Here is a 230,686-nt window from a genome sequence, read left to right on the forward strand (position 1 = left end):
CAGACCTACAGCCCAGGGCTGATTGCGCTTGCGGGTAGCAGATCTTGTCGCGGAGTCCCTAGGCGAGCGCGAACTAAGTCGGATCATCGGTTGGGATCCGAATCAGCTTAACTCACGAGCAAGTCGGATCGCACCGAAAGGTTACATGGCGTCAGACGAGGTCGTTCGCGGTGGTCTCAACGCAGTAATCTGCACAAGATATTTCCCGAGTTGTCTTGGGGTCGGACCTGCAGGCGTGGGTAGATCCGCCAGCTTCATCAATAGTTTTTCGTAGGCCAAGAGACCGTCGTCAATCGCGGCCTGTTCGGCCTCTCCGAGAGGAATCTCTTGGAGATTCCTTAGCAGGTTCTTTTTCCCTTCGAGTATGAGGGCGGCGGTCGATTGCTTCGGCACATAGAAGTCGCACTTGGCACAGGCCATGCGGTGCGGACACTGCTCAAAGAAGTCATAGGTGCAATAGCCGTGTCCGAGGTCATAGCACTTCCATGGTTCAGTTGAGGCGATCCCAGTGCGAACGGCATCCTGGTTCGATCAGCACCTCGATGGCGCGCAGGTTGCGCGCAAAGTATCCAGCATCGGCATAGGACTTGGCCATCTTCAGATTCGTAATCTTCTCATAATGCTGGGTCGCTGACGGACTTGCGTGACCGAGCCACTTCTGCAGTTCAAATAAAGTCATCGGTTCCTTCGCGTTGAAGAGCTGCGAAGCAATGGTGGAACGTGCCCGATGCGTAGTAATGTTGCCGCGCACATCGGCCAGCGGCACGCCGGCTTTAGCGCAAAGCGCGGGGATGAGGATGTTGTTCAGGTAGGACTTGCCAACGCCTGTGAGCCGGAGCGCGAAGAGAAAGTCCACGAACTCTCCGCTCTTCCAGTCGGCCCGCTTGGCGCCGTGCGGACGCACCTTCTCCCAGGCAGCGATGGCATCTCCAACGATACGATCCACCGGCTTCGTGAAGGCCGTTGCGGTCTTGTTGACTGGAACATCGAGCAGACACCGCATCGGCGGGAAGTATGTCGCCCGTGCCAGGGACAGTGACTGCATCGCGCTGCCATCGGATGCAGCCGACCCGCAGCCTGAGAATCTCGTTATTACGAAGCCCAGCGAAGAGCCAGGTCGTCGCGAGCGCCCTGCACAACTCGATGGGATAACTGTTGGGTCGAAAGTTCCCTCGATGGGCCGGGCCACGACGGGGAAGATCGTCGGGAACGAGGTTGAGGTCAGCCCAGACGAGCTTGGCCCACACATCCTCGGCGATGACCCGCGGGTTGCGGCCGATCAAAGCGGCGAGACTCTTCGGTATGTTCAGATGCCGCATGGGATCGAACCGTCGCGGGATCAGGTCCCACTCCTGAAGATCCCGAAAGAAGATCCGCAGCGCGGAGGTGCGGCTCGCGCGAGTGCTTGGGGAGAGTAACTTGCCCCGGCTTCTAACATGAACGGGATCGATGCTTCCCCAGTCTCCACCATGCCACTGGCAGACGACGGAGATGAGTTCCGCTGCAAGATCGCGCGTCCAATCGCTTGGTGATAAAACCGTTGGATGTACATGACCGAGCCAACGGCCCACGTTGAGCAGGAAGCAATAGCTCTGGGTTCTGGAGCTTCTCGCATACGTGGATCGATCAAACCAGAGACGGCAGAGGCGCGCCCACTCAGGCGGCACGCCGAGAGTAAGGGCGGGCGAAGACTCCTTGTCGGGAACGGATCGATGAACCTCAAGAGCCTCTGGAACAGTTCCCATGCTGGCCAGCACACGGGAGACAGCCACGATGAATAGCTGCCGATGCGCGGTGGCTTGCGTGCGATCACCTTCTTCAAATGCTCCAACGTGAGCTGGTCGAGATGGGGCGAGCGGATGAAAAGGAGCGTCTCGAAGACAGTCCGCATGATGCGATCGCTCATGCCGTGCTTGAGGTATCCCCACTCCAGAAGCAATGCGAAGACCCGGTCGGAGACGATCTTCATGTAATCACGTCCAAACACCTTGCGCGCAAGGCACCCGTAAACGACGTGGTCGCACTTGAGACGGTGTAGGTCAGCAAAGTCACAGAGCAGATAAGCGATGGCGACGATGTGCTGACGCTCCATCCTGCTCCGCTCGATGGAATCGATCCACTCTTCAGTGGTCCATCCCGAGAAGGAACGCTTGCGCTCAGCCATCTCACGCAGGAAGAACAGCAGCACATACTTGCGATGGTTGGTCTTGATCCCCGTGTAGTCGAGCGTATCGTTCAGCGGCTGCACCAGCCGGTTGAGCGAAGGAGCAAAGTCCATCGTTCGCCCGTACCTGTAGAAGCGATACGCCTCCGCATAGCGTGTCAACAGACCCTCTTCGCACGCGGTGAGCGTGGAACTACGGTCGTATCGGTCGAGACCATTTGGCCAGGTCCAGGGTCCGTCGTCTGCCTTCTTAGGCATCTCCTTCTCTGGTCCCCACTGAGCACGGGCGCTGCTCTGAAAGAGCGATGAGCGCTGTTCGACGGTCAGGGTATCAACCCAACGCCCGATGTTGTTGTGCCATGGCTGTCCATCCTTCCTTACTCGCTTGGCTGTCACTGAACGACCTCCGCCAGCATCTGAACCCGGCGGGCATGGATCTGAGCCATGCCCGTCGCGAGCTTTAGCGAAAGGTCGCGGCCACTGAGATGGATATAGAGCAGCGTGGTCTGCACGCTGCGATGTCTGGCGAAACTTGCAATCTCGTGGATGTCCCAGCCTGCATGGGCTAGATCGGTCAGACAGAGATGGCGAAGTGTGTGCGTTGAGAAGCGTTGGACGCCAGCTCTGCGTGCAATCTGGAGTACGATCTTCGACCAACTCCATATCGAAACGGGATCGCTGTAGTTAAGGCGTGACTCGGAGAGAAAGAGCGGCCGAGATAGCGGACAAGCAACTCGCCGCTCGATGCGGAATAAGGAAGAGCGCGCTCGCGGCGTCCCTTCGTACTCTCGGCTCGAATCTTGAGCAGGCGTCTCGACGGATCCATGTCGCTACTCTGGAGACTGCAAAGCTCTTCGCGGCGAAGTCCAGCGTCATAGGCAAACGCAAGCATCGTCCTGTTGCGGGTGGACTCCTGTCGTGCCGCCGCAAGAATGCTATGCCAGTCTTCCTCGTTAGGAATCCAGGGCAGCTTGTGATGGCGTGCGACCATCGCCCGTCCGCTGCTGGTCTGTGCAGCTGGTTTGTGGGAACGTGTCCCTTCTTCCATCAAATATCCATGGAATAGGCGAACAACTGTCAATAGCTGCTGTATCGTCGCGTTCGCTAAAACAACCTCGCCAGCCTGCAACGCAGCGAGATACCGTCCCGCATCCGCGCGCGTCGCGGAGACGGACGCGACGCGACGCGGGTAGACTCCGAGAATGCAAGATATCTCTCCAATGCCCTCGAATAAGCATCGAGCGTATTGGCCGACAGGCCACGGTGCGACTGCAACAAAAGCTACGCATGAGCGGGAGCGTCGCATGCGACCAAGGGAAAACGATCGCAACGGATCGGGTGAACGGTGAACTCGAACGGCACATGAACCTCCTGGTGGAGATCCAAGGAGAACAGGCACGACGGCACCAACGCCTCACGAGGGGAGCGCGGCGGCGGCGAGCCAGCGGAAAACACTCGACTTAAGTTACAGACTACGTTGGAGTTGCTGATTCAGTTGCCGGTCCTTCGCTCCAATTCGATGCGATCGCTGACCCGCCGCCCGTTTCAAAGTTCGGCAATCGTTAAGCCTCAGAGCAGTGCGGTATGAATGGAAATACCTGCCAGGATTCCATCGGCTACGGCTGAAATCGTATCCGACGTACCCCGGCCATCATTGCGCGTGGCATACACTCCCGGAACAGTCGTCATCATACCTGGATCGGTCCAGATGAGCCCCCCAAAAGCACCATTCTCTATTACGCACCCCAGTTGTCGTGCCAATGTGCTGTTGTTCTCTGCGAAAGCTAAGAGCAACTTAGAGGCAACGCGGCTTTCGCCTGAATGGAGGGTCACTCTGAAACTTCCTGTCCCTTCCCTCCGCGCTTCGACAGCTATACCATCGATGGTTCTCAAGGAAGGGTATCGCTCTAGCTCGGACAACGTTGAATCGATCACACCAATTTCGTGGTGGTTAGGAAAATCGCTGACGACGCGTTTGACGGATCCGTTTCCTGGTTGACCGGAGTAGATGATGCAGACTTCACGTCTAGCACGCGCGAGTTGCACTCCCGCCGATAAACCAGTATAGCTATCCCCAACAATGATTGCGTCGTATAGCATGTTTGGCATCCGCATTAGGAGAGGCGACTGAGTTGTAGCCAGCTGTGGGGACTCGGCAGAACGGTGCCAAGCCCTCTTCCACATTTGTACAGAATGAGACGGTTCTCTTCGTGGGAACGGTCACCGCTTAAACTGCCAAAAAGAGCTGTGTATGCGCCAAAGCGAAAAACCCAACTTTCAGAACTGACATTGGTAACACAGCCCCTGGCTATTTTGAAGTCGGCGTCTGTGGGTCTCTTCGACCAGATGTGGGCTGCCCTGGTCCGCCCTCTGCGAACAAATCAGCTCTTCCGTCGCTGCCGACGTCAACAAATTCCACATTCGCGGAGGAACATGTTTCTCTGCGACGATTTACCGATGTCTGTTACTTCAGAGGTTGCTTTTGGAGAGTCACTGAAGCCTTAGTAGATCCAGACACAAGCACCTCCCCAACGGGTGAACAATGCGTTTTTAGGCCCTGGAGTTTCTTGTACCCGAACAACGCCAATCATCGCGACTAAGGTCTGAAGAGCAGAGGTGGCTGGAGGGTGATTGCACAGAAACGGTGGCGACCGCAGCAGCTCTGTGTAACGTACCTTGCAGCGTGTGACTGAGTTAAATCGTGGCGTCGAGCCCCAACGGAAGTCAGATTGCCGGCTGACTAGCACCCGCTAGATGGGACTTTGGCATAGCCCAAAGACGTTTCTCGTGCGCGGCTTCAAAAGAGGTCAGTGCTTCGGTGTGGCGCAAGGTCAGGCTAATGTCATCGTAGCCGTTGAGCAGGCAAAACTTTCGAAATGGTTCGATTTCGAAGCGGGCATGGAAGCCTTCGTCGTCGGTGACAGTCTGATGTTCGAGGTTGATGGTTATGATACTGTCCGGGTTTTTGGTGGAGCGGCCCATCAGCGTCTTCACATGGTCTTCTTGAAGGCGGACGAGGATGATGCCGTTCTTGCCTGCGTTGGAATAGAAAATGTCGGCGAAGGTGGGTGCTATGACGGCGAGGAAGCCGAACTGGTTGAGCGCCCATGCGGCGTGCTCGCGCGAGGAGCCACAGCCGAAGTTGCGCTCGGCGATGAGGATCTGCGCGCCGTGGTACTCGGGCTTGTTGATCACGAAGCTAGCATTGGGCGTAATGGAATCGGGCACGTCTAGGTTGTAACGCCAATCGTAAAAGAGAAAGTCGCCGTAGCCCGTGCGCTCAATGCGCTTGAGGAACTGTTTCGGGATTATCTGGTCCGTGTCGATGTTGGGCAGCGGCAGCGGCATGGCTTTGGATTTGAGTTCGTTGATGGGGGTCATTGGCGTAGTACTCCTTCTGCGGACTTCCACTTACGTATGTCGGTGAAATGGCCGGTGATGGCTGCGGCGGCGGCCATTTCAGGGCTTACGAGGTGGGTGCGGCCTCCGCGACCCTGGCGGCCTTCGAAGTTGCGGTTGCTTGTGGAGGCGCAGCGTTCGCCGGGCTGCAGGATGTCGGGGTTCATGCCCAGGCACATGGAGCAGCCCGGCTCGCGCCACTCGAAGCCTGCATTTTTGAATACAATGTCGAGACCCTCTTCTTCAGCCTGGCGCTTGACCTGTTGCGAGCCGGGAACGACCATCGCGCGAATCTTCGTGGCGATGTGGTGGCCCCTTACCACGGCGGCTGCGGCGCGCAAATCTTCGATCCGGCCGTTGGTGCAGGAGCCGATGAAGACCGTATCGATCGTTATTTCTTCCATGTGCATGCCGGGCTTCAGGTCCATGTACTCGTATGCGCTGGCGAAGCTCTTACGGTCGCCGTCGGACTTCGCATCTTCGAGCGAGGGCACCTTTCCGTCAATCGTCGCGTGCATGCCGGGAGACGTGCCCCAGGTTACGGCAGGTACGAGTGTTGAAGCGTCAACGTGGAGTTCGCGGTCGAAGATGGCACCTTCGTCGGTGGGCAGCGTCTTCCAGTGGGCGACGGCTTGTTCCCATGCTTCGCCTTGTGGCGAGAAGCGGCGACTTTTTAGATATTCGAAGGTCGTCTCGTCGGGAGCGATCATGCCGGCGCGCGCACCTGCCTCGATGCTCATATTACAGATGGTCATGCGACCTTCCATGCTGAGCGCGCGGATGGAGCAGCCCGCGTACTCGATCACGTGGCCCGTAGCGCCGTCGGTGCCGATCTTGCCGATGATATCGAGGATAATGTCCTTGGCTGTGACGCCGAAGGGCAGGTCCCCCTCGACGTTGATACGGAAGGTCTTGGGTTTGGTCAGCGGCAGCGTCTGCGTTGCCATTACATGCTCGACCTCAGACGTGCCAATGCCGAAGGCCAGTGCGCCAAAAGCGCCGTGTGTTGAGGTGTGCGAGTCGCCGCAGACGATTGTTATGCCGGGCTTGGTGGCACCGAGCTCGGGTCCTATCATGTGGACGATCCCCTGCGACGCATCCTGCACGTCAAAGAATTCAATGCCGAAGTCAGTGCAGTTCTTACGGAGCGTCTGCACCTGCTTCGACGCGATCTGGTCGATGATGTGGAGCCGGTCCTCGACACTGGTGGTGGGTACATTGTGATCCACCGTGGCGATGTGCCGCTCTGGGTGACGCAACTTACGGCCAGCCAGGCGTAGTCCTTCAAATGCCTGTGGCGACGTCACTTCATGCACTAGTTGCAGGTCGATATAGAGGAGTGGCGGCTCGCCTACCGGTTCGACGACTAGGTGTTGTTGCCAGATTTTTTCAAACAGTGTTCTTGGTTCGCTCATCTTCCCTCATTGTGAGTAGTGCAGTGGTAGCGCGGAGGCCGCCGAATTCAGATTTGACCGGACTTATCTTCGCTGAAGCAAGTACTACGTCGCGCTTCACGCTCCGACAGCAGTCGGAATAATATGGTCGGGGCTGTTGGCTGAAGCGCAAAAGGGTACGCTACAAGGCCGACAAGCTCGCTGCCAAGTTTGCCTTGACGAGGTCGACGAGGAGTCTTCCCATCAACTGCGTGTCGACGGCATGTTGACCGTCCACGTTGCGGCTTAAAATGTCAGGGGTGCGGTACCCAGCTTCGAGCACCTGAACGACAGCGTCTTCGATGCCCTTTGCTTCGGTCTCCAGACCGCCAGAAATGCGCAGCATCATCGCTGCGGTAAGGATGGTGCCGATGGGATTGGCCTTGCCCTGGCCGGCGATATCCGGCGCGGAGCCGTGTATGGGCTCATAAAGGTTGACCTTGCCCCCGACCGTGGCTGAGGGCAGCATGCCGAGTGAGCCGGTGATGACCCCGCTCTCGTCGGAAAGGATGTCACCGAAGAGGTTTTCGGTAAGGATCACATCGAAATCGCGTGGACGCGTCATGAGGTGGATGGCCATCGAGTCGACAAGCTGATGCTCGACCGTGACGTTCGGATACTCGTTCGCGACCTGATCGACGACGAAACGCCACATCTGCGAGCACTCGAGTACGTTGGCCTTATCTACGCTGGTGAGCTTTTTCTTCGGGCGCTTGGCTGCAATATCGAAGGCAATCCTTGCAACTCGCTCGACCTCATCCTGCGTGTAGACCATGGTGTTGTGAGCGCGGCGGAGTTGCTTGTCCCACAAGCGTGGTTCGCCGAAGTAGAGGCCACCGAGAAGTTCACGCACAAACATTATGTCGGCGCCTTCGGTTATCTCGTGGCGTAACGGGCTGTTGTTGGCGAGTGCCTTGTAGGCGATCGCAGGACGCAGATTGGCGAATCCGCCGAGTTCAGCGCGAATCTTGAGCAGGCCGGCTTCGGGGCGCTCGCTGGGGGCTAGCTTGTTGAACTTGTTATCACCTACCGCGCCAAGCAGTGCGGCATCGCAGGTGAGTGTTTTCTGCAGGGTCTCGTTGGGTAGGGGCGTGCCGTGCGCGTCGATGCCCGCGCCGCCGATGAGCAATGGCATGTACTCGAAGGTGTGTCCGCCGACCTCCCCAACGGCATCAAGGACGTTGACCGCCTCTTGGATGACCTCCGGGCCAATGCCGTCACCTGCTAGTAGTGCAATTCTAAGGTGCATTGATTATCCTTCAGGCGCTTAGGTGCGTGAGATTCCCTGGGTTTTTTGCGTTGCAAAATGGACGCGTCTGAAGCTTCATTGCATCTACTTCATACCTTGGTCATCCCAAACGATTCTCAAAGTTAGATGCGCGTAAAGAGTAGTGTCACCGCTCGATTCTGCCAAAATGCATGCTGCATCGGTCACAAGTGAATACATGGGTCAGTCCCACTCAGAACAAAACAAAATGCGCTCACTACTCGGCGAGTAGTCAACTTGAATGACTCGCGTCAGGAAAGAGCCGGCCGCTTTGAGCCGACACCGCGCGTGTCTACTACCACCCGGAGTGCCGATTGGGACAACATCAGCGCAATAAGTGACAAGTGCTTGCGATGAAGCCATCGATAGCTTTTCTCTCGTCGTCAAACAATTTCGTAGTCCAGAAGTATTTTGATATTTGCTTTTCCCGATTCATGCACCGGTGGCACTAAATACTCTAGCCATACCTAAACCGGAACCTGAGCGGGCCACTTCGATTCAAAGAAGTTCATCGCCTCATCCTAGGGAGAGAATCGCCGCAATGGTAATTGGAAGTAGTTGTAAGTTTTTTTCCTGTCCATTCTTGATCACGGGTTTTTTCTTATCGATCTCGATCCCGGCTACGAGATTTGTTGAAGCACAGCGCGTGGCTGATCCGGTCCGCGCCGGCGAGCCTACAGCGACCACACCGGAAAAGCTCGATCTCGGTATGTACTCGCGCATTCGCGACGAGGAGTTCAATCACTCGCATGTCATGGAGTATGCAGGCGGCCTCTCGGATGACATCGGCCCGCGTCTTTCAGGCTCGCCTGCGATGATGCGTGCGGATGATTGGGCACGCAGTCAGCTCACGACTATGGGCTGCAAGAATGTACGGCATGAAAGCTGGGGCGAGTTCGGCATGGCATGGACACAGATAAACACGTCCCTGGCGCTGGTCAAGCCCGCGAACAGCGTTTTCGTAGCGCAAGCGACTCCGTGGTCGCCCTCGACAAACGGCACGGTAAACGCGGAGGTGGTCCATCTGACCGAGCTGACGTCGGAAAATGACCTGGCACGTTGGAAGGGCATGCTCAAAGGCAGAATCGTGCTCTATGAACAAGCACCCTTCGATGCCAATCAGGGTCCGGAGATGGTGCACGATACAGCCGAAAAACTTGCGGAGATCGCTCAGTATCCGCTGAACGGCGACATGAACGATCAGTATGCAACCACACCGGCCATGCTGGCTCTTTACCGGAAGTTTTTCCAGAGCATTGCCTTCCGCGAACACGTTGGAAAGTTTTTTGCGGACGAAGGTGTTGTCGCGGTCTTGATTCCCGGTGGTTCCGACGGCGCTCTCCATGTCGATATCTTCGATAGCCTTGGAATGTCGGTATATCGCGCCGATCATAAGCAACCGATCCCGGAGGCCGTCGTCACGACGCAAGCTTGGGGGCGGATGCAGAGGCTTCTGGATAACAAAGTTCCTGTAACGGTCAGCCTCAACATTGCCACGCACTTTGGTGATGAGCACGTACCGGGCTACAACGTCCTTGCAGAAATCCCAGGCACCGATCCCAAACTCAAAGATGAGGTTGTGATGGTCGGCGGTCATTTGGATAGTTGGTATGCCGGCACAGGCGCGACGGACAATGGTGCGGGAGTAGCTGTGGCCATCGAGGCAATGCGTGTCCTCAACGCTCTGCACGTGCAGCCACGCCGAACCATTCGAATCGCACTTTGGAGTGGTGAGGAGCAAGGTGTCCTTGGATCTCAGGCCTATGTTGCCAAGCATTTTGCGGACATACATTTTTCGTCCAGCCCTGATGATGCGGCTACCGTGAACATCGTGAAGCCGATCGTCGCTCCTCCTACCGCAAAATCCGAAGGAGCTTTGCTCGATGCGTACTACAACATGGATGACGGTACCGGGAAGCTACTGGGCATCTATACCGAAGGAAACCAAGGTGTGAGCGATATCTTTTCCCAGTGGATGAAGCCCTTGGGCGATCTGGGCCTAACCACGATCAGCACGCGCAACTTTGGAGCCACCGATCATGCCGCCTTTCAACTGGCTGGCCTGCCGGGTTTTCAGTTCATTCAGGATCCACGGGACTACGTCAGCCGCACACACCATACGTCACTGGATACCTATGAGCACCTCAGTGAGCCGGATCTTAAGCAGGCAGCCGTGATCGAGGCTATTTTCTTGTACAACACCGCGATGCGAGACACCATGCTGCCCCGACCGGCGCATTCAGAGCCTCCCTCCCGATTGTTTAAGACACACGCAAGTAAAGATTTGCATGAGTCAAGACCTGATCGGCCTCGCTATTTCTGTACCAGGTGAAATGTTGGTCTTCGACCAAAACTGATCTGAATAAGGGGAGGCTTTGGATGAGGAAGATGCGTTTTTCTGTGGAACAGATCACAGAATGAGAGGTGGCCACGGCCACGTGGACCAGAACATAAGCTCAGTGGGAAATGATCTAGTCAATGCAGATATCAGAAACAGACACCGTTGCGACGTGCAAGAAGACTCGGGCCATCCGCGAGTTTATGCGCGGCAAGTCCCGGCTTATGTTTTCAAGCCGTGGCCTAGGCTGGGCCGGCCTTCTCTTGGAGCAGCATCAGTTTCCTGCCGGCGAGTGGCCAGCGTCGGAGTTGAGTGGCTTAGTTCTTTGTCTGTGGAACAATGCGGAGACGCTCCGCTGCGATCACCCAGATGTCAATGGAAACTTTGTACCTAAGCTTGTTCACCCCGGCACCCTGTCCCTTTACACAGCTGGTGCTCTCCCAGCAGTGCGTCCGAGCTGTCCTACCTACGGTCTTATTTGTGCCTTAGACCCGGACTTCAAGCATGAGATCTCGCAAGAGATCCTAAATGAGAGCAACACGCGTAGCGTGGCAGATGGCGTCATCTCTCAGGACAAGCGTTGTTTTATGGATAAGCCTTTACAGCACACTCTCGAAAAGTTGGGCGACGAAGCGAGGCGTGGCGGACACTCTGGTCGCCTTTATGCAAATCGTTTGATTCGTTCCCTCCGAACACGGCTGTTTGATATAACCCGCGGGGCGAGCGGAGGAGTATGGTTGAAAAACAAAATAGATGCCGACACGTTGCGTCGTCTAAGTAATCGCTTGGAGACAACACCGGAGACCAATCTGGATTTGCACACACTGGCAACTGAGATCGGCTACAGCAAACGGCATCTGCTACGCTCTTTCCGTTCAAATACAGGTCGTTCTCCACATCAATACGTACTGGATCTGCGGATGGAAAAAGCTCGCCGACTGATGGTGAAGCCCGCTCTGAACCTAATTGACATTGCCCTGGACTGTGGGTTTGCCAGCCAGGCTCACTTCACCTACGCATTTCGTCAAAAGTTGGGCCTAACGCCAAGCGAGTATCGCCGTAGGCTTTGATGGCGTTTTTACGAAAGTGATGGCTCCGCCGAACGGATAGTCTCACGGCAGATGCCCGATAAGAACTTTACTTCCATTTCAATCGAACCGCTGCCACCTGGGACGCCCGAAGTAGAGGCTGGACCGACTGAGGCTCCCGTACATCAGACCCAACGCCTACCAACACTAGACGTCCTTCGGGGCGTAGCTTTACTGGGCATCCTCATGCTTAATATAGAGGACTTTGCGGGACCTGAGTCTCTTTGGGACATTCCCACAGGCCTACTCCGTCCCGCTTTCAGCGGCTGGCATGCCCGGATCGACTACACCATTGTCGTGCTCAAGTGGATGTTTGCTGAAGGCAAGATGCGAAGCATGTTCTCCATCCTCTTCGGCGCGGGCGTGGTGCTACTGACAGAGCGACTTGAAAAGCGCTCCGCTCTAAGGCGCGCGAGGAGCATTTACTACCGCCGTAATCTATGGCTTCTCGTCTTTGGTGTTTGCCACGGCTTTATCCTGTGGTTCGGGGATATCCTGATCGACTATTCAGCGATGGCACTAATCTTCCTTTACCCGCTGCGCCGCCTCGGCGCCCGTATGCTGCTTATGTTGGGTCTCATCCTCTGGCTGGTAGGTGGAACGTTCGGCAGTACACGGGCATTTGACGTAACCGCGACGTTGCGCACAGAGAGTCAGCTTAACGCTGCCAAAGCCGCTGGCACCTCCGCGACGCTTGCACAGCGAGCGCTCTTAGAGGACGCTTCAAAACGTCAACAAGCGGGTGCAGTAGCCATTCAAGAGACTCTACGGACCCGCCGATTGGGTTTTCTGGCTGGATGGCCGACCAGAGTCACCACGGAAGTGGCGATACTCAAACTGAAGTTTCCAACCTTCTGGTTTCTTGAGTGGCTCGGTGCCATGGTCACTGGAATGGGTCTCTACAAATCTGGATACTTGACCAACAAGCTTCCGGTCCAGGCATATCTTTCATTAGTGATTGCCGGCTATGCTCTCGCTCTTCCGCTCGTTCTCTTCGGGATTTGGCAAGTCTTTAAGTCAGGCTTCGCGGTCGCTGCCTTTGACCGATGGCTGGCCATTCCTTACACCGCAGAGGTGGTAGCGGGAACGCTCGCCAACACTTCGATTCTGCTGCTTCTGGTCAGAAGCGGGCATTTGCGGAGCACTCTTGGGCGAGTCGCCTTTGTTGGTCGTACTGCCTTCAGCAACTACATCCTCACCACCATTCTCTGCCAATTCCTTTTTGCCTGGGGTCCATGGAAACTATACGGCAAACTTGAATACTACCAGTGGTACGTCGTAGTGGCGGCTATCTGGGCATTGAACCTGATCGCTAGTTCTCTGTGGCTGCGTGTCTTCGCGTTCGGCCCGCTGGAATGGCTATGGCGCTCCCTGACTTACTCGAAACGTCAGCCGATGCTACTCACTACGAGTAGACAAAGATAAGCGCGGAAGGCTAACTGCAAAGACCAGGTTCACATTGACTCTGAACATTTTGGGCGGACGCGATCATAAACCACACACAATACCCAAGTGTGCCGCCGCGCTTGGTTTACGCGGTAACCGATGTTGGGATGACACTCCGGGGGGCGCTGATTCCCCCTTCATTGCTGGGCGGTGGTAATTAGGCAGGCCATCCTCGAGAACCTCCCTAAAGTCAGGCAAGCTGCAATTGCTGATTTGGAAGCTATCTTACGTTCTGCACTTCCGTGGTGGAACATGGAAAGAGGGTTCCCGACACCGAAACTTACCGTCACTTTCTGACAACTACGCCGCTGCGAGCGACAAAGGCCGGTAGATGGGGAGCAGTTCTGAAGCTGTTAGCAGTCTGACGAAGCAGTCACACTCATTGCAGTTCTGACACTAAGGAGATTGGATGAAGCCTCAAGACGTCGTCGTGGACACGAATGCAGTAACAATGCAGGAAACCGGGCATTCCGGGATTCAGTTTCTTGCATCACCAGAACTCACGGGTTCGCGCTCCCTTGCGTTCTTGCGGGGTACTGTCGAAGGGGGCGGGAATATTCATCTCCATGCACATGCTGATACGGAATGCTTTTACATTCTTGAAGGTGAGATGGAGATGTATCAGGATCTTGGGGGAAAGGGGGCCTGGCAAAAAGTACGCCAAGGTGAGCTTGCCTTGATCGGCAGCAATGTGAAGCACGCCTGGCGAAATAGCTCTTCTCTTCCCTGCGTCTGTCTCATCATTACGGGAGGCGATGTGTTTCGATATCTCTTGGAGGTCATTGAGTACCGCAAAAATGCTCTGCAACAAGGAACACCGCGACAGGCCATGCTAAAAAAGATAAAAGATCTCGCCACGGAAACTCATGGTTGGTTCGCCACGCCTGAAGAGAATGCAGCGATTGGGCTCAAGTTCGGTTAAGGATGGCTGTCGGCTGGTCTCGCCACGCCGAACCGACATGCGGGTGATTTTGAAATCGTGTCAGTGACTTTGGGGCACATCACCCGCGCGCGGAAAAGTCGCTCTGACCGAATCTCGTAGGATCCAAGAGCGTGGGCAGGAAGAATCCAGCATCGACCGCGTTTCATGCGCAGCAAAGGTCTACGCAGATTAGTCTAACGACGATGGAGCGACTGCCGAAACGTGTGTCCGCGATCAGTCTGGCGGGCCCGCTCGGTCTCGCCGAACTCGCCGGCGTCCGCGCCATCTAGGAATCAATCACTGAGTTTTGTGGAGGCATTCGTATTTATAGTATGACGCTTAGGAATCGAGATTTGTTGGGAACGAACGCCCTGTGGCATCCGTCGCAATAGGCCAAATGAATTTGCAGCACAGCCCAATCTTCTTCGCAGATTGCTCCTGAATGGAAGATTCGGCCCAGTGCCGCCAATTCAGCGTGCATCTTGGATGTCATAGTCATACCTCCGTTCAGAACCGTAGGTCACCGGGACCACGCGTTTGTTCCGATCGCCGAGGCCATCGGCGCTAAATGCAACGAATTCTTCCCGGTGTGACCACACTTACTTCGAGAGCAGCCCTGAATACGGTCTCCTGTATCCACGGCCGTTCCGAAGCATAGTCATTTTGTGGGCCGCTTTTCTCTGTGTCATACGTCTGCCGAGGATAGGTGTCTCCGTCACTGTGGCAGAATCCAATTCGCGAGTTCGCTGTCGCTTACTTCACCTACGCGACGGTCAGATGGCACGTTCATTCGTAGCCGCAGTCCGAAGGGCCGTCGATGCGAACCTTGTACCTTGCCGTCAGCGCCTTCAGGCATATCGCCAGGGGCGAATCCATTGAGGTAGAGCCACCACTGTCCGTCGGGCGCCGCAAGCGCGGCAGCAACACCGGGACCCACCACCTGTTTGCCGACAAAGTTGGGCCATTGTGGCTTTTGCGATTGCAGCAGATAGCGGACTTCGAGTCTCCCACGCTGGCCCCATACGTTTCCGGCATCACGCAGCAATACTTTTCGGTATCTGCCATTCCCCACCGGCATGAGCGAGTCAGACCACGCCACGCCTGTTTTGTAACCTTCGGTGAGATAGGCACCGGTCGAGTATACGAGCAAGTGCTTACCGGCGACTCGGCTGAGATAAGGGGCTTCCACTAGCTTGGCCTGTGTATTCGCGTACCATTCGGAATTCAACTCGCCGTCGCGGTCGCCGGGAGTTAATAGAACAGACGCAGGGACCGATGCGATCTCTGTCTCCGTCTGCATTGGTTGCAGGACAATCTCATTGCGCAACGCGGGAGGAGGCGCGATGCCGCGTACATAGAGTAGATACAGACGTCCGTCTTCTTCGTAATATTTGCCGTCATAGTTGCCATTGCTTGCTTCAGTCAGCGAACCGGCTAACAGCGAGTCAGCGGCCCAGTCAGTTGGAGGCGTATCTGGCGAGACTGGACCGACCGGGTGTGCATGCGCCACCACAGTCCAGTGTTTCGGATGGGCCATCGTGTGTATGCCAATGGTCACTGCAGCATGCCACTCTCCCCGGTCGTTCTGAAAAAGATCGATGTTTTGGATATTCGTGATCTGCCCTCCTGCCGCCGCAATCATTGACTGGAGTGAGCCTCCGGTCACGCGTAGTGACCTAGACGAAAAACATTCCGCAAGAACTGGAAAAGAACACTGTAGGACGGCGTGGGTCGTTCCGGAAATAATCACCTCGCGCAGCGCGTTTGCCCTGTCCAGTCGAACTGGCTGCGGGTCTGCCATATAGCCATCACCACTCGAATTGATGGTTGTTAGTGGGATCAATCGCAGTGAGTCTGCAGTCGAATCGAATGCCTGTGCGGCACAGGTCGTGCCAACGATGGAGGTGGCGATGACTGAGAGGTATGCAATTGTGCGCAAGCCGTGTAGGCAGAAAGACGGGTTCATTTATACCTCAAACTGTTTTGTCGATGAGTCTCAAAAGGACATAGCGCTGGTCCAGATCATCTGGCTATACTGGCTGGCGATTTGGCGCGACCCATTTGATCACACTCGCCGGCGGGATATTCATAGAGACGGAGTGGAACTACCGGTTTCGAAATCTCAAGCCCGAAGCCAGTGATCAATCAATCTTTAACGCGACCGAAAGGTTGTTTAGAGAAGCAACTCTGCATGTTTAGCCACATCTCGGCCAGCTTCCGGGACAGTGCCGTCACCTGCTTAAGATTAGATTCACGTAGCGAGCGGTGTCACAGTTCGATTCTGCCAAAATGCACACTCGTTCGGCCAAGATTGGAATTCGGGGGGTCAGTCTCACCTACAACACAACAAGAACTGTGACTGTACCAGCCGGATAGCTGACTTCAATAAGCAGATTCTACAAACCACGTTTCTGCTGACATTTTACTTTCCGTGCAGTATGGTGAAGTCTTGTGCGCAGATAGCACGACATAACGTCAAGTCTTTTGCTTTAAACTGAGGGTGTTTGGGACTGCCATGAAATCTATCCTGATCGGCGTTTGTGCTTTACTGACCTGCGCCGGCGCGCTGGCTCAAGGCCCATCGGATTTTTCCGAGACCGATGCCAAGCTCAAGGCTTGCGTGGCCAGAGACAGCAGCAACATGCACGTTATGGCCTGCAATTCCGTCGCCCAGATCTTCGCGGACGCCCGGCTGAACAGTGTCTATCAGGCCTGGGCCGAAGCGCTGAAACATCCCAAGCCAGATGAAGCCAGAGACGACGCCGAAATCCTAAAGCGCCTCGTCACGGCAGAGCGGGCCTGGATCGCATTCAGGGACACGGACTGTAGCTTGCAAAGCACATCAATGCTCGGCGGTACCGGCGAGCCCAACGCCTATGGCGACTGCGTGTACGCCATGACCAAGACGCGCGTGAAAGCGCTGGAAGCGGTTCGTAACGCCCGCTGAGTTGCCTGTTTTTGGCCCAGTGCCGCAGCCCGAGACGTCCCCGGGGCTTCAGCTCACGAAGAGGACCGACATTGCGGTGCAGTTCGGTCATCCTGTCCTGAAGTTGCCACCCTGTACTCAGTGGCCATGCACTTTCGAATGAAGCAGTGTCCCGACCACACACGAAGGCAGAAAACAACCTGACCATGGCAGATTCTGATTGGCCGCCTCTCTTCGCTGCATCATCCAACGCTTGGAGTGGAGGAGCAAGATGATGATCACCGACATTACGTCGGCAGAATGGCAGGCGCGCTAAAACCACGTTGGTTCCAAAATAGGAGATTTTGTGAACAAGAAAATTATTCTGTGTGCGGATGGCACATGGGATTCACCGCATGGTTCTACCGGAATGCAAACTGATACGAACGTCCGTAAACTCTATATGCTCTTGGGGGATAAACCTTCGCAGTTGAAGTACTACGACAGTGGCGTGGGAACAGACGGCACACCATTCGAACATTTTTTGGGTGGTGCGATGGGCGATGGTCTCTTCCAGAAGGTGCAAGACGGTTATAGCTTCCTCTCTTATGTTTGGGATCCGGGCGACGAAATCTTCGTCTTCGGGTTTAGTCGCGGAGCTTATACCGCTCGCAGTTTGGCCGGCATGATAGCTCTCTTTGGTGTTCCGACCAAGAATTTAGATAATCAGACAGTCAAGCGCATTTTTGATGTGTACAGGATCACTGACCATGACAAGCGAGAGGCTGCGAAAGTGCCCCTCGTCGATGAATACGGTCTAACGGAAGTTGACGTGCGTATGGTTGGTGTCTGGGACACTGTTGGCGCACTCGGCATTCCAGGCCATCTCTTCACCGAATTCGACCAACAGAAGTACGGTTTTCTAGATACGAGCTTGAGCCATTGCATAAAGAATGCGTTTCAAGCGGTGTCAATCGACGAACGTCGTTCGCAATTCAAACCAACACTTTGGACCAATGCTGACGGGAGCCAAAGGGATAACGATTCACAGTTGGAACAGGTGTGGTTTCCGGGAGCTCATTGCGACGTAGGAGGAAGCTATTCAGAATGTCAGCTTTCCAACATCACCCTGCGCTGGATGGTAGACAACGCGAAGTCTTGTGGGCTGCAGTTTGATGAGGAAGGCCTTCAACAGTGTTTTTCGCCGATGCCCTTCAATCCCCTAGGACCGAGTCACGATGAGTGGAAGTTCATACCGTGGGGACCTTGGAAACATCGCACAGTGCCGGCGAACGCAGTGCTGGCAAATACAGTGAAAATTCGGTTTGCCAGCATGCAGCCAGAATATAAACCCGAAAACCTAAATACTCCGCCTGAAGCCTACAAGGAGACGGAGATCATTCCTGCCGGAGAGCTATAATCTTGGCCTTGCAATTCCTTAAGGGTGGCTACTTTTCGGAATGTGCTCAAAGCACCGCGGGCTTCAGCCCCAGGCCCACGGCCTTGCCGACGACACAAGCCAGAATCGATCCTGAGTATTCTTGAAAGTAAGCATCCTTCATCATCACAACTGAGCTGACGAGCCGTTCCAAGAAAAGATGGAGGCACGCACGTGCAGCAATATTCGATCTATCAGGTGGATGCGTTCACCAGGCAGGCATTCAGAGGTAATCCCGCTGGCGTTGTCCCCGACGCGCGGGGTCTCTCGGCTACCGCCATGCAGTTCATGGCGCGCGAGATGAACAAATCGGAGACTGCCTTCATCTTCCCAAGCAGCGATCCGAGCGGAGACGTTGAAGTGCGCTTTTTCACGCCCACTGCCGAAGTTCCTATATGCGGCCACGCGACGATCGCTGCTCATTACGTCCTGGCAGTAGAAGGAGCGCCACTTGGAACGCGTCGGCAGCAGACTGCAGCCGGAATGCTGGCTGTTGAATCTGAGAAGTTCGATGGAGTGATCAGGATCTGGATGCACCAGCAGCTTGCCAACTTCTCCCCTCCGCTGGAAGGCCAGCAGGTGGACGCTTTGCTGAAGGCCCTTGGTCTGGCAGCAAGCGATGTAGAGAGCAATAGCCCAGTCCAAATCGTTTCAACAGGCCATTCAAAGGTCGTCATTCCTGTTCGTCGCCGAAAGAAAATTGCGGGTCTGTCCCCAGACATGAATGCTTTATGTAGCCTTAGCACTCGAATTGGTTGCAACGGCTACTACACCTGGACGATGGAAGATCCCGATCCAGGCAATCTCTCCCACGGTCGCATGTTTGCGCCCATCATTGGGATTCCGGAAGATCCCGTCACTGGGAATGCGAGCGGTTGCCTTGGGGCCTATCTCGTTCACCACGATCTTCTGTCGGGCGACGAAACCGGGGTGGCTTCATTCTACGCGGGTCAAGGCTTGGAAGTCGGCCGGCCTGGACGCGTACTAGTTGAGGCTACGCGTTCGTCTTCAGATGTGCCAATCGCTATCAGAATTGCTGGGGAGGCTGTCATTACACTTAAAGGAATCATGGTGGCTCCGTAATCCTTAGCGATTACCTTCATCGGAAAAAGCCAACGGCTTCGAACTAATAGAGACATTGTCCAGGCACTGTCTTAAGAATCTCAGAAGCAGCGAATACGACCATTGTCCGAGGCGTGGACGGCAGGGGGCGAGTCGCTCTTCGAGCGCCCCAGAGATTCTGTGATGCCACCGTCTTTGTGATGGGCAGGATACACGTCAACAAGTGACTAGGCTTGTTGTCAGCACTTAATGACATGCAGTAAACCATGGCTAGTTGCAGTCCGCCCCTAGCCGCAAAAATTGCATACCCTGGGCCGAGGAAAAGGCCAGGCGAGACCACCCCCGCCGGGACACACCTTTGGTTGATGCTGCAATTTTCCAAAGTTCCATCAGCTGGTCACGTCGCGAATGAGACTCCATAACTAATAGCCAGGCAGGTGTGGCCGGATCAAGAGGGTGTTTGGCCGAAACTGCCATCGCCATTTAGAACTTGGCGGTCATCTCAACAGATATCTCCGAGTCGCGAGATAACGTTAGTCGCGATCAGCAGCGTGCGCCGCCGAATGACGCGACGCCAAGAAGGCATAAACAAAACGCTGTAGCTTATTCAGGAGGAGATCAAACGGCCATGTCGACTGGATCAAAGTTGCAAATTGAGATAGACAAAGGCGCGCAGCTCGCAACAGATCTTCGCGCTCACCTCGAGGGAGCAGATGTGTTTGGCGGGAGCGACGACCCAGGCGTGGACTTTGGACCGTGGAACATCGCCGAGGCACAGCGCCCGCTTGCACGCATAGAGTGCCGCACTGCGGGGCAGGTCTCAACCGCATTGAAGATCGCTGCAGATCACGACGTTCCGGTCAGCGTCTGCGGCGGCCGCGAAGATGCGTTCGCGCGCAACAGTCGGGCAGGTTTCCTTGTCGTCGACCTGCGCCACATGGACAATGTTAACTATGACGCAGTAACGCGGGTCGCGCGCATCGGTGGTGGCGTGACCACCAGCCGTCTGCTCAGCCGGCTCTCGTCGGATATCGTGACACCTACCACGTGCAACGCAAACGTAGGTTTGATTGGCGCGGCGACGGGGGGGGGCTACGGTTTACTAGCCGGTAGCTATGGTCTCGTGTGCGATGCGCTGCTCGGAGTTGAGATGGTCTTAGCCAACGGTCAGCAGGTGAGCGTAGATGCGACGCACGAACCGGACCTTTTTTGGGCGCTTCGTGGCGGAGGCAACGGCTTTGGTGTCGTGACTTCCGCAAGGCTTGCGACCTACTCTTGTCCGCACGTACTAAGCACGCAAATCAACTTTCCGCTGTCGTCGGGAAGGCGTCCGCTGATGATCATTCAGGATTTGCTCGATGAAGAGCCGGATCGCTTGGGCCTTACACCGGTCTTTGCAAAAGTCGACGATGGACCGGCCATCCTGTCGCTCCAGTTCGCTTGGAACGGTCTAGAAGAAGAAGGACGGGCTGTTCTCAAGGTGTTGAGCGACCTACCAGGCGCCCAGGTGGCGAATGTGGGGCTCGTGCCGTTTCGCGAAACACTGGATAGGGGTGAACTTTGGCCTTGGGGAAAGGTTTGGGGCGCCCGCACCCGATCCCTCAGCCGCCTTGATGGTGCAGTGGTGGACACATGTCTTGAGGGAGCCGAAACCATGCCCTCCCTTGGGGCCCGGTTATTTCTCCACGACTTTCATGGCTACGCTTCCCGAGTTCCGCTATCGGAGACGGCCTTTGCGCTCCGTGAAGATCACTATGTCGCCGCCGCTTGTGGCATGTCAGAGCCTAGTGACAGGGATGGCGAGGAGATCATGCGCAAGTGGTTGGACAACGTGGCCGGCAGTCTCGAAAAATCGGCCATGCCGGGTGGGTACGTCAATTTCCTTGCTCCTTCAGACACGGAACGGGTCGAACGCTTCTACGGCCAAGCTGCGGAGAGACTTCGGGCGATCAAGCTGCAAGTTGATCCCCACGATCGGTTCCGCAGCGCTACGGCTCGACTGCGGCCGTGAGTCATTAGAGCGGGTATCAATTGCCTTGAGGGATGCGGGATAACCAACTGCGCTGCAGCGATCTGGATAGCTTGTAGTTGGGCTCGCGCGCGGAGAGCTAGTTCCAGCGGCAGATCTTCCGCTTGTTTTGTCACGTCGGAGGGTCCGGGCTTGCCCCAACCGGACGCTGCATAGGCTCAGTATTCTGTCAGGGAGAATCTCTGAGACTATCCCCGGTGCGACCGCTAATTCGGTTTATCGTTCCGGGGCGATCGTTGCACTTGGAGTGAGCTGGCGCTCCCAATCTACTTCACTGCTCTCATCTCGGTCGGCAAAACCAGTGACTCGTCCGTCTTGAGAACGCCAAAAGATCTTGCGTGATCGTGCGTCGCCGGGCGCAAAGAACAAATCGCGAGATTCAGCTTTCCATTCCTGCGTAGGCTGTCCGGTACGGTAAACAAGAATGCGATTATCTTCACGACGGATCGTGCAAGTCTCTCCGGATGCTCTATACGTCCCTGTTATGTCATCCAGTTGTTCGCGACTGAGTGTGATGGCCGGAGGATCTACTCGAAGGCGCGTGATATCCACTCGGCGCAGCTTCCAAACTCGCCCCGTCAGCTGCCATGTTTCCGAAAACAGCAGGTGACTATTGCGTCTATCACGAAGTGGACGTGTCGGCACGTCATCTAAGTGCAATACCATCGCGGTTGTGCCAATGCGCTGCACCTCAAATGTGCGGATGATCAGAGGAGTATAACCATCTTCCTTGAGTTGTTCTAGAAAGAGTTTTCGGGTTAGAACTTGACCATCCTCGATATAGAGGAAGTCCTCAGTGGTGACCGCCGCCCAGGTCATCTGATCTCCTCGATGTACCGCGTTCAGCAAAACCTCATCTTTCGCGCGAAGCTCTGCTCTCAGTTTAGCGTCATCCGGTTGCGAAAGCAGTACCGCAGCTGTCGCGAGCAACGGTGCAAGGCACCAAGAAATTGACATGACTCTTCCTTATTTTGCCGAAGGCGGAGGGCAAAGCTTTCGGCAAGTTTCCCAATGTTGACGGATCTCGTCTTGAACCGGAGCAACAACCCTAATGATATGCGCGGCGAATCTTCGAGTGTGAGCAGCATCCAAAGAATCTCAAACCCCTTCAAGCTCATCTGCCAAGAACGCTCAGATGGTCTCGCTGAACACTGGTCTCTCGGACCGACTTGCACGGGGCTTTTCCTCCAACATACCTAATTACCCCGCTATTCGGGCATCAGCCGGCTGTCGAAGGGCACCTTCCGGTCAGGTAGTCCCGATGCAGGCGGCCTGAGGGCATCGCCGCAACTGTTGCCTCGTTCGAGGCCACGTCTTTCAGATAGCTGCCAAGCAGGTTTTTATTCTATCTATTCAAACCGAACGGCTGAGGTCGCGGCGTACCACCACTCGGGCCTCAAGTAAACGCAAGTTGTCGGTCAGAGCCGTTTTGGATGCAGACGGTATCTTGCGCTTGAGTGCACTCAAACGCACGGGATGTAATCGTATGGCGCAGAGAATTGGTCGTCGCTATCGGGTCAGTCAGGCATTCAGGCTATTTCGCAGGGCGGGTACTGTTCGCACCGAATGAACTTGTAGTGAGCGGCGAAACTCTAGAGACCTCCCTGCCCGTACTCAGCGTTTATGTCCATCCTCTTAGTCGGCCTACCGGTATAACGTCACTACTTTTCAACGCCCAATTGCAGGCAGAAGATGTTTGCAGCCCTAAAAGGAGAGTTGCACAACATGTCCATGAATCCAACTATGAAGGCGGTAGTCATCTACGAGTATGGCAGCAACGATGTCGTCCAGTACCTCGATGTTGAGCGTCCTGAGCCGGGCTCTGGAGAAGTGTTGGTCAAAATCCACGCGGCGGGTGTGAATCCTGTGGACTGGAAGATCCGCGATGGAGCAGGCGAGCGAATGGGCATGGCTCTGCCCATCTACCTCGGCGGTGAGATCGCCGGGACCGTGGAAAAGGTCGGTGAGGGCGTTAAGAATTTTCGGGCAGGCGATGCAGTCTTCGGCACGATCAAGTGCGGTGGCTTTGCCGAGTACGCGGTCACCAACTCAGCAAACCTTGCGCTCAAGCCTGTCAGCCTGGACTTCGTGAACGCGGCGGCCGTGCCGCTGGGCGCGCTAACGGCATGGCAGGCTATGTTCGAAGTAGCCCAACTCTGCAGCGGACAGAAGATTCTGATCACCAACGCTTCGGGGGGTGTCGGCTCGCTTGCTGTTCAACTCGCCAAGGACCGAGGTGCGCAGGTTACTGGCATGGCATCCGGGCGAAATGAGGAGTTCGTGCCGAGCTTGGGCGTGGACGAGTTCATCGACTACGAAAAGCAAGCCTTTGAAGAGGTTGTTAACAACATGGACGTGGTGTTCGACACCGTAGGTGGCGACACCTTCCAGAAGGCATTCCGCACGTTGAGGAAGGGGGGCTTCCTAGCGACGGTGGTTGCGTTTCCCAAGGACGAGGCGCAGAAGTACGGTGTGAGCGTCGCGCGGGTCCAATGCAAGCCCAACGCTGAACAACTGGGCCTCATCCGTGAACTGGTAGACACGGGCAAGCTCAAGGCGCATATTGCCACCGTGCTACCGCTCCGGGAAGTCAAGCAAGCCCTTGAGCTTTCTGCTGCTGGACGCACGCGCGGAAAAATCGTCCTGGAGATCGTAGCCGGCTCACTATAAAGGCATACCCTGAAGTGATGAACGCAGGCATGGAGACGGTGAGATTTCTCAAGAGTAATGGTGGCACTTAGTTATTTCTTAGGACGGCTCTGACTAAGTGCTTTTTGCTACAGCGCATTCCGCAAACAAATATCCGACCGCCTATTGGGCTGCCAGTTTGGGGGCAATTTAGACTACGCACTCATCAAGGGCAAGGCGCTGCGCACGCGAATGGTTGCTGGGAAGATGCCTCCAAGTTTCTGGGTCATGCTGGACGAATCTCTGGCCGAAGGCACGCATGAGTTTGCGGAATCAGTCAATGATGGGCCTTGGGGCGCGGCGTGGTCAGCGAATGCATTCCTGAGATGGAGCGAAAGTACAGGATGGACGCGAAGCCGAGCGGACGCCTTCTAACAGGACACTCCTCGGGGGGATGGCCGACCTTGCAGCTGGAAATCAATCACCTGACATCTTTGGAGGAACTTGGTCTACAGCGCCGGACCCAGTCGACCTCCACGATTCTGTCGGTGTAGATCTTTACTTGCCCGGCGCGAATCTGTACCGCCGTCCGGATCAAACAGCATATCCATGGATGAGGGAAAATGGCAAAGTAGTCGCGACCTCCTAAGCCGTGATCTGAAGAAGGTCGAGGGCCAAGAGTTCACGCTTCGCATCCAGAAGAACAGCCAGGACTCCGTGAAGGTCACCGACGAGGAGGCCATCCCGACAGCGTATCGAAGGATCGAGGCGAGGATCGACGGCGTCCTTGGGGAAACCGTCCTTTCGCTGCTGCCGGAAGACCTGAGGCAAAACCCTTGAGAGGTGTGTTCACGAAGCCAAACCTGACTCGGATGCAATCAAGGCTGCTGCTTCAAGACAGGAAGAAGTGCCGGGAGCCCACGTCCAACGCGGGTCCCATCTCAGGGCCGCCTAATAAATCCCCTGATTGCTACAAGCTAGGCGCTATACCTTCGTTGGAAGTTTCCGCTGCTCTCTTGCTTCTCTTGACAGGCTGAGCTCCATTAGCAATGGCAGACTTTTTTGCTACTGCCCAGCGCTTCACCTGTGCGTGCCTGACTCGTTCTCGCGCTTCGGCACTCATCCTTTCTTCGGTTTCGCGGGTGTCGGCGCCGCGACGGACACCGTCTTCGCCGGCCTGCCTGGCTTGCGGCGAACGGGTACGTCGAGCGTCAATAGTACAGTTCTTGCTTGCTGCAGACGTGCGATCTCAGCATCAATCTGAGTAAGAATCGATTCGAGCACGATTACTCCTTCGTATTTTGACAATCAAAGATCAGCGGACTTCTGCGCTGGCGTCGGCTACCGATGGATGGAGCCTTGGTGAAGGTCTATTGAAATGATCTCAATCAGACCCTTAACCAGCAGTGATGACTGGACCTCTTCCAAGAGTACCCGAGGTATAGGCTCCGCTCATAATGTCGGACTGAAGCTTTCACAGGCCGTCTGGGTCTGACAAGCTCAAACCAGCGCTACTACCCCAACATAAAGGGTGAGAGCCCAGAACAACACAATTCGCTCTTTTGTTCGATGCGGTTCGTTATGCGCACAATTTGCATCTTCGCTATTTTGCACCGTCGGGCTTCCGCCTATAATGGCGCTCATAGAGTCGCAACAGCGAGCAGAGTAGCTCATCCGCCTTGGATGCCTCCATCTTCATGCAGGTGCTATGAAAACGATACTTCTAGTGGATGCTGATCTTGTCTCTTCGACGGGATTGCAGCGCACTCTTCGTGGCTTCGGCTTCTCGGTTCAAATCGCTGAGAACGCGGAAGCTGCCCATACCGCCGTGAGCACGACAAGATTCGATCTGATCTTGGTCGACTTTGACCTAAGCATACCGAAACAGCCCCGGGCGCAAGTAACCTCCGGCACAGGATTGGTTCGCGAATTGCGAGCGGCGAAGGTGAACACTCCGATCTTGATGTATACGGCGCTTGAGGCCGAGTGGTACGAAACGGCGTCTCTCGATGCCGGTGCAGATGACTTCATCCTGAAGCGCGCCCCGAAATCGACGCTTCTCTCCCGCATTCATGCGCACCTTCGACGTTATGACCGTGACGTGAGAAAGGCCCCAAGCAGCACGCGCCGGCTTGGCATAGGCCGGTTTGTACTCGATCGGACCGCCCGGGTTCTGGCTGTTGATGAAAAGCCGATCCCATTGACGGCGAGAGAAACCGAGCTACTGGAGTTATTGGCGGCGAACCCGGAACGGGTGGTTCCTACCCAGGAGATACTGGATAAGCTGTGGCAGGAAGGGGACAAGAAGTCATCGGCTGCGCTGAACAGCGCACTGAAGCGTTTTCGCCAGAAACTTGATGAAAACCAGATACAGGATCTGGTTGAGAACGTGAAAGGTCGCGGCTTCAAATTGGCTCCCTCAAGCCTAAGTCAGAGCTCCTGATCAATGCACCGTCAAATGGCTATCGTTTTGGACGTTGAGTGCGCTTCCTTGTTTTCGTGTCGCTCTCCCATAAGCGCTCAGCTTCGACAACCAACACGCTGAGCCTCACATTCAACAGTGTGGCCAAATCGTGCATGGTTCGCATTGTCGCGCTCTTTGTCCCTCGCTCGATATCGCCGATATAGCGCAAGCTGTAGCCAGTTGCGACAGCCAAATCCATCTGCGACAAACGTTGCTTCTTCCTCAACACCTGCAGAATCTGGCCAAATGCCTGCTCTAATGACGCACTAGGACGTTCTTCTCTTTTGGCCACATAGCAATGCTTTCTAAGTGGCGCCGCCAGCGAAGGCACTATAGTGCCTTTTGTTTGTGGCACTATAGTGCTTATGGCCTGACTCCAGCGAGCACCTAACCAGTCTCGCGCGCCAGGCTCAGGGGCGCGAAGAGATCAATAAACCTCGTAACCAAAATATATTTGCTGGGCCGTTCGACGAAAAGGGCGCGAATGACAGAGCTGAGGATCTCTCGGGTGAGTACCGAAAGCAGATCGCCCCTCATGGGCTCATATCAATCGTTGCATTCAGGGAAGCCGGGCTGGTCAAATCTCGGCGAACTATCGTTTCTTTTGTGGTCGAGTCGGGAGCCCCTCGGCGTACGACCAGAATTGCCCAATCGACAACTTGAAGTAGCTGCTGACCGCTGCCATTACATCGACGGTCACATTCGCAGCACCGCGCTCAATTTGTCCGAGGTAATTGGTGCTATAGCCAAGGGCCGAAGCCAAGGAGACCTGCGACAGTTCTCTCGACACACGCAGCTCTGTGACGGCACGCCCAAACACCTGACGTGGAGTCTTCGATTTGCGGTTCTCGTCAGCTCCGACCGGTTTGCCCACCCTGTCATGGTTGCGCGGGACGGAGACTTCATAATAACCACTATAGTTGTGTATATCCCTTTGAGGCAACTATAGTTGCTGATTTGCCACGAGCTTTCACTTGCAAAACTTCACATAGAAACGAGGGCCCATGAAGTCGATGCTGCTGGTAGACAACGATGAGATTGTGGCGCCCGCTCTTCAACGAAGCCTCGGAAAGTTCGGCTTCCATGTGACGATCGCAGAATCTGCATGCGCTCTTCACGACCTTATCGAGCGCGAACAATTCGATGTAATTCTGGTGGAGTTCGACCTCATGCCCAAGGGGAACATGTCTCGGCCGAGCGTTTCATCATCCGAGCCAACGACCTGCAGCGGAACCGGTCTGGTTCGGGAACTGAGGGCAGCTGGTGTCATGACCCCAATCATCATTTACTCGTTCCTTGAAGGTGAACCGTACGAGACGGCCTCTCTCGACGCGGGAGCAGATGACTTCATTCTTAAGTCAAATCCCCTCTCGGTGGTCTTATCACGGCTACATGCTCATATCCGACGCCAAGAAAGGAATCTCGGACTCTCCTCTGGATCAGACCGTAGAGTGGCTATTGGCCGGTACACCTTGGATCGTGAGACGGCGATCTTATTAGCCGAAGAGAGGCCGATCGCTCTATCGCTTCGCGAGTGCAGGCTCCTGGAGAAACTTGCGACGAACCCCCTCCGGGTGTTCCCCCAGAAGGAACTTCTCGATGACGTATGGGGAAATGAGCTTCGACGCTCTCCAGACGCGCTTAACGCGTGTATTAAACGTCTCCGTATAAAAATGGAGAAGAATGGCCTTGCCGATCCCATCGAAAGCGTTAGGGGGAGAGGCTGCAAGCTCTCGGCTTCCGTAGTCCGCAGAATCACCAAGCCTGATGCATGATTCTGTGTTTCCAAGCAACGGTTTCGCCTGCCATGATCCGTTCCTCCGCACCGGGCATTCTCAAGCAACCGGAATGACGTGTGGTCAACGACGCAGTTCCTGGGTTCGTCGCAATCCCTACGCCGACTGAGGGAAGACCATTGGTCGAGACTGCCACTGCGCTCGGTGGTGACAAGGCTTGGTCATTCACCGCGATGCTCAAACGCGTCACGGGAAAGATATCAAGCCAATAACCGGCGAAAGATCAGGCCTGAGCCCCCCAAAACACGCTAATTTCGGACTTTCTTGGTTTGTGTGGCTTGATCATGTAATTCCAACAGCATGCGCTTCAGCCCTTTAGATCATGGGCTGAAGCGCATGCTGTTTGGTGGCGCAGTTACCGACTAACCCACGCTGCGACCAACCCCGCTTCGGATCTTTCCGGCTGCTCTAATACATATCCGGAGCCCTGAGGTCTAGGTGCCTTCCATATCTGCCCTCCGCTATCCCCCACCTCTCCACACTTTCCCTTCCCGCTCCGAGAACACGCCTTGATAGTGGCGTGATTCCGACGACCTGCCCTAAAACTCCCCAAATCTGAAAATGCCGCTTCTACCCGATGAAGCGCGCACATCCAGGAGCGCGTCTGTGAATTCCCCAAGACTCTTGTCATCGCAAAGCCCTCGGGATCTCGAGGCTATTGTCCTCGAGCACTACACGTGGCTGCTTGACTGGGCGCATCAGCTAACCCGCGGGACCTCAGAAGAAGCCGAAGATCTGGTGCAGGACCTGTTTGTCCGCTTTATGCGGATGAAGAATAAGCCGGATCTTCCGGATGATGACCAGGCCCGCGCGTATCTCTATAAAGCACTTAGAAACCTCTTCCTCTCAAAACGGTTACGGCATGGCCACGACGCCGTAGCTGGCCTCCTGGTGGTCGATTTCGATTCCGTAGCGTGGGCCATGTCCGCAGTTGATCGCAGCAAACTACTGTACGTACGCAGCGATCTAGCCCGCATCTGTGAATACGCCTGCATCCGGCGCAAGTCGAGTCGTGTAGCCGCGGCCTTAATCCTTCGGTTCTTTATTGGCTATCTGCCTACGGAGACGATGGCCATTCTCAAGTCGAAGCGCGCCGGAATTGACACTCTGACGCAGACGGCGAGGCTTGAGGCAAAAGCCTATCTGGAACGGCCGAGTGTGCTTCGGTTTCTCGACCGCAGCGACAAGCGGCCGCAAGCCTCGTCGAAAAATCTTCCCGAAGAATCCGATGCACTTTTTGCGGAATTGCTCCACAGGATCTTCGCAGAACCGGAAGGTCAATGCTTTCCCGCCGGCGTTCTCAAAGACCGCTACGGAACATCGATAGAGAGTCCCTTTAGCACCGATGAGATCGCCCACCTGGTCAGTTGCCACGCTTGTCTTCACTTGGCCACCGAGATACTGGCCTTACCCGACCTGACACTGCAGTTCCTTCCCGACATCCCCTCGTCGGGAGAGGCCGGACCGCCAGCAGCCTGGTCTGAAAAAACTGATCTGAAAAAACTCCGGCGTAAGCTTCGCGAAACCTACGAACACAGGCCGTCGAAGCTTCAGATCATCGTCGATGGAGTAGTGCGAGGAGTTCAGACGATCACAGGAGCTTCCAGTAAGGTTCAGATTGCACTTCAGCCTCTCTCGAAGCCCGGCTTTGTCGAGATTCTCAGTGAACAGGGATTAGGGCTGCTTTATCTCGATCTCCAACCGGATGAGACCGGGCTTCCAAACACGCAATACGCCGAGGTCGAGCTGAGCGACGGGCGGCAACTCTCTGTTTCGCTCACTTGTAGCGAGGGGGTGCCGGTGGTCCATGTCTCCTACTACGATCCATTGTTCGAACCGGAGGGCGAAGGCCCTCCCTCGGGGGCTGCGGAATCGAGTAAAGCTCTGGTGTCAGTATCGTCTCTTAGCCGCCAGCCCTATCTGGGAGAAAGAGGCCCCCACAGTTGGCTTGATCGGCTGCGGCATCGGTTGCGTCGCTCGTCGCGACTGATCGGGACTTTTGCTGTCATCGCATGCTGCACGATGGTTGCTCTGCTAGGGCTTCTAGACCAATCAAGAGGCAAGAAGCCCACCCTGGACGCCTTCACACTTCTTTCCCGGTCCGAGGAAGCGCTGAGAACCTCAACGCCCGCGCATGGAGCCGTCCGAAGCAGATTCGACCTCGAAGTCACCGACAGCTATGGTCACACAGCAAACGACCTTGAGGTCGAGGCATTGCGCAGTGCCGATCGGCCCCTGCGAGTGGTCCGGCTGCGTGCACAGAACGGAACGGTGGTGGCAGCGCAAGAGATCAACGCTGCGGGAAAGGAGAGCGAATTCTCAAATCACCACGCGCAGTCGTCTCTGAAAGCTGAGTTCGAAACCGTCTCCACAGATGGGGTCTGGCAGAACGCGCCAGATGTCAGAAGCTTCGAAGACCTAGCGGCCGGCGCAAACAACGTCTCCGTCATCGAGGTGAAGGATGGGTACGACATTGGGTTCAGGCGAGCCGCGACAGTGGACCGGCCAACCATCGTCGAGGCGACCCTACACATCGCGTCGGACTCCATGCGACCTGTTGCGGAAACCCTGGAACTACAGCAAGGAAACACCAGACGGAAGTACCGATTCAGAGAGGTAGCGTATGAAGTCGTTCCTGCTTCGGAAATTCACGACGCCGATTTCCGGCCGGCTTCCATGTCAGAGGCCACGCATCTGTCGACGCCGGAAGGCGGCAACGCCACAACAGATACCGCGCAACTCATACTCCAGATTCTGGAGGCTCTGAGCAAGCAGCAGCAACCGGTTCAGGACAGCATCGATGTGGAACGAGGACCGGACGACAAAGTGACGATCAGCGGGGTGCTTCCATCGTCGTCAGAAAAGCAAGCCTTCATGCGATCGCTGAAATCGGTGCAAGGGTTCAACACGCTCACGATGGACTTGCATTCCCTGGAGGACCAACAAACAGCCGAATCCTTTGCGGCAAAGACTTTGATGGTGAGCAACCCAATTTCGATCTCGGATGGGCGTATAGCGTTAGACGGCGTGCTGCGAGATCCGCTGCAAGCGCAAGGCATCGAGGGTTCTGAACTGGACACTCGCGTTCACGCATCGGCGGCTGCCCTGGTTGAGGCTGGCGCGGAGCTTCACCGGGAAGCCTGGTTGGCCGACCAGATAGCCACAAAGGACTTTCGAGCAGACGAGTTGCAGGCCATGCGGCCAGATAAGCGGGCGAGATGGCTTGCCTTGCTCAAACTGCATCTCGATGCGTGCGCAAACCATGCGAAAGTGATTGCCAAGTCTTTAGATCCCCCCTCTCAATCGCAGGATTCGATAACAGCGACAACGGCCGCCCAGCCGTTCCCTACCGTGACTGACTTCCAAAATGGATTCACGGCTCTCGTTCGAGTCACGTCGGAGCTGGACTCTTCTCTAGCCTCAGGATTTGCAATCTCGCCCGAATCACAATCGCCTTCCGTCACTTCCGCTGAGTTGGAAGAGCTCATCACTAACCTCCAAGCTGAGGAGCGCAGGCTCGAAGCCACCGTCGACCGCCTCCGCAATGCCATCCCGCAGCGAAGCAAGACATAACACCAGACCTTCAAATTCATGGCTCATCGAGCTCGAGGATACCTATGCGACTGAATGTGACGCTTTGTCGAACTTTCGCTTTCTGTATAGCACTTTTTCTGCTGCTTCAATCTTCTCAACTCGCAGCATTTGCGCAGGGCGCCTCAGCTGGCCTCTCGATTGCGGTATCCGATCCCTCAGGAGCGTTGGTGCCCGACGCCACCGTGGTGATCCGCAATACGGACACCAATCAGGAGCAGCGCGCGAGCAGTGGCAAGAGGGGGGCGAGTCAGTTTTCGTATCTGAAACCAGGTCCCTACAAGATCATCATTTCGAAGTCTGGATTTGTCGACCTAGCCGTAGACAAAATCCTGCTGAATCTTGGGGACGAAAAGGTCCTGCAGTTTGTCTTGAAAGTTGGCTCGGCTGATCAAACGGTTACGGTCGATGGCAGTGGCGCGACGATCAACACTATAGATGCCTCGGTCAGTACGGTTGTCGACATACAGTTCGTAGCCAATATGCCGCTCAATGGTCGCAGCTTTCAAGACCTGATTCTGTTGACGCCCGGCGTGACCACCAGCAGTCCGCAGCAAGGTGGATCGAGCGGAGGCACGGGCGAATTCAGTGTTAACGGGCAGCGTACCCAGTCACATGTGTATATCGTCGATGGCGTAAATGCCAACACAGGAGGAGGTACCACTGGCCAAGGAACGCCGGGAACTAGCGGCAACCTTCCAGCAGCTACTGCGCTGGGGACGACCCAAAGTTTGGTATCGGTCGACGACCTCCAAGAGTTTCGTGTAAGCAACTCAAGCTACTCAGCAGAATATGGTTTATCTCCAGGTGGCCAATTCTCATTCCAGACTCGCTCTGGAACTACCGATCTTCATGGCTCAGCTTTTGACTACTTGCGGAATAACGATTTCGACGCGGATAACTGGTTCAACGACAATACAGAGCCAATCACCAAAAAACCCGCTGAACGCCAGAACGATTTCGGAGGTACCCTTGGCGGTCCAGTTTGGCTTCCCGTCATTATATGACGGAAGAAATAGGTCCTTCTTCTTCTTCTCGTATGAAGGTCTTCGCCTCGCGCAACCTCAGGCTGCAATAACTACTTATGTCCCGTCCGCGTCGCTGCGCGCAAGTGCGCCGGCTGCGCTTCAGCCTGCACTCAATGCTTTTCCTGCGCCAACCGGTGCCGCGCTCGCTAATGGCCTCGCGCCTTTTGTCGGCGCATCTTCCTCTCCGAGCAGCCTAGATTCGACGAGCATCCGATTTGATCAACAACTAGGCCCTCGGCTCAAGCTTTTCGTCCGCTTCGCAGATACCCAAAGCATCACAGAATCACGAAGTACATTAGGTTTATCCCAGGTTGAGCGCACATCTCAGAGCAACTATACGAGTACGTTTGGGGCCACCGTCATCCTCTCTCCGTCGAGTACGAACGACTTCCGTTTCAATTACACATCGAGCACGGGCGCTGGTTCAAGCACGATAGACAACTTCGGAGGGGCTCAACCCGCGAACCTATTGCAACTTCAGGGCATAAACCCGTCTGGGGGACCTGCATACGCATCTTTCGCATTGTACTTCCCAGGGTACGAAACAGCACTGACACAGTATCACGATAGCCAGCCTCAAGACTCTCTGGATATCAACGATAGCACGACCGTTGCACTTAGTCGGCACACACTAAAGGTTGGCGTGGATTTCCGCAGGATCGCATCAGCACTCGCTCCGTGGTCCCCACTAGTCGAAATACTGTTCAACAGTTCCGCCGGGGTACTCAATGATCAATCGCTATATGGCGCATCTGAGATCAAGGCAGCTTCATACCCAGCGTACAAAACTTTTGCCGCCTATATTCAAGATGAATTAAAAGCTAGCCAAAGACTTAATCTATCGCTCGGACTGCGTTGGGAAGTAGATCCGCCTCCGGATTCGACGAACGGCCCTTTGCCATATATCGTTGTAGGCAACGCCAGTGTCCCTTCCAGTCTGAGCCTCGCGCCGGAAGGTAACTCCTTCTGGCAGACAACCTACTACAACTTTGCCCCGCGGATTGGTCTCGCGTACAGTGCCAACAATAAGCACGGCTCTGAAACAGTCATTCGAGCAGGCGGCGGAGTATTTTTTGACGCGGGACAGCAACAATCAACGCAGTCTTTTGTAAACGGTATAGGGAATGTCGCAGAGGCACTGTATTTCGGTGCAAGTTATCCGCTTACTCCTGCTCAAGTGAATGTCCCGTCCACCAATCCCCTCGCAGCGCCATATAAGGCTGAAGGGTATTACTATCCGCAGCACACGCAACTTCCGTATACATGGCAGTGGAACCTGAGTCTCGAGCAAGCGCTCGGAGCTGCCCAAACCTTTACTTTGTCCTATGTCGGCAGCAACGGCCGACGGCTCTTATCGCAACAAGAACTCGCGACGGCAAGCGCCTTCCCGCTTGGAGTTTTGATTCAATCATCTGACACAACCTCCAGCTATAACGCCTTACAACTCAAATTTCAGCGAACTGTCAGCCGCGGTTTGCAACTTTTGGCGTCGTACAACTGGGCTCACTCTATCGATTTTGGATCGCAAGACGTTGCGTTTGCGCAAATTCGTGGCAATTCAGATTTCGACATCCGGGATAACTTTAATCTTGCTGCAACCTACGAGGCTCCTAAAGCAAAGTCCGGCGAATTGATAGACGCAATCGTCAATCAGTGGTCGTTCGATACCCGTTTCGCTGTCAGAGGTGGATTCCCGGTCATTCTGGATGGAAATGCTATCACCCTCTCCAACGGTCAGGAAGCATTTCAGGGATTAGATTTAGTTCCCAACACGCCCATCTATCTCCGTCTCCCCGGCCTGCCCGGAGGTCGGGAGGTTAATCCGGCGGCGTTCTCCTTGCCCACTGGCACCGCTTACGGAGACGCGCCGCGCAATTTCGTACGTGGTTTTGGGATGAATGAACTCGATCTGGGTATCCGCCGGACGTTTCCACTTGTTGATCGATTGAACCTTCAGTTCAGAGCAGAGGTCTTCAATCTTTTGAACCATCCTAACTTTGGATATATCGAGCCTCTCTATGGCAACCCGCGATTCGGCCAAGCCACCAAAACACTGAACGAAAGCCTAACCAACCTAAACTCGCTTTATCAGCAAGGCGGCCCTCGCTCAATACAGCTATCGCTACGGCTTGAATTCTAGTCGTGGACAAATCAGTCCTAGTTTAATTCTAACTTTCCAATCATTCTCGGAGCTTTCGATGATAAATCACATGGCGAGGTGTCGTGATCTGTTCCTTGCTAGCATAGTTGTCTGCAGCGCCCAACAGCCATTGGCGACCAAAGCCCTTCCGTTCACGGTGAAGGACTCGATCGAAATGACTACTTTTAGCGATCCAGACACTCGGCTCTCGAATGCCGAGGGTCAACGAGCGCCGGACGGCAAACACTTTTTCATAATCACTACCCGCGGGATTCTTCGCACAAACCAATTGGGATCAATTCTCTGGTATATTTCTGCAGGAGATGTGAAGAGCTATTTGCACACACGCTCCGCTCTCGCGCCGAAACCACACCTTTTAGTTAAGATACTTGGAACTCCGAAAGCGCAACAGACCGACTCCTATGGTTCCCTAATTACTCAGGCGCGGTGGTCTACAGATTCGAAGACTATTTTTTTTCTTGCTGAGCAACCCGATGGCCATCGTCATCTTTTTCGCACAGGTCTATCTGATAAGAGGCCTACTGATTTGACTCCAGGGAAAATGGACGTCTCCGGATTTAGCGAGGCGGGAGGGACAATCGCGTATATCGTCGCTGAGCATCCGCTACCCCCAAAGGTAATCGGAGGACGGATAGACGACGCGTCCACAGACTTGACAGGGCTTTCTTTGTTTCAAATCCTGTTTCCGAAGACGTTTCCAGACGAATCCTCACTATGGCCTGCACTCGATCTCTGGGTCCATTTCAGAGGTGTGAACAGAAAGGTGAACGCAGGCGGCAAATGGTACTTTCCGGCGTCCGCCAAAGGTCTCCGAGTGGCTGTGTCGCCGAACGGCAGGGCTTTGATTGCGGCCCGGCCCGTTCCCGAAGTCCCCGTGGAATGGCATCGATACAAAACGGCTAATGATACGTATAACTTTTCCACGACTAGTACAGGCACGGACCCTTCCGGAAGACAATTCACCTGGCCGTGGCAATACATCTACGTCGATCTTAGCAGCATGAAGGTCGTCCCCCTCGTCAATGCTCCATCCGGATTTATTTTTGGCTACCGTGATTCACTCGAGGCTGTTTGGTCGCGGGATAGCGCGGCCGTATTGTTCACGAATACCTATCTACCACTTCAGAGCACCTCAGGGACGGCTAATGTACGAAATGAAGTCGCGTGCGCTGCTGCCGTATACACGGTTGCGAGCAGATCCCCTAGTTGCGCAGTTTATACCGAATATCCAAAAGGAATAGATGGTGTTGCATTTGGCCGGTCAACCGACGAAGTTCTTCTTCATTGGAAGGGCGAAAGCTCCGCTACTACGGAGGCCTATCGAAAGGTGCAGCAAGAGTGGAATCTGGGATCCGAAGTTGTCTCTCAAGAAGAGCCGCAATCAGAGCTAAAACTATTCATCCGGCAGGATATCAATGAGTCCCCCAAGTTGTGGGTATCTGACCCGCGGACTGTTGAGGAGAAAGAATTGTGGGATCCAAATCCGCAGCTCTCGTCGTTCGATCTTGGACGAGCCTCAATCTACAGTTGGAAAGACAATTCCGGCGGCGAGTGGCGCGGTGGCCTGGTGTTCCCGCCTAATTTTGTACGAGGACATCGATATCCTTTAGTAATCCAGACTCACGGCTTCCCTAATGAGCACGAGTTCCTAGTGGACGGATCATTCACTACGGGCTTTGCGGCGCGACCATTGGCGGCCGGCGGGGCGATGGTCTTGCAGATGGGAAGCCGTTCGGGTAGAAACTCCGGTTCAGCCAAAGACGAGGCACGCATACAGATTCTCGGATTCAAATCCGCCATCGATCAACTCGACCGAGATGGACTAATCGACTCCTCTCGAGTCGGCCTCATCGGTTTCAGCCGTACCGCCTGGTATGCAGAGGAAGCTCTCGTGCTTGAACCTCACCTTTTTCATGCCGCCAGCATCATTGATGGAGTCGACCAGAGCTACATGAACTACATGCTGTTTTCTCCCGAAAACCCTTGGGGTGCAGTCGATGAGGAAGCAGTTAATGGTGGAAAGCCCTTTGGATCTGGACTTCAGTCCTGGACAAAGAACGCAGCCGGATTCAACCTTGACAAAGTTCAAGCCCCCGTCCGTATTGAAGCTCTTGGCGACACTGCGATTCTAGAAGAATGGGAGATATATTCGGCTTTGCGTCAACAAGGCAAGCCCGTAGACCTCGTGAATCTGCCGAACGCCCAGCACATATTGCAGCAGCCGCAAGATCGTTATGCCTCGCAGCAAGGGAACGTCGATTGGTTCCGATTCTGGTTGCAGGGATATAAAGATCCCGATCCGAGCAAGAAGGAGCAATATGTGCGGTGGGATAAGCTCCGACCTAAGTAGCATTTTGGCTGACACAGACTTCCGGCGGTCTCTCCAGACTCACTTGGGGGCCGGGTCCGTGAACTCTGCCCCCTTGGTGAGGTAACAAGCTATTCGTCGGCGGGATATCCCCCGACGGTCGCAGGTTCGAGAGGATTTATGCTGTCTGGCATATTGCCGTTGAGCTTGCCGCCTTGGATTAGCAAGGTCGCGTTGATTGAGTTGAGTACTTTCGGTGCGATGTATTTCATGATTGACCTCTTTTGTTTCTGAATTTCCACGTGTTAGCCTTCCCGGTGAAAGCTCGGCCGCCACGCGGATCTTTGTCACTCCTGCATCAGGAGTTGAAATCCGCTTGCCCAAGTGTTTTTGCGGGTCGCCTCATCCACAACTCCAACTGAATGGCGAGCAGAAGATGCTGGCTGGTTGAACAGGAGAGAGCATCGAACTTCGCAATCGAGGACTGAATGTCGATCTCGTCGACATATCCGAGGTCACTCAACCGCGATGAACTCACCAGAGACAATAGCTTGGGTTTGTTCTCCGTAAGGGCTACCGGAGGACCCCGCATTATGTAGGCCTTTCTCTTACGTTCCAATACCTCGACGGGGACGATTTTCTGTAGCGCTCTACGCATCAATAAACGTCTGCGGCCCGGACGCATGAGTTGATTTGCGGGGACGCGAAGAAGAAAGTCCGCGAGCTCTCGGTCAAGGAACGGATACCGATACTCTCTTCTTGCAAGCAAGCGCCGAGACGGCAAGATTAAGGTTTCCATGATCGACCACCACACGAGTCCGTTCTCGATAGAACTCGGGAGATAGCCGATCCTTTTCCAAGAGGTTCCTTGAAACCGCAAACGTACAGCCCGCTTACGAAGTGATGCCGAGAGCCAACTGGGGAAAGCCACCGGAGTTCGCGACTGCCTGATATAAAGTCGGACGGCGAGAGCCCCCGCATCGCGAATGAGATGGACCAAGGGGACTCTGTTTGAAAGTCCCCACTCAAGACCTTGGCTCAATAAGGTACTGAGTTGTAGAGATACCAAGGAGTCAGCCAGCTCAGGAAGAGGATCAGGCGGTCCCCCTAAGAGCTCATCGCCGCCGATGCCGGAAAGCATCACGCGATACTGTCCGACGGCAAGTTGATCCTCCAATTTGGTTTCGGCGCTGAGGGTTCGTCCGTCGGGTCCCGGCCAGACATATTCCATATCCGGCGGTTCAAAGGTAGCGCCTCTTGACGAAACTTCGATATGCAGCCCCCTCTTGCCTCGAGCCCGTTCGACCGCGACGAAGTAGGGCTTTTCATTCCAATTCGGTTCAGAATCGTCGTAATACGAGATGGTGTTGATGAGGTCGGCAGGGGTTGCGCCTTGGGCCTTACGTACATGGTCCGACATGCAGACGATCGAACTTGAGTCGACACCGCCGCTCAACTCCGCTAGGATTGACGCTCCCGGGCCCGTTCTCCGCTCCACTGCCTGCTGAAACAGCTGAAAGAAGTGCTCATCATATGCCGCGTCCGTGCCATAACGAATTCTCTCTCCCACGGTCGGATCCCAATGAAGCTTCTGCGTCACAATTCGTTCTCGCACGACAAGATAATGTGCCGGTGACACCGCGCGGACATTTTTGTATGGGGTGAGATCACGAATGGGTTGAGATGAGAGATAGGCTGCGGCGAAGTTCTCATCAAGGCCGTGATCGTTGCGTTCCGCCAGCAGGGGCTCCAAATGAGTTGCCCAGACTATATCTGCCTTCGTCAGTTCGTAATAAAGGGTCCTGGTCCCCGCATGATCGCGCGCGAGATACAGCGCCCTCTCCGCGAGAATCCACAACGCGAGCGCCCAGTCTCCCACAAAGCGCGAAAAACAGGTCTCTCCCCAGCGTGAAAACGATTCGAGGACGATCATTGAATCCGGAGTGTGCTCCAGCTTGAGGTCCAGCAAACTGCAAAGCTCGGCGGAGTTATCAAGACGCCCATCAAACGTGACCATAGCTCCTTGCAAGTCTGTCCCAGGCTGAGACTCCAACCACGACCGCTGATGCGTGTGGTAGGGCTGGAAGCCCATACCAATTCTTCCCTTGACCTTCAGAAACGTTCCATCTGGGGCATACCGATCGGTTGTCGACGCCATGCGACGCAAGAACGGCTCTTCAACAGAGTGACCTTCAGCCTGGCGAATTCCGAACAAAATGCTCATCCCAGTTCCTCACACTTTCAGCAGCGCTCCAGCACCTGATAAATGTCGGCCATGTATGGCTTGTCGTTCACGACAGCGCCACCAATCTCAACCCATGCGTGCGATGCCAGTGGCACAATTTGCGCGCCAATCACCATCTCCGCGCTCCATCCATGCCGGCGCAGGAGCAATGTCGTGGTACAGGAATGCTGAAGACACAAGACACGCTTGAAATAAAGAACGCACGCGTAATCCACTGCTCGGGAAAGGAGCACATGGGGAACGAGATCATTGGGTTTCGCTTCGATGACGGGTTGCCGGCGCACGATCTCGTGCATCTTCTTCAGCCCCTGCCTGCGCATGACCCATTCGAGATGGAGCAGGATGATCCAGCTCTCAATGACATACCGCTTCATCTTGACCTCCTGCAGGCTGCGTAATGCCAAGCTCCCGCGACAGGAACGCAGTTCTGCGCGCAAGAGACTCTACACGGACCGAAAACGGCAGCGTGGGCATGTGACCCCTCTCGTCGCTGTAATCAACAATCACAGGCGATCTCTGAGCGGGGCAATTCTGAAGACGGGCCGCCATCTTGCGAACGTGCGCAGGATTGCAGCGATCGTCTCGGTCACCCGCGACAAACATGGTGGGAGGATAGTCGACTTTGACTTCGACGCGGTGATAGGGGGAATAAGAAAGGAGTGCTTGAAAGTCTTCCGGATCTTCGACTGTGCCGTATTCATCGCGCCATCGTGCGGCCCGATCGAAGTATTCGTAGCGAACCATGTCCAGGAGTGGGGCGATACAGAGGACCGCACCGAATAAGTCTGGCCGCTGCGTCATGGCGGCAGCCACCATCAAACCAGCGTTCGAGCCGCCAAAAATACCAAGCTGCTTGGGCATCGTGTTCCCGCAATTGCAGAGCCATTCTCCGGCGGCGAGCAGGTCATCAATGCCGGTTTGCCGATTTCGCTTGGATCCTGCTTCGTGCCATCCTTTGCCGAACTCACCTCCGCCCCTGATGTGCGCAAGCGCAAGGGTCGCGCCGCCTTCCATCAGGATTGTGGCGAGAACCGAGAATTGTGGAGTGATCGGAGCACCAAAGCCACCGTAAACGGTAAGAATGACAGGAGCCTGTCGTTCTGGGAGCCGTTCAACCATTCGGACGAGCGTGATCGGAATATCCGTGCCGTCCTTCGCAGGAAAGACATGGCGAGTCACCGTGGAGGCGAGGCTCCGTTCTCCGATCGAACGCTGATGAAATACTCGGGATCTACCTGCAACGCAGTCGTATTCGAAAATAGTCGGCGGCTGATGGAATGATTCGAATGCATAGAAAAGCGATTTCTCGTTGATGCTTCGATGTGGCAGCAACGTAATTGTCCCGCCTTCAGGGGTGTCGACTGAGTCGAGACGTTTTCCGTTCAAAGTCCAGCAGGAGAGAGTTGATGCATCATAGTCGAACTGATTCGCGTAGATCCGGTGGCCAGCAGCCCCCATCTGGCGAATAGGTGATGCTCCGCTGCTGATGACCGTCCGAATCTTCTTACCGTCAGCAGAAAACTCCGCTACTTCGCTGTCCTCATCCCCCGTCGCATAGCGCGCGAAGATGCGCCCTTCATAAAGGAATGGATGAAAGGATGGATTCTTGTCGGAGAACACCTTGACCCATTGTGGTGCCGGACCCAGAGCCGCAATAAAGAGATCGGTAACCAGTCCCGAACTGCCTTCGTGAAGCCAGATGGCGCCGAGATGTGTCGTGTCCGCGGTGAGAATCAGCCGACTCTCGCCGGTCCGGGGTGCGCGAAAGATCACCCGTCCGCTGCCAATTTCACCGAAACAATGGAACCTTACGGCATGCTCCTCTTTGCTGATCGGGTTTTCGTGGCAGTAGTAGAAGCCGCCTTCTTTCGGTCTCAACACAAGCCCCCGGACGTAACCGGTATCGAGTTTGTCTTCGAACGTGGTGCCTTGCTTCACATCGATGAAGGCAACTGAGCTCTTGTCCTCCCCGCCGCGTCTCCGTTCGTAAGCCATAAGGGAGCCATCCTCTGATATCCGATAGATCGAAACGGAGGAAAATGCTCCCTCAGCCGCCGGGTCAACGAGGAGGCGTTCCCGCCCTGTGGCGATGTCGCGGGTATAGATGCAGCCCTGCTCCTCACCACGACTCCGACGACGATAGAAATACTGATCTTCGAGCCTGGACGGCTGATCGAGCACCTCGACGTCGAGATGCGATCGGATGCGAGCACGGATGTTTTGAAAATTGGGACAGCCCGCGAAGTATTTCTCGCAGATCTGCTGCTGTTCGTGTACCCAGTCATTAGTCTTCGGGAGGCAGCGATCTTCGAGCCAGCGGTAGGGATCCACGACCCTCGCTCCGTGGATATTCTCGACCACCGGCCCGGAGATATTAGTCAACTCTAGTGGCATAGTGCTTCCTCAAGTTCCGGCGCTCTAGCTGCACGATCGATGTACCGTGCGAGGCTGCGAGCATGGGCCTGGAAATGCGGATTATCGCGATCGGAGGAACAGAGCCAGCTCCCCCTTCCGTAGAGGTACGACGCTATGGCGAGGATAGGCATTAGCGCATAAGCCTGTTCGATCTGCGATTCGCTGAGACAGGTGAGCCAGGGCTCGCGGTAGGAACGCTTCACGGCCGGAAGCCATGTATCAGCGTCTTGTACCTCACGCAAGATCTGCGCGCAAATATGCTGGAACGTCAGGAAGGGATTCCCAATCTGCCCTTCTGCCCAGTCGATAAAGAAACATCGCGAATCCGACAAGAGAATGTTCCCGGCATTAATGTCGTTGTGCAGGAGTGCGTCCGGGATACAGAGCTCCTGCATCCTGCTGCAGGCCTCGCGAAGGATCTGCTCTAACTCGCGAAGTCGGAAGGTTCCCAACGGAGCGACCTTTCTCGATGTCTGTCGAGCCATCGTCTCCTCGAGATATTCCCTGATCTCTCGCAAATGAGCTTTGAGAACAGGAATGCTGATGTCGATACAACCCGCAGCTCTGAGCGCGTCTCTGTGTTCTATGCTGTCGATTTGAAGGTTTGCCAGTGTGGCAACGACGCGTCGAACCGACGGCAACGTGAAAGTCTCTGAGAGAGGATGCCCCGCATCCTCCGTAATCCAGGCGTTCCACTCATCACGCATCGCAACTATCGAGGGCAGGTAGCTTGGCAGGCATTCAGCAAGAGCCTTCGTAATGCCAAACTCGTGCTCATTGGGCGGTCCTACCGCCTTCAGCCAGAAAGCTGAGCCATTGGTCGTGCCAACTCGAGCGAGCGCAAATCCACCTCCGGCATTGAGTTGAAGGACATCGTTTGAGAAATCAGAGCTGAGGGCATGCCCACTGTCCGTGATCCAGCGTTGAACTTCGCCCAACCATCCAACAGACATGAAGATATTGCGACGCGGACCAGTCTTTCCCAGGAACGAAATAAGACGATCGCGTTCCGCTTCTGACAAGGGGCTTCGGCCGGTCGAATCAATATGAACGGGACCAAGCGTGCTCCCTGGAACTTCAGACCACTGTCTCACCTCTAGAACCGCCCAAGGTGAGACAGCTTCCGCGCCTGCGAGAAGATCCAGCACAACTGCTCTAATGCCCCACGTTTGCCTAATCAACTCAGTCAGTTGCTTTACATGGCGTTCACCTGGGCGTATGGCGATCCGAGGCAGCGTTGAAGTCCCATTGTCCAGAGCCGCCAGAACCTCACCTGTTCCAGGCAGAATGAGCGCTAGCCGATATTCGATTGGATCCGCCATTTAAAAATCCTTCCCCCGGACAGCCGCTACGCCCACAACACCAGACGTTGCGACTTCAGGTTCTCCATAAAGCGGCCAACGTCTGCAGCAACGACCTCTCGATCAGTGTCTGTCTCACGAGCAAGCTCTGTGATGATGTCGTCGAGGGGCACTTCTCTCTCCAGGCGTTGCCAGATGTACGCCCCGGTGGAGTTAAGGGGAGTGATGGCATTATTTGAGACATCGAGGATGACAGCTCCATCGCGATTAGTGGCATATCGTAGATTGGCCGGAATCATAAACATGGTTGGCAACTCTGTGATGGCAAATCGATGTTATGCAACCACTTTAGCTCCGGTGGTCACCATAGCAAGGTCCGTAGCGATCTCGTGAAAATCATTACGGAACCGATCGCAGCGGGGTGGTGTGAAGTGTCTTTGGATCTCCGTCGGCCCAACTCGATGAGCGAGGAACATTCCATTCGACGGGTGCTACCACACCAACTGTAAGCAAGAGTCTGCTACGGGCCATGACAAGATGCAATTGAAACTAGGTCGCAGGATGCGACAAAGTGAAAGGCCTTCGTAAGGCTCGCTATGGATCAGCGCTACAGTGGCTAGAAGCTAGATCGGTTCTCGCACGCCGGAAGCCAGGCGCTCCCGTTTCTTGGTCTTCTCGCGTTCGCGGCGGCCCCACGCCGACGGTGTTTCATGCATGTGCTTATGAAAGAACCGCGCGAAGTCCCGGACCTCATCGTAGCCGAGCAGGTTGGCAATCACACTCAACTTGGTCGGTGGAATCATACTGAGAAGCGAGTGTGCAAGACCGAGGCGTGCATCGATTTGGCATTGGAGCATTGTCTTCCCAATTTCTTCATTGAACGCCCGCTCCAATGTTCGCATCTCCACACCCAGTTCATTCGCGATCGGCGCCATACGCAATTTCACGTGACCGTGAAAGGTAAGGATGATGTTGTGCATCGCGCGAGCGGGATTCTTCAGGATCGAAGACAGATCCTCTTCGTGCGAAAACCTGAGGGCGCGAATGCGCTCGATCGCTTGCTTCTCTATGGGGGAAAGTTCTTCTGGCACGCGATTCGACACAAAGCGGTCCTCAGGTCAGCAACGCAACACACGCTATTCAGCACCTGGAAAAAGTTCTACGGTCTACAGATTCATGCGGGGTTGGTTGCTATTTGCGATGGCTCTTCCACGGTACTAGCAAGGCCTATCGCGCCGTCACGGAGAACCTCGAGCAGAGTTCCTGCCGACATAACTGCAGTCGTTGGCTGGAATGCCCGACCCGTATCGAGAAGACGCTCGCAACTAATGCGGGAGCGTCTTCACGGAGCGTCTTGCTGGCCATCGATGCACTGGTGCGCCGCTGGCTGGGGACAGAAAAAGTGGGACTCTCATGGCACTCTTCCTCCTTGAATTGCGCGCTGCTCTGTCAGGACCACACCTTCGGTTCTAGCAACAAGGGTAAAGCAGTTCGCTCTCAAAGAAAACTACGCCAATGTTCCGATGTCAACCAACCAAAACGGTCACGCACCTCGCCGCAACAACTGTCGGGGATTCTCAATGGCTCCTTGGTCGGTTGCGCCCACACGCTAAGCTAGTGGGTTTTGGGCTAGTCACGGCGATCTTCGCCGGCGCAATTGCAACCCTCGATCCACTCCTGATGAAATATTTGATCGATACGACATTGCCACATAGAAGGCTTTCCGATTCGCTCCTGATAGTCATGTCCTTGGCTCTATGCTTTGTCGGACGATCTGCCCTGAATGGAGGAAGCGGACTCGTCAGCTTCCGGGTCGCGCAGCTGCTCGCGCAGGATCTTCGCGTGGAGATCATCGCACATATGACACGCTTGTCCGCCGAGTGGCATGAAGGGATCATGGTAGGAGAAAAGCTGAGTCGGATCGATCAGGATGTGCTCCAGATTTCGCAGATCGGAGCTGAGATGGCTAATGCTGTCGTTCGGAGCGTCGTCTTCTTTTTTGTAAATTTGGCCATCATGTTCGTACTTAACTGGAAAATGACGATCGTGACGCTTCCTCTCCTGCCTCTGTTCATCTGGGTTCGATCACGATTCCGCGGAGTGATTCAAGAGCGAGCGGACCAGGCCCAGTCCGACATAGGGCTCGCGTCTGGTGCTCTTGTAGAGCACCTCGGGGCCGTGCCGCAGATCCAACTGCTTGGCGCCGAGGAGGATCGGATTGGACGGACTGTCGACGCGTGGGCTCGCGTGGTGAGGGCGCAATGGGCTCAGCGACGAACGGAGATCCTGTTTAGTATCTCCGTAACGAGTGTGCTAGCCATCGCCATTCTTCTGGTCCTCGGTTTCGGAATACACGAATACTTTCTTGACCTCCTAACATTAGGCGGCCTCGTGGCGTTCTACACCTATGTCACCCGCATCTTCGAGCCGGTATCTACAGCTCTGGAACTATACTCGAGGGCGCAGCGCATGCTGGCCAGCGTTCGGCGCGTGCGAACCATCCTTTCTACTGAGCCAACAGTGCCTGACTTGGGCAAAATCGCAGAGATCAGGCTGCCACTATCGACAGGCCTGCGTTGCGACTTGGTGTCCTTTGCGTATCGATCGAATGAAAATGTGTTGCACCGTGTCTCACTGCAGATCGGAGATCGCGAAAACGTGGCCATTGTCGGCAGGAGCGGGTCCGGAAAATCAACCCTCTCAAAGCTACTCGCCCGCATCGCGGATCCAACGGCCGGAACGGTTCTGATTGATGGTCGTCCCGCGTTTGAGTATTCGTTGCGCGCTCTCCGTCAGACAATCTGCTATGTGCCACAACACCCAGTCCTGTTTTCCGGAACGATAGGAGAGAACTTGCGGATGGCCAATCGAAATGCAACGGACAGCATGCTCCAACAGGTGATCGACATTGCTCAGTTGAGCTCCGTCATGTTTCGTTTACCGAGGGGTCTGGACACGATCGTTGGCCCTGAAGCCGCCGGGCTTTCCGGAGGAGAACGTCAAAGGCTTGCGATTGCAAGAGCGCTGTTGCGAAACTCATCGATCCTCATACTGGACGAATCCACATCTGCGCTTGATCTTCCCACGGAACAAGCTCTCCTACAGGCGGTCGCTGATTATTGCAGAGATACAGCACTGGTATTGATCTCCCATCGCTTGCGTTCCTTGATCTGGGTAGATCGTGTCATCCTTCTCGAAGGCGGCCATGTAGTGGCCGAAGGGACTCACGGTTTGCTTTACAAGGGCTCTAAGCTCTATCAGGCCCTATACGACAACGAGACTGAAGACGGGTAGGTTCCTCGCTTGGGACCAAAGAAGCCTCATGATCTGAGAGTGGACGACGCTACTGGCCGTTGTGAAACACGTTCCACCATGCTGATACTGTAACTAGGATTACCCGCACGATCCCGCATCCTTCACTTGGTTTACCGCAATAGATGATGCATACTTTACGGTTAGATCATGCGAGTTGCAGTCCCGCCGATAAACCAGCATAGCTGCCTCCAAGGATGATTGCGTCGTATAGCATATTCGCATCCACGTTCTAGAAGGCAGCTGAATTGTATTCAGCTTTCCGGATCGGCAGTACGGCGGTGAGTCCTCTTCTGCCTCGTCTAGAATCAGACGGTTCTCTACGTGGGAACGGTCACAGCATAAACTGCCAAAAATATGTGTTTATCCGCCAACTCCTTCTTTGGTGATGACGTGTCAGGCCCTCTCTTGATGCGAAGCAAAGTTCCTTTGCACTTTGCAGTGCACGCCAACTACACGCCACCGCCGTGCCTGTAGGTTTGTGGGACGCGTGGTAGGCATTCCAAGCAAGATCTCCTCACAGAAGGAAAACTCACAGGATGCGGTCCTATGATAGCCATATGCGCAAAGTCACAAACAAAGAACTTCTTTTTCTACTCTTCATTTTTGCTCCGCTCAGCGTGTTCGGGCTCCTGGTCGGTTCGCAACTCCCCAACTATTTTCAAGCCACAGGCTTACTCGGTCATGATGTCTTCTTGGAACCACGCTGGTGGACCGTGTCAGCGCTCATGGCTATTTTCGGAATGATCGGGTTTATCGCCGCATTGATTGTGAAGCAATGCATCGAAACGTTGCTGAAGCGCTACGGAATACAGTAGATTGGCAACCCCTGATAACTATTTCTGAGCGCGAAATAATCGAGGTTGGTGTTGCACTTTCTGAGTCGACGTAGACCGCAATTCGATCGATGGAATCGAGAATGCAATCCGCTTCCTGAAGCTGGCTCGGACGATGCGAAGAAGCGAGAGCGAGCACCTGGCAACCTGCCGCTTTGCCAGCTCGAACTCATGCCGGTACATCTCTGAACACGAAACATTCCTGGGCTAGCGAGTGAGATTCCAGCACCTCAAAGATAGCCCTCCGGATGTAGCTTTCCAAGGCTCACGGTGTCGCGGCCAACTGTGTGCGCAGGTGTCGGGATCCCAGCCGCTGCCAGCCGATTACGCATCATCTCACCAGAACCTGACGTGACGACAGCCCATCAGTAGGACGGGAGCGACGCCAGCAACTCCACAAAACCGGGATCAGCAATGACACCGGATTGCTTTTCTCCCGCGAAGGAATCGTGTTGTGCGAAATGGTACCGATCAAGTCGACGGTGAGAATTCGAGATGTGTTCTCGAATGATGTGGACAGCTCCACGGCCGTGCGTTCAACGCAGGGTCAAAGAAGCCGCTTAGACCATGATGCGCTCACAGTGTCCAGCCAGTCTCCGTGGCTGGACCTTACGAGAACGCCATCCATGTCGAATAGCAGGCCGCCGACTGTGATCTCAATCGGAAAGCGATCTCGGTCACAATCTCAATGGCGGGCAGAGTACGAGAACAATGACGATCTGCAGTCAGAAGGTGATCCTGCGAACATTGTCGATGCGGACACTGGAATCATCGCCCAACATCAATCAAAGACCAGACAAAATGCGAGACGTGCGTGTCACAGAACTGATCGACGAGGCGAAGGAACCAAGCTGGCCTCGCCGCAGTTCTTACTTGGCAGTACTTGCTTTCCTTGCAGCCGCTCGTTTTTTTGCCGCATCGGACATCTTCTTGCGGGTAGCCGCGGAAACAATCCGCTTCCCGGGCGCACTTTTCACTGAAGCAGCCTTCTTGGCAGTTGTCTTCTTCCTTTTCGCCTTCAGGGGCGCAACAGCAGTGGCATCCGCCTTCCCACGTATTCCCGCAGGCGATGCATCCTGCAAAAGTGAGTCACGAATCTGTGTGAGGCGCGTGACCCTCTTCGTGAGATCGGCGATCTCCTTGCTCAATTCCGCTACTGCTCCAGGTACGCTCATCTATCCTCCGATTGGGCAAGCCTAATGATTCCTGCACCTCGCCAATCCTATCAAGTCCCGAAAGGTTTGTCGGGGAAGGATCATCGCATAGAGCCTTGTGCAACCCGTTCCACCATGCTGATGGCGTAGCTTGGTTTACCTTCGCGGTCTCGCATCAGGGCGACAGTCATTTTCGTGAAAAGGACCTCTCCGTTTCGAGAAACAAGTCGCTTGTTCACTTGGTAGCGGCCAATCTTACCTTCCATAAGTGATAAGAACAGCTTCCGGCCTGCAGGAGAGTCCTCAGGGTGAACCAACTGCCCAAAACGCATCTGCCGCAATTCCTCCACTTCGTAACCAAGCATCTCTTGGAACAGCGCGTTGCTCTCGAAAGGCCCACCCGCTGTATCCACGAGAACGATCGCTATAGGGGCGTTGTGAAAGAAAGCTCGAAAAACTTCCTCATCGCAACGGTCCTCCTGGCCCCACGCGTCGTCCGGCCCTGAACTCTTCGCAACACAGGCAAGGGACGAGGGCTCCTGGGTAAGCGGATCGCTGATCACATGAAAACTACAGGACACCGCAATACGGCCTCCCGTCTGAAACTGTTTCAAATGGATCGTCTGACTGCTCAAGCCAATTCTCTGCAGAGGCAGGAGGCGAAGAATCTCCTTTATGCGATCTTGATCCTCGTAATCAAAGAACCGTTCCAGTGGCATGTCATTGATCTCAGCTTCATCGGATAGCCCGATCATGTCTTTGCCGGCATCGTTGAGGAAGAAGGTCCTTCCGTCGAGTTGAGCGACACACATGAACTCCGAAGAGCTTTGAACCAGAGATTCCAAGTTCTTGAGCTCGAGTAGGTCTGAATGGCGGCCGTCATCGGTCCTTGCAATAAAACCCACGAGCCCAATCAAGACCGCGGAGTGGCTAAAGATCGGAGACCCTGAGATTCGTGCATAAAACCGCGAACCGTCTTTCCGTGCTCTCAACGTTTCGATGTTGACGAAGGACTTTCCGGACTGAAGGTGCTCAATCAATCCGGCCCAGCTCTCGCGCTGGCTCTCGGGCAGAGGCGGGGTCCGGCCAACGATGTCCTCTTCATTCCAGCCGTAGATCTCACGGAAGGTTGGATTGCAGCGCAGAACTCTTCGGTTTTTGTCGAGCAGCGCTATGCCTAATGGAGCGTGATCGACCATGATCCTCATTTCGTCTCTTTCGGTCTGCATCTCGTTCCACTGGTGCCGGTACGATGCGAGCACCCAGCTCAAGGCCGCACAGAGAAGCAGGAAGGAGAGAACCATTGAAATGTTAGCGAGGTCCGAACAGAGAAGGCGGAAAGAAACGGCGGCTAATACTGAAGCGATCAACCCGGTCGTTCTCCCCGTCCGCCAGCTGATGGCCAGGGCACCACTCAAGAGAACAGCAATCGACCACATGATCCTGCCGCCAAAAACGATTACGAAGCAGAAGGCTACGGCCAACATTGCGGAAGCTGTCACATCACAATCTCTGACGGCTTCAGAGAGGCGAGTCTTTACTTCTGAACCTGTCCATGATCCCATGCTCGACGTCTCCGGCCTGGTCGCGCTGATTTCTTCAAGCGCAGCCGAATACCCATTGAAATAGCTCTGATCTGGGAATACGAGGATCGCTGACTTCCACCCTCGCGAAACGTTATGTACAGCGAAGGCTCCCTTGGAAAGGGAAGTCTTACCAGCTAGCCCGGATTCTGAAGCGCGCGCAAAAGCCAGACATTTGTCCAGAGCTCTGACTGTTCAATGGATGCTTAACTCTGAAAGTTCGTTCCAGAACGATGACACTTTCTTACTAAACGTCGACAGTTTATAACTTAGCGCGTCCTTGGCAGGCACTCTTCATGCTGCATCGGGTCATACCCTACGAGTATCAGGACATCGACTGAGATTTCTGTGAACTCTGCGTCGATATGGGTGAGTGAAACGAGGTACGCTACTAACCGGAGGCAGTGACTAGGTCTCCGTTAGGCACGAGTGGAGCACTTACAGTGTGTGTCATTGACGAGCATTTACGAGCACGCAAACGAGGTGCTGCAGGATGCAGATATTCAGCAGAGCGAAATGGCCGATGGTAGTAACAGTCATCGCTATCGCAGCGATAACGGCCATCCTGACACATCGGTATAGCAAAGACCAGAACACCTCTGACATGATGCTTTCTCGTGCGGACAAACTTTCATGGGATAACAGCTGGTTAGAGGCAGACCCACTTTATGCGAAGGCCGAGGATGAGTTTTTACACAAAGGCCAACTATCAAAAGCCCTCTACGCACACGTCAGTCGGTTCGTCGTGCGTGCCGAATCCGATCCGATACCATCGCTCCTGATTGAACTCCAACGAGATCTCAGCTTGCCGCAGGCGCAGGATCCGGAGACACACCTGCGGATACTGGTCATCCAGGGGATGATTGAAACTAATTACGACGCAGCGATGGCGCGCAACACCTGGCAACAGGTGGAGGGAATTGCCGAGAGTCGTGGTCACTATCTGCTGATGTCGCGGGCGATGGGCGAGCAAGGAATCGCCGCCTTTCTTCTCGGGGACTTCACCTCGGCAAAAAAGCTCGTCATGCGCGCGTGGTTTGCCGCGAAGTACCTTCAGGACGATGCTGCGCACGTCCGGTATGCCAGTATGTACGGAGCCGGACTCGTTGAACTACAAAGGTATGACGAAGCGATCCACGTACTTGATGAAGCCATCGTCACCGCGGACCAGTCGCAGCACGTCGCGTATCCGAGCATCGCGATCAATTCCAAGATCGACGCGCTTCGTGGTCTCGCACGCTACGCCGAGGCTTTGCAGCTGGCCGACCAGGCTATTCGAAGGCTTCCTTCGACACAGCTCGACGCACATCTCTATCAGATCATGACATCGAAAGGGGAGGTCTACGGAGATGCAGGCAAATGGAACGAGGCCATTGCTCAATACACGGTGGCACTTGGGTATGCCCGCAGGCTCGAATATTGGAGGGGGTGCGTTCAAACCGGAGGCCTGCTTGCTCTGGCTTATGAGAAACAGAATCGAATCCAGGATGCTTTGGCGAGCATTGATGAGGCGATCCGAGCAAATCAAATGATCCCGGCGGAACTCTACTTCTCGCCTCGCAACCTGGCTATCAAGGCGGAGCTGCTGGATAAGCTTGGAAAACAAAGGGAATCTTATCTTTTCCATGAGAAGAGCCTAAGATTGTTCGACTCGTTGCTCGCTACAGCGCCGACTCGCAACGTTGAGAGAGAACTTCTCAACCAAATGCGCGAAGTGTATTCCAGATATTTTGAGTCTCTTAGTCGTGCAGGTGATCTTGACCATGCGTTTACAACAATCGAGCGAGCTCGGGGCAGAATCCAGGCCCAGTCCTTAACGGAACGCCCCGCTACATTACCTCACGAATCGACCGAAGACGACAACAAGGTCACGCAGATGGACCTCAGCTTGATCGCAAACAACGATCCCGGAGTGGCTGTGAGATTAGATCGCGCCCTTGTCGCATCGAAACTGATTGCCGCTGACACTGCGTTGTCTGGACGGACCTTCCGGAGACCCTTGCAAATGTCCCAGGTCCAGAATCATCTAGGCCCGAACGAGTTGCTGCTGGAGTATGTTCTCGACAATCCAGCCTCCAGTGTTCTGGCAATCACTGAAAGCGGAGTAAAGAAGTATGATCTACCGCCCGGTGATGAGATTGAACGTCTTGCATCTCGATACCGAAAAGAAATACACGCTCGAAAGACCGATACGGAGCTTGCGCGCAAACTATTTAACGAACTAATTGCCCCGATCACTGAATACCGTGAAAAACAAGAAATCATTATCGTTCCAGATGGTCAACTCCATCTACTACCCTTCGCATCTCTCATGGAAAACGATAAGTATACGATTCAGACACACAGCTTCAGTGTCAGCCCCTCGGCATCGGTTCTGGCATTGTTGCGGGATCGAGAGAAGCAGAATCAGGAAGACTCCTTGGGCTACCTCGGGGTGGCCGCGTCGACGGAACCTGAAGCGAAAACCGGTTGGATCCCACGCTTGACATCTTTTGGTAGAGCCCGGTCGCTGGATCCTTTGCCGCAAAGCAAACAAGAGGTGCAGACAATCGCCGGCTATTTTCCGGGAGCAGCTACTCTGCTACTTGGCCATGCGGCGACAACAGCCAACTTCACGGCTCGTCCCCTCGACCAATATCGCGTTATTCATCTCGCCTTGCACGGATACGCGAACGTCGAGCACCCGGAGCGCTCGGCTCTAGCTTTTGCCCCGGATGCGTCCACAAGGAACGATGGAGTTATGGACCTTCAGGCGATCCAGAGGCTTAGATTCCGTGCCAGCCTTATCACCTTGTCAGCTTGCGACTCTGGTGTGGGGCCGATCAGCGAGGCGGACGTCGACAATCTTGCGAATGCGTTTATCGAAGCTGGTGCGGAGAGTGTCGTCGCTGCGCTTTGGGATCTTGAGGACCAGACGACTGCACTCTTGATGACGGACTTCTATAAAAATCTCAGTACGCACAAAAGCAAGGGAGACGCTCTCCGCAATGCTCAGCTTGACGTACTTGCCGCAGGGCTGCCTCCGTACTATTGGGCAAGCGTGGAGGTTTTAGGAGACGCTTCCAGATCAGTCTAAGGAATCGGGCCAAGGAGGATAGAACCATGCAGCAGTCTTCATTGAATGAGTCACAACGTGGAGAGATATTAAAGGCGATCACAAAGACGGTTGCGAAGAAGTTCTATGACCCTCAGTCGGCACACGAAGATTGGGATGCAGCTGTGGACAAGCATCGTTCTGAAATTTTATCCGCATCCTCGGACGAGGAATTCGAGGCTACGATTGCTAAGCTCTTGGCTGAACTGAAGAGCTCCCACATGGGTTTCTATCACAGTGGGCTCGCCCGCTGTACATGCAAGATGGCGCTTTGCGCTGTGTATGCTGCAGGATCGACGGCGGACGGGCCCCGGTGGATCTTTCAGGACGTCCACGAAGGGGGACCTGCGGCTGGCGCAGGCATCAGATCAGGCGACGCTTTGATTGCCGTCGAAGGGCGCTCATTTCGGCCACCTGATCATCCACTGTTCGCGATGGGCTCTACGGTGACTATTGAGGTTTCGACCCTTGACGGTAGGCGTAGGACCCATCGAGTCTCGATTCCGTTTGTTAAGGTGAAGCGAAACCAGTTGCCTAAAGTCGAGCCGAATCCACTTGTCTCTGCGCGGCGTGTCGCTGAGAGCACTGGGTATGTCAGGATTGCGAGCTATCCGGGTGCAATCGGCATCGACGTCGCAAATCACATCTCTCACGCGCTCCAGAATCTCGGCCCTATCGATCGCCTCATCGTTGACTTGCGCGGAAACAGTGGGGGAGGGATTGGAGTGCTGAGAGTGATGAGCTTACTCACTCCCGACAAACTGGTGGTCGGAACCTTCTCGAACGGAGTGTTGAAGAGCACCCAAGAAATTCCGAATGGAAGCTTCGTCTTCAACGAAATTCCAGTGACGAAGCGAGGTTTAATTCCGTTGGCTTTTCGCTTCTTTACGCGGCTTCTCACCCACAAGCTGATCGGAAAGAAGATGCCGATCACGGTTGTCACCGAGGGACTGGGCGATCAGCTGTTTCATGAAAAAGTGGTGTTTTTGGTTGATCGTCATACCGCCAGTGCGAACGAAATGCTGATCGCCTTCGCCCGCGAGCATAAATTAGCAAAAATAGTTGGTGAGCCAACCCCGGGCCGCGTCCTAGGCGGAAACAAATTCAAGTTACCTTATGGCTATTGGCTCGCCCTCCCGGTTGGCTCGTACAAAACGAGAGGTGGGGATTTCATTGAGGGGCGGCCAATGCCACCCGATGTCGAGGTCCCGTTCGACGCTCGAGAGGCACAAAAGGGTCGGGATACTCAATTGGATATGGCGCTTCAAGTGGTACGCCAACTCTGAGCCTGCATTTTGTCGCATCCTGCGACCTACTTTTTGTTGTTTCTACGGAAGAGGGATGGGAAACTTTGTTCGGAATCGTTTGTGCTACGCGGGTTCGCCCGCGTGCCGAAGCAAATCTCGAGCCAAGCACCGTTGGTGAAGAGCATAAGGTCGTCCCCACCGGCATAAGCTCAATTTGTCAATCTGGCGTGTGCGCGGTGGATGTGCAGAGAACCATTACGGATCCCGATTGCAATCACTTTCGACTGTTCCTGATTGAGCCCTGCTCGCGGACTGTCTTAGCGAGACGAGATGGCGAGCGCTGGGTTCTACCTCGTGCGAACATACCGCGTTGGAGCCGGATTGCACCAAACATACTGTCGAAGATAAGAGGACAACTTGGCATTCAAGCTATCGTTCTCGATGAACTTGATGCTCTTGCTCACGACTCGTTGATTTTGGCTGAGGTGATCGACCGTCCTCAATCGGGTAACGATAGCTCCTTTTCCTGGAAAAACCTTCGCGACCTTGCGACAGATGAGTTTGTGGGCGAGGAACTCCGAACCGTTCGAGCTCTGGTGTTTGAAGGGACAACCGGACGCGGGCAATTCTCTCGTCTAGGTTGGTTTAGCGAGGTGTTGTCATGGACCGCCTCCCATACCGATGTAGCGACTAAGCAATTCGTGGAGATCAAACAGGTCAATGCCGCGTCGAGTTCCACACTCATCCGGTTTGCGACAGAGAATGGTTTTGCGGTCTGGTTCAAAGCGGTCGCGGACCCGTCCATGATCGAATACCGCGTGACGGTTAAACTGAGAGAATACTTCCCCGATTACCTTCCAACACTTCTGGCGACGCACGATGTGTGGCACGCCTGGCTTATGGAGGACGCGGGCCGGCCTCTGGACGAAATGGAAAATGCCCGTCCTCGCCTCTTTGAAGAAGTGGCCCGTCATCTCGCGGAACTGCAGAAGGCCAGTATTCCAAAAGCTGCATCTCTACTCGTGCAGGGTTGCGCCGATCTGAGGCTATCCGCACTCCGCGCCCGGATGCCCGCAATCATGGCGTCCCTTGAGGAAGCTGTCGAGATACCTGATTATGGGAGTCATACCTACTTGCGCAAGGCTAGAATTCGAGCACTCCATCAGATTTTCAAAGATGCTGCAGATCAACTGCAAGCCAGTAGCATCCCTGACACCCTGGTTCATTCCGACGTCAGTACAGAGAACATCCTCATCGGGGACGGCACTTGCGTCTTCGCCGATTGGGCAGAGGCCGCGGTCGGTAACCCGATGGCGAACTTTGAACAGCTGAGGATACAAGTGGCACAGCATCACAATGCAGCTGCCGTCCATGGCAGGTTGCTCGCTGCGTACATGCGTACGTGGTCAAGCCAGCTTAGTGATTCGCAAATACGGAAAGCGTTCATGGCCACTCCGCCTGTGGCAATCGCGATGTATCTGAACACTCGTCGCGACTGGCTTACTCCCGAGAAATTGCGAGAGCCAGAGTTTGTACGATACGCAAGGGCCATGGCACGTCAGATGGATCGTGCCGTTCGGGAATACGAAGCTCGCGAAGCATTGACTGCATGAGCGGATTTCAAGGACGGTCTAGTCGATGCTGACCGGATAATAATAAGGGGCTCCATCTCCTAGACGCTGGGTTCCAAGAAAGTATTTGCCTGTGCCCACTTGATCTATGTCCAACTCAATTTGCAATTCAGTGCGTGGGCCATCCGCGGTCGCAATTCCCTCGGTCGACACTATCAACGACGACGTGCTCTTATCGCGGGCAAGAAAGATGCGATAGGTGCCGGACGGGCTGTAGTACGGCAGGAGGAGATGCAGATTCAGAGCTCTGCGTGGCAACCGAATTGGACCAGATGCTGATGCTTCAGCACCTCGCGATGCGCCATCGGAGGTCAGATCAACCCGAACAGGAATGCGACTGATCGATGCGCTGGAGAGGCGAGCTACTTCCTCATTCCGTTCCCGTTGGTGCCATACCGACCAGGAGAGGGCGACCAGGCTGAGGCAAGCCATAATGCCCGCGAGCTTCCAGTTCCCAAGGATCGATCGGGCCGCAAGGACGGGCCTTGCCTGCAGCCCTCTGGTGCGTTCTCGCCGCAACTCGATGAGGTCGCGAGTGCATTCGGCACACCGCAGGATATGGAGATCGTTCAGTTCGGATAGCTCGACGTTCCTTGGCGACTCTACGAAGGCCCTGAGAGTCGCGGGCCCAGGGCAGCCAATCCGATCGGGGTTTGGATGGTTATTGAGCACAAACTCCTCTGCTTTGTTAAACAGATGCGTATCGTTCTCGTCGTCCTCCCGGAAAGTTCGGAAGCTTTTCACGTAACCCTTCCCTGATTTCACCGGCTCATACTAATCCTTGCTTGGTCGCACTTGAATGCCCAGTCTCCTGCGAATGCGATTAATCTCGCGTTGGCATCTGATGCGAATCGAATCCTTTGGCTTTTGCACCTCCTCAGCGACCTCCTCCCATGTGCTGCGAGCACCATAACGCATGAGCATGGCGCGTTGCAGATCCGGTGGCGTGTCGTACAGGATTGCAGCGAGATCGTGTTCTGCATGAATAGCGTCAGTCGCGGGGGCGACCGGCGACAAGAGGAGTTCGACATCGTCGCACGCTCCTTCCAGAGTTATCTTTGATCTTGCGCGGCGCTCCCGGCGGATCGCATTTCGATAGGCACGACCAAGTTCGGTCCGCGCCTCTTCCAAACTGACGGGGGCCAGGTCCGCTAGTTTTTCCTTCGTTTGCTGAATGGCAGATTCCATTAGTTCGTGAGCGAGGGACTCGTCGCCCAGCAGATTAGCTGCCATATGTTTGGCATCCGGCCATTCTGCCCTCACAGCTGCTCGCATGACCGGCGCGATCCAGCGGCCGTGGGGTGTGAACCCGATAACCCAGACGAGATCTGAAGGCGAAGGGGATGCCATAGGGGCCCGCAGAAGGGCCTAGAGGGAAGCGCCATTGCTTCACCCGCCCTGTCTAAATTCAAAATAACCCAACTCTAAAGAAAAAATCCACACAGCCATCAGATTTTCCAGATTGACGTGTTCGTTTTCCTCGTTTTCGGTGGCTTAAAGAGTATAGGGGTTATTCCCTACTTCTTTCTCAGAGGTGAATATGGCCGCCCTCCCCCAAATGCAAGAACAGCCGCAATCATGGAGTAAGGAAGCATTCGCCATGGCTCGCCAGGCGAAGGTGCTTTCAGGACATAAGCTGGAACCACTGGTCGTTCGATTGCAGCGTCACAGCGGTCGCTCCAAAGAGGCTTGCTGGAAGTTCATTATCCAGCAAGGGCTCCAGGAAAAGATGGATCACAGACGCTGGACTGACGACGAAATCGAGACATTGAGAGAAGAACTGGTCAAGCGGTCCATCGAAGAGGTCGCTAAGAAGCTCGATCGAACTCCCGAGGCGGTCCGCAGTATCCTAAAGCGGAACAAGCTCCGGGTTAGGGATATCCGGTGCGATCTTTTCTCCGTGGAGAACCTCGCTGCCGCCCTGCACATTAGGAAACCGGAGATCCAATACTGGATCGACCAGAATTGGCTTCCGGCAACCATGGTAAGCAAAGGACGCTTGCGCTTTTACACCATTACGCCGGAAGCTCTCCTTCACCTCCACAAACATCACCACATGGACGTCCTTGGCCGCGGTCTTCCGAACCAATCACTGTTCGAAGCCTACGTCCAGTACTGTTACTCGCCGAAGCATACGGTCGGCGAACAGCTTTTGGACGTGCGTCGAGACAAACGTGAACGGGCCGCCTTCTCTGCGGTCTCGAAATCCAGACAAGTGCAACAGCAAGAACCGGAGGATGAGTATGCGGGAGAAGAAGGAAGATATCGTGTGCGTATCTGAAGCAGAGCGCAGCCATTCCCTTACGCGAGAGGCCTGTCCCTGTTGTGGATGTCAGATAGGATTCGACCACGTCTCGCTAGGCGAGTTGGCGACAAATATCCTATGCTGCATTCTGCTCATGGCCATAGCCATCCCTCTATTTTGTATAACTGAACACTGGCTTGAGCATCAGGGGCAAAGGTCATTCGACCACTTGATCTGGCGGGAACGGATCGACGATTTGTAATCCACCAAGGGTTGCGGAAAGGTATCGCCAAGCACTCTATCAAAGCACAGCTTTGTCGCACTCAAAATGCTAGGTTTTAGGCCCGTTCGAAATCGTTGCACAAACGATTCTTTGCCGACGCCTAGCGTGTGGCGTGCTTTTCAATAATTCGCCTTGCGAGTAGAGCATCAAGATAGCGTACCCGCCGAGTCATACATTGCCATCCACCGAAAAGTAGCGGCTCGGGGCGACTCCCGTCACACGTTTGAACATCGCTGTGAAGCTCCAAGCCGTATCATAGCCGACTGTATCTGCAATCTCCGTGAGCCGCCGCCCTTCAGCCATCAGTGGTAAGGCCGAGAACGCGCGCATTTGATCCCGCCACGCCTGGAAGGTGAGGTTGGCTTCGCGCTGAAGAAGACGGTTCAGAGTGCGTCTGGAGACTCCTAGACGTTCAGCCCATTGATCGAGTGTGCTCCTGTCGTTCGGCGTTCGTAGGAGGATGTCTTCCATCCTTCGAAGACGACGATCCCTCAACGTCGGAAGGCCTACGGGCTCGACCGCGGTCCACTTGATCTCACCCAGTAGAGCAGCGATGATTAGCGCGTCCTGCCCTTGCTGGTCATACTCAACGGGAATATCGATGACGCGGAGCATCAATTCGCGAAGCAAGGCCGAGACGCCGATCATCCTCGGAACTTCAGGCGCTTCGGAAGGACAGACGTCTCTCCGGATGTAAAGAGCTCTCATTGCTACCGGACCGAGACTCCCGATCCGATGAAGACACCCAGGAGGGAGCCATACGGCCCTCTGGGGAGGAACGATCCAATAACCGAAGTCGAACGTGACCTTCATGCTGCCCGAAGTGGCGCAGAGAAGCTTTGCGTGCGGGTGAGCATGAACAAAGCCGTTGTATCCAGCAGGAACGTCCTTAGCCAGCGTCGAAACCGGTCGCGGGGCCGTCTGAGTCTGAAGATTCACATGATCATAGGACTTGTTTTCCATGGCCTGATCGACGTAGGGATTTGTCAGCTACGAGAATTGGGTCTTCTTCTTCACCCGCGAGGAAACAAACTGAACAGATCGAGAAGAAGTCGGCTGCGACGTTGACAGTCGTTTCAACATCGCCTCCCCGGAAAGTGTCGTGTCCACCTTTGCAATTGCATGAGATGAATCGACATCATCCCTATTAGAAAAAACGGGCGTCGCAGCTATGGAAGATGTTGAAACGCTCGTGCTCTTGTGAGGCGACGTCCTCAAGAGAACTATTAATGCGCGCACAAGAAGGGCAGCTGCCAAGAGCCACAGGACAGGTCCTATCCAATTGTGCTTTCGATCATTTCGAACACGACCGTCCATGCTTGCCCTCCACAGCTAAAGGCCTATTGAGCAAACGTTCATGGAAGGCCGCAATTGTCTGCTTCGCCGCCGTGTGTCGTTCATCCCAAAGCTCCGGCTGAGATCGTGCTATTTCCTCAGGTTCTATGATGTTTAGCGAAGGACCAATGAACAGATCGATGAGGACAATAAACATACTTTGAAGGACAAGAGCGCGAGCCCACAAAGGTCACTCCACCGAGCCGCGTGCAATCGCGTCGCTTGCCGCTACGAGCTCGAGGTCCACAGCAAACGCGCGATTGAAGATATGCTTAATTGACTTGCTAGCCGTGCCGGTTAGGTTTCCCCTTATCGGTCACGTCCGTTCTTAGTCGCGTCTCGCAAGCATGGCCTCCCGGTTTCAGGTGCGTCCTGCAGATTGTCCCGTGCGAGAGGCCATTGCGCGCATACGGAAACCAGCCCTAAGAAGGTAGCTATTGCAATCTCATTGTTACAGTGTCTCTAGGTCGTATCTGCCGCTGCCGCTTTCGGCTTGGTCATTCCAATTAATCGGGAGCGTCTCCATGGGATTCGGATCAAAGGTTTTCGACGCAACGATCATCTCAGCCATCTCTTCAGCGGTCTATGCCTTGATCTCTGCAGTGAGCCTCTTGCTCCTCGCGCTCTAGATAAGGGACGCACGTCGCTTCGGCGCAGCGCCGGCACTCTACGCGTTGCTCAAGGAACTTGAAGATCATATGGCAGCTGTCCGTGCACTCGACGGAAAGTCTGTTGATGAACCAGGGATTCGCGAGGTGATCGAGCGGTGCCTGGATTTTTTCGAACGAATCGAGCATTTGCGGAGTGCCGGCGTGATTCCGTCCACAATCTTAGGCCGGGCATTTGGCAATCCCTTAAAACGGATTTTAGCCGACCCCCGGTTCGCCGAAATGGTAAAGCGTAACGCGCCCGAATATGAGGAGGTGCTCATCCTTGCGGGTAAAATCAGCTGACGAGCCTAAGTTGGAATCAACTGCAACTATCATCCCTCACATCTCGGCCACGTACCAGAGAAAGCTTCAGGAGCGTCAAACACCTGATCGAAAGAATCAACCACTTCGTCCAGCACTACAACAGCTCCTGTTGACCCTTCGCATGGACCGCAACAGCAGACTCAATCCTTCAAAAGCTTGTACGTCTTTGTTCACGAATCTCTGGGACAGCACACTAGGAGACCGTGAGCATTATCGTGGAAGCTGCCTCTTCTCTTTTGGAGGAGGAGGGTTTTGAGGATTCAATACCAATGCTGTGGGTGCAAAGGCGGGCGTGAGCATAGGGTCGGTATACCAGTACTTCACTAGTAAGGAAGCTCTCCTGAGCGCTATTATCGGGCGCGAGAGCGCGCCGCTTTTACGTGTCACTGAGGAGCTATCGCAAACTTGCAGCTTCCACGCGGCGATTTAGTCCTGCATAAAGGCTTCAGTGCGAAACCATTGCGGCGCCCACAACTGGCTAGGCTGTCGACATCGCTGAGCGATTTGAGGTCTTCCACAGTTAGGTCTCTTCCCCCTTTTCTGAATTGCAGCCGTTATAGAACACATCCTTGAGTTTCCCGACGCTCCGAAGGTAACAAACAGAAGCATTGCCGCCGCAGATGTCTTAGCGATTACACGGGGTCTGGTCGACGCCGCAGGTGAAAGAAGAGAAGCGAGTGTCCATCGGCTTGACGCGGAGACTGCTCGGTGCCGTCTCGGGATACATAACCGGTGAAGCGCACCGCTGACACATGCGCATCTCGGGCGCGAGGAGTTACGACAAGCTGGAACATATCTCAGCCAATCACGCCGGCAGCATTCGCAAGATCCCGAGCATTGCTCTGATAGTCGCCATAGCCATTGGCAACGTAGTGGCATTTACGTGATCTTCGATGAGCGTCCAACTTGTAAGAACAGACACACCGCCAAACCGTCCAGCAGCACGCGTCTCGATCAAAAGAGCCGAATAATTTGCCGCAAAATTGTCTTCTCGACCAAACTAGTCCTTGCACTCAGGCGGCGGATCATAAATTGTCGATACTCATGCTAACGCACGTCGACGCGTGACCAAAGCTTTGACCCGTTCTGCGTCTGCGTGGGTTGCGGGCATATAGACGACCATGCTCAGGCCTACCTGCGCATCGATGGCGAAGGAGGAATATTCCAATGCGATGGACTCGCCCACCTCGGGCTGGACGCGTTTGATACCCTCGCCGTGTTTTCGTACCTCGTGGTTGCGCCACATAGCCGCAAACTCCGGGCTTTCGCGGCTTAGCGCTTCGATAAGAGCTTGCGTCTGCTGAGATGCGCCTGTGCGTGCGAGCTCAGCGCGGAACGTCGCGACCACGAAGCTGGCGATCTGTTCCCAGTCCGGCAACTGGGCCCGGAGGCGGGGGTGACAAAACACCAGACGCAGAACGTTGCGCTCGACAGGCGACAAGGTGCCGTAGTCGATCAACACCGCAGCCGCTGCCTCGTTCCAGGCCACGACGTTCCATGCGGCATCCTTGATCAACGCAGGGCTGCTCTCCAGGGCATCCAGCACTCGCTGCATACGTGGGGACACACCGTTCGTTCGTACGGGGGACTTTACTTCGGGCGGACGGCCATGCGCGAGCAGATAAAGGTGCTCACGTTCGGTCTCTTCGAGGACCAGGGCGCGGGCGAGCCGGTCCAGCATATCCGCGGAGGGCGCCCCACCGCGACCCTGTTCGAGCCATGTATACCAGGTGACGCTCACATGGGCACGTTGAGCCACTTCCTCGCGTCGTAAACCGGGCGTACGTCGTCTGGCGGTGGGCAGATCAAAAGTCGCCGGATCCAGCCTGGATCGACGCTCTTTCAGATAGGTGCCAAGCAGGTTCTCGCTCTCTCGGTTTATCGTCCCAGCGTTTGTGATCATTTCGCCCATCCTGTTAGTCGGCCTACCGGTATACCGTCACTACTTTTCAAAGCCGGACGGCAGGCAGAAGATAGCTAAAGCTGCAATCCCCATAGGGGAAGTTTAGAGCACATGCACATGAATCAACAAATAGAAGCGGTAGTGATCAACGAGTACCGAAACAACATGTCCTGATCGCGGCGCAATACCGCTCACGGTGTGTACTCGCTGGCGCAAGCGTCGCATCACCAGATTCAGTAAGGAGAATTAATTGATCGAAACAGACGTCCTGATCGTAGGCTGCGGGCCGGCAGGCCTGACCGCGGCTATCGGGCTCGCGCGTGAGGGTGTGCGCGTGATTGCTATCACAAAGTATGCGCAACTTGCTCCGACGGCGCGCGCACATTGCACTAATCAGCGCTCTTTCGAAATCTTCCGAGATTTCGGTATCGAGCCGCAGGCAATGGCCTCGGCTACCCCGTACACAGAAATGCCAAACTTCACGTATCTTCGTTCTCTTTCCTCTGATGTCGAGTTTGCTCGGTTGAGGGGTTTGCAGCTCGATGATGAGGACAACCTCAACGCCAGTCCGTGCACCATTGCCGATTTGCCGCAGAATCTCTTGGAACCGATCTTGCTCACAGCAGCGACGCAACAGGGAGCGCAAGTTCGTTTTCAAACGGAACTCACGACGTTTGACCAGAATGAAACCGGGGTTACGGCTGTCGTCAGGGATCTCTTGACGGGCCAGGACCTAACAATTCGTGCCCGCTACCTGATCGGTGCCGATGGTGGGAACAGTAGCGTTGCGAAAGCTCTTGAATTGCCTTTCGATGGGCCTGGAAGACTCGGAGGGAGCCTCAGTATTCACTTTGATTGTGACCTTTCGGAATACACGGCCTACAGGCCCAGCCATATCTTCTACATCCTCCGGAGTTCCACCGACAGGGGAGGTCCAGGTCTCGGTCTTCTCATCTGTTTCCGGCCGTGGAATACCTGGCAGTTCATTAAGGGCTACACCGCCGGGCAGGAGACACCACACTTGACGACGACGGAGGCCGTCGATGTGATCCGCGATTATCTTGGTATTCCAGAGATCGAACCCAAGGTGACCTCTATTGGGAAGTGGGATCTCAACTCCCTCTGCGCTTCGTTGTATCAGCGCGGTCGTGTTTTCTGCATGGGAGACGCAGTCCATCGGCACGTACCATCCAACGGTCTAGGCTCCAACTGCGCGATGCAGGATGCATACAATCTCGCTTGGAAGCTCGCGCTCGTCTTGCGCGACCATGCGGGCGCCGGCCTCCTTGAGAGTTATAGCCAGGAGCGCGTTCCCGTAGGGCAGCAGTACGTTGCGCGCGCAACCAAAAGCATGCAACTTCACCGGCCTTTGCTCGAAGCGATCGGGCTAGCGGATCCTAATAGACCGGAGGGAGATGGTGACTTGGCGCGGATTGCTGCAAATTCAACTGACGGCGCTGCTCGTCGACGCGGGATCCAGGAAACTATGCATGCGAAGATCCATGAAGTCCGTGCTCGGGGTCTCGAACTCAATCACCTGTATCAATCCGTTGCCGTGATCGACGAGGGACAGCAACCCAAGGATACCGGCCGCGATCTCGAGCTGTATGCCCGCGCGACAACCTGCCCGGGCGCGCATCTGCCGCATGCGTGGGTACAGCGGTCAGGGCACGAAGTCTCCACGCTGGACTTGGTAGGACAAGGGCGCTTCACACTTTTGACAGGCATTGGTGGCGATGAGTGGATCGGTGCGGCAAAAGCCGTCGCGGAGCGCTTCGTTCTAGACATCGCCGCAGTCAAAATCGGACCGGGGTGCGAAGTTACCGATCTACACCATGAGTGGGCAGAGCGGAGAGAGATCGCAGAAAATGGATGTCTTCTGGTCCGACCGGACGCGCACATCGCCTGGCGACGCATGTCCACGGACACAGATCCTGAAGGAGCCTTGACGGATGCGGTAGCACGGATACTTGATCGACAGGCTTAACTTCAAGAACTTGTGGATTCGCACTTCCCCTTCAAAGCTCGTCCCTCCCCGCGAACCATGGCATCACCGACGGTCGCTCCTGCATAACTTGTAGTTCCTGCAAGAGCGACCGCAATCCTCGGCGCGGGCAGGTGGCCCAATGTCCAATCGTATCCGCACTTTCGCTTGTTCATCTCAGTTGTGCCGCCTTCCGGCGGTTTCGGCCAATCCCTAAGGATCGCGCGCAGATCTTCTTCCGCAAGCTGCTGTCCTCTAAGCCACGGCGCGTGGGGAGATTACCGCACAGGCCTTACCAAGCATTCCATGGATATGGACAAGCCGGCTCTACGTTCAGCCAGCGTGCTTTCTCATGACCTAGAAGCAATGGATAACTCTAAGCTGAAGCAATGAACCGTTTTCCGTTTTGCATCTCTTTGCTAATGTCGGGTGCATACTCACTACAACCGCATGAACGCAAAATTCTCCCGTTCCCGCTTGTTCACCTCTACTGTGCCGTCCACCCGGTATCGACCAATACCCAGCGATCGCGAGCAGATTTTCTTCTATTTCAACTATCACCACCACACAGCCGCAGACACCTTGGACAAACACCATCTGGCCGAGAATGCGGCTGTGATCGCTGAGACCGCCTGCGCGCTTGCTGATGCGTCAACACCAGCACCGCGCGCAAAATGACAAAGGGGTTTGGGAACGATCCCCCATCGCACTGAGTCAATCGGCGAGTTGATCAAAGAGCTTAGTACGCTCGCTCTGTCTGACCGTTGCGGTGCTGAACATCACCGAAGCGCAATTGAGAGCTTCCGTTCCGGGGCGTGTGCCCGGCACGGATTTGGCGACACTCCCGAAAAATCATTGATCGCCCGTTTAGCAAAGAAACGAGAGGACTGCAGAAAGGTAAAGCTGGCGATAGGAAGAGACTGCAAGCATGGAGAAGGAAGCGCCTTTGAGTTCCGACCGCACAAACTGCATCAATCGATGCGTCCGATCAACGGAGTGATGGCAGAATTGTTGTAAGCATCGGCGCTATTTAGATCATCAAGGCACCCGATGTGAACATCTAACATTCAAATGCGCATTCCTCTCGGTACTCTCCTAGGTGGCCTTGCCGTCATGCTCAGCTCCATGAATTCCTATGGAGAAGAACAAGCAGTTGGCGCTACAGTGCTCGTTCTCCAAAGATCAGAAAATCACTGGATCGACGGCTACTTCAGTTCGGTCAGCATTTCACCGACCGCGAGGCAAGCGCCCTTCGGAAACGACCCAAATGATCTCCATCTTTACGATATAACTAGAGACCGCGAGGAACCTGCTCTCTTGAAGGGGAATCTGACCGAACTGAAGGGTGCAGCTTTCTGTGGCTCCGATTCGCTGGCGCGCCTTGGACGAGCGGGAAGTGGGTCAGGATGGTTCCTTCCGACACCCGGTGGAGAGATGCTCGCTACGATTCCTGACCGTTCTATGCCAACATGCTCCCCCGATGCAAAGGAGATCGCATATTTCGGCGCTGGCGCTCCCGAGAATCCTTTGCTGGTCGGTCTCCGCGGGAAGCTACACGGTTACAAGCCTGATGGCAGGGTGACCGCGATGCTGTTCTCGCCTGATGGATCCTCCTTCTTTTACCTGGCGCTGAACGGCGACGGAGAAGGCTCTTTGTCTCAGATTAATGTCACTACAGGTGAATCCCACCTGATTGCCGGTCATCTCGATATAAGCCTGTTCGGCGGTCAGATCGCCTTAGCGCCTGACCAAAAGAGCATCTACCTTTCGCTTGCTTCGGATGGAGCTCCGAGCAACGAGATGCGCTCACATCCGCATGCGGACCGGTGGCTGAAAATTTACCAGATTGATATCGCAACAGGAGACCGGCATCCAGTGGTGGCAACGGCTGGTCGAGACAACTTTGGTCCTGCCGTTGCCGGGAACGCTCTGTACTGGGTGCGTTCCGAGGTGGACGATTCCATCGTGACGCTCCCGTCAACGGGCGGGGTTTCGAAGGAGGTCATTGCGGGCGGACAAGTTCCCATGTGGAATCTTGACGGATCAACGATAGCTTATTTTTTTGGGGATACACGTTTGGCAGACGAGCCGCTCGACGTCGATGACGCAATCGTTGGCGTCAACTCGAAGGGAACACGGAAGACGCAGCCATCCATCATTGTCTCCGGGTATCACGAGGACTTTCCGCCGGCCTGGTCTCCCAATGGAGAGTGGATCGCATTCCATTCGCACCGCTCTCCAGCACCCGTCGCGTCCTATCACGGCAACGGTAGCACAGACGATATCTACCTTCGCAAGGCGGACGATGTTCATGCTCCCGAGATGCGTCTGACCGACTTCGGTCTGGAGACTGGCCCGGCGTATTGGTCGCCCGACGGGAAGAAGTTGCTGTTCGCCTCATGGGATCGCAGCGGGACCTTAGGCATATCCAAGCTCTGGGTGCTCACTATGGATCCAGAGACGGGAGCCGTCCTCCATAAAGAGATGCTTCCGCTTCCGGGCGATATCCACAGCGTTCGGTGGGCTTCATGGTCGCTTGACGGTAAAGAGATTGGTGTTGAGGATGATCGGGGTGATGACAAACGGGTACTGTGGGTTGTCAGTGCAGATGGATCTCATCCTGATAAGCTCTACGATTATGCTTGCACCACATACTGTGGACTCGACTGGTCGCACGATGGTCAAAGCATCATTTTTAGTGGGCTAGCCGGTAATCTCCTCCAACTCTTCTCCATACCGCGTGCTGGTGGTGTTCCTAAGCAGCTCACTCATGATTCCGGGAATCTGATGCATCCGCGGGTTTCACCAGATGGGCGCTTGATCGCCTGTACACGTGAGACACAGTCAAAGCAGATTTGGAAGCAGCCACTGACCAGCAGGTAAGCTTACTGCATCAACCATCAACCATCAGACGCTAATGCGCCGGGGCCGGAATAAAGCTTGGAACGAAGTGTTATTGAAATGTTTCTATTAATGAGAGCTTGTTTCGTGGGTCCCCGCGGCGGCTAACTAGATTCACCCAATCACAACCACTCGAGGTCGCATAGAAATGACGTGCGCAGTTCTTTTCTCAATAAGCCTAGCTCTTGCCGCTTCCCCGGCACTATCTCAAGCAGCAGTTCCCCAGTCGGAAGTTATGGCTCCTGTCTACAGCTTCTTTGATGCGATCGCGCATCGTGATAAAGCCGCGATGCTTGCTCAAACAGTACCGGACACGGCCGTCACAATCAGCCGCGAAGGCGGGTTGCGCCATTTGACAATCGATAATCTTGCGGATCTCGTCGTGAACATCAAGAGTGGCTCCCTTGCCGAGCCTATACATGATCCGATCGTGCAGGTAGACAACAATATTGCTTCGGTCTGGGCGCCTTTCGTTTTTACAATCGATGGAACGCCAACCAACTGCGGAACGGATATCTTCACCTTGGCAAAGCTCAACGGCAAATGGCTGATCGTAAATCTTACCTACAACAGCCAGAAGAACTGTGAATCAGCACGTTGAGATATCCTGGTTCAACGACAAATAGAAACACTAATCCGCAGTGGATGCGCTGGTGGCACAGTGAGTGCTCCAGAGTACTCCGCAGCAGCCTGCCTCTTCTGCTCGCGACAAGTGCTACTTTCTCGCCCGTGCTGGCGCAAAGACCTATGTCCTCACAGCCACAACCACAGCCTGATCCAATGACGCCCCCGATCGTTGATCCGGTGGACCAACCGTACATCGGCCCGATTAAGCTTGTGGTTGACTTGACCAATAACGTCGATCGCATCGTGACTGTACACGAGGAGATTCCTGTTGCGCCCGAAGGCAAAGCTGGCGCCAAGGAAATGGTGCTCCTTTACCCGCAGTGGATCCCCGGCTATCACTCGCCAACGGGACCGATTTCAAAGCTGGGCGGCATAGTGACGACTGTCGATGCGAGACGCGTGCAATGGGTGCGTGATCGCGCCAACGTTTATGCGTTCCATATTCCGCTGACGCCGGGCGCAAAGACAGTGAGCGTGGATTTCCAATACCTCTCGCCGATCAAGCGGACCGAAGGTAGGATCGAGATTTCCGATAAAATCGCCGACCTCGCATGGTATGAAGTGTTGATGTATCCTGCGGGTTACTTCTCGCGCGATATCCCGTTCGACACAACCATTAAACTACCGAACGGTTGGAAGTACGCGACCGCGCTTGAAACTGCCACTGACGCAGTAGAAATCGTCACTTTTAAGACGACGACGCTTGACACGCTGGTCGACTCTCCCGTCTATGCGGGTTCGAACTACAAGCGTGTTGATCTCTCGCCTACCCCGACCGACACTGTGCATCTTAATCTCTTTGCGGATTCACCCCAAGACCTCGAGATCAAGCCTGAACAGCTCGTGTGGCACAAGCGTCTTACGGCTGAAGCCGACAAACTTTACGGCTCACATCACTATGACCATTACGACTTCCTGCTAACGCTGAGCGATAAGCTTGGAGTGAGTCTCGAGCATCACCAGTCGAGCGAAAACGGGCACCCGGCCAACTACTTCACCGACTGGGCCGCGGGTGTTGGCGGTGTCGATCTGCTCGGCCACGAGTACGCCCACTCCTGGAACGGCAAGTTCCGCCGACCAGCGGATTTGTGGACTGCGAATTTCAATGTGCCTATGCGCGACGACCTGCTGTGGGTATATGAGGGCTTGACACGTAAGCGTCCGGAGTTCCCCTCTTTCCTAGTCGCGCTCCAGAGCAGAACATCACCACATGGTGCACATAGAGGAGTCGAGTAGCGGGCGTCGCGTGCGCAGATGGCGATCGGTATCGGAGAAGCGTCAGGTCGTGCAGTTGACCATGGAGCCGGGTGCGAGCGTTGCCGAAGTGGCTCGGGCGCATGGTTTGAACGCCAACCAGGTTTTCAAGTGGCGTCGAGCTTTTGAACGTGGTGAACTGACCGAGCCATATACCGCGCTGCTGCCCGTGGCGGTGTCGAGTTTGAGTGAGCCCGAGATCGAGCCTGCAGAGCAACTGCCACAGACGCAGACGACGAGTTCAGGCTCGATCCATATCGAGCTTCCCGGGCGAGCGGTGATAAGCATCGAGAGTGGTGCTGACCATGTTCTGATTCGAACGGTTCTTGAGAGCCTGCGCAAGTGATCCAACTCCCCACCGCAACGAAGATCTGGATTGTGGCCGGAGTTACCGATATGCGCCGCGGGTTTGATGGACTCAGTGGCCAGGTGCAGACTGTGTTGCAGCAACAGCCATTCTCCGGACACGTGTTCGTGTTTCGCGGGCGCAGAGGCGATATCGTAAAACTCTTGTGGTGGGACGGCGATGGTCTGTGCCTGTTCGCCAAGCGACTGGAGCGTGGCCGCTTCATCTGGCCGAAGGCGGAGAACGGAACGGTTCACCTGAGTCGTGCACAGCTTTCGATGCTTTTAGAAGGCATCGATTGGCGGAGAGTTGAGAGAACATGGCAGCCCGAAGTGGCAGTCTGATGACGAAGCTGATTCTCCTTTATTCATGCGGGTTTTGCAGATGATTTCTCTCTTTTTCGATGGCATACTTTGTCCATGGATCGCGCTCCTCTCCCCGATCTGAACAGCCTTGATCGCGAAGACCTGCTTGACCTCTTCATGGAACAACAAGAGCAGCTCGATTCCCTCATCGCAGATCGAGATGCGGAGATTCGCCGGCTGGAAGCCGAACTCGATTCCCACCGACAGACACTCTCCGACCAGGCTGATGAGTTGCGCTCCCGCAGCGAGCGGATCGAACATCTCAAGCTTATGGTCGACAAGCTGCGGCATGTGATTTTCGGGACCAAGAGCGAGAAGATCGTCATCAAGCTCGAGCAGATGGAACTGGAGCTTGAAGACGACGAGACGACACATGCCGAGCTCGAGGCCGTAGCCGAACGAGTCTCCCCGGCTAAAGAACCCAAGGCGCGGCCCGAGCGCAAGCCTCTTCCGGAGCATCTGTCACGCGAAGTGGTCACGCACACTCCGACCGGCGATTGCTGTGCTGATTGCGGCGGCCAGTTGCGGCAGTTTGGTGAAGATGTCTCTGAACAGCTCGAGTACATCCCCGACAGTTTCAAGGTCATCCGTCACGTGCGGCCGAAGTTCACTTGCACTGGCTGTGATCGCGTCATTGAAGCACCTGCTCCCTCACGTCCGATCGAGCGCGGTCTTCCCGCACCTGGTCTGCTTGCTCACGTGATTGTGTCGAAGTTCGCTGATTATGTTGTCTTCGCAGTTATGTGACGTTCAGCCGTTGAGTCCCTATGGACACTGGGGATCTGCACTACCGAACGTCACATAAGTATGGATTAGAGTTGGGCGAGGAAGGTGAGCAGGTCGGGATTGTCCCGCCAGCGTTTCCTTCCGGGTGGCTGGTTCTGTTCGCACATGCCGAGCGCCTTTGCTTTCATATCGAGGTCCGTCTCGGCGTAGATATTGGTGGTGTCGAGCGAGACATGCCCCAGCCACGCACGGATGGTGTTGATGTCCACTCCGGCGCGCAGCAGGTGCGTTGCGGTCGTGTGACGGATGGTGTGCGGGACGATTTTCTTCTTTTGCATCTCGGGCACGGAGGTTGCCGCAGCTCGCGCATGGCGCGTGACGATGTCATGCACCCCGAAGCGTGTCAGCGGTTCGGCTGCGCGACTCAGGAACACGCGCTCGTGATCCTCCCGCCCGCGTGTAAGCTCACGCAGTGCGAGTACGGTAGAAGCCCACAGCGGGCAGAGGCGGACTTTATTTCCTTTGCCCTTTAGCCGCACCGAAGATAGAGTGCTCGTTCCATCGCTGCGCAGAGTCAGATCGCCTATCTCCAGTTGCGCCGCTTCATCCGCACGCGCTCCGGAGTTGTAAAGGAACAACAGCAAGACATGGTCCCTGTACCCGATCCGTGTGGATTGGTCGGGAACAGCCAGCAACGCATCGATCTCACGTTTGTCCAGGTACCCGACAGGAAGGTGGGTCGATCGCTTGAACTCCACCGCGCGAAGTTGGGCCGACCAGCCAAGGTCTTCAGGGCTGCGCTGTCCGATGAAGGTAGCCATGGCATGGATGGCCGCCAAGCGCTGATTGCGCGTGGAGATCGTACAGCCGCGCTTCTCTTCCAGATAGCGCAGGAAGGCCCGGACCAGATCGGCGTCGATGTCGGCAACACGAAGCTCGTCAGCCTTCTTGTGCAACAGGCTAGCGGCGAACACGATCAGCAGACGTAGCGCATCCCGATAGCTCTGCTGCGTATTGCGCGAGAGGTTGCGGTCGTCGGGGAGATGCTCCATCAGGAAGCGTCGGACCCAGGAGCCGAGGGTATGTTTATCGCTCTGTTTCTTGTTCATCGCCACCTCCGCATACATAGCGCTCGAAGCGGCGATTGGCCTCTCCCAGAAGCTCCGGCGTCATCGTCAGATAGCGCTGGGTGGAGTGCAACTCGACATGCCCAAGATAGATCGAGAGAACAGGCAGAAGAAGCTGCACATCGGCACCATTTTGATACCACTCCGTGAGCCGATGCACGGCGAAGGTATGCCGCAGATCGTGGATGCGCGGCTGGTAGAGACTTGCATCTTCCCGACGAACGCCCGCAAGATTGCATAGCCGCCGGAAGCCGATCTCAACTACCTGACATCGAACAGCCTTGTGCAGTCGGGATTGGAAGAGCGGTTGATGGTTGCGATCGATCCTCCCCGGCAGGGCAAGATAGCTTCGCAGATGTGCCTGAACATGCGGCCCAAGTGGCACCAGCCGCGATTTGTAGAACTTCGTTCCCCGCACCGTGATGACACCAGCACCAAGGTCCACATCGTCACCGCGCAGTCGTAGAACTTCACCGATTCGCATCCCCGTGCCGTAGAGCAGAAGGAGCAAGGTACGGAACATCGGGGCCGACATGAGACACGCATCTCTCTGCTGACAGCGAGGAACGGCAGCCAACAACAGCCGCAACTCGGAAACAGAGTAGATGTAGGGAACGAAGCTGCTCGTGTACTTCGGGGCCGGAGGCGGTAGAGGAACCGTGTGCAACTCCTCTCGCAGCAGCCAGTGCTCGAAAAAGACTCGCAACGTGCCATATTTGTTCCGCCACGTTGCAGGTCCAGTGCGTGGGCCGGCCAGGAAGCACGATACCTGATCCGATGTCAGTGAGGCGAGTTCGATTTCACCATGACTGCGCGATAAGGCACGAAGCACTCTGGCCGGACTGTAGTATTTTTCCCCTGCAGCCTGACGCTTTGTGATGTAGAGGGTGATTGATTCAGCTAGATTCATAGCAGCCCTCCGAGGTCGAAGTCCGCAACACGGCGCAACATCGAGATATCGACCTTGGCGTAGATCCCCGTCGAAATTGCGCTTCGATGTCCAAGGAGATCGCCGATTTCTTTCAACGACACGCCCTCCTGCAACAGGTGCGTCGCGCAGGCATGGCGCAGACAGTGCGGCCCGCTTCGCCGGCATTGGATGCCGGCCGCCTTGATCCTCCGGCTTGTCAACGCCCATAAGCTGGCAGGACTGACGCTCCGGTAAGGAGCATGGAGAGTCAAGAACACATGGCGGCTCCCGGTGCGCGGGCGACACTTGACGACATACTCCAGGACCGCTTCACCTACCTCGTGTTGTAGCGGATACGGCTGCCTTCCGCCGCGCTTGGAGTGCGTCACCAAGAACGTCTCCGCCGACCAGTCGAAGTCGCTCAGCAGTAGACGCGACACCTCGCCGCTGCGCAGCCCATAGATTGCGAACAGCAACAGGACCGCCCTGGCACGGAGCGCCGATGGACTGCTTCCCTTGATCCCGAGCAGCAACCGCTGTACCTCTTCCCACGTCGGCCCATCCGGCAGTCCCTCGTGAACATATCTGCGGGGCCCTTGGATCGCTCCTGCGATACCCGCCTTGCACCATCCACGCCGCTCCGCATGACGGAAAAAGGCACGCAGCGCCTGCGCTGCCACCGATACGGATGTCCGACTCCAACTGCCCGTCCCTTTCAGAGTCAGGAACTCATCTACATCCTGAAGTCGGCTCCCCGCGCGGTGGGAACGATTCCAGCGGCGGGATTAGTGCGGTCTATTGGAACAGCGTGGCGTACAAAGCCGGGATTACACCTGACATGAGCATCATCTCAGTCAACGGATCTGCTTACACGTCTGAGGTTCTACGCAAGGCCATCTTGGCTGCGGAAAAGGATATCAAGCCGATCGAGCTTGTCGTTCTACGCGGCGACAGATATCAGATGATCACGCTCGACTACCATGGAGGCCTGCGTTACCCTTCACTCCATCGTGTTGACGGTACCCCGCCCCGGTTTGACGACATTCTGGCGCCAAGCAAGAGTCCACTACCTGCGATGTGAGGGGCACGGCACACAGAGCCTTTGTCTCGTGAGGGCTCCTCACTTCGCCAGTAGCCTCGCGGTGACTAGCAAACTCCATTTTGCTTTTGCCATTCAACACCAGCGAGGCTGACTTGCTTTTCCGGATTTGAAAAGAGTCCCGGCAGCGCGGCGAGGGACCATCAGGCTGCCGGACGCTATCGTCTTCTTCGATCAAGATCCCGCGACGTGTGTTGGATACTCAAGCGGCGCCCGACTCGAAGGAACGCGGTAGCCAAATTAATGACGAAGCCGAGGATGAAGCATGAACCAGCGACTCGCGCCGGGAGAACTTAGCCTATCCAGCGCCTGTGCGGTAGAGTCGAGATGTGGCGCGGTGGTTTAGGTGATCCCTATCTGTTTCCGGCTCTTTCGTCTGCCGGTGCCTCACTAGGTTCACCTTGCTCCGTTTCCACATCCCGCTCATCGAACCGGACAGGCGGATCTCCCGCATCCGGCTCTCGGAGAAGACTCACGCTTTCGCCCACGGAAAGTTGCGTGTCCGTTTGTCCAGACGAACGAGACCCAAGGCTCCATGAAGATATGTATCCGGAAACATCCCGTTTGCACGTCCAGAGGCCTTATGTTTCGTTCGCAACCACAGACGCAGCCTCATCGTCGCGTAACCATCTACAGCACGATAGGCTGTACTGACCGGCCCAAGACAAAAGTAGTTCGCCCATCCGCACATTGTGCGATTGAGCTTCGTCACTATTGTCGCTGGATCCAACGAGGTTGTACTCCGTCCGGTCATTTCGCGTATCTCCCGGCAGATGCGTTGCACCCGCTTTCGCGCTGGAACGGTGCCAAGATAGGCCCGTCCAGTTTTGGGGCTGTAGCATTGACCAAACGTGTATCCAAGAAAATCAAACTTCTCTTCCGGCACAGAGCAGACCCGCGTCTTCGAGTCGTTCACCGTCAACTTCAGCTTCGACATCATCTTCCGCATTGTGGCTAGAGCTTGTTCCGCCCCCATCCGACAGCAGATGACAAGATCATCGGCGTAGTTCACGATATACGCTTCCCAACGCGCCTCATGCCCAAGTTCCTTCCACCCGAGCACAAACCGGCGCATATACAGATTGCTGAGCAACGGGCTGATCGGAGCTCCTTGTGGAGTGCCCCGACCTTCGTCCCGATTGCGCAGGCTCCGACGTTTATTCCCGCGTTCATCGGTTTCCTCAACCGGAGCTTCCAGCCACATCTTGATCAGATGCAACATCGCTCCGTCGACGATCCTTCGAGCGACCGACCTCATAAGATCGGCATGTGGAATGCTATCGAAGTAGCTGCTGAGATCCGCATCTACAATCCTTCTATGGCCAGTGTTGATCAGCTTGTGGACATGCCGCACTGCGTCCAATGCGCTGCGGTCTGCCCGATAGGCATACTGCTCAGGTTGCAAGTCGGCCTCGAAGATTGGATCGAGCACCAACATTGCCGCCGTCTGCACAACCCGATCCCAGATTGTTGGTATCCCTAACGGCCTCTGCTTCCCATCCGGCTTGGGTAGGTATACCCGCCGCACAGGCTGCGGTTGATACGTTCGACTTTTCAGTTCTTGCGCCAGTTCGTCTAACCTCCGCTCCACACCGTACTGCTCGATGTCCTCAAATGTCTGATTGTCCACTCCCGCTGCCCCGCCATTGGCTTTGCAGCGTTTGTAGGCATACACCAGAACATCCGCGCGGTACACCTTGTCGTACAACGCGTGGAAACGAAAGTAGGGCGATTCCTTCGCTTTTGCGTGTAACGCCATCTGCAACTTCTGAACGCTTATCAGGGTTGTTAGGTTCATCACCAATCCCGTTGTCCCTCGTCGTTTATTACGTTCGCCTTCAACTGAGGCCTCTTCCCTCCACCGGCATTACCCGGCTTCATCGGTACTACAGGCCTCTCCGCCACCCCAAACGGCCCGGCCTGTCTCTCGCGAGCTGCCAGTTGATCCAACCACAATCACCGCTGGGGCTTCCCGTGTTGCCTTCAGTCCCCTTTGCTTACATGCCGTCGCCACTACCCCGGCAGGTTGAAGGAAGCTGTTCGCTCATACTCTTCCCCCTCATCGGCCTTCCCCAAGTCCGCGGCGGGTCGGCTCCTGCATCATGGATTTCGAGGCTTGCTCAGCGTTCACTCACGTTACGGCCTGCACGCTTGCAGAGTCGCCTTTACGACCCTCTTCCACCGGAGGCTTCAGCAGCTTCGTTACCTCTGCCGCTGCTCCGATTGCTACCGGGCGGAACGAACCAGCTCCCGGGTGGGACTTGCACCCACTGTGGACTAAACGCCTTTCACGGCGCACGCGGACCATTCCAATAGTGGGAAGCGCAAAGGGATTTCCAAAGAGTGTGGGAAGATTCTCTCTTGTAGTGCAAGCATTTTCGGTGGGGATGGAATGGATTTTCAAGGCATGGTGGGTCTTTCCCTCCGATGCCTGTCTGGGCCGAGCGAGGATATCCCCGCTCGGCTGTTGGTTCATCGTCGGGATGAGCCCACCAAGTTATCCCTCGGCATGGTTGCTTCCCAGCAGAGCCCGCTTCCGTTTCACTTGATGAGGCGATTGTAGCGTTTATATGGTCAGCAGATGCGGGAAGAGCTTGCTTCCGTCGTAGGGAGTTTGGCTGCCGAAGATGCCGTAGATGGCGTGAAGCAGTTTGCGAGCGACCGCGATCAGTGCCTGCAGTTTGCGTTTGTGCCGCGCAAGCAAGGCTTCATAGAACGCCTTTAGATGTGGGTCCCAACGCACTGCGGCCAGAGCCGGCATATAAAGCGCCCGGCGCAGGTGGCGACTGCCAGCGCGACTGATGCGCGATGGTTTATGCACCGAAGTGCCAGAGTCTTGGTGTACCGGATCGAGCCCGCTGCGCGCGACCCATTGACGCACCTTCATGTCTGGGGCCAGCAGGACCAGTTCGCCCAGGATCTGCAACGCGCTGACGGCCGCGATGCCCGGAACGCTTGTTAACAGCCTGAAACGCTGGCTCAAGTGGGCATCAGCGGCGATCAACGTCAGGGCCTCACGGCGCAGCTTCACGATGCGCCGGTCAACTCCGGCCAGCGAACGCTTCAGGTCCGCGATCACACAGCGCGGCGTGGCTAACGATCTTTCGGCGGCGTGCAGGCGATTACCTTCCCGCCTTTGCTGGACCACCAACGCCTCCAGATGCCGGCTGATGGCGCGCAGAGCGAGGGCGCTTTGACTGGGCTTTTGCCAGGCTGCAAAGGGCATGCGCAGACTGAACTCTGCCAGCACCTGAGCATCTGCTGAGTCCGTTTTGGACCGGCGAAGTGTCCGCGCAAAGTCGTGAACCCTTTTTGGGTTCAGCACCGCTACCTCCACAAACTCGGTCGCATCCAGGGCCAAGGCCAGGTCCATCGAATAAATGCCGGTGGCCTCCAGCGATACCCGCACCGGCGCCTTCATCTTTCCCAGCCAGTTGAGCAGCGCCTTGTGTCCCGCAACGGTGTTGGCAAACTCGCGTTGCACCCACGGATGGTCCACCTCCATCACTGCAATCGCCAGAGTTTCCGCGCCTATATCAATACCGCAAAACAACTTCTTCACTTGGCGATCTGGGTATTTCTCGGTTGAAACTGCGGGCTTACCAAGAGCAACGATCTGCTTGCTCATAGACCTCCTTCGGCACTAGGATGGGCTTCAGCAGCCGTCCCTGTCCGCGTCCACGGGCTTCCTCTTTCTGCTGACCTTGAACATGCAGGCTCCAAAGGCCTCCGATTCTCCACAGCATAAAAAGAGAGGGACGGCGGCCGATCTTCGCATCAGGCTCAGCAAGGCTGGCCTCGGGTGGGAACGGCCTCTCCGCCGAAACGTAACCTATCGTCACGCCTCTGAACGCAACATACAAGGGTGGAAAGCCGGCATCATGGCTTTCCATGCTTTCCATACTCTGTCATTTCCATGGTCTGTTTTTGCCCGGCGACCTGGATGCACGATGGCCACTGGTTCTACTTTTCGTAATTTCGGGGCCAAGGTTCGTATACCCGTCGTATGTTCGACTGTGAGCTGACTTCGAGGGCGTCCATGGAAAGCGAAACGCAACGAATCGCGCTTGGGTTGCGCCAGGGAGATGTCGTCGTCCTTGAGGCTCTCGTCCAGCAATACCAATACCGGCTTGTGCGTTATCTCGTCTCCCTGTTGGGCAGACGCGATGGAATTGACGATTTCGTGCAGGAGACGTGGCTCCGAGTCTTGGAGCGGGGTGGGTCGTACGACGGGCAATCCCGCTTTGAGCCCTGGCTCTTCAGGGTGGCACGCAATATTGCACTCGATGCCATGCGTAAGCGACCGATGTTCAGTCTCGACTCAAATGAGGGGGATGGTGTTCGCTCATCGCCTGCTTCCGGTGAGCCTTCGCCATACACGCTTGCGGCGCGGACACAAGATGCCGAGCGGCTTGCCAACTCGCTGCAAACTCTGGACCCCGTCTATCGCGAAGCCCTCGTACTCCGCTTTCAAGAAGATTTATCTCTACAGGAGATATCCGTGATCGTGGGAGCGCCGGTCTCTACCGTAGCTTCCAGAATTTATCGAGGACTGGCAACGCTGCGGCCGCAGTTCGAGGGAGAAACAGCATGAACATTGACCACCACGACACTTTCCAACGCATGATCGACGAGAGTCTGGCGGGCGTCCTCTCAGCGGAGAAGGAACAATCTCTTCGCGAGCATCTCTCCACTTGCGTTACCTGCAGGGAGTATCTCAGCGACAGCAACCGGGTTATCGCGGGCCTCAGCGGTTTTTTCTTCGAGGTAAATCCAACCCTCAATGCCAGGGTTCTCGCAGCCCTCAGGCTGCAGGCGGAAGAGCACCGTGGGATTCTGGCACGTCACACCGGGACAATGCGACAGCACAGCGTGCCATTCAAGAACTGGGCTGCATTTGCTGTAGCACTCTCGATGTCATTTGTCGGATCGGGACTCGTGTACCAGATGGCCGAGCGCCTGGCGGTGACAATGCATTTTGTCTCTGCTCAAGTCCAGGCAGGCGTGCTCGTCTTTTGGCTACTGCCATCTCTTTGCGCGGCCTTATGTCTGCTCGCGGCGCCTAGTGAGAATCGAGGTATTGCATGACACAGCAATCGGCGGTGCTTTTGATAGCGTTTTTTGCCGGAATTTTAGTTGCGGCTGTCTTATTGGGAACGGCAACGCGGAAGATTCTACCCCGATCTGCAATGGGCATCGCGGCACTGGCGATCCCGATTTGGGTGCTCTATTTTGCTTCTGGCAAGGGCCGTTCACTACTTGCCACCAAGGGATTTCTTAGTGCGATGCCGGAAGCGCTTTGGTTTGGCTTGACGTTTGGCGTCTTCACCGCGGCTTTTTTCCTTGCCCTCGGATATATCTACGGGGACGCAAAAAGGCGTCGAAAGCCTGCCTGGGCCTGGGTTATTGCCGCTTTCCTCATACCCAATTTCATTGGCTTCATCCTTTATTTTCTGTTCCGAGGGCCTCTCCTTGTGCCTTGCAGATCCTGTGACAAACCTATTCGCGAGGGAGAAGCATTCTGCAGCCACTGCGGATACTCGCAGAGTTCTTAGTATCGAACGCATCACAGCTGACAATCGCACAAAACGGAGGACGATATGAAACGTGAACGCGCCTTACAGGTAGTGTTGGTGTTGGTGGGCTTGCTTTATTGCTTTTGGGGCTATCTCCTGTTCGACAACCTGTGGCACGCTAAGTGGCTTAGCGGGCATAGTGACGTCATGCCAATGTTCCTGAGCCTTAACACGACGCTTGGGGTCTGTCTGTTGTTGGCCGTCAAGCAGCCGGCCAAGCATCGCTTGATGATCGCCTATGGGGCGTGGTCAAGCCTTGCCCATGCGTTCACGATGACAATCATGTCGGCGCAAGCCGTGGCGCACGGGATGCACAGGCAGGATAGTCCCCAGGACATTGTGATGTTTGTCGTGATTGGAGGCACACTGCTTACGCTCCTCCCGGCAAAACAAGCATCGCCGGCCGGCGCGCCTATCAGTGAGCCGCGCTTTGCCGAACGCTAGGCATCTCGAAGTTCAACTGTCGATATCAGGCCGATGCACTCATCAAGGCTCAAACGACTCTTCGTGCAGCTCTGAAACGAAGCTCTTCCGCATTTAGCTCTCCGACCTCGAGATCTCGAAAGTAAACCCTGTAGAACCCGGGCGTGGTTAGCTCAAGAGCGAGCTCTTCGAAGCGGAATACTTCGCTGATGAAGATTCTGGTCTTGTGCCAGCTGATGTCGCCACTGTTATTCACTTTGCGCAGAAGAAGCCCTTTGGGGTAGGTGAACTCCGGCAATTTGCGCGGCAGTCGGACAGAACTGGGGTGATAGAGACTGGCCGGAACTGCGTTCTTCAAGCCCTCATGTGGGCGCTCGTTATTGAAGACGTAGCGAAAATTATCGAAGCGGCTCTGCTGTGCGCGAAGAGATGACGCAGGCGGTTTTGTCGTGTCCTCCTTCAGCGTGCGATGCATGCGCTCGTGGCGACCGTTCTGTTGCGGTCGGCCTGCTTGAATCCGTTCGTGAACAATCCCAAGCTTCATCCAGCCGAGCGCGAGCTTCGAAAGTCCCATGAGCCCCGTGCCCGCAAACGGCGCGCCGTTGTCCGTCCTGATTCGAGCGGGCATTCCGTACTCCCGCATAGCCGCTTCACAGATTGCTCGAACCTGGCTAAGGTCAATGCGCGAGACGATCTGGCAACGAATCAAATAACGGCTATACGCATCGGTTATCGTAAACGGATCGCATCGCTTGCCGTCGCCCGTCACGAAGTAGCCTTTGAAATCCATACACCACAACTGATTTGGTCCCGTCACCATTGAGAACGGCTCTGAGCAAGGCGTGATGCGTTTTCTTTTCTTCTGTGGACTTGTTAAGCCGGCGCGGCTCAGGATGTTCCCGAATGTGCTGGCTGCAGGCCATACCAGTTCTGGCTGTAACATTTCCAGCCTTGCCTTGAGCTTGCGTGCGCCCCAAGACGGATGCTTGGCACGAAGGACGAGAATAGCGTTCTCCATCGGCTCAAGGGTTGCGTGCGAGCAGGTATGCGGCCGGCGACTGCGATCCACGAGTCCTTCTGGTCCCGTCTCGTTGTACCGGTTGATCCAGCGGTAGGCCGTTGGACGTGAGATCCCATACGCGCGACACAGGTCCGCCACTGACATCTCTTCCTTCTGATAACTCGATAAAAACTGCAAACGTTGATCCAAGATACAACTCTCTTTCCAGGGCATACACCATCGTCTGTGTCACCCAAACGGCTCGTGTCCGTTACCGTCGCGTTTCGCTGTAAACCATGACTCCGGTCTGTTTTGTAACGCAAGTGCTAAGTACGCTCAGGAGCTTCGCTCCCCGCGCGTGCAAGGGGTTTCCCGCAGTCTTCCGCGCTGCGCTTGTGCAGACCTTCGCTGCGCTTGCCCTTGCGTCTCCGCCTTCAGCTCCGCCGACAAGGATGGGTGATTCCCCTCCCCTTGCGCTTGCTACCCACACCCGGATGGCCGGGGGCCAAGGCGTGTCTGTGAGAACAGCCACAGCCAAACCATTCAAAAGCCAAGGAGCACTGAACATGAGCAACGACAAAGCACAGGAACTCACCGCAAGGATCAACGAATCCATCACCGCACTATGCGCCGAGACCGACGCCGCGAAGCAGTCAGAAACTTATCTCGCATGGCTTTCCACCGTGAGCCGCTTTTATAAATATTCGTTTGGCAATTGCCTTCTGATCTGGACGCAAGCGCCAGAAGCAACCCGCGTTGCCGGGTTCAACACTTGGAAATCATTAGGCCGATTTGTGAAGAAGGGCGAGACCGGCATCCGCATTCTCGCTCCTATCGTTCGTAAGGTGGACGAGGAGAAAGACGGCGCCACGGAGAAGGTATCCCGGCCCTTTGGTTTTCGTTCCGTGTCGGTCTTCGCTCAGGAACAGACGGACGGCCAACCACTCCCCGAACTGAACACCAACGCCACAGAAGGAGGCGAAACCCTTCTCCCGCTGTTGGAGAAGGCAGCGGCCCACCTCAACATCACGCTCGTTTACAAGGCTATCGCCGGTAACGCAGAAGGCTATAGCAAAGGCGGCTTAATCGAGATTGAGGAGACGTTAGACACCCCCGCACGTTGCGGAGTAATCGCCCATGAAATCGGCCACGAATTGATGCACCGAACCAACCGCGAAGGCACCACACGCCAGCAGAGAGAGCTTGAGGCCGAGTCCGTATCCTATGCGGTCCTCGCTCACTTCGGCATCCACTCCGAAAGCCGCTTCTATCTTGCAACCTATGACGTAACCGCCGAGATGCTGACCGCTTCCCTTCAGACCATCGGCAATGCCGCGAAGAAGATTATCAGCATGATTGAGGACTCAGGCGAACAGATCGAGGAGGGCGAGGGTGAACAGTCCCCCGCCCCGCTCGCCATCTCCGCCTAGAAGCGCTCCTTGCCCGCCAGCAAACGCGGCGACCCTTCCTACCAGGGGAAAGGGTCGCCCACACCCCTTTTGCCGGGGCCGTTCCCTCCCCGGCACCCCTCCCACAGTGAAATACATTTGAAGGGTGACGTCGATGGACAAGACCCAATCCACAGTTCGCAACATCCTCACAGCAGTAGAAGCGCCGCTCTACGATATCGGCGTCCTGAGCGATCGGGGTATGCTTCCCGGTCTCGACAGCATCCCCGCCGCGGCGGTGCTCGACCGGCTTTCGCTATTCAAGTATCGCAACGCTCGCGGCTCCCATATCTATGTCCGTCCTTCAGGGGAACATCGTTTCACCGTGCTAGACGATCTCAACGAGACCACGCTCGCGCGGCTCGCGGCGGATGGCTTCAATCCTTGCGCCGTCGTTGAGACAAGTGCCGGCAACTTCCAAGCCTGGCTGAAGCACCCCGCTGTGTTTCCAAAGCCCCTCGGAACTTTCGCCGCACAGACTCTTGCCGGACGCTACGATGCCGATCCAAGCGCGGCGGACTGGAGGCGGTTCGGGCGGCTCCCCGGCTTCACAAATTGCAAACCTAAGTACCGCAAGCCCGATGGTCTATTCCCTTTCGTTCGGCTCAAGAGTTATAGCGGCGAGCAGTATCCGATGGCCGAGACCTTCGCGCAGGAAATAACGAAGCTCTATGAAGAGCGAGAACAGGAACGAGAGGAACGACGCATACAAGCGTCTCTTTCTCCCCAACGGGGACCGAGGTTATCGAATCTGTCTCTTGAACGATTCCGTACCTCCACCAAGTACCAGGACAGACCCGCCGCCGCAGACATAGCCTTCTGTGTCGCCGCTTATGCCAACGGGATAACAGAGGACCGTATCGAACGTTCCCTTGAAGACGACTATCTATCCCGCGATCCCAGCACTTCAAAGCGAGCTGCCTACATCCGGAGAACTATGGAAAAGGCGAGGAGATGGGCTGAGCGATAAGCATCGGTGCTTCAAGTCCATTTGTCGTTCTTCCCTGTTGCATTCTGATTGACTCTTCGAGTTTCTGAGCTGGCTTTCGCTACTTGCACCATGAGGGAAAACCATTGAACAGGGCGGCTCCCTTCCGGTTTGCCTTTCTCTCTGCGTTCAGCGTGCCGCGCTCAAAGCACCCCCGCCCTTCGGACGCACGCTCTCCTTCCCAAAATCCGCTGTGCGCCTCTGCGAGGTGCGGACTCCTGCCCCAAAACAAGTTTGGGTCCCCTTCCGCAGATTCCGTCCAGTCGCCGAGGGAGTGGGTCGCGACGGCACACCCGTTGGGCAAGCATGTACCGCAGACAGCGGATACACCAAAAGAAACGGAGCCAAACACCATGTTCAACAAAATCATCCTCATCGGCCGCCTCGGACAGAACGCAGAAGCCGAAACCGCTCAGAACAACAAAGAGTACGTCGTCCTCAACATCGCTACGCAGGAGAGCTGGAAGAACGACAAAGGCGACTACGAAACCCGCACCGAATGGCACCGCGTCTTTGCCTGGAGGAATCTCTCGAAGTTCGCCAAGACTCTCCAGAAGGGGCAGCTCATCACCTTGGAAGGCACCTTGCGGTATCGCGAGGTCGAGGATGAGATCGAGGGCACCACGTTCAAGCACCGGATAGCGGAGATCCACGCCATCAGCATGAAGCGGCTCTCTAAGATCGAGGCCGCTGATGACCCAACAGACGGAGCCGGCGACGAGTAATCGCCGGCTTTCAGGTGGATGAGACAGAGAAGGTCTCATCCACCATTTGTTGTGAAGATAGAGGCTGGCTGTGAGATCAAGTAGGCTCAGATCATCTCGGGTGTCAGCGTTGCTGGGTTTGCTCCATTGCATCAACCGAGAATCGTTCTCGGCGACATCGGCGTTTATGAGGACTGACACTTCGACGAGGTATGTCTGAGAACGGAAAAGGTGGGAACTGGCTAGAGTTGCGTATCATAAAGGACGCCATCGTACCTATGCGGAGACGGACTTGAAGTTCAAAGATCGAACGATTAACGCATTGGCCGACATGATCTGCGGGAATACCGACGCCGGCAAAGAGGTCCTTTTCCCCTACCGGAGCAGCAGCTACATCACACGCTTCTTTCAAGAATGCGATACCGACTATGTGCACGATGGGACAACGCGCAACGCTTGGGTGGGCAGCACGTTGGTCACAATTCTGGAGGAGCCACAGACAAGCGGCAACGCGCCGCCCGACACCTTCGCCCGTGTAATACGCACGCTCATGGATCAGGGCGACAAACAGGACGCGGACCCCGCCCGCGAAAAGGCCATGGCGCTCTTGAACGTGGCTTTGGTCCGTGAAGGCTACGAAGCGTTTTATGCAGAAGATCGGCAATGCTACCTGAAGCACATTGCGACGAACACGATTGCGCAGCCGGTTCCAAATCCGCACCGACCCTTCTCGGCAACCGAGCTGAAACGACGCGGTGACTTAATCGCCTATTTAGACCGCTGTTCAGAAGATGAGCTAATCGGGGAAGTCCTCCTGCCATTGTTGCGTCAGCTTGGCTTTCATCGCATCACGGCGGCCGGTCATAAAGACAAGGCGCTCGAATACGGTAAAGACATTTGGATGAAGTACACGTTGCCGACAATGCACACGTTGTATTTCGGTATTCAGGCGAAGAAAGATAAGCTCGACGCGGCGGGCGACAGCAAAGGATCAAACAAAAACATCGCAGAAATTCATCAGCAGGCCTTGATGATGCTTGGCCATGAAATTTTCGATCCCGAGACAAACAGTCGTGTCCTAGTGGTCAAATCACCAAAGCTGCAAGGAACTGGCTCGGCGGGAAGCTCGATGCGACGAAGCGCAGCCAGATCATGTTCATGGACAGAGACGACATTTTGAACCTCTACGTCGTAACCAATCTGCCCCTGCCTGACGGTGCGCTCCGAGAGCCGATGAAGATCACCGACGATGACATCCCTTTTTAGAAATACAACCCCGCGACGGTGCTGAACTTGCGTTTATATCGTACCGAGAAGTCGGCATCGCGACCGGAATCTCATAATCGGGTGCCGGATCGACGATCGCCGTCGCAATCGACGTTTCGCGGTACCAATTGTATTCGTAATCAAACCGTCCAACTCGACGAACCAATAGCTAGCTATTGGGCAGCGGTCCGAAACCTTCTGTAGTGCTTCTGAAGCCACAGGATGGGGGAGACATCCTGCATTCTCAGCTTGATTAGTTCCTCAAGATCCCGGTCTGAAAGTATCAGCAGAACTTTCCGAGGATTCGAATCATTGAAAATTGAGATTTGCTTCCGAAGCAAGTTATCACCGGGGGGCTTCCGGGTAACGATGTATCCCAGCCGGCCGATCCTATCGCCTAGATACGTCGCCGCCTGATTAAGAGCTGCCATCGTGAGCTCGTCCGTGTTCTTGACCTCGAACATGACGAACAATGAGTCGTGGGACGTGCGCACGTAGTCGAGAAACGTCGCGTCAGAGTCGTTCGTGACAATGATATCCCTGCGTTCGGTACCGTCAATCGTGCGTTCCTCAAGACGTCCATCGATCAGATCTGGGCAGAACACGAATGTAAGGATGTCGAGGACAAGCTCTTGATACGCTGTTGCGTCAGACTGCCCTGGAGGAATCGTCGCCAAACGCGTTAGCAGAGACTCTCCCGTGTCAGCCGAGCTATCCGTAAGTGGTGGCAGGATCGGTTGAGCAGCCGCTGCTTGCTGCTCCCTTTGCTTGACATAGGCGTCGATGATGGAGGTCTCCACGCGACTGGTAGATGTCACCTCTGCCTTTGAGGGCGCGCGTCCGGTCACTCTCCCGACCCTCTTCCTAGCCTCCAGATATGCCCGAAACTCGGTCTTGACGAAGTTGTCATAGTTGATCCAAGGAAGCTGTCGAACTATCCTGCGAGGCACAAAGAGAATTGCTCTCCCATCCTCAGAGTTGACCGGCAAATCATAGTATCCATCGCGCCAGCAGCGCTCTTTTGGATCGTAGACATGGTTGACAGGGACTAACGACCGGATCGGCAGGTTATGAACCTCGCATTGGCGTTGAGTGTATTGAATTAAGTATTCCTTCAGGATATTTGAAGCGATGTCGCCTACTCGATCAGGCCCTATTCCCGGAGAGATCAGTTGCATCTCTTCGACGTGCCTGATGCCACGCTCCATAATCGCCGGGGACAATTTCAGCGAGCCGATAAGCAGATTTGTCAGAGTCTTGCCCAAGCCGGACCCTCTTTTGTTACTCGCGCCATATCCGAAGCCGATTTCTGCCACCTCGGGGAAATCCAATATGTACTTGGCGTCTAGCTCGTCGTCTTTGGCGATTGCACTAACCCCATCCGCAAAGTGTTCGACAATGCTTGCATGGAGCAACCGTAGTTCTGGGTCCCGACTCTTGAATAGGAGGAAAGGATCGATGCATAGAGGCAAATCGCCCACGAGGTGTGGAATGACGAAATCAACCTCGAGCTGTCGCAATTGGGGGAATACGCTGGAATCTTTGGTCATTTCTGATCTGGCTCGTATGTGATTCCATCTTTTGGAGGCTCGTAAGACGGAATACCAACTCGATCCAACTTCTCAAAATTGAAGAATACCTCGTCGCCATGCTTCCGAAACCACGCGTCTGAGATGGGGCCGTCAATCTTCGCTTTCACCTCGGATTTACGGACGTACTCGTCATATTCTTCCGTCTGATCCTCACCTTCTTCCCCATCCTCTTCGGTAAGCCCAGAATCGTCTTCTTCTTCCTCAACATCGTCCGAATCGCTACCGTCATCATCATCGTCGTCGCTCGCTACATCCTCTTGCTCGTCTTCATCGTTGTCAGAGGTGTCGGATTCCTCTTCATCGCTGACCTCGTTATGAAAATCAACCTCCTCCTGCTCGGCGACTCTCAAGGCAGAAGCGATCGTCTGTAGCTCACTTCCTATAGAGAAATGACCTTTTGTTTCCACCTCTAACATCGAAGTAAAACGTTCGCTAGTCTGTTGAAGGATTCGGAGTGATAGCAGGAGATCGGGATAACTCGGGTTGTCGCCAGCAGGCACGAAGGATTTCAAACGACCTAGGTAAGCGTCTCGAAATATGAGCGCCTTAGCATCCGCTATCTGCGCATTGACAACCTCTACGAGCAGATCGGAGGGAGGCACCACCGACTTGCTTTTGGTGAGTTTATCGACTTCTTCGTACAGACCTCGGAGCTGGCTCGTCTGTGCCAAGTGATTCTGGTGAGCCTTCCGGATGGCGTCTCCGAACTTCCCGTGTTTATCCAGTGCGGCTATAGCTGAATCCAACTGCTCTCTTCTCGAAAATTCCATCTGCCGCCTCTTTGGCTCGGGATTCCACCTCGCCTATATCGGGTCTCCCATACAGCCTCGACGGGACCGGTTACTATTTTCGCACGCAGACGAACGCACGACAGCGCGAACTGTCTATTACTGAATATTGGTGTCCTGCTGCTGAGTCGCGTGGTTCTTGGTCGCTTGGAAAGAGAAGCATCGATTGGTCCCGTGAAGTCGGCCAGCGTCCACGAATGTCTCCGCTCCACCTGCCTCTGCGCGCCCTATTCCTACCCGCAACGTACGCCCGAAGAACAACTGCCAAAGCAATCTCCGCGCGGTTCGCGCTAATGCAAGGAAACCAAGCCTACTGAGGGACTCCGTCCCTGGCGCGCGACAAGAGGCACCCCAATCTTCCGCGCTTCGCTTGTGCAGACCTCCGCAACGCTACGCCCCCTCCACTCCGCTGATCGCTCCGTTCCAAGGGTGGGGAACCCCACCTCTTGCACTTGCCGCCCCTGCTGGCGTGGGCCAGGGCCAAGGCGTGTTTGTTAGCAAACACAGCACAGCCATTCAAAAACGGAGGAACTACCCAATGAGCAGCACGACAGCAAATCCCTACCGCATCAGCTTGACCGAAATGCTGAAACAAGAAGGACGCACCTTTGAGGCTATGGCCGAAGAGGTGATGTTTGGCGACGCGAACGCACTCGCGCTTTGTACCGAGCATTGCGAGGTGGAACCAGACGGCACATGCCCCCACGGTTGCCCCTCCTTCATGCGAGCTGCAGGCCTCATCTAGCACCGACCCTACCACCGCACCATACGACCCGAAGGAGAGAAAACCCGATGAGCTACACCGCTACCTATTCCCCCGAAGACAACAAACTCCGCCTCTACTCCAACAACCCGCCTCGACAGCGAGACGTATGCTCGCGTGAAAGCTGCCGGTTTCATTTGGGCACCAAAGCAAGACCTATTCGTCGCGCCGATGTGGACACACAGCCGCGAGGATTTGCTTATTGAGCTGGCCGGGGAGATCGAAGACGAAGACAGGAGCCTAGTAGACCGCGCCGAGGAACGCGCCGACCGCTTCAGCGACTACAAAGAGAGCCGCATCGAAGACGCGCAACGCGCACATGATGCCGTCCACCGCATCGCCGACAATATCCCGTTTGGTCAGCCTATTCTCGTCGGCCACCACAGCGAACGCCATGCCCGGAAGGACGCCGAGCGCATCGAGAACGGCATGAGGAAGACGGTCCAGATGTGGCAGACCGCCCGTTACTGGGAACAACGCGCAGCAGGAGCACTCCACCACGCGAAGTATAAGGCGCTTCCCGGCGTCCGCCATCGCCGCATTAAGGGATTGGAAGCCGACAAACGCAAGCAGGAGCGCAACAAACAAGAAGCCGAGATGTGGCTAAAACTCTGGACTAAATGCGCCAACGAACCGGACAAGGAACTCCAGGCTAAGGTTGCTCTTCGCATCGCTGCGATGTGCCATCTACACATGCCACGCAAGGAAGGCGACCGCGAAGACTTCCAGCACACCCCGAGCGCATACGACGCGCTACAGGGCAGTTTCCCGACACTCTACCTACCCCGCACCTTGGACGAGGTTCTAGCGGTTGCTCTCGAAACTTACCCTCGTGTCATTCCCACTTATGACCGCTGGATCGACCACTATACGAACCGTATCGCTTACGAGAAGGCAATGCTGGGGGAGACTGGAGGCCTCGCCGCCGACCGATTCAATTTTGAAGTTGGGGGCAAGGTCTTTATTGGAGATGAGTGGCTTGTAATTCTGAAGATCAACAAGACCGGCGACGCCATCAGCAGCCTAACCACTACACCGCGCCGTTACTTCTACGGGAGCAAATACAAAGCCGGTATCGAGAGCGTCAAGGATTATCAGGCACCGAAGCCCGAGGAGACCGCAGCAGTCAAGGCAGCTAGCAAGCTCCCCCCCGATGTGCAACTATCCCGGCGACGGCTTCAAACACATGACGACAGACGAATGGAAGCGAAAGAAGATGTCCGACGTTCCACAGTCTACGACTCACGCCGCGACCGATACCCACGGAGCGTACCGCACCCGCTCGACATGGGCCGGAAACTGGAAGACCGTTTCTGTCTATCTCACCGACGCCAAGCGTATCGACCCACCCCCGAAGCAAGCTCCGTTGACCCCAGCGGAGCCCACCGCCCCCGAGACGCTTGCAACGATGGCGCAAGACCTGAAGGCACAAAACCCAGTCCCGACGCCGCACACACCGCGCCAGCATGACGAGCGCATCCCCTCGCACGATGAACTGCACGAAATGAAGAAGACCGCCGCTCAGGGCGTCGTGATCGTAGCCGTTCCGCAACTCTTCCCCACTCCGCCCGAGTTGGCAGACCGTATGGTCGCGCTTGCGGACATTCGCCCCGGGCAACAGGTTTTAGAACCCTCCGCAGGAACAGGCCGAATCATTGATGCGATTCGCCGCAATGCTCACGGCTACGCGATCACAGCTGTTGAGCTGAATTGCAATATGGCCCACCGGCTCCGCACGATTGATTGTGTCGATGACACACGGCAGGCCGATTTCTTGGAGTGCAACGGCGATCTAGGAACATTCGACCGCATTGTTATGAATCCTCCGTTTTCGAACGCAGATGATATCAAGCACATTATGCACGCCTTGAAGATGTTGAAGCCCGGAGACCGACTGGTCGCCATCTGTGCCAACGGCCCGAGGCAGAACGACAAGCTAAGGCCCATCGTTGAAGCGCGCGGCGGTATCTGGGAAGAATTGCCTTCCGATACTTTCATCAGCACAGGTACAAGCGTTCGCACCGTGCTCCTCATGCTGGACGCATAACCAGGTGCCGCCCGCTTCAGAGTAAACCGCCGCGATGCGAACTCCGAAGCGGGCGCAAGGGGACAAACCCCGTCGGTTTTTCCCCTTGACCGTTTTTCCCGCCATACGGAGACAACGCTGAGACAGGCGCTATCCTGTTCCTATGTGCGGACGATACGGACGACGAAGCGACAAGCAATACATCGCAGAGCACTACGCCATGCGCCGCAAGATTGCCGATCTTCCGCCCATGCCACCTGGGTACAACATCACCCCCGGCACATTCCAACCAGTTGTGCGCCTAAGTGAAGAAACAGGCGAGCGGGAGATGAGCCTAATGGAGTGGGGCCTGGTTCCGTATTGGTCGAAAATGCACAAGATGGTCTCGAATTGTGCCCGCGATGACAAGCTCACCATTAGCGGGGCATGGATCAAGCCTTTTCAGCAACGCCGATGCCTGATTCCCGGTGAGTTCTTCTATGAGTGGGAGGTACCCACTCCAGAGGATAAGAACGAAAGATCACTAAACCGTGGGCGGTTGCGCTCACGGATGACAGGCTCTTTTCATTCGGCGGCATCTGGGATAGGTGGAAGGATAGAGCAAGCGGCAACGTGCTGGAGAGCTTCGCAATCGTCACCGTGGACCCGAACGAGGTTCTTGAGCCATTTCACAATCGCTGTCCACTCATCCTTGAGCCGAAGGACTACGACCACTGGCTTGCGCCCGCCGAATCTTCGCACCTGCCGATTGATCTTGTGAGGACATACCCTTCTGAAAGTATGAAGGCGTGGAGAGTAGCGCCGTTGAAGGGCGATGGCCCGCAATTGCTGGAGCCTTTGACAACCCAACCTGAGGCAATGCAAGTCACTCCATCACTGTTCCCCGAGTAATGGCGCTCTAGTCTACCTTGATTCCATTTTCGCGCCAGGGGTTCGAATCGCCTTGCAGGGCATTCGCAGCACTCCACTGAGCCGCTTCTATAAAGTCAGTAAGTTTCCGTCGCTCACCTGAGGGCATGGCCTATTCGCAAGCAATCCTTTTCTGTTCTTCGGAGCGCCCGGGATTCGTCACAAAATGCACTGCCCATAGACAGAGGCCACGTGCATTGCAGAAGTACATCTCTCCCTGCTCTTCTGCCAGTACATATTCCTCTGGAGGCACCTCCGCGATATCGTAGGAACATATCCGGCGTTTGTGTGCGGGCTGCGTCATTAGAGGGGGCACCTCAAGAAAGGGAAATTTATGTAGTGCGCCGGGAGACCGCGCATGAACCATGCGATGGCCCAAACTGCTACTGGACGTCAAGACGAAACGGCTTGTCATAGGGGGCTACGGGGTACCCTTTCTGTTTCCATGCTTCAAGCCCGCCTGCCAGCATCTTCACTCTCAAGAACCCCATCTTTAGGGCGGTTTCTAACACGATTCCGCTGCTGTCGTCACCTGGACAGGTGCAATAGAGCACGTAGTCTTGATCTTTAGAGAGCATGTCGGGATTTGCGACGATCTCTCTCGGAGAGATTCTCTGTGCGCCTGGAATTATCTCTGTGTGCACAAGGAAGTCGAGAGGCAAGCGCAGATCCACAACCGCGGGCTTCTGGTCTGAGTCGAGCAAGTCATGCAAGGTCTCAGGGGTGATCGTGTGACTGAGCATCTCTCGTCGTCTAGCTCTACGTCGCATCCAAATGATCCCAGAGACCCACGCTAACGAGCCGACTGCAATAAGAGACAGAGGTTCAAACATCGCGATTCCTCCCATGACAAACTTTGCGCAAATGATATTGGATGAACCAGCTCCCAACTCAGATTCATGCTTCTCAGCGCCTTCCGAATTACCGGGTTCCCGACGGTGCCGTATAGAGCTTTGATTGGCGGCTTTCGGTTCGCGCTTCAGCGTGAACATAAGGATGCACCTCAAGAGACTTGCCGGTCTTACGGCTGCCATCCTCCGCCGAGAGCGCGGAAAGACCCTACTGCTGCGCGGGCGGCGCCCTCACGACTGACTGCCAACTCGTCTTTTGCGGCAAGTAGTTGTCGATCTGCGTCTAGTACATCGGTCAGGCCAATGACGCCGGCGTTGTATGATTCCTGCGAGCGGTCACGTACCCTCTGCAGTTGTGCTATCTCCAGGAGCAGCTCCGAACGGCGGTTCTCAGACTGCGCTAGGAGAGTGAATGCGTCTTCAACATCCTCAGCGGCATGAAGTACAGAGCTCCGGTAGCGCAATAGGGCCTCAGCATTGGCTCCGCGGGCTTGCTTGACCTCTGCATCTACCCTGCCGAAATCGAATAATCTCCAACGAAGACCTGCGACGCCGATCGATTGAAACCCTTGCTGCTCAAACAAATGAGCAGGTGCAAGTGCCTCAGAGCCGACGATGCCCGACAGCGAAAGCTTTGGGTAATATTCCGCGAGCGACTGGCCGATTCGGGCATTTGAAGCAGCTACCTCGCGTTCGGCTGCAATGATGTCAGGCCGTCGGCGCAAGAGATCCATAGGGGCGGCAGTATTCGGAATGCTCGGCACCACGGGAATGTCTGCCACCACTTTGAGGTCGGCAGCATAGGTTCCAGGTTGCGCTCCCATCAGGACATCGAGACGATTGAGCTCCGACTCAAGGACTGTATCGAGCAATGGAATCGTTGCCTTTGCACCAGAGAGCAGGGCCTCTGCTTGCGCAAGTTCCCGATCGGACGCAACGCCTGCATCTTTTCGTTGGCGCACGAGATCCACGAGGTGTTGATCGGTCTCGATCTGCTCATGCGCGAAACTCAACCTCGCTTGCGCACCCCTGATCTGCAAGTACGCATCTGCGGCTTCAGCCGCAATTGAAATGCGTGTACCAGTACGCATAGCCTCCGCCGCCTGCGCCTCTGCAGTGGCTGCTTCCGCACCTCTTCTCAAGCTCCCGAAGAGATCGGTCTCCCAACTGGCCGAAATGCCGAGATCATAGTAGTTTTGATCGCGTTGATATCCGGGGATGACAGGGGATATGCGACCGAATGGGCTCTCCAATGATTGTCGAAGGGAAGTAGTCGAAGCGGATAAGCTACCGGCGGGCAGCCTTGCCGCACCCGCCCCTTTTGCGACGGCTCGTGCCTGCTGAACACGGGTCAGCGCTGCCGCCAAATCAAGGTTTTCGGCCAAACTCCGTTGCACTACCTCTGTGAGCTTCGGATCTTGGAATCCGACCCACCATTGATCGAGTGACGGTGCGGGTGGGGCGTCGGTCCTCGCCTCAATCGACGGGGCATTATGGAACGGCTGCAACTGCACAGACGGCGCATGGTAGTTGGGGCCGACCCGGCAGCCACTGATTGCCGCAGTCAGAGTGAGGGCTAACCCCAGCCGGCCCGCAAAACTGACAGCCGCCACGTGCTGGCGGCTGAACTCACTGCTGCGGGGAAACTTGCTTTCGAGTTGACGAGAACGATCGCGGCTATTCATTGTTAGTGAAGAGTATTGGAAATCATCATCCATTGTCAATAAACTGTATGCTGAAGCTGGCCAGATGATTTGGTCAAAACTATGGAAAGCTCTGAATCTGAATCCACTATGAGTCAAAATACTAGCCACCGCTCTTCATTCGAACTTGGTCGACGCGAGGCCATTTTGCAGGCTGCCAGTGAGCATGTTCGCCATTACGGTTACCAAAAAACGACCGTCGCAGACATCGCAAAAGCCATCCAGCTCTCCCCTGCTTACCTGTACCACTTCTTTGATTCAAAACAGGCAATCGGAGAAGCCGTGTGTACTTTGATGCTTGAGGATCTAATCAAGAATTTAGCAAACCTGTTGGCCCAGATAGACTCACCAGGGGAGTGCATCATTATTATTATCAGCAATATAGCTGTAGCCTCTACAAATATGTTTCTCGAGGATCGAAAGATGCATGATCTCATGGCTCTGTCATTTCGAGAGAAGTGGGCCTCAACGGAAAAATACCGTTCCGACCTCCTAAAAATCGTTCGCGAGGTGGTGATTCGCGGACGCGAAATAGGCGAATTTGAAAGGAAGACGCCCCTCGATGAGACCTGCGAGGCAATTCACTACACCATGGAACCTTTCTACGATCCGATTCTTGTTCAACAGAACCCGCTAGAGCTGCCGGAGGAGGCCGTCGCTGTGGCAAAGCTGGTGCGAAGATCACTCACTTTATGATGAATGACGAATTGACAAACTCATCACTTGCATATAGATTCGGCTTCAGGAGCATCAGGAGAGTCACCAGTGAGGAATTTTCAATTCAGCATTACAGCCCTGGCCCTTGCCGCATATGTAATCGGCCTCGCCGGTTGCAACCACAAGGTCGAAGCCGATCCACGAACCGAGCCCGAATTAGTCCGGGTCGCCGAGGTGGTGGTCTCATCCGGCTCCACCCGTTCATTTACCGGCGTCGTTACCGCGCGTGTCCAAAGCAACTTGGGTTTCCGAATTCCCGGAAAGATCACAAAGCGTCTCGTAGATACCGGTCAGTTTGTCCGCGCCGGTCAGCTTTTGATGACTATCGACCAGACCGATTACTCGCATGCGATTACCGCAAGGAACGAGACGGTCGCCGCAGCGAAGGCCAAAGCTGAAGAAGCTGCCGCAGATGAGGCTCGCTACCGCGGGTTGGTGAAGACGGGAGCGATCTCAGCCTCCACCTATGACCAAGTGAAGGCAGCTTCTGATGCTGCTCAGGCCGAACTGCAGGCCGCTCAGGCGCAAGCCCATGTCGCACAGGACGAAGGCGACTACTCAAAACTCACCGCAGATGCCGACGGAACTGTCGTCGAAACAATGGGGGAACCAGGACAGGTGGTAGCCGCCGGTCAGACAGTCGTGCGTCTCGCACATGCCGGCCCACGCGAAGCTGCAATAAACCTCCCCGAAACTGTACGCCCAAAGCTGGGAACCGCTGCGAATGCATCGGTGTATGGCCAAACAAGTGGGGTAACCGCCAGGCTGAGACAACTCTCTGACGCCGCTGATCCTCTCACGCGGACATTCGAGGCTCGCTATGTACTGGGGGGCCCTGGCGCGAATGCACCTCTCGGCGCAACGGTCACGGTGCGACTCGACGGCGGAAGCGAGGACCTGTATTCAGTTCCCATCGCTTCCATCATAGATTTGGGTCAAGGCACCGGCGTTTGGGAGTTGAACACTCAAACTAACACCGTCGCCTTCCATCCTGTTCACATACATAATCTGACCGAAGAGGAGGCGATTCTGACAGATGGCGTGCATTCGGGCGAGAAGATCATCGCGCTTGGGGTCCATCTTCTTCACGACGGAGAACGTGTTCGCGTAGAGGAAGTTCGCGCGGAGGTTAAACGATGAACCTTCACGACAAAGAGCACAGCGAGTTCCATGTTCACGACACGACTGGACCCGAGTTCCGGGAGAAAGTCACCGAGTCGTTCCTCAACCTTTCAGCGATAGCGGTACGCGAAAAAGCCGTCACGTTCTTCTTGCTTCTTGCCGTAATCGGAGCCGGAGTCTTTGCGTTCTTTCAGCTTGGCCGGGCTGAAGACCCCACGTTTACCGTGAAAGTTTTCACAGTCGCCGCCGTTTGGCCGGGTGCGACCGCACAAGAGATGCAGGATCTAGTCGCAGAACCGCTCGAGAAGCGAATGCAGGAACTCCGGACCTACGATAGGGTAGAGACGTTTACACGTCCCGGCCTAGCCCTCATGAAGGTATCCCTGAAGGACAGCATGAACCCCAAGGAGGTTCCTGAGGAGTTTTACCAGGCTCGCAAGAAACTAGGGGACGAAGCACATAAGTTGCCACAGGGCACGTATGGCCCGTTCATCAATGACGAATATTCGGACGTCACCTTTGCACTCTATTCCGTGGAAGCACATGGTCTACCTTTGCGCACGCTGACGCGTGAAGCAGAAACGCTGCGCCAACGACTGCTGCAGGTGCCTGGTGTAAAGAAGATCGATATTGTTGGTGAGCGTCCCGAACGCATCTTCGTTGAGTTCTCCTATGCGCGGCTGGCAACGCTCGGCGTCAGTCCACAGCAGATCTTCGACGCACTCGTGAAGCAGAATGCCGTGACACCGTCCGGCTCGGTCGATACAAAGGACCAGCAGGTCTTCATCCGGTTGGACGGTGCGCTCAACGACTTACAAAAGATTCGGGACACACCGATCGTAGCCGGCGGACGCACATTGACGTTATCTGACATCGCCGAGGTGAAGCGCGGCTACGAAGATCCTACGACCTTCATGATCCGGCACAACGGCGAAGATTCCCTCGTCCTCAGCATCGTGATGAAGGAAGCCTGGAATGGCCTTGATCTCGGCAAGGCACTCGAAGCGGAGCAGAAGAAGATTTCGACGGAACTCCCTGCCGGCATGGTTTTCAGCAAGGTCACGGATCAGGCTGTAAACATCCGGGAGGCCTATGACGAATTCATGCTCAAGTTCTGTGTCGCGCTTGCGGTCGTCATGATTGTGAGCTTGATCAGTCTTGGCTGGCGCGTGGGTATTGTGGTCGCTGCAGCCGTCCCCCTTGTACTTGCTGCTGTATTCGTGGTCATGTTCGCTACCGGCCGCGTTTTTGACCGCGTGACGCTCGGTGCGCTCATCCTTGCTCTAGGACTACTTGTCGACGACGCCATCATTGTTATCGAAAGCATGGTTGTCAAGATGGAAGAGGGCTGGGACCGCGTTCAGGCGGCCGGGTATTCATGGGGTCACACGGCCGCACCCCGTCTTGCAGGAGCTCTTGTGACCGCCATCGGACTTATGCCGGTAGGTTTCGGTAAGTCTACGGCGGGCGAGTATGCGGGAAATATCTTCTGGGTTGTAGCGTTCGCCCTGCTGGTGTCGTGGTTAGTGGCAGCGACGTTTACACCGTACCTCGGCGTAACTCTTCTTCCGAACGTAACGCCCATCGCGGGAGGGCACGAGGCGATCTATTCGACCCCCGGTTACCAAAAGCTCCGCAGGCTCGTGGCTGGTGCAGTCAAGTTCAAGTTCCTCGTAGCGGGCATTGTGGTGGCTATCCTGGTGGCATCTTTCGTTGGCATGAGCTTCGTGCGGCAGCAATTCTTCCCTGCCTCCGACCGTCCCGAGATGCTGGTTGAAGTCACCTTGCCTCAGGGCAGCAGCATTGAAACCACGAGCGGGGCAAGTGCCAAGGTGGAAAACTGGCTTCGTAAGCAGCCGGAAGCAAAGATCGTGACTGCGTACATCGGTGGAGGCGCACCAAGGTTCTTTCTCTCTTACAACCCTGAGCTCCCCAACCCAAACTTTTCAAAGATCATCGTTCTGACACCGGATGAAAAGCAGCGTGACGCCCTGAAACTTCGTCTGCAACAACAAGTCGCAGCAGGCATCGCGCCTGAAGCCAGAATCCGCGCTTCGCAACTGGTCTTTGGTCCGTACACGCCCTGGCCGGTCGAGTTTCGCGTAATGGGACCTGATGTCGAAAAGGTTCGCGACATAGCAGCACAGGTCAAACAGGTTATGGTGGCCAGTCCGAACACGCGGCAAGCCAATGAAGATTGGGGAGAAAAGGCTCCCACTGTTCATTTTGTCCTCGATCAAGACCGTCTACATCTCCTCGGCTTGACCTCAAGCGACGCCGGTCTTCAGATCCAGTTCCTGCTCACTGGAATTCCAGTGTCGCAGGTTAGGGAAGACATCAGAACCGTCGATATCGTTGCTAGGAGTGCTGGAGCGGATCGTCTCGATCCAAGCCGACTTCAAGATATGACCATCATCAGCCACGATGGGAAGCTAATCCCAATCAGCCAGATCGGATACGTAGAAGTTCGGCAGGAGGAACCCATCCTGAAGCGTCGCGACCGGCTCACGACGATTACCGTGGAGTGCGACATCGCCGAGGGGCTCCAGCCTCCACAGGTATCGGGTGAACTCCTGAAGTCCATTCAGCCGATCATTGCCAAACTGCCATCGGGCTACAAAATTGAAGTTGGCGGCAACGTCGAGGAGTCCAACAAGGCAAATGTCGCCCTCGCCAGCGTCTTCCCAATCATGATCATCCTGATGCTAACCGTAATCATGCTGCAGGTCAGATCGTTCTCCGCAATGTTCATGGTGGTGTTGACAGCCCCACTCGGGCTCGCTGGTACGGTGCCGACGTTGCTTCTATTCCATCAGCCCTTTGGCTTCAATGCCATCCTCGGACTGATCGCTTTGGCGGGAATCATCATGCGCAATACCCTCATCCTGATCGGCCAAATCAAATCCAATCAGGAAGAAGAGGGCATGAACAGCTACGATGCCGTGGTCGAGGCAACGGTGCAACGCGCAAGGCCGGTACTGCTCACAGCTCTCGCGGCTGTTCTCGCTTTCATTCCTCTCACATTCTCCGTCTTCTGGGGTTCAATGGCATACACCCTGATTGGCGGTACTTTCGTCGGCACGCTTTTGACGCTCTCGTTCCTTCCAGCTCTCTACTCGATCTGGTATGGCGTCAAGCCGAATTCTGTACCGGCGAACAAGGGAGAAGTTCTCTTGGCGGAGGCATAACGCTCAGGCCAGCGGCGGGATCTCCCCATCCTGTTGCCGGCCTCATGCTCGGGACGGATAACAAAAGCTGCACTGGATCGAGCACACCCACCACGCAAGTAGCAGCGAAGCAACGAGGAGTAATCATGGCAGAAAAAAATATTACCGATGTCACCGACGTCACGTTTCAACTGGATGTTCTGGAATCGGAACAGCCGGTATTGGTTGACTTTTGGGCAACATGGTGTGGCCCGTGCAAAACACTCGCTCCGGCAGTGGAAGAGATCGCTGCTGAATTCGATGGAAGGCTCAAGGTCATGAAGTTGGATGTCGATCAAAACAACGCAACAGCTAGCCGGTTTGCCATCCGCGGCATCCCGGCACTATTGCTCTTCAAGGGCGGGAAAGAAGTTGAACGCATCGTTGGCCTGGTACCCAAGGTCACGATTAGCGAAACGGTGTTGAAGCAGATGAACTAGCACATTTTGGGGTGATCGATCAATTTGGGCCCGGCCTAACTGCCGGGCCTCTCTCTATGCGATCTGTAAAGAACACCACGAACATGTTAGGGATGTTCAGCGAAATGGCACTACTGGGAGCCCTAACGGCGAACGCGAGCATTTTGACCACTGGCTTTCTTGAAGCTAGTCAAACCTCGCAGCAGATGCCGTCCCCGATAGGGAAAGTCGCGTTAGTAATTGGGGGAACCCGCGGCGTCGGCGCAGCCGTATCGATTGCCCTTGCTCACGCCGGTGCGGACGTGGCTGTTACCTACTCTGCTTCGCAGGCAAGAGCAAGGGAGCACGTTGAAATCCTAGAAAGGCTCGGGGCAATCGTGCAACGGCAATCAAACACGATCCTGGGATACTAAGCAAGCTGCATCACTCCTCCGGGACGTGACAAGGGCGTTCAAACACCTCGACATCCTGATTCATACTTCATCCTTCGCGAATTACGGGAAACTGTGGTCTTGGCTGGCACCTTGAAGTTCGAGACCCGAAAACGCGTAAAGGCCACCTGAGCGGCTTCTACGCCCAAGAAGACATCTATGAAGAGGCCGTAACAACGGATGACGTGGTCAGGGCTGTTATGTTCTTGGTCTCGCCCTCTGCCGGTTCAATTACCGGGACGGCTCTGGACGCTGGGGGAGAGCTTGCCTGAACGCGCCTGAATAGCCATTCTTCGTTCTGCTAATGTCCGCCCGTGCGTGGTAATCCCGGAAGTAGTCGATCAATTGTGATGGGGAGTTCCCGGACACGGTGGCCGGTAGCATGGAAAACGGCGTTAGCGATGGCGGGAGCCACGGCCACGGAGCCGATCTCCCCGAGCCCCTTTGCTCCAATCGGACTGACCTCTTCGTCCTTTTCGTCCACAAAGATCACGTCCAGATCGAAGATGTCGGCATTTGACGGAATGTGATAATCGGCAAAGCTGTGTGCCATGCACCGACCGAGATTGTGATCATAGGCCGCATCTTCATGAAGCGCCTTGCCGATGGCCATGACAGACGCACCTCGAATCTGACTTTGCGCTGTCAGAGGGTTGAGAATTCGGCCCGCAGCGATCGCTGAGACAATACGGGTCACTCGAATTACACCAAGTTCCTCGTCAATGCGCACTTCTGCGAAAACTGCGGAATGAGTAGCGCTCGTAAACCCCCTGCCTGCGGAAAGCTGTGTGATCGTGGCAGTCGCCTTCATACTCGACTTCCCGGCTCCTTTGAGAAGATCTACGAATTGGCGTCTTGGAACCATGTCTGGATTGAAGGGCTCTCTGCCTGTTGAGTGCTTGAGAAGCTTCTTCTTCAACTTGTCGCATGCAGCCTGCACAGCGGATCCAGCGGTCGCAGCAGTCCAGGATCCACCTTGAGTTGGGTTGTAAGGAAGGGACGAATCTCCGAGACGGGTTGTAACGCGATCGACTGGAAGTTGCATCGCGTCGGCGGCGAGTTGCGTGAGAATCGTGTACGTTCCGGTACCAATGTCAGTCACTGAGGTTGCGACTTCGAGGCAGTTGTCGGCCGTCAGGGTGACGGTAGCTCGCGCCGGGAGCGGAGAGAGCGCTGCATCCCAAATGCCGGTCGCCATGCCCCAGCCGATCAGTTCCCGTCCATCGCGCATGGAGCGTGGCGCGGGGGTACGCAGAGACCACCCGAACTTTTCAGCGCCCTGCTCGTAGCAATCCATTAGGGCTTTGCTACTCATTCTCCGGTGCTCCATTTGATCATCGCTGGTGTAGTTCGCATAGCGCAGAGCAAGCGGGTCCTGACCAGTAGCGTAGGAGAGTTCGTCCATGGCCGATTCGAGTGCGAACATTCCGGTAGTCGCTCCAGGTCCGCGCATATCGCAAGGCGAGACCGTGTCGAGTTTCGCAAGCTTGTACGAGAGGCTGACGTTGTCACACCGATACAGCAGACCCGAGAAGTAAAGCATTGGATCCTGTGCATCTTCATTGCGGGATGTGGCTGCAATTGCGTCCTGCTTTAATGCCTGAAGGCGCCCGAACTCATCTGCACCAAGAGCTACCGTCTGGATTGCGTGAGCTCGATAGCCAAGCGTGTACATCTGATCTCTCGGGATCACGATCCTGACGGATCGCTTGAGAGCTTTAGCGGCCAGCACCGCTAAAAAGACGGATTGTTGAGGACGAAGACCGAGGCCGAAAGCACCGCCAACGTAGGGACTCAGCACACGGACATGGCGCCTGAAGAACAGGAATGCAGTTTTGAGATATATCTGCACACTCTTGGGACTCTGGGTCTTGTCGTATACGGTAATTGTGTTATCCGCGCCCCAGTGGACGGTGGTAGCAAGGAGTTCCATCGGATGATGGTTCTCTGGGGAGGTGCGGTACGTGGCCTCAACTTTCACCGGTGCGGCCGCCATGGCGGTACCCGCATCGCCGGTCGGCTTCGGGGTGGGCGGAACGCCGATACGATGCCTTGGCGGTTCATAGGCGCTTACCGCTTCTTTCTCAAGATCAGTAGCGTGGGCCTCTTCACGATAAGAGACTCTGACCAGCGCGGCGGCATCTCGCGCCGCCTCGAACGTGTCGGCGACCACGAGGGCCACCGGTTGTCCGCTGAAATGGATTCGTTCGTTATGGAGCGGTCGGAACGGTCGGCCGGGAGGCCCCATCGGATCTTTGAAAAACAGGCTAAAGTGTGGTCCCCACGGCCGATTCTGATGTGTGAATATCTTCAGTACGCCAGGAAAGGCGATCGCCTCTTCGGTGTCGAAGCCAGTAATCTTGCCTTTTGCGATGGAGGAGGGAACGATCACCCCGTGAAGCAAATCCGGGACGTCGTATTCCGCGGCATACTTTGCTCCTCCGGTTACCTTAAGCGGACCATCGACACGCGCAAGAGGCTTACCTGTACTGACGGGTTCATCGGCCATGAATTCTCCTAACGGATCCGCTTATCGGACTGCGACTGGGGTGTCTGTGCTGCCGCCTGCTCCAGGCATCGGACGACAGTTCTATGCGCTAATTCAATCTTGAAGCCGTTATGCTCCTCTGCCACCGCTGTATGGAGCAACCGATCCGCGAATTGGCCAAACACGCTTCTCTCGGCATTCGCGCCGACTAGAAGAGTCTCGGCCTCCCTGTCCCGCCATGGCTTGTGGGCAACACCACCGACAGAGAGCGCGGCGCGCGTTATGACGCCATCGTCTACCTTCACCAGTGCTGCAACGGACACTAAGGCGAAAGCGTAGGATAGCCGATCGCGAATTTTTAGATAGCTATGCCCTATCTGCGCAGAAATGGGAGGAAGATCTATAGCAACGATGATCTCGTCGTGCAGCAGATTCGTGTCCAACTGTGGGATCTCGCCGGGTAGGCGATGGAAGTCCGAGAACGCGACCGCTCTCGTTCCACGAAGCCCCTCCACAATGACGACAGCGTCAATTGCGGCGAGGGCCACACACATATCTGATGGATGGGTTGCGATGCAAAGCTCACTGGCACCCAATATGGCGTGCCCGCGATTCAGACCTGTCTTAGCGGGACACCCACTGCCGGGCTTGCGCTTATTACATGGAATTTGAATGTCATAAAAGTAGGAACACCGCGTGCGCTGAAGCAGGTTGCCGCCGATGGTGGCCATATTTCGTAGCTGCCCAGACGCACCCGCAAGTATTGCGCTAGAAAGCAACGGGTATCGTGCGGAAATCCGTTCGTCATACGCGACGTCCGCGTTGGTCGCAAGAGCCCCGATCCTAAGACCACCTTCAGGGGTCTCCCTGATTTCCCGGAGCGGAAGTCCGTTGATGTCGATCACGAGCGTGGGCGTCGAGACGTCATATTTCATCAGGTCGAGCAGATTGGTGCCGCCCGCCAGCAATGCAGCCTCAGGTTCCGACAGCATCATTGCAATCGCTTCCTTTATGTCGGTTGCTTTCACATAGCGGAAATGTCTCATTGGTCCTCTAAAAGAGTTGATCCTGACGCCATAACGTCCGCGATCGCATCGACGATACCGATATAAGCTCCACAACGGCAGAGATTTCCGCTCATGCCCTCACGAATCTCATCTCGCGACTTTGCTTGACCCTCGCGCAATAAGCCCACAGCGGAACAAATCTGACCCGGAGTGCAGTAGCCGCATTGAAGAGCGTCATGTCGGATGAAGGCGGATTGCAGCGGATGCATCTTCGACGTAGATCCAAGCCCTTCGATTGTGGTTACCGTCGAGCCTTCACGACTCACCGCCAGAATGAGGCAGCTATTCACACGCTTGCCATCAAGCAGAACTGTGCATGCTCCGCATTGGCCGTGATCGCAACCTTTCTTCGATCCCGTCAAATGCAGATATTCTCGCAATAGGTCCAGTAGAGTAACGCAGGGGTTCACGTTTACCGCACGGGGAAGCCCGTTGACCACGAGGTTCAATTCGAGGGTTGGAAAAGCCTCAATCGGAATCACAATGACATCCTGTCTACCGGCCGCCTGGCCTGTTTGTTTATAGAGCCGCAACCGCACGGCCCTCGGGCTCAATCAAGCCCCAAATTCCCTGATTGGTAGTCGATATGGATCTGCAATAGCTTGCCCCACTCCCGGAGCACATCTTCCCAAACATGCAGTGTGGACCCCACTCGCTCGCCGATCGCTTATTCCAAGCCGCTTGGATGATCGTCAAGAACTTGGCCTGAGTGCTCGGCGTGCGAGAGCTTGAAACCGGTGGGTAGCCCCAACCCTACGGGCTGTTCCGGGAACCCGTCCACAAGTATCCAACGGAAGAGAGTGCGAGCCGTGAGGTAGCTCTCGTCCTCAAGCCTGTAGAAACCGTGCGCATGCCCGCATGCCACGTTGAGGTGATGCAGCCCCTGATCTACCGTCATTGTCCCCCAACAGTGAGTAGACGTGGATTTGAGAGCGGCGACCTGGGTATGATACTCGGCCAGCTTAGCTTCACTGAAGAACGCCATGCCATCCACTTGAGGCATTCGAATTGCGCGAGGCGAGTATCGAGTCATGGCGATTCCAGTCACCCAGAAATTGGTTGTGAACGACTCTGAGATGAGGTTAGACAATCTGTAATTCCATAATCGACGAATCCTTTGAGCCGAGGCCGTCCGATTGAGTGATGGTCACGATCAACTCTCATACTTCACGGAGCAAGAGAGCGAAGCACAAGATTTGCGACCGCCGTGGCGTCTTCTTCGAGGTGATCCAAGTTCTGTTCGAGCAGAATGGGATGGAAGAATGACTGCATCGTGTTATATATAGCGCGGCACGCCTCTTCAAGTGAAGTCTTGCGCTCAAACTCCCCGAGTTCGCGCCCTCGGACAAGCACACGCCGGATGATTTCGATCAAAGCCTGGTTATAGGCCTCAAGGTTGCCCCAATGTTCCTCAAATGAGGCCGTAATGATATCGTGCATCTTTCTATCTTTGAAGAAGAGTTGGGCCCCGTTAAGAGCTAAACTCTTGTAAATCTTACGCATACACTCCACGGGCGAGGCCGTTTCTTGGACAATTTTCTCCAATGCGTTTGTTCGCTCTCCGAGGCAAAGGGCACAAACAGCTTCACCAATTGCTTGCTTCGATACGAAAAACTTATATATGTATGCGGGCGAAAGACTGATTGCTTTCGCCAAGTCGGCAACTGTCGTTTTTCGGTATCCGTAATGCCGGAAATGCTCTCCCGCCGCTTGGAGAATCTGCTCCCTCCGCTGATGTTCCGCTGGGCCTCGCTGGCCCACCGACGTTGCGTTCTGATCGAGTTCTTTAACGGTCGCTACCATTCCATCTATGATAGACCTTTTCTACCCTTTTGGGTACATATGATGCTTATCCACACTCGTCACCTTCGCTGCAGACCGGGGGCGCTGTCGGAAATTATCTGTACTGATGCACCGAGCCTACGCCGCCAAAATACTGGCGAACTCACCTGCTCTTGAAAAAGGCGAGCGCAGTCACGTTGCTGGGATCTCGTGAAAGGATCTTTCTATAAGTTCCAGTTTCAGCTTCAAGATGGCCGCTGGCGCCCTCGGCTTCCGCGATCAATTCCAGCGGCCTGATGCTAGTCGGAAAGAGCTCGCTATCGAATTCCGCTATTGCTAGAGCGCGCTGCGCCTTCTTGCTGAACAAGAGCCTCCCTATCCAACTCTCAAGCTCCTCCTGGTCAAAACTGCTGCTTGCGCCCTGCGCCTTGGCGGCATTGAGCATTGTCGCCAGGTTTACGTATCGAGTTTTCTCCGCTTCGGCACGAAACTTCGTGACGCCGGACAGCTTAATTCCGGGAACGAACGAAGCTGCCACTTCATCCGCAAGTTCCTCCGGATTCGCGCCCATGAGATTCGTGAGAATTACGACGCCTACGTTATAACCGGGGTAAAGCGAAAAGGCTGATCTAGTTCCTCCCACCCCTCCGACAGACGTATAGTTGGCGTGCTCTTCACGATCCCAGCCAAGGGCGAAGGAACTCCGCGAACCGTCGTTCAGGGAAACGAGTGTCCACATGACTTCCCGGGACTCTCGACTCATCTGCCTGCCATCCAGAACCGAAATCATCCAGCGCGCCATATCGTCTGCTGTGGTGTTGAGGCCCGAATTGGCTCGCATCATCGGTCCAAACCGCTCGAAGTGATTGCGTATTGCACCATTGTCACCAAGTCGATACGGCTGCGACTTGTTCTTGATGACATCTCGAGAATCACCGTAAGCAGTGGCTACCATGTGGGCCTTCGAGAGTTCCTCGTCGATCAGAGACGCGTCGGGATCTCGTCCCTCAAGCTTGTTGATAATTAGCTGCACTAGTCGAAGGTTGGTTTGGCAATAATCTCTCTTTTCGCCCGGAGGCGACGCTGGCTGGGAAAGCGCCCAAGCCCAAGCTGCCTTCTCGTCCCTGATGCCACTGAAGTCGATGTCGTCGTATGCGTCGATGTCCGGCAATCCGGAGATCTGGCCAAGTAGCTGCAGTGTGTTCACTCTTCCCCAGGTAGCCGGGATGTCCGTCAGATATGTGGAGATTGGAACCGACAGGTTTAGCCGCCCTTTCTCCACCTCCTCCATGACGGCGATTCCGGTGAACGCCTTAGTGATGGAATTTATTGAGAAGAGAGTTTTCGAGGTCACTCGGACAGGCGTCTGTAAATTCGCAACGCCGTATGACGGCGAAAAGACGATCCTCCCATCGATGACCACGGCTACCTGCATGCCTGGGATCTTTCGGTCTTGCATTGCCCGGTGCAGGATCGCGTCGGCACGCTGGCTTCGTGTTTCTGCGGTCGCGAGGACCGGCGAGAAGTATCCTAAGAAAATGAGAGACAAACTCGCGAGTGAAACAAATGATTTCGGCTTCCCGGTGTGTCCAAGCCATCGTCTATCACCTAACTTCATCACGGTCCTCCAAACAGGCTTCGCCACGCAACGCATTCGTTACAACTCGTAATAATGGATCGGCTTCCGCGCAGTTCCCGGTGTGGCGTTCCTGAACTTTGATTTGCGCGCCAACAACGCAAATATCCTGCAACAACGCGGGTCCGCGAGCTCCGGCGGTATTTTTATTGTCCACTGCCGGCGCCCCGAAGGCCGTCTTAAGCTTATTCATTTGGTGCTCCGGGTCGGCGTCTATATTCTCCCTGGAGGAATTCCGTCACCCGTGTGAAACTCTCCATGGACGCATAGAGCTAACAACTAAGCTTGAAGGGCGATGGCCCGCAATTGCTGGAGCCTTCGACAACCCCGTCTGAGGCGATGCAAGTCACTCCATCACTGTTCCCCGAGTAATGGGGGAGACCACTCCAAACGTCAAAAACCGGATGCGTGGGTTTCTATGAGCGGGTTCTGTTTTGGAAGCAAGTTGGCAATCTTTTCTGCTAAGAGATTGGCCCACGTTCTGTATTGATTTTCGCCGGGGTGGTATCCGTCTGCCGCCATATCCTTCGGGTTTGAAGCCCACTGGAGCGAGACATAGGCGAACTTCCTCTGCGGAGCAATCCACCGCTGTAGACCTTCGTCAAGCAGTTGCGCGTATCTACCCAAGTACCAACGAAGCGGTTGCGGCGTAGCTGGTGTGAGGTGTAGCGGAGGCAGACCGCTGATAACTGCGAGCCGCGCTCCAACTCGCTCAAAGACCATATCGACCAACGCCTCATAATCTGAAATGAACTGATGAGGCTTTCTCTGAGACGTAACATCATTGGTCCCGAGAGCGGTAACAAGCACATCCGCAGGCAAGAGCTCTCTACCCGTCACAAACTCGAACGCTTGCTCGGTATTCACACCTGACTTGGCCAGCAGTTGCCATCTAACGGATCGAACAAGCCGATTCGCAAGGATAGAGGCCACCTGAGAGGCAAGGGCAGCGGATTGATGTTTAACACCAACCCCCGCCATGGTAGAGTCCCCTACAAATAGCAGCTTCAACTCTGGTTGGGAACTGTCAATCACGACGAGTCCACTTCGCTCGCCTGCCGCTTCGGCGAGTCTAAGAGCGGTACGACGAACTCTTCGACCCTGCGCTAAGAGCACCGGACCGAGCACAACTTTGGAGATCAACATAAATCTCATTCGCCGATCCTCTCTATTCAAATGCAGTGGCTGTCGCCCAACGCGCTACATCCACAATTCCGACGAACTGATGTTCTTCGCCCGATGGAGTGGTCAGCGTATACTCCTCGGTTTTGTCTTCCGCAGAAAGGTTCGGCCTTGTAGCGAGTTGGACCGACCACACACAGAAACATCGCAAATTGCAGAAGTACATCTCACCAACACTGTCCTTCAATACGAAGGAAGGGTCAGGAACGGCAAACATATAATAGGAGCAGACTCGACGTTTCATTATCCGACGTTCCTTCCGCCAGGCAGGACATGATATCAACGGCCCGCGCGCATTACTTTAGCGAATGACGCGCTTTGACAAGCTCCCTCATCAACTCATCCTGTACCTCGACAATTGATTTACGGGCTGTGTCAATTATGATGTGTAGTCTTTTCCAGGGTTCGAATTTGAGCCCGATTACATCTTCCCAAGTTGGAGAAGGTCTTCCTTCAATGTCGGAGCTTCTCCTCTCCACCCTCCCTTTGTGCTCCTGCACATCGGAACAGATAACCTCGACCTCAACTAGGCACACATTGGCGAGGTGTGCGACCTCGGCCCATGAATCGCGAGTCACCGTAAGCGGATTAACCGAGTCTCCAACAACCGAGCGGCCAACGCGTAGGTTGTCAGCAGCCACCCTATAGGCAGTTACATATCCAGCGGCGCCGATGTTAGCTCGTAGCACGTCACTATCCTGAATCGCCTGTTCAATGGTGTCTATTCGGAGATACACCGCGGCGTACCGGCTCGCCACAGTCCGGGCAAGCGTCGTCTTTCCTGTACCAGGCAATCCCCCGAATGCTATTAGCACTTGTCGTTGATCCTTTCATGTGGTGACCCCGCTACACAGCGCTCTAGTCTATGTTGAGCTGGTTTGGTCATTCGTCGTTGGTTATAGTCCCAGATTGTCGTTCACAGCGATGACAATTTCCTGCTCAGAGCCCAGATAACGTTCCGTCGTCTGGATCGACGAGTGGCCGAGAAGAAATTTGATTTGCTCCAGGTCGCCGCCATTCTTTCGGCAAAGCTTCGCGCAGGTCCTTCGTAGATCATGCGCCCCGAAGTGCTCGATACCGATCTCTTTCGCGGAGGCCTCGACCACACTCCAGATTGCCCAATCGCCCAACTCTTCCCCCAGGATGCGTCCGCTTTTCGAAAGCGGACGCAGGAGACGACCATCTTCGATTTTGGCTGCTGTTTGCCAGGCGTTGATCGCGTTTTTCACCCACACCGGAATTGCCACCGTCCGCACTCGGCCGCCTTTACCAACTAAGTCCACGATGACCCACCGACCCTCGCGGAGCTGAATGTCATCGAGCGTTAGTGTGGACAACTCTTTTCTGCGCAGAGCACAGCCAACCAAAAGAGCAAGGATGCAGTAGTCGCGCTTGCCCTTGATGGTCGATCGATCCGGTACGGCAAGCAGTTCTTTAGCCTGGTCACGCGTCAGCCAATTTCCCAACCGCATCCCCTGCTGACGCATGTTTGGTACGTCCGTCATCTTCGCGGCTTGCTCCGCATCAAGAATGCCGTTCCGTTGTGCTTCACCGATTAACTTCCGAATTGCAGAAAGGCGGACGTTCACCGTCGACGCACTCAGTTTCTTTTCCACCAACGCAGCACGATATTCCATCAGAAGAGCGCGAGAGAGTGGCTGTTGTCGCATCTCGCAAAGCGCAAAGATCTCATCGAGTGCTTTTGCGTAGTTTCGCTTCGAATGTTGGGAAGCAACGCTCAGCAGCACCATTCGCCGCAGCTCAGCAACGCCGGCAACGTATACGGCCCAGTTCCCTGCCGGTTGCTCGCGCAGTACCAGTGCGGTACTCATGAACCTGTAGGCGATTCGCTTACAGGTAGCGATTCGCCTTTGGACAAAGACCAGTGTCTTATCATGGCTCCTCCACATCCATTTCTTGCGCCTGGCGGGTCTCGTTCAGTTCTTTGCGTAACTTTTCGACCACCTCTTGCAGGTCTTCGATGGATGGAACCTCAGATTGAAGTGGTTCGGGAAGTTCGCGGGTGGCTCGGTAGGTCGAAACGCCGATCGGGCGATTGATGTTCTGCAATGTGTATTCCACGGTAGGACCACTGCGGCTTTCGCAAATCAGGACTCCGATGCTTGGACCATCGACCGGCGTCCGCATCGTCGCATCCACCGCTGAGAGGTAAAAACTCAGTTTGCCCGCGTATTCCGGCTTAAAGGCCCCGTTTTTTAGCTCGATCACAAAATAGCAATGCAGCCGGAGATGGTAAAAGAGCAGATCGATGAAATAGGCCTGCCCATCGACTTCTAGCTGCACCTGACTTCCCACGAAGGCGAAGCCGCGGCCCAACTCCAATAGAAGGTCGCGGAGATGCTTGAGGGCTCTGTTGCATTAACTTCACTGGTCGCAGTTCACTTGGTGGGCCGCTCGATCAGGCAGCGACAGCGAAGATGTCGAACAGCTTGTTTACGAATCGGATCTCCTCTTTGACGCGCGGCTTACAGGTGAGGCAATGCCCTCGACGGATCATACGCATCACTTCAAAGCCCTTGATCGTAGCGGCAGCGGTCCTCATCGTCTGAAAGCCTCGGGTGGGTCGGATGACGCGCTTAAGAGCGCCATGGTCGGCTTCGATGATGTTGTTCAGGTATTTGCAGGTCCGATGTTTTGTGTCTGCAGACAGCTTGACCTCGCGCTGTAGTCGGCGGATTGCTTTCGGGTAGGAACCGAGTTGGTCGGTGGTGATCGAGGACGGTGGCCAGTGGCGCATGGTCGTCAGCGCTTTTCCCAAGAAACGATGGGCTGCCCGAGTATTGCGGCGATCTGCCAACATGAAATCAATCAAGCGGCCATGCTTGTCGACGGCCCGAAACAGGTACTTCCACCGACCGCCGACCTTCACATACGTCTCGTCTACGCGCCAGGAACTGGTTCGGTAGCCTTGGTACCAGCGCACCCGCTTCTCCAATTCAGGCGCATAACGATGCACCCAGCGCATAATCGTAGACGGGTCTAGTTCCACGCCACGCTCCTGCATCATCTCCACGAGATCCCGATAGCTGATGCCGTACTTGCAATACCAGCGCACACAAAGCAGGATGATCTCAACGGGGAAGCGCCGGCGTTTGAACATGACTCATCCTACCGCCTCCGTCCCGACTTGGCCTTCACAGCCATAGTTAATGCAACAGAGCCGGAAAACAAAACCCGGAGCGCACAGGTTGGTGATCCAACGGGTTGCGAAAAGTGTAGGCCAAGATTGAAGTGGGTCGCCAGGATCGATCGTTAAGCGAGTGAAGAAGTCGCGTGTGTGGTCGAGCGCCATCAGAATCATGATCAGGCCGCGCAGGAGATCTAGTGATTCGATGCGGGGCTTGAGCGACCTAGGCGCGAAGACTGAGTTGAGTTCTGATAGAGGTGCGGTGTCGCTAGTGCTCAATGAGGAAGACCCCTTGGTGTGTTAAGTTAAGCGGCTTTGCAAACACTTTCCTCCATGCGAAACATTTGTCGCATGAGAATACTTTGGAATGAGCAAGACACCGCGGACGCAGAAGAACCAGGACGATGCTCCGTTGTTGTACACCGGAACCTTCTCTTCTTCAAAGGGGGCTGCGGCGCCCGCTTCGATCTTCCGCGTCAGCGGTCCGTCTCGAAGGAGACGATGCCTTACGATTATGTCGGCGTGCCGCTCTGGAATCTTATGAGAGAGCCATCATTTCGTAACCTGGTGCTACGGTTATTGGTCCCTCCTGAACGCAGTATGGTGCAGCACTCCAAAGTCCTGCATCGGCTCACTGGATCGTTTTGGTTGTGGTGAACAGGATGTTGTAGGCATCGTTGGACTGAAAGCCCGCGGTTATACCGGTTTTTAATATGGGGGACGGGCTTGTTATGATGAAGAGGTACTGAGATGCTCCCGGCCCTGATGGTCCCACCTGAACACCGGGATAAACCTCAGGTCCTTGCCAGTTCGTTCCGTCCGTGGAGGCCATGACCAGCATTTCGCTGTCCTGGTCATTCGCACTGTAAATATAGTAGAGAGTGCCGTTTGCGGCCACCAGAGCTGGCGAACTGTTTCCTCCCATTTGGCCGGGCAGCCGTTGCGAAGTGAAGTGGGCGCCATCCGAAGAGGACGCAATCCACACACCGTCGCTATCGTCATCCGCACGGAAGGCAACATAGATCGTCCCGTTTAAGATCGCGATCGCTGGATCGCTGCCAATCCTGACATTGGGCACTGCCGTTGCAGGCGGCCAGTTTTGTCCATCAGACGAGGTCGTGATGAAGAGTTGATGCGACGGATCGTCGGCCTGGAAAGCAAGATATAGTGTGCCGTTCGAACCCACCATCGCGGGTGCGCCGCCGATCTTGACGTTGGGGACGGCCGTCGCGGTCGGCCAACTATGCCCTCCATCCGGTGATGTCGTGACGAACAGATTGTCGCTCCCGTCATCGGCCTGAAATGCCATGAACACTACATTCTTGTCGCCTCCGATTGGTGTTGGATTTGCCGCCACGATGGTCGGTGCGCTTCCTAGTTGAATATTCGGGTATGCGGTCGCTGTCGGGTAGGGGTTTCCAATTTGCGTCGTCGAGACAAAGAGGTCATCGGTGCCATCATTGGCCTGAAAGGCCACGAGAATATTGTTATTGACTGACGTAAATGATGGCTTAGACCCCATGACATCAGGCCCTTGGTCGACTGCCGGCGAGGCAAACCCATCCTGTGGGCCGCCCGAGCTGTTCGGGCCGCTGTATGACAGCGCTTCCGTATGTTTATATGAGGTAAACAGTACGTTCCTGGAATCGTTTGACTGGAAGCCAACCGTAAATCCGTCGTTGGTCACGGATGCTCCCGGCCCCGAAGCTCCCATCTGAACGTCGAGATAGGCTTTGGGTCCTTGCCAAGTCACTCCGTCGGTCGAAGCCATCACCAGCATCTCGTTGGCGAGGTCCTGGGCGCCGTAAATGCAGTAGAGGACATTGTTCGAAACTACAAGAGCAGGTGAACTGTCCGGCCCCATCGTTTGCGGCTTTGTCGGCCCGGCGATCCTCTTTGAGCTGAAGTGGAACCCGTCAGTCGAGGAGGCCACCCAGACGTCGTTGCTGGAATCGTTCGCCCTGAAGGCGACAAACATCTGGCTGCGGAAGACGGCCAAAGCAGGCGCACTGCCTATCTGGACGTTGGGCACACCCACTGCCGTCGGCCAGTCCCGTCCATCGTTCGATGCAGTGACGTAGAGGCCGTGACTCGAGTCGTTCGATTGGAAGGCGACAAACAGCTGATGTCGAAATGCCGCCATCGCTGGCGCGCTGCCCATAAGGACATTTGAGTACCCGGTAGCCGCAGGAAAATCCGATCCGGTAGAAGACGAGGTGACGAAGAGTTTGTGGCTCGCGTCATCCGCTTGGAACGCCACATACAGTGCATGCTTGAACTCCGCCACAACGGGTGCACTGCCGATATGAATATCAGGGTAGCCGGTTGCCGTGGGATAGGGCCCGCCATTGGCCGTCGAGGTCACGTAGAGTTCGTGCCTCGAATCGTTCGACTGGAATGCTGCGTAGATCTTGCCGCGGTAGAAGGCCATCCCCGGCTTGCTTCCCATGAGGTCGTTCGGCTGTTCATCGGCCGGCCCCTCCAATCCATCTTGCGGTCCGGGGCCATTTGGGTCGCTTGGGCCAGTATACGAGGGCGGTTCCCCGTTCGTGGGATTGCTGTTGCCCGAATACCCAGCAGTAACAATATTTGCTTGGACTGCACTTTCCGCTAAATCCAATGGGTAGCCCTCCGTCATGGCGCCTTCAAAGAAAGAGCCAACGCCGGTTGCGCTGTTGTCGCCACCAGTTCCAAGGACGACGGCCCCTTCCTGCTGCATTCTGTACCCGGTGGGAAGCGGCCCATCATACCCGGTAGTCAGAGTACCCGATTGTGCATTGCCACCCTTCAAGGCAAAGTTGCTTATGCCATTATTCTTGAGCATTGCAGTAACGAAATTGCTACTGATCGAGGGATTATTAGGGTTGTTACGATTTCCCATGAACTGTCCATTCTCCAAGTCGGCCTCGACCCATGGACCGGGTCCGCTGCACGGTGGAAAGCCACAGAAAGTCCCAAAGTTGAGCGCATCCATGCGGCCGGCTCCGTTGTCGTCGCTGTTCGTTTCGGCGTTCCCAAAGTCAAAGCAGCACCCGCCATTTACGTTCTTGCCACTGGTCACCATATACATGCCTTCAGCGGCCTGGCCTCCGGGCTGGATTCCGACATTCCTCACCACGCCGACTGTGTTGTTGTTCCGATAGCCCACGCCTTGTGTCACACTCACGCCATACACCTTGTGGCCGTGCACTTCGATGGGTAGCGCGTTCGCTACCGCGCCGTTGTCGGGGCTGTTCTTGTTGCCCCCAGGCCCCTCGATGGTTAGGTCGTTTCTATTCCCTGATTGATCGTAGATCTTTGAGATGATGCACGTGGCGTTCGCGCAAAAACTGTCCTGGGCGGCCGCGTCGGCATAATCATTCTCGGTATAGGAGTCGTCGACACCATCGAGTATGTCGAACGATGTTCCATCCGAGGAGCGCGTGATCTGGTAGAGTCTTACGTTTGCAGTGGGGTGAGCATACAGCGCCCGTACCGTGCTATACGCGGCGACGCACGGCGTGCCGTTGTCAGCATAGATGTCGCAGGGACGTGGATTTGGCGGAGGGTCACAGGCCTGAGTGCCGTTCGCATGAGGGGGCGCTGGAGCGACCCCAGTCACCTGTTGGATGTAAGTCGCGACAGCGTCTGTTTCGGTTGCCTCCCCCCCGTTCACCAGCACGGCACACACCGTGCCGAAATAGATGAAGCCGGCTCCAGAATCACCCTTCTGAGTAACTCCGCGAAGCGAGGTGTACGATAGCACCCCGGGGGAGTATTCCCCCTGTATCTCTTGGACTGAAGCTTGCAGGTAGGAGGCTAGGGTGATGGGGGGAGGGGGCGTCGTCGAGCCCCATCCCTGGACAAGGGCTGTAGCGGCTTGATGCGCAGCGGTTGGACCTGTCAGGACGCCCCTGCCGTATGGCATCACCAGGCCGGGCTGCGTCACTGACGAGCGCAGTTGCAACAGTGCTACGTCATAGACGTTATTGCTGTAGATGTTCTGAAGAAAAAAGGCTTGTCCCTGCTGCAGATGGTAGGTTCCGACGTATACCGCACCATTCAGTGCGGTAATACCGGTGTCCGTTATGCAATGCTTTGCGGTCAGCACCCAGTCGGGAGCGATGAGACTTCCAGTGCATTGATAGGTGGCGACTCCATTGTCGAATTCAAATAATTGGACCTGCCCTTGAAGACTTGAGGCGTTGGAACCCCCGCTGATCGCATGTGCCGCCGGTACCCCGATGAAAGCAATTCCGAGAAGAAGAAAGAGCATACTGCGAATGCGTTGCTTGCTGCATGGTGCGGACATGGTGGATCCTTTCAAGTAAGGCGGAAGAAGACTGGTGAATGACATAGTTCGAATTTCGGAAGATCTTGCCTCTGAGTATGTTTTCGGGAATGTTAAGCAACATGCTGCAAAGGGTGCGGAAATCTCCGGTGTTGTGGGCTTCCTAGGCGCTGTAGGTGGATTGCCGTCTGCACTCCTGAAGCAAGGTCTATGAATGGCGCCTTCTTGGTCGGGAGCTATCCTCCTACGACTGATCAGCGCGGCTGATCACCGAGATTTTGAATATCGGGGCTTACATAGTCGCGGAGCTGTGAATGTACCGATTCACAGGTGCCATGGCTGAGTCTGCGGGAATGTCGTAAAGTCCAACTAAGTACGACGCGCTAGCCAGAATCAGTCTGTTTCAGGATAGAGTGCTTGAAGGGCGTTCAGGTCCGAGGGATCCGATCTTGGCTGCCCTCGGCCGCTCTTTGTCCTCTAACGCATCTTGCACATTGTTGCGGGATTTTCGCTACTCATCGAGCAGAACCAGATGGTCGCGTCTCCGGACAAGTGGATCTCCTCTACGCCGATTACCGCCAGGTTCGCGTGTGCTTCTGAATTTCTCAATCCCTTTGCTGCTGGATCACGCGAGTCTGCGTCGCCCAAGTCCGTGTTACGCAACGTCGATCGGATCGCGGAACGTCGGAGATGCGTGCGCCCGCAAGCACGTTTCTAGCCGCTGGAACTTTCACGTTGCGAAAGGGTGTATGAATTGGAGGCGATCGCTTGATTGCAAAGCACACTGATCAGCCTTCTCTTTTTTTGATGTCGAGATGCGGCGCGCCCTGGGTTCCCAGGCTGGTAGAGCAACGACGTAGAATACGCCCACGACGGAACCGACGAGATCGTTGTCTCTGAGTCGAGATCACCGCTGGCGGTGCGCTCGATAGACGACAAAGGCAGTATGGATGAGCGGGCAATAACCGTCGAGAAGACGCATAGAGCCCTCGGCAACTGTTTCGTGGCTAGAGGAGAAACTTCTTATCGGACACCATGTTCAATTGGGAGCACTCTTCAAGTACCGGCGGCATAACTTGCGACTTCTCACGCGGCGGCTACTGAACCAGGTCAAACGCGCCTTGCGCGTGACCGCGCCGTATTCGGTAGACAAGCCGCTAATGGTGAGAGCACCGGGAGATGGTTTACGTTTCGTACCGGGAAGAGAGTTTACAAGGCCCTTGCGGGGAAATTGGCTCTGGTTCTGGGTAAAGGCTGGCCGAGCCCGGTCTGTAATAAGAATATCTCCCGCCGTCGAAGCGTTGGGAATTGTATGGTCCGCCGTCGGATTGCAAGCTAAATCTTTGTGGCGAGTGATTAGGGTCTGCGCAAATGTATCCGGCCTGTTTGTGGAGCTTCCGCTCCTGGCCATAATGGAGTCCGCGCGTCGCTGTCCTACAAAGTGGGTCGAACTCCAAAGGGTTCTCATTCCCACACAGGCTTGAGCAACGCCGGTTGTGACCGTTCACTCACACATCGATTTGTCTCGCAAACTTGAGGAGAAAGCCTTATTCATCGTCGTCGGAGGGGTGGAAAAGTGTGGAATCGCGAAGCGATTTCCAAAGCCCGTATTTTGGGCGTCTTTTCCATGCCTCGGTTCAGGCCGCCACGAAGGCAGGTGCGCTGTAGTGTGTGCCTTTGCTCAGGATGGCCCACGCGATTCGAGCCATCTTGTTGGCCAAAGCGACGACCGTTATGTTGCGATGGCGTCTTGCCGAAAGGCTGGTCAGCCACTCGCCGAGAGCCGAAGGCTTTCGTTCCATCTGCATCACCACGGATCGGGCGCCGTGAAGCATCATGCGTCGGAGGTACTCGTTGCCCAACTTGCTGATGCCGAGCAGTCTGGTCTTGCCGCCTGTCGAGTGTTGTCGGGGAACAAGCCCTAACCAGGCTGCCAGGTCTCGCCCTTTTCTGAAGCTGATGCCGTTGCCGATAGCCGCAACCAGTGCTGTCGAAACGATCGGTCCGAAGCCCGGAACCTCCATCAAGCGATAGCATCCGTCGTCCTGCTTGGCAATGCGGGCAAGCTCGGCACTAGCTTCTTCGATCTTGCGTTCGAGCTCGTCCCACTCATGCTTCAACTCGCGAATCAGGTGCAGCAGTCGTCCGGAAAACAAAGAATCGCCATCGCTGAAGATGACCTGCAGCTGGCTCACCAGGTAAGAAGGTCCTTTCCGGATAGCGATTCCACGTTCCAGCAGAAACCCGCGGATCTGATTCATCACGGCCGTTCGTCTTGCCACCCAGCGGTCGCGTACGCGGTGCAGCGCCTGCAGATCCAACTGTTCGTCGGTCTTGATCGGCACGAAGCGCATCGTCGGTCGCTGCACAGCTTCTGCAATCGCTTCCGCGTCCAGGTAGTCGTTCTTGTTCGTCTTGACGTACGGCTTCACGTACTGCGCTGGCATCAATCGTGCATCGTGCCCCTGATCCCTCAAGGCACGTGCGAGGTAATGGGCTCCAGCGCACGCTTCCATGCCGATCAACAAAGGCGTACGACTTGCGGTGAAGATCAGCAGCTGCTTCCGCGAAAGCTTCTTACGAAGCACAATCTCATCACGTGGGCTCAATCCAATCAGGTGAAAGGTGGTCTTGCTCAGATCAATGCCGATCGTTGAAATCTCCATGGTGAAGCCTCCTGCCAGCTAAGATAATCCGTCCGGGTTGGTTCAGGCGGTAGAGTCGAGATGTGGCGCGGTGGTTTAGGTGATCCCTATCTGTTTCCGGCTCTTTCGTCTGCCGGTGCCTCACTAGGTTCACCTTGCTCCGTTTCCACATCCCGCTCATCGAACCGGACAGGCGGATCTCCCGCATCCGGCTCTCGGAGAAGACTCACGCTTTCGCCCACGGAAAGTTGCGTGTCCGTTTGTCCAGACGAACGAGACCCAAGGCTCCATGAAGATATGTATCCGGAAACATCCCGTTTGCACGTCCAGAGGCCTTATGTTTCGTTCGCAACCACAGACGCAGCCTCATCGTCGCGTAACCATCTACAGCACGATAGGCTGTACTGACCGGCCCAAGACAAAAGTAGTTCGCCCATCCGCACATTGTGCGATTGAGCTTCGTCACTATTGTCGCTGGATCCAACGAGGTTGTACTCCGTCCGGTCATTTCGCGTATCTCCCGGCAGATGCGTTGCACCCGCTTTCGCGCTGGAACGGTGCCAAGATAGGCCCGTCCAGTTTTGGGGCTGTAGCATTGACCAAACGTGTATCCAAGAAAATCAAACTTCTCTTCCGGCACAGAGCAGACCCGCGTCTTCGAGTCGTTCACCGTCAACTTCAGCTTCGACATCATCTTCCGCATTGTGGCTAGAGCTTGTTCCGCCCCCATCCGACAGCAGATGACAAGATCATCGGCGTAGTTCACGATATACGCTTCCCAACGCGCCTCATGCCCAAGTTCCTTCCACCCGAGCACAAACCGGCGCATATACAGATTGCTGAGCAACGGGCTGATCGGAGCTCCTTGTGGAGTGCCCCGACCTTCGTCCCGATTGCGCAGGCTCCGACGTTTATTCCCGCGTTCATCGGTTTCCTCAACCGGAGCTTCCAGCCACATCTTGATCAGATGCAACATCGCTCCGTCGACGATCCTTCGAGCGACCGACCTCATAAGATCGGCATGTGGAATGCTATCGAAGTAGCTGCTGAGATCCGCATCTACAATCCTTCTATGGCCAGTGTTGATCAGCTTGTGGACATGCCGCACTGCGTCCAATGCGCTGCGGTCTGCCCGATAGGCATACTGCTCAGGTTGCAAGTCGGCCTCGAAGATTGGATCGAGCACCAACATTGCCGCCGTCTGCACAACCCGATCCCAGATTGTTGGTATCCCTAACGGCCTCTGCTTCCCATCCGGCTTGGGTAGGTATACCCGCCGCACAGGCTGCGGTTGATACGTTCGACTTTTCAGTTCTTGCGCCAGTTCGTCTAACCTCCGCTCCACACCGTACTGCTCGATGTCCTCAAATGTCTGATTGTCCACTCCCGCTGCCCCGCCATTGGCTTTGCAGCGTTTGTAGGCATACACCAGAACATCCGCGCGGTACACCTTGTCGTACAACGCGTGGAAACGAAAGTAGGGCGATTCCTTCGCTTTTGCGTGTAACGCCATCTGCAACTTCTGAACGCTTATCAGGGTTGTTAGGTTCATCACCAATCCCGTTGTCCCTCGTCGTTTATTACGTTCGCCTTCAACTGAGGCCTCTTCCCTCCACCGGCATTACCCGGCTTCATCGGTACTACAGGCCTCTCCGCCACCCCAAACGGCCCGGCCTGTCTCTCGCGAGCTGCCAGTTGATCCAACCACAATCACCGCTGGGGCTTCCCGTGTTGCCTTCAGTCCCCTTTGCTTACATGCCGTCGCCACTACCCCGGCAGGTTGAAGGAAGCTGTTCGCTCATACTCTTCCCCCTCATCGGCCTTCCCCAAGTCCGCGGCGGGTCGGCTCCTGCATCATGGATTTCGAGGCTTGCTCAGCGTTCACTCACGTTACGGCCTGCACGCTTGCAGAGTCGCCTTTACGACCCTCTTCCACCGGAGGCTTCAGCAGCTTCGTTACCTCTGCCGCTGCTCCGATTGCTACCGGGCGGAACGAACCAGCTCCCGGGCGGGACTTGCACCCACTGTGGACTAAACGCCTTTCACGGCGCACGCGGACCATTCCATTTTTGAAAGGATGATCACACGCTTACTACGAACCTGCCGAACCAACGCTCCAGAATCATCCATCCGATCATCCTCAACACAGAGCAGAGGCCCCGCCAGATGGGAACATCACACGCTTACTGCAGAAACTCGGACCTCATCTGTGCAGAGTGAGCTAGGGTATGGCCAAATTGTGAACGCTTCGCCATCACACTTTGTCACAGAACCTGAAGCTACGGACTACACGCGTACCGACAAATTGTCTCGTCATAGAGTTCGGTAATCTTTGCAGTCACGCCATCTCCTACCCGAATGGTGTGAAACGAATCAACGCTGCTACTTCTGCCCGATGCAGAAGTAGCAGCGTCGATTGAAGATACAGCCCGCTGAATGAAAAAAGCCAGTAGTCTATTTGTTACGGACCGTGATCCACGAAGCGAGCTCCTCGTCGGTTGCCGCCTCCACACAACCATTGAAGGGAACCCTAACGCTTAGGGGAACGTAGAAGGGCCTCCGGTAGGTCGCCTCGAAAGAGGTCTTGGGTGCACTCGTCGCCGGGGGCGCATTGCTGGGCAAGAATCCATCGAAGTATAGGAAATACTCTCCGTTTGGCTCCTCGACAACGGAAGGAACTCCGGGAGCGAACACCTGCGTTCCGACATAGTTAGGCCACGCTTCCTTGTCGGACTGGAGAAGGTAGCGCACCTCGGGGTGTCCTGGCTTGCCCCATACGCCATCGGTATCCGGCTGCAGGATACGGCGGTACATCTCGCCCTCTTTCGGCAGCAGCGTGTCGGAATAAGCGATTCCAGTCTTGTAATCAAGCTGCTGATAGTCGCCAGTTGAGTAAGCCATCACATACTTACCAGCAATCTTCGTGATGTTACCTGTCTCAATCAGCTTGAAGTCAGCATTGGGGCCGCCCTCTGCCCAATTGATGTGGAAGTACTCGGAGTTGAACCCTCCATCGGTAGTGCTGGGCGCAAGCAGCCAAACGGGACTGGTGGAATCTAGATCGGTAGGCGATGTCAGCGCTTGCGCGACGATTCCGTCGTGAACGGTGCCGACCTCGCGCTTGCTGTAGATGAGGTAAAGCTTCCTGTCGTCCTCGAAATACTTGCCGTCATAATTGGCTTTGGCGGGTTCCTCCACTGAGCCTATGAGGATCTTATCGACGATCCATGACGTCGGCGTGGTGATAGTATCTTCAGTTTCCGGATGCGCATGCGCTATTACTGTCCATGAGCCTACCAAGCTGGTCTTGGGGGCAGACGTCTTGCGCAAATAAAGCGTCACTGCCATGTTCCAGTGGCCGTCATCTGTCTGATAGATGTTTCGATTGATTTTGTCGAAGAATTCATTGTTCGCGTCCTTGGCCTTGGCCTCAAGACCGTCCGCGATCTTCACAGTGACTGGCGAGGTCTCGAAGCAGCCCGGCTTAATCGGACGTTCGCAAGTCATCAACTCCTCTGTAGTCCCAGAGAAGTACTGAGGAAGAAAGGGTGCTGTCCAAGGGGCCACATGAACCGGATAAGGATCGCCGAAATACCCGAGATGCTCTTTTTCGTCGACCTGTGTCATGGGGTGAAGAGGAATTGGGTCAGCAGTCAAATTCTGCGTTCCTGAAGACTGAGCATATACCGTTGAAAGGAATGAACAGGGCGCTGCGAGAACTAAAAGCGAGGCACGACAAGCAGTCTTCAACGCGGTGCGAAGGAGTTTCAAACGATGGGGGGTAATCATGGGTCCTCCGAATTTCTGATTTTGGAGTGGAGCTAACTAATGTTCAACCTTTGATCACAAGCTAAATCACTCTTTTTGTTTCAGATGCCGCACTTAGAGAGCGAAACGACGGAAGCGATTGACTTGGCCTTTTTAACAGTGAAATTGGCAGATTCTGTTTGTGGCCCGTGACACTTACAGGGGGAGCCCCGAATTTGTTCTCATCGGCTTTCGGACATCAGCATTTAAGGGAGCAACGCTCATGTGATTACAGCGACGGTCGGAGCACCTCTCAAGATCCATTGGGTGAAATCTCTTGCGCGCTGAACGGTCGTTCTCAAGAGTGGGAGTCACGGCCTTTGAAGTCTAGATGGCAAGTGCCGATTGTCCACCTAATTTTGTTGGAACGAGAGAACGCCGTTGCCTGCCGTGACTACAACTTTACCGGACGATGAGACATCGAGAGCGTGTCCTTGACGCTGATCTAGAACTCGCGCGTGCCCGAGAATCTCGCCAGTATGCGGGTCTAATTTTAATAGCCAGCCCGGAGCCCCAGGCGCCTCACCCATCGGACTGACGCTTGTCCAGAGCACACCTTGAACCAGCTTGAGTGCGTAGCAACGTCCGAGCCCATCGATCTCTCCCATGAACTTCCCATTCAAATCGAACTTTTCGATTCGCCCGTTCTCGCGGTCCGCAACATACACAATGCCATCCGGGCCGATCTGAATCCCATGTGGGAGCTCGAACTCACCGGTCCCTTTACCGGGGTGTCCCCATTCCTTTAGCTCTTTACCCCCCGCGGTGTATTCAAGGATTCGGGCGTTTGCGTAACCATCCGTGATGTAAAGATTTCCGTTTGGAGCGAACGCAACGTCTGTGATTCCGCGGAAAGAACTGCCATCAATCGGTACCGGACTGACCTCGATTGTTAGGAGTTTTCGACCCGTCGAGTCGTACTTGATCACCTTCGACGCTTGGGCATCGACCGCCCACACATTTCCACGAGAATCGAGGCGGAGACTGTGAGGTAGAGCGAAGTCACCTCGTCCCCACGACCGTATGAGCTTACCCTGTTTGTCGAACACAAGGATGGGATCGGCTTTGTCTCCTCGCTGTATGACATAGATATCTTCACTTCTGCCGATCGCGACCCCGGCCACAGCCCCAAGTTCCCAATCGGAGAATGACGAATAAAGTGACAGCCTCGTCTCTATAAACGGAAGAGGCGGTGATGCCTCGATCCGACGAGCGAGCTCAGAGTCTGAATTCTCCGGGAGTTGGGCCATGATCGAGGGGGCAAAGCAGAAGCTTGCTAAGAACAGTAAAGACATAAGACGTTTGCTGTTTGATTGCATTCCGTTATTTACCCTGCGTCTCTCGCAGAGACGGCCTCACCTTTCTTCGCGTGGACCTGCAGCGCTACGACGCGAAGAGACGCGGTTACGCTGGATTGGCACTCTTCGCCATCCGTACGATCGTGATCGTCTTCTCCGCTCCGATCGGCACCGTGATTGTCCCACGCTTGCGATAGCCTTTGAGGGTGTAAAGGGGGACGCCGGCAAGCGTGCTCCCCATCTCAAAGCCAGTAAAGTTGGCATCCTGAGCGGCTTTTTCTGATCGCGCGAGGATCGCCGAGCCAAGTCCCTGACGCGAATAGGCGGGGTGGACGAAAATGGCGCGGATCTTCGCGGCATCGTGAGATGGATCAAGAAGTTCGGGCGCGATGGCCTGTATCTGACGGTCGCCGCCGTACAACGTCCTACGCTTGCTCCAGCCGCCGCAGCCAGCCAATATGCCTTCCTCACTTAGAGCGACAGAGTAGGTACCGTCAAGGATCAATTGCGTGTCGATGGTGAAGATCGTGGCGAGAGCAAGCTCTCGCTCTTCGGGCGTGTGCTCGATTTGAAGCTCGCGAACCGAGGCCGCGATGAGTTCGCTGAGGACGGGAATGTCTTCAGAGGTCGCTGCGCGGAAGTGGAAGTACACGGCTATATCCCTGAATAAGAGATCAGAATGATTTTCTTCAATGTGGACCTGTCTGCTGGCAGATGGAAGACGGGCGGAGTCATTTCATTAATGGTGAAGCGACGGTGTCGTCTTTGCAAGTGTTCAAGCAACTCGTTGAACAGCTTGGCTGGATCTGTGAGTTATTTGGCACTTTATATTCGCGCGCCCAGCGGTTGAAGGCAAACCGATATAGTGATGATCCTCCGGAACGCCGGATCTCATGTTGGATCCGCCTCTGCGTCGGCCGTTCAGTTATCAGATGGCTGCTTTGATCGAACCTCTCCGCCAGCTTCGTTCACGATCCCAACCGTAACTGGCACCGGGTACAGATTGCGAGGTGCTTCATTCGATTGGTGGCCAACAAACTTTGGATATCAACTGCAAACTTCCTTATATCGGCTTCCGAATAGCAAGTGAAGTCTGCTTGCTCGAAGGGAGGTTGGATTGATTGAAAGCTAAGTAGGTCATACTTGCGTTTGCGGACCATGTCATCGAAGTGGATGCGTCTAGCCGGCGCGTCTTTCCATAAACTGTCATCGGTGGCCCATATATCTTCAAGTAAGCTACTGGCATTAAGCGCCAAATATCGAATAGCTTCTTCGCGTCCATAGAATGCCCTTCCTTGATCTGCAAATGATGAAGCCGCCAACTGCGCTAATCCAAGAATCTCCTCTCTGTTATGGAGGTCTGCATAATGACGGAATGCCTCGATCTCGATTTCAGCCACCGATGCAAATTCCGATTCTCGATCTGCAAAGTTTGCCACCTCCGAGGTTAGCGGTGGCATCTCGATTTGGGTGCCTGGAACGGCGCCCCAGGCTGTGTGTTCAAACGTGAATATGCTTGGATCGAATATGTCGAGGAGTGAGTTTTTCCTATCGTCAGCACCGCGAAACTCATTCAGTGTTTCGAGAAACCAGGACAGTTGGGACTTGTTGAATCTAAGAGCTGACGCAGTGACAGATTCTTCACGGTACGCGTCGAAACTCTCCATCAGTGTGCTAGGAACGATGTAGTCACTCAGCTGTCGAATCAAGTGTTCCAAGTCTCTGTCCTGCGGCCTCATAACGTCCTCCCCTCAGACCATGGCTCTCCCACGAGTGCAAAGCCGGATCGATCGCATCGGCCTAAACAGCGTGTCCGTGCCCAATCAGCGCAGCCATCTTTTCAACCTGGTCATTTTCAAACGACCCGTCTTTGCGTCTATTGTTCCCCCCGCTAGAAACTCCGCTCATTGGCTGCATGAAAGAAGTCATGCTCGGAGTCGACTGAGAAACTAGGCAACTCTCACCCGTGGCGACCTGTTGCTTTCGCTCATCGATTGTAGGTAAACTTGAACGGCCGAGGGAGACGTTAAATTAGCGTTGGCCGGATATGTTTCGACATAGTCCGCCACTGTCGCAGAGAAGTGGCGAAGCGATAGTCGAGTAAGCATGACCGGAAAGGCTTGACCAGCTACTGAAGAAGCGCAAATCCTAGAGGTGGACTTGAATAATAGATGTTGCTGATCGAATCTGAGCTGCGAGATCCGGATGAGACTCAGTGTGCGGCCGAACGGCAGTCGTGGGTCGACGAAGATACAAAGTCCTATTCGACAACATGCCTATCCGATAAGACCATCTATGAGTGACGTCGGGATTTGTCCCCGCGTCGGAACGAAGTGCTCCATTTGAGAAGTCCCATTGTTTATAGGCGATCTTGCCGTCCTTATTAGGCTTCGCGTGCTGTCCACAATGGGCGCGGACGTCCCTACTGGCTCCGATGCAGCATCCCGATATCAATCAGGACTGTGGCGCCGATTTTAGGGACTGCCGAGCAATGGATTGTGCCACACATTCCTTTATCATGCGGAAAGAACATCCGCGGGCGGGCGTGCCATATGTGAAGGAGATCATTATGCCAGAACCAGTTCCTCTAATTCGGGAGAGACCCGCATCAGCTGTCAGTCAGGAAATAACTCTACCCATTTCTTTCAGGGCTCTGGCGATTGAGCAAGCCGGTGAAGCCGTCAGTATGCAGCGAAAGAGCATTATGGCATTGCATGAGGACGACGTACTTATCCGCATCGATTATGCGTCGATCAACAAGATGGATCCGGGCCTCGCCCGCGTCAACGTCTTCAACTTTCCTCTTCCTTACGTATTAGGTTTTGACTTCAGTGGCGAGGTCGTGGGACTCGGAGCGCAGTGCCAGGAAGCATTCAAGGTGGGTGACGAAGTTCTTGGCCGGTCCCTTACTGGCTCGTGCTTTGCGGAATATGTTGTTGCTAAGAGAGAGAACATCGTTCACAGAGGTGCCGTACCTGCGCCGGAAGCGAGCACGTATGGCGTCGCCTACCTGACCGCGTACGAGTCCCTTGTGATGACCGGAGGCATTGAGCAACATCGTGGCAAGTGGATCTACGTTGCCGGAGCTGCGGGCGGGGTCGGCCACTTTGCGGCGCAGATCGCCAAGCTTTATGGACTAAAGGTCGTCGGTAGCGCCGGGAAGGCTGCCTCCCTGAATTTGCTCAAGGAGCTAGAACTGGATCACGTGATTGATTACTCAAAGCAGGATGTTGTCCAAGAGGTGATGAATCTTACTGGAGGCAAGGGGGCGGATCTTGTTTACGACTCTACCTACACGCAATCGTCCTATGCTCAATCTGCTGTTGTTGTCGCCCGTGGTGGCGAGTACATCCGGCTTGGTACCGAGGCCCAGGTGGCCCGCGCCGGTGCTAACGACGTGCAGTCGGTAGTGGAGGGTCGCGGTGCTAGGATGGTCATTTCCGACCTCGGGAGGTACGCTCGAGACCCTCTGTACCAAGCACAAACGGCAAAGCTTACCGATGGACTGAAGCAGGCAGTGTCGTGGTACGAAAGCGGACATCTGAAGCCTGCAATTACCGCAACGGTACCGTTTGACGCGGCCGCACTGCAACAAGCGTTTGGCGACTTTCTCAAAGGGACGAACAACGTGGGCAAGGTGGTCGTGAGATGCGCGTGAAGCAGCTCTGCCGTTCAGCATCACCACCGATAGCGGCCGGATTTTCAGCGAGCACCTTTGTCGAACAGATAAGTCGGAGCTAGGCGGCATAGAGCATTTCAGCCACTCCCTCCCGCCAGCATGCTTCTGGCCGGAAACGTTCTTGGACGCCGAGCTTTACCACTGCGTGCAGATAGCGTAGATCTGACGCAAATTGCTACGACTCCGGCCAGAAGATCTGGGATTGACGGCGGATGTCCTCAGAATAGGTCAGGCTCGACAGCCCAAACGTATACGTCGTCTAGCGACGTGAGGGGGGCTATCGAGAATTTCGAGATAATGAAGTTAACGTTGAGGCGGTGCGAGGCATGTTTAGTGAGGTTGAACAGTTCTATGATTCCATGGCTGACTTCTACCACCTGATCTTCGAAGACTGGAATCAGGCAATCAGTCGACAAGCTCACATCGTCGATGCTCTGATCAAGTATAAGCTTGGTACTTCATCCTTGAGGATCCTCGACTGTGCTTGCGGCATTGGGACGCAAGTTTTGGGACTTGCGGCGATCGGCCACCGGCTTTCTGGAAGTGATCTCAGCAATGAAGCCGTACAGCGCGCCAGACATGAGGCAGCGAAGCGTGAACTTGATGTAGAGTTCCGCGTATCGGACATGACAAGCCTGGAGGAATTCTCCTCTGATCATTTCGATGATGTTGTTGGTGCATTTGACAACGCTTTACCTCATCTCTCTGTCGATCAATTGGCTGGTGCCGCCCATTCGTTCAAACGTGTTCTCCGTGACGGTGGGCTCTTTATTGCCAGCATTAGAGACTATGACGAACTAATTCGCACACGCCCAAAGTTCCAAGGGCCGTCGTTCTTCGGTGATTCTGGAGAACGCCGGATCGTCCATCAGATCTGGGACTGGACAGGAGACGATCGCTACGATGTGCACCAATACATCTCTCTCCAGCGAAATCACAAATGGGGGATTCATCACTTTTCATCTCAATATCGGTGTCTCCTTCGAGCGGAACTCGGAGAGGCACTCCGGCTCGCGGAATTCACAGATATCGAGTGGCATATGCCCAAGGCGAGTGGCTATCACCAACCGATCGTAACCGCCAGGGCATTGTGACTGCTTCTGAGAAAACGATCGCAGGGTAAGCGTCGTCTTCAGGACTGGGTCGGATCAGCAAGCCATCTTCTCGATCCACTGGTCGAGCAGATTTATAAGCACGTTCCGGCAGCGACCAAGATTCATGCTGACCACACGCCGGTTCCGGTCCTGGCTCCGGGATTAGGCAAGACCAAGACTGCTCGACTTTGGACTTATATGCGCGATGATCGTCCAGCAGGCATGGACACACCGCCAGCCTATTCGCCCGATCGCAAGGGCGAGCATCCGAAGCTACATCTCAGTCAGTTTAGCGGCATCTTGAAGGAAGACTGGCTTCCATCACATCTACGAAGGCGGCAGGATCATCGAAGCCGCATGTTGGGCTCACGTGCGGCGCACGCTCTACGATATCCATGTGGCCACCAACTCGGCGATTGCCAACGAAGCAATCGAACGCATCGGCGCTCTCTGCCAGATCGAGCGCGACATCCGCGGCAAGCCTGCTGAGCTGCGATGTGAGGTTCGACAGGCACGAGCCAGGCCTTAAATCGACGAACTGCATCAGTGGCTCCACAAGACACTTGCACGTCTTTCGCGCAAGTCTGATACGGCGGCGATTCACTACGCGCTCTCACGTTGGCGTGCGCTGACTCGTTATCTTCACGACGAGCAGATCGAGATCGACAACTCTGGAGCCGAAAGGGCCTTGCGTGCCGTGGCTCTGGGACCAAAAACCTTTTTATTCTGCGGTTCGGACGCCGACGGCCAAAGGTCGGCTGCGATCTATTCGCTGCTCGGTACAGCCAAGCTCAATGGCCTCGATCCGGAACTCTACCTCCGGCACATCCTGGAAAAGACCGCTGATTTCCCGATCAACCGCATACAGCAACTGTTGTTATGGAACTTCTACAAGACTCAGATGGATCTCGCTTGATCTCAAGTGAGAATAAAGGCGCTTCTCGGCAAGGGAGCGAGGCGCCGATTACAATTCCTCTCCCGGCTCCCAAGGCCGCACGAAGAGGATCAGCTCTCCCGGCTTCGCAGAACTGGAAGTCTTAGTGCAACGATTGGGCGGCACAATAGGTTCAACGATGCCATTAGCTACGACCTCGCTGATCCTGTAGGAATTCGGAATCAGGCCTCCACGTTCGTCTGCGCAATTGACATATTCATGCGTGTTGTGGGTAAGGATGATAGTGTCTCGACTAATCTTTAGCTCAGCAAACGCCGAGGAATCTTGCCTGACTGAGATGTCACGGTAGCCTGCGCGATCCTCCAGGCCAACTTCCTTGACTCTTATTGGAAGCCCCGTACGTCCATCGATAAGCCTAATGTGAATCAAAACCGTGTTGTCCTGAGCTTGGACCATTAAACTGAAGCTCAAGAGCGCTAAGCATATCAGCCGGCAGTTCATCTGTGGCTCCCTTCGCATCCAAATTTTATCGATCCAAGATCCGAAATGCTATACCGGAGTTCCGAACCGCATACCGCTGCTCATACTCGCTCACGACGACCGCATCCACTCTCATCTCTTCATAAGACGGTAAGGAACGGGCGCTTACGGCGGAGAGGCGGAGCCGGAGCTAGCTGAAAAGGATCTGCCCCGAACCGGCCCTTTGAGGTGCGAACCGGTCCGAAACATCTCCACACCAGCAGAACTCGACTCTTGCGCTGGCGTGGAAGAGTCAGTCGATAGAGCGTCCTGCGTGCGTCTCGACGAAATCTGTGATCGCCTTCGCGACTCGCACTGGTTGATCAATCGGTAAGAGATGCCCACTCTCCGCAATGATCTCAAGTGTTGACCCCGGAATTCTTGCGATAATCTCGTGGCGATGCTGTTCTACAGAATCAAGTCGATCCAGCTCTCCCGCAAGCACCAGCGTAGGTACGGCGATCTTGGGAACTTCTGCTGAAATGTCCTCCGACATGCCGATGGTTGGCCATGCCAGCTTTGCTTTGGGAACTCCACTCAAGCTGTCTTCGATAAGTTGCTCGATGGTTTTGGAATCGGGCATCCGTGCAGTCAGAAACTCGATGGTCTGAAGGGCTGTATCACGGTTGTCGTATGCGTGAATCTGTTGCTCTTTAGCTTCGTCGGGCATCTGTGAGGGAGACGGCGTTGCAGGCGCGACGAGAATCACGCCTTCGAGCCCTTCCAGATGGCGGGAAGCCAACAGCTGTGCGACTTTTCCGCCCATTGAGTGGCCAACAAGGATGAAGCTGGAAAGCCCGAGATGCTTGATCAACTCCGTTGTGCCATCGGCCAAGGAAGTGATCGAATAGTCACTCGACGCGCCATCTGATTTTCCCCACCCCGGAAAGTCAAACGCAACCGTGTGGAAAGAGTCTCCTAGCTCACCAATCACCTTGTTCCATGTCCGATGTGTTCCGCCCCAGTAGTGCAGGAAAAGGAGACACGGCTTTCCCTTGTCTCCCTTCTGTTCAACGTACAGCGCCATTTCAGTGTTTGACTTCATAGAACCACCTTTCAAGAGATCTTCGGCCCTTTAACCGACTTAACTCGACTACCCGACTACCCGACTTAACTCGACCAAATAGCCACTGAAGCCGCCACACCCAATCCGCTTTCCGAAACGTCTTGACGGCCCGGTTTGAGCGGCAACAAATAGCAGCATCTGTGAGACTAGATGAGCGAATCCGACAACGGTGTGTCGAGGTACAGACGATATGGCCGTATTCGGCCGCATCTTGTCCGATTCTCACCTGCCGAAACTGCTCGATTTATTGAAAGGTTTCCTCATTCAGGTGTTATTGGCGATATTGTCTTGGAATTCCTCGCCCCGAAGATTCTCCAACGCGCCTTGGCAGAATAGGCATCGGATGACATAGGACTACCTGTCGATCAATGACTGTATCGCCAGTGGGCCCGATACGCGAGCTTAAGCTTTTTGTTTTGGACAGCCGTCGCGGTAGCCGCATGTGGGCAATTCCTAGGCGAACATCAATCATGGTGGGCGCTCCTACGGCTGGAAGAGTGGATTTGATGGTCTTGGGCCATCTTGGCTGTTCCGATCGTTCACTGACCTTAAGCTCTCAGCTTCTCTCTTACCTTTATGGAAGCGGATTACTGCTCACCCAGTTGCCGATCGTTGTGATCGTTCTGGAACAGAGCTTCTTCGGGCTTTGCATACGAAATGCTTTATGGTTGTAGGAACGCGCGAACTTTGTGCCTTCATCCCAGTAGGTATTGAGTCCAGGCTGAAGCAGCCCCCGGTGATACACCAGCGTGAACATCGCAAAAGTGCGCTTCTCCGGGTATCTGTTCGGCTGGTCCGTCATGCACTCTCTACTAAAAATCGTACAAGCTTTTGCTCATATGTGGCGCTCGCATTCTAATCGGCGGGGTCGGAGTCATTGTGGCAGCGATAATGCCGTTCATGAGAACAGTTTCGGTATCCCCAGCAAATAGATCCCCTCTGATCTTTGAACCTATTGCTCGCTTCTTCCGGGCGAGTGGCAATGGCGTCAGCCAACAATAATCAAGGCCCAACATAACTGAGCCGATTCCTCATCACGACGTAAACTAGGATCGCTGATGGCCTTGTGCACTTGCGTTGTATGCAACAGTTCGACGCCAATCTCCTCATTGCTTTGGATGCGCTCCTAGACACGGGGGTGTCGTCATCGGAAGACGTAGCAGCTGCCATGGTGAATATCCGGCCACAAAGACGCCTGTTGCTGCCAAATGTCCGAGGTCCGTAGGGAGGAGCCTCAAACATCGCGTTTGAGCAGCATCATATTTTTGAGGCCTGCTCCAGGCGCGGAAAGTTGGCAAGCAATGAAGGAAACGTCGAGTCTTGTGTTGGCAGCGGTGACTCTCTCTGCCACTCTGGTTGCGCTGTTGGGTTGCAGTCCCGTTGGAGGCGCCACGACGGCTGCATCCAGCATACAGGCATCCGGCTTCATTTCGGTTTCTGGCAAGGTGATCTCCCGCGATGGAAAGCCGTGGATCCCGCATGCCTTTCAGCAGGTGGCGTTTGTGTCGCCGCCGGGGTATACCAGTGCGGACGGAGCGAAGCAGATCTTTCTGACTGCTGCGCAAAGCTACACCTCGGCGGAGTACGCGCAGATGGTGCAGCAGGGTGCGGACTCTGTACGGATACAGTTTGCACAAATGGGGATTGATCCCAAGGGTATTTATCCATCACAGACGTTCACGAACAATGTCATAGCCGCAGCGAAAGCTGCGCGTGCCGCGGGCTTGACCGTTATCCTTTCCGATCAGGACGAGGCGCAAACCGGCGAAACGAATGAGTCGGGACTTCCGGCTGGGGGGGCACAGGGTGCATGGACGAACTTGCTGACGACGGCTCCTTGGATCGGGCAGGACACCGGGATTTTGCTTGAGATTTACAACGAACCTTTTGTGGGTGTTACTCGCGAAGGCCCACCGCCTGCCGCCGATTGGACGCAGTGGCAAACCGCGATGAACGCACTCATTGCCACGATCCGGGGCACGGGAGCAAAGAACGTGCTCATCGCCGATGGTCTGGAGCATGCCGAAGAGCTTACCGGTGCGCTTCCGCTCACTGACACAGTAAGCCCGGTGATCTACGCCTCTCACCCATACGCGCACAACTACCAGGATCAGAACGCCGCCGGAACAGACGCGAACGGGAACGTCGTTGCTGGAACCGGGTGGAACGTGATGTTCGGAAACTTTGCAGCAACCAACCCCGTGATGGTCACGGAGTGGGGAAATGGCTACTACTGCGACAACATCACAGGGACCGCCGATGTGGCCTTCCTGCAATACCTGCAGGGGCGAGGTGTGGGACTCGTCGCGACGACATGGGACTGGGCTGGACCGAACTTCGGCAGCATCCGCGTGAACTTTCCAAACAGCACGGTAACGTCTTTTCCGGCTGCGGGCACTCCCATTTGCCATATCGATGCGCAGACTGGAGAAGCCGTTATCGACGATGGTGTTGGACCGGGTCAACTCGTTCAAACCTGGTTCACGACGGGGACACCTTCTGCCGTGCTCGAATAGTTGTTCCGTAGACGAGCAGGCGCGGGTGGAGCATCGATATACACGCGCCTCTGCTCATCAAGCCACGTGGAGTGGTTCTTTCGCGGTGATTCGTAACTTCCAGTGATCTCCCTCCCGCTAGCGAGATAAATGAGTCGATGCTGAATCGCCGAGGCAATCCAACACTAGCAGGAACGATGACGGTGTGGCTCGGTGCTTCTTGTGAGGGTGGTTTCGTTAAAGCTTCAAAAGCAGCAGGCTCTGTCACCATCGATGTCTCACTGTCTGCACGCAGATTACGGCGGTGCTCAGGAGTTCTCCGCCTTGGGCGGGGGGAAGTAAAGTAGCCATAATGATCGCTGATTTCGGTCATGCGATTAAGGTCTTCTGGAAGCTTTAGGCCGGAGATCGCGCGAGAATAGTCGTCGATTCCGCCGCCATTCGTTGTAAGCATCATTCGGCCAGCCGTTTCGCCTACATTTCGGAAGGCACGGTAGGTGTTCCGCGTGGAAAGGATAGATCGACCGACCGTCATCGGAATCCAAGCGCCATCTTTGTAGAACTCGTATTCCCCTTCAAGAACCGTACAGATCTCTTCCTCTTTGAGGTGCTTATGTGGCGGCGGTCCACCTTTTGGTGGCGTCGTCTCTACGAAGACGCAACAGGTGTAGTTTGAAGACCGGCTTGAAACGACGATTCAAGCGTGAGACCGTCTAGAATTGTGATGATTTCTTTTTCCGCCAAGATTTCTCCTCCTCGTAGTGTCGAAGCGCGAATGCTTACAGACAGGGTTATGCGCGACCGACACTTTTAAATGTTGAACATTCCTGCGGGTGCAGTGCGAAGAACAGTGCAGCCGTATCTCCTTGCTCCTCGCCGCTCGTATGCGGTCCCACAATTTGTCTGAAGAGAGCACAAGGAAAGCTCAGGATCATCCGGGCCACGGTGGCCCACGGGCACGTGAAAAGCTGGCACGCTATACAGGATGCGATTGCTCAAGGACGGACTCATGGTTGAAGCCGCCCTTGAAAGAATCGCTCGACTGCCCTGCCGGGTCCAAAGCCCGGTTCTCCACATGTCAAACCTTCAAAGGCGCTGATCTGGGGCGGAAAACCATGGAAAGTACTGCCAAACTTCGGCCCTGTAAAATCCCAGCCGTATGCCATCAAGCCGATGCCACGCCCATTGAGGTAGCGGAGAAACTCCTCCGCGTATTTTGGGGTACCCAGGTCGCAATAATACTTGGGCACTGTCGTCCACTCGGTCACAACGACGGCGTGCGTTCGTGCAAAGTCCCCGAACTTCTTCTCCCATGAAGGCGCCGTCTGATCTTGAGCACGATGGGCATATGGGTGTGATGCGTAGACTACCTGTCCGTCAGGATCATGCAGCGCTGGTGCACCTCCTAACCTCTCAGCGAAGAGCAGACCGTCGGCTACCGCGACATTGGAAGCTCCGGCATCGCGAACGACCTTGAGCGTAGCGTTCATCTCGTGAGCCCACTTGCGCCAGTTTTCGGGGTTTGGGGGCAGATTCGGTTCATTGAGGAGTTCATAGATGACACCGTGATCTCTCGCGAACACAGGGGCAATAGAAGCCCATACACGACGGGTGGCGTCGTTCGGCAGCGACGCGACTCTGTCTTTTTTCTCGCCACTCTGCTCTTCATCCTGGACGCTGAGCATCACGATGAGCCCAGCCGCTCGAGCCGCGTGTACGGCGTCGATGACCTGCGAACGAAAGGCAGGGGTGAACAAGGGATTCTGAGGGTCGAGTCCCGGTTGTGAAATCTGAATACGCACTGAGTCGATCCCGTATGAGCGCATGGCGGTGTAATCCGAAGGCGAGTAGTGTTGGTACGCTTCGGTGAATACGCCCTGTTGTGCAGCGGGAGGTGCGACAAAGGCAATCTGTACAACCCCGTGAGGAGTCCACGGACGACCGTCTCTTTGAAGCCTGCCGCCTGACACAGAAATGGAGGCCTGTCCGCAGGCCGAGGTCCACGCGACAAGAGAGATGGTGGAGAAAAGTAAAGCGTGTTTGAACCGAGACAACACTTTATACCGTGCTTGCAAGCGCTTCATTTGTTCATCCTCAAACCAGAGTAGCGTCACACAGGCAGGGGAACGTATGAACGTGAGCGTCCCTGCAATGAGCTCCGCGTTGCTACGCATCCGCAAGTAAGTGGGCGACCCCATCATGGTTCAGGCAGGTAGAGGACTTGTCCCCACGCCGAAGGCGTTGGAGGTTCGTGCTCGTGTACGTGCGCACGCTCAGGAAGCACAGTCCTTGATCCAAGCCCGAGCAGTACCACTGACCGGGCGGAGCGTAGCTTCACAATTCGTGCCGAGGAATCTCTCGTTGGGACTTTCGCATCCGCAATCCTTAGAGAGGTTCGCAAGAAAGCCTGCAAAATCAACCTGCAGTTTCTTGCTCAAGGAACTGAAGAGATCGGGCCATTGCGCGAGGGCATTATCGATCTCGACGTTGGGGATATAAAACTTCGAGGGCCGGAAGTTAAAGTTTAAGGCCTGTTCATTGATAAATTCGTGGGTGTAGTTCGTCTTGGGCATCCGTTGTCGCGAGCGCCAGTGACGTTGAAGCGCTACATCGAATATGAGCACATCAGCGCATCGCGCCGCGGACTGCAGTATGGCCCCATCGATGAAGCACTCACTGAGCGCTGGGTTTGAGTAGATAGTGCTGCAATGAGTAGGATGGATCTGGGGATAGTATCCAGTTTAGTTCCTCCCTGCTAGCGACTAACGAGGTACGTATACCGCTCTTTTAACGCTAGCCTGATGAACCGAGTTCATCTTGGTCCGACTGACGCTGCGACAGATCTTCTACCTGCAATTATGCAACTATGAAGGAGGGAAGTTTACATGAGCGATGAAAAGAAGATGACCTCCGCGAGGACGAGTCACGCCTCTATCGTCAGTATGACACCGAGCACTCGAGACGAGTCTACTCAAAAGGCAAGCAGCCCCATAAGCCTCTATGAGAAGATGGGCGAGCGAACCACGCAACCCTTTGCCATCCACATCCTCGATGCGTTGCAACCGATCTTAAACCTCGACCTTATAGATATTGCCGCTGGCACCGGTGGATTGGCCCTTGTTGCCGCCGAGCGTGGAGCAAGGGTGCTTGCTACAGACGTGAGCGCGCCCATGATCGACCGAATACGTGAACGTTTGGGCCCAGGCCAACGTGGCCGGGCGGAGATCATGGACTTCAGTACGCTGAACCTGAGGGACGCTAGCTACGACATAGCAGTATCCAATTTTGGGGTGCTCGCGTTCTCGAAGTGGCGGCTTGGCTTAGCCGAGATGATCCGTGTCACGAGGCACGGAGGACGGATCAACCTTTCGATGTGGACCCAAAGGGACGATTGCTCTCCGGCTCACCTTATGAAACGGGTGTTCAGCACTCTGTTTCCCGTCCGGGTTCTTTGGCCTGCCGACATGTTCCCTGTTTTCACGGAAGAAGCACTGCGCGCTGACGTGCGAGCTGCGGGCTGCAGCGACGTCCAGGTCGAGGTTGTGACAGCGGACTGGAGTCCGTTCTCCTCGGTAGACGTCGTAAGTGAATGCCACCCTATGTTCAAGGGCTTTCCAGGCTATGCCACGTTGACCCCTATTGAGGCAGAAAAACTGCACGCTGCGCTACAGGATGCGTTCCAAAGCTATGCCGGAGAGGATGGCGTCATCCGTCTCCCGACAAGAGCTTTCGTTGTCACTGGACGGCGGCTCTGAGCGAACCATGCCTAGATCAGTCCCGGACAACGCCTTTGTCGGAAGTTGGCCATGCATAGTCTGAGGCCTGAGCGCACGATATCTACGTTTGGTGTTGGGGTCCAATAACAACTCGAGCCAGTTGTTTAAGAGGGGGTCGCACGAGTTCCTAATTCCTATTGAGGAAAAGCTTAATCAAGCTATTGCGAGTTCTTTTGTCTTCGCGCTATTACGATGCGGCGAGCGTTTCCGCCGATTGGACAGCCCGTTTTTGAGCGAAGACTCTGAGATGAACGTGATGATTCGCGACTGGAGGACTGGAGGCTTCGCACTAGCGGACTTAAAGTCGCTTAGTACCTGCGACAATCGCCCACCGCTTGAACTAGTCAGGCCCCGACGCTCTCGAGCAGAAACTTCGTAGTAGATTTGGCGAGAGAGTGCGCGCCTGACCGGCCGCCGTCGACATCCTCAATGTTGCCGATGATCGGCCAGTGCTGCCGACGCTGCGAGATAGCCGCACATTCCGTGCACGCCACCACCTGGAGGGGTGGATGCGCTGGCAAGGTAGATACGGGCGTTAGAGGTTCGGTGTCCACGAATGGTCGGCCGTGCAAGCATCCCTTTCAGCGTCATGGCACCACCCGATATGTCGCCCTTCGCTAAGTTCAGGTTCCAACGTCCTAACGCTCTCGTATTCCAGGCGCAGCGGTCGAGAACGACATCGCGGAAACCGGGCGCAAAACGCTCAATTTGGGTTTCGATAGATGCGCTCATATCTCGCTCTGACCCATACGGAACCTGGCAGTATGCCCACGCCGTGTGTCTGCCAAGTGGTGCTCGGGTTGAATCTATGAGACTAGGTTGCGTGACGAGAACAAAAGGTCGCTCATTGTGGCGGCCATAGAACGCGTCATGTTCGGAGCGGGCAATCTCAGCCAACGTCCCGCCAAGATGTACTGTAGCGGCCTGCAGACACGCAAGATCTCGCCATGGAATGGGTTCCCGCAAGGCGTAATCGATCTTGAAGATGCCGGGACCGGGACGAAAATGTGTTATTCGCTGACGAAATGCCAAGGAGAGAGCGTCCCCCGATATGCTGGCCATAGACTCGGCTGACGTGTCGAAGAGTGTGATGTCGGAGTACGGAAGTCCTGTAAGCGAAGTCACCTCGACTCCGGTGTACAGCTTACCGCCGAGTTCAGTAAGGCGATTGACGAGTGCGCGACTGATGCTCACGGCTCCACCACGTGCGATGGGCCAGCCTGTAGTGTGGCCCGCGGCAAGCATAACGAGAGCAACGGCGGAGCTCGAGGCCTTCGTGAAGGGAATTACCGAATGTGCAGCGCATCCAGCGAACAGCGCTCGGGCCCGCTCGTCTCGAAAGAGGAGCCGAGCTAAAACTTGTGCAGGAAGTAGTGCCGGGATACCGAAGACGCCCATCGCAACTGGATGCTTTGGAACGCGCAACAAGCCACGCGTAAAATCGTCGACTAAATCCTCCCACGCACGGATTGTCGGGCCAAGTAGCAATCGATAGTTTCGAGCGTCGTGTGCTGAGAACTGCGAGAGGGTTGACTCGACTTCGGATTCGAGAGTAATGCTTGAGCCGTCATCGAGAGGGTGAGCCATGGGAGTACCCGGTTGAAGCCATTCGAGACCACACTCTTCGAGTTGCAGCGCGCGAAAGGCCGGTGACGCGATTCCGAGTGGAAAAACGCTTGAACCGATGTCATGGAGGAAGCCAGGAAGGGTGAGCTCCCCGGTCGCCGCAGCCCCACCAGGCTGGACATTGCGTTCGAAAACCGACACCTGCACTCCCGCTAGCGCCAGTGTCACGGCTGCTGTCAGTCCGTTAGGGCCGGAGCCTATAATGTTGGCCGAACGCAACGATTCGCACCTCCTCCATCACACTTTTCAACGCCAAATGACATTAGCAGCAGGCAGGCTATCAGGACAGTTCCCATATGAAAGTGAGAGGTTTCGACCAGACGGAATGGGCGAGTCTGAAGATCACTGAAGTCTGACGGGTCGAAAACTGAGTAGACGTAGATCCGCTTCTACCCGGTCAGGGACACCCGTCGCACCTACTATAACAACTGCCTTGCTACCTTGATCAGTCGCGGACGCTCTCAGCGCTCCAGTGCCCACTCGTTTATCCAATGAAATCCGCGGTCGAGCAAAGGATAATGATCCGGCAGAGGAACCCGGCTGAGTGTGAGGGTGCCGAGCATCCCAGCGCCGTCACCGAACGGCTTGAGGACAAGATGATTGGGGTCTGGTTGGGCGAAGAGGTAGCTCCCTTGAAAACGAGTTCCCTCAAACCACCCCGAGTATAGAGATAGGGTTCGCTTTTGAGGATCAACCTGTATGCCGGCACGCCATAACCTACCGTCGCTTGATCGAGCCATGACACGGCCATCCGGTTCGAGGTAAAGCGCTGTCAGGGGTGACCCTTCTGCTGTCAGGACGGGTGTGTCGACATTGTGACCGTCCAGGCGGAGCACATCGGAGTCGACGTGCCATTCGCCGGTGAGCGCACCAGGATGCCGCACGTTTTGGCTTTCCTGTTTGGCCATCGTGTATGCACCGGGGACAAGATTATAGATTGCAAGGAGCACGAAACCTACTTCAATGACACGCGTCCCGATTCTGAACTCTCGTCGTTCCAGCGGTGGGACCCAGAGGCCGGTGGGAGCCGTCATCCGATGGAGCCAAAAATACTCATACAGCGATCCTAGATCCGGTGCGATCACGGCAATTGTCGTTAGGAGGATCAGACCAGCCCCTAACTTGACCGGAACATCGAAGAATAGGTTAAAGAGCAAGACATTAGACATGATGAAAGCGTTCAACAGTGCGCCGAGCAAAGCAGTCCGACGAAAGAAGAGCAGAACGCCCGCGAGCATCTCAAACGCCCCACAGAGAATCTGATACAACGGGTGCAGACCGATCATGGTCCATAGCAGAGTCATGGGTGAACTCTGTCCCAGCGGTTCATTCAGCACCGCCAGTGATGGTCGGCTCATCTGCAACGGGAACACCTTGCCTGACCCATATCTAAGCATGAGAAACACGAGCAACATGCGCAACAAGAAACGTAGCCAAGCAGCCGCGGTCTGGTAGTGCGGTCGACGCCTATCCAACACACGCCAAACAAGTGCGCCGAACACGGAAGCGCAAAGGATCAGGCCAAGCGTAATCCAGTTGAGCGCCGTATCGCGCGAGTCAGTCGGGTGCGCTTCCATTGCAATTCCGCTGAGATGAAACGCATGCACACCGGTCCATTGCGCGGCGTGAAATGCCACAAAAGAGATTCCGTTACTGATCGCATCGCCTACGAACGGAATGATTGAGAGAGGTGAGAATATGACTACATCGGACAGAAGAAGAAACAAGAATAGAAGACAAAAAGCAAAGCGAAACGGCACCGACCAGCACACTCGATCGATCTCGTCTGCCTCTGCATTTTTCTTCGAGAAAACGAAACTTCGCTCGGTAGCTTGATTCACGGCTCCGGGCAGCCTATGTGTAGACATCATCACCTCTTTACTTTTCAGCGTTCCCTCTCGTTCTGGCACGCTTTGTGTGTGGTCGCGCACATTCGTGGCCATATCAGAGTTTCGCCGAAATCTAGGTTTGGACATCGCACAAAACTGGGAGGAAGCACCACATATGGACAAAAAGCAGATGATTCCCGCCTAAGTAGAGTTCGTGGCTGCCGATAGGCTCCAAGCGACTCGATTCGTGGTGCCTAGCTTATGGTCTGACACCCACGACTCACCGAGCAACCATTGCATGGCTGGTTTCGGGAGAGCGTCCGTAAGTACGCCCATTGGACAACCAATCACAAAAGGTGAGATGGAACGCGGTGAAGTTGGGAATGAGCAACTAGAGCGTCAGCCAATATGTCCTCCGCAACGTTATGAGTAGACACAGAGAGAACCGGGTCATGCGTTTCTCCGCTTTACGTGGTAGACGTGGAATGGCAGATTGATTCCGTCATGTCCGATTTTCAGTTACATTCGCTGCACATTACCTTCGTTCGCAGCAGGTGATTCTCAGAAATCGTTTCTAGGAAACATCAAGCGAGGTCCTATCGCGGCGGAACTCCACGCCGCCAAGCTGACCAATGTCTCGCAATTTCCTGCACCAACGTGTTGCCTGCGAGGTAAAGATTCATGACTGCGGGTTCGAAGCCTCCAGCCGATTGGTAATTGAGGAGAGTACTCGCATCACTTCCGCCGGGAGGAGCTCGATCGAAATCTGAACCTGTGCGGAGCACAGCCACACGGTTTGTGTCCACCAAGTGTTCTCCAGCAGCGCGCATCAGAACCGCAAAGGTTGCGTTATCCTCTTGCTGACTGGTGCAGGCGACGGCATGGTGGTCCGTTAACTCCGATGCCCATACATCAGCGCGTTCAGTCAGATGGGTTCCAGAAAACCAGGTATCACTTGAAAGCGTATCGCACTGGACAACGGCAGGTGCCGCATTAGCAGGAGCATAACCGTAAACAGCTCGTGCTTTCTGAGCGCTAGGGCTGTCGGTAAGCTTCACACTTTCAGAGAGGGAAAAAGCGCGATTCACCAGCTCGTCATTGAGTTTAAACACCTCTGTCCCATAAATTAGCTGAGGCTTCTCAGCTGGGCTCATTGTGTTGATGCCAAGATATCCACTTGGCCAGGCAGCTGGAGCATCTCGTTTGTCCAGTTCCCATTGAAGACCGAAGTCTACCAAGTAGTGTGCCCAGGCGGCAGTGCCGAGGGTACCACGAGCTGGGTTTATTCCAGCGACGCCAGCAATAAGCCAATAAGTCTTCTGAAGATCAAATTGCCGTGAGTAAATAAGGGCACTAATCGACGCGGCGGCATTGGCGTAACCCATCCCAGTGGTGACCTGACACACCCCATCACGGCCGCAGTGTACAGCTGAGTCGGCGGGCAGGAGACCAGGCACCACCGTAAGCCTATCTAGCACCCGGTGCGAGCGCCACACCTCTCCTTCCGGACCAAACATCGAGACGATCATAACTTTGACGGTGATTTTGGATTTCGGCTCAGCGAAGCTGTTTGAGCTTAGCAAGACAATTATGCTGGTGACAATCCATTGGTACATTCTCAAGAACGACCCCCTCCTGTTTATGTCTGTGGCAAGTCATTGCTGTCAAAACACTCAGCTTGCGCCCTTGTGTTGCTTCACTCCTGCTACTATGATCGCCGGTCACCCGGTCTGTGAAGGCGGAGTAGTACATGTCTGCTCCTGCCCATCTTTGACGGGAGGGCGGTCACTAACCGCGACCTGCGGCGTAAGCCTCTCCGAGAGAGAAGGCTCATCAACCGCTCGCGCCACACTCCCTTCAAGGTGCGCTCAAAATGTGTGCAGGTTTCGAGAAATACTGCAAGCAGTTCCTGGCCTATGTAAGGAAGCACTGTTCTCCTTCACGACGTTATGACAATGGTTTGTTTCAGAAGTACAGTGAACCAACCCGGATACAGAGTTGAGTGCGCCTAGATAATTGACTCGACGATTCCGCCCTCAACCCGAAGAGCGGAGCCGGTGGTTGCCGATGCCTGCATCGAGCATGCATAAAAAACCAAGTTGGCAATCTCATCGACGCTAAGAATGCGTTGTTCGATTGAGCTTGGATAGCGTGCCTTTCAGGGACTGTCGCAAGGGCCGCCTCTTCAAAGCCTTGGCCTTGTTGCGTTGTTATCCCGCTTACCATGGCCTCGACCCACTCCACCATGGTTACGCCTGGCGACACGGCATTGACCGATCCCAGACGTGCCCGCGTCAGGATGCCATTTAGACCGCATCGGGCAGGTCCCTTGGAAAATTATGCGGAAAGATCGGACGCCGACTTCCATATGCGATTTTCGAAACGCAGTACGTAACTCGAGACGCTACGACAACGTTCATCCAACGCTGCTTGAGTGTTGCCAACCTGAATGACGTCATCCAGATTGGCAGCGCTGTGAGCCTAGCGGGGGCGAGAGGGGGAAACGGGCTGTGGTGTCACGCGCGGGGTCAGTGGCAGCGTTGTGATTGCGGTCGTAAATTCCACGTGAGGTACGATTTTGTTCATTGGCGAGCCTGTGCCGATCGGTGGCCGTCAGATTGCCTCCATCTCTGTTTCGCATCCGTGTCTCTTGATTTGCAATTTTAGCCTGATTGCGGTCAGCCCTAGCGGCTCCTCCAGGAGTAATCTGACCGTCGGCTACACCGTGGTTAATGCGGGCTTGCTGGCGGGCTTGTCGCTCCTGAATCGAGTGGCGTTCCGTCTGCGTGCTTTGTGCCATGGCGAAGGCAGTCGGCAGTACCAAAACAAAAGCTGCGTGCATGATAAATCTTGAGTTCATAACAAATTCCTTTCTTGTTCCTTTTACGGTGACTGAAAGCTCGCACATTAGCCCGTCGCTAGATTGGAACCCAAAGGGGTTGAGCTGGTTGCGCTATGCGCGGAGTCTGTCCGATATCGTTAGATTCTTGGCCGTATGAGCTTGATGAAGTTTCTGCCCTCGGTCTGAACCTGGCTACTGATCTCTACGGTTCTGTTGCAAAGACGTTTTCATGCCCCAAGATGTTAAGGTGGGGCGCGGGCAAGGAGCCCACGGCTAGTATGCAGATGAGCGTTTCTAGAGTTTTTGCAATAGAGCCGCTTGGCGAACGGCCTTAACCTCATTGCGAAGTGTGCCAAGGCGAGCAAGTTCGAGGTCGTCACTATAGAACATGTTGTATGTGTCATCTGGAACTAGGCGTTCACCGTGCGGGTGAGCGATGTGGATACAGGTCTTCTTAATCGAACGGAGATCAAAGGTCTGCGTGTCGAAACTGGACGATGAGAATAGGGAAGAGATTGCAACTCATCATGGTCAGGAGGATTCTTCTCCATCAAAGACTGATTAGATAAGGGCGACGATTCAGCACTTTCCTCTAGACTCTGGTTGGTTTAGGAACCAGGGTCGGCGGGAAGAAAGGAGCCCCGATGATCTTCATAGGTTGTGAGTTCCATCTAAGCTTTCAGCAGATTGCCATGCTCGATACTGAGTGTGGTACGACGACGGAGCATAAGCTGATGCACGCGTCAGGTGAAGCGGAGCGATTCTATCGAGCACTGGCATCGCCTGCGCTTGTGGCCATTGAAACGGTCGGCGACGATCAGTGGTTTGTTCAGTTATTGCAGAGACTTGGCCATGAGGTGTGGGTCGGAGATGCGGCCCAGATTCGTGCCAGCTATGTACGGAAGCAGAAGACGGATCGGCGAGATGCCGGACACATTCTGAAGCTCCTGATCGAGGGGCGGTTCCCTCGTATCTGGGTTCGCGGGTCGGAGATGCGGGATCACCGTCAGTCGCTGGTTCACCGCCATAAGCTGGTTCAGATACGGACACGATTGAAGAACGAGCTGCAACATCTCATGCTCAACCAAGGCATGCAGAAGAAGCAGAAGCTCTGGAGCACAGAAGGCCGAGCTGCGCTGCAAGCCTTATCGCTCGATCCCTGGGCAGATCGTCGAAGGCGCGATCTGCTTCATCTGCTCGGCATCCTCGATGCTCAACTCGAACAGCTCGATGAGGCCGTCAAGCAGGTCGCTCTGCCGTATCCTGACGTGCAGCTTCTGTTGAGCCAGCCAGGCGTTGTTCCGATCACTGCCCTGGCATTCGTCTTGACCATCGGTGACGTCCGCCGGTTCCCGCGAGGCAAGCAGGTTGCCAGCTATCTGGGCCTGATCCCTCGAGAGCACTCGTCTGGTGGCAAGCAGAAGATGGGCGGCATCACGAAACAGGGCAGCCGGCTCATGCGGTTTCTTCTGGTCGAGGCAGCCAACATCGCCGTTCGCTTCGATCCCGACTTCCGCAAGGAGTACTCCCACCGCTGTCATCAAAAGCACTTCATCGTCGCCAAGGTAGCTGCCGCACGCAAGCTGGCGATTCGGATGTACTGGATCCTGCGGACTCAAAAGCCGTATCCGCAGGTTCTCTCATCGAGAGCAGCCTGAAATGTATTCTGGTCAGCGCAAGCCAGACCGACAGGCTGAGTAGGCGCTCTCGCACCCAGCACAGGCCGGGTGTCCGCATAGAAGGATCATGGTCGCAGTTGTGACCGTATTGATGGTTGGTGGAGAATACTCCTCCGTAGTTGATTCGATGAGAACCCGCTCGTGCCCTGGTTCCTAAACTCCTTGGTCTCGAGCGTTGCTCATCGCAACGGTAAGGAGAACTCTGCCCTTGACTACACCTTCGCCCTTATTGACGAATACATTTGCGCAGACTTGTCTTCTCGACCGAACTTCCCCTTGCAGTCCTGCGGCGGACCATACATTTGAGGGCGCTCCGTTGGATGGGAAAAGCGGCCGTGTAGGAGGAGGGTTTACTACGATTGGGATTGACCCCAACCTCAGTATGCCCCACAACTTGAATACACCTTAACGCTCGAGCATTCGCTGACGAATAACTTTGTCGCCAGCGTGGGTTACCAAGGATTTCATTCCGGAAATTTGATCACGAATGGAGGTAATCTCGCCGCCCATACGTACGGAAACGATGTTAGTGCTTTCGCGGGTGACTTGCTGCAACATGAATTCCCGCGTTGTTGACTAGTACGTTTAGCCCTGAAAATCGGTCTTTTATCTCAGTTGGAAGATGCCCACCATCTCCTGATCCAAGCATGCAATTACTCTCCATCGTCAGGTACAGACTTCGATCTCGGGGTCTGACTTTCACTGTTCATCGTCCGCTCGTTGCTTCCAGACGTATTGAGCTGAGCTGTATAGGCCGGCAGACTCAAGACATCGGTCCGCTCAGAGTTCAGCGGTTCGTCGTCCCCCTGGGTGATGGGGAGAGAAGTGCCGACCTGCAGGTGAAGACGATATCTTCCGGGCGAGGCCCCAAAGCTCTTTGTAAAGAGTCGCCGGAAGACTTCCACACTACCAAAGCCACTAACCCTAGCGACATCTCCCAAGCTGAGATTTTCATCGGCTAGGTTCCGGCGCGCAGCCTCTAAACGTAACTCGCTTACATGGCGCGCCGGGGTCCTACCTACCTCGCGGACGAAGTACCGAGCGAAATTTCTTGGACTCATCGCCATTCGTCGAGCGAGACTGGACACCGATAAGTCTTTGTCAAGATTGTCCGCCATCCAGACGAGGAGGTTGCCGATCGAACCGACGGAGGATTTCTGTGCCAGCAATGTCGTACTCAATTGTGGTTGGGTACTTGATCGGCGGAGAAACAATAGCAAATGTTTCGCAGCTTCCGCGGCAGCGTTGGTTCCTAGGTCCTCTTCCACCAGCGCAAGAGCAAGATCGATCGCAGAAGTGCCACCGGCTGCCGTATAGCAGAAGCCATCCTTTACATAGATGCGATCAGAAAGGACTTGAACCTCAGGATACCTTGTCGCCATGTGCTCCAGGTACGTCCAATGAGTTGTCGCTTTCTTCTGTCGAAGTAGTCCTGCTTCCGCTAGGAGCAGGCTACCCGAACCTACACCGGCGACTCGTCGGGCTGCGGCGCAATGCAGCCGTGCCCACTCCACTAACTCCTTCATCCTATGTTCAGGAAAAGCCATGGGCCCTGAATGTCCCCCGGCAAAAAGAATAGTGTCGGCATTCGGAACAAGCTCAGGCAACTCGAATTCATCCACGAACTGTTCGTAAGTTTTGGGTGCAATTCCTCGAGGCTCCAGAGAAATGATCCGCACATCGTAAAGTAGCTCGGACAGATCCGCATTTACAACTTCGAAGACCTCAGCAGGACCGAACACATTGATTGGGCTGCTTGATGGTAGCGCCAGAAAAATCACGCGTATAGGTTTTCGTTTGAGCCCAGCGGGATCCGAACTTTGCGGCGGCTTTGCTCGTGTCCTTGGCCCGTCATAGGAACCCCTTCTGCCTGTGATCATCAAGTCCATCCGAGTCGATATCCATTGCTGGTAGCAGGAGGACCTTCAGTACAGCCCCTTTCCTTCGATTGAATTCTGTACTTCCCTGGAGGAATGCCAAAGGTCTTTGTGAATGGGCGTCGGAAAGCTTCGACGCTGCCAAAGCCGCTAGCTTTTGCAACTTCAAACAGGCTCAGGCTCGGGCTCGCAAGATGTTGACACGCAGCCTCGAGTCGCAGCTCAGTCACGTGGCGTCCAGGAGTCTTGCCGACGGTGCGGGTAAAGTGTCGCACGAAATTCCTCGGGCTCATGGCCACCCGTTTTGCGAGTTCGCTAACGGAGAGGTCGTGGTCGAGATTGTCCGCAATCCAAAACAGAAGATTACTAATCGACCGAGCAGCTGATGTTTGCGCTAAAAGCGTGGTACTCAATTGCGGTTGAGCACCCGACCGGCGGAGGAAGAGCACCATGTGCTTCGCCACCTCCGCGGGCCCAAAAATGTTCATAAGACTGGCTGACGGTAGCGCAAGCAAAGTCACGTTGAGCGGCATCATACCTCCTGGGTTGCGTCTAGCGGTTCAGCAAGGTTTCGACTGTAAGACTATCGACGCAGCCCTCTCCAATGCGCCCCCTTACTGGCGAGGGGATTTAACTGCATGCGTGACGAGTCGAATCACGGACGTTTGAATGTTGAAGTTGTCCCTTGCATAACAGAATGGCAGTGGCTGCGTAAAACGAAACGACTCACGAACCGATCATGACAGTTTGAACCGCCCAAAGATATTGCCTGATGAGGGGCGGGGGGGGCGCCCCCCCAATCCGGGGGAGGGGGGGTACGTGCAACCCGCGGCACTCTAAAGGTCGAGGAAGCCTCGTTGCAGCGCGATCGTCACGGCGTGAGTACGGTCGTTCGCCTTCAGCTTGGCCAAGATACTCGTCATGTGTGCTTTGACGGTGTCCGCGCCGATGTTGAGATGGTCCGCGACCAGCTTGTTGGAGTAGCCGAGGGCAACTAGGTGCAAGACCTCCAGTTCACGCGGAGTAAGCTGTACGCCGCCGGTGTGCTGAGCGAGTTCCAGCGCCACCTCTGCCTGCACGCACACTCCGCCGGCAAACACCGTGCGAATCGCCTCACGCAATTCTCGCCGTGCCGAGGCCTTCAACAAGTAACCCACCGCTCCTGCCTTCAACGCCCGCCGGGCTTGCACATCGCCGGAGTACGTCGTTAGCACAATCACCCGCGCGATGCCGTCTTGCCGACGCAGTTCCTCAATCACCCGGATGCCATCCATGTCCGGCAGCCGCAGGTCGAGCAGGACCACATCCGGGCGAAGCTTTTCGTAGGAGGCAAGCGTCTCATGGCCACTCTCCGCCTCCCCAACAACGTCCATATCCGGCTGGCCGACGATCATGGAACGCACACCCTCTCGTACTACGGGATGATCATCCACAAGCAGAACGCGAATCTTCGCCGGGCCAGAAGACACTGTGCAACTCCTTTGCAGAGACAGTTTACGCGTGCCCGGACAGGTACAGGCGCGCACACAATCACGGCGATCGCCCGGGTCCAGAAAACAAAAGCCGGGCTAGTTGGTGGCCGCCGTGATCCATGTCGCCAGAGACGTGTTCGCCGTGGCCGAGACGGTCGTGTTGAGGGGTATGGCGAAGGTCAGCCGCATCGCATACGGCTGGCGTACGGCCGGATTGAACATGCCACCACTCGCTGTCACGGAGGGATCATACCCCGCGAAGTACAGGTACCAGGTGCCCGCCGGATACTGCACCAGCGAAGGCACTCCCGGTGCCTGGACCATAGCGTTCACATAGTTGGGCCACCCAGGTCGGGAGGACTGAAGCAGATACACCACCTCAGCCTGTGCCGCTGGATTGCACGGGACATTGCCGGTGTCCTGCTGCAGGATCTTCTTGTACGGCCCAAGCAGCGTGTCAGCCCAGGCAATTCCCACCTTGTAGCAGGGCGTCTCAAAAGGTCCGGTGGAGTACGCCATTGTGTATCTTCCGGAAAACGCCGACATGTTTCCTGTCTCAATCAGCTTGAACTGGCTGCTTGAGCTCGCACAGGCAAACAACTCGGAGTTGAAGCTCTTATCGCCTGAGGAATCTGTGTTCTCCGGCACCAGCAAGTGGACCGGTGCGCTGTTGTTCAGTTGCGTCGCCGAGTTCATCAACTCCGCCACAATTCCATCCTGCGCAGTGCTCACCCCTGCCAGCCGTATGCTAGTCGGCACGGGCAAGATTGCCGGGTGCCACCTAAGATGCGATCTGGTATAACGCATGCGGAACCCATGGCTAGTCGTCACGCAGCAGCACGTTGCTCCGTTACGTCACAACGCCCGTTCGCTGCCTGGGGCGGCGGCGCACCGGATAGCACATAGTATTCCGCCATGGACAGTACACTTGCTACCCACTTTAAAATAGGAGCGCTACCTTCCATCCTCTCAGACCACTATCAATCAATTTGATGGCAAACTACGCCTCCAAGGTGGAGCAAATGCAGACAATTGTGCGCTACATCCTGCCACCCCGCAGTTTGGGCCGCCAATGGTCGTATCCGCCTTACAATAACCTCAGCAGGTTGCCCTTGGGGTGACGGCTCTCGCTGCCAGCTCTCTCACGGAACGCGATGAACACCTTTTACCGACGCATTGTCCTTCTGCTTTCCGTGTTTCTCTGCTTCAGGTCCGTTGCCGTTGCGCAGATGCAACCGCTCGGCCAGATGCAGCACGACACCTGGGCTGGCCACGATGGGGCTCCCCTTGGCGTCCGCGCTCTCGCTCTAGGGCACGACGGGCTGCTCTATCTCGCGACCTTCCAGGGCCTGTTCCACTTCGACGGATCATCCTTCGAGCACGTCACCGTTCCAGGTGTCGTCCTCGGCTCTTCACTCCTAGATCTACTGTCCACCCAGCAGGGTGATATGCTTCTCATCTTCGCGCACGGCGCTCCGATTCTTCTTCATCGGCGGCAGGGCGAATACTTGGGTCGAGTCGAAGGCGCGGATCTGGAATCAATTAAGTATCCGCAACAGTCGCCTGACGGCACTATCTGGGCTGTTCTCAACGAGCGATTGCTGGTCTTTCTCGGACCGGACCTCGTCTGGCACGTGGTAGCCGACCCCGGCAACGGCCGCGCACACGTCACGCAACTCTTCGCGGATACGAGTGGCGTTCTTTGGACGGTCGAAGATGATCGCGTTTACCGCCGCTCGCCGGAGGCTGCCTACCAGGCGCTGGACGTCTTCGTTTACGGTCCGTGCAAATTCACCGGCGGTGCCGACGGAAGTCTCTGGATCGCAAGCTCCGGACCCGCGCCCAAAGATACCGCCGCCCAGCACCTTCTGCACCTGGATGCGTCCGGTCATGTTCTCCCGACCCCTTCCGTCCGAGAGCCGCTTTCGGCACCCTTGGTAACCCGGGATGGTTCGCTTTGGCTTCTCACATCAGGCTTTGAGCTCATGCATCTGCCCACCCCAGCCTTCCAGTCATTTCCGGAGCGTCCTGAGGAGATGGTCCCTTTGCGTACGGCTGTCGGTCTCTACACTGCGAACGCGTTGCTGCAATCGAGCGACGGGTCCATCTGGGTTGGCGGCATGGGGGGCCTGGAGCGCTTTAAAACCTCCACGCTCATCCCGCTGTTTCCCCACGCAACTCCGGGCAGTTGGGAGTTTTGCCCCGGAAAAAACGGCGGTCAGTGGATCATCGACGCGCACAGCAACCTCTTGCTGCGGCATAGCGATGGCCTGATCGAAAAGAAGGAAACACAGGTTGAGGATCTGGACTGTTCACCCTTCGGAAATCAGCTTCGCAAGTCCACCGGACTAGCCATGCTGGAGGACGATCACGTCACCATGCTCCCCCCTCCCTTCCCCGACAAGCCGGGCCTGGGCAATCACTACATCTTTACCGGCTCCGGCCGCACCGCGGATGGGTCCGTGCTGGCCGTCGTCGCCGGCGCGGCCCTCGGGCGCTACCTGCTCCGATACCAGCATTACCGATGGCAGCAGCTCAATCCCGGCTGGCAGGGTGCAGAGCTTAGCGGCATATACACCGCGCGCAGCGGCGAGACCTATTTCGGCGATCGCGCCGGCGCTGTTGGCGTCCTTGACCCGGGCGCGGCTCGGGTCCGCTCCCTGGGCTCCGTAGGCTCGAACGCTATCCTGGGCTTCACGGAAACAAGACTTGGGCTACTCGCGTATGGGGTCAGCAACATCGCTGTCCGGACAAACGGGTCCTTCCATCAGCTGCGCTTTGCCGACCCAAACGACGCAACCATGGTCACTGGCCTGGTGGAAGCAGACGATGGCGATCTTTGGCTGAACTGCATCAAGGGCGTGGTGCGCATTCGTGCAGAAGAGTTCCAACAGGCGCTCAGCGATCCCACCCATCGGCTGCTTACGAACAATATCGCAGAAGGCGACTACACCGGCCCTACCCAGATGAACCTCTTCAGCGAGACCGTTCACAAGGACGCGAATGGACGCATCTGGTTCGACACACCCAATGGCATTGTGTCGCTTGTCTCACAAGACATTCGGCCCTTTGAACTGCCTACCGTCACGATCAAAGACGCTCTTGTTGACGGCTCTCCCTTTCCGCAGAACCGCTCCCTGGCACCCGGCGTCAACGTCTTCAGCGTCCACTACGTCGGCGTAGACTTTTCCGATCCTTCCGGCCTCTCCTACGCCTACCGCTTGGACGGCTACGACAACGACTGGCAATTGGTAGGTCAAAGAACTGAGGCCGTCTACACGCACCTCCGCGCTGGCCGCTACACCTTCTCCCTCAAGGCCCGCAATGCTTTCGGAAACTGGACACGGCCAGTCTCTTTCGATACGTTCACGGTTCAGCCCCACTATTATGAACGGGGCTGGTTCATCGCCCTGGTCACGCTGCTTCTTATTGCTCTCTTTACCCTCGCAATCCGCCAACGTCTGCGCATGGCGGCTGACAGGATCCGCAGAAACGCGGAAGAGCGCGCCGACGAGCGCATCACCATCGCACGCGACCTCCACGACACTCTCCTGCAGGGCATACAGGGCTTGCTCTTTTCCTTTCACGTTGCCATTGAAGGTGTTCCTGACCGCCATCCATCCCGTCGGGCCCTGGAACGCGCCCTGACCAGCGCGGAAAAGCTGATCGTGGAGGGCCGCGACCGCGTAAAGGGTCTCCGTGGCCAGGCCATCACCGGCGATGAGCTCAGCCGTCTCTTAACAAACGTTGCAGAAGACCTGGGCAGCGGCCGGCTGCTGCATCTGGATGTCATCGGCGACCCGATGAGCAATAACAATCTCCGAGACTCCGTAGCTGCCGAGCTCTTTCTTATTGCGCGTGAGGCAATCGTCAACGCCGTCCGGCACGCGCAAGCCTCACGCATCACCGTTCGGCTCCGTTTTGCATTCTCCGACTTCACCCTGGACTGTGAAGATGATGGCGTCGGCTTCACGCCCCCCGCGGCATTTTCTAATAACCAGACCCGCTGGGGGCTGCCCGGCATGCAGGAGCGTGTCGCCAAACTACCCGGCACCCTAGAGGTGCGCACCGCACCAGGCGAGGGTACGCTGGTGCGGGTCACCCTCAAAGCACGCGACGCCTACCGGTAAACGGCTCTGTTGCAAATGTATGGTCCGCCGTCTGACTGCAAGGGAAAAGCTGAGGGATGAGAAAGTCTGCGTCAATGTATCCGGCCTTCTGGTGGAGAATATCTCCCGGCCATGATGAGATACGCCGCGTCCCTGTCCTGATAAGTTTCTCGGCCTTGGAAGGCCATTTGCAACATCAGGTTTCAGGTCCGCCGTTTGACTGTTTTTTCATCCTGACTCTTCCTGCGCAGCCTTCGGGGGTGAGCTTTAGGTACGTCGCTACTGAATAGCGGAGAAGCGAGCAAGCTTGCAAGCGCCTTTTGATGCCTGATTAGGTGATTAGGTAGCCATCGGTACTGGGAATGCTCGATAATCATTGCCACTCGACAACTCTGGAGCAAATGATGGGTGAGCGTGGCGTGCCCGTTGATCACTCCACGATCTATCGTTGGGTTCAGAGGTACGCGCCGGAGATCGAAAAGCGGCTGCGCTGGCAGTGGCGCCGCCCGCAAACGACGAGTTGGCGGGTTGACGAAACCTATATCAAGGTTCGCGGTCAGTGGACGTATCTGTACCGAGTTGTCGACAAGCATGGAAACACAATCGATTTCCATCTCTCACCGACACGCAACACCAAAGCGGCGAATCGCTTCCTTGGCAAGGCGCTGAACGGTTTGAAGAATGGGGGGAGGCCGGGGATCATCAATACGGACAAAGCGCCGACCTACAGTATCGCGATCTCATAACTTAAAGCCGAGAGCAAATGTCCTGAGAAAACGGTGCATCGACAAGCAACGTTTCTGAACAATGTCGTCGAAGCCGATCATGGCAAGCTGAAGCAACTGATCCGTTCAGTGAGGGGCTTCAGAACGCTGAAGACAGCTTACGCGACGATCCGACGGTTTGAGGTGATGCGTGCATTACGCAAGGGTCAAGCGGCGATCTTCAACCTCACACAAGACGTCCGCAGCGAGGCGCGCACGTAGAACGGGCCTTCGGGATCGGTGCCAGTGCGCTCGCCGAGGCAGTCGCTCTCATCGGTGAAGGCCTCAAACTACAGACTGCTTGAAATTCAGGGCAGGCAACGTCTCGGACGCCCTTCATCCAACCCTAAAGGTTCAACAGAGCCCGACGGCGGCTAATTGATCGAAAAGAAGCTGCGCTACACTAACACTCCACGGTACAAAGATCGGGCAGACCAAGAGTGCATTTTCGTGGAATACCTAAAGATATACATGTCCATGCGGATCGACATGCATCTTGGCGTTACTTCTTGAACGAGCCGTTATTTTGCACCAAACGGTGATCTCCACCACCTATTGCGGGCCCAATGTGACAATTTAAGAGCTTGACCGCGTCCCTACCGTCAATCCGACGAGGAAAACATGAACCCCCGTGTGCGCAAAATGCTCCTCCGGTCGCATTGTCTCGCTCAATCGTCACCGAAAGAGTCTTCCCACTTTGCCAATGGTTTCCCAGATCGTCTTTTAGCGGCTGCAGAATGTGAACCTGACATTCTGGCTGCACGTTGACGACCGTCAAATTGGATACCAAGAATGCTCCGAGTATGAGGAGCTGAAACATATGATCATTCTCCACAATTCTGTTTCAGCGGTCTGGTTAGGCGGGTTAGTATGCGTCACATGGCGCGACATATGCCGCTCTTGGCGACAGCGATACCCCTTCTCGCATGCCTCATTCATATAGCTACTGACCGATGTTGACGAACGGCCACACTCCTCGCCGCGCGTGTTCGATCTCGGGAAACAGTGGCCAATCGTCAAAACAATGTTTATAGCGGACAGATTAGAACCGTAATCCTGCGGTGTCCCTGAAGCTAGCGCCGACGCCCCAGCCGTACCTGGTGCGATCCCCTCCAGTGTTCCTGATGGAATCGTATACGGCGAAGGTGACTATATTCCTACCAGGTTTAAGAACGAGCTGTACGGTGCCGTTTTCTAAGCTGTAGCGCCCGTCTGGTGGTTGCCGCTCTGCCTCCGGGTAATAGAAGTTCTTTTTTGTCGTCAAGAACGAGCCATTGACGAAGATCCATGCCTGCCCGATCCATCCAAGCGACATAGTCTTGGTCTGACTCTTGTCGGACCAAACAGAGAAGCGGAGCCATGTCAGCTCTGGGGAAACCTCTTGCGCAGAATAGAGACGATTGAGATTTACAAACCCGAACCTCTCCGAACTGACCGGTTTCCACGCCTGCGAGGGAACATCCGAGAAAGCTGGAGGTTTGCCCAGATGGAAAGGGGTAGAAGAGCCAAGTTCCCAGTGATGAACAATGCTTCGGTCGTTATCGGAACGATCTCGCGCGACCGATGAAAGGAGCCCGTCAACCTGGCCAGCGCGAATTGTTAGGTTTGCGAACTGTGCCGGTCCCACAAGACCGATAGTTCCGTGAGAAGAACTACTCTCCAGCTTTCCTACCTTCAATACAGGTTCCGGAAAGTGATTGACATAAAGATTCATTCGTCGGCCCGAAATTACGAGCTTGAAATGGTTCCAGCCGTCATAGACCGGGGCTTGAGTCTGATACTCCGGGAAGACATTCCAGAGCATGAAGCCATTAATGATGGGAGCGTACTGCACGCAGTCGTCTGAAGCTCTGCAGTCAACCGACGGGCGTAGGTAAAACTCTTCGGAGTTCTCCGCTCCCCGTTCGCCTTGCATACGGAAACGAATACCGGGAAGGCCATCTCCGGTCACCTTCATATCAAAATCGATTGTGCCGCTCGCAAAATCGAAGTTTTGGAGTTGGATAGATCCCTCCGATAATTGCACCAGACCTTGCGGAAAGCCTTCTCGAACCTCGAACGAGGGACTAGACGGCTTAGTACTGGCAAACTCGGCGTGAGATATCCAACTCCCCGGGTTTAGCGGAACATCGACGCGCTGCGCCAAAGCGAAACAGGCCGAGGTCAAAGTGACCACACTGGCGGCGTGTCTAATGAACTTCAACGGTGCAAACATAGTGTCTACGGGTGACTCCTGCTCCAAGGGTATAAGAGACGCCAGGTCAGTGAATGCAAATGGCCCGCGGAATGAAGACATTTCCGTGATAGATTCGGACAATTTTCCCTAGTCACCTGTCGGAGCTGGGACATCCTTGATGAACTGTATTCTTGAATGCATCTGCGCGACGACCACGTCTAGGAAAGCATCGTAAACTTAAGCAATTTGGTCCCACGAATTACTCAACCGCATGATTCGGACCGCACTCGACATCGCATGGCTCATTCCACCATCCTGAGCATCGACATCCATCATCTTTCCCTCAAATTGAACACCACAAGTGACGTCGATGAAAATATTCCGAGCTTCACACGGATAATGTCGAAGACGTTAGGCGCGTCCTCCCTCATTTTGCTTCTGGCCGTCGTGCCATCCGTGATTTCCGAACCCCATAGGAGATGTAGATCAGCAAGCCGATAGCGGACCACACCGGCAAGACTAACTTTGCCTCCGTCGACAAAAAGAGGAACAGCAGGACGCACCCCGCAGCCGATAGTGGTGCGATGATCCACACCACAGCGACCCGGAATGGGCGCACACGTTGTGGATCGGTCCTTCTGAGCCGCAACACTGCCAGGGAAACCATGAAGAAGGCAAAGAGAGTGCCTGAGTTCGCGATTGCCGCCAATCGTCCGACAGGCAGGAAGGCGGCCGCAACTGTGACCGCCGTACCTGTGCCAAGTGTCATGATGTGCGGCGTCTGCCAACGCGGATGCACGCGCGACAATGCGCGAGGCAGTAGGCCATCGCGCGACATCACAAAGAACACCCGCGTCTGTCCGTAGATCATCATTAGGATGACGGAGGGAAGGGCCAGAAATGCAACGAGCCCCAACAGGTTGGCAAACAAGGGATAACCGATTTGCCGAAGCACAAAAGCCAAAGCTTCTTGCGAGCAGACAAGCGGACCGCTCGTGCCGGAAGCTGTAATCGACTCACACGCTTTTCCGAGTCCAAGCGAGCCCGGAGACAAATATTCGCCATGTGGTCCGAAGAGAGGTTGAGATCCGTAAGCCCCAGTCACACCGATCGCAACGAGCACATAGATTATTGTGACCACCGAAAGTGCACCAAATAGACCCAACGGGATATTTCTTTGCGGCTCCCTGGTCTCTTCAGCGGCAGTGGCGACGGCATCAAACCCGACAAATGTGAAGAAGATAGATGCGGAAGCGCTCGCAATGCCCGATACACCCAATGGAGCAAACGGGTGGAAGTTTGAAGCGTGGAGCAACGGGAGTGATAAGGCGATAAAGATTGCCAAGACCACAACCTTAACGGCCACAAAGAGTGCATTGACTCGCGCGCTTTCCTTCGTGCCGCGCACAAGCAGCAAAGTCACAAGAATCGAGATGATTACGGCAGGCAGATTAATTACGCCGCCCGCATAGGGCCCATTTGCGAGTGAGGGCGGAACGACTATGTGAAACACTGAGCCCTTAAGTAAACCAACAAAATATCCCGACCAACCCACGGCAACCGCACTGCCCGTGATCGCATATTCGAGCACAAGCGCCCACCCTACGGCCCATGCCCAGAACTCTCCAAAACTAACGTAGGCGTAAGCATAAGCTGCTCCAGAGACCGGAGCCATTGCAGACATCTCGGCATAGCAAAGAGTCGCGATACCACAAACAAACGCAGCAAGGATGAACGACACTAACATGCCCGGGCCAGCTTGCTGGGCAGCTTCGGCAGTAAGCACGAAAATGCCAGTGCCGATCGTAGAGCCGATTCCAAGAAGGGTGAGTTGTAGCGGTCCTAGAGATCGACGCAGGCTTTTGCGTTCGTCGACTTCACTGACCGCATCTAAAGATTTGACTCTCCACACAATTATTTCTCTTCTTCCTGACTTCCGTGGACCGCTGTTGCTTAGCCGACCTTCGTAGTCGATTTCACCCAATGTATCTGGAGGGCAGACTGGAGTCGTCGGGGAAAGTGTCCCTCTCCTTCCCCCCATAGAGGTAGTCCGGTGCACCCTATCAGGGAGGCGATATCTTCCGAGATCTAGTGAATCGTTGGAATTGTGCGGCGCGTGAGTTCGATCTTCTGGCAGAAAACCTTCGAAAAAGCACGAAACGAAAAGCCCCTAGCCGTAGCAGATTGGCACTCTATTTGTTGCATATTGAAACCGACGCTGTTCCCCAACACTGTGTTACTCCATCTGAAAATGATGTCTTCCGATGCTTCGATACTTGGTTAGCAGTAACTTAACGTTTGATGTGCGAGGTTTGCGATACCAAGCGCTCTGATCGGTCAAATGCCCTACGAATCCCGCCAGAGGTGCCTAAATAGTCTTCAATCGTGCAACTCGCGATGTAAAACACTCCACGCGCGATCCTCCGCCAAGCATGGTTTCTTACGAAACGAATCCAAGAGCTGCCTGCCGCCAACAGCGATACTGCTGAGTACTCTCTTCTGAAGTCTAAGGAGCGTCAGTCTGAACTTTCGGTGTTCATGGCGTCCCTTATGGACGCTAGGAAAGCGTATTAGCGATAAGCTCAGTCGCGACAGCAACAGAATCGGAGCTCGCAATCTCTTCGGCGAACCTCCTTGCGTTCTTGCGATACGAATCATCGCCTAGAACGCTCTGCATGGCGCCGCGGAGGCGTTCGGACGTAAGTTGATCAAGAGGCACCATCGTGCCGGTCTTCGTCCAGACGACGCGGGCGGCGTTGCCAGGTTGTTCGCTGGCAATCGGAATCGTGACCATCGGAATGCCACGACTGAGGCAGTCAATCACCGTGTTGATTCCTGCATGCGTGACGCAGAGAGCAGCACGGTCTAGGAGTTCTTCCTGCGGAGCGTAGTCGACAACGAGCACATTGGCCGGAACGTGAGTGTGCGAGGAGTTCCGCTGGGCGCCGCCGAGCGTCAGAACAATCTGTGCGTCAAGCCCCTCTGCGGCCTCTAGGATTGCCTGGAAGATCTGTGAGATTCCGTTCTGTAAAGTACCAAGTGACGCATAGATCAAAGGCTGTGGGGTGAGCCGGTCCCAAGGAAACGATATGCGTTGACGGGCGCGCTCGTGGCGCAGCGGCCCGACATAATGCAGATTCAAGGGAGACTGCTTACGAGGGAAATCGAAGGCCGCCGGGATCTGCGCGAGTTGAAGCAAAGGGGACTGAGCATCTTGCAAGAAGTCGTTGTGCGGCGCTAGATTCCACGTAACACGTTGCTTGTTCGTCAGATCCAATAGTGGCTGAAAGATCTTCCGCGTCCCATCCCAGCCGAGCCGATTGCGTTCGCGTGCTGCATCAGAGGAGTCGTATACCCATGGGAGACTTGGAGGCGGCACGCCGTCTTCTTCGTTGATGAGCAACGCATTTGCTACCGTGATAAAGCGTAAACCCAAATGCTCAGCGACTGTTGATCCGCCCGGAAATAGCTGATCGATGATCAATGCATCCACGGCCTCGTTCTTAATAAGGCTTGGAAGCTCGTTGAAGGCCGTTAGCTCGAGTAACGCCATTCTTTGTCCAAAGTACTTTAGGCTCGCCTCGCCAGAAAGCGTTGCTGTCATGCGCGCGACGTCAGCGAGATAGCCAAGGCCCATTACGCCTTCTCCGAATGGGACGAACCGAGCACCTGCTCTTTCGATTGCCGGGGCATTATCTAAGATGTTGAAATCGACAACTTCTACGCCCCTCTCCACCAGCCCCGCGGCGAGAGCAAGTGAAGGGTTGAGGTGTCCGGCAGCGTAGAGGTGTAATAGACCAAGTTTCATGCGGTTTTCTCGATTCTTTTTGAAGATTTAGATGGGCTGCGGAAACGGGCGGTGATCGGAAGCTTTTTTGCCTTGGGCTCCGTTCTTCGCCAAAAGAGCGAAGCTACCCACCGCCCGGCCTTCGTACGCCGTAATACGGCAGGACTTGAGTAGCTTCATTTGGTTGAGAAACTTCAGGTTGGTTTTGGGTTTGCCGGCAATTTTGGACGGCAATTTTTGGACATGAGTGAGTTGCGCGGCGGGATCCTGGCGATCCTCTGGCCAAGTGAGGCCGATCCAAGCGGTTCCATGTCCACCAGCAACAATTGTTCGCCGCCTTCCAGGGTTCCGTTCTTAAACACTGAGTAGAGAAGGACTGTGGGGCCCTCTCTGCGGACGGCCAAGGTGAGACCTGGCGTGGGCTTTGCTCGAACGATTGGCATGGGACTGTCTTTGGTTCGCCCTTGTACGATTTCACCGAGTTCGGGGATCTCCCAGGTGATCGGGACATCAGGGCCATCGCCAGGGCCTAGATGAAAGCGATAGAGTTGGGGAACGCCGGCCTCGGCAGCGATCGGGCTACTGCGCTTCACCTCGAGCACCCATGAGCCGTTCCAGGGATATGGATTGCTCGGTGCGCGAGGTGGCACTGTGCTGTCGCCTGGAAAAGACAGAGCCCGGCTAAGGCTAGAGTGGATACCATTGAGAGTTTTCGTTTCCGATTCATTATGGTCGACCTCTTAGGCTTGTACTGCTTTGAGTGCCTGGTGCCGGCCGGCGGAGTCGTTCCATTGGCCTTTTCCTTCAGTCGCCGGTATGTACTGCGTGAGCGAAACAGCGTGCCAGTGACTGGGGAACATTAGGGCCCAAGGTTTGTGTCCATCTGGCCGCATCGTCCTCGCTGTCCGGGCCCAGTGCTCCTCCCCAGACATCACGCAATACTTCCTTGCTACCCGTGGCGCGAAAGAAGAAGACACCCCGTTCGCCGTCATGGGGAACGGCAAAGATGGCAGTCCAGTTACCGGCGTGCATATAACGCTGAACTCGAACTTCAGAGGGGGAGTGCTGTCCTGGAATGTTTGACGCGACGAGTGAAGCATACCGTCCCTGTCGCTCGGGCGTAAGCTGCTGATCGATCCCGCTGCAGACACCAGCAGAACTCGGAGATGGAAGCGTCAAGAGCAAGGTGAGAACTACGCGAAAAGAATCCATGGACTACTGCTTCCTTTGCAAGACTGCCGGTATTCGCTCTGAGGCATGCCGTGCCCGAAAATAAGTTAGGTTCAGTTTCTTGGTAGATCTGAGGAATTCTCCGATCCGCTAGCACCATTTCGACTCCAGGGATGTTGTCAGACGCTGATCCACATTTCGTGGTGAATTGATTGTGACCTCCACCAAAAGCTAGGCCTTCATGCCAATACCCGTGTTATTGCGGTTACCGGAGGCAGACTATGCACGTTTGCCGCCTCCGAAACTTTGATCGCTTGATCGCCTCCGCCAAGTATGCTTTCATGTCCGGATACCGCGCCTGCGACATGGTTCATGCGTGAAAGCCAAGACAAGCTGCCTCGTGTGGCGAGACCAGACCAGTCAAGTCCGCCGCTTCTGACGGACACTGTGACGCCAATAGGAACTGCAACCACTGCGGTTTGCGCATCGCTCGCTTCTCCACTCAGCAGGACGGAACAGGGACAGACTCGTCAGACCCGGCATCAACCGCGACTGTTTCTGCTCTCCGAGTACACGCACGAGAACTTTGAGCACATCGGTGATTGATCGTTGCGGCTGCGCTTCATTGATGTTTCCTCCGTTTTATTCGAGACACCGCTTGGAAATAGCCGGCGTGGCTTCAGCCATGGTTATAAAGACGCTTTCCGGGCCAGCGCGAGACGCTCGAATGAGGACAAAGGTGACTCGGATCACGCCATAGTAGCGACAGAGCTTTGAAGATCGGGGCAGATTCAATAAGTCTTCGGCCAGCGAAGATCCTTAGCAGGGTGTCAATTGTCAAAGCGCGTAGGCGGAGCGACCGAACCGAGGTGTCGGCTTCTTTTGGAAGCTCTTCACTCCATCATGCAGTGTTAGCTTGGCGAAGCGAAGGTCCTACACTAGCACACTGTGCCGCATCCCTTTTCCGAAAGTTCATCTTGGGCAGGAAGCGTTAAATCAGCATGAGGCAGTGATAGGAGCGCAAGGCGATCCCTCCTGGTGCCGCTCCAGAGAGATCGCTGTCGCCTTTAGTGTTGGGTTGGAATGTAGTCCTGGGTTATCTGCTTGTATTCGAGGAAGTCCTCCAAAGGGGCAACACCGCCGAGTCTGCCGAGACCGCTCGCCTTGAATCTGCCTTCTTCGAATTCCATAGCCAAATTTGCCCAGCTGTTAATCGAGATAAGGCCAGCATCAAGCTGACGAGACACCCGAATCTGTCTTGCTGCATCCTTTGTCCAGATGCATGCACTCAAGCCATACATCGTGTCGTTTGCCAGTAGGATCGCCTCTTCCTCCGTTTCGAAAGTTTGCAATGTCTGAACCGGGCCAAACACCTCGTTTTGAACGATCGACAGCGAAGGATTATGCACCTCCAAAAGAGTCGGGTAGTAAAAGGCCCCATCTTTTAGGGCGGGTTCGGACGCAGGCCCTCCTCTTAACAGGACCTTAGCGCCACTTGCAATCGCTTCTTCAACTTCTTTGTTAACTCGCAGAACACTCTGTTTATCGATCAGAGGTCCCATCTCGCTGGTGACATCGGCGGCCGGTCCAGGGCGCACGGCTTTGATCCGGCTCGTTAGCTCAGTTTTCGCCCGGTCTGCAATACTCTGATGAACCAGAACACGGCTGCCAGTCATGTAGAATTGGCCAAGCGAAAACCGTAGGTGACTTCACGATTACGGGTAGGACCGCCTCAAGGTCAACGTCATCAAAAATCAGGTGAGGAGTCTTGTCTCCTAACTCTAATCCGACCCGCTTTAGCTCTGCGCCCGCAGCTTTGGCGATAATTCTTCTGGTGTTTGCACTTCCCGTGAAGCTGATGGTCCTCACTTGAGGAGAAGAAACAAGCAATTGTGCTCCATCTGAGCCGGACTCGATGAAGAAATTGACGATGCCCTCGGGGATTTCGTCGACGGTGCTGAGAATATCGCATAGTACAGCCGACGTTTGGGCCGCTTGGGGAGGCATCTTGATCACGCTTGAGCATCCTGCAGCCATTGCAGGTGCGAGCGCGCGGATGCAGAGATAGCTTGGAGAATTCCACGGAATGATCAGGCCCGCAACACCGACGGCTTGGCGAATTGACATGCATTGCTTTCCCGGCACAGGATCGGAGACTCGGCCGAAGATCTGCGTCGATAAGCCCGCGGCAAACCTTCGAGCTCTCGGGATGGCCATTGCTTCAAACGTAGCTTCCGGACGAAGCTTTCCATTCCCCAAACACAACGAATCAATCACGTCTTTGGTGCGCCTCGTGAAAGCGTCAGCGAGTGCATTGAGCGCAGCGGCCCTCTTCACGGGGTGCAACCGCCAATCCGACTCTTTGAACGCCCTTGCCGCCGCGTCTATGGCCGCTTGTGCAGTCTCGGAAGAAGCGTCGAAATAGGATCGATGGCTTTTCCTGTTGCTGGGTTAAAACTATCTTTCTCGTGTCCTGAGTTGGACCACTAACCCGCGATCCAATGCCGAGTTGCATGATTTAGTACCAATGTAAAACCTCCATCTGACTGTTTTATAAGTTCTTGTCTGGACTGCTAATGACTAGCAGCACTTGCGAGCGCAGAAGGAGCGATCCAAAGAACTTTCGACCGCCGGTATTACTTCTTCGGCCCTACGGTCCAGTTGCGCAGAGAATTCACATTCCACTCGCGAAGTTGCGCAAGCTGTTAGTTCTCTTTGCAGCTATATCAATTGAGACCGTTAGAAATTCACCGTGATCTCTCGCGCTGCGCATCTCTCATCCTGGACAATACGATGCCCCCACAAGGCTCTCCGGATCATGTAAAGCGTGCCACCCGCCTATGACTCGTAGTAATTGCCGGTCATGCACGATGGCTCGAGTGTTCTCTGAATTGGCCGCCGCGACAATAACGAAAGGCGGTGCTGGGACGCTCTGTGCGCTGTGTGGCGTGACAATGGAGTATCGGAACCACTTTGGTATTGGTAGCCGTTTGATGGCGGCATTCTCGGCGCTACCGTTGATGCTGAAAGCATAGAGGGACCTTGCTAACGCGCCGTTCAATAAGCTCGACTAATAATGCATTGCAGATCGAAATGAAATTCGCCACTGAGGCCAAGTTCCTTTTCTAATGTTCGTGCTCGAAAGAATGTCTGTTGTGTCAAGTGGGGAGGGTTGGACCCGACATGTGTTCTAACTTTAGTATGACTTAAGGGCTATAGAGGCACTCGTCTGCACACTACGAGGCTGCAACAATTTTTTGCACCTACTTGGCACTTTCTAGGGCTACCATGCTCGATCTGCGGACGGTTGAGAGGAGCTCAGTTGTCATCTCTCTCATGGTTTGGCGAAGCCAGATGCTTCGAGCGTCCCCATTCTGTCGTTTGTGCCAAACCATGATGTAACGGAATGAACCTACTTCTCTTGGCGGCTTGATTAAGCGGACGGCCCTTCGGTCTACAAGTAATTCGCTCATGCTCTTAGGCAGGGTCGCAATGAGTGGAGAGCCCGCAACCATGCGTAGGGCCATACCGAAATAAGGTACGCTAAAGGTACAGTTGCGAGTGACGCCCAGCTTGGCTAATGCAATGTCAAGTAGCGGTTGACGTTCATCGAGAATATCTACCGAGACGTGTTCGCCAGCCAGATATTGCACCAATGAAATCCTTTGCCTGTAGGGACTTTCCTTTGCCACGGCGCAAACAAGTGAGTCGTCAAAAAGAGTCTCTTTGACTAAATGCGATGGGAGCGCTCTAAAGTCCGCATCCAAAACAAGATCACTGCTGTTCGCTCCCAAGTTTTCATATCGGTCTTCCTTATAAGAGGAAAATTCAAAGACAAGCCTCGGAGTCTTGACGTGCCGGCGGGCTAACATTGGACCATACAAGTAGGAAAGGCTATCCGCTGCCGTGATCCTAAATGTGACGCTTTCCTCAGCAGGAATGAAAGCTCGGCCAGAGATAAGCTTTTCAATATGAGGTAAGACAATTGCCAATTCTTCGAGCACGTCTTGCCCGCGTGGAGTGGGCTGGTACATTCCGTTCACGCGGACTAACAGATCATCTTGAAAGAGTCCCCTAAGCCGTTGGAGGACTCTGCTGAGCGCGGATTGCGTAAGGCGAAGTCTCTTTGCGGCACGGGAGACACTCCTTTCTTCGACGAGAACCACGAAATAAACCAACAGGTTTAGGTCGGCATTCCGGAGTTGGTCCAGACGAATAGCCATATGAAATTATGGGCCACTTGTCCTAGTTTGTCCATGACGCGACGTCATCTATAGTCTTATGATATGACTAGCCATCATATCCAAAGACAGGGAGGAGTTTTCGTTTTATAGGCGGCGTTTTGCCATCAGGGTCGGTTACGGCAGTACTTTCGTCATACAAAGCGGGTAGGTGGATCTCGCGGAGTGCCGGATCGGCGAGCGATCTTCGTAGCCGACTATGTAGTTTGCACACGGGAGTGAGGATAAGGTTCGCCGAAACTGCCTCGTCGGATGACTTTGGCAGAACGCCGGGACTTAAGGACACAGCGGACGGGAAATCGAGACTCGATCCGCGAAACGGAAGTTACATCTGCAGCGCGCGACGGGTTCTATGGGCGGAGACGACCGCTCCGCTAGAGACTGTCTATTCAGCGCAGGGTAACAAGTGCTCACCGAATCGCTCTGCGAAGCGGCATCGGAGATCCCGCGGCGCTTGCCACGACATACCCACCCTGAATGCTGGCGATCTGCATCGCAGCCAGTTCCGCTGCGTTTTTATCAATATCGAGTTCATTTCAGCTACTGCATCTTCTAGGGAATGCCTCAGGCGGTTCTGAAGCCAGAGAATTGTGCAGTCGATTGTGTGCCGCCTGTCCTGCCAACACCCCAGATGATTCTGGTACGCGGAGTCTAACTATGCGCGCGTTAGCCGCCCCGCAACTTTGAATGTTTGAATGCCCCGCCCTAGATCTCTCCTTGACCCGATATCCCGCCATACTTGCTGGGAGCGATATTCAAGACTAAGCTGCCTCGTGTGGCGCGGTCAGATCAGTCATCCTCAGAGTCGGACCAGCCGAGACGGCTTCTTCCTCTCCGAGTTGACGCACGAGAACCTTCAGCACGTTGGTAATGCAATCGTTGCGGTTAAGTTTCACTTACATTTCTCCGTGCTAACGGAGACGCGGCTTGCAAACTGCAGAGGGCGGCCTCACACATAGATATAAGATGCCTTCGCGCAAGCCGCGGGAGCTCCGAATTAGGACAAAAGTGACACGGATCACGCCATGGTAGCAATGATGCGAAAAGCTTTGCCTATACTTTGGGTTCAGGAGAATTTTAAACGGTTCGAATCGCGATCCAAAATCAAATGGCCTTAGGGATTTAGTTTCTTGCCGACCGAGTAAACATCACGTCCCCCAAAAAGCATTTTCATGGATTGATGGAGAGTAGTGTTATCTTGCCGGCGACAGCTGCTAGCTCTTTGGATTTTCTCAGGGGAGATTGGGGCGGCCATCGACATTGCTAAGGTGCGTACAGGAGAGGGAATTTGCAAATCGGTCAGCGTCCTCACACTCGAAATCTCTGGGGATGGACGAAAGTCGTCATCCTGAATCTTTTGGCGACCGCCGTCTTGACTGAGGTGCTTCCTGCACAGGTGCAGTCGTCGCTGCCGCAGCCGATTCCGTTGCCGAAACCCACCGAAACCCCGAAGGACATGCCTTATCCTGGTGTTGTCGAACTCCATATCGACGCAACGGACGTCCTGCGGCGTGTCTACAGAATTCGGGAACTCATGCCGGTGGTGGGCCACGGTATGCATACCTTCCTCTTCCCAGAGTGGACACCAGGTGATCACGCGCCGAACGAGCCGCTTGAAAAGATGGCCGGATTAATCATCACGGCTAAGGGCAGTCGAGTACACTGGATCCGTGACACCGTTGATGTTCATGCCTTCCACGTCGATGTGCCAGCCGGTGTCACTCAACTCGAAATGCAGTATGAATATCTCGGCTCGACGGGACCTGACACCGGTCCCGTGCTCATCACGCCGACGATGCTCGACCTTCAGTGGCAATCGGTCATCCTATATCCCGCTGGCCATTTTATTCGCGACGTTCGCTACCATCCGTCCGTCACTTTGCCTTCCGGGTGGGCTTATCTGACGTCTCTCGATGGGGGCGTGACCGCTCCGCAGCCGGGCGAGAACACTGTCACATTCCCGACCATTGCTCTTGACGCGCTCATCGATCAACCGGTCATGGCCGGACGATACCTCAAGCAGATCGTTCTTACAGAAACCCCGGCTCCTGTTCGGTTAGACGTTGCAGCGGAAAGTCCGGAGAACCTCTCGGCGCTTTCCGAGGTGGCAAAGCACTTCGTCGCGCTTATGCCGCAGGCCAATAGGCTCTTCGGCTCACACCACTACGACCATTATGACCATATGCTCTTCCTCTCCGATGAGTTAAGCACTTACTTCGAACATCATCGATCCGGAGAGAACTCAGCTCCGGCAAACTTTCTCAAACCGTCGCCGAATTCGACAGCGACTGCGGCGGACCTGTCGTTCATCGTGCACGGCTATGTGCACTCCTGGAATGGTATGTATCGCCGTCCCGCGGAGATGTGGACGCCGAACCTGAACACGCCAGAACGCGACTCGATGCTTTGGGTGTTCGAGGGGCTCACCGATTATTGGGCAGACGTGCTCAGCTTTCGCGCAGGGTTCTACAGTCACGACAATATCGACGAGCAGTTCTCTGGGCTGGCTGCCACAATGACCCTCGACGCGGGTGCGGATTGGCGATCTTTGGAAGATACGAACAACGATGCAGTCATCCTCGCCCGGAGGCCTGCATCATGGCCCAGTTGGCAGCGCAACATGTTCGATCCATACGACTCAGGAGAGATGATCTGGCTCGAAGCCGATGCGATCATTCGCCAGGAGAGCGCCGGCAATAGATCGCTCGATGATTTTGCTCGCAGCTTCTTCGGAGGAGGCAGCGACTCCGGCAACGTGACAAAGACCTACACATTCGATGCAATGTTAGCCTCATTGACTGCCGTACAACCTTATGACTGGCATAGCTTCTTTCGCTCGCATCTTGACGATTACGGGCAGGGTAGGCTGATCCACAGCATCGAGCGCACTGGCTATCAACTTGTTTTCACCGACAAGTCGCCCGGTAGCAGCCCACCTTCCGGACCTCTCGATCTCGCATACTCGCTTGGAATGCGAGTGAGTCCAAGCGGAGCCATTTACGCAGTTCATTGGGGCGGACCGGCCTTCAATGCGAACCTTACAATCGGCGAAACGATTGTCTCAGTTAACGGGAAACCCTATGCTCCTGGAGTGTTGGTCGACGCGATCCGCGCAGCAGAGAGTAGCGGCCCGCTTGACCTAGTAGTGAAACGCGGTAGATGGCAGCACCCCGCCTCCATCATATGGAAGGGTGGCATGCGCTATCCCCATTTGAAGCGCCTGCCCGACAACGCTCCTCTGCTTGACGAGATCCTTGATCCTATCTCATCCACCGTCGTGCAGTGAGTTTAGAACTATGAAGCATAGACGAGGCTGGCTCCGGGCACATCTCGTCCATCCAGCAAGCTGTGAAGTATGCTAGTAGCGCGGAACTTCAAGCGACGCACTTCTAAACCTCGGAGAATTGTCAATAGTGCAGTTTGTAGATTGTCTGTCTCGCCGAAGCCAATTGAGACGTTGTGACTGCTGATCATGTGAGCGCATGCGAGACGAAGGGGTCGCCGTTTCGAATCACCCCGTGGACGAGACTTGTCTCAAGACGGTCTCAAGGTAAATGGGCTAGCTAAGCAGCGTCGGACCTATAAACCGCGCTCGCTTCGGCCATGCCCATGATGAAGGCCAGAGAGGAACTCGCTAAACTTCTTCGGCATAGAAGAAGCTGGCGACAGATTCGCATGAAAAGCGTTTCATGGGTCCATAAATCACTTCACTTCGAATCTACTTTTTCGTGGGAATCCTGAGATGCGGGCATGAACTTCGCGAACCATTCCGCTGAACGCCGCAGTGAATCGTTAGAATCTTTCTTGTTGAAGTTATGTCCTTCGCCTGGATAGACCATCAGCTGCGTCGGAGTTCCCACCGTTCGCAAGCCGCGCCAGAACTCGAGACTCTGCTCTGGCGTTGAACCTTGATCCCGTTCTCCCACCACTACCAGTGTCGGTGTCTTCGCCTGCTTGATGAAGCTTGTGGCGGAAAGCTTACTATAAATTGCAGGGTCGTCGTAAGGCGTTCCGCCAAACAAAGACAGGGTGAAGGTTGTGAAGAAGGTCTCCCCGTAAAAACTGGTATAGTTTGCAATGCCCGCCCCCGCTACCGCGGCATGGAAGCGTTGGGTTTGGGTTACACCGAACATGGTCATGCAACCACCATAGCTCCAGCCCAACAGACCCTCCCGGCTCTTGTCGATTGGGTATTTTGCTTCGATCGTGTCGACACCCTTGAGAACATCACGTAGATCACCATATCCAAGGTCCCTGCGATTGGCCAAGGTGAATGCCTCTCCCTGCCCGTAGCTGCCGCGCGGATTCGGAAGAAATAGAAAATATCCCAACCCGGGCCATAAGGAACTAATTCCGCGCCATGCATCGCCATCCCAGCGCGAGCCAATGCTCCACTCAGGGCCGCCGTGAGCCTCGACCAAAAGCGGATAGGTCTTCTTTGGGTCGTAGTCAACGGGAAAACTGAGCCAACCCTGAACGTGAAAGCCTTCGTTCTCCCATTCAACGGAGATCGTGCGCGTTGGAGGTTGTAGACCATCGTTCAGGTGGGTGAACTGTTTCAGCGCCCCCTTACTGACGATGTAAATCTCAGGAGCCACACTGTGACCCTGCATCAGAAAGGCCATGGCCTCATGCGCAGGAGCATAAGAGACGTCAGCAATCGCCGGGCCAGCGGGTCCTTTCGGGCCTCCTCCAGATACGGTGACTTCGCCCAGATCTAGGGTGCCATTTTTGGAAGGCTGGTGTTTACTTAAATCCCACTCAACGAGCAGCGTGTGGCCGTTTCGGTTTTCGACTAGGCTGATCTTATCGTTCGTAAGCCACTGCTCATATTGAACGGACCCCTGAAGACCCACCGTAGCGTCCCCAGCCGCAATACCATTCGCACGTTCCTGTGTGTTCGCGACACAAAGGTCGCCTCCGTACGCGACGGGATCGCTCATCAGTCCGCAAACGAAGGCTACCCGTTTGCCATCCGGCGACAACCGCGGAATCGCCATCTGCATTCCATGCAGAGGACCTGAAGTTGCCTGCATTTCCACAAGAACCCGCGTTCGCAGAGTTGGGACGGCAGTACTATCGTCTGCCTTATCGGCCGCATAGAGCTTGGCCCGAGGCCAGCTTGCCTCACCCGGAGGCGGCGCAGCCAGAAAAACGATCTCCCGCGAGTTGGACGCCAGGCCAAACTCATAGACATGCATCGTATCCGGAGTCAGAAAATCACCTCTGCCAGTAGTTGCGTCCGCCTCATACAAACGGGAAATCTCGAGGCCCTCTTCGTCAATCACGCCTGCAAGCGGTTTCGCCGGATCACCATAACCGGGATCGCGAGTGGCATTTTCTATGAACAGGAAGAGCAGGCTCTTGCCGTCTGAGGACCAGGCGAGATTACTCAGGCCGCCGGTCAGATGCGTCAACTGTCGTACGGTGCCTGTTTCCTTGTCCCAAAGAAAGATCTCCTGCTGCGGTCGCGCGGCTAGCCCGCCGAATGCGGCGGACGAAGTACAACTCGCCATGAACGCGAGGGTCGCACTATCGGGCGACCAGATCGGTACATCACTTGAACATCTGACGCCAGCAGTCGAGACTGGAGCTACAACAACTTGATGCCTCGGATCCGACATTTCGTTCACTTGAAGCGTAGTACCGGTAGCCTTCGTCAAAGACCACGCAAGCAACGCACCGTCAGGCGAAAGCGCGACTCTGGTCGGCGTAGGCGCTGAGTCTTCCATACGGGCAAGCTGACGGTTCACAGCCTGATCTACACTGCTACCGCCAAAGGAACGACTCGGGTTAGTCATATGCCGCAGAATAGGGTCTGTTTGAGCGGAAGCAAAGATAGAAAACAACAGCCCAAAGACAGCAATCCATGACCGGAGACTCCGAGCCGAATTGTAAAACACGTACATGAACCCCTTTAGCTTCGTCGAGGTAGGCGCTAACATACCGGGGGCGTATTTGCGGCGTTCCAATGCTTCCAGCATTCGCTGAGGTAGATGGGTCGAAGAATCCAACTACTCAGCAATACAACCTAGACCAACGTCATCTGCGATGGACCAGCCATACGCGAATCCGTCCGCCGAAGATAGGCTTCGTTCAAGCCGCATTGTCGCCTATATCCATCTGCGGACGACAAGAAGACATCATTGAATGTTTAACCAGTTATGTTTGGCTCTCAGAAAACTGCAGCATTGAGCTGCGCTTAGCAAATTCTGGAACAGTAGTCTGCCGGGCCGACTGCCTAGAACATCAAGCGGGATACCGCCCTGGTCCAGCCTGTTATGCGATCTGCACGTGCGCTTGCACAGCCTGTATATGAGGGGCTAAGAACGCGCCGCGGTCCAGTCCAGAATTCAGACCCATGGTCCCGCCTGCTGTGATGAACGTCGCGTCGGTTAGTCCGAGGAAGCCAAAAACAGAACGCAGATACGGCTCCACGAAGTTGAAGGAGGCCATCTGTGTCTGCGCATCGTACATGCCACCCGTCGCGATGATGAAGGTCGCCTTCTTCCCTACGATCAAGCCCTTAGGTTTTCCATCCACGTAAGCAAAGGTCTTGCCCCTGCGCGCGATCTGATCGATCCACAGCTTCATCACTGAAGGCACGCCAAAGTTATGCATTGGTACACCGACCACATATTCTTTGGCCTCTTGTAGTTCTGCTAGTAGGGTGTCCGAGAGCGAGAGCACTTCGTTCTGCCGCGGGGTCCGCGCTTCATCTGGCGTGTACATGGCACCAACAAACTCCGCATTGATCGGGGGGATCGCTGAGGCATTGAGATCGCGCTCGATCACCGCTCCGTTCGGGTGAGTAAGCTTCCACTGTGCGACAAACGCGCCCGTGAGTTCGCGGGAGACTGACCGGCCGTAGAGGGGGCTGGAATCGATGTGGAGCAAAGTTGACATAAATCTCTCCTGGTGTACAGAGGGTGTCTGAACCGATAGATCATCGGTTGAGGATCTCTATTATCTTCACGTCAACCTTGGCCGCCCGGAGGGAACATGTATTTGAATGGCTGAAAAGGTATTGTCATTGGCCTTTTTTATCAGGCCCGCAGGCGCTATTCTACGTCCTTGCCTTTCGAGCGTAACCACGGAGCAATGTGATCGACAACCAGCATATCGAAAAACGTCCTATTAGGAACGTTGCGCATTTGCTGCTTGGCGGCCTGTTGGGGGTCTTCGACCTCGCAGCTTGGGGCGGGACGCATCCCACAGCCTCTAGGTGGCCTCTCTCCTAACTCCCTTACTGAGAAAGGTATATTGTAGGGGGATCGAACATCATAGCTTGATAATCGATTGATGAGCACCAACCGCCACCCTTTGAAAGCCTCAAGTCAGATTGTCTTGAAATAAAGATCGGATCGAACCGCTATCGGCTTTGACTCATTCTTTCAATCAGATCTGAAATCGCCAAACTAGACGCTTGGCTGTTTATGGGAGTGAATTGTCAGAAAGCGCTGGGCAGAAGATGAAGCTTCCGTTCGTCTAAACAGAATATTTTGTTCGCCAGAACTCCAGTCGCTCATCACCGGGACGTTGAGATCTTGTAAAGGAGCTGAGCTTTGTTGCCATTAATCGGAGATGAATATGCATAGCCTCACAAGAAGAACGTTCACCAAAAGTGCCGTCGTCGCATCCGCTTCGTTTGCTCTGAAAGGTTTCTCACAAACCGTCTCCTCCCAACGACGAGTGGGCATCGCCCCAATTGGCTTGGGAAGCATCGCTGAGGTTTTCATGCGTGCGGTAGGCAAGTCTGAAAATGCGAAGCTGACAGGTTTGGTAACCGGTCATCCGGTTGAAAAGGGTAAGAAGTTCGCAGCAATGTACGGTGTGGCTGACAGTTCCATCTACACCTACGAGACCTTCGACAATATTCGCAACAACCACAATATCGATGCCGTGTATGTGGCGTTACCGAACAGCATGCATTGCGAATACACCATCAGGGCAGCTGAAGCGGGCAAGCACGTCTTCTGTGAAAAGCCAATGGCTATTTCCTCCGATGAATGCAAACGTATGATTGATGCGTGTCGCCACGGTGGTGTTAAGTTAATGATCGGCTACCGTTTACATCACGAGCCCGTGTTTCTGAAGTTGCATGAAATGGTGCGATCTGGAGCCTTTGGGGAGATTCTGCAGTTCCAAGCCGGCTTTTATGGGATGAAGAATAAACAGGAATGGCGGCTGAATCGTGCACTCGCCGGTGGCGGATCAATGTTTGATCTTGGGGTTTACGCACTGAATACAATCCGTTGGTTCGCCGGGGAGGAGCCAGTGGACTTCAGGACTCTGGTGGCGACGCGAGATAAGACTGGGAAGTTTGACTCGGTGGAAGAAACCGTCAATTGTCTTTTGAGGTTTCCATCCGGCATCCTTGCGGAATGCGGAAGTTCTTACGGACAGAGTGGTACAAACTATTTCCAGATCAACGGAACTACAGGACACGTTCGGGTAGAGCCGGCATTCACTTACGGAGACTCAATCCTCAAATACGAGGGGAAGACCGAGTCGGGCGATCTCGCTGGCAGCGGTGCTGTATACGATCCCGACCAGTTCGTCACTGAGGTTACACACTTTGCAAATTCCATTCTACGAAACACCGAGCCAGCAACCCCGGGCGAGGAAGGCATGAAGGATTTACTGTCGATTGAAGAGATATATAAGGCGGCCGGAAGTTTGCAAGCTTGAAAGATGCCGGGTCTGCCTGTGGTGCCATCGCGGAGGTACATCGCGGCGGACCCATTTCAGGCACTTGCCGGAGCGACATTGAGGATCCAAGGGATGCGATCTTCGTGGTACGTGAAAGCTTTGCAGGTGGTAGCGATCCAGCTGTGAATATCAGTTCGAGTCTATTCGTTTCGGTAGGTGAATATCGCACAGGCAAAAGAATCGTTGGCCAGGCACCATAGCGCCCAGTGTGTCCTGAGCCTGTTGGGCGCGTTGCTCCTCGTCTGGCCACTGTACAGCAGCGTCTATCCGTTTCCCCCATGGCCAAAACTGCTTTGGCCACTGACCGTCGGAGCTTGGATTGTCTTGGGTGGGACTTTGGCGCTTCTAATTCATCTTGGACGAGCGCTAATCGAGTAGGACTGCCTTCCTGAGCTGACATACACGATGGCAGAACCCCATTCCGATTGCTAAGGAGCCAGTGCTGATGATTGACCCCGAAATTCATTATGCCGTTGAGCCACGTCTCCCTGTCTCAGACTTCAAAAAACTCTTGATTTCTTCCGGCTTAGGAGCGTCCAGGCCAGTGGCGGATGAAAAGCGCTTGTCGACGATGCTACTAAATTCATCCCTGCTTCTGACCGCCCGGACGAAGGAACCGGGCAACCGGTGCACGGGGAATCAGTGATGCGAGCCGGTGTTGCTACCTTTCAGAACTAGCCGTTTGTAGTTCCATGCAAATCAGGGGCCTAGGCAAAGGCCTGCTAATGGAAGCAAAGAGAATTCTTGGGCCAGAGATTTCTTGAATCTTGGTCTCAGTGCCGGAAGCTACAAAGTTTTACGAGAACACTGGAATGGCGAAGATCGCTGACGCTTTCTGGTTCAAGCGCGAACGGTAAGAAGCGGGCCGCCGGCACCAAGTTGCAACATAGGAGGCAAATGGATTATCCCCCAGAGCGTATCGTCCGCGAACATCTTCTGCCAATTGTCGATTAGACGCGGACATCATTTAACAAGAGGCCGCGTCCTTTAGGTTCGGCCCGTGTCCAATGCCCAGGAGCAAGACAAGCATAATGAAGATATCAACGAAACGTATCAGAATGTCGTCTGTGGCACTGCTAAGCTTTTTCCCTTGGATGCCTGCTTTGCCACAGGGTGTCGGCTCACCGTCCGCCTCCCCTGAATTGCGGCGTTTTATCAAGTTCGACGCCTCCGGTTCAAACGATGAGATTCGCCTCTTGCACATTCGCGTAGTGGATGGCACTGGCGGAGTTGCAAAGCAAAATCAGACGGTCACCATTCGTGGCGGAAAGATTGCGGACATCTATGACACAACGTCGTCGGAACAAGCAGATGGAAAGACTGCTCTCGACATGACGGGACGGACAGTGCTACCCGGTCTCATAGGCATGCACGATCACCTCTTCTATGTCGCGCGTGCGTTAGACAACGCCGAGCATACATCGACTTTTCCGACAGTGTTACCACAGATGACCTACTCCGCACCGAGACTGTATCTCGCGAACGGTGTGACAACAGCCCGGACAACCGGTTCGATGGAGCCATATACCGATCTCAATCTTCGTGACGCGATCGAAGCCCTCCAGATTCCCGGGCCCCACCTCGATGTCACCGGTCCGTATATCCAAGGCGAAGGAAACCGATTTCTTCAGATGCATACGCTACATGGTCCTGAAGAGACGCGCAAGATGATCGACTATTGGGCTGATCAAGGGGTGACGAGCTTTAAGGCCTACACCAATCTTACCCGCGCCGAGTTGAAAGCTGCCATCGATGAAGCCCATGCTCGAGGTCGCAAAATCACAGGACATCTCTGCTCCGTCACCTACCCCGAAGCGGCGGAAATGGGAATTGACAATCTAGAACACGGTTTCGTGGTCAACACACAGTTGGACCCGGGGAAGCAGCCCGATGTGTGCCCCGCAACAGCTGGTACCGCCACTCAGAAGCTAATGGCGCCCGACAGCGCGGAAGCGACCGCATTGATTGCGCTCCTCGTTCAACACCATGTGGCCCTTACCAGTACATTGCCGGTCGAAGAAGTCGATGGCATTGGTAATCCACCCTTGCGTCAGCGGGCGCTAGATATGTTGTCGCCACAAGCACGAGAGACCTACCTCTATGAGCGCAATGCACAGATGACATCCCGTCGTGATATCTATCAGCGCTATCAAGCTTTGTTCAAGAGAGAGGAGGAGTTTGAACGCCGCTTCGTCGATGCCGGTGGCCTTCTGCTCGCAGGCCCTGACCCTACATCGGACGGTCACATCATTCCCGGATTCGGCGATCAGCGGGAAGTCGAACTTTTGGTAGATGCTGGCTTCTCTCCGTTGGAGGCGGTCAAAATTGCCACACTAAATGGGGCGATCTATCTCGGTAAGGCTGATCGCCTCGGGTCTGTCGTGGTCGGTAAGAATGCTGATCTCATGATCGTTCGTGGAGACCCGAGTGCAAAAATAGAAGACATCGAAAACACCGAATGGGTCGTTCAGGACGGTCGTGTTCTTGACTCCGCTGGTTTACTTGATTCAGTAAAAGGCTCGTACGGATTGTATTGAATCACATGGTGCACATCTGGGCCAGGGCGATGTGCCCGTCGGCACTCCGGTTCCGATGCGTGCTCCGTCCATCGCGACGAGCCAGTTGAGAGGGGGCGTTGACACGATCGAGTAGCGTATGAGCTTCCGGGTCATGACTACAGTGACGACTTCGATTTCCCAACCATGTTGTTAGTGGGATGATCACGGCCACAATACAACGCGATTTTACTAATGGGATCAGGACGGTTTACGACACGATGAGATCGAACCCTCTCGCGATGAAAGACTCCACTGCATCCCAGGATAAAAACCTAGGTGGGGATCGTAAGTGACGGATTTCGGAACGGTATCGTGCAATACATGCAGAGTGATCGCACCTCCGAAGCTCCTGTACGAGGGGTTTAGATCGAAGCTCTGTGTGAGGGTATCGCCGTCGCGCAGTCCCGCTCTTGCGGCAGCGGATCCGGGCTGGACCTGCTCTACTTCAGAACCGGTGTTCAAGCGCTCCGGTTTCATAAAGCCGAGTTCGAAAAACCCGGTGCTTATAAGGGCACTCTTCACAGAATCACCAAAGGCACCCGCTGGAAGCATCAGCCCTCCTTGAAGCATGAAAGTCCAATCCGAAACAGCCCATTCTCCTACGCGGCTCGCCAGAACTTCTCTCCAGACCTGATTGTTAGCTGGAGTTCCCAGGCGAATGCGCCTGCTTGTCTCATTCACTAGGTCTAGTACATCGATCTGTGCGTGATGCTCCTTCAGCTTCGCATCAAGATCGGCAAAGTAAAGCGCCCCGCGAGCATAAGGAACCGTCCATGCGTTTCTTCCAGACCACATGATCTTCGTAAGGTTTTGGTTGGGCACGTTCCGCAACGAGTTGGTGTAGTACATGGCTGCTTCTTGGTTGATGACGGTGACATAGTCGCACGAGTCGAAGAGTCCCGCCTTGCGGGGAAGCACAATCGCAAAATAATCCGCTGTGCCCTCCGTATACCAGTCGCCCTCGTCCCCCGGAGCGTCATCGAGATCCTTGATCAAGGAATGAACCATCTCATGGGCGATCAGGCTGTGCAGTGCCAATGGATCCGGGTTCGTTCCGACAGGCATGTAGAGCATGAAGGTTCTCACGTCGGCACGACCGCTAGTGATCGGTCCACCTGCATAAGACCGGATGAGGAAACGAAACGGCTCGCCGGCAGCTCCATGGAATGCCGTGCGTTCGGCGTCGTAAGCCTTCGAGGCCCAACGGGCAATTTGCGCAAGCGCCTCCAAAGGCAATCCCAGAGCATAGAAGCTGATGCCGCCTTGAGAAAGAGGAGATGGGTAGGTCTCAAGTGGACCGGCGAGGAACAACATTGTTCGTAAGGCTTTCAGCGTAATGCGCCGGCTGAAGTCTCCCAAGGCATAGCTGGACACTGCCGTTTGGCCCGCAGGGAGATCCCAATGGACGTGCAGCTCAAAATTTCCTTGCAAGAGCGGAGCAAGGAGAAAGCTGACAAATGCCCCGGAAACACCTTTCCCAGCCGCCTGTAGGTCTATGTGAGGCCCGCGCTTGCTTGTAAGTGGCGCCGCAACGGGGACGAAGTATGACACATGGAACGATCCCCGCACTGGACGCGTGGTCTGCCATACCTGATTCTGAGCATCGCCATCCCTCCGCTCAGTGGGAAGACGGAAGGTTATGGGGCCGGTCGCGTCTTCCGCAACGAGATCGGTCACCTGATCCTGGGTACGTTGGAGGGCAGGCTGCAACGTGTCGAAATGAAGAGAAAGCGGCGCACTGCGCCGCTTTGAGCGGCCCGCAAGCTCATAACTCACACGCATGCCTTCGACCTGTCCTGATGCGTCCCACTGCGGTTTCAGGGTTAGTCGGAGAATGGTGTTGGGAGCTTTTTGCTTTGCATCCTGGGCGGAACACGAAGTCAACAGGAGTACGGCGACCGCACCCATCCTCAGAAAGAATGCTAGGCCGGAAAAGCTGCTGGGGAAAAACTTCACTCTCGCAGTATAAGGCTGGTCTCGCTTCACATTAGCGTCTAGGTAGAACGCAGGATCAGTCCTCGTAAGCGCCTCTCACGCCAGCTGATCATTGTCGCCGTTGAGGCTGTTTGTGGAGCAAGCGCTCTTCGGTCTTCCAAGCGCGTTGCGCGGCAAATCCATAGCCTGGCTTAGGGAAGCCCTTGCTCTCGGTGCTTACATCGCTTTCCCTATGCACCGGCACATGCGGATCGGGCGCTGGGTCGGCACCCCTCGCAGGCCACCCAACTGTGCAGCGAGAAGGCGACACTCGTGATCGACAAACCCAACTGCTTGACCCGCAATGTCCGTTTCACCTCATGGCTTATTGTCAAGCGACACTAATATCCGGCATCGGGCATACCGGCGGCCAGGGGGTTCCAGTATTCTCGACAGAGGGTGATGCGGCCGCCTTGCGTCTCGATGATCGCGAAGGATTGCTGTCCGTAAGGAGTGCCGCTTTGCAGCCAGGGGCCCGCCAGATTGAATTCGACGATGACGGCCCTGCGTTCGTCGCAACGCTAAACGTGCTGAGCCTGCGTATGTTCTATAGTGAGCTTTAGCTTTTGTGTCGCAGAGATGCCCGATGAGCGTGTCCCTTCCGAGCATCCGTACGAATTCCTCCGGAGCATGGGGGTGCTCGATCTCGACATTCTCCCACAGCATCGCAGGGAAGTTCGGACTGTCTTTGACCCAGTCGCCGAGTACAGACCTGTGCATGGCCGTGAAGGCAGGCATTAAATCAGTATCCGATGATGACATCATATCTCCCTCATTGCTAGTGCTGAGCGCCGGCTAAATAAGAACCTGCGAACAATATCTTCGGATCTATGTCGGGCACTCTCACCCTGTCATTGTTGATCCGTGCCTTTCACAACCCGTGTTTGGCCCTTAGTAGTTCTCCGGCCCGCTCGCCAATCACCACACAAGGTGCCATGGTGTTGCCTGTGGTAACTCGCGGCAACACCGATGCGTCAGCGATACGTAGCCGATCGATTCCATATACCTTCAACTCAGCGTCCACGACGGAAAGAGGATCACGTCCCATCTTTGCGGTGCAGCTTTGGTGCCAGTAGGTTCCCGCGTTCTCACGAACAAAACGCCGTATCTCGTTGTCGGTTGAGCCAATTGGCAGAAGTTCGCGCCCAATAAACGGCCGGAGCGCATCGGCCCCGGCCAGCTCCCGGCACAGTTTCACAGCACGGACGGCGCATGCTACATCGTCGGGATGAGACAGGGAACCTGCTACGATTTCAAGTGGATCGTCGACGTTGGGTCCGGTCAGCTTGAGGTGCCCGCGGCTCTGCGGACGGAGGATCCCAGGGGCTAAGGACCACCAAGACTCTGGTGGGAGATTGACTTTCTTCATGGCAGCCTTCACATTCCCGTTGCTTGATTGCAGAATCTGGATATCGGGACATTCGAGCTCTGGACGGCTCTTCCATTGCAACACCGCTCTGCTGGCATTCGGCTCCGAACCCTCTTGCCGATACTCCCAGACACAGCCAAAGAGAAGGAGATGATCCTGAAAGTTCTTGCCCACGCCAGGCAGATGTTGCACCACCTCAATGTTGAAAAGTTTCAGCTCGGCTTCGTCTCCGATGCCGGACTGCATTAGTAGCTTTGGAGTATTAATGGCGCCAAGGGATAGTACAACCTCATTGCGAGCCTGAACTCGGTGGAGCTTTCCTCTGAGCAGGAACTCAACTCCAACTGCATTCTTGCCCTCAAGTATCAGCCGAGTCACCAGTGCTTCCGTAACGACGGTGAGATTGCGTCTATCCATCCATGGGAAGACGTACGAACGGAACATAGATTGACGCGTACCATCTCGAACGATCACGTCCATTATTGCGGCACCACCCTCGCCCTCCGTCATGCGGCTGTTCGGGTTGTCGAACGTCGGGATGCCAATCGACTTTGCCGCTTGCACAAGTACAGGAGTGGAATGGGCGGGATCCGAGGCCGGTTCAACATGAACTGGGCCCCCCTTGCCTCGATAGTTCGGGTCCTGCGCGCCCTTCCAATCTTCAATCTTGCGGTAGAGTGCTGAGATGGCGGAGTAGCTCCAGCGTTCATCGCCTGTCTCGGATGCGAAGAGGTCCCAATCAGCTCGGTGACCATGCGACCAAAGCATTGCATTGATACTGGAGCCGCCGCCTAAAACCTTACCCATAGACAAGGGCAAGGAGCGTCCATTGACCGCAGGGTTGGGCTCAGCATGAAAATTCCAATCGCGCTCGCTATGTAGATTTTCGCCCCAGAGCATGGGATCATTCACACTTGGCACATCGTCCGTCCCACCGGCCTCGAGTAGAAGGACGCGAACATCGGAGTTTTCAGCCAACCGTCGAGCGATCACGGAACCGGAACTGCCAGCTCCACAAACAATGAAATCGTAGTTTGCAGAAAGATTAGGTTTCGGCTTCTTCTGAATATCGCTATCGAATAACATTGAGTAGTCCTATTTTGCGATGTGAATAACGTGCAGTTGCGTACATTCTTCTAAGCCCCGTGAACTAAGTTCAACGCCAAAGCCGGACTGCTTCGCTCCCCCAAACGGTGCATCCACATTGGGCGCAGGGACTTGATTGATCCATACGGAACCGCTTTCGATGCGGCCCGCGACATGAGTCGCGCGGTCTAAATCCGCGGACCACACTGTCGCGCCCAATCCAAAGGGCGTTGCATTTGCACGAGCTACGGCATCCTCGAGGTTCGTGTATTTGAGAATGGGAAGTACGGGACCGAACTGCTCCTCTTGAACGAGCGGCGAGTCGTCAGCAATATCGCGCACGATCGTCGGAGCCACAAAATAACCGGGACCGGGTGGCAGCTTACCTTCTCCCACAATCGTGCCGTTCTTCCTGGCATCCTCGATTAAGCCCCGGACCCGGTCGAACTGCGACTTGTTTTGCAACGGGCCGAACTCCGTCCTTTCATCGAGACCGTTCCCGACAACGGCCTTCCGGGCAAGCGCCCCCAGTTCCTCGCACATTCTGTCGTAAATACACTCGTGCACGTAGACACGCTTAATGGCAAAACAGATTTGTCCAGAGTTCCCCATGGCACCAGCGAAGATCTTCGGCGCTATTTCGGCGGGATCGACATCGTCCAGAACGATTGCCGGATCATTGCCTCCAAGTTCAAGCTCAAGCCGCTTCAGCGTACCGGCAGCGCTTTCCATCACTTTTTTGCCCGTCGCAGTGGAACCCGTGAACGCGATCTTTGCTACATTCGAGTGACTAGTCAGAGATGCTCCGAGTTCGTTTCGACCTGTGATGACATTGTCAACCCCGGCCGGGAAAATGTCCGCGCATACTTCTCCCAAGAGGAGAGTGGTCAGGGGAGTCGTGGGAGCTGGCTTGATAACGAGCGTGTTTCCAGTAACTAGGGAAGGCGCTACTTTGTTGATCAAAAGGAGAATAGGGACGTTCCATGGCGTGATCGCGGCTACAACACCGAGCGGTGTTCGCTGCTCGATGATCCTCCGAGAATCATCATCCTTCAAGACTCTTGGCGCCAGATCGAATAGTGCGAAGTATCGAATTCTTTTGATGGCCTCCTTGATTTCGGCGCAAGATCTGGTAAGCGGCATGCCTTGTTCCTGTGTGAGCAATTTGGCAAACTCCATTAGACGGCTCTCCAGACGAGAGGCAAGTTCTCTTAGGAGCTCCGACCGTTCGGCCATACAGCGGGCTGACCATGTGGAATAAGCCCGATGCGCTGCGGACACGGCTGAGTTCAGTTGAGCTTCATCGGCGCACGGCGCGTTTGCGATCACCTCTTCGCTTGCCGGGTTTAAGACGGCCATATGCGAAGCTCCTTGAACCAACTGTCCGTCGATGAGAAGGCTGTAATGGCGCATGCTTTACCCGAGATAGCGAAAGTGTTGCTAGTTGAGGACCTTCTATCGGCCCTTTGTGACCTGTCATGGGTTATCTGCAGTGGACTGCTTCTTGCAGCAAGGCTTGGGTGCGTTCATTGAGGAGATCGTCGAGTGTACATGAGAACTGGACCATCTCCAGGCTGAAATATTGCCAAATTAACTTAGCCATCACTTCAATCCCCCGTTTGGCTGTCCGATACGCTGCAGACAAGTCTTCTTTTAGTTGAGCTTGATAGGCACATGGTGCGTTTGCGATCACTTCTTCGTTTGACGGTTCTGATATGGCCATATACGAAACGCCTTGAACCGATTGCTCTTCGATAAAGAGCTTGTAGTTAGAAGCAGTCCGAAGGGAGCCGCGAACTGAAGATTGGCCTGGACACATAGATTTGGATTCCCTACATCCAATGCGTCTTACTACATATCTCCGTCTCTAGAGGTCCCAATCGATCACGCTTCGACGAGAATTGACTCAAGACGGTGTCGAGGTGATCTTGGCTCGTTGAGAAGGGTGGGAAATTTCTCTTTCCTATCGAACGATTTCAAAATCCCATCGATCAGCTCAACGGTGCCGCGTAGCATGTTGTCCGTGAACCCAGCACGGTGGGGAGTAACAACCGTTTGCGACAGGCTAACTAACGGATCTTTTGGCGAGATGGGCTCGTCCCGAAGAACATCCAGCGCTGCTGCCCTGACCTGGCCTGCTAGAATGGCTTTTCGCAACGCTTGTTCGTCGATCAGCGACCCGCGAGCAACATTCACAAAGAAAACGCCGCGCTTCATAGACGCAAACATTTTTTCGTTGAATATACCCTGATTACTGCGATCTGCGCGCACACAGACGACCACGATGTCTGCATCTCCTAGAATCAACGGAAGCCCCTCCAAGCCGTGTACGGGAATATTAAGTTCTGCCTTCTCCGGCGATCGTGTTACTCCAACTATTTCGCAGCCGAAGGGCAGCAGCCTTTCGATGAGAGCCCGCCCGATTGCCCCTAAGCCGAAGATGCATACTCTTTTACCCCGAAGCCCGTAAGCGATTGGCAACGCCTCGCCGCCCGCTTGTGCAACAGAATCTATTGCCCCCAAAAGGTTGCGTGAAAGCGTGAGAATCTCCATCAAGGCAAACTCGGCCACTGACTCTGCATTTCCTGTGCGATCTGAAGGCGCGTAGGACACCCAGATTCCCTGACTAGTAGCGAAGTCGACATCAATCTGCTCATATCCCGAGGAGAGAGTCTGGATCAGTTTCAAATTTGGGTACAGGCCTATATCTGACGCCTTCAGGGGAGCGAATGTCAGAAGCACTTCATAATTTTCTGCTGCAGATCCACCAGCGTGAACATCAAGCAGATGGATATGGTCCTGTCGCCGCACGGTGCTGAGTGCGCGGCAGAGTTCCTGTTCAAAAACACGATATTGTCTTAGAGAGGCAAGAGCAATGTTCACGTATCACCTTTCACCCAAGAAAATCTCCTCACGTTACCTCGCCGGTATCGGGGCTCTTTTCAGTAGATGCAATAGAAATTGGATGTTAAAGTGCAGTTCTTGCCAAATGTGCCTCTGATTCCGTCAACGGTTGCGTTTTATGAGTGGTGAGCCACATCGAAGTTGAGCGGGACATACTTGCAAGGAAGACCGAGACAGTGTCTGGATCCTTGGTTACGTAGAAGCCAGGGCACAGGAAAGGCCCTTTGCCATCTCAGCTGTTGGGGAGTATGAACCTCGCCCGCAGAATCCTCAACGATCGCTCTCATAGATTGGAAAGACTACGTGGCAAACAGGAGTTCTGGCACGGTCTTTCCGCGAAGCCATGGTCGCTCATTTTGAGCGAGGCACTGAAACGATTCTGCGGGCCGGATCTGCTGGTAGACGCCGAATTGCCAGAGCATAAAAGTTCGACCAGGAAGACCCCAGACGTCTGTAGCCGAGCCGCGTACACTTCATGGACTTATCAATTCGAATCCGCACGACCTGCCCATGTCTGAAGAGCGGCCGATAGCTTTTCTGGGTCAACTTGGTCATCAGTGCGGCTGACCCACACGATAACGCCGTCCGGTCGGACGAGCATAGCTGATGCTCCCTTCACTTGCATATCGGAGCGGTCATCGATGAAGATGGTTCGATCTTTCCATGGTGCGGCTGCGGCAATAAAGACAGCGCCAATAGTCCGGTCAAGGAGCACAAACTTTCCGGAAGTGAAGGCGGAACGCAAAGACACTCCGTTTGCGAGTGCCACGTCTGGAATCAAGCGACCCAGCAAAGGGTCGCTGGCTGGCTTATGACTTTCCGGCAGGTCGACACGCTGCAGCACGCCAGAGATTTTGTTTACGATCGCCGTCATGCCATCGCGGGTACCCATCAGATCAGCGACCACACGGCGTAATGGCCCGACTTTAGGGTCCGGCCGCATGAGGGCCACCTGTCCACGGGTCCACTCCAGCACCTCTGCGCCGATGGGGTGTCGTTCTGCCTGGTAGGTGTCCAGCAAGCCCTCCGGGGCCCAACCCGCAATAGTGGCCGCGAGCTTCCAGCCAAGGTTTGTGGCGTCCCCCATGCCAAGGTTCAGGCCCTGTCCGCTAAATGGCGAGTGAACGTGTGCGGCATCACCTGCGAGCAACACGCGGCCTTTGCGATATACGCTGACCTGCCGGGCATTGTCAGTCCAGCGCGTCGCCTGACCATGCAATTTGGTCACCTTAACGTCGGTCCCGGAGGTGCGTTGCAGCGAGGCTTGTATCTCATCTGCGGTTACCTCGCTGCTGCGATCGGCAGGAGGGCCGTCGAACTCCACCGTCAGAACAATGCCGGGAAGTGGACCATATCTGTAGACACCCTTCAGCGACCAGTTCCAACCGAATTTGAGCTTAGACACATCGTCGAGATCCACCACGGCCTGTCGGCCCGTGATCTCTGGATCGCTGCCCGGGAAATCAAAACCCAGCGAGCGTCGCACAACACTGCGGCCGCCATCACAGCCTACAACGTAGCGCGTAGAAACATCCCCGGCATCGGTGTGCACTGTGACACTGTCCTCGGTCTGCTCGACGCCGGTGACCTCGACCCCTCGATGGATAGGGACGTTAAGGTTTGCAGCATGCTCACACAAAAGCGCCTCTATCTCACGCTGAACTATGAGCGTGGCGTCCGACGCTTCACTGTGACCGGCTATGTCCGGGTTGTCGGCGTCCAGCTTCTCATTATCGAGAGCGATGGCGGAAAAGTGCCCTGCGCGTACTGCCTTACGGGTCGCGAATTGAAGCGCCTGCTCCGGTGCTACACCGATAGAAGTCGCCATCACCTTGGCCAGTTCCGCGATTCCGCGACGATGAGCTTCCCGCGCTCTGTCGAGTAGGCCACGCCGCGCAAGAATCTCTGCGCTCGCGATGTTGATTGATCCGGCCTTGATGGTGTCGCTGGCCTTTATGGTACGTTCCAGCACCTGCACGGATACTCCGCCGAGCGCAAGCTCGGAAGCAAGCAACATGCCGACGGGACCTGCCCCAACGATTACTACATCGGACGTGCTCAAATGGGCCGCTGTCTCGTGTTGCATAGACCCCTCCAGAATGAATTAAAGTTCAATGATGCATGTGGAAGATTGACCGACGCGGCACGCTCTACGCGCTGGCTCCGTCGTTCTCCGGCTCCCTGCGAAACATCAGGCAGAGGCCAAAAACATTCATCATGGCTGGGAACAATCCCCAAAACGCAAGAGTAGAGCTCGCCAGCAAGGCCGTACTGACTAGGGGCGATACGATCTGTGTGAACGATTGAAGCGCCTGCGTGACACCAATGACGCCACCACGTTCTTGTGGCGGTACGTCGCCCGCAATCGCACTCAGCAGGACCGGCCGCAGAACGCCGCTACCAAAGCTACTGAGGGCGCCTGCAAGCAATATCCACCAGGGGTTATGGACCAAGCAAAGCACACCATAACCGAGGAAGCTGGTGGTGAACCCTGCCATCGCAGTTCGGCGCCCGCCCAACGTCTCCGTCATCTTTCCGATGCAAAATAGTTGCGTGATGATCCCGACGAGGCCGAAGTAAGCGAAGGCGTATCCGACTTGGCGGGCATTCATTGGATTGCCGGCCACACGGAACCGGCGTTCGGCAAATAATGCGAAGCCGGCGATATAGGCCGCAAACGAGATGTAGTACAGAAAGATGCGCAGAAAGTTTGCCTGCAGAGAGGATTTACGAAAGTACGTGATCGCAGCACTCAGCAAAGAGGGTAGCTGCTGTTCAGGCTGCTTCTTCCAAGAGCCATCCTGCGGAAGCAGGAATGCCGTCGCTATGATGCTGAGGAGAGACAACAGGGCGGCGAGCAAAATGGGGGGGCGATAGCCAAAGTGGTAAAGGACGGCGGTCAGAGCCGGTCCGATGAAGAATCCGACGCCAAACGCAACGCTGATCTTCCCAAGTGCCTTCGGCCGTTCCTGCGGTTTAGCGATGTCGGCGATGTAAGCCTGAGCGATGGAGATGTTGCCAGCCGTAACGCCATCGATGATTCTCGCCAGAAAGACCCATTTTAACGACGGAGCAAACGCCAGTACGAGGAAGCCAGCACAGGTGCCCATCTGGCTTAACAGCAGGATGGGCTTTCTGCCGTAGCGGTCGCTCCACCGCCCGAAGATGGGCCCCGAGACAAGCTGGCAGGCTCCATAGACCGCGACAAGTAAGCCGACCGTCTTGGCGCCCGCACCGAAGTGTTCTGAATAGAAAGGCAAAAGCGGAAGGATGATAGTAAGCCCGAGCACATCAATCAGCACGATCAGGAAGATCGCGGCGAGCCTCGAATCCATGCTGCCAATCTTGAAGCGATTATTATTCAACGTTGACGTGCCGTCCACTCTTATTGGGTTTTACGAAATCCCGCCTATTCTCTATCGGTGATAGATGCGTCTAGCAGTGCTAAAGTTTCTCCCATGGCGAAAATTCGACGGGAAGAAGTAATTGCTGCCGCCCTCGATCTACTGAACGAAGTGGGGTTGGATGCGCTGAGTACCAGACGGCTGGCTCAGCGGCTCCGGGTCGAGTCCCCCACTCTTTACTGGCATTTCCACGATAAGGCTTCTTTACTCAGCGAGATGTCGGATTTCGTGATGGCATCGCGGCACAATACACCTGTTCCTAAGGAGAAGCATCGGTGGCCTGAGTGGTTTTCACAGAATGCAAGAGATTTCAGGAACGCCCTTCTTGCCTATCGTGACGGAGCAAGGCTTCATGCCGGTTCCAGACCGAGTGAGATCGAACTGCACCGCGTAGAAATCAAGATTCAATACCTCATGAGCGGGGGGATGCCAAGAGACGAAGCTCTAATGGCGCTGCTTGCAGCAGGTCAATTCACGCTGGGTTGCGTCATGGAGGAGCAGGCTCGCCAGCACGTGGAGACTCATGAGACTGGCAGCCAACTTCCTGTTGCCACGCGACCCACCAACGACCTTGCTCATGTTGTCGACCTGGTTGCGACAGATGGAAGTATAGCTTTTGAATTCGGCTTGAAACTGTTGGTTGACGGTTTACGCAAACGAACTCATGAGCGGGCCGCTAGCCAAAGGTAGATTCGCGAGCTGACATTAGCGAAATTATCCTTGACGCTTTTTTCGTACCTTTTAGAACCACTTCTCTTGTTCGGGATTATGCTTGTTATCGACCTTGTCTACTTCATGCGGAGCGACGATTATCACCTTGCAAATATATCCACGATCAAGCGAAGACAGGCTTTAGGTGCTGGCTCACCGCTACCGGAGGAAAATCGCTAGCGATCAAGTCGAACTCCGATGCAGTCGACACAAATGCCCTCGTCCTCCCTGCTCTTCCTCCAGCAGGACGAGGCCGCAAGAGACAAAGGAGCCAGCCGGACATTCAGTTCCGGACAGAACTCATGTACTTGCGTGGGTACTCGCCCGTGCTTCGTTTGAAGGCTGTGCTAAAAGCACTGGAGGATTTGTAGCCTACGGTGTCAGCAATATGAGTGAGAGGATGTTCCCCACTTCTCAACAGCTCTTTGGCCAACGCTATTCTCCAGCGAATCAGGTAATCAACGGGGGGAGTACCGACAACCTTCCGGAAGCGGGCCGCAAACACGGAGCGTGACATTCCTGCGATTGAAGCAAGACTGTCGATCTTCCAAGGCATAGATACTTCCTTGTGCATAGCCCGTAGTGCGACTGCAAGTTGAGGATCCGATAAGCCGGCGAGCAGACCGCTTATGTCATGTTCGGGGCTCGAGATTAAGCAACGGAGAACCCGCATAAGAAGGATGTCCAGGAATCGTGAGAGAACGAGAGTTCGGCCAGGAAGCTGTTGACTCGCTTCTTCCGACACGAGTTGCAGGAGTAAGCGGAACTGTGACGCATCAGCGTCCGCAGTCGCGACATGGACCACAGGAGGTAGCAGGTCGGTCAGCAGGTCCGGGTTGTCGGGATTGAGCAGAAAATAACCTGGCATGATCCTCACTGAACAACGCTGCCCATCACCAACCACCAGACAGTCGCTTGTTGCGGCTGCTAACGCCGGCTCCGCTTTCAGAGGTGAGACGTTCACATCGCTTGCAAGCGAGTAGTCCGAGGGTCGAGATAGAAAGAGGAAATCACCAGCTTCGAGCAAGACGTTGGCCGCACCCTCTTTGATCAGTAAACAACTGCCGGCGAGGATCAGTCCAAAGTTTATCGATGGGTTAGCTGCAAATGTAAGCGCCCAGTTGCCCCTCCCCTCAATGAGCTTGCAAAAATGAACAGCTTGGGGCCGGACGAGAGTGACTAGCTGAGCGAGCGGGTCGCTACCGTCTGGGACGATCGGTAATGAAATAGAGCTAATCAATGGGCAATTCTCCTGAGTTCAAATCATACAATCTCCTTGGAGGACAAATATGTTGCAGAAACAGCGATCAGTACTTATCACCGGATGTTCGTCCGGGTTTGGCAGAGCCTCGGCTCTAAAGTTTCTGGCCGCTGGCTGGAAGGTTGCAGCTTCAATGAGAAATGTTGCTGACTGGAAGGGGGATGTTGGCAATAAGAACCTGCTACTCATCTCCCTCGACCTTGACGACCCGCATTCCGTCCAGACAGCGATGGCTGCTGTTCTTACCCGCTTTGGAACGCTAGATTGTCTTGTCAACAACGCAGGCCGCGCACTCCTCTCTGTATTTGAGAGCACTCCCTTGTCATCGATTCAGGAAGTATTTGAGACCAACCTCTTCGGGCCGATGCGCTTGATCCAGACCATTATTCCGCACTTCCGCGCTCATGGTGGTGGCACGATCGTGAATGTAAGTTCGCAGTCGGCGATCATGCCGGAACCGCTTATGGCAGCTTACAACGCCACGAAGTGTGCGCTAGAGGGATTCTCCGAGAGTTTGCAATACGAGCTCGCGCCACACAATATCTGGCTGAAGCTTGTCGAACCGGGAATGGTGTTTGGGACGAACCTCATCGACTCCACTCTGAAGCATTCTCAGGACGTGCCAGTACCATCCACATACCAGTCGTTCGTAGATCAGACTATGCAGATGTACATGAGTCGCAATCCTGAGCATTTAGCGACGGTAGAAGACGTCGCGCTGTGCATCCTGGACGCGGCCGAAGGTCGAACAGCCGGCCTACACATTCCCGTAGGCCCAGACGCTGTGTTGTCTGCTCAGATGAGGCGAGGGCATTCTAGCGCCGAGTACGAACGGTATGCGTCGGCCGCCTTCGAAAACCCAGGGAAATTGTCGAGCAATCAGCAAAGTACGGTCTAGAAGACACAAGCTCATCAACGATTCGTATCTTGCCTAGTACAGGATTTTTATCCAGTTGAACTATCCGCCCTCTGCCTGTGATCATCAAGTCCATCCGAGTCGATATCCATTGCTGGTAGCAGGAGGAGCCCCAGTACAGCCCCTTTCCTTCGATTGAATTCTGTACTTCCCTGGAGGGATGCCAAAGGTCTTTGTGAATGGGCGTCGGAAAGCTTCGACGCTGCCAAAGCCGCTAGCCTTTGCAACTTCAAACAGGCTCAGGCTCGGGCTCGCAAGATGTTGACACGCAGCCTCGAGTCGCAGCTCAGTCACGTGGCGTCCAGGAGTCTTGCCGACAGTGCGGGTAAAGTGTCGCACGAAATTCCTCGGGCTCATGGCCACCCGTTTTGCGAGTTCGCTAACGGAGAGGTCGTGGTCGAGATTGTCCGCAATCCAAAACAGAAGATTACTAATCGACCGAGCAGCTGATGTTTGCGCTAAAAGCGTGGTACTCAATTGCGGTTGAGCACCCGACCGGCGGAGGAAGAGCACCATGTGCTTCGCCACATTGATTGCCGCTTCCTCGCCTATGTCTTCTTCGACAAGCGACAGCGCGAGGTCTATTGCTGACGTCCCCCCAGCTGCGGTATAGCAAACTCCGTCTCTTACAAATATGCGGTCAGAGAGCACTCTGATCTGCGAAAAGCTCTTGGCCATCCGCTCTGCGTAAGACCAGTGTGTTGTAGCCCGCTTCCCATTAAGAATGCCAGCCTCGGCCAAAACCAGACCTCCAGAGGAGAGCCCGCCGATGCGACGAATCCGGGTGGAGCAGAGTCGAATCCAGCCCGCCAATCCACTCATCTGCTTTCGCGGCAATGGGACCGGCCATTCGAGTCCTCCGGCCAACAACAAAGTGTCGGTCGAATGCGTGCACTGGCTTAAATCTGCGACATCCAGCTCAGTTTCCATGCCTTCGCAAGCTCGTCTTTGAAGCCCGGCGGGAAGGATTTGTACTTGGTACACAGTCTTACCCAGATGGTCATTGACTTGGTCAAACACTTCCGCTGGGCCAAAAATGTTCATAAGACTGGCTGACGGTAGCGCAAGCAAAGTCACGTTGATCGGCATCATACCTCCTGGGTTGCGTCTAGCGGTTCAGCAAGGTTTCGACTGGAAGACTATCGACGTAGCCCTCTTCAATGCGCCCCCTTACTGGCGAGGAGATTCAACTGCATGCGTGACGAGTCGAATCACGGACGTTTGAATGTTGAAGTTGTCCATTGCATAACAGAATGGGCCGTATCCCGTCGCCGCTGACCGTTTACCATCCTTGTAGCGGCAGTTGAAACAACAGCGCGCTTTAGTTATAGGTCGACTATATCGAATATAGAGCTCTTTGTCGAGGGAATGAATGAACTTGCGGAAGCAATACGCAGAAGAAACGCGTAGGTCCATTATCAAAGCTGCCAGGAAACTTTTTGCCGAGCGCGGATACCTTAAGACTCGGGTTGAAGACATCGCGTCACTCGCAGGCGTTGCTGCGGTAACCGTATATACCTCCGTTGGAGGCAAGAGTGGGATCTTACAGGCCCTAATTGAGATTTGGACGCTTTCGCCGATTCGCAATGCTGCGGCGTTGAGCATCGAAGCTTCAGAAAACCCAAAGCAAATTCTGGAGATTGTCGGGCGAACGATGCGGAGTATGCGTGAGGAGTTTGCTGACATCATTTACGCTCTGCACGACGCGGCCCCGTTCGATGCCGCCGTTGCCAAATACCTCGAGGTTGCGACTCAACGCTACCGAGGATCATGCTTTATGGTTGCGGAAAAGCTGAAAAGCCTGGACGCCCTCCGTCCCGGCCTGTCCGTAAATCAGGCTCGCGATGTGCTTTGGTTTTACTTCGGTTACTGGAGCTGGTTTACCCATCGCGAGGAAAACGGATGGTCCTATGATGATGCTGAGCGGTGGCTTGTTGATGCGGTGACACAGGCCTTGCTGAAGGAAAGAGGGCTTCGAAGAAGCCGCGCTAGGCGCGCCGAAAAGACTTCGTCCCTTATGTCGTAGGTAGAGGGCCCAGAATGCGCAACATCGACCTACTGCACCCCTGCGTCATGCCGAGGTCGTAGATCGCTGCATGCTTCCCCATACGATTCATATGCGATGTGTTCTAAACATTCTCCCACTGGGAATTGCAGCAGCATTCATCTTACGTTTGCCGTCCGAACTTGAGAAGTAGTGACGTTATACCGGTAGACCAACTAACAGGATGGTCAAGATGCCCACGAACGTTGAGACGATGCATACAAAGAACGAGAAACCTGCTTGTCAAATATTGATACATGGTCGACCTAAATAAGACGCTTGAGCCAGACTATTCGATTGATGAATAGCGCTCTCGGTCGGTATGCATCGGGGTCACAGCGATTGCGGCGGATTTTCTGACAGGTTCGCCATTGATCTTAAGGCGTGCAAGATTGCCTCGCTTATTCTTCCGCCGACGCTCTCAAAATCCGTCAGACCGGCCGGAACGCTTGGACAAGGTGTCCGTTTGAACGTGGGTTATGTCAGCAAATCACGCAATCGTGCGTAGGGATTAACGAGTCTAACTATCGAACGCACTAGGTCTGCTGCAGTCGTATTACAAGAGGCCGAGTATGCCTTTGATGTCGACTGGGGCAATCACTCCCTATGTTATGTCCTGAGTTGGATTACAGACTTTTCGCTTCTCACTGAACTCAGCGCTAACGAGGATGGCGATCATCGCATTTTTGCTGAAGGTTATGCACGGACAATGAATGGTGCCAGAGGAGCAGTCGCCTGAGAAGCACGATAGTGCGCGTGAATCTGCGCTACGCCGGCAGCGACATGGAACACTACAAATCGGCGCCAAGAGTGGCTGAGACACAGAGAGGTTTTTCTTGTATTGACGGACGACTCGACACGTAACACCGCCACCGTCACAAATGCGATTCAGTGAAGCCTGTTCATGGCAGACATGTCGTAAGTTTCGCAGTTTTGAATTCTACGAAATCTCTCAAACAAGCTTCTCATCCGAGTACCGCAGGATTTTGGAGCGGCATAGCAGATTTGCAAGTATGAGGTAGAGCGCAAATCTGCTTTGTTTTCCCCAAACCAAAAGTTTTTATTTTTAGAGTGTTTTGACGAGGTGGCGCGATATGTGGAGAGTAAAGTCGCTTGATACCAGCCTTGAACAGTCCGAGCGTAACCCGCTCTTACGTTCTTTAGGACCAGTGCAGCTTACACTTTTTGGAGTTGGATCGACGATTGGCACCGGAATCTTCGTTTTGACATCTCAGGCTGCCCAGGAAGCAGGCCCGGGAATGATTGTGTCTTTCATTCTTGCCGCCATTGTCTGTGGGATAGCTACACTATGCTACGCAGAACTAGCAGCTATGGCTCCTATCTCGGGAGCGGCATACGTATACGTATATGCCAGCTTTGGGGAATTCTGGGCATGGATCGTCGGCTGGGCATTAGTTCTTGAGTATGCTATTTCGGCAAGCGCAGTGGCTGTGGGGTGGTCGGGATATCTGGTGGGTCTACTTGAGCACTCAGCGTTGCATGTCGTCCTTCCGGTCAAGTTTACAAACGGCCCATACGGCGGCGGTATAATCAACCTTCCCGCAGTCTTATTGTGTCTTGTTGTGACTTTACTCCTCGTGGTTGGTACTCAGGAGAGCGCACGTGTGAACGCGTTCTTTGTCACGGTAAAAGTCTTAGCACTAGGATCGTTCGTGGTGATGTCATTACCTGCGATCAAGGATACCAATTTCCATCCGTTCGCCCCGCTTGGGGTTGCGGGCATCACGAACGCTGCCGCTTCTATTTTCTTCACATTCATCGGTTTTGATGCAGTGGCCACAGCTGCGGAGGAAACGAGAAACCCTCAAAGAAACCTGCCCATCGGTCTCTTTGGAGCGCTCTTGGTGGTGACACTCACCTATTTGCTTGTTGCAATCGGTGCTGCGGGTACGTTCGGCGCTCAACCCATGAAGAATCTCGACGGGGTGCCATTACTTGCGGGCTCAAAGACATTGGCTGAACGTTGCGAACAGCTTGCATCGGGCTCGCACCAGTCGCTCGCCTGCTCTCACGAAGGACTCGCCTCTATTCTCCGCCAGCTCGGTCACCCTGCTGCTGCCGGTTGGCTTGGCCTGGCTGCTTTCATTGCGTTGCCGTCGGTCGTGATGATGCTTATTTACGGTCAGACACGTATCTTTTTTGTGATGGCTCGCGATGGCCTTATTCCCGACCGCCTAGCTCGTACACATCCGCGATGGAAGACACCCTACGTCGTGACCCTATGCACAGGAATAGCCGTGGCGTTCGCTTCCGCCTTGTTACCGGTAGGCCGTCTAGCGGCTATCGCAAATTCTGGAACGCTCTTCGCGTTCTTCCTTGTATCGCTTGCAGTTCTGCGACTGAGATACACAGAACCCAGTCGCAACCGTCCCTTCCGCACTCCAGCAGTGTGGTTCGTGGCCTCGGTCTCGTGTCTAGGGTGCTTCGTCCTGTTTCTCTTTTTGTCGCGAGAGGCCAAGCTGGTTCTACCCTTGTGGTCAGCTATCGGCCTTACGATCTACGGCCTGTACGGCGTGCGCCGATCTCGACTTGTGCGAGGCGGAGCATAGGGACTTTCAGACTTATTGATCTACTGCCGGTCAGGATTGTATTTCACCCTGAGCGGAAATCGGACAACTGCACTTCAAGTGAGGGAGGCCTTGTCTTTTGCGAGCACAAGCCAGTTATTGAACCTCGGACTGTTCTTCCAAATTGCCTTAGATTCAAAGGGGAGCTACTCCCACCCTAACCCATTGCAGCAGCCGCTGCATAAACGATCGTCAACATTCAATCGGAGACCTAATTGTCCTTCCCCAATCCCTACAATGACAACGTTCTTGCTGCCTCGTACGCTAAGCTGGGCACCGAGAATACATATAATATCGCCTATCGAGACGTCGCTCACTTGTTCGAGACATATGACATGTCCGGGAACGCTCTGGACTACGGGTGTGGCGCAGGCCGATCAACCAGATTTTTGCGCAGTCATGGTTTCTCTGCCATAGGCGTTGACATATCGGAGGCCATGATAGCGGAGGCCCGCGAGCAGGACGCAGAGGCGGACTACCGACTAATCGAGCCGGGGAACCTTCAAGCTTTCAGGGATGGGCAGTTCGATTTGGTTCTCTCCATGTGGCCGTTCGACACAATTGCGACTGCAGGAGAGAAGATCGAAACACTAAACGAGATCAGCCGAGTATTGAAGCCGGATGGTCGGAGCATCCTCGTCGCATCATCTCCCGAACTTTACATGCGTGAATGGGTTTCCTTCAGTACGTCCGAGTTCCCGGAAAACAAGATAGCGAGGGATGGAGATAAGGTTAGGGTGTTGATTAAGGACGCAGGTAGTCGACGTCTCGTAGAAGACATCCTCTGTACGGAAGCAAACTATGAGGCGATCTTCCGGAAGACAACGCTTATGCTTTTGGAAAAGCGAAGTCCGCTTGCCTCGGTCGACGACAGGTACCAGTGTGGCTGGATCAGTGAGCTCTCTAACGCTCCTTGGATGGTGTTTCTTCTGCAAAAGCGGGCGGATGCGCAATGAAACCACCAACGCTAGCTCCAAAAGATGCCAGCGAGCGCATTGCTGTTCTCGACATCCAACGCGGCATTGCCATTCTACTCATTTTCCTCGTCAACATTACCAATATGGGCAATAGTGTCTATGAGCACTTCGGTGACGCACGCCTGCTTGGTTGGCAGCCGAAGGATCGCATTTGCTGGTGGGTGATTCGTCTCTTTGTAGATGGCACCCAGCGCGGACTACTGCAGTTCCTCTTCGGCGCGGGTGCACTCATCCTACTCAGTAGAACGCAACGTCCGGAAGGACCCGTCGCGGTGGCCGATCTTTACTTCCGCCGCAACTTCTTACTAATTTTCTTCGGTCTCTTCGACATCTTCGGCCTCCTTTGGTTCGGAGATATCTTGTATCAGTACGGGGCTGCGGCGCTGTTCCTCTTCCCTTTGCGCCGCCTCAAGAGTAAGACTCTACTCGCCATTAGCTTGGCTGCTGTTGTAGTCGTTACAGCCCAGTCCGCCAACAGATATCGGCATCAAGTCGCGAGCTATACCGCATCCCAAGACGCTCAGAAGAAGCAGTCGCTACATCAACCATTAACCACTCAGGACGCGCAGGCTATCGCCCAGCGGGCTGCGAAATTAGCCTCCCTTCGCACCCCCACATCGGCTCTTGCTGAGGAACGCTCGGTCCGCATGGGTCCTTTTTGGAATTATGCCAACTGGTGCACGCATATTTGGCTCGCTTTCGTCTATCCGACGCTGGTAGGTAACGTCGCCGAGGTCTTGTTTCCCGCAATACTAGGGATGGCACTGTACAAGTTTGGCGTGACCCAGGGTGAGCGCTCCACTCTGTTCTACGCCTGTTCGGCTGTATTCTGTTACATTCCTGGTTTGGCCCTGCGCGCAAGCGACGCCTTGGTTTTCATAAAATTCGAGGGGCTGCCGAGTAAGGCCTCTATCTTTTCCGAATTGGCGCGACTCCTTATCACGCTCGGCCACGTCGCACTCATGAACCTCCTCGTTAGGACCCGTCCTGGTCTGCGCCTACTCACCCCTTTCAAGGCGGCTGGCCGCACGGCATTCTCCCTCTACCTTATTCAGAACTTTCTTGGGATGTGGATCTTATTTCCCGGTTTTGCATTCGGGCTTTTCGGGCGCTTCGGTTGGTTCGGACTCACCTCGATTGCTCTCGCCATAATGATCGCTCAGTTGTTGCTTGCGACACTCTGGCTTCACTTCTTCACGATGGGACCTCTGGAATGGGTCTGGCGATCCCTCGCTTACAATCGTCAGCAACCATTCCGTAAGCATGTCGCTCAATTCGAGGCGGTTTGACTTCAATAGCCGGCTTCTTGTCCCTAAGAGACCTTTTTGAGCTCTTCGGGATCGCATCGAAAACCTAAAACGATGTTCGGTTGACAGCGGCCCGCAACAGTTTGCCGCCAGCGGACTATCAATCTCCGAGGTAAAAGAAACATGCACTTTTCTCGCCAGAATCAACTCGTGGTCACGGGGCTCCTTGTGCAGGCGCTGACTCTCATGACAACCGGGTGCGGGGCCAACTCCACAGCACCCAATCCTCCTGCGAACGGCTCTAATCTACCGGGACAGGTTTCAATTGTGAACAAGCAACTCTCGCGCGATGGAAAGCCGTGGGTACCACATGGATTTTTCCAAGTTGCATTTCAAGCGTCCCCAAACGAACAGAATGTGCCCAACTTCGAGACACAAGCGCAAGCTTACTACTCGCCGCAGGAATATACAGACATGGCAGACGCCGGCGCCGACTCGGTCCGCGTTATGCTTGGCCAAACAGTCGGCGATCCTCAAAACACCAAGCTCTATTCGGAATCTTTTGTGAATGGATTCATTGGCGCGGTTCAAGAAGCCAGGAAAGCGGGTCTCACAGTCATTGTGGGTGTTCAGGATGAGTCGATTACGCAAGATCCGAATCCAACAGGCTTGCCGAACTCAGCAACGCAGCGCGTTTGGGCACAACTCGTGCCTGCATTCAAGAACGATAAAGGTATTCTGCTCGAGCTGTTCAACGAGCCGGGCACTGGCCCGGACCAGGCTGTGCAACCATCTGATTGGCAAGAGTGGGTCACAGCGATGAACTCGACGATCGCCAGCGTACGTGCTGAAGGTGCGAAGAACGTCGTTATCGCCGACGGCCTCGCGCATGCCGGAATTCTGACGGGAGCCCCAACTCTGACCGATAGTCTGAATCAGACTGCCTATGCGGCCCATCCGTATACTTTCCAAGAATCCAGCGAAGAAGAGCGGAACGAACAAGCATTCTTGGACAACAGTTTTGGGAACTTTGCCGCAAGCAATCCTGTGATCATCACGGAATGGGGTCAGGGCTATTATTGCGGTCCAACCAACCCAGCCTTCCTTCTCTTCTTCCTTACCTACATTCAGAGTAAAGGAATTGGTTTGGAGATGAGTTTCTGGGATTGGGGCGGTCCGACGGCATTCGGAGGAACTCGCTATAACTATCCCAACCCTGTTGTTTCGATGTATTACGACAACGGATCGCTGTTGACGTGCGGAACGGCAGAACGCGGTCCCGGACTAACCATAAATTCCTGGTATGCCACTAACGTTCTTCCATCCAAGGTACTGTGACACAACACAACGGGTTGATACACATGACGCCATCCGGAAACTCAGCTGTCTGCGTTGTTCCTCAACGGGCTCCGATCCGCACTCAGGTTGGGCCAAGGGCAGCTTTCAACAATTCGCGCAAAGGGGACGGAACTTTGCTCCTCTTTTCAAATGAACCATGAAATGGAGGGACTCTTGACACGTCGCCATGCTACCGCATCGATCTCGGCTCTTCTGGTTATGTTCGTCCTCGCGAGTACACTTCGCCTGAAGGCACAAAAACCGACAGCGAACGAAGAGCGGTCCATTACGGATGTCGTCAGAACGTTACTCGTCGCCTTGAGGAACGAAGACCAGACGGAACTCAACTCTGTAGTCACACCAGACTTTTATATTTTTGACAACGGGTCACGGTTTGACAAAGACTCGGTTATGGCCTTCATGAAGCATTTACACGCCTCAGGAAAACAGATTGAGTGGAATATCACGGAGCCAGACGTACATGTTGTCGGGGATGTTGCGTGGATCGCGTACCTGAACAAGGGCACAATTACTACGGGACAGATCAAGTCAGATCAAAGCTGGCTAGAGTCTGGTTTCCTGGAAAGGAAGTCAGGCAAATGGCAACTTGAGTTTATGCAAAGCACTCGGATTCCCGGAAGCGTAGGAGTACCTAAATGAGGTTCATGGGAATTCGATTACGTTTCGAATCCCGTTTGCTCGCTCGATAATGGGAACCAAGAGCATGGATTCCTCGCGTTGATGTTACAAGGCCACGGGGCGTCCTACGAACACAACCTCAAGCTAGACAATTATGCAGGGTTCGCATGCGGTCAAGAATTTTTGGATCAGGCAGGTAATCGAGACCTGGTACAAAACAGGCGTGCCCGCTAGAAATCCGCACTAGCAGAGACATGCTGTTGACGCTCCAAGCTGCGAGGTCTATGAGCGAACGGCCTCCGTTCCGAGAAGCGGGCGGGTGTCCCTGCAAGATAATTTCCGCCTAACGCTCTGTGCGGAGCGTTAGAACCGGTGATTCGTCCCTACCCTACTACTTGCCATTGAGAGAAATGGACTACCTATGAGACACCTCCTACCTTCATTTGCTTGGCTGCTGGTTGCCGCCGCATCTGTTTGCCATGGTCAATCCGGTGGCTCGAGCGGCTGGACGGGAACTTGGTCAGCTGCACCGCGTATTGAATTCACCACCGATGGAATTGGGACAGCTCCGGAAACGATCCGGGAGATCGTGCATGTGTCGACCGGAGGCCGTGCTGTACGAATTCGGCTTAGTAACGTATTCGGTACAGACACTCTCAGAGTTGATGGTGTCAGCATAGCCGTGGCCGAGCAGGCCGGCACGCTGAAGTCTACACCTAAGCTGCTGACCTTTAATGGTATGCCGCAGGCAAATATAGCTGCCGGCAAAAGCCTCACCAGTGATTCTGTTTCGCTTGCCTTAGCCCCTTTATCTGATCTCGCGGTCAGCATTCTCGTACCACTCGAAACGATTCACGTGATGACTGTACACCCAAAGGCAAACACGACCAACTATACCGCGCCCGGAAATCAGTTGCTTTCCTTACGGATGCGAGAACAGAGTTCTTCTGACGCGTATCCGTTTCTTGTCGCTGTCGATGTGCAATCGGAGGCTGAGTCGAACTCCAATGCCGGAGCGATCGTCTGCCTCGGCGATAGCATTACTCAGGGTGTCCACAGCACGCCGAACAGGAACGAGGCGTGGCCGGATGTCCTCGCAAGAACGCTGCAATCCAGAACTGACATGAAACAAATCGGGGTCTTGAATGAGGGGATTGGGGGAAATCGTATCTTTCAGAATGGTGGTGGGCCGGCGGCGTTGTCGCGCTTCGATCGCGACGTGCTGCACCAGTCGAACGTTAAGTTCCTGGTTCTGGCAGTGGGTATCAATGACATAGGACTCGGCTATGGTCCAGCCGCGCAGCCGTCAGCAACCAGACCAACTGCACGGCAAATAGAAGCGGCGTACAGAGACCTGTCCCAGCGCGCTCATCTTCAAGGCATCAAGGTGATTGGCGCAACCCTTACGCCATTCGGGAGAGCAGCTTATTTTTCGGAAGCGGGCGAAGCCGTAAGGCAGGAGGTTAATCAATGGATCCGGACTAGCGCTCTAAACGAGCACATCTACGATAGCGTCGTAGACTTTGACCAGCTACTGGACGCTCGACAAAATGACTCAAGACCAATGTTGAAATCGCGCTATGACAGCGGAGATGGCCTGCACCCAAACGATTCTGGCTACGAGTTAATGGGACGCGAGGTATACAACGCATTCATGCGCGTCGACAATCGGCCCTGATGTCCAGGCTGTAGGATGTGACTTCTCCCTGCCTAGTAATTCAACAGGGCGCGAAGTATTGATGCAACATCCAACCATCAGGCATGAACGGAAGATCCCGCTGAATGAAGACGAACTGTGGCCGTGGAACGTGGATCGCAGGTCATGAAAAGTTAAACGCCAAAATCACATACTGCCCAACCCCGGTCGCCCGCCTTAAACAAACTTGGTCATGAACGCTGCAGCAGCCTGGTACCAATAGACGGTATGGTTCGCGCCGGCTCGATTGCCAGAAGAACATGCCCCTGAAAAGGCAGGTTCTGGCACCCTACAATGGATGGAATGAGCACAGGTGATCACAACGATCTAGTTAGCGCTTGGGAGTCTGAGCAGAGTCGGGTCATTCGGAACTTCGTGCGCGGCGAGTCTCGCTGCCTCTTCTCGAGCGCGGGCCTGGGCTGGCCGGGCATCATGCTTGAGCAACATGAAATCTCCCCGAAGTCACGCCCTGCTGCAGGGCTAAGCCGCTTGGTTCTTTGCTTCTGGAACAACAATGAAACAATGCGCTGCGATCATCCCGACGCTAACGGCTACTTCGTCCCGAAGCTGGTGCATCCGGGAACTCTCTCCCTCTACACCAGGGGAGCACTCGCCGAGGTACGGACATTCGAACCTTGGTCTGGACTTTTCCGAGCTTTAAGGAAGGTTTCCTCTGTGAAGTTGAGGAGAGATTCCGGCATGACAGCAACATACATAGCGTGGCGGATGGGATGATCTCGCAGGATAAGCGTTGCTTTCTAGATGCACCCCTGCAAAGCATCCTGAATGGCCTAGGCGAAGAAGCACGCACCAGGGGCCAAAATGGGCGGCTGTACGCGGAGAAACTCGTTCAATCGCTCGCAGACCGTCTCCTGATCCTGACTCGCACGCGCGAAACAGCGTGGCTTACCAATAATCTGGATATGTGCACGAGGCGCCGCATCACCGACCGGCTCGAAGCCACGCCGGACGCGGATTTCGACGTTGAAACCCTCGCAGCCGAGAGGGGATGTAGCAAGCGGCACCTTTTTCGCACTTTCCGCGTCAGCACTGGACGTTCTCCGCATCAGTACGTTTTGGATCTACGCATTGAGAAAGCAAGACGACTTATGCTGAAACCCAACTTAAGCCTGATGCATATCGCTATGGAGTGCGGCTTTAAGAGCGACGCACACTTTACGCGGGCTTTTCGTCAACGCCTCGGAGTGCCGCCCAGCATCTTCCGACGTCGTCTGTAATGTCATTTTTCGTCAAGTAAGGCCATCTCAGCTCCGCTAAGCTTCAGAAGACAGGAGTTATCCGGCCCGCCTCATATGATGAATTCCCTTTCGATGCAATGTGACAACACTACCTTAGTCCAAGAAGAATCGCCAGCCACCGAACCGGCGCTCGCCCCCACTCAACGTCAACAGCGATTCGCAAGTATGGACGTACTGCGCGGCATCGCTCTGCTGGGCGTCCTCATCGCCAATGTCTCCGACTTTGGTCTACCGGGCTGGGACTATCTCGTGCCGCTTAGTGCGTCCAAGCCTGTCTTCACTGGTCCGCACGCCGCCGCGAACACGGCTATGTGGTTCGCGCGCTGGCTGATCATGGAAGGCAAAATGCGCGCGCTGTTCTCCTTGCTATTCGGCGCAGGAGTCATCCTGCTTACCGGTCGCATAGAGCAACGCCAAGGACAAGGGAGGGCAGCCGATATTTATCTTCGACGCAACATGTGGCTAGTCCTGTTCGGCGTCCTGCACGGCTATCTTCTTTACCATGGCGACATCCTATATTTTTACGGACTCATAGCGCTTCTCTTCCTTTATCCTTGCCGAAATCTCCAGCCGCGGACGTTGGCCGTCTGTGGCGCATGCCTGTTGGCGTTGTGCATGTGCGTCAACCCTTTTGCTAGTGGGACGGCGATCCGAGATATCGGGCTGCATCACCGAGTGGTGATTGCGGAGCATGCGCGACAGTCAGGAGAGACCCTTTCCGCCTCTCAACAAGACGACCTAAAATCATGGCAGGCCCGCGAGCAGGATTGGCGACCCGGTGCGAATGCAGTGACAGCGGATCTCGTAGCAGCCCGCGGTGGCATCATTTCCAATTTCCGACGGCAGGTACCGGCAGTGATCGCCTACGAACGCGATTACTTCTACAGCCTTGTTTTTCTTGACATGCTGCCTATTATGCTGCTCGGCATGGCCCTGTGCAAGAATGGGTTTCTGACGGCAGGTATGCCAGCACGTATTTACGGATTGACCGCTCTGGCCGGTGCAGCGATTTCCATTCCATTAATCGGTACAGCAACATGGAAGAGCTATCAAAGCGGTTTCGACATGCTGACTTCGGAGAAATGGCTCTTCCTTACCTATGACCTTGGCAGAGTATCTGGAATGCTAGCCATAGCCGGTCTCGGACTTTTCTGCGTCAAGAAGCGCTTGCTTCCTCGCTTTCTTGGCTTGTTGGCTGCAGTCGGTCAAATGGCTCTGAGCAACTATCTACTTACCAGCCTATTGTGCAACATCCTCTTTTTCTGGGGGCCATAGAAGCTCTATGGTCTGCTGGAGTATTACCAGCTGTATTACATCGTCGCCGGTGTGTGGGTAGTGAACGTGGTCTGGAGTGTGCTTTGGCTGCGTCGATTTCAATTTGGTCCTGCGGAGTGGTTGTGGCGGTCACTTACTTATTGGACAATTCAACCCTTGCTTGCTCCTGCTCCAGCGAAAGAGGTCAGTAGTTGAAGTACCCTTCTACACCGGCCGCTTGGCAGTAGTCGCAAAAAAGAAAGCGCTCAAGCACTATGTCTTCCTGGCGATGTAAAAAACTTTAGGAACACCTTGCGCTTAGAAAATATCAGCATTTAAGGCTCGTCTCAGCATAGGGACTTTTCTCGTACGTTCTTTCATGCTCGCTTGCAGAGTTGCAAGCGCTTTTAAGCCTGCGGTCGCTTCCTTCGCATCTGGCATTTCGCTTGCATCGTTCCACCCTGTATCGTCACCTTCCCGACTATGTTGCACAACGATGCCGTCCTGCCGACAGACAATTCTGAGGTCACCATACAACAATCCGTATCTTAAATTGGTTTGTGCCGGTAACCACGCGATCTGACCACGAATTGGAGTCAGACTCTTGTCGCCAAAAAGATGTCTGGCCCCCCATCCAGTGCAGTTCGCTATTAGGCGTGCCCGGATCTTAGAAAGATCAGCCGGGGTGCGAAAGGTACATGCTTCCAGACGGCCACCGGCACGCTGAAACTCCTCAAGCAGCAAGGGTATAATTACGCCTACATTGAACGTGAGGGATCGCGAGCGCCATGCATACGGAGTAGGGAATGGTGACTGATCGCGCGGAATAAAGCTCATCAAGGGTGAAGAATTGGCGAGGTGTAAAGAGCATTTGAAAAATCCATGCGAATCTCGTCGATCGAACTCCGCGCGTTGTGGATCGGGCTGATTGTCGGACAGGACGAATCGGTCAACCCACTCGACTGGCCGTGAGGTCATCGAGGTATACGCCTGAAATGCTGCGAAGGTTTCGCTGGCCAGCCGCCGCCATGCATCTTCAAAGCGTACATTTACTGCTTCGCCGAGTGCGATTCTGCTGTCTGGAGTCCAGGAACCGGTTGCACGCGCTGACCGTGTTTGTAGCGGTGGATCTTGGGCGTAGATGCTCACTTTAAATCCTGCGCGCTGCAAGGTCAGAGCTGTTGTGATACCGATAGCGCCAGCTCCTATCACGGCAACATCAAGAGTCCTAGGGTGCGCATCTCGCAACAAGTTTAAGACACGGGTAGCAGATCCCCAGGACAAGGACCATCCGCTACCGCCGTGACCGTAGTTGTGAATCAGCAACTGGTCTCCCAACCGTTCGGCTTCTATGCGTGGCCCGTTCGCGCGAAACGGACGAGTGCACACCGTGATCCTTTGTGGAGGACCGTTCGTATCGATAGGTTTCAAACGCATTGGCAACAAACGTTTTGATTCTTGAGATTCGTTCAACTCGCCCTATTCCTTTTGTGGGAGGCACCAGTAGCTTAGACCTCTATGGTGTTGCCGCTAACGCCTCACACTGCGGGAAGGACAGCTGCTACTTGGGCAGACGCATATAAGCGAAGGAAAGCTTCGTCCAGAGGGTTCTTTGGCAGTATGTGTCCCAGGTCTGACAGCTGCTGCCAGCTTTGCTGAACAATCCGAGAGATGCTAGTATTTGCCAGCGCGAGGCGATCCAAGAATGAAGCAAACCTCGTTCGTGGCCGTCATTTTAAGGAGGCCTACGGATTGTCAGCGCGGCAGATGCTTAATGCGCCGCCATTTCCTGCAACGTCCGCCAGTGGGTGAACGAGAAAGCTCGAGAAGAGGATAGCAGCTGTCGTCATTCCCATCCTTCGTCGAAGAGATTTAGTGAGATGCTGTCAGCCATCACTTTGTACCCTTCGTCGTCGATGGAGATGGTCAATGGAGCTGTACTCGGGGTTGAAAGATAGTGGGCTTTGGGAGGGCGCGCATCACCGCATCGAAGTCGATCACTCCGTCGAACGCGCAGACGACCGAATCCAGCGTTCACATCTTGCCGAACCTTTTCGCCGGCTTCGGAATAGAACGCGGGGCCCTTACACGGCAGGAGCGTGGCGCCATACAGAATGATTTTGTGTTGATGAGCGCGCGTAACGATCTGCTACTAACTAGCGATTTGCTCCTTAGCTGTGGGAGGATAGGACAACGAATCTGTGGTCCAGTAGCTGCCCCATCGTGGAAGGGAACCCGTCTGTAATGCTATCTCCAAGACAAACGATCGATGCTGCATCGTTCTCCTTCTGACTCCCCACCCTGAGAGACGTGGACAATTTCACGAATGGTTTTGTCGCTTGTAAAGAGTTCACCAGAGTTTTGCAAAAAGGAGGGAGCGGAAGCCCACGTTCCAACCCCCTTGCCCGCATTGTGGGGACACTGAGAAAACACGTTATTTGCGCCGGCAACAGAACGCCTGGTCAGCAGCGGCATAGATGCCATCCGACGGTATGGCGATGGAAACCGTGGGCAAAGACGTTGTACATCACAGGCAACTCCAGTCGTTAGACAACTTCGTCTTAGGCAGAGCGCTTGCGAAAATCCATAGACAACTCCTCCATGATGCTGTCGAACCACAAACCTTCAGGAGCTCTCGTCGTCGGCCTGGCAGGGTGCCCGAAGATCTTGTCGAACACTCCGACGGATTATCTTCGACGTTTCAGCATCGTCCATTTCACAAAGATGGCGGCCGGTCAGCAACATGCATCCTACATGCGCATATCCTTTTGCAATGCCCCTCACCAGCCATTTACAACAGCTCTTTGCGGCTTCAGCAAAGTCTCTTTGATAGTTCACTAAACCACCTCGTGACGGTCTACTGACAGAGCAGTGCGGGCTGATGAATTCTGTACCGGCCTCTTCACCGCGCTTGACATGAATGCAACAGTTCCCGTCGGAGCGTCGAAGACGGGATCGATTTGGAGTCGGACACTTTTGAATGAGAACAATAGGACGGTGAGGTTTACGGTTGGTCGCAGCTATGCAGAAGCGCCTGGGCGTAGTCTCGCCACACCACCTCGACTCGAACGTGATAGCTACCTCTTGTGCCTTCGAGGCTGTGTCCAGGATAGAAACACACAACATCACAGCCGGGATCGCCCATTCAAATTTCATAGCCAGCTCACCGCATCCGCTATGCCAGCGGCTTCTTTCAAACGACCCCATAAAAACTGCCCCGAACGACAGCCCCGCAGCTCCCGGTCTCACGCGCGGGGCAGCCCTGGGTACGAACGTTTATCAGGAATCCCCACTCATGGCGGGACGTTCTTCGCAGGACTGCATACCTTAGAGGTAACGCAGCCACCAGTCCTGACGATTTTGCTTGACGCCCTCGAACCATCGTGAAAGCGGGTAAACGAGGGCCACGACGAGTAACCAGACGATATAGGTTCCCCACAAGGGAAAGCCCCATCCGAGGCGCTCCACTTCAGGAACGGTGCCCGAGAACATCGCCGCGCTTGCGTTCGCAATGTAGCTTTGGAAGATTCGTAGGGGATACCCGAGCGCGAGACCGACCGCGATCTGCAGACAATGCATGACAAAGAAATGAGTGATGTAGGTGAAGAGCGGTGTGCGGCCGAACGTGGTGAGAATCCGGATAAATGGGCCGCGCAGTCGCTCCAGGCCGAGGAAAAGAAGCAATGAAATTCCGAGAGTGGCCAGGACGTAATCAGGAGATGCAGGATATTTAGTCACGTCCATGAACGACTCGGAGTTCAAGAGTGGCGTATGCCCAGCCTTCCACGGTGAGAGATCGCCATAACCGTTGATCCCACGCAGCAGAGCGAAGAGCGCCAATAGACTTGCGGCGGTCCAGGCAAGGATCCGGTCGCGGATTGGCGGCGGTAGCCGAAAGATATGTCCATAGCCGAAGCCAAGACACATAACGCCGAGCCACGGAACAAAGGGGTACAAGACGATGCCACTTCCAGCTGGTAAGGGTCCAGGCAAGACAGTAAAGGTTCGAAAGAGGAGGGGCGCGCCGGTCGCATGCAAGAGGGGACGGATTGCCAAGGGTGCAAGCAGGACGATTGCGCCGCCCAGGACGAGAACGAAACGCGGCCGTAACCACACCAGCGCGGACAGCACAAGCATGCTCATGCCTGTCGCATAGAGAACCTGAATGAAGAAAAACACGCGGCCGAAGCTCAAAAGGGTGCTGATCACAACTAAATCGAGAAAGACCAGCCATAGACCGCGCATGGCCAGAAACCGGGACAGGTTCCAGGTAGGCCCATGCTTTTCATATTGAAGCCGGATACCGACACCGGCTAGAAATAAGAAGGTCGGGGCGCAGAGGTGAGTAACCCAGCGCGTGAGGTACAGCAAGAGAGTGGTGTGGCCGGCCTCGGTGGGTGTAGAGGTGAGCGCCCCGCGATTAAAGAAGTCCCGAACGTGATCGAGAACCATAAGAAAGATGACGAGACCGCGCCAGGTATCTAGAGAGGTCAACCGCATGCGGCGCGGTTCCATCAACACATCATCAGGTGTAGCCATCTGTAGGTGAATCTCACTTTCTTGTTTGCTCCCCTAACGGAGACAGTTCGCAATTGTCATACGCATACATCAGAATCGAACCGTCTCGACCGCAAAGATCTTTCACTCTTCGGAAGCGCTGTTGTCCGACCGCTGCGCCCACCAAGCTTGATACGTCCACTCGATCTCCGCTAAGAGTGCGAACGGCACGTCTCAAGTCGCCGCGCCCATGATTTATTGGCGTTCTACAAGCCATGATCTTTCAATTGTGAAGAACCACGTTTGCGTCGCGATACGTATCAACTACCTGAATGAGAAGGTCACCGACCTTGTGATGTTCCGTGGAGTTATTGAAAAGTATCTGTGTTCCGACAGGGAGATTTACTTGCACGGACTGACCTACATTCAGCGTTATTATCTGCCCCCCCATCTTTAGTTCAAAGAGTTCTCCAGATCGGTTGATCAGGCCGAATTTAACCTTTCGCGGCGTCTTACTAAAGAACGCATGGACCGGAACTACAATGCTTTGGGCCTGGGAGAGTGGAACATATGACAGATCAAGTGAGAATGCGATCAGAGACGCAGCAAAAGCTATCTTTAATTTCATAAAATTTCTTAGTCCTTTGGTTGTTCGCTCCGCCACATAAGCGTTTCATTATGGTCGGTGCTATTTGAATGGTTATCGGAGCCGTCAGTTCATTTGCACCTTGGGTCGACCGAGAGAACCGCTAACTCAACATGTGGGACATAACCCCATCATTTTGGTAATACAGAGTGTCTGAGCGATATTGCAGGTTTCTCCCACGTGGTTACGCGACCTGGCCATGCGGGCGAGCAGAGGCCTGTTTTGCCCCACGATATATTTCAGAAAGACGATCGCTCATACCAGATGATTTGACGCAAAGATTAAGTTGGAGAGAAGGGCGAAACGAGCCAAGAGACAAATACTTTCTGCCAGTGCCTTACTGCACTCACCCGCATGCCGAAAACACTCTTTTGCATCAAGCCAGAAACATCTGCGTTGCTGTGTTTTGGAAGAAGGAGAGTTTGACCGTGAAGTCGCTGGGCAAAGATAGTCCAACGAGAGTCCGATAACCGGCAATTAAAATGAAGGTCTTATTCACATAGCGCAAGCTACTATCCTGCGGTCAACCGCTTGCCTAGTCACGTGACTTATGAAGAGCAAGGTGGTGTGACGGTACTGCGACGAAAGGGCTAGGGGCGAGATTAGGCGGACAGCTGGCGCTGACATTGGGGTGAACCATGAGACGATGATCGGCCGCATGATCGCCTCAACATGCAGCGGACTCGGTCAACGTGAGGAAAGCTGGCCTCTGAGGATTTGAACGCTAAGACAAGATCAGGCCCCGCGTGAACAGATCGCGAACTGGATCAGCGAAGTACCGACAATAAAGCTGTCATGAAATACCTGGCAGAGGAAGCAAGGACATAGAGCGGCTAGCCCATCGCGCAGAGAGGGAGGTCGCGCCCGAAGTGTAATCGTCCAAGACTCAACTAACCTTGTCAAGACGACCAAGCGTAAGAAGCTCACACCCGGAGATCACGATCGGCACTTCGATGTGAAAAAGGGAACTAGTTGCTACGTTGCGCAAAGGAAGAAATACACCTGTCTGCAAATTGCGCTCCCACGCGAGCTTGCGTACAAGCAGCGGCTGGAGCTCACCCGGAACGCCAACAGGAAGCCTCAACCTTGATATGAGACTGTCGATATATATTTCGTGATGATCCCATTCTCAAGAAAAAATTCTTGACTCCATTGGTGTTGATCCGCCTCGCTTATGAATTCGCCACGGCTGGGATCTTGTACTCGTAAAACACTATCCATCCGGATCATCACGTGCTCCGGCGTCTCCTCTACGTAGTTGTAGATGGCTTGCCCTTCGCAGGAGAATTTCCCAGCCCAGGATGCGAGGGCTTCAAAAAAGCCATCGATGCCTACGAAAGTATGAGTTCTCTTGGTATCAGTGACGATCGTGACTACTTCTTTAGAGAGGACCTTACACTGCTCCTCCCGATACTTATCGACATCTGTTTCTGGAATGGTGTAACAGTTATGGAAAAACTGTCGAACTGTCTTGTTCTCCGTCATGGATACCTCTTCTTCATTCATTCCCTATATGACGCGCTAATCAGGGAGTTATAAGGGTGTTCTTATGCCATTTTCACGACTATTTCCGTCAACTTTTATAAGTCTCGGGTGCTTCGCCTCGCGGACAAATTCACTCCAGATGTTGTCATTATCGACATCGGCATTCCAAGACAACGAAGGCAAGCCGGTGAGATTAGCGGGTTTCAGTCGCATCCATGATGTGAGTCGCAGGGCCGCAAAACCCGTTGATCTGATATGTGCCGAGATCAGCCGGAGAGCTTCTCATGGCTGCGCTGAAGCTCGAGACGCGCGTCGTGTTCATGCGGGCGAACGAGACTTCCACTGGCGTTCGGCATTGCGTTCCTGCGGCAGCCAAGCTTCTCAAGGATCAGCATCTCTCGTTGCTGGGATACCGTCTCTTCAGCCACCCGGAAATCTGCTCCGGCGCCCAAACCTTGCAGACTTACATGCTTGCGGAAAAGGTTTGCTCATTTCCAACTTCACCGCATTCCATCTCACCTCTTGTGACTGGTTGTCCAATGGGCGTACTTACGGACGCTTTCCCGAAACCAGCCATGCAATGGTTGCTCGGTGAGTCGTGGGTGTCAGACCATAAGGTAGACACCACGAACCGAGTCGCCTGGGGCATATCTGCCAGCCATGAACTCCACTGCCGACTCCATAAGGTTCGAGATGAAGGCGACGTTGCGGGCGAGGCCGTCTAGCGTGGCGATCACCAGGGTCGCTTTGTGTTTGCGGCAGAGCTTGAGGCGGCGGCGAGGGCAGACCGGTCGATGCGGTTTCACTCTCGACTTCGAGGACCTCTTCCACCAAAGGCCAGATCGCCATCGCTAAGGCATCCGGCGACGGCGGCTCGCTGCGCTTCGAGGCCCAGACCGCTTTCTCCCTGGCGTGCCGTTGAGACCCTCAAGTAGCTCACAAATTTGCGCTTCGCCATAGTTTTAGTCCTTCTGTTTGAGATGCGTCACTTCTAGATTTATATTACGATAAAGGACGTTATTGCAGGCTCATCACCGGTTTCTGGCTGATTACCGTCGCCTGTTACATTCTTTTTCTCCGCTTCACATGGTAGACGTGGAATGGCAGATTGCTTCCGTCATGTCCGATTTTGAGTTACATTCGCTGCACATTACCTTCGTTCGCAGCAGGTGATTCTCAGAAATCGTTTCTAGGAAACATCAAGCGGGGTCCTATCGCGGCGGGACTCCACGCCGCCAAGCTGACCGATGTCCCGCAATTTCCTGCACCAACGTGTTGCCTGCGAGGTAAAGATTCATGACTGCGGGTTCGAAGCCTCCAGCCGATTGGTAATTGAGGAGAGTACTCGCATCACTTCCGCCGGGAGGAGCTCGATCGAAATCTGAACCTGTGCGGAGCACAGCCACACGGTTTGTGTCCACCAAGTGTTCTCCAGCAGCGCGCATCAGAACCGCAAAGGTTGCGTTATCCTCTTGCTGACTGGTGCAGGCGACGGCATGGTGGTCCGTTAACTCCGATGCCCATACATCAGCGCGTTCAGTCAGATGGGTTCCAGAAAACCAGGTATCACTTGAAAGCGTATCGCACTGGACAACGGCAGGTGCCGCATTAGCAGGAGCATAACCGTAAACAGCTCGTGCTTTCTGAGCGCTAGGGCTGTCGGTAAGCTTCACACTTTCAGAGAGGGAAAAAGCGCGATTCACCAGCTCGTCGTTGAGTTTAAAACGTGCCCGGGTCAGGATGCCATTTAGACAGCATCGGGCAGGCCTCTTGGAAAATTATGCGGAAAGGCGTAACGGGCTTATCAATTAAGCTCACTCCTCGGCGTGGAGCGGCTTCTCTATAAGCCGCCTGTCGGCCTGTCATAGCCGGCATTCCAAGAAACGAGACTCTTGCTGGGAACGTTTTGGTCAATGACAATCGAGTAAAGATGTTTGCGCAACACTTTTGGCTGGATTTGCCTCACGTTTGACCGTATAAAGCGCCTCTTCATGGGCAAAAATGAAATCAGACATAACTATAGTGAAAGACACATCGACTTCGCACCAAAGTCTGAGCGTGCTCAGCCAGATGTTTTGACTACAGCTAGATACGGCATCTATCAATTACCTTTCGGGAAAGTCCGGGTAACCAAGGTGCAAGCAAATCAAACACAATTCACTCATCTTTAGGAAATCGTCTAAGACGCAGCCACAAATATGATTTGCAAACGCGTTTTAGCCAACAGTCACAACGGAGAATTGAGTTCATGCTATACCGGCAGACGCCGTTGAAGAAGTTAATTGCTGGACTTAGTCTCTCGTTCGGAGTTCTTTTAACACAATCGGCGTATGCAACATCCCAAGTGCCCTCTCAGAGCGTCGAAGCAGAGGTACAAGAGTTGATGGAACGTGTCGGGCCACCCTCCAAAGTAGCGATCAGAGACGCAAAAAAGGTCGGGATGAAAGATGTCAAACTACACACACTGACGGACTCTGAGAGAGTGAAGGTGGCGGCCGCATTCGCATCTCTGCCCACTCTGAATAGGCACATCCTCGAGAAAAGGCTGCATTACCTCGCGTTTCTCGACGGCATTCCGGGCGAGGGCACCGCTCTTACGTCGCCAGCTACCAGAAAGGGCTTTTACGACATCACGTTTCGTGCCAGTGTTTTAAACGAGTCGCTTTCTACGTTCCTAACCACCAAAGAGCAAAGGGTATTCGCCGCCGACGGCTCCGACATAGCGGTCTCTGTTGAAGGGACAGGAACGGATGCTCTGACGTACTTGCTCTTGCACGAATCTACTCACGTGCTGGATTTCAGCTGCAACACCACAACGGATCCGCATAGCCGATTCACGGAGGGCATCTGGATCGATCCAGACACCATGGTGTCTCACCTCGCTACGTCCGCTGCAGCGAGGACCCACTTCCATCAGGGACACCCGATCGGTTTCGGGGAGGCGGTAGCAGTATACGATTCACTGGCTCAAAGCCCGTTCGTTAGTCTTTATGCGACAGCGTCTCAGCATGAAGACCTCGCGGAACTCGTCGCTTGGCGCGAGCTTATGAGCCAACATGGCGGAAACCTCAGCATCGAAGTCACTGACTCTCAGGGAAAAACTATAAGGCATTGGGAGCCACTAACTTTCCCTGGCGTCGAAAAGCGTTTTGCGGAGGTGGACAAACTTCTTGCGACGAAACAATACTGTGGCACTTCTTCTTGAAACGAGAGCTGCTGCGAACAGACGACATCGTCCAACCGTAAATAAAGCATCGCCAAGTCCGCGCACCTGCTCTCCACGGAGGCCGTGTAAGTACAGCTATTATGGATCCGTCGATTTTGCGATCCCGCAACTCATATAGCTGCAGACCAGACAAGCGCTTGTCGAACAGTTCTACTCCTTGAGAGACGACAGGGTGATGACGGCTGCTTCGTGAACCCCTAAGCATCTTCATCCCTTGGCAATATGAATCTCGTTATCTCGATCCAACCGACGCGCTTCCTTACCTTGGCTCAGCTCCGGCCTCAGCTCTTTTCTGCTGAGCCCTGGCTGCGGTCTCCATACGTACATACAAGGTTTCCAAGCGTTGCAATATGGGAAAATACAGTTCCGATCCGAAGCGAAGGACGGCCAAGAGAAAGGTTTACAGTTGATCAAAACAGATGTGCTTGTGGTTGGGTGCGGGCCTGCTGGACTAACGGCTGCAATTGCATTAGCTAAACAAGGGATTCGGGTTCTTGCAATTACCAAGCATCCACAACTCGCACCGACTCCTCGGGCGCATGTAACGAATCAAAGGACTTTTGAGATTTTTCGTGATCTCGGCATAGAAGATGAGGCGCGAAAATTGCAACCGGATACGACCGTATGCCGCAGGCAATATTTATGCGGACTCTCGTCGGGGTTGAAATAGGACGTATCTGGGGTCTTGGCCAAGAGGCTGCTGCCAAGCCGGGCAGCCCGTGCTCGCTTGCTGACCTACCTCAGAACCTGCTTGAGCCTGTCTTACTTCAAGCAGCATTGCGCTTTGGAGCAAATGTACGTTTCAGCACTGAGCTGACATCCTTTGAACAGGACGATCAGCAGGTTATAGCGAAGATCGTGGACCGGCTTTCCGGAGACACGTACACCATCGCTGCGAGCTACATGGTCGGTGCAGATGGTGGGAATAGCCGAGTGGCTAAGCTGTTGAATCTCCCCCTTGAGGGCGCGGGTGAACTGGCGGGAGTCTCAACATTCTCTTCGATTGCGATCTGACAGAATATGTGGCTGAACGGCCGGGGCCGTTGTTTTACCTTGTGAGAACGGCTGAAGATGATGATGGCATCGGCGTTGGCGTGTTGCGATGCATCAAGCCATGGACGAGATGGTTGCTCATCAAGGGTTTCGCGGCCGGTAAGGAAGTGCCCGACCTGCCTATAGAAAGGGCGATCGCCACGATCCGCGACTATCTCGGTCTTCCAGACCTTCAACCTGAGGTGACGGGGGTCGACCCTTGGACGATGAACTCGCTCTATGCGACAAAGTATCAAAATAGGCGGGTGTTTTGCATCGGAGATGCGGTGCACAGACACGTTCCGCTGAACGGTCTCGGCTCGAACACCGCCGTTCAAGATGCCTACAATCTTTCGTGGAAGTTGGCGTTTGTGCTGAAAGGATTGGCGGAACCTCACCTGCTCGACACCTACACCGAGGAACGGATGCCCGTCGGCAAAGAAGTTGTCGAACACGCAACGGGTGCCTTAGCGCTTTATCCTGCTCTTTTAGAGGCAATCGGCATTCCAGCGGCGTCATCAAGCAATGAATTGGCATCAATGTGGGCGGAGATTAACGCGCCATCGGAAGCCGGGAAAACGCGCCGCGCACAGATTCGTTCAGCAGTTGAAAACATGGTGTACGAATTCCAAACCCGGGGTCTGGAACTGAACCAATTTTACCGGTCGTCCGCGACTATTGCAGATGAAGAGCCGAAGGACAAACCATCACAACTCGACCTGATACCGTTCGTTACAACTCTTCCTGGAGCACACCTTCCTCACGCCTGGGTTCAGCGAAATGGTGTGCAGGTCTCGACCCTAGATTTAGTCGGTTGACGGGTGTGGGAGGGGATGCATGGGTCACGGCAGCGGAAGAAGTCGGTGCAGAATCTGGCGTCGAGATCACGGCGGTTGCGATCGGACCAGGCTGTGTGGTGACCGACCTGCTGTTTGAGTGGCAGTCTCGACGCGAGATTGACGATGATGGATGCTTGCTCGTACGCCCAGACGGCTATATCGCTTGGCGACAGAAAGCGAACAGCTCGTATCACTCGAGCAACCTTGCAGATGCGCTGAGACAGGTTCTAGGAAAGCAACCCGCATTCAACCTGCCGCAGTAATCTCAAGTGTGGAGTCCTACAGCTAAGTCTGGGGTCCCGTCAGGAAACGGACGATCGAGCACGCCAAGGGTGTGAGGAGTCCGTGATCCACCGGTAGAGTGTAGGGACAGAGACGCCGAGTTTGCCGACGCCGTTAGGGTGGTGGATGGCAATACGGATGTGCACGCTCTTGCGAGTGCCGGGACTGCCCCTGCGTGGTCTTAGACCCTAGCATGCAGAGACGCCCCTTGTTCGGGAACCGGGAGATCTCCCACGCATCGTCGGCGCACGCCTCAGTTTGCTACCGGCAAGTCTTAGTGCAAGTCGCATTCTCGGATGTTGGGGCCGAGGGGACCGAAAAGGCAGTCTTTTCGGATTGCGCAAACGGAACGTTTCCGCAACGCGAGAGTTTGCTATGGCGCATGTGGTTTTTGCCCTGTGAGACGAACCAGCCTTTCAGCTTACCCCCTTTTCCTTCGAAACCAGGCCGGACCATGGCAGTCTCAAGCCAGTCAACAGTAAGCGTCCTGTCTTGGCCGGGTGTACATGGTGCTGTTCTGCCGTGATGATTTATGGATGGCTGATGTTGAAGTGAGCGGTGGGTTTTCGGGTGGTCCTCGGCGTCGTCGGAGTGCGGTGGAGCGGCGGCGGATTGTGGAGGAGACGCTGGAGGCTGGAGCTTCCGTTGCTCGGGTGGCGTTGAAGTATGGGGTGAACGCGAACCAGGTGTTTCAGTGGAGGCGTTTGCATCGGGACGGCAAGCTGGGCGCGTTGGCCGAGCAGTCATTGAAGCTGCTTCCGGTGAACATCACGGAGGAGACCGAGGTGCACAAGCCCGCGCTTCGGAAGCCTGAGCCGTCGCAGGTTGAGCCGGCCAGGTGCGGCGCCATTCATATCGAGCTGCCGGGCAAGGTACGGGTCACGCTTGAGGGCAGCGTTGATCCAGGCGTCGTGCGTGCGGTGCTGAAGAGTTTGCGCTCGTGATCGGGCTGCCGGCGGGAACGCGGATCTGGATTGCGGCCGGTGTGACGGACATGCGGCGCGGCTTTCATGGCCTGAGTGCGCAAGTGCAGACGGTGCTTGAACAACAGCCGTTGTCGGGCCACGTGTTCGTGTTTCGCGGGCGGCGGGGCGACATCGTGAAGGTGCTCTGGTTCGATGGCGATGGGCTCTGCCTGCTGGCTAAGCGGCTCGAGCGGGGCCGCTTCGTGTGGCCTCAGGCAAGCAGTGGTACGGTATCTCTAAGCCGTGCGCAGCTGTCGATGCTGCTTGAAGGGATCGACTGGAGAGCACCGCTTCGTACGGCAGAACCGGTGATGAGTGGTTGAGTGTTTCGCCCTGTATTCATGAGGGTTTTATGCTGTAACGCGACCCCGATTCATGGCATACTTCGCACATGCTTGCTGCTGCACTTCCGGACCTTGAGTCGCTTGATGTTGAAGCGTTGAAGGCACTCGTGATTGCTCAGCATGAGCGCTACACGCGCACGCTGAACTCGCGTGCCGGCGAGATCGAACGGCTGATGCTGCTGGTTGCGAAGCTGAACCAGATGCTGTTCGGCCGCAAGAGCGAGAAGGTGCTGCGCCAGATCGAGCAGCTCGAGTTCCAGCTTGAAGACCTGCAGGCTGCAAGCGCTGTCGAAGAGGCCCAGGCGGCAGCTCCCGCAGAGCGGCCCGCAGGGGCGAAGCCGCGTCGCCGTCCCTTGCCCGAGCATCTTCCACGCGAGGTTCACACCCATATGCCGGGCCATGACTCCTGCCCCGACTGCGGCGGCCGTCTCCGGGAGCTGGGCGAAGACGTGGCCGAGATGCTGGAGTATGTCCGGGCCAGCTTCAAGGTGCTTCGCCACGTGCGGCCGAAGTTGAGCTGCGATGCCTGCGACCGGATCGTGCAGGCGCCGGCACCTTCACGGCCGATCGATCGCGGACTTGCCGGGCCGGGGCTGCTGGCGCATGTGCTGGTCTCGAAGTATGCCGATCATCAGCCGCTCTATCGGCAGTCGGACATCTACGCCCGCGAAGGCGTTGACCTGGACCGCTCAACGCTGGCCGGCTGGGTCGGCGCAACCAGCGAACTGCTGAAGCCGCTGGTAGCCGCCGTTTGCGATCACGTTCTGTCGGCCACCAAGCTGCACGCCGACGACACGCCGGTTCCAGTGCTCGCGCCAGGCAACGGCAAGACGAAGACCGGCACGTTCTGTCGGCCACCAAGCTGCACGCCGACGACACGCCGGTTCCAGTGCTCGCGCCAGGCAACGGCAAGACGAAGACCGGAAGGCTCTGGACCTACGTGCGCGACGACCGGCCCTCGGGCGATACCACCGCGCCTGCGGTCTGGTTCGCCTACTCGCCCGACCGTAAGGGCGAGCGGCCACGCGAGCACCTCAAGCTCTACCAGGGTGCGCTCCAGGCCGACGCTTACGCCGGCTTCCATCATCTCTACGAAGCGGGAGCGATCTACGAAGTCGCCTGCTGGGCCCATGCCCGGCGCAAGTTCCACGAGATCCATCTCGCCCACGCTTCGCCAACCACATCACAAGCCATCGAGCGCATCGCCGCGCTCTATGCCATCGAAGCCGAGATCCGAGGCAGCACAGCGGAGATCAGGAAGACCATCCGGCAGGCCAGGGTCCGGCCTCTGCTCGACAGCATGCGTCTCTGGCTCGAAGCCATGCTCGCGAAGCTCTCGGCCAAGTCCGACACCGCGGCTGCGATCCGCTACGCGCTCTCGCGCTGGCGTGCGCTCACCCGCTACGTCGACGACGGACAGCTCGAGATCGACAACAACGCTGCGGAACGCGCGCTGCGCGTCGTCGCGCTCGGCCGCAAGAACTTCCTCTTCGCCGGTTCAGACTCGGGAGGAGAACGCGCCGCAGCCATGTACTCACTGCTCGGCACAGCCCAGCTCAACGGCCTCGACCCCGAGATCTATCTCCACCACGTCCTCGAACGCATCGCCGACCACCCGATCAGCAGGATCAACGACCTGCTGCCTTGGAACCTCGCCCTGTCCACCCAGACCGTACCCTCATAGCGTATGTACCCACACAAAGTTATGTGGATACATAACTCTGACACCCACCCATAACAACGGCCAACACCACACGCTTACAGTCAACAGGTAGGTGCGGTTGGAATTGCATCGTGCACCACGCCCCTCAAGAATCTCCGCGTACAACTCTGCCACGATGCGCTGCATGATTCAGCCGTCCGCGCCCACCGCTTTCGTTCGATAGCGGTCAGCGTCATCCGCGAGATCCCAAACTCTCGCGCAAGCACCGAGGGTTTCTCCCCGGCCTCCAGCCTTTGCACGAGAGAGGCAACAGCATCCGCATTGCGCGTTGCTGGCCTGCCGTTATACACGCCCCGTTTTTCGCTATTGCAATTCCCTCTCGCTGGCGCTCCCGAATCAACCGCCTCTCAAACTCTGCGATGGCACCCATCACGCTCAAAAGCAGATTCGCCATCGTTGGATCCTTGCGGGCGAAGATGAGGTTTTCCTTGCGAAACTCCACGCGCACGACGCGCTCTGTCAGACCAAGTACCAACTTGCGAAGGTCGTCCAGGTTGCGGCCGAGCCGGTCCATCGAGTGACACACCCAGCGTCTCCCTCGCGAACGAACGACAGCAGGGCCGTGAGCTGAAGCCGCTTCACGTCCTTTCCTGATACGTGATCCACGAAACGGCGGTCTACCTTCACGCCTTCGAGCTGGCGATCCTTCACTCTGATTGCAGAGTTCGGGCACGAGAGCGACGTCACTGCTGATCTGTGGCGGACAACTCAATACGGTTAAGTCTTATGTGCCTCATGCAGACGCAGTCTCTAGCGTTGTCAACTGCAGTCGAAAGACTGTTCCGTTGTCTATCTCGCTTTGGACCTCAATGGCGCCATGATGAGCATCCACAATCCACTTTGCTATAGATAGACCCAGGCCTGAACCTTCAATGTCTGCGTCGCGAGCACTGGTGGCACGATAGAAACGCTCAAAAACGCGGGGCAGTTCGGCCTCAGCGATGCCGATTCCGTTGTCGGACACCTCGATGACGACACTCTCTTGGCGAATAACTAGCAGAACACCAACCCGTCCACCAACAGGTGTGTATCGAATTGCATTATCTAAGAAGATCAGCAGGACCCTTTTCAAAGCTTGCCGTTCTGCCAAGACAGCCACGGGTGTTGCGGGAATCTCGGCACTCAACGTAAGCTCTTTACGCGCAGCGAGTGCCCGGCTCGTTGTAACCACTTCTTCAACGATCTGGCCGACGTCAAGGACAGACATATCCAATGACGCTGGATTGGCATCAGCCCTTGCCAGCGTCAAAAGGTTTTCTACCAAATCGCTTGTGTACTCCGCTTCCGTGAGTATCTGTCCTACCATCTCTTCATATTCGGCGACAGACCTGGGTCGTTCTAATATGACCTCGGACGTGGTCCGTATTGCTGCGATCGGTGTTCGAAGTTCGTGGGAAGCATCCGCCGTAAATTGCGCGACTCTCGTAAACGCTTTTTCAAGTCGGAGGAGCATTCCGTTCAAGGTACTCGTGAGGTGGTATAGCTCATCTTGAGCAACTGGCAAGACAAGTCGCTTTGAAAGACTTTGTTCGGAAATCACCTGGGCTGCCTGCGTGATGGCGCGGACGGGCTTCATCGCACGTCCACTAAGCCAATAACCCCCCGCACCTGCCAGAATGAGTACCGCAGGAAGTGTCCAGAACGCGATAAAGCGGAACCATAACAGAACTTTATTCAGAGAACTTACGACTTCGGCTACTTGGACGAGGTAAAGTCGATCGCTTTGTCGGATCGTTGCTGCCAAAACCCGGATGCTGGTTCGCCGGGGGCGCAGAATGGTGTAGAAATGAGGCGCCCAACTCAGGTCCGGAGCTTCAGCAGGGACGCGAAGCGCAACCATCGACGGTGTCTGGTAGAGCCATGATCCGCTAGCGTTTGTGAGCTGATAGAAGTCTTCGCCAGGTTGAACGCCTGAAGCTTTGCGAAATTCGTTGGGCATGCTTGATTCGCTGGACGCCTTATGAAGGAGGAGAAACTGCTGCATTTCTTCCATGCGCGCCCGGAGATCGTGATCGACGGAGCGCTGGATTGCGCTTCGCATTCCAAAGTACATACCGACGGACAAGAGCAGGTACGTAAGGCAAACAACGCCAAGGTACCAAACCGTGAGGCGGACACGAATGGGGAGTGGTTTCAATCGGGAGCTCCAGACATGAGCCGATAGCCCACTCCCCGCACAGTTTGTATCAACTTCGATTCGCGATTAATGTCAATCTTTCCTCTTAGGTTTCGAATGAACACTTCTAAAGTGTTTTCTGCTGTGTCATCGGCGAGACCCCATACGCGCTCTATTATCGACGCGCGGCTTAGTACTTGGTTTGGACGGCGCATCAAAAACTCAAGCAGGAGATACTCCTTGCGTGTCAGCGCGACGAGCCTTCCTCCTCTAGTGACCTCGCTAGCTGTAGGGTCGAGGACGAGATCCGCTACTTCAAGACGCACGCCGAGAATAGCGGGACCGCGCCTGGCAACTGCCCGCAGGCGCGCCATGAACTCAGCAACGGCAAACGGCTTCGTCAGGTAGTCATCAACGCCTAGGTCAAGAGTCGACACCATATCGGAGATTGTGTCTCGTGCGGTGAGAACGAGCACCGGTATGCGATTGTTTGAGGCCCTTAGACGTCGGACGACCTCACTACCATCCATGTGAGGCAGCATCATGTCAAGGACAACGACATCGAAGTACCCGCTCCCCGCGTGAGCAAGACCGCTCGGTCCATCGAAGCAGATGACGGCAGAATGACCCTTCTCCTCTAAAGTCTTCTTAAGCATTCGAGCTACTTGTTTCTTGTCTTCGACAATGAGCACATGCACAGCTCTACCTCTACTTTCAGATTATTACGGCCACAACATTCTGAACACGGGCCAAGTGAATGATCTTCAGGAGATCTTCAGCAAGGGGTCATAGCCTCTTCTTGGATGCAGTGTTCGTGGCGCAATTGCTCGCCTCCATGTATGCGGAGGCCAGAGAAGCCCACATCCGCAGAGATGAGGACCGTCAACATCGATGCCCGATGATCTAAGGTGCCGCATTCTCTATAAGCTTAGGAGGTTGAAATGAAGCGTTTACACATGCCGCCGATCGACATCAGATATTGGACAGCAATCACACTTTCCAGCATATTCGGCACAAATCTTGGAGACCTCTATGCGCACAAGAGCGGTCTTGGTCTTATTCAAGGGGTCGGCGTACTGTCCCTTCTTGCTGCTCTCGTGTTCGCGACTGAGCGCTTCGAGAACCGACGCCATCAGGTCTACTACTGGCTGATCATCATAATCATTCGCACAGGCGCGACCAACATTGCAGATTACCTCGCTTACATCGCCAAAGTTCCGCCGGTGTTGCTCGGTCTCGGCGTCACCGTGATCCTTTGCTTCTTTGCTTGGATCAGCTCCTTTACCAACCGCGGCACTGTCAGTTCATTAAATACCCTGCCTAACACAAACATTGCTTACTGGATCGCTATGCTGGCCGCAGGTGTGTTCGGAACATTGGGAGGTGATCTATGCTCGGACAATTTGGGGGAAGGCTCCTCATCGCTTGGTCTTGGCGCAATTCTCCTGATTGTGCTGTTCTTCGGGCGAGAAAGCACAGCGAAGATGCCTGTCGTGTACTGGGTCACCGTAGCGATTGCCCGTATGGCCGGAACGTCGATGGGAGACTGGCTCGCTGAGAACCACACATTGCATTTCGGGTTATCGATCAGCACGCTCATCACAGGAGTTGCCTTCTTGTCAGTTCTGCTCTTCTGGAAAAGTGAGCGCTGGAGAGCGGAAGATACGGGCTCGCGCATTGCGTCCCCCTCGCAGTGACCTCCCAAGGCGTCTGAGCGTCACCATTGTCCGGTCAATATTCCCGTATTCATACGCCGAGATCATCAATCGTTGAGGAACTCAGACTGGAAAGAGAGTGACCCAAACGGTTCTCGGAATCAATTACGCGAGAGTTCTGCCTTATCAGAGGGCTATTCAGAAAATCTACACTGTCCAGCTTTACTCTGATCGCAGGGTTCGGGCAGGAGAGTGTCGTCACTGCTGACTCCACCGGGTGCCCTGAGAGATCATTGCGTCTTGCTTCGAACAGAGGTTTATGACATGGAAAAATCCAGTTCTCTTAAAGCGACCCGGCAACCTGAAACCGCTGTTCCGCAACAAGCCTCTTCTCGTTCTTTGAGGCTGTTCAACGGAAGTATTCACTGGATCAGCGCTGTCGCGCTGCTCTACGCCTTTATCAGCAATGGTGAATCGAACCATGCTATGAATAGTTCGGTTGCCATGAAAGGAGAAGTGAAGGTAGGCGTTGTTGTGGGGCTGACGTTTTTCGTACGCTTTATCTGGGCGAGCAGCCCGCTTTCCGCCGGAGGCCGCTGGACAATTGCATTCGCTTCGATATCGTCTTCGACCCTTAGACTGCTGATGAATCTGGGGATATACCTCGGCGTGGCAGCCACTGTCATATCCGGGCTCCTCATCGCGTACCTGCGTCCGGGGGCCCGGGTCATCCCACACACAAGAGGATTGACTGATCGCTCTTCTCTCAACGCTGCGATCAATTCACATGTATTCGTCACATCTGCGCTGGAATGGCTATGCGCTTTTCACGTCGCCTACTTTGTGTGGCTGGGGATTCGGAAGAAGACACACTGGGGACAAGTTGCGGGGGATTGGCTTGATCGGAATGTCTCGGGCTTCGACTTTCCCTTTGTATGGCGTCTGTTCGGCGGAAGGACTGGGCGATAAAGAGGGAGCCGGCTTCGCGAATACCCAGCGTTCGCGGCAACAGGTGACTTCAAAGCGTGCTCGCGCCTGCGTGCAAGATGATTCTCTGAACGAGAAAAATGAACGGCCCAATACTCAGGAAAACAGGTGCGTTGCGCTCTCTAGCCGCGACTGCTTCTGGAAAGCTAACCATCACTGAGGACTTCTAAGTTCTCGTATGAGTTGCTCCATTCAAAGCGAAACGGCTCTCCTTTTGCAGGGAACGGTCTGCAGCGACGGTGTAAATTGCCTTGGTCCGCATTTATCCAATCCCAAGAGGCTACGTATTGGTTGATGATCATCAGAGAGAATTCTTCACGTGATCGTCGGCAGATCAAAGTCCGTTCGCATACGAGACTCTTGTCTCTGTATCCCCGTAAAACATAATTTGTGGCTTGAGTTGCATGCGCCGCGAAGGTTGGGCTGCTACCGCTTTATAAAAGAAGGGCGAGTTGACGATGCCAACGTACGTGACATCGTTTTGATGATTAAGCGTGTTGAACGAATTCAACGATAACGTAAATGTCGGCCCCTTCGTCGTTAAGAATTCATGTGATATAGGTCGAGATCCAGGTCAAGATAATCCGGGCCATGCAAAGAGTGTCCACCTGAGCGGGTAAAGCGGACCCATCGACGGATACCGAATCGTCTTCCCCTTGACGGCCATCCCAATTAGGGTTTGGGATAGACTCCCCAGCCGACACCGAGGTCAGAACCCTCGCCTCACGAAAACCGGATTCCGTTACGTCGAGTACATACGAGCCGGTCGTGGCGGAGGAGAAGCGAAATCCTCCTCGTCCATCAATGACTTGTTGAGCGATTGGCCTGCCCGTTTGCGAGAGCAGCCTAAGGACGGTGCCTCGTATCACTGCGCCGGAAGAATCCTGCACAGTTCCGGTCATGAAAGGGCCAATCTGCGCAAACAACTGAAGCGGGTCCAACAGGGGCAATAGAAAGACAGGTTCCGAGATTTTGATCGCAGACTCCAGCAATAGTCCGGGGCATGGGTGATGCGCCTGTGAGTTGTTCTGAAGACAGCGTAGAGAAATAACCTGTAGATTGCCTGAAGATTGAACAAATTGAGAAAACGGATGTGTTGCTGGTTTGCGATACCAATCCCTGCTCAGCCGTGAATACCACTCCTCATTGATGGTCCATCCCAACATTGGTAAGCCGGAGCGCCGAAGTCATTTGTCTCATCAAGAGTTTTCACGGTTGGCCATTCGCGCGAACCAGCAGCTCGTCCTTAAAGAGCATTCTCAAGCGTTGGAGAAATCGACTGAGAGCGGATTGCGCTAACCGAAGGCGCCATAGCTGCCCTTGTTACATTCTTCTCCTCCGCTAGAATGACGAAACAAATCAAGAGGTTGAGGTCGGCATTCCGAAGCCGATCTAAGCGCATTGTCATAAGAGAAGTATCTGTGAGTTAGCCATGAATTTCAATCATGCGCGGGCCTACTCCTTTGCATGGTGCAGATGGTTCTTGGTCGCATCCGATAGTAGAGACAATGCAAGGAGCCGTAAGGCGACAGTTCATGCAAGCAGACGACTGTGTTTGTTTGGTCCTTGCTGATGGCTCCGGCGAGAGACTCTGCCTTGCGCTGCGAGGTTTCCGCGGCTACCAGGGGCGCATCACGCCCGGTGCATGGATGTCGCATAGCGTCCAACCAACACAACAGGAGAATATAGATGGAGCAAGAATCGTTTTTGACCGCTTTGACCGATGCGCTGGGGTCTCAGATTTCAACCGGAGAGCGGGCTGCCCAAGCGGTCCACACCGCACTTTGGAATAAAGCTTGCCGCAATAGACCTCGCGCTCTCGTCGATTGCCTGACTGTCGACAATGTGCAGCAGGTCGTCAAGTTGGCAACAGAATACGGGGTACCCATTTCGGTGCTTGGGGGGGGCGGCATTGGGCTGGATTTGCGGTCGTGCAAGGGGGCGTCGTTCTCAATCTTCGCCCGATGTCGCGGGTTCATGTCGATCGAGAAAGCCGTACGGTGACCCTGGGAGGCGGCAGTCTGATCAACGATGTTTTACTGGAACTCCCGGACGATCTGGCCTCCGTGACGGGGGCGGAATCAAGCGTCGGATACACCGGGCTAACACTCGGGGGCGGTTACGGCCCGCTGAACAGTCGCTTCGGACTTGCGTGCGACACCATGCGAAGTGCACAAGTCGTGCTCGCAGACGGCAATGTGGTCACTGCCAGTGCACAGGATAATCCCGATCTCTTTTGGGCGCTCCGCGGAGGAGGCGGCAACTACGGCGTGGTAACTTCGATGGAACTAGAATTGTTTTCGGTACCGACAGTACAGTCCGCGACGATCCTCTTCCCGCAGTCGTCGGCGGCCACGACGCTGTCGCATCTGCAGGAGATCACCGAAGCATCTCCCGATGGGTTAAGCGTGCTTTCGGGACTGGTGACTCTGCATAGTGGTCAGAAGGGCCTCTTCCTTCAGCCTCTTCTCAGCGAAAAGTCTGAAATCGGCGAGCGGCTATTCGAAAAGCTATGCAACTTGCCCAATTCGAAGGTTGTCGCCCGGCGATGGTCGCCGTACAACCAAATCTTTGATCGTGAAGCCGAGAAAGCGTGGTCGGCAAACGAGAACTATCGAGTCAGCGCACGCTTTTGCGAAGTATTGAACGGCGCAGTAGTCGACGTTCTCACGCGAGGCGCAGAGCGCGCACCCACTCCAGGCTGTGTTCTCCTTCTGCACGACTTTCATGGACAAGCAAGTCGGATCCAGCTCGAAAGCTCTGCCTATCCGCTTCGAAAAAACCACTACCTCGTTGAAGTTATCGCAGGTTGGGACAGCGTTGAGGACGGAGTTGCGGCGGGAGAATGGTTCGACCAAGTGTTGGAGGAGCTATCCCAGCTCTCCCTGTCTGGTGGCTATCCCAATGTGCTCGGTCCTGCAGAACAAAAACGAACCTACGACTTCTACGAGCCTTCTCGAACACGACTGAGGGCAGTCAAAAATAAGTTTGACCCTCACGATGTCTTCTCCTCGAACGTGTGTCAGTTGTGACATAACGCACCGCAGATGACGTCAAGCGGCATCGAGCTCAGCACATCGTCGCTCATTCATGGACTTGCTTGCCGTCGCAGAGAGCTTACTAACCACTGTCGCTACTTCAATAGGTGATGAAGCAGATTATCGATCCATTTTCGGAAGTCATGTCGGCCCTCGACCTCGTCGTTCAACAAGTAGGTAGCGTGAGCCTCGCCGGAAGTACGAGCTTAAGGTTCCCTGATAAAGGATCTATCAAGTTTCTTGTGGTAGTCTCGGGCCAGGGTAGCCTCATCGTAGGCGGTGTGCCATCGGTAATCACACTTGAGGCAGGCGACTGTGTGGTGCTGCCTCGCGGGACAGCGCACTCCCTAACCTGTAGGTGCGTCGACAAGTCGGTGATCAGCTATCCGGAGGGGAGCAACGATCATGCTGGCTGCTTCCTTGTGAGTGGAGAGCTCCTGCTTATGAGTAGTCACGCCGAGGCGATGTTTCGGTCCGTACTTCCGCCTCTCATTCACCGTCGCAGTAGAGAAGTTCATCATGGTCTCACGATGACTCTGAGCCGTCTAATCAATGAAGTAAAGCATCCACAACCTGGCAGTGCATTGATGACGCAATGTCTCGCGACCATAATCCTCATGCAAATTCTCCGGTGTCACGTCGAAGAGTTTGCAATAACCAGTGTCGGTTGGTTGTTCGCGCTTGCCGATGATGCAATGGCAGTCGCGCTTACCCGGATCCATGAGGCTCCAGGTCATCGTTGGAGCCTGCAAGAGTTGGCGCGGCACGCCGGGCTGTCGCGGTCCACGTTCGCAAAGAGGTTCAAGAACATTGTCGGCGTGACTCCGATGGAATACCTAACGCGATGGCGGATGATCTTGGCAGGCGCGAGATTAACCTCGTCCAGTGAACCGGTGTCGCGGATCGCCTCCTCGTTCGGCTACGAGTCAGAGAATGCCTTCGGAAAGGTATTTCGGAATATTATGGGCGCCTCACCGGCCAAGTACCGGCGGGCCTGCCGCAAACGCGCGCCGCGTGGCCGCATTGGACATGTTGCATGACGATATATAAAGTCGCTTCGACGGGCGCTGTTTCAGCTCCAGATCGAAGGCGGGAAGCTTACCCGGAACGGTCTTCAAGTCGAGATGACCGGCACCAATGGGGATCTTGAAACGTTGAGAGTTTTGAAGCATGCGTGTCCGACGTGGATCCGCTTCAGTTCTTCGTCGAAACAGGACCGCCGTCAGCAGCAGATAAACGGCTAGATCAAGTTTAAAGCGTCGACAAAGTGAACAACGGAACCACACTCAATGCTTCGTGTCGCACTGCCCACACTGCTCACACTCCTTCCCGCCTTCACTCAAGCCCAGTTACCTCTTCAGCAACAGATTCACGATCTCGCCAAAGAGGCTCATGGCATCGTCTCAGTGGCTTGTTCGCTGCGTGGCAGAACCTGAATTGCGACCTCAACCCGCATGGTCAAGAGCCGATGCAATCTGCTTTCAAGTTTCTACTTAATGTCGCAGTTCTACACGCAGTCGGGCAAGGAAAGCTCTCCTTAGAGCAGTCAGTGCACTCTTTACCTTCAGACACCTATAAGGATACTTTCAGCCCATTGCAGGATATGTACCCCGCTGCGAACGTCGATGTGCCTCTGCGTCAGTTACCGGAACTCTGGGTTGGGCATCCGGATAATACCGCCAATGACATACTGCTGCGGCAGATGGGCGGAACGGCACCGGTTCAGCAGTATCTCGATTCACTCGGCCTTCAGGGTATTCAGATACGAGACTCGGAAGCAAGCATGCATGATGATGAACGGCGACAGTACCGTAACACCGGTGAACCTGCCACGTTTGTAAAGCTCCTTTGCATGCTCGCGGAGAACTCCCTCCTCACTCACGGGAACACGAAGTACCTGCTCAGCATTATGAGTTCCTCCCCATCTTTTCCGAACAGGATATGCGGGCTGCTACCCGCTGGAACGATTGTCGCTTATAAGACGGGCACGGCAGGATATAACAACAACATGGCAGCAGCAACAAACGATGTCGCATTGATCACGCTTCCGACGGGCGGCGCCTAGCACTGGCGATCTTAGTAACGGATGCACATGCTGACGAAGCTGCTGTGGAGCACACAATAGCGGCGATTGCGCGCGCGTGCTATGACGCAGCATTGAAAACAGAACGTTAACTCGGAGCACCCCACGTTGGTGCCAGATCATGGGATCTTCGGCTCTGTTTCATCAGTCACGACTGGAAGTTCACATCAGGGGGGGGCATTGAATAAATTATCTTCAAGCGCCGGCGCTCCCTGCAGAAATCATCCTGCTGTAGGTTTATCGTTACTGTCAGTACGACGTTAGCTACTTGGATCTCATGGAGATGATGCAGGAGCGCCGTTGGGTAGACGGTTTAACCATCACGCGTTGAATGCGCCGGAGTTGGACAAGCGGGTGCGCTGGTACCAGGGCTAGCGAACTGCTTTGTGGCGTTTGGATGAGACGTATGTGAAGGAGGTAGGCGGCAGCGGCGATACTCCGGCAACCCATTGCTATCCGGGAAGAGCACTGGCGATCATGACCATTGGCTGCCCCCGCTCACCTCGTACCAACTCGGTTCGTATCCGAAACGAGCCGCGACCTGCAACGGGAGGATGGGCTATCTGCCGCGACAAATAGCGTACCTGCAAATACCTGCACAACATCATTGAAGTCGACCATGGCGCACCCACGCGAGTCATTGGCCCCCCTGAGAGGCTCAGGCGATGAGCACGCGGCCGCTTCGATCGAGTACTTTGAAGTACTACGCGTGACCTGGCGGGGGCATCGCCTCACCTGTAAGCAGCGTGTGAGAATGATTGATTAATCCCTTCGACATCTTGTTTGTCTCGACCTGATTAGGTGTCGAGACAGACAAGCTGTGCCCGGGTTGTTGATGCGACAGGTCCAAGGGCCTGGCATAATGTCGACGCTAAGCAGGAATATCTCGCTCAGGCCGGTGAGTTGATTCTTGATGGACCAACGCTATCCCATACGTCCCGGCGATCGCTATGACCGATTTGAGCGGACAGGCACGCGCCTCGGCGAGGCGGACATTGTGGAACGCAAAGCCGCTCGGTCCGCCGTATGAGTAGCAAGCATAGTTGGCGGGAACCGTTTGCATGGTGTGAATGACGTTCCAATCGCATCCGATTGAATGTGTCATGAACGCGAAGCCGGCCGACCCACGACTGCCGGCTTCAGCTTCAATACATGAAGCGAAGGCTTACGAATCTAACATTAGGAGAGTTCTAAATAATGACAAACCAAGCTGATCTCGGTGGCATGTTCACCTTTCCCGGTACACAGCTGCAGGTTCGCCGCATGGGTTTTGGCGCGATGCAGTTGGCAGGGCCACACGCATACGGACCATCAAAGGCTCGTGACGGGGGTTCCGCGGTCCTAAACGAGGTAATTGCGGCGGGCGTTAATCATATCGACACAAGCGACTACTACGGTCCACACTCGGTCAATCAGATCATTAGACAGACGCTTCATCCTTATCGCGACGACCTCGTTATTGTTACGAAGCTGGGTTGGCGCCGTGGGGACAGTGGCTCTTGGATCCCTGCGGTCTCCGCCAGTGATATCACCGCTGGCGCACATGAGAACCTGCGTAACCTTGGTCTCGATGCGCTGGAAATTGTAAACCTACGGGTAGGCGGCGAGTTGTGGCCCACAGAGGGATCGATTGAGGAGCCAATGACTGCGCTTGCCGAATTGCAGCGGCAAGGCCTTATTCGCCATTTGGGCGTGAGCAACGTGTCTCCCCAGCAGTATGCGGAAGCAAAGAAGATTGCGCAGATTGTCTGCGTTCAGAACTTTTACAACGTGGCCCAACGCCGGGACGATGCCTTCATAGACCAACTTGATAAAGAAGGCGTCGCCTACGTACCGTATTTCCCGCTTGGCGGAATGACACCGCTTCAGTCTGCTGAGTTGGACGTTGCAGCTGCCTCGGTAAACGCCACCTCATTGCAGGTGGCGCTTCATTGGCTATTGAAACGGTCGCCCAATATTCTGCTCATTCCCGGAACCTCGTCACTGCTACATCTAAAAGAGAATTTAGAGGCTGTTGACCTTGAGCTATCAGCCGAGATATTGACCCAGCTGAATGCCGTGGGAAGCTACGCCGCGTAGAACCGTTTGGGCCCATCTTTCTGTCCCTTATGATGCGCGTCACGAGGGTGATGTTCTGCAATCGGCTAGAAGCAAACACCATTCTCGTGACCATAATCAGTGAGCGTTGTGGGAGCCATAGCGGAGCGCACGCGGCAGTTACTCCGTAAACGCCAGCGGAAGGGGATGGTTAGCGAAGAATGGGCGTGTACCGTCAGACTCGAGACACTGAACGATAGCTTTGGACCCGGGAGTTGGCGACTGAATGTCCGCGGCCCCGGGAAAAGGGCACTGTTGCTTTAGAACGGTGCCAGGAGCTTGGGCGGCGTAGAGACGTTGGGATGGCTCATGTTCAAGCGTCGACGTTTTCCTATTGAGATCATCCTGGTGTGTGTTCGCTGGTACTGCAACTACGGGATCTCCTATCGCGATCTGGCCGAGATGATGCAGGAGCGCGGCGTGGAAGTAGATCCGTCCACGATCAAGCGCTGGGTCCATCGCTATGCACCTGAACTCGAAAAGCGAGGTTCGATGCTATCAAAGCTACCGAGCGACCTCGCGCCGCGTGGACGAGACATATGTGAAGGTTGGCGGCAAGTGGAAGTACCTGTTCCGGGCTGTCGACAAGCATGGCCTGCTAATCGACTTCATGTTGACGGACCGGCGGAACACCCGGGCAGCCTATCGTTTCCTCGGAAAAGCATTAATGATCATGCGCCACTGCCACCCTCCCCGATTACGACAGCCCATGGATCGTATCCTCAAGCTATCAGCAGGCTGCAGCAAGAGGGCAAGTTGTCAGGGTCGACCAAGCATCACACGTGCAAGTAATTGAACAACATCATTGAGGCGGATCATGCAGCAATCAAGCGAGCCATTCGCCCGACACGGGGCTTTCAAAGGATGAAGACGGCAGCCGCTACCATCAAAGCCTTCGAAGTTATGCGGATGATCCGCAGAGCTCATTGCCTTACCTGCAAGCCGAACGTCCAAGACGAGGTGCGTTTTGTAAACAAGCTGTCCGAGGTCTTCACGATCGCTGCCTACGCGAACAGCGT

The 230,686-nt window shown here is 55.0% G+C and carries 181 protein-coding genes and 12 pseudogenes (2 of these 193 running past the window's edge); 95 read left to right on the top strand and 98 right to left on the bottom strand.

Going from position 1 to position 230,686, the window contains the following annotated elements; all coding sequences use genetic code 11:
• Positions 1-22, top strand: the 3' end of a protein-coding gene (locus ACPOL_RS28595; RefSeq protein WP_236657097.1) for an SDR family oxidoreductase. It extends 713 nt beyond the left edge of the window; 22 of the gene's 735 nt are visible here — the last part of the coding sequence; the start codon falls outside the window, past its left edge; the stop codon is at positions 20-22.
• 119 nt (positions 23-141) lie between these two features.
• Here the strand turns inward: ACPOL_RS28595 and ACPOL_RS34310 are convergent, their stop codons facing one another.
• The 7 genes and pseudogenes from ACPOL_RS34310 to leuB all read right to left on the bottom strand — a co-directional run bounded on the left by ACPOL_RS34310 (position 142) and on the right by leuB (position 8,245).
• Positions 142-420, bottom strand: coding sequence for a hypothetical protein (locus tag ACPOL_RS34310; protein ID WP_201758989.1), 279 nt, complete (start codon positions 418-420; stop codon positions 142-144).
• 70 nt (positions 421-490) lie between these two features.
• Positions 491-1,045 (bottom strand): tyrosine-type recombinase/integrase, encoded by a 555-nt coding sequence (locus ACPOL_RS34315; protein WP_201758991.1) that lies wholly within the window; start codon positions 1,043-1,045, stop codon positions 491-493.
• Between the two features lie 294 nt (positions 1,046-1,339).
• Positions 1,340-2,560: a hypothetical protein gene (locus ACPOL_RS34320; RefSeq protein WP_201758993.1), complete on the bottom strand. Its 1,221-nt coding sequence runs from the start codon at positions 2,558-2,560 to the stop codon at positions 1,340-1,342.
• 143 nt (positions 2,561-2,703) lie between these two features.
• Positions 2,704-3,470: pseudogene (locus ACPOL_RS36625) on the bottom strand (tyrosine-type recombinase/integrase); the annotation flags it as partial.
• A 1,418-nt stretch (positions 3,471-4,888) separates the two neighbouring features.
• Positions 4,889-5,545: a 3-isopropylmalate dehydratase small subunit gene (leuD, locus tag ACPOL_RS28620; RefSeq protein WP_114210188.1), complete on the bottom strand. Its 657-nt coding sequence runs from the start codon at positions 5,543-5,545 to the stop codon at positions 4,889-4,891.
• Complete coding sequence (gene leuC / locus ACPOL_RS28625) at positions 5,542-6,978, bottom strand: 3-isopropylmalate dehydratase large subunit (protein ID WP_114210189.1); 1,437 nt, start codon at positions 6,976-6,978, stop codon at positions 5,542-5,544. Before leuC ends, leuD begins: the two co-directional genes overlap by 4 nt.
• A gap of 160 nt (positions 6,979-7,138) precedes the next feature.
• Positions 7,139-8,245: a 3-isopropylmalate dehydrogenase gene (gene leuB / locus ACPOL_RS28630; protein ID WP_114210190.1), complete on the bottom strand. Its 1,107-nt coding sequence runs from the start codon at positions 8,243-8,245 to the stop codon at positions 7,139-7,141.
• Between the two features lie 664 nt (positions 8,246-8,909).
• Here leuB and ACPOL_RS28635 point away from each other — a divergent pair.
• From ACPOL_RS28635 to ACPOL_RS28655, 5 genes are all read left to right on the top strand, one after another.
• Positions 8,910-10,595, top strand: a complete 1,686-nt coding sequence (locus tag ACPOL_RS28635) for a M20/M25/M40 family metallo-hydrolase (protein WP_236657098.1) — start codon at positions 8,910-8,912, stop codon at positions 10,593-10,595.
• Between the two features lie 146 nt (positions 10,596-10,741).
• On the top strand, positions 10,742-11,671 hold the full coding sequence (locus ACPOL_RS28640; protein ID WP_114210192.1) for a helix-turn-helix transcriptional regulator: 930 nt from the start codon (positions 10,742-10,744) through the stop codon (positions 11,669-11,671).
• Positions 11,672-11,722: 51 nt separating this feature from the next.
• The gene (locus tag ACPOL_RS28645; protein WP_114210193.1) at positions 11,723-13,114 is read left to right on the top strand and encodes a DUF418 domain-containing protein; all 1,392 of its coding nucleotides are present in this window, start codon (positions 11,723-11,725) and stop codon (positions 13,112-13,114) included.
• A 65-nt stretch (positions 13,115-13,179) separates the two neighbouring features.
• Complete coding sequence (locus ACPOL_RS36630) at positions 13,180-13,296, top strand: hypothetical protein (RefSeq protein ID WP_414633397.1); 117 nt, start codon at positions 13,180-13,182, stop codon at positions 13,294-13,296.
• A gap of 248 nt (positions 13,297-13,544) precedes the next feature.
• Complete coding sequence (locus ACPOL_RS28655) at positions 13,545-14,057, top strand: cupin domain-containing protein (RefSeq protein WP_114210195.1); 513 nt, start codon at positions 13,545-13,547, stop codon at positions 14,055-14,057.
• 715 nt (positions 14,058-14,772) lie between these two features.
• Here the strand turns inward: ACPOL_RS28655 and ACPOL_RS28660 are convergent.
• The gene (locus ACPOL_RS28660) at positions 14,773-15,699 is read right to left on the bottom strand and encodes a glycoside hydrolase family protein (protein ID WP_161557615.1); all 927 of its coding nucleotides are present in this window, start codon (positions 15,697-15,699) and stop codon (positions 14,773-14,775) included.
• Positions 15,700-16,572: 873 nt separating this feature from the next.
• Between ACPOL_RS28660 and ACPOL_RS28665 the strand changes: the two genes are divergently transcribed.
• From ACPOL_RS28665 to ACPOL_RS28680, 4 genes are all read left to right on the top strand, one after another.
• Positions 16,573-17,004, top strand: coding sequence for a lysozyme inhibitor LprI family protein (locus tag ACPOL_RS28665; RefSeq protein WP_114210197.1), 432 nt, complete (start codon positions 16,573-16,575; stop codon positions 17,002-17,004).
• Positions 17,005-17,329: 325 nt separating this feature from the next.
• Complete coding sequence (locus ACPOL_RS28670) at positions 17,330-18,382, top strand: DUF2235 domain-containing protein (protein ID WP_114210198.1); 1,053 nt, start codon at positions 17,330-17,332, stop codon at positions 18,380-18,382.
• A 192-nt stretch (positions 18,383-18,574) separates the two neighbouring features.
• The gene (locus tag ACPOL_RS28675; protein ID WP_114210199.1) at positions 18,575-19,483 is read left to right on the top strand and encodes a PhzF family phenazine biosynthesis isomerase; all 909 of its coding nucleotides are present in this window, start codon (positions 18,575-18,577) and stop codon (positions 19,481-19,483) included.
• 607 nt (positions 19,484-20,090) lie between these two features.
• Positions 20,091-21,473 carry an FAD-binding oxidoreductase gene (locus tag ACPOL_RS28680; RefSeq protein WP_114210200.1) on the top strand — a complete coding sequence of 461 codons (1,383 nt, stop codon included), beginning with the start codon at positions 20,091-20,093 and terminating at the stop codon, positions 21,471-21,473.
• Between the two features lie 234 nt (positions 21,474-21,707).
• Here ACPOL_RS28680 and ACPOL_RS28685 read toward each other — a convergent pair whose 3' ends face one another.
• Both ACPOL_RS28685 and ACPOL_RS36635 read right to left on the bottom strand, forming a co-directional pair.
• Entirely contained in the window at positions 21,708-22,448 is a 741-nt protein-coding gene (locus tag ACPOL_RS28685) for a nuclear transport factor 2 family protein (RefSeq protein WP_114210201.1), read from the bottom strand.
• Positions 22,449-22,844: 396 nt separating this feature from the next.
• On the bottom strand, positions 22,845-22,991 hold the full coding sequence (locus ACPOL_RS36635; RefSeq protein WP_114210203.1) for a winged helix-turn-helix transcriptional regulator: 147 nt from the start codon (positions 22,989-22,991) through the stop codon (positions 22,845-22,847).
• Between the two features lie 225 nt (positions 22,992-23,216).
• Here ACPOL_RS36635 and ACPOL_RS28700 point away from each other — a divergent pair, with 225 nt between their 5' ends.
• From ACPOL_RS28700 to ACPOL_RS28720, 3 genes are all read left to right on the top strand, one after another.
• Positions 23,217-24,161 carry an NADP-dependent oxidoreductase gene (locus ACPOL_RS28700; protein WP_201758998.1) on the top strand — a complete coding sequence of 315 codons (945 nt, stop codon included), beginning with the start codon at positions 23,217-23,219 and terminating at the stop codon, positions 24,159-24,161.
• Between the two features lie 567 nt (positions 24,162-24,728).
• Positions 24,729-24,959, top strand: coding sequence for a siphovirus Gp157 family protein (locus ACPOL_RS28710; RefSeq protein ID WP_114210205.1), 231 nt, complete (start codon positions 24,729-24,731; stop codon positions 24,957-24,959).
• A gap of 868 nt (positions 24,960-25,827) precedes the next feature.
• Positions 25,828-26,562, top strand: a complete 735-nt coding sequence (locus ACPOL_RS28720; protein WP_114210206.1) for a response regulator transcription factor — start codon at positions 25,828-25,830, stop codon at positions 26,560-26,562.
• Positions 26,563-26,581: 19 nt separating this feature from the next.
• On the opposite strand, the gene ACPOL_RS36640 is transcribed toward ACPOL_RS28720, so the two are convergent.
• Together ACPOL_RS36640 and ACPOL_RS33780 are read right to left on the bottom strand one after the other, a co-directional pair.
• Positions 26,582-26,938: a helix-turn-helix domain-containing protein gene (locus ACPOL_RS36640; protein ID WP_414633327.1), complete on the bottom strand. Its 357-nt coding sequence runs from the start codon at positions 26,936-26,938 to the stop codon at positions 26,582-26,584.
• Positions 26,939-27,175: 237 nt separating this feature from the next.
• Positions 27,176-27,457 (bottom strand): helix-turn-helix domain-containing protein, encoded by a 282-nt coding sequence (locus tag ACPOL_RS33780; RefSeq protein WP_161571176.1) that lies wholly within the window; start codon positions 27,455-27,457, stop codon positions 27,176-27,178.
• A 139-nt stretch (positions 27,458-27,596) separates the two neighbouring features.
• On the opposite strand from ACPOL_RS33780, the gene ACPOL_RS28735 reads away from it, so the two are divergent.
• The 5 genes from ACPOL_RS28735 to ACPOL_RS28755 all read left to right on the top strand — a co-directional run bounded on the left by ACPOL_RS28735 (position 27,597) and on the right by ACPOL_RS28755 (position 37,509).
• Positions 27,597-28,358: a response regulator transcription factor gene (locus ACPOL_RS28735; protein WP_161557619.1), complete on the top strand. Its 762-nt coding sequence runs from the start codon at positions 27,597-27,599 to the stop codon at positions 28,356-28,358.
• A 627-nt stretch (positions 28,359-28,985) separates the two neighbouring features.
• Positions 28,986-31,952, top strand: a complete 2,967-nt coding sequence (locus ACPOL_RS28740; RefSeq protein WP_161557620.1) for an RNA polymerase sigma factor — start codon at positions 28,986-28,988, stop codon at positions 31,950-31,952.
• Positions 31,953-31,996: 44 nt separating this feature from the next.
• Entirely contained in the window at positions 31,997-32,977 is a 981-nt protein-coding gene (locus ACPOL_RS28745) for a TonB-dependent receptor (protein ID WP_114210211.1), read from the top strand.
• Positions 32,943-35,138, top strand: coding sequence for an outer membrane beta-barrel protein (locus tag ACPOL_RS33270; RefSeq protein ID WP_114210212.1), 2,196 nt, complete (start codon positions 32,943-32,945; stop codon positions 35,136-35,138). The genes ACPOL_RS28745 and ACPOL_RS33270 overlap by 35 nt, the downstream gene beginning before the upstream one ends.
• Positions 35,139-35,313: 175 nt before the next feature.
• Positions 35,314-37,509 (top strand): prolyl oligopeptidase family serine peptidase, encoded by a 2,196-nt coding sequence (locus tag ACPOL_RS28755; protein WP_236657100.1) that lies wholly within the window; start codon positions 35,314-35,316, stop codon positions 37,507-37,509.
• A gap of 89 nt (positions 37,510-37,598) precedes the next feature.
• Here ACPOL_RS28755 and ACPOL_RS33785 read toward each other — a convergent pair whose 3' ends face one another.
• The 7 genes from ACPOL_RS33785 to ACPOL_RS28785 all read right to left on the bottom strand — a co-directional run bounded on the left by ACPOL_RS33785 (position 37,599) and on the right by ACPOL_RS28785 (position 44,531).
• On the bottom strand, positions 37,599-37,739 hold the full coding sequence (locus tag ACPOL_RS33785) for a hypothetical protein (RefSeq protein ID WP_161557622.1): 141 nt from the start codon (positions 37,737-37,739) through the stop codon (positions 37,599-37,601).
• A gap of 86 nt (positions 37,740-37,825) precedes the next feature.
• Positions 37,826-39,691: an asparagine synthase-related protein gene (locus ACPOL_RS28760; protein ID WP_114210214.1), complete on the bottom strand. Its 1,866-nt coding sequence runs from the start codon at positions 39,689-39,691 to the stop codon at positions 37,826-37,828.
• A gap of 17 nt (positions 39,692-39,708) precedes the next feature.
• Positions 39,709-40,086, bottom strand: a complete 378-nt coding sequence (locus tag ACPOL_RS28765) for a lasso peptide biosynthesis B2 protein (RefSeq protein ID WP_114210215.1) — start codon at positions 40,084-40,086, stop codon at positions 39,709-39,711.
• Positions 40,067-42,106, bottom strand: a complete 2,040-nt coding sequence (locus ACPOL_RS28770) for a prolyl oligopeptidase family serine peptidase (RefSeq protein ID WP_114210216.1) — start codon at positions 42,104-42,106, stop codon at positions 40,067-40,069. The genes ACPOL_RS28765 and ACPOL_RS28770 overlap by 20 nt, the downstream gene beginning before the upstream one ends.
• Positions 42,097-43,449 (bottom strand): phosphotransferase, encoded by a 1,353-nt coding sequence (locus ACPOL_RS28775; protein ID WP_114210217.1) that lies wholly within the window; start codon positions 43,447-43,449, stop codon positions 42,097-42,099. The genes ACPOL_RS28770 and ACPOL_RS28775 overlap by 10 nt, the downstream gene beginning before the upstream one ends.
• 26 nt (positions 43,450-43,475) lie before the next feature.
• Positions 43,476-43,733, bottom strand: coding sequence for a PqqD family protein (locus tag ACPOL_RS28780; RefSeq protein WP_114210218.1), 258 nt, complete (start codon positions 43,731-43,733; stop codon positions 43,476-43,478).
• A gap of 318 nt (positions 43,734-44,051) precedes the next feature.
• Positions 44,052-44,531: a helix-turn-helix domain-containing protein gene (locus tag ACPOL_RS28785; RefSeq protein WP_114210219.1), complete on the bottom strand. Its 480-nt coding sequence runs from the start codon at positions 44,529-44,531 to the stop codon at positions 44,052-44,054.
• A gap of 514 nt (positions 44,532-45,045) precedes the next feature.
• Here ACPOL_RS28785 and ACPOL_RS28790 point away from each other — a divergent pair.
• Entirely contained in the window at positions 45,046-46,722 is a 1,677-nt protein-coding gene (locus ACPOL_RS28790) for an ABC transporter ATP-binding protein (protein WP_161557623.1), read from the top strand.
• A 578-nt stretch (positions 46,723-47,300) separates the two neighbouring features.
• Entirely contained in the window at positions 47,301-47,558 is a 258-nt protein-coding gene (locus ACPOL_RS28795; protein ID WP_114210221.1) for a hypothetical protein, read from the top strand.
• An 887-nt stretch (positions 47,559-48,445) separates the two neighbouring features.
• Here the strand turns inward: ACPOL_RS28795 and ACPOL_RS33275 are convergent.
• Both ACPOL_RS33275 and ACPOL_RS28810 read right to left on the bottom strand, forming a co-directional pair.
• Complete coding sequence (locus ACPOL_RS33275; RefSeq protein WP_150133164.1) at positions 48,446-48,751, bottom strand: hypothetical protein; 306 nt, start codon at positions 48,749-48,751, stop codon at positions 48,446-48,448.
• Positions 48,752-48,831: 80 nt separating this feature from the next.
• Positions 48,832-49,959, bottom strand: coding sequence for a PAS domain-containing protein (locus tag ACPOL_RS28810; RefSeq protein ID WP_161557624.1), 1,128 nt, complete (start codon positions 49,957-49,959; stop codon positions 48,832-48,834).
• 79 nt (positions 49,960-50,038) lie between these two features.
• Here ACPOL_RS28810 and ACPOL_RS33790 point away from each other — a divergent pair, with 79 nt between their 5' ends.
• The 4 genes from ACPOL_RS33790 to ACPOL_RS28825 all read left to right on the top strand — a co-directional run bounded on the left by ACPOL_RS33790 (position 50,039) and on the right by ACPOL_RS28825 (position 56,267).
• Positions 50,039-50,359, top strand: coding sequence for a hypothetical protein (locus tag ACPOL_RS33790; protein ID WP_161557625.1), 321 nt, complete (start codon positions 50,039-50,041; stop codon positions 50,357-50,359).
• Between the two features lie 477 nt (positions 50,360-50,836).
• Positions 50,837-53,389: a CHAT domain-containing protein gene (locus ACPOL_RS28815; RefSeq protein ID WP_161557626.1), complete on the top strand. Its 2,553-nt coding sequence runs from the start codon at positions 50,837-50,839 to the stop codon at positions 53,387-53,389.
• Between the two features lie 26 nt (positions 53,390-53,415).
• On the top strand, positions 53,416-54,693 hold the full coding sequence (locus ACPOL_RS28820) for a S41 family peptidase (RefSeq protein ID WP_114210226.1): 1,278 nt from the start codon (positions 53,416-53,418) through the stop codon (positions 54,691-54,693).
• A gap of 203 nt (positions 54,694-54,896) precedes the next feature.
• Positions 54,897-56,267: a phosphotransferase family protein gene (locus ACPOL_RS28825; protein ID WP_161557627.1), complete on the top strand. Its 1,371-nt coding sequence runs from the start codon at positions 54,897-54,899 to the stop codon at positions 56,265-56,267.
• An 18-nt stretch (positions 56,268-56,285) separates the two neighbouring features.
• Here the strand turns inward: ACPOL_RS28825 and ACPOL_RS28830 are convergent, their stop codons facing one another.
• Both ACPOL_RS28830 and ACPOL_RS28835 read right to left on the bottom strand, forming a co-directional pair.
• Positions 56,286-57,029, bottom strand: a complete 744-nt coding sequence (locus ACPOL_RS28830; protein ID WP_114210228.1) for a hypothetical protein — start codon at positions 57,027-57,029, stop codon at positions 56,286-56,288.
• Between the two features lie 30 nt (positions 57,030-57,059).
• On the bottom strand, positions 57,060-57,518 hold the full coding sequence (locus tag ACPOL_RS28835; protein WP_150133166.1) for an RNA polymerase sigma factor: 459 nt from the start codon (positions 57,516-57,518) through the stop codon (positions 57,060-57,062).
• A 307-nt stretch (positions 57,519-57,825) separates the two neighbouring features.
• On the opposite strand from ACPOL_RS28835, the gene ACPOL_RS28840 reads away from it, so the two are divergent.
• Positions 57,826-58,566 (top strand): hypothetical protein, encoded by a 741-nt coding sequence (locus ACPOL_RS28840; RefSeq protein WP_150133167.1) that lies wholly within the window; start codon positions 57,826-57,828, stop codon positions 58,564-58,566.
• 415 nt (positions 58,567-58,981) lie between these two features.
• Here ACPOL_RS28840 and ACPOL_RS28845 read toward each other — a convergent pair whose 3' ends face one another.
• A complete protein-coding gene (locus ACPOL_RS28845; RefSeq protein WP_114210231.1) occupies positions 58,982-59,776 on the bottom strand; it encodes an AraC family transcriptional regulator in 795 nt (264 codons plus the stop codon).
• Between the two features lie 1,070 nt (positions 59,777-60,846).
• Here ACPOL_RS28845 and ACPOL_RS28855 point away from each other — a divergent pair.
• The 3 genes and pseudogenes from ACPOL_RS28855 (at position 60,847) to ACPOL_RS36645 (ending at position 61,552) form a co-directional block, all read left to right on the top strand.
• Positions 60,847-61,101 (top strand): hypothetical protein, encoded by a 255-nt coding sequence (locus tag ACPOL_RS28855; protein ID WP_114210233.1) that lies wholly within the window; start codon positions 60,847-60,849, stop codon positions 61,099-61,101.
• Positions 61,101-61,319, top strand: a pseudogene (locus ACPOL_RS35135) (IS630 family transposase); the annotation flags it as partial. The gene ACPOL_RS28855 and the pseudogene ACPOL_RS35135, both read left to right, overlap by 1 nt.
• A gap of 77 nt (positions 61,320-61,396) precedes the next feature.
• On the top strand, positions 61,397-61,552 hold the full coding sequence (locus ACPOL_RS36645; protein WP_114210234.1) for a TetR/AcrR family transcriptional regulator: 156 nt from the start codon (positions 61,397-61,399) through the stop codon (positions 61,550-61,552).
• 612 nt (positions 61,553-62,164) lie between these two features.
• On the opposite strand, the gene ACPOL_RS28865 is transcribed toward ACPOL_RS36645, so the two are convergent.
• Positions 62,165-63,025: a helix-turn-helix transcriptional regulator gene (locus ACPOL_RS28865; protein WP_114211131.1), complete on the bottom strand. Its 861-nt coding sequence runs from the start codon at positions 63,023-63,025 to the stop codon at positions 62,165-62,167.
• Between the two features lie 250 nt (positions 63,026-63,275).
• Here ACPOL_RS28865 and ACPOL_RS28870 point away from each other — a divergent pair, with 250 nt between their 5' ends.
• From ACPOL_RS28870 to ACPOL_RS28905, 7 genes are all read left to right on the top strand, one after another.
• Complete coding sequence (locus ACPOL_RS28870) at positions 63,276-65,012, top strand: FAD-dependent monooxygenase (protein WP_114210235.1); 1,737 nt, start codon at positions 63,276-63,278, stop codon at positions 65,010-65,012.
• Positions 65,013-66,080: 1,068 nt separating this feature from the next.
• Entirely contained in the window at positions 66,081-67,892 is a 1,812-nt protein-coding gene (locus ACPOL_RS28880; protein WP_114210237.1) for a TolB family protein, read from the top strand.
• A gap of 253 nt (positions 67,893-68,145) precedes the next feature.
• Positions 68,146-68,511 (top strand): nuclear transport factor 2 family protein, encoded by a 366-nt coding sequence (locus ACPOL_RS28885; protein WP_161557630.1) that lies wholly within the window; start codon positions 68,146-68,148, stop codon positions 68,509-68,511.
• A gap of 146 nt (positions 68,512-68,657) precedes the next feature.
• Entirely contained in the window at positions 68,658-69,773 is a 1,116-nt protein-coding gene (locus ACPOL_RS28890; RefSeq protein ID WP_236657101.1) for a M61 family metallopeptidase, read from the top strand.
• A complete protein-coding gene (gene tnpA / locus ACPOL_RS36650; protein ID WP_114210240.1) occupies positions 69,748-70,137 on the top strand; it encodes an IS66-like element accessory protein TnpA in 390 nt (129 codons plus the stop codon). Before ACPOL_RS28890 ends, tnpA (ACPOL_RS36650) begins: the two co-directional genes overlap by 26 nt.
• Positions 70,134-70,481, top strand: a complete 348-nt coding sequence (gene tnpB, locus ACPOL_RS28900; RefSeq protein ID WP_114210241.1) for an IS66 family insertion sequence element accessory protein TnpB — start codon at positions 70,134-70,136, stop codon at positions 70,479-70,481. The genes tnpA (ACPOL_RS36650) and tnpB (ACPOL_RS28900) overlap by 4 nt, the downstream gene beginning before the upstream one ends.
• 75 nt (positions 70,482-70,556) lie before the next feature.
• Complete coding sequence (locus tag ACPOL_RS28905) at positions 70,557-71,249, top strand: IS66 family transposase zinc-finger binding domain-containing protein (protein WP_114210242.1); 693 nt, start codon at positions 70,557-70,559, stop codon at positions 71,247-71,249.
• A 65-nt stretch (positions 71,250-71,314) separates the two neighbouring features.
• On the opposite strand, the gene ACPOL_RS28910 is transcribed toward ACPOL_RS28905, so the two are convergent.
• The 3 genes from ACPOL_RS28910 to ACPOL_RS28920 are packed head-to-tail and all read right to left on the bottom strand — an operon-like array spanning position 71,315 to position 73,945.
• Positions 71,315-72,337 (bottom strand): tyrosine-type recombinase/integrase, encoded by a 1,023-nt coding sequence (locus tag ACPOL_RS28910; protein ID WP_114210243.1) that lies wholly within the window; start codon positions 72,335-72,337, stop codon positions 71,315-71,317.
• Entirely contained in the window at positions 72,315-73,265 is a 951-nt protein-coding gene (locus tag ACPOL_RS28915; RefSeq protein WP_114210244.1) for a tyrosine-type recombinase/integrase, read from the bottom strand. The genes ACPOL_RS28910 and ACPOL_RS28915 overlap by 23 nt, the downstream gene beginning before the upstream one ends.
• Entirely contained in the window at positions 73,262-73,945 is a 684-nt protein-coding gene (locus ACPOL_RS28920) for a tyrosine-type recombinase/integrase (protein WP_161557631.1), read from the bottom strand. Before ACPOL_RS28920 ends, ACPOL_RS28915 begins: the two co-directional genes overlap by 4 nt.
• 158 nt (positions 73,946-74,103) lie before the next feature.
• Here ACPOL_RS28920 and ACPOL_RS33280 point away from each other — a divergent pair, with 158 nt between their 5' ends.
• Positions 74,104-74,346 (top strand): hypothetical protein, encoded by a 243-nt coding sequence (locus ACPOL_RS33280; RefSeq protein ID WP_150133168.1) that lies wholly within the window; start codon positions 74,104-74,106, stop codon positions 74,344-74,346.
• A gap of 490 nt (positions 74,347-74,836) precedes the next feature.
• Here the strand turns inward: ACPOL_RS33280 and ltrA (ACPOL_RS28930) are convergent, their stop codons facing one another.
• A complete protein-coding gene (ltrA, locus tag ACPOL_RS28930; protein ID WP_114207509.1) occupies positions 74,837-76,162 on the bottom strand; it encodes a group II intron reverse transcriptase/maturase in 1,326 nt (441 codons plus the stop codon).
• 768 nt (positions 76,163-76,930) lie between these two features.
• Positions 76,931-77,992, bottom strand: coding sequence for an IS110 family RNA-guided transposase (locus ACPOL_RS28940; protein WP_114205765.1), 1,062 nt, complete (start codon positions 77,990-77,992; stop codon positions 76,931-76,933).
• 411 nt (positions 77,993-78,403) lie between these two features.
• On the opposite strand from ACPOL_RS28940, the gene ACPOL_RS28950 reads away from it, so the two are divergent.
• From ACPOL_RS28950 to ACPOL_RS28965, 4 genes are read left to right on the top strand one after another with little or no spacing between them, the layout of a single operon-like run.
• Entirely contained in the window at positions 78,404-78,958 is a 555-nt protein-coding gene (locus tag ACPOL_RS28950; RefSeq protein WP_236657102.1) for an RNA polymerase sigma factor, read from the top strand.
• The gene (locus ACPOL_RS28955) at positions 78,955-79,452 is read left to right on the top strand and encodes a zf-HC2 domain-containing protein (RefSeq protein WP_114210249.1); all 498 of its coding nucleotides are present in this window, start codon (positions 78,955-78,957) and stop codon (positions 79,450-79,452) included. The genes ACPOL_RS28950 and ACPOL_RS28955 overlap by 4 nt, the downstream gene beginning before the upstream one ends.
• Positions 79,449-79,919, top strand: coding sequence for a PLDc N-terminal domain-containing protein (locus ACPOL_RS28960; protein WP_114210250.1), 471 nt, complete (start codon positions 79,449-79,451; stop codon positions 79,917-79,919). The genes ACPOL_RS28955 and ACPOL_RS28960 overlap by 4 nt, the downstream gene beginning before the upstream one ends.
• A 45-nt stretch (positions 79,920-79,964) precedes the next feature.
• On the top strand, positions 79,965-80,384 hold the full coding sequence (locus ACPOL_RS28965; RefSeq protein WP_114210251.1) for a DUF6632 domain-containing protein: 420 nt from the start codon (positions 79,965-79,967) through the stop codon (positions 80,382-80,384).
• 49 nt (positions 80,385-80,433) lie between these two features.
• Here the strand turns inward: ACPOL_RS28965 and ACPOL_RS28970 are convergent, their stop codons facing one another.
• Complete coding sequence (locus ACPOL_RS28970) at positions 80,434-81,597, bottom strand: IS481 family transposase (RefSeq protein WP_114210252.1); 1,164 nt, start codon at positions 81,595-81,597, stop codon at positions 80,434-80,436.
• A gap of 332 nt (positions 81,598-81,929) precedes the next feature.
• Between ACPOL_RS28970 and ACPOL_RS28975 the strand changes: the two genes are divergently transcribed.
• The 4 genes from ACPOL_RS28975 (at position 81,930) to ACPOL_RS28990 (ending at position 85,683) form a co-directional block, all read left to right on the top strand.
• Positions 81,930-82,793, top strand: a complete 864-nt coding sequence (locus tag ACPOL_RS28975) for an ArdC-like ssDNA-binding domain-containing protein (RefSeq protein ID WP_114210253.1) — start codon at positions 81,930-81,932, stop codon at positions 82,791-82,793.
• A gap of 133 nt (positions 82,794-82,926) precedes the next feature.
• Complete coding sequence (locus ACPOL_RS28980; protein ID WP_114210254.1) at positions 82,927-83,781, top strand: RepB family DNA primase; 855 nt, start codon at positions 82,927-82,929, stop codon at positions 83,779-83,781.
• 371 nt (positions 83,782-84,152) lie between these two features.
• Positions 84,153-84,524 (top strand): single-stranded DNA-binding protein, encoded by a 372-nt coding sequence (locus ACPOL_RS28985; RefSeq protein ID WP_114210255.1) that lies wholly within the window; start codon positions 84,153-84,155, stop codon positions 84,522-84,524.
• Between the two features lie 301 nt (positions 84,525-84,825).
• Positions 84,826-85,683, top strand: coding sequence for a hypothetical protein (locus ACPOL_RS28990; RefSeq protein WP_236657103.1), 858 nt, complete (start codon positions 84,826-84,828; stop codon positions 85,681-85,683).
• A 259-nt stretch (positions 85,684-85,942) separates the two neighbouring features.
• Here the strand turns inward: ACPOL_RS28990 and ACPOL_RS28995 are convergent, their stop codons facing one another.
• Positions 85,943-87,319 carry a hypothetical protein gene (locus ACPOL_RS28995; protein ID WP_114210256.1) on the bottom strand — a complete coding sequence of 459 codons (1,377 nt, stop codon included), beginning with the start codon at positions 87,317-87,319 and terminating at the stop codon, positions 85,943-85,945.
• Positions 87,316-88,131, bottom strand: coding sequence for a hypothetical protein (locus tag ACPOL_RS29000; protein ID WP_114210257.1), 816 nt, complete (start codon positions 88,129-88,131; stop codon positions 87,316-87,318). The genes ACPOL_RS28995 and ACPOL_RS29000 overlap by 4 nt, the downstream gene beginning before the upstream one ends.
• Before the next feature lie 556 nt (positions 88,132-88,687).
• On the opposite strand from ACPOL_RS29000, the gene ACPOL_RS29005 reads away from it, so the two are divergent.
• The 5 genes and pseudogenes from ACPOL_RS29005 to ACPOL_RS36660 all read left to right on the top strand — a co-directional run bounded on the left by ACPOL_RS29005 (position 88,688) and on the right by ACPOL_RS36660 (position 91,829).
• Positions 88,688-88,894, top strand: a complete 207-nt coding sequence (locus tag ACPOL_RS29005) for a hypothetical protein (RefSeq protein WP_114210258.1) — start codon at positions 88,688-88,690, stop codon at positions 88,892-88,894.
• A 135-nt stretch (positions 88,895-89,029) separates the two neighbouring features.
• The gene (locus tag ACPOL_RS29010; RefSeq protein ID WP_201759000.1) at positions 89,030-90,382 is read left to right on the top strand and encodes a DUF3560 domain-containing protein; all 1,353 of its coding nucleotides are present in this window, start codon (positions 89,030-89,032) and stop codon (positions 90,380-90,382) included.
• Between the two features lie 34 nt (positions 90,383-90,416).
• Positions 90,417-90,959, top strand: a complete 543-nt coding sequence (locus ACPOL_RS34330; protein WP_201759001.1) for a DNA methyltransferase family protein — start codon at positions 90,417-90,419, stop codon at positions 90,957-90,959.
• A gap of 142 nt (positions 90,960-91,101) precedes the next feature.
• Positions 91,102-91,422: pseudogene (locus tag ACPOL_RS36655) on the top strand (SOS response-associated peptidase family protein); the annotation flags it as partial.
• A gap of 35 nt (positions 91,423-91,457) precedes the next feature.
• The gene (locus ACPOL_RS36660; protein WP_114210260.1) at positions 91,458-91,829 is read left to right on the top strand and encodes an SOS response-associated peptidase; all 372 of its coding nucleotides are present in this window, start codon (positions 91,458-91,460) and stop codon (positions 91,827-91,829) included.
• 401 nt (positions 91,830-92,230) lie between these two features.
• Here the strand turns inward: ACPOL_RS36660 and ACPOL_RS29025 are convergent, their stop codons facing one another.
• Both ACPOL_RS29025 and ACPOL_RS29030 read right to left on the bottom strand, forming a co-directional pair.
• Entirely contained in the window at positions 92,231-92,680 is a 450-nt protein-coding gene (locus ACPOL_RS29025) for a rhodanese-like domain-containing protein (RefSeq protein WP_114211132.1), read from the bottom strand.
• Between the two features lie 188 nt (positions 92,681-92,868).
• On the bottom strand, positions 92,869-94,383 hold the full coding sequence (locus tag ACPOL_RS29030) for an efflux transporter outer membrane subunit (RefSeq protein ID WP_114210261.1): 1,515 nt from the start codon (positions 94,381-94,383) through the stop codon (positions 92,869-92,871).
• A gap of 81 nt (positions 94,384-94,464) precedes the next feature.
• Here ACPOL_RS29030 and ACPOL_RS29035 point away from each other — a divergent pair, with 81 nt between their 5' ends.
• From ACPOL_RS29035 to ACPOL_RS29055, 5 genes are all read left to right on the top strand, one after another.
• On the top strand, positions 94,465-95,097 hold the full coding sequence (locus ACPOL_RS29035) for a TetR/AcrR family transcriptional regulator (protein WP_114210262.1): 633 nt from the start codon (positions 94,465-94,467) through the stop codon (positions 95,095-95,097).
• Between the two features lie 69 nt (positions 95,098-95,166).
• Positions 95,167-96,258 (top strand): efflux RND transporter periplasmic adaptor subunit, encoded by a 1,092-nt coding sequence (locus ACPOL_RS29040; protein WP_114210263.1) that lies wholly within the window; start codon positions 95,167-95,169, stop codon positions 96,256-96,258.
• Positions 96,255-99,428, top strand: a complete 3,174-nt coding sequence (locus ACPOL_RS29045) for an efflux RND transporter permease subunit (protein ID WP_114210264.1) — start codon at positions 96,255-96,257, stop codon at positions 99,426-99,428. The genes ACPOL_RS29040 and ACPOL_RS29045 overlap by 4 nt, the downstream gene beginning before the upstream one ends.
• Positions 99,429-99,553: 125 nt before the next feature.
• Positions 99,554-99,886 carry a thioredoxin gene (gene trxA, locus ACPOL_RS29050; RefSeq protein WP_114210265.1) on the top strand — a complete coding sequence of 111 codons (333 nt, stop codon included), beginning with the start codon at positions 99,554-99,556 and terminating at the stop codon, positions 99,884-99,886.
• Between the two features lie 104 nt (positions 99,887-99,990).
• Positions 99,991-100,278: a hypothetical protein gene (locus ACPOL_RS29055; protein ID WP_150133169.1), complete on the top strand. Its 288-nt coding sequence runs from the start codon at positions 99,991-99,993 to the stop codon at positions 100,276-100,278.
• 319 nt (positions 100,279-100,597) lie between these two features.
• On the opposite strand, the gene ACPOL_RS29060 is transcribed toward ACPOL_RS29055, so the two are convergent.
• The 20 genes and pseudogenes from ACPOL_RS29060 to ACPOL_RS29160 all read right to left on the bottom strand — a co-directional run bounded on the left by ACPOL_RS29060 (position 100,598) and on the right by ACPOL_RS29160 (position 125,358).
• Positions 100,598-102,805 (bottom strand): xanthine dehydrogenase family protein molybdopterin-binding subunit, encoded by a 2,208-nt coding sequence (locus ACPOL_RS29060; RefSeq protein ID WP_114210267.1) that lies wholly within the window; start codon positions 102,803-102,805, stop codon positions 100,598-100,600.
• 8 nt (positions 102,806-102,813) lie between these two features.
• Positions 102,814-103,830 carry an FAD binding domain-containing protein gene (locus ACPOL_RS29065; RefSeq protein ID WP_114210268.1) on the bottom strand — a complete coding sequence of 339 codons (1,017 nt, stop codon included), beginning with the start codon at positions 103,828-103,830 and terminating at the stop codon, positions 102,814-102,816.
• Entirely contained in the window at positions 103,827-104,333 is a 507-nt protein-coding gene (locus ACPOL_RS29070; protein WP_201759002.1) for a (2Fe-2S)-binding protein, read from the bottom strand. Before ACPOL_RS29070 ends, ACPOL_RS29065 begins: the two co-directional genes overlap by 4 nt.
• 185 nt (positions 104,334-104,518) lie before the next feature.
• Complete coding sequence (locus ACPOL_RS29075; RefSeq protein WP_150133170.1) at positions 104,519-104,941, bottom strand: hypothetical protein; 423 nt, start codon at positions 104,939-104,941, stop codon at positions 104,519-104,521.
• 77 nt (positions 104,942-105,018) lie between these two features.
• Positions 105,019-105,354, bottom strand: coding sequence for a hypothetical protein (locus tag ACPOL_RS35145; RefSeq protein WP_236657104.1), 336 nt, complete (start codon positions 105,352-105,354; stop codon positions 105,019-105,021).
• An 87-nt stretch (positions 105,355-105,441) separates the two neighbouring features.
• A pseudogene (locus ACPOL_RS36665) lies at positions 105,442-105,654 on the bottom strand (TetR/AcrR family transcriptional regulator); the annotation flags it as partial.
• A 142-nt stretch (positions 105,655-105,796) separates the two neighbouring features.
• Complete coding sequence (locus tag ACPOL_RS29085) at positions 105,797-107,251, bottom strand: serine hydrolase domain-containing protein (protein ID WP_161557632.1); 1,455 nt, start codon at positions 107,249-107,251, stop codon at positions 105,797-105,799.
• A complete protein-coding gene (locus ACPOL_RS34335; protein WP_114210272.1) occupies positions 107,238-107,462 on the bottom strand; it encodes a hypothetical protein in 225 nt (74 codons plus the stop codon). The genes ACPOL_RS29085 and ACPOL_RS34335 overlap by 14 nt, the downstream gene beginning before the upstream one ends.
• A 200-nt stretch (positions 107,463-107,662) precedes the next feature.
• Complete coding sequence (locus ACPOL_RS29095; protein ID WP_236657105.1) at positions 107,663-108,424, bottom strand: SGNH/GDSL hydrolase family protein; 762 nt, start codon at positions 108,422-108,424, stop codon at positions 107,663-107,665.
• Positions 108,425-108,747: 323 nt separating this feature from the next.
• A complete protein-coding gene (locus ACPOL_RS29105; protein ID WP_114210275.1) occupies positions 108,748-109,266 on the bottom strand; it encodes a P-loop nucleotide/nucleoside kinase family protein in 519 nt (172 codons plus the stop codon).
• An 81-nt stretch (positions 109,267-109,347) separates the two neighbouring features.
• Positions 109,348-110,283, bottom strand: coding sequence for a tyrosine-type recombinase/integrase (locus ACPOL_RS29110; RefSeq protein WP_114210276.1), 936 nt, complete (start codon positions 110,281-110,283; stop codon positions 109,348-109,350).
• A 61-nt stretch (positions 110,284-110,344) separates the two neighbouring features.
• Positions 110,345-110,806 (bottom strand): annotated as a pseudogene (locus tag ACPOL_RS29115) (PDDEXK nuclease domain-containing protein); the annotation flags it as partial.
• Between the two features lie 64 nt (positions 110,807-110,870).
• On the bottom strand, positions 110,871-111,572 hold the full coding sequence (locus ACPOL_RS29120; RefSeq protein ID WP_236657106.1) for an IS6 family transposase: 702 nt from the start codon (positions 111,570-111,572) through the stop codon (positions 110,871-110,873).
• Between the two features lie 658 nt (positions 111,573-112,230).
• Positions 112,231-115,890 carry an arabinofuranosidase catalytic domain-containing protein gene (locus ACPOL_RS29125; protein WP_201759003.1) on the bottom strand — a complete coding sequence of 1,220 codons (3,660 nt, stop codon included), beginning with the start codon at positions 115,888-115,890 and terminating at the stop codon, positions 112,231-112,233.
• Between the two features lie 1,616 nt (positions 115,891-117,506).
• Positions 117,507-118,535, bottom strand: coding sequence for an IS110 family RNA-guided transposase (locus tag ACPOL_RS29130; protein ID WP_114207510.1), 1,029 nt, complete (start codon positions 118,533-118,535; stop codon positions 117,507-117,509).
• Between the two features lie 205 nt (positions 118,536-118,740).
• Positions 118,741-120,066 (bottom strand): group II intron reverse transcriptase/maturase, encoded by a 1,326-nt coding sequence (ltrA, locus tag ACPOL_RS29135; RefSeq protein ID WP_114207509.1) that lies wholly within the window; start codon positions 120,064-120,066, stop codon positions 118,741-118,743.
• A 902-nt stretch (positions 120,067-120,968) separates the two neighbouring features.
• Positions 120,969-122,171: a glycoside hydrolase family protein gene (locus tag ACPOL_RS29145; protein WP_150133172.1), complete on the bottom strand. Its 1,203-nt coding sequence runs from the start codon at positions 122,169-122,171 to the stop codon at positions 120,969-120,971.
• 503 nt (positions 122,172-122,674) lie between these two features.
• Positions 122,675-123,616 carry a 6-bladed beta-propeller gene (locus ACPOL_RS29150; protein ID WP_161557633.1) on the bottom strand — a complete coding sequence of 314 codons (942 nt, stop codon included), beginning with the start codon at positions 123,614-123,616 and terminating at the stop codon, positions 122,675-122,677.
• 109 nt (positions 123,617-123,725) lie between these two features.
• The gene (locus ACPOL_RS29155; protein WP_114210281.1) at positions 123,726-124,271 is read right to left on the bottom strand and encodes a GNAT family N-acetyltransferase; all 546 of its coding nucleotides are present in this window, start codon (positions 124,269-124,271) and stop codon (positions 123,726-123,728) included.
• Positions 124,272-124,587: 316 nt separating this feature from the next.
• On the bottom strand, positions 124,588-125,358 hold the full coding sequence (locus ACPOL_RS29160) for a hypothetical protein (RefSeq protein ID WP_114210282.1): 771 nt from the start codon (positions 125,356-125,358) through the stop codon (positions 124,588-124,590).
• A gap of 947 nt (positions 125,359-126,305) precedes the next feature.
• Here ACPOL_RS29160 and ACPOL_RS29165 point away from each other — a divergent pair.
• The 4 genes and pseudogenes from ACPOL_RS29165 (at position 126,306) to ACPOL_RS34340 (ending at position 129,308) form a co-directional block, all read left to right on the top strand.
• Positions 126,306-127,277: a quinone oxidoreductase family protein gene (locus ACPOL_RS29165; protein WP_236657107.1), complete on the top strand. Its 972-nt coding sequence runs from the start codon at positions 126,306-126,308 to the stop codon at positions 127,275-127,277.
• 335 nt (positions 127,278-127,612) lie between these two features.
• Positions 127,613-128,392 (top strand): annotated as a pseudogene (locus tag ACPOL_RS29170) (class I SAM-dependent methyltransferase); the annotation flags it as partial.
• A gap of 90 nt (positions 128,393-128,482) precedes the next feature.
• A pseudogene (locus tag ACPOL_RS29175) lies at positions 128,483-129,083 on the top strand (IS66 family transposase); the annotation flags it as partial.
• A gap of 6 nt (positions 129,084-129,089) precedes the next feature.
• A complete protein-coding gene (locus tag ACPOL_RS34340; protein ID WP_236657581.1) occupies positions 129,090-129,308 on the top strand; it encodes a transposase domain-containing protein in 219 nt (72 codons plus the stop codon).
• A 751-nt stretch (positions 129,309-130,059) separates the two neighbouring features.
• Here the strand turns inward: ACPOL_RS34340 and ACPOL_RS29190 are convergent.
• Together ACPOL_RS29190 and ACPOL_RS29195 are read right to left on the bottom strand one after the other, a co-directional pair.
• A complete protein-coding gene (locus ACPOL_RS29190; protein ID WP_114210288.1) occupies positions 130,060-130,851 on the bottom strand; it encodes an alpha/beta fold hydrolase in 792 nt (263 codons plus the stop codon).
• 595 nt (positions 130,852-131,446) lie between these two features.
• A complete protein-coding gene (locus ACPOL_RS29195; protein WP_114210289.1) occupies positions 131,447-131,674 on the bottom strand; it encodes a hypothetical protein in 228 nt (75 codons plus the stop codon).
• A gap of 499 nt (positions 131,675-132,173) precedes the next feature.
• On the opposite strand from ACPOL_RS29195, the gene ACPOL_RS29205 reads away from it, so the two are divergent.
• Positions 132,174-133,388 carry a cellulase family glycosylhydrolase gene (locus ACPOL_RS29205; RefSeq protein WP_161557635.1) on the top strand — a complete coding sequence of 405 codons (1,215 nt, stop codon included), beginning with the start codon at positions 132,174-132,176 and terminating at the stop codon, positions 133,386-133,388.
• Here ACPOL_RS29205 and ACPOL_RS36670 read toward each other — a convergent pair.
• Both ACPOL_RS36670 and ACPOL_RS29215 read right to left on the bottom strand, forming a co-directional pair.
• Positions 133,354-134,064, bottom strand: a complete 711-nt coding sequence (locus ACPOL_RS36670) for a cupin domain-containing protein (RefSeq protein ID WP_114210292.1) — start codon at positions 134,062-134,064, stop codon at positions 133,354-133,356. The two genes, ACPOL_RS29205 and ACPOL_RS36670, sit on opposite strands and share 35 nt — an antisense overlap.
• 310 nt (positions 134,065-134,374) lie before the next feature.
• Positions 134,375-135,451 carry a glycoside hydrolase family 5 protein gene (locus ACPOL_RS29215; protein ID WP_161557636.1) on the bottom strand — a complete coding sequence of 359 codons (1,077 nt, stop codon included), beginning with the start codon at positions 135,449-135,451 and terminating at the stop codon, positions 134,375-134,377.
• 465 nt (positions 135,452-135,916) lie between these two features.
• Between ACPOL_RS29215 and ACPOL_RS33795 the strand changes: the two genes are divergently transcribed.
• On the top strand, positions 135,917-136,060 hold the full coding sequence (locus ACPOL_RS33795; RefSeq protein ID WP_161557637.1) for a type 2 periplasmic-binding domain-containing protein: 144 nt from the start codon (positions 135,917-135,919) through the stop codon (positions 136,058-136,060).
• A gap of 192 nt (positions 136,061-136,252) precedes the next feature.
• On the top strand, positions 136,253-137,122 hold the full coding sequence (locus tag ACPOL_RS29225) for a class I SAM-dependent methyltransferase (RefSeq protein ID WP_114210295.1): 870 nt from the start codon (positions 136,253-136,255) through the stop codon (positions 137,120-137,122).
• Between the two features lie 447 nt (positions 137,123-137,569).
• Here the strand turns inward: ACPOL_RS29225 and ACPOL_RS29230 are convergent, their stop codons facing one another.
• The 3 genes from ACPOL_RS29230 to ACPOL_RS29240 all read right to left on the bottom strand — a co-directional run bounded on the left by ACPOL_RS29230 (position 137,570) and on the right by ACPOL_RS29240 (position 142,214).
• Positions 137,570-138,988, bottom strand: a complete 1,419-nt coding sequence (locus tag ACPOL_RS29230) for a phytoene desaturase family protein (protein ID WP_114210296.1) — start codon at positions 138,986-138,988, stop codon at positions 137,570-137,572.
• 242 nt (positions 138,989-139,230) lie between these two features.
• Positions 139,231-140,610 carry a hypothetical protein gene (locus ACPOL_RS29235; protein WP_236657108.1) on the bottom strand — a complete coding sequence of 460 codons (1,380 nt, stop codon included), beginning with the start codon at positions 140,608-140,610 and terminating at the stop codon, positions 139,231-139,233.
• A 584-nt stretch (positions 140,611-141,194) separates the two neighbouring features.
• Positions 141,195-142,214, bottom strand: coding sequence for a purine-nucleoside phosphorylase (locus tag ACPOL_RS29240; RefSeq protein ID WP_114210298.1), 1,020 nt, complete (start codon positions 142,212-142,214; stop codon positions 141,195-141,197).
• Positions 142,215-144,084: 1,870 nt separating this feature from the next.
• On the opposite strand from ACPOL_RS29240, the gene ACPOL_RS29260 reads away from it, so the two are divergent.
• Positions 144,085-145,098 (top strand): IS110 family RNA-guided transposase, encoded by a 1,014-nt coding sequence (locus ACPOL_RS29260; protein ID WP_114210299.1) that lies wholly within the window; start codon positions 144,085-144,087, stop codon positions 145,096-145,098.
• A gap of 674 nt (positions 145,099-145,772) precedes the next feature.
• Here ACPOL_RS29260 and ACPOL_RS29265 read toward each other — a convergent pair.
• The 4 genes from ACPOL_RS29265 to ACPOL_RS33290 form a co-directional block, all read right to left on the bottom strand.
• Entirely contained in the window at positions 145,773-146,900 is a 1,128-nt protein-coding gene (locus tag ACPOL_RS29265) for a GlxA family transcriptional regulator (RefSeq protein WP_161557638.1), read from the bottom strand.
• 98 nt (positions 146,901-146,998) lie between these two features.
• The gene (locus ACPOL_RS29270; protein ID WP_114210301.1) at positions 146,999-147,532 is read right to left on the bottom strand and encodes a helix-turn-helix domain-containing protein; all 534 of its coding nucleotides are present in this window, start codon (positions 147,530-147,532) and stop codon (positions 146,999-147,001) included.
• A 300-nt stretch (positions 147,533-147,832) separates the two neighbouring features.
• Complete coding sequence (locus ACPOL_RS29275; protein WP_236657109.1) at positions 147,833-148,465, bottom strand: response regulator transcription factor; 633 nt, start codon at positions 148,463-148,465, stop codon at positions 147,833-147,835.
• Positions 148,466-148,564: 99 nt separating this feature from the next.
• The gene (locus tag ACPOL_RS33290; RefSeq protein WP_150133175.1) at positions 148,565-149,227 is read right to left on the bottom strand and encodes a glycoside hydrolase family protein; all 663 of its coding nucleotides are present in this window, start codon (positions 149,225-149,227) and stop codon (positions 148,565-148,567) included.
• Positions 149,228-149,622: 395 nt separating this feature from the next.
• On the opposite strand from ACPOL_RS33290, the gene ACPOL_RS29290 reads away from it, so the two are divergent.
• Both ACPOL_RS29290 and ACPOL_RS29295 read left to right on the top strand, forming a co-directional pair.
• Positions 149,623-152,598 carry a sensor histidine kinase gene (locus ACPOL_RS29290; protein WP_114210304.1) on the top strand — a complete coding sequence of 992 codons (2,976 nt, stop codon included), beginning with the start codon at positions 149,623-149,625 and terminating at the stop codon, positions 152,596-152,598.
• 371 nt (positions 152,599-152,969) lie between these two features.
• Positions 152,970-153,646: pseudogene (locus tag ACPOL_RS29295) on the top strand (IS6 family transposase); the annotation flags it as partial.
• Between the two features lie 737 nt (positions 153,647-154,383).
• On the opposite strand, the gene ACPOL_RS29305 reads toward ACPOL_RS29295, so the two are convergent.
• The 9 genes and pseudogenes from ACPOL_RS29305 to ACPOL_RS35595 all read right to left on the bottom strand — a co-directional run bounded on the left by ACPOL_RS29305 (position 154,384) and on the right by ACPOL_RS35595 (position 165,611).
• Positions 154,384-155,556: a LamG domain-containing protein gene (locus ACPOL_RS29305; protein ID WP_114210306.1), complete on the bottom strand. Its 1,173-nt coding sequence runs from the start codon at positions 155,554-155,556 to the stop codon at positions 154,384-154,386.
• A 388-nt stretch (positions 155,557-155,944) separates the two neighbouring features.
• A complete protein-coding gene (locus ACPOL_RS29310) occupies positions 155,945-157,429 on the bottom strand; it encodes an amino acid permease (protein ID WP_201759007.1) in 1,485 nt (494 codons plus the stop codon).
• A 645-nt stretch (positions 157,430-158,074) separates the two neighbouring features.
• Positions 158,075-159,325, bottom strand: a complete 1,251-nt coding sequence (locus ACPOL_RS29315) for a glycosyltransferase (RefSeq protein ID WP_114210307.1) — start codon at positions 159,323-159,325, stop codon at positions 158,075-158,077.
• A gap of 173 nt (positions 159,326-159,498) precedes the next feature.
• Positions 159,499-159,954, bottom strand: a complete 456-nt coding sequence (locus tag ACPOL_RS29320; protein ID WP_150133176.1) for a hypothetical protein — start codon at positions 159,952-159,954, stop codon at positions 159,499-159,501.
• Between the two features lie 154 nt (positions 159,955-160,108).
• Positions 160,109-160,516 (bottom strand): hypothetical protein, encoded by a 408-nt coding sequence (locus ACPOL_RS29325; RefSeq protein WP_114210309.1) that lies wholly within the window; start codon positions 160,514-160,516, stop codon positions 160,109-160,111.
• Positions 160,517-161,541: 1,025 nt separating this feature from the next.
• A complete protein-coding gene (locus ACPOL_RS35585) occupies positions 161,542-162,150 on the bottom strand; it encodes an aldehyde dehydrogenase family protein (protein WP_201759008.1) in 609 nt (202 codons plus the stop codon).
• Positions 162,095-162,910 (bottom strand): annotated as a pseudogene (locus ACPOL_RS35590) (aldehyde dehydrogenase family protein); the annotation flags it as partial. The pseudogene ACPOL_RS35590 and the gene ACPOL_RS35585, both read right to left, overlap by 56 nt.
• Before the next feature lie 827 nt (positions 162,911-163,737).
• Positions 163,738-164,697, bottom strand: a complete 960-nt coding sequence (locus ACPOL_RS29335; protein WP_114210310.1) for a LysR family transcriptional regulator — start codon at positions 164,695-164,697, stop codon at positions 163,738-163,740.
• Between the two features lie 779 nt (positions 164,698-165,476).
• Positions 165,477-165,611, bottom strand: coding sequence for a hypothetical protein (locus ACPOL_RS35595; RefSeq protein WP_275066499.1), 135 nt, complete (start codon positions 165,609-165,611; stop codon positions 165,477-165,479).
• Positions 165,612-166,003: 392 nt separating this feature from the next.
• Between ACPOL_RS35595 and ACPOL_RS29340 the strand changes: the two genes are divergently transcribed.
• The gene (locus tag ACPOL_RS29340) at positions 166,004-168,001 is read left to right on the top strand and encodes a M61 family metallopeptidase (protein WP_114210311.1); all 1,998 of its coding nucleotides are present in this window, start codon (positions 166,004-166,006) and stop codon (positions 167,999-168,001) included.
• 421 nt (positions 168,002-168,422) lie between these two features.
• Here ACPOL_RS29340 and ACPOL_RS29345 read toward each other — a convergent pair whose 3' ends face one another.
• Together ACPOL_RS29345 and ACPOL_RS29350 are read right to left on the bottom strand one after the other, a co-directional pair.
• Entirely contained in the window at positions 168,423-170,468 is a 2,046-nt protein-coding gene (locus tag ACPOL_RS29345) for a S9 family peptidase (RefSeq protein WP_236657111.1), read from the bottom strand.
• A 526-nt stretch (positions 170,469-170,994) separates the two neighbouring features.
• Complete coding sequence (locus tag ACPOL_RS29350) at positions 170,995-171,621, bottom strand: FMN-dependent NADH-azoreductase (RefSeq protein WP_114210313.1); 627 nt, start codon at positions 171,619-171,621, stop codon at positions 170,995-170,997.
• A 684-nt stretch (positions 171,622-172,305) separates the two neighbouring features.
• Between ACPOL_RS29350 and ACPOL_RS29355 the strand changes: the two genes are divergently transcribed.
• Positions 172,306-173,406, top strand: coding sequence for a Gfo/Idh/MocA family protein (locus ACPOL_RS29355; protein ID WP_161557640.1), 1,101 nt, complete (start codon positions 172,306-172,308; stop codon positions 173,404-173,406).
• A gap of 1,115 nt (positions 173,407-174,521) precedes the next feature.
• Positions 174,522-175,964 carry an amidohydrolase family protein gene (locus tag ACPOL_RS29365; RefSeq protein ID WP_114211135.1) on the top strand — a complete coding sequence of 481 codons (1,443 nt, stop codon included), beginning with the start codon at positions 174,522-174,524 and terminating at the stop codon, positions 175,962-175,964.
• 219 nt (positions 175,965-176,183) lie between these two features.
• Here ACPOL_RS29365 and ACPOL_RS29370 read toward each other — a convergent pair whose 3' ends face one another.
• Positions 176,184-177,971 carry a M61 metallopeptidase family protein gene (locus ACPOL_RS29370; RefSeq protein WP_114210315.1) on the bottom strand — a complete coding sequence of 596 codons (1,788 nt, stop codon included), beginning with the start codon at positions 177,969-177,971 and terminating at the stop codon, positions 176,184-176,186.
• Between the two features lie 308 nt (positions 177,972-178,279).
• Here ACPOL_RS29370 and ACPOL_RS35155 point away from each other — a divergent pair, with 308 nt between their 5' ends.
• The gene (locus tag ACPOL_RS35155; protein ID WP_114210316.1) at positions 178,280-178,522 is read left to right on the top strand and encodes a hypothetical protein; all 243 of its coding nucleotides are present in this window, start codon (positions 178,280-178,282) and stop codon (positions 178,520-178,522) included.
• 308 nt (positions 178,523-178,830) lie between these two features.
• Here ACPOL_RS35155 and ACPOL_RS29380 read toward each other — a convergent pair whose 3' ends face one another.
• The 5 genes from ACPOL_RS29380 to ACPOL_RS29405 all read right to left on the bottom strand — a co-directional run bounded on the left by ACPOL_RS29380 (position 178,831) and on the right by ACPOL_RS29405 (position 186,653).
• Entirely contained in the window at positions 178,831-180,414 is a 1,584-nt protein-coding gene (locus ACPOL_RS29380; protein ID WP_114210317.1) for a GMC family oxidoreductase, read from the bottom strand.
• A gap of 9 nt (positions 180,415-180,423) precedes the next feature.
• Positions 180,424-181,773: an aldehyde dehydrogenase family protein gene (locus ACPOL_RS29385; RefSeq protein ID WP_201759010.1), complete on the bottom strand. Its 1,350-nt coding sequence runs from the start codon at positions 181,771-181,773 to the stop codon at positions 180,424-180,426.
• Between the two features lie 525 nt (positions 181,774-182,298).
• Positions 182,299-183,297 (bottom strand): NAD(P)-dependent oxidoreductase, encoded by a 999-nt coding sequence (locus tag ACPOL_RS29395; RefSeq protein WP_114210320.1) that lies wholly within the window; start codon positions 183,295-183,297, stop codon positions 182,299-182,301.
• Positions 183,298-183,802: 505 nt separating this feature from the next.
• Positions 183,803-185,404 carry an FAD-dependent oxidoreductase gene (locus ACPOL_RS29400; RefSeq protein ID WP_114210321.1) on the bottom strand — a complete coding sequence of 534 codons (1,602 nt, stop codon included), beginning with the start codon at positions 185,402-185,404 and terminating at the stop codon, positions 183,803-183,805.
• 64 nt (positions 185,405-185,468) lie between these two features.
• The gene (locus tag ACPOL_RS29405; protein ID WP_150133178.1) at positions 185,469-186,653 is read right to left on the bottom strand and encodes an MFS transporter; all 1,185 of its coding nucleotides are present in this window, start codon (positions 186,651-186,653) and stop codon (positions 185,469-185,471) included.
• Between the two features lie 123 nt (positions 186,654-186,776).
• Here ACPOL_RS29405 and ACPOL_RS29410 point away from each other — a divergent pair, with 123 nt between their 5' ends.
• Positions 186,777-187,412, top strand: a complete 636-nt coding sequence (locus tag ACPOL_RS29410) for a TetR/AcrR family transcriptional regulator C-terminal domain-containing protein (protein WP_114210323.1) — start codon at positions 186,777-186,779, stop codon at positions 187,410-187,412.
• Between the two features lie 304 nt (positions 187,413-187,716).
• On the opposite strand, the gene ACPOL_RS29415 is transcribed toward ACPOL_RS29410, so the two are convergent.
• Positions 187,717-188,673 carry an AraC family transcriptional regulator gene (locus ACPOL_RS29415; protein ID WP_114210324.1) on the bottom strand — a complete coding sequence of 319 codons (957 nt, stop codon included), beginning with the start codon at positions 188,671-188,673 and terminating at the stop codon, positions 187,717-187,719.
• A gap of 49 nt (positions 188,674-188,722) precedes the next feature.
• Between ACPOL_RS29415 and ACPOL_RS29420 the strand changes: the two genes are divergently transcribed.
• Positions 188,723-189,592: an SDR family oxidoreductase gene (locus ACPOL_RS29420; protein WP_114210325.1), complete on the top strand. Its 870-nt coding sequence runs from the start codon at positions 188,723-188,725 to the stop codon at positions 189,590-189,592.
• Positions 189,593-189,676: 84 nt separating this feature from the next.
• Here ACPOL_RS29420 and ACPOL_RS29425 read toward each other — a convergent pair whose 3' ends face one another.
• On the bottom strand, positions 189,677-190,702 hold the full coding sequence (locus ACPOL_RS29425; RefSeq protein ID WP_114210326.1) for a helix-turn-helix domain-containing protein: 1,026 nt from the start codon (positions 190,700-190,702) through the stop codon (positions 189,677-189,679).
• 280 nt (positions 190,703-190,982) lie between these two features.
• Between ACPOL_RS29425 and ACPOL_RS29430 the strand changes: the two genes are divergently transcribed.
• The 9 genes and pseudogenes from ACPOL_RS29430 to ACPOL_RS35810 all read left to right on the top strand — a co-directional run bounded on the left by ACPOL_RS29430 (position 190,983) and on the right by ACPOL_RS35810 (position 202,868).
• Positions 190,983-191,636: a TetR/AcrR family transcriptional regulator gene (locus ACPOL_RS29430; protein WP_114210327.1), complete on the top strand. Its 654-nt coding sequence runs from the start codon at positions 190,983-190,985 to the stop codon at positions 191,634-191,636.
• Positions 191,637-192,748: 1,112 nt separating this feature from the next.
• On the top strand, positions 192,749-194,224 hold the full coding sequence (locus ACPOL_RS29435; RefSeq protein ID WP_114210328.1) for an amino acid permease: 1,476 nt from the start codon (positions 192,749-192,751) through the stop codon (positions 194,222-194,224).
• A gap of 233 nt (positions 194,225-194,457) precedes the next feature.
• The gene (locus ACPOL_RS29440; RefSeq protein ID WP_114210329.1) at positions 194,458-195,198 is read left to right on the top strand and encodes a class I SAM-dependent methyltransferase; all 741 of its coding nucleotides are present in this window, start codon (positions 194,458-194,460) and stop codon (positions 195,196-195,198) included.
• Entirely contained in the window at positions 195,195-196,508 is a 1,314-nt protein-coding gene (locus ACPOL_RS29445; RefSeq protein WP_114210330.1) for a DUF418 domain-containing protein, read from the top strand. Before ACPOL_RS29440 ends, ACPOL_RS29445 begins: the two co-directional genes overlap by 4 nt.
• A gap of 141 nt (positions 196,509-196,649) precedes the next feature.
• Positions 196,650-197,804, top strand: a complete 1,155-nt coding sequence (locus ACPOL_RS29450) for a glycoside hydrolase family 5 protein (RefSeq protein ID WP_114210331.1) — start codon at positions 196,650-196,652, stop codon at positions 197,802-197,804.
• 174 nt (positions 197,805-197,978) lie between these two features.
• Positions 197,979-198,464, top strand: a complete 486-nt coding sequence (locus ACPOL_RS29455; protein WP_161557641.1) for a nuclear transport factor 2 family protein — start codon at positions 197,979-197,981, stop codon at positions 198,462-198,464.
• Between the two features lie 400 nt (positions 198,465-198,864).
• Positions 198,865-200,121 (top strand): SGNH/GDSL hydrolase family protein, encoded by a 1,257-nt coding sequence (locus ACPOL_RS29460; protein WP_114210333.1) that lies wholly within the window; start codon positions 198,865-198,867, stop codon positions 200,119-200,121.
• Between the two features lie 749 nt (positions 200,122-200,870).
• On the top strand, positions 200,871-201,377 hold the full coding sequence (locus ACPOL_RS29470) for a helix-turn-helix domain-containing protein (RefSeq protein WP_150133180.1): 507 nt from the start codon (positions 200,871-200,873) through the stop codon (positions 201,375-201,377).
• A gap of 477 nt (positions 201,378-201,854) precedes the next feature.
• A pseudogene (locus ACPOL_RS35810) lies at positions 201,855-202,868 on the top strand (DUF418 domain-containing protein).
• Between the two features lie 102 nt (positions 202,869-202,970).
• Here the strand turns inward: ACPOL_RS35810 and ACPOL_RS29485 are convergent.
• The 8 genes from ACPOL_RS29485 to ACPOL_RS36675 all read right to left on the bottom strand — a co-directional run bounded on the left by ACPOL_RS29485 (position 202,971) and on the right by ACPOL_RS36675 (position 211,022).
• The gene (locus tag ACPOL_RS29485) at positions 202,971-204,125 is read right to left on the bottom strand and encodes an NAD(P)/FAD-dependent oxidoreductase (protein WP_114210338.1); all 1,155 of its coding nucleotides are present in this window, start codon (positions 204,123-204,125) and stop codon (positions 202,971-202,973) included.
• A 1,854-nt stretch (positions 204,126-205,979) separates the two neighbouring features.
• Entirely contained in the window at positions 205,980-207,191 is a 1,212-nt protein-coding gene (locus ACPOL_RS29495; RefSeq protein ID WP_114210340.1) for an acetyltransferase domain-containing protein, read from the bottom strand.
• A 241-nt stretch (positions 207,192-207,432) separates the two neighbouring features.
• On the bottom strand, positions 207,433-207,777 hold the full coding sequence (locus ACPOL_RS29500) for a hypothetical protein (protein ID WP_114210341.1): 345 nt from the start codon (positions 207,775-207,777) through the stop codon (positions 207,433-207,435).
• Between the two features lie 1,098 nt (positions 207,778-208,875).
• Positions 208,876-209,280: a hypothetical protein gene (locus ACPOL_RS29505; RefSeq protein ID WP_114210342.1), complete on the bottom strand. Its 405-nt coding sequence runs from the start codon at positions 209,278-209,280 to the stop codon at positions 208,876-208,878.
• Positions 209,281-209,546: 266 nt separating this feature from the next.
• Positions 209,547-209,708, bottom strand: coding sequence for a hypothetical protein (locus ACPOL_RS33800; protein WP_161557643.1), 162 nt, complete (start codon positions 209,706-209,708; stop codon positions 209,547-209,549).
• A 177-nt stretch (positions 209,709-209,885) separates the two neighbouring features.
• Positions 209,886-210,086, bottom strand: coding sequence for a hypothetical protein (locus ACPOL_RS35165; protein ID WP_236657112.1), 201 nt, complete (start codon positions 210,084-210,086; stop codon positions 209,886-209,888).
• A complete protein-coding gene (locus tag ACPOL_RS35170; RefSeq protein WP_236657113.1) occupies positions 210,083-210,238 on the bottom strand; it encodes a hypothetical protein in 156 nt (51 codons plus the stop codon). The genes ACPOL_RS35165 and ACPOL_RS35170 overlap by 4 nt, the downstream gene beginning before the upstream one ends.
• Positions 210,239-210,491: 253 nt before the next feature.
• Positions 210,492-211,022 (bottom strand): nucleoside phosphorylase-I family protein, encoded by a 531-nt coding sequence (locus tag ACPOL_RS36675; protein WP_114210344.1) that lies wholly within the window; start codon positions 211,020-211,022, stop codon positions 210,492-210,494.
• A gap of 698 nt (positions 211,023-211,720) precedes the next feature.
• On the opposite strand from ACPOL_RS36675, the gene ACPOL_RS29525 reads away from it, so the two are divergent.
• The 8 genes and pseudogenes from ACPOL_RS29525 (at position 211,721) to tnpC (ending at position 217,652) form a co-directional block, all read left to right on the top strand.
• A complete protein-coding gene (locus ACPOL_RS29525; RefSeq protein WP_150133181.1) occupies positions 211,721-212,485 on the top strand; it encodes a hypothetical protein in 765 nt (254 codons plus the stop codon).
• 427 nt (positions 212,486-212,912) lie between these two features.
• A complete protein-coding gene (locus ACPOL_RS36680; RefSeq protein WP_161557644.1) occupies positions 212,913-213,176 on the top strand; it encodes an FAD-dependent monooxygenase in 264 nt (87 codons plus the stop codon).
• Positions 213,149-213,520: an FAD-dependent monooxygenase gene (locus tag ACPOL_RS35600; RefSeq protein ID WP_161557645.1), complete on the top strand. Its 372-nt coding sequence runs from the start codon at positions 213,149-213,151 to the stop codon at positions 213,518-213,520. Before ACPOL_RS36680 ends, ACPOL_RS35600 begins: the two co-directional genes overlap by 28 nt.
• Before the next feature lie 8 nt (positions 213,521-213,528).
• The gene (locus tag ACPOL_RS29540) at positions 213,529-214,356 is read left to right on the top strand and encodes an FAD-dependent monooxygenase (protein ID WP_236657114.1); all 828 of its coding nucleotides are present in this window, start codon (positions 213,529-213,531) and stop codon (positions 214,354-214,356) included.
• A gap of 5 nt (positions 214,357-214,361) precedes the next feature.
• Positions 214,362-214,640, top strand: coding sequence for an aromatic-ring hydroxylase C-terminal domain-containing protein (locus tag ACPOL_RS29545; protein WP_338026805.1), 279 nt, complete (start codon positions 214,362-214,364; stop codon positions 214,638-214,640).
• A 555-nt stretch (positions 214,641-215,195) separates the two neighbouring features.
• Positions 215,196-215,603 carry an IS66-like element accessory protein TnpA gene (gene tnpA / locus ACPOL_RS29550; protein ID WP_161557646.1) on the top strand — a complete coding sequence of 136 codons (408 nt, stop codon included), beginning with the start codon at positions 215,196-215,198 and terminating at the stop codon, positions 215,601-215,603.
• On the top strand, positions 215,600-215,947 hold the full coding sequence (gene tnpB / locus ACPOL_RS29555) for an IS66 family insertion sequence element accessory protein TnpB (protein WP_114210351.1): 348 nt from the start codon (positions 215,600-215,602) through the stop codon (positions 215,945-215,947). Before tnpA (ACPOL_RS29550) ends, tnpB (ACPOL_RS29555) begins: the two co-directional genes overlap by 4 nt.
• A gap of 68 nt (positions 215,948-216,015) precedes the next feature.
• Positions 216,016-217,652, top strand: a pseudogene (tnpC, locus tag ACPOL_RS29560) (IS66 family transposase).
• An 80-nt stretch (positions 217,653-217,732) separates the two neighbouring features.
• On the opposite strand, the gene ACPOL_RS36860 reads toward tnpC, so the two are convergent.
• The 4 genes from ACPOL_RS36860 to ACPOL_RS29575 form a co-directional block, all read right to left on the bottom strand.
• Positions 217,733-217,981, bottom strand: a complete 249-nt coding sequence (locus ACPOL_RS36860; protein WP_479686123.1) for a helix-turn-helix domain-containing protein — start codon at positions 217,979-217,981, stop codon at positions 217,733-217,735.
• Entirely contained in the window at positions 217,864-218,205 is a 342-nt protein-coding gene (locus tag ACPOL_RS36865) for a recombinase family protein (protein ID WP_236657583.1), read from the bottom strand. Before ACPOL_RS36865 ends, ACPOL_RS36860 begins: the two co-directional genes overlap by 118 nt.
• Before the next feature lie 219 nt (positions 218,206-218,424).
• Positions 218,425-219,828 (bottom strand): sensor histidine kinase, encoded by a 1,404-nt coding sequence (locus tag ACPOL_RS29570; protein ID WP_114210352.1) that lies wholly within the window; start codon positions 219,826-219,828, stop codon positions 218,425-218,427.
• Entirely contained in the window at positions 219,825-220,505 is a 681-nt protein-coding gene (locus tag ACPOL_RS29575) for a response regulator transcription factor (RefSeq protein WP_114210353.1), read from the bottom strand. Before ACPOL_RS29575 ends, ACPOL_RS29570 begins: the two co-directional genes overlap by 4 nt.
• A gap of 243 nt (positions 220,506-220,748) precedes the next feature.
• Between ACPOL_RS29575 and ACPOL_RS29580 the strand changes: the two genes are divergently transcribed.
• Together ACPOL_RS29580 and ACPOL_RS29585 are read left to right on the top strand one after the other, a co-directional pair.
• Positions 220,749-221,504 (top strand): hypothetical protein, encoded by a 756-nt coding sequence (locus tag ACPOL_RS29580; RefSeq protein WP_114210354.1) that lies wholly within the window; start codon positions 220,749-220,751, stop codon positions 221,502-221,504.
• Positions 221,505-221,786: 282 nt separating this feature from the next.
• Positions 221,787-222,431 (top strand): hypothetical protein, encoded by a 645-nt coding sequence (locus ACPOL_RS29585; protein WP_114210355.1) that lies wholly within the window; start codon positions 221,787-221,789, stop codon positions 222,429-222,431.
• Between the two features lie 566 nt (positions 222,432-222,997).
• Here the strand turns inward: ACPOL_RS29585 and ACPOL_RS33810 are convergent.
• Complete coding sequence (locus ACPOL_RS33810) at positions 222,998-223,351, bottom strand: carboxypeptidase-like regulatory domain-containing protein (RefSeq protein ID WP_161557647.1); 354 nt, start codon at positions 223,349-223,351, stop codon at positions 222,998-223,000.
• Between the two features lie 924 nt (positions 223,352-224,275).
• Here ACPOL_RS33810 and ACPOL_RS29595 point away from each other — a divergent pair.
• The 6 genes and pseudogenes from ACPOL_RS29595 to ACPOL_RS36690 all read left to right on the top strand — a co-directional run.
• Entirely contained in the window at positions 224,276-225,481 is a 1,206-nt protein-coding gene (locus ACPOL_RS29595) for an FAD-binding oxidoreductase (protein ID WP_114210357.1), read from the top strand.
• A gap of 149 nt (positions 225,482-225,630) precedes the next feature.
• Positions 225,631-226,527, top strand: a complete 897-nt coding sequence (locus ACPOL_RS36685) for an AraC family transcriptional regulator (protein ID WP_414633398.1) — start codon at positions 225,631-225,633, stop codon at positions 226,525-226,527.
• Between the two features lie 249 nt (positions 226,528-226,776).
• Positions 226,777-226,923: a hypothetical protein gene (locus ACPOL_RS33815; RefSeq protein ID WP_161557649.1), complete on the top strand. Its 147-nt coding sequence runs from the start codon at positions 226,777-226,779 to the stop codon at positions 226,921-226,923.
• Positions 226,924-226,955: 32 nt separating this feature from the next.
• Complete coding sequence (locus ACPOL_RS29605) at positions 226,956-227,552, top strand: serine hydrolase (RefSeq protein WP_150133182.1); 597 nt, start codon at positions 226,956-226,958, stop codon at positions 227,550-227,552.
• A 1,215-nt stretch (positions 227,553-228,767) separates the two neighbouring features.
• Positions 228,768-229,649 carry an oxidoreductase gene (locus ACPOL_RS29615; RefSeq protein WP_114210361.1) on the top strand — a complete coding sequence of 294 codons (882 nt, stop codon included), beginning with the start codon at positions 228,768-228,770 and terminating at the stop codon, positions 229,647-229,649.
• A gap of 327 nt (positions 229,650-229,976) precedes the next feature.
• Positions 229,977-230,686 (top strand): annotated as a pseudogene (locus ACPOL_RS36690) (IS6 family transposase); it runs 28 nt beyond the window's last position.

Source organism: Acidisarcina polymorpha (assembly GCF_003330725.1).
In the GTDB taxonomy this organism is placed as follows: Bacteria; Acidobacteriota; Terriglobia; order Terriglobales; family Acidobacteriaceae; genus Acidisarcina; species Acidisarcina polymorpha.

Excerpts from the sequence above, each read along its gene's own strand:
- ACPOL_RS29525 (WP_150133181.1), top strand. The coding sequence starts at position 211,721 with ATGAAAGATGTCAAACTACACACACTGACGGACTCTGAGAGAGTGAAG.
- ltrA (WP_114207509.1), bottom strand. The coding sequence starts at position 120,066 with ATGAACCTAACAACCCTGATAAGCGTTCAGAAGTTGCAGATGGCGTTA.
- ACPOL_RS28820 (WP_114210226.1), top strand. The coding sequence starts at position 53,416 with ATGCAGCAGTCTTCATTGAATGAGTCACAACGTGGAGAGATATTAAAG.
- ACPOL_RS28660 (WP_161557615.1), bottom strand. The coding sequence starts at position 15,699 with ATGATTGCGGCGGCAGGAGGGCAGATCACGAATATCCAAAACATCGAT.
- ACPOL_RS28645 (WP_114210193.1), top strand. The coding sequence starts at position 11,723 with ATGCCCGATAAGAACTTTACTTCCATTTCAATCGAACCGCTGCCACCT.
- ACPOL_RS35170 (WP_236657113.1), bottom strand. The coding sequence starts at position 210,238 with ATGGCGAAGCGCAAATTTGTGAGCTACTTGAGGGTCTCAACGGCACGC.
- ACPOL_RS28950 (WP_236657102.1), top strand. The coding sequence starts at position 78,404 with ATGGAAAGCGAAACGCAACGAATCGCGCTTGGGTTGCGCCAGGGAGAT.
- ACPOL_RS28710 (WP_114210205.1), top strand. The coding sequence starts at position 24,729 with ATGGATGAGGGAAAATGGCAAAGTAGTCGCGACCTCCTAAGCCGTGAT.
- ACPOL_RS29405 (WP_150133178.1), bottom strand. The coding sequence starts at position 186,653 with ATGGATTCGAGGCTCGCCGCGATCTTCCTGATCGTGCTGATTGATGTG.
- ACPOL_RS29350 (WP_114210313.1), bottom strand. The coding sequence starts at position 171,621 with ATGTCAACTTTGCTCCACATCGATTCCAGCCCCCTCTACGGCCGGTCA.
- ACPOL_RS29615 (WP_114210361.1), top strand. The coding sequence starts at position 228,768 with ATGACAAACCAAGCTGATCTCGGTGGCATGTTCACCTTTCCCGGTACA.
- ACPOL_RS29580 (WP_114210354.1), top strand. The coding sequence starts at position 220,749 with ATGAAGCGTTTACACATGCCGCCGATCGACATCAGATATTGGACAGCA.
- ACPOL_RS29005 (WP_114210258.1), top strand. The coding sequence starts at position 88,688 with ATGAGCAGCACGACAGCAAATCCCTACCGCATCAGCTTGACCGAAATG.
- ACPOL_RS28735 (WP_161557619.1), top strand. The coding sequence starts at position 27,597 with ATGCTGCTGGTAGACAACGATGAGATTGTGGCGCCCGCTCTTCAACGA.
- ACPOL_RS29060 (WP_114210267.1), bottom strand. The coding sequence starts at position 102,805 with ATGGCCGATGAACCCGTCAGTACAGGTAAGCCTCTTGCGCGTGTCGAT.
- ACPOL_RS29425 (WP_114210326.1), bottom strand. The coding sequence starts at position 190,702 with ATGATGCCGATCAACGTGACTTTGCTTGCGCTACCGTCAGCCAGTCTT.
- leuD (WP_114210188.1), bottom strand. The coding sequence starts at position 5,545 with ATGACCCCCATCAACGAACTCAAATCCAAAGCCATGCCGCTGCCGCTG.
- ltrA (WP_114207509.1), bottom strand. The coding sequence starts at position 76,162 with ATGAACCTAACAACCCTGATAAGCGTTCAGAAGTTGCAGATGGCGTTA.
- ACPOL_RS29025 (WP_114211132.1), bottom strand. The coding sequence starts at position 92,680 with ATGTTTGAACCTCTGTCTCTTATTGCAGTCGGCTCGTTAGCGTGGGTC.
- ACPOL_RS34315 (WP_201758991.1), bottom strand. The coding sequence starts at position 1,045 with ATGCAGTCACTGTCCCTGGCACGGGCGACATACTTCCCGCCGATGCGG.
- ACPOL_RS28815 (WP_161557626.1), top strand. The coding sequence starts at position 50,837 with ATGGTAGTAACAGTCATCGCTATCGCAGCGATAACGGCCATCCTGACA.
- ACPOL_RS29150 (WP_161557633.1), bottom strand. The coding sequence starts at position 123,616 with ATGTCTTTACTGTTCTTAGCAAGCTTCTGCTTTGCCCCCTCGATCATG.
- ACPOL_RS29450 (WP_114210331.1), top strand. The coding sequence starts at position 196,650 with ATGCACTTTTCTCGCCAGAATCAACTCGTGGTCACGGGGCTCCTTGTG.
- ACPOL_RS29470 (WP_150133180.1), top strand. The coding sequence starts at position 200,871 with ATGATCTCGCAGGATAAGCGTTGCTTTCTAGATGCACCCCTGCAAAGC.
- ACPOL_RS29085 (WP_161557632.1), bottom strand. The coding sequence starts at position 107,251 with ATGAAGTTAGGTGATAGACGATGGCTTGGACACACCGGGAAGCCGAAA.
- ACPOL_RS28835 (WP_150133166.1), bottom strand. The coding sequence starts at position 57,518 with ATGGCAGCTAATCTGCTGGGCGACGAGTCCCTCGCTCACGAACTAATG.
- ACPOL_RS34310 (WP_201758989.1), bottom strand. The coding sequence starts at position 420 with ATGGCCTGTGCCAAGTGCGACTTCTATGTGCCGAAGCAATCGACCGCC.
- ACPOL_RS29435 (WP_114210328.1), top strand. The coding sequence starts at position 192,749 with ATGTGGAGAGTAAAGTCGCTTGATACCAGCCTTGAACAGTCCGAGCGT.
- ACPOL_RS29325 (WP_114210309.1), bottom strand. The coding sequence starts at position 160,516 with ATGGATTCTTTTCGCGTAGTTCTCACCTTGCTCTTGACGCTTCCATCT.
- ACPOL_RS29335 (WP_114210310.1), bottom strand. The coding sequence starts at position 164,697 with ATGGCTATTCGTCTGGACCAACTCCGGAATGCCGACCTAAACCTGTTG.
- ACPOL_RS29495 (WP_114210340.1), bottom strand. The coding sequence starts at position 207,191 with ATGGCTACACCTGATGATGTGTTGATGGAACCGCGCCGCATGCGGTTG.
- ACPOL_RS29225 (WP_114210295.1), top strand. The coding sequence starts at position 136,253 with ATGAGCGATGAAAAGAAGATGACCTCCGCGAGGACGAGTCACGCCTCT.
- ACPOL_RS28720 (WP_114210206.1), top strand. The coding sequence starts at position 25,828 with ATGAAAACGATACTTCTAGTGGATGCTGATCTTGTCTCTTCGACGGGA.
- ACPOL_RS33790 (WP_161557625.1), top strand. The coding sequence starts at position 50,039 with ATGTTAGCGAGGTCCGAACAGAGAAGGCGGAAAGAAACGGCGGCTAAT.
- ACPOL_RS28810 (WP_161557624.1), bottom strand. The coding sequence starts at position 49,959 with ATGCAGACCGAAAGAGACGAAATGAGGATCATGGTCGATCACGCTCCA.
- ACPOL_RS34335 (WP_114210272.1), bottom strand. The coding sequence starts at position 107,462 with ATGAATAAGCTTAAGACGGCCTTCGGGGCGCCGGCAGTGGACAATAAA.
- ACPOL_RS28915 (WP_114210244.1), bottom strand. The coding sequence starts at position 73,265 with ATGAATCTAGCTGAATCAATCACCCTCTACATCACAAAGCGTCAGGCT.
- ACPOL_RS29190 (WP_114210288.1), bottom strand. The coding sequence starts at position 130,851 with ATGAAGTCAAACACTGAAATGGCGCTGTACGTTGAACAGAAGGGAGAC.
- ACPOL_RS33785 (WP_161557622.1), bottom strand. The coding sequence starts at position 37,739 with ATGAAATACATCGCACCGAAAGTACTCAACTCAATCAACGCGACCTTG.
- ACPOL_RS34330 (WP_201759001.1), top strand. The coding sequence starts at position 90,417 with ATGAAGAAGACCGCCGCTCAGGGCGTCGTGATCGTAGCCGTTCCGCAA.
- ACPOL_RS28700 (WP_201758998.1), top strand. The coding sequence starts at position 23,217 with ATGTCCATGAATCCAACTATGAAGGCGGTAGTCATCTACGAGTATGGC.
- ACPOL_RS29400 (WP_114210321.1), bottom strand. The coding sequence starts at position 185,404 with ATGCAACACGAGACAGCGGCCCATTTGAGCACGTCCGATGTAGTAATC.
- ACPOL_RS33280 (WP_150133168.1), top strand. The coding sequence starts at position 74,104 with ATGAGCATCATCTCAGTCAACGGATCTGCTTACACGTCTGAGGTTCTA.
- ACPOL_RS28755 (WP_236657100.1), top strand. The coding sequence starts at position 35,314 with ATGACTACTTTTAGCGATCCAGACACTCGGCTCTCGAATGCCGAGGGT.
- ACPOL_RS29500 (WP_114210341.1), bottom strand. The coding sequence starts at position 207,777 with ATGAAATTAAAGATAGCTTTTGCTGCGTCTCTGATCGCATTCTCACTT.
- ACPOL_RS29365 (WP_114211135.1), top strand. The coding sequence starts at position 174,522 with ATGCCTGCTTTGCCACAGGGTGTCGGCTCACCGTCCGCCTCCCCTGAA.
- ACPOL_RS29380 (WP_114210317.1), bottom strand. The coding sequence starts at position 180,414 with ATGTTATTCGATAGCGATATTCAGAAGAAGCCGAAACCTAATCTTTCT.
- ACPOL_RS29585 (WP_114210355.1), top strand. The coding sequence starts at position 221,787 with ATGGAAAAATCCAGTTCTCTTAAAGCGACCCGGCAACCTGAAACCGCT.
- ACPOL_RS28940 (WP_114205765.1), bottom strand. The coding sequence starts at position 77,992 with ATGAGCAAGCAGATCGTTGCTCTTGGTAAGCCCGCAGTTTCAACCGAG.
- ACPOL_RS28640 (WP_114210192.1), top strand. The coding sequence starts at position 10,742 with ATGCAGATATCAGAAACAGACACCGTTGCGACGTGCAAGAAGACTCGG.
- ACPOL_RS29240 (WP_114210298.1), bottom strand. The coding sequence starts at position 142,214 with ATGTACCAATGGATTGTCACCAGCATAATTGTCTTGCTAAGCTCAAAC.
- ACPOL_RS28890 (WP_236657101.1), top strand. The coding sequence starts at position 68,658 with ATGTCCTCACAGCCACAACCACAGCCTGATCCAATGACGCCCCCGATC.
- ACPOL_RS35155 (WP_114210316.1), top strand. The coding sequence starts at position 178,280 with ATGGCTTATTGTCAAGCGACACTAATATCCGGCATCGGGCATACCGGC.
- ACPOL_RS28665 (WP_114210197.1), top strand. The coding sequence starts at position 16,573 with ATGAAATCTATCCTGATCGGCGTTTGTGCTTTACTGACCTGCGCCGGC.
- leuC (WP_114210189.1), bottom strand. The coding sequence starts at position 6,978 with ATGAGCGAACCAAGAACACTGTTTGAAAAAATCTGGCAACAACACCTA.
- ACPOL_RS28985 (WP_114210255.1), top strand. The coding sequence starts at position 84,153 with ATGTTCAACAAAATCATCCTCATCGGCCGCCTCGGACAGAACGCAGAA.
- ACPOL_RS28880 (WP_114210237.1), top strand. The coding sequence starts at position 66,081 with ATGCGCATTCCTCTCGGTACTCTCCTAGGTGGCCTTGCCGTCATGCTC.
- ACPOL_RS28795 (WP_114210221.1), top strand. The coding sequence starts at position 47,301 with ATGCGCAAAGTCACAAACAAAGAACTTCTTTTTCTACTCTTCATTTTT.
- ACPOL_RS35600 (WP_161557645.1), top strand. The coding sequence starts at position 213,149 with ATGCGGACTCTCGTCGGGGTTGAAATAGGACGTATCTGGGGTCTTGGC.
- ACPOL_RS29305 (WP_114210306.1), bottom strand. The coding sequence starts at position 155,556 with ATGTTTGCACCGTTGAAGTTCATTAGACACGCCGCCAGTGTGGTCACT.
- ACPOL_RS28765 (WP_114210215.1), bottom strand. The coding sequence starts at position 40,086 with ATGAAGCGGTATGTCATTGAGAGCTGGATCATCCTGCTCCATCTCGAA.
- ACPOL_RS28885 (WP_161557630.1), top strand. The coding sequence starts at position 68,146 with ATGGCTCCTGTCTACAGCTTCTTTGATGCGATCGCGCATCGTGATAAA.
- ACPOL_RS28965 (WP_114210251.1), top strand. The coding sequence starts at position 79,965 with ATGAAACGTGAACGCGCCTTACAGGTAGTGTTGGTGTTGGTGGGCTTG.
- ACPOL_RS36685 (WP_414633398.1), top strand. The coding sequence starts at position 225,631 with ATGTCGGCCCTCGACCTCGTCGTTCAACAAGTAGGTAGCGTGAGCCTC.
- ACPOL_RS29195 (WP_114210289.1), bottom strand. The coding sequence starts at position 131,674 with ATGACGGACCAGCCGAACAGATACCCGGAGAAGCGCACTTTTGCGATG.
- ACPOL_RS28775 (WP_114210217.1), bottom strand. The coding sequence starts at position 43,449 with ATGGCGGATCCAATCGAATATCGGCTAGCGCTCATTCTGCCTGGAACA.
- ACPOL_RS28770 (WP_114210216.1), bottom strand. The coding sequence starts at position 42,106 with ATGCCACTAGAGTTGACTAATATCTCCGGGCCGGTGGTCGAGAATATC.
- trxA (WP_114210265.1), top strand. The coding sequence starts at position 99,554 with ATGGCAGAAAAAAATATTACCGATGTCACCGACGTCACGTTTCAACTG.
- ACPOL_RS29430 (WP_114210327.1), top strand. The coding sequence starts at position 190,983 with ATGAACTTGCGGAAGCAATACGCAGAAGAAACGCGTAGGTCCATTATC.
- ACPOL_RS35145 (WP_236657104.1), bottom strand. The coding sequence starts at position 105,354 with ATGCGTAAGATTTACAAGAGTTTAGCTCTTAACGGGGCCCAACTCTTC.
- ACPOL_RS28995 (WP_114210256.1), bottom strand. The coding sequence starts at position 87,319 with ATGACCAAAGATTCCAGCGTATTCCCCCAATTGCGACAGCTCGAGGTT.
- ACPOL_RS29110 (WP_114210276.1), bottom strand. The coding sequence starts at position 110,283 with ATGAGTACCGCACTGGTACTGCGCGAGCAACCGGCAGGGAACTGGGCC.
- ACPOL_RS28685 (WP_114210201.1), bottom strand. The coding sequence starts at position 22,448 with ATGTCAATTTCTTGGTGCCTTGCACCGTTGCTCGCGACAGCTGCGGTA.
- ACPOL_RS28970 (WP_114210252.1), bottom strand. The coding sequence starts at position 81,597 with ATGCCCTGGAAAGAGAGTTGTATCTTGGATCAACGTTTGCAGTTTTTA.
- ACPOL_RS29095 (WP_236657105.1), bottom strand. The coding sequence starts at position 108,424 with ATGAGATTTATGTTGATCTCCAAAGTTGTGCTCGGTCCGGTGCTCTTA.
- ACPOL_RS29215 (WP_161557636.1), bottom strand. The coding sequence starts at position 135,451 with ATGAAGCGCTTGCAAGCACGGTATAAAGTGTTGTCTCGGTTCAAACAC.
- ACPOL_RS28845 (WP_114210231.1), bottom strand. The coding sequence starts at position 59,776 with ATGGAAAACAAGTCCTATGATCATGTGAATCTTCAGACTCAGACGGCC.
- ACPOL_RS28975 (WP_114210253.1), top strand. The coding sequence starts at position 81,930 with ATGAGCAACGACAAAGCACAGGAACTCACCGCAAGGATCAACGAATCC.
- ACPOL_RS28680 (WP_114210200.1), top strand. The coding sequence starts at position 20,091 with ATGTCGACTGGATCAAAGTTGCAAATTGAGATAGACAAAGGCGCGCAG.
- leuB (WP_114210190.1), bottom strand. The coding sequence starts at position 8,245 with ATGCACCTTAGAATTGCACTACTAGCAGGTGACGGCATTGGCCCGGAG.
- ACPOL_RS28955 (WP_114210249.1), top strand. The coding sequence starts at position 78,955 with ATGAACATTGACCACCACGACACTTTCCAACGCATGATCGACGAGAGT.
- ACPOL_RS29270 (WP_114210301.1), bottom strand. The coding sequence starts at position 147,532 with ATGATGCCGCTCAACGTGACTTTGCTTGCGCTACCGTCAGCCAGTCTT.
- ACPOL_RS28655 (WP_114210195.1), top strand. The coding sequence starts at position 13,545 with ATGAAGCCTCAAGACGTCGTCGTGGACACGAATGCAGTAACAATGCAG.
- ACPOL_RS29000 (WP_114210257.1), bottom strand. The coding sequence starts at position 88,131 with ATGGAATTTTCGAGAAGAGAGCAGTTGGATTCAGCTATAGCCGCACTG.
- ACPOL_RS29165 (WP_236657107.1), top strand. The coding sequence starts at position 126,306 with ATGCAGCGAAAGAGCATTATGGCATTGCATGAGGACGACGTACTTATC.
- ACPOL_RS33275 (WP_150133164.1), bottom strand. The coding sequence starts at position 48,751 with ATGAGCGTACCTGGAGCAGTAGCGGAATTGAGCAAGGAGATCGCCGAT.
- tnpA (WP_161557646.1), top strand. The coding sequence starts at position 215,196 with ATGGCTGATGTTGAAGTGAGCGGTGGGTTTTCGGGTGGTCCTCGGCGT.
- ACPOL_RS33810 (WP_161557647.1), bottom strand. The coding sequence starts at position 223,351 with ATGACCGGAACTGTGCAGGATTCTTCCGGCGCAGTGATACGAGGCACC.
- ACPOL_RS29420 (WP_114210325.1), top strand. The coding sequence starts at position 188,723 with ATGTTGCAGAAACAGCGATCAGTACTTATCACCGGATGTTCGTCCGGG.
- ACPOL_RS29055 (WP_150133169.1), top strand. The coding sequence starts at position 99,991 with ATGGCACTACTGGGAGCCCTAACGGCGAACGCGAGCATTTTGACCACT.
- ACPOL_RS29355 (WP_161557640.1), top strand. The coding sequence starts at position 172,306 with ATGCATAGCCTCACAAGAAGAACGTTCACCAAAAGTGCCGTCGTCGCA.
- ACPOL_RS29035 (WP_114210262.1), top strand. The coding sequence starts at position 94,465 with ATGGAAAGCTCTGAATCTGAATCCACTATGAGTCAAAATACTAGCCAC.
- ACPOL_RS28980 (WP_114210254.1), top strand. The coding sequence starts at position 82,927 with ATGGACAAGACCCAATCCACAGTTCGCAACATCCTCACAGCAGTAGAA.
- ACPOL_RS28780 (WP_114210218.1), bottom strand. The coding sequence starts at position 43,733 with ATGTTTATGATTCCGGCCAATCTACGATATGCCACTAATCGCGATGGA.
- ACPOL_RS29460 (WP_114210333.1), top strand. The coding sequence starts at position 198,865 with ATGAGACACCTCCTACCTTCATTTGCTTGGCTGCTGGTTGCCGCCGCA.
- ACPOL_RS29205 (WP_161557635.1), top strand. The coding sequence starts at position 132,174 with ATGAAGGAAACGTCGAGTCTTGTGTTGGCAGCGGTGACTCTCTCTGCC.
- ACPOL_RS28855 (WP_114210233.1), top strand. The coding sequence starts at position 60,847 with ATGGCAGCTGTCCGTGCACTCGACGGAAAGTCTGTTGATGAACCAGGG.
- ACPOL_RS28760 (WP_114210214.1), bottom strand. The coding sequence starts at position 39,691 with ATGAGCATTTTGTTCGGAATTCGCCAGGCTGAAGGTCACTCTGTTGAA.
- ACPOL_RS29130 (WP_114207510.1), bottom strand. The coding sequence starts at position 118,535 with ATGGAGATTTCAACGATCGGCATTGATCTGAGCAAGACCACCTTTCAC.
- ACPOL_RS29505 (WP_114210342.1), bottom strand. The coding sequence starts at position 209,280 with ATGACGGAGAACAAGACAGTTCGACAGTTTTTCCATAACTGTTACACC.
- ACPOL_RS28910 (WP_114210243.1), bottom strand. The coding sequence starts at position 72,337 with ATGAACAAGAAACAGAGCGATAAACATACCCTCGGCTCCTGGGTCCGA.
- ACPOL_RS28865 (WP_114211131.1), bottom strand. The coding sequence starts at position 63,025 with ATGATCACAAACGCTGGGACGATAAACCGAGAGAGCGAGAACCTGCTT.
- ACPOL_RS29120 (WP_236657106.1), bottom strand. The coding sequence starts at position 111,572 with ATGTTCAAACGCCGGCGCTTCCCCGTTGAGATCATCCTGCTTTGTGTG.
- ACPOL_RS29160 (WP_114210282.1), bottom strand. The coding sequence starts at position 125,358 with ATGAGGCCGCAGGACAGAGACTTGGAACACTTGATTCGACAGCTGAGT.
- ACPOL_RS29125 (WP_201759003.1), bottom strand. The coding sequence starts at position 115,890 with ATGTCCGCACCATGCAGCAAGCAACGCATTCGCAGTATGCTCTTTCTT.
- ACPOL_RS29315 (WP_114210307.1), bottom strand. The coding sequence starts at position 159,325 with ATGAAACTTGGTCTATTACACCTCTACGCTGCCGGACACCTCAACCCT.
- ACPOL_RS29030 (WP_114210261.1), bottom strand. The coding sequence starts at position 94,383 with ATGAATAGCCGCGATCGTTCTCGTCAACTCGAAAGCAAGTTTCCCCGC.
- tnpA (WP_114210240.1), top strand. The coding sequence starts at position 69,748 with ATGGTGCACATAGAGGAGTCGAGTAGCGGGCGTCGCGTGCGCAGATGG.
- ACPOL_RS29290 (WP_114210304.1), top strand. The coding sequence starts at position 149,623 with ATGAACACCTTTTACCGACGCATTGTCCTTCTGCTTTCCGTGTTTCTC.
- ACPOL_RS29045 (WP_114210264.1), top strand. The coding sequence starts at position 96,255 with ATGAACCTTCACGACAAAGAGCACAGCGAGTTCCATGTTCACGACACG.
- ACPOL_RS29260 (WP_114210299.1), top strand. The coding sequence starts at position 144,085 with ATGATCTTCATAGGTTGTGAGTTCCATCTAAGCTTTCAGCAGATTGCC.
- ACPOL_RS29410 (WP_114210323.1), top strand. The coding sequence starts at position 186,777 with ATGGCGAAAATTCGACGGGAAGAAGTAATTGCTGCCGCCCTCGATCTA.
- ACPOL_RS28960 (WP_114210250.1), top strand. The coding sequence starts at position 79,449 with ATGACACAGCAATCGGCGGTGCTTTTGATAGCGTTTTTTGCCGGAATT.
- ACPOL_RS33815 (WP_161557649.1), top strand. The coding sequence starts at position 226,777 with ATGCTTCGTGTCGCACTGCCCACACTGCTCACACTCCTTCCCGCCTTC.
- ACPOL_RS35585 (WP_201759008.1), bottom strand. The coding sequence starts at position 162,150 with ATGACTGGCAGCCGTGTTCTGGTTCATCAGAGTATTGCAGACCGGGCG.
- ACPOL_RS28840 (WP_150133167.1), top strand. The coding sequence starts at position 57,826 with ATGGCCGCCCTCCCCCAAATGCAAGAACAGCCGCAATCATGGAGTAAG.
- ACPOL_RS29605 (WP_150133182.1), top strand. The coding sequence starts at position 226,956 with ATGCAATCTGCTTTCAAGTTTCTACTTAATGTCGCAGTTCTACACGCA.
- ACPOL_RS29445 (WP_114210330.1), top strand. The coding sequence starts at position 195,195 with ATGAAACCACCAACGCTAGCTCCAAAAGATGCCAGCGAGCGCATTGCT.
- ACPOL_RS28745 (WP_114210211.1), top strand. The coding sequence starts at position 31,997 with ATGCGACTGAATGTGACGCTTTGTCGAACTTTCGCTTTCTGTATAGCA.
- ACPOL_RS36865 (WP_236657583.1), bottom strand. The coding sequence starts at position 218,205 with ATGGACCGGCTCGGCCGCAACCTGGACGACCTTCGCAAGTTGGTACTT.
- ACPOL_RS29385 (WP_201759010.1), bottom strand. The coding sequence starts at position 181,773 with ATGGCCGTCTTAAACCCGGCAAGCGAAGAGGTGATCGCAAACGCGCCG.
- ACPOL_RS28905 (WP_114210242.1), top strand. The coding sequence starts at position 70,557 with ATGGATCGCGCTCCTCTCCCCGATCTGAACAGCCTTGATCGCGAAGAC.
- ACPOL_RS29065 (WP_114210268.1), bottom strand. The coding sequence starts at position 103,830 with ATGAGACATTTCCGCTATGTGAAAGCAACCGACATAAAGGAAGCGATT.